The sequence below is a fragment of the Enterobacter adelaidei genome (assembly GCF_041937165.1).
GTDB lineage: Bacteria > Pseudomonadota > Gammaproteobacteria > Enterobacterales > Enterobacteriaceae > Enterobacter > Enterobacter adelaidei.
In genome coordinates this window covers 4,006,795-4,233,970 of the sequence record NZ_CP154353.1, presented here as the reverse complement: position 1 = coordinate 4,233,970, position 227,176 = coordinate 4,006,795, and the positions used below count along the sequence as shown (strand labels likewise).

The window sequence follows — 227,176 nt, the reverse complement described above, 5'->3', positions numbered from 1 at the left end:
CTTTTTTTTGACATCCCTGTAGCCCGATCTACGCTTCAATGAGTGGAAGCGGAGGGACTATATAATGAAAGGTGATGTTAAAATCATAAGTTATCTCAATAAATTATTGGGAAATGAGCTTGTCGCGATTAACCAGTACTTTCTTCACGCGAGAATGTTCAAAAACTGGGGGCTTAAACGTCTGAACGACGTTGAGTACCATGAATCGATCGATGAAATGAAGCACGCTGATAAATATATCGAGCGTATTTTATTCCTTGAAGGCATTCCAAACCTGCAGGATCTCGGAAAGCTGGGCATCGGAGAAGATGTCGAAGAGATGCTGCGTTCTGACCTCAGGCTAGAACTTGAAGGCGCCAAAGATCTCCGTGAAGCCATTGCCTATGCGGATAGCGTCCATGATTACGTCAGCCGCGACATGATGATCCAGATTCTGGCCGACGAAGAGGGTCATATCGACTGGCTGGAAACTGAGCTGGATCTCATCGCTAAGATTGGCCTGCAAAACTACCTTCAGTCGCAGATTAAAGTGGAAGAGTAACCAGCGTCTTCCAGCCAACGCATAAACCCGCAGCTGCCAGAAATGGCCCAAAAGGCAGCGGGTTTTTTATTGCCTCTTTATCAGAGGTGAGTAATGAAAAAACAAGAATGCTAAGTAATGCCATAAGCGCAGCGAGTAATGCCAGGGTCGGCAGCACGCACCAACCATGCCAGGCACCAAGCGCAGAAAGGTATTTAACATCGCCATATCCCATCCCTTCATGCCGGCAGATAAATCGATAGCCCCAGTAAATAACGGCAAAGCCCAAATATCCTGCCATTGCCCCCACCACCGCACTCGCCAAAAAATCAGGATGGATACAAAGCTGAAAGAGCAGGCCAACCCATAGCAGCGGACAGAGAAACTTATCGGGAAGCAGTCCATAGCGAATATCAGCGTGGACAAGAAAGGCAGTCAGCGAAAAATAGATCAGCAAAAAGGGGAGGGTGGTTAACATCGAAAAGGCCTCAAAGGGGTTTGAGCGCATACTCGCTGCAACAGGCTTAACCGGCAATGCACAAAAGCAGTAATTGCGTAGCGGCTCCAGACAAAGACTCGACAAGGAATACATTGCATAAAAAGTTGCGCGCCTTTACGCACGCGGCGGCTTTGGCGCTTAATTTCTAAACGGCACTTGCGTCTTGCCCAGATTTACGTATAATGCGCGGGCTTGTCGTAATTGACGGCGGGTTCAATCAGAACCAGAGTAGCTCATTTTGTTACTCAACAATGCTCCCAATTGGGGAGCTACGTAAGAACGGTTACACTCTCCCATCAATCGTAATGGGTTTGAGGAGTAATCATTTTCGTTTATAAAATAATTGGAGCTCTGGTCTCATGCAGAACCAAAGAATCCGTATCCGCCTTAAAGCGTTTGATCATCGTCTGATCGATCAATCAACCGCGGAAATCGTCGAGACTGCTAAGCGCACTGGTGCGCAAGTCCGTGGTCCGATCCCGCTGCCGACCCGCAAAGAGCGCTTCACCGTTCTGATCTCCCCGCACGTTAACAAAGACGCGCGTGATCAGTACGAAATCCGCACTCACAAGCGTCTGGTTGACATCGTTGAGCCAACTGAGAAAACCGTTGATGCTCTGATGCGTCTGGATCTGGCTGCCGGTGTAGACGTGCAGATCAGCCTGGGTTAATCAGGTCATCGAGCGATTGAGAGGTTGAAACAATGATTGGTTTAGTCGGTAAAAAAGTGGGTATGACCCGCATCTTCACTGAAGATGGCGTTTCTATCCCAGTAACCGTAATCGAAGTTGAAGCAAACCGCGTTACTCAGGTTAAAGATCTGGCTAACGATGGCTACCGCGCTATTCAGGTTACCACTGGTGCTAAAAAAGCTAACCGTGTAACCAAACCAGAAGCGGGTCACTTCGCTAAAGCTGGCGTAGAAGCTGGCCGTGGTCTGTGGGAATTCCGTCTTGCTGAAGGCGAAGAGTTCACTGTAGGTCAGGACATTAGCGTTGAGCTGTTTGCTGACGTTAAAAAAGTTGACGTAACCGGTACCTCTAAAGGTAAAGGTTTTGCTGGTACCGTTAAGCGCTGGAACTTCCGTACCCAGGACGCTACTCACGGTAACTCCTTGTCTCACCGCGTTCCGGGTTCTATCGGTCAGAACCAGACTCCGGGCAAAGTGTTCAAAGGCAAGAAAATGGCAGGTCAGCTGGGTAACGAACGTGTAACCGTTCAGAGCCTGGACGTAGTACGTGTTGACGCTGAGCGCAACCTGCTGCTGGTTAAAGGTGCAGTTCCGGGTGCAACCGGTAGCGACCTGATCGTTAAACCAGCTGTGAAGGCGTAAGGGGATAGCAATGGAATTAGTATTGAAAGACGCGCAGAGCGCGCTGACTGTTTCCGAAACTACCTTCGGTCGTGATTTCAACGAAGCGCTGGTTCACCAGGTTGTTGTTGCTTATGCAGCTGGTGCTCGTCAGGGTACTCGTGCTCAGAAGACTCGTGCTGAAGTAACTGGTTCCGGCAAAAAGCCATGGCGCCAGAAAGGTACCGGCCGTGCGCGTTCAGGTTCTATCAAGAGCCCGATCTGGCGTTCAGGTGGCGTGACCTTCGCTGCGCGTCCACAGGACCACAGTCAAAAAGTTAACAAAAAGATGTACCGCGGCGCGCTGAAAAGCATCCTGTCCGAACTGGTACGTCAGGATCGTCTGATCGTTGTCGAGAAGTTCTCTGTAGAAGCGCCTAAAACTAAGCTGCTGGCTCAGAAACTGAAAGACATGGCTCTGGAAGATGTGCTGATCATCACCGGTGAGCTGGACGAGAACCTGTTCCTGGCCGCACGTAACCTGCACAAGGTTGACGTACGCGATGCGACTGGTATCGACCCGGTTAGCCTGATCGCCTTCGACAAAGTCGTAATGACTGCTGATGCTGTTAAGCAAGTTGAGGAGATGCTGGCATGATTCGTGAAGAACGTCTGCTGAAGGTGCTTCGCGCACCGCACGTTTCTGAAAAAGCGTCTACTGCGATGGAAAAAACAAACACCATCGTTCTCAAAGTTGCTAAAGACGCGACCAAAGCAGAGATCAAAGCTGCTGTGCAGAAACTGTTTGAAGTCGAAGTCGAAGTCGTTAACACCCTGGTAGTTAAAGGGAAAGTTAAACGTCACGGACAGCGTATCGGTCGTCGTAGCGACTGGAAAAAAGCTTACGTCACCCTGAAAGAAGGCCAGAATCTGGACTTCGTTGGCGGCGCTGAGTAAGTCGGAGGAGTAATACAATGGCAGTTGTTAAATGTAAACCGACATCTCCGGGTCGTCGCCACGTAGTTAAAGTGGTTAACCCTGAGCTGCACAAGGGCAAACCTTTTGCTCCGTTGCTGGAAAAAAACAGCAAATCCGGTGGTCGTAACAACAATGGCCGTATCACCACTCGTCACATCGGTGGTGGCCACAAGCAGGCTTATCGTATTGTTGACTTCAAACGCAACAAAGACGGTATCCCAGCAGTTGTTGAACGTCTTGAGTACGATCCGAACCGTTCCGCGAACATCGCGCTGGTTCTGTACAAAGACGGCGAACGCCGTTACATCCTGGCCCCTAAAGGCCTGAAAGCTGGCGACCAGATTCAGTCTGGCGTTGATGCTGCAATCAAAGCAGGTAACACCCTGCCGATGCGCAATATCCCGGTTGGTTCTACCGTTCATAACGTAGAAATGAAACCAGGTAAAGGCGGTCAGCTGGCACGTTCCGCTGGTACTTACGTTCAGATCGTTGCTCGTGATGGTGCTTATGTCACCCTGCGTCTGCGTTCTGGTGAAATGCGTAAAGTCGAAGCAGACTGCCGTGCAACCCTGGGCGAAGTTGGCAATGCTGAGCATATGCTGCGCGTTCTGGGTAAAGCAGGTGCTGCACGCTGGCGTGGTGTTCGTCCTACCGTTCGCGGTACTGCGATGAACCCAGTCGACCACCCACATGGTGGTGGTGAAGGTCGTAACTTTGGTAAGCACCCGGTAACTCCGTGGGGCGTTCAGACCAAAGGTAAGAAGACCCGCAGCAACAAGCGTACTGATAAATTTATCGTACGTCGCCGTAGCAAATAATTTTAGAGGATAAGCCATGCCACGTTCTCTCAAGAAAGGTCCTTTTATTGACCTGCACTTGCTGAAGAAGGTAGAGAAAGCGGTGGAAAGCGGAGACAAGAAGCCCCTGCGCACTTGGTCCCGTCGTTCAACGATCTTTCCTAACATGATCGGTTTGACCATCGCTGTCCATAATGGTCGTCAGCACGTTCCAGTCTTTGTTACCGACGAAATGGTTGGTCACAAACTGGGTGAATTCGCACCGACTCGTACTTATCGCGGCCACGCTGCTGATAAAAAAGCGAAGAAGAAATAAGGTAGGAGGAAGAGATGGAAACTTTAGCTCAACATCGCCATGCTCGTTCTTCTGCACAGAAGGTTCGCCTTGTTGCTGACCTGATTCGCGGTAAGAAAGTGTCGCAGGCCCTGGACATCCTGACCTATACCAACAAGAAAGCTGCGGTATTGGTCAAGAAAGTACTGGAATCTGCCATTGCTAACGCTGAACACAACGATGGCGCTGACATCGACGATCTGAAAGTCGCGAAAATTTTCGTAGATGAAGGCCCAAGCATGAAGCGCATTATGCCGCGTGCGAAAGGTCGTGCAGATCGCATCCTGAAGCGCACCAGCCACATTACTGTGGTTGTGTCCGATCGCTGAGACTCTGGAGACTAGCAATGGGTCAGAAAGTACATCCTAATGGTATTCGCCTGGGTATTGTAAAACCATGGAACTCTACCTGGTTTGCGAACACCAAAGAATTCGCTGACAACCTGGACAGCGATTTTAAAGTACGTCAGTACCTGACTAAGGAACTGGCTAAAGCGTCTGTATCTCGTATCGTTATCGAGCGTCCAGCGAAGAGCATCCGTGTGACTATTCACACTGCTCGTCCTGGCATCGTTATCGGTAAGAAAGGCGAAGACGTAGAAAAACTGCGCAAGGTCGTAGCGGATATCGCTGGCGTTCCTGCACAGATCAATATCGCTGAAGTTCGTAAGCCTGAACTGGACGCAAAACTGGTTGCTGACAGCATCACTTCACAGCTGGAACGTCGTGTTATGTTCCGTCGTGCTATGAAGCGTGCTGTACAGAACGCAATGCGTCTGGGCGCTAAAGGTATCAAAGTTGAAGTTAGCGGCCGTCTGGGCGGCGCGGAAATCGCACGTACCGAATGGTACCGTGAAGGTCGCGTACCGCTGCACACTCTGCGTGCTGACATCGACTACAACACCTCTGAAGCGCACACCACTTACGGTGTAATCGGCGTTAAGGTATGGATCTTCAAAGGTGAGATCCTGGGTGGTATGGCTGCTGTTGAACAACCGGAAAAACCGGCTGCTCAACCTAAAAAGCAGCAGCGTAAAGGCCGTAAATAAGGAGCGTCGCTGATGTTACAACCAAAGCGTACAAAATTCCGTAAAGTGCACAAAGGCCGCAACCGTGGTCTGGCGCAGGGTACGGATGTTAGCTTCGGCACTTTCGGTCTGAAAGCTGTTGGCCGTGGTCGTCTGACTGCACGTCAGATCGAAGCAGCACGTCGTGCAATGACCCGTGCAGTTAAGCGTCAAGGTAAAATTTGGATCCGTGTATTCCCGGACAAACCAATTACCGAGAAGCCGCTGGAAGTTCGTATGGGTAAAGGTAAAGGTAACGTGGAGTACTGGGTTGCCTTGATCCAACCGGGCAAAGTCCTGTATGAAATGGACGGTGTTCCGGAAGAGCTGGCCCGTGAAGCCTTCGGCCTGGCAGCAGCGAAACTGCCTATCAAAACCACCTTTGTAACTAAGACGGTGATGTAATGAAAGCAAAAGAGCTGCGTGAAAAAAGCGTTGAAGAGCTGAACGCTGAGCTGCTGAACCTGCTGCGTGAGCAGTTCAACCTGCGTATGCAGGCTGCAAGTGGCCAGCTGCAACAGACTCACCTGCTGAAGCAAGTGCGTCGCAATGTTGCACGCGTTAAGACTTTACTGACTCAGAAGGCGGGTGCGTAATGACCGATAAAATCCGTACTCTGCAAGGTCGTGTTGTTAGTGACAAAATGGAGAAATCCATTGTTGTAGCTATCGAACGTATTGTGAAACACCCGATCTACGGTAAATTCATCAAGCGTACGACCAAACTGCACGTACATGACGAGAACAACGAATGTGGTATCGGCGACAAGGTTGAAATCCGTGAATGCCGTCCACTGTCCAAGACTAAGTCCTGGACGCTGGTTCGCGTTGTAGAGAAAGCGGTTCTGTAATACAGTACGCATTCTCAATACGAATAAACGGCTCAGCGATGAGCCGTTTATTTTTTCTACCCATATTGCAGAAGCGGTGTTATAATGCCGCGCCCTCGATATGGGGCTTTTTAACGGCTCTGATTTTAGAGTCTCAGGTAGTAGTTGACATTAGCGGAGCACTAAAATGATCCAAGAACAGACTATGCTGAACGTCGCCGACAACTCCGGTGCACGTCGCGTAATGTGTATCAAGGTTCTGGGTGGCTCGCACCGTCGCTACGCAGGCGTAGGCGACATCATCAAGATCACCATCAAGGAAGCAATTCCACGTGGTAAGGTCAAAAAAGGTGATGTGCTGAAGGCGGTAGTGGTGCGCACCAAGAAGGGTGTTCGTCGCCCTGACGGTTCTGTCATTCGCTTCGATGGTAATGCATGCGTTATTTTAAACAATAACAGCGAGCAGCCTATCGGCACGCGTATCTTTGGGCCGGTAACTCGTGAACTTCGTACTGAGAAGTTCATGAAAATTATCTCTCTGGCACCAGAAGTACTCTAAGGAGCGAATCATGGCAGCGAAAATCCGTCGTGATGACGAAGTTATCGTGTTAACCGGTAAAGATAAAGGTAAACGCGGTAAAGTAAAAAATGTTCTGTCTTCCGGCAAACTCGTCGTTGAAGGTATCAACTTGGTTAAGAAACATCAGAAGCCGGTTCCGGCCCTGAACCAACCAGGCGGCATCGTTGAAAAAGAAGCTGCTATTCAGGTTTCTAACGTTGCAATCTTCAATGCGGCTACCGGCAAGGCTGACCGTGTAGGCTTTAGATTCGAAGACGGTAAAAAAGTCCGTTTCTTCAAGTCTAACAGCGAAACTATCAAGTAATTTGGAGTAGTACGATGGCGAAACTGCATGATTACTACAAAGACGAAGTAGTTAAAAAACTCATGACTGAGTTTAACTACAATTCTGTCATGCAAGTCCCTCGGGTCGAGAAGATCACCCTGAACATGGGTGTTGGTGAAGCGATCGCTGACAAGAAACTGCTGGATAACGCAGCAGCTGACCTGACAGCAATCTCCGGTCAAAAACCGCTGATCACCAAAGCACGCAAATCTGTTGCAGGCTTCAAAATCCGTCAGGGCTATCCGATCGGCTGTAAAGTAACTCTGCGTGGCGAACGCATGTGGGAGTTCTTTGAGCGCCTGATCACTATTGCTGTTCCACGTATCCGTGACTTCCGTGGCTTGTCCGCTAAGTCTTTCGACGGTCGTGGTAACTACAGCATGGGTGTCCGTGAGCAGATCATCTTCCCAGAAATCGACTACGATAAAGTCGACCGCGTGCGTGGTTTGGATATTACCATTACCACTACTGCGAAATCTGACGAAGAAGGCCGTGCTCTGCTGGCTGCCTTTGACTTCCCGTTCCGCAAGTAAGGTAGGGTTACTGAATGGCTAAGCAATCAATGAAAGCACGCGAAGTAAAGCGCGTAGCTTTAGCTGATAAATTCTTCGCTAAACGCGCTGAACTGAAAGCGATCATTTCTGATGTGAACGCTTCCGACGAAGATCGTTGGAATGCGGTTCTCAAGCTGCAGTCTCTGCCGCGTGATTCCAGCCCGTCTCGTCAGCGTAACCGCTGTCGTCAAACAGGTCGTCCACATGGTTATGTGGGCAAGTTTGGGTTGAGCCGTATCAAACTGCGTGAAGCCGCCATGCGCGGTGAAGTACCAGGCTTGAAAAAGGCTAGCTGGTAATTACCAATTGAATCACGGGAGTAAAGACAGATGAGCATGCAAGATCCGATCGCGGATATGCTGACCCGTATCCGTAACGGTCAGGCCGCGAACAAAGTTGCGGTCACCATGCCTTCCGCCAAGCTGAAAGTGGCAATTGCCAACGTGCTGAAGGAAGAAGGTTTTATCGAAGATTTTAAAGTTGAAGGCGACACCAAGCCGGAACTGGAACTTACTCTCAAGTATTTCCAGGGTAAAGCTGTTGTAGAAAGCATTCAGCGTGTCAGCCGCCCAGGCCTGCGCATCTATAAGAAAAAAGATGAGCTGCCAAAAGTTATGGCTGGTCTTGGTATCGCAGTTGTTTCTACCTCTAAAGGTGTTATGACTGATCGTGCAGCGCGCCAGGCTGGTCTTGGTGGCGAAATTATCTGCTACGTAGCCTAATCGGAGGAAAGAATGTCTCGTGTTGCTAAAGCACCGGTCGTTATTCCTGCCGGCGTTGATGTAAAAATCGACGGTCAGGTTATTACGATCAAAGGTAAAAACGGCGAGCTGACTCGTACCCTCAACAAAGCTGTTGAAGTTAAACATGCAGATAACGCTCTGACCTTCGGTCCACGTGATGGTTTCGTGGATGGATGGGCTCAGGCTGGTACCGCGCGTGCCCTGCTGAACTCAATGGTTGTTGGTGTTACCGAAGGCTTCACTAAAAAGCTTCAGCTGGTTGGTGTAGGTTATCGTGCAGCTATCAAAGGGAATGCAGTAGGCCTGTCTCTGGGCTTCTCACACCCTGTTGAGCATCCGCTGCCGGCCGGTATCACTGCAGAATGTCCGACTCAAACTGAAATCGTGCTGAAAGGCGCTGATAAACAGCTGATCGGTCAGGTTGCAGCAGATCTGCGCGCCTACCGTCGTCCTGAGCCTTACAAAGGCAAGGGTGTTCGTTACGCCGACGAAGTCGTGCGTACCAAAGAGGCTAAGAAGAAGTAAGGTAACACTATGGATAAGAAATCTGCTCGTATCCGTCGTGCGACCCGCGCACGCCGCAAGCTCAAAGAGCTGGGTGCAACTCGCCTGGTGGTACATCGTACCCCGCGTCATATTTACGCACAGGTAATTGCACCGAACGGTTCTGAAGTTCTGGTAGCTGCTTCTACTGTAGAAAAAGCTATCGCAGAACAATTGAAGTACACCGGTAACAAAGACGCCGCTGCAGCTGTAGGTAAAGCTGTTGCTGAACGCGCTCTGGAAAAAGGTATCAGCAATGTTTCCTTTGACCGTTCCGGGTTCCAATATCATGGTCGTGTCCAGGCACTGGCAGATGCTGCCCGTGAAGCTGGCCTTCAGTTCTAAGGTAGAGGTGTAAGATGGCTCACATCGAAAAACAGGCTGGCGAACTGCAGGAAAAGCTGATCGCGGTAAACCGCGTATCTAAAACCGTTAAAGGTGGTCGTATTTTCTCCTTCACAGCTCTGACTGTAGTAGGCGATGGTAACGGTCGCGTTGGTTTTGGTTACGGTAAAGCGCGTGAAGTTCCAGCAGCGATCCAGAAAGCGATGGAAAAAGCCCGTCGCAACATGATTAACGTCGCGCTGAACAACGGCACCCTGCAGCACCCAGTTAAAGGTGTTCACACGGGTTCTCGTGTATTCATGCAGCCAGCTTCAGAAGGTACCGGTATCATCGCCGGTGGTGCAATGCGCGCCGTTCTGGAAGTTGCTGGGGTTCATAACGTTCTGGCTAAAGCATATGGTTCCACCAACCCGATCAACGTGGTTCGTGCAACTATTGATGGCCTGGAAAATATGAATTCTCCAGAAATGGTCGCTGCCAAGCGTGGTAAATCCGTTGAAGAAATTCTGGGGTAATTGACCATGGCAAAGACTATTAAAATCACTCAAACCCGCAGTGCAATCGGTCGTCTGCCGAAACACAAGGCAACGCTGCTTGGCCTGGGTCTGCGTCGTATTGGTCATACCGTTGAGCGCGAGGATACTCCTGCTGTTCGTGGTATGGTCAACGCGGTTTACTTCATGGTTAAAGTTGAGGAGTAAGAGATGCGTTTAAATACTCTGTCTCCGGCCGAAGGCTCTAAAAAGGCGGGTAAACGCCTGGGTCGTGGTATCGGTTCTGGCCTCGGCAAAACCGGTGGTCGTGGTCACAAAGGTCAGAACTCTCGTTCTGGCGGTGGCGTACGTCGCGGTTTCGAGGGTGGCCAGATGCCACTGTACCGTCGTCTGCCGAAGTTCGGCTTCACCTCTCGCAAAGCAGCGATCACAGTGGAAATCCGTCTGTCTGACCTGGCGAAAGTTGAAGGCGGCGTTGTAGACCTGAACACGCTGAAAGCAGCAAACATTATCGGTATCCAGATCGAGTTCGCGAAAGTGATCCTGGCTGGTGAAGTTTCTACTCCGGTAACTGTTCGTGGCCTGCGTGTTACTAAAGGTGCTCGTGCTGCTATCGAAGCCGCTGGCGGTAAAATTGAGGAATAAGTAGCAGATGGCTAAGCAACCGGGATTAGATTTTCAAAGTGCCAAAGGTGGATTTGGCGAGCTGAAACGCAGACTGCTGTTTGTTATCGGCGCGCTGATTGTGTTCCGTATTGGCTCTTTTATTCCGATCCCTGGTATCGATGCCGCTGTACTTGCCAAACTGCTTGAGCAACAGCGAGGCACCATCATTGAAATGTTCAACATGTTCTCTGGTGGTGCTCTCAGCCGTGCTTCTATCTTTGCTCTGGGTATTATGCCGTACATTTCGGCATCTATTATTATCCAGCTGCTCACGGTCGTTCATCCGGCCCTGGCAGAGTTGAAGAAAGAAGGGGAGTCTGGACGTCGTAAGATTAGTCAGTACACCCGTTACGGTACTCTGGTGCTGGCAATATTCCAGTCGATCGGTATTGCTACCGGTCTGCCGAATATGCCTGGTATGCAGGGCCTGGTGTTAAACCCGGGCTTTGCATTCTACTTCACCGCTGTTGTAAGTCTGGTCACAGGGACAATGTTCCTGATGTGGCTCGGCGAACAGATTACTGAACGTGGTATCGGTAACGGTATCTCAATCATTATCTTCGCCGGTATTGTTGCGGGCCTCCCGCCAGCCATCGCCCATACTATCGAGCAAGCGCGTCAAGGCGACCTGCACTTCCTCCTGTTGCTGTTGGTTGCAGTATTAGTATTTGCAGTGACGTTCTTTGTTGTCTTCGTTGAACGTGGTCAACGCCGTATTGTGGTGAACTACGCGAAACGTCAGCAGGGTCGTCGTGTCTATGCTGCACAGAGCACACATTTACCGCTGAAAGTGAATATGGCAGGGGTAATCCCGGCGATCTTCGCTTCCAGTATTATTCTGTTCCCGGCAACCATCGCGTCATGGTTCGGGGGCGGTACTGGTTGGAACTGGCTGACAACAATTTCGCTGTATTTGCAGCCTGGGCAACCACTTTATGTGTTACTCTATGCGTCTGCGATCATCTTCTTCTGTTTCTTCTACACGGCGTTGGTCTTCAACCCGCGTGAAACAGCAGATAACCTGAAGAAGTCCGGTGCATTTGTACCAGGAATTCGTCCGGGAGAGCAAACGGCGAAGTATATCGATAAAGTAATGACTCGCCTGACTTTGGTTGGTGCGCTTTATATTACTTTTATCTGCCTGATCCCGGAGTTCATGCGTGATGCAATGAAAGTACCGTTCTACTTCGGTGGGACCTCACTGCTTATCGTTGTTGTCGTGATTATGGACTTTATGGCTCAAGTGCAAACTCTGATGATGTCGAGTCAGTATGAGTCTGCATTGAAGAAGGCGAACCTGAAAGGCTACGGCCGCTAATTGGTCGCCTGAGAAGTTACGGAGAGTAAAAATGAAAGTTCGTGCTTCCGTCAAGAAATTATGCCGTAACTGCAAAATCGTTAAGCGTGATGGTGTCATCCGTGTGATTTGCAGTGCCGAGCCGAAGCATAAACAGCGCCAAGGCTGATTATTTCGCATATTTTTCTTGCAAAGTTGGGTTGAGCTGGCTAGATTAGCCAGCCAATCTTTTGTATGTCTGTACGTTTCCATTTGAGTATCCTGAAAACGGGCTTTTCAGCATGGTGCGTACATATTAAATAGTAGGAGTGCATAGTGGCCCGTATAGCAGGCATTAACATTCCTGATCAGAAACATGCTGTGATCGCATTAACTTCGATCTACGGCGTCGGCAAGACCCGTTCTAAAGCCATTCTGGCTGCAGCGGGTATCGCTGAAGATGTTAAGATCAGTGAGCTGTCTGAAGAACAAATCGACACGCTGCGTGACGAAGTTGCCAAATTTGTCGTTGAAGGTGATCTGCGCCGTGAAATCAGCATGAGCATCAAGCGCCTGATGGATCTTGGTTGCTATCGCGGTTTGCGTCATCGTCGTGGTCTGCCAGTGCGCGGTCAGCGTACTAAGACCAACGCACGTACCCGTAAGGGTCCGCGCAAACCGATCAAGAAATAATCGGGGTGATTGAATAATGGCAAAGGCACCAGTTCGTGCACGTAAACGTGTAAGAAAACAAGTCTCTGACGGCGTGGCTCATATCCATGCTTCTTTCAACAACACCATCGTTACTATTACTGATCGTCAGGGTAACGCATTGGGTTGGGCAACAGCCGGTGGTTCCGGTTTCCGTGGTTCTCGCAAATCCACTCCGTTCGCAGCTCAGGTTGCAGCAGAGCGTTGCGCTGAAGCCGTAAAAGAATACGGCATCAAGAATCTGGAAGTTATGGTTAAAGGTCCGGGTCCGGGTCGTGAATCTACTGTTCGCGCTCTGAACGCCGCTGGTTTCCGCATCACGAATATTACTGATGTGACTCCGATCCCTCATAACGGTTGTCGTCCGCCGAAAAAACGTCGCGTATAACGCTCCGTTTTTAGGTTAGTTGGAGATAGAAAATGGCAAGATATTTGGGTCCTAAGCTCAAGCTGAGCCGTCGTGAGGGCACCGACTTATTCCTTAAGTCTGGCGTTCGCGCGATCGATACCAAGTGTAAAATTGAACAAGCTCCTGGCCAGCACGGTGCGCGTAAACCGCGTCTGTCTGACTATGGTGTGCAGTTGCGTGAAAAGCAAAAAGTTCGCCGTATGTACGGTGTGCTGGAGCGTCAGTTCCGTAACTACTATAAAGAAGCCGCACGTCTGAAAGGCAACACAGGTGAAAACCTGCTGGCCCTGCTGGAAGGTCGTCTGGACAACGTTGTATACCGTATGGGCTTCGGCGCTACTCGTGCTGAATCACGTCAGCTGGTTAGCCACAAAGCAATCATGGTAAACGGTCGTGTTGTTAACATCGCTTCTTATCAGGTTAAAGCGAATGACGTTGTTAGCATTCGTGAGAAAGCGAAAAAGCAATCTCGCGTGAAGGCCGCTCTGGAGCTGGCTGAGCAGCGTGAAAAGCCAACCTGGCTGGAAGTTGATGCTGGCAAGATGGAAGGTACGTTCAAGCGTCAGCCAGAACGTTCTGATCTGTCTGCGGACATTAACGAACACCTGATCGTCGAGCTTTACTCCAAGTAAAGCTTAGTACCAAAGAGAGGACACAATGCAGGGTTCTGTGACAGAGTTTCTAAAACCGCGCCTGGTAGATATCGAGCAAGTGAGTTCGACGCACGCCAAGGTGACCCTTGAGCCTTTAGAGCGTGGCTTTGGCCATACTCTGGGTAACGCACTGCGCCGTATTCTGCTCTCATCGATGCCGGGTTGCGCGGTGACCGAGGTTGAGATTGATGGTGTACTTCATGAGTACAGCACCAAAGAAGGCGTTCAGGAAGATATCCTTGAAATCCTGCTCAACCTGAAAGGGCTGGCGGTGAGAGTTCAGGGTAAAGATGAAGTTATTCTTACTCTGAATAAATCTGGCATTGGCCCTGTGACTGCAGCCGACATCACCCACGACGGTGATGTTGAAATCGTCAAGCCGCAGCACGTGATCTGCCACCTGACCGATGAGAACGCAGCGATTAGCATGCGTATCAAAGTTCAGCGCGGTCGTGGTTATGTGCCGGCTTCTGCCCGAATTCATTCGGAAGAAGATGAGCGCCCAATCGGCCGTCTGCTGGTCGACGCATGCTACAGCCCTGTAGAGCGTATTGCCTACAATGTTGAAGCAGCGCGTGTAGAACAGCGTACCGACCTGGACAAGCTGGTCATCGAAATGGAAACCAACGGCACAATCGATCCTGAAGAGGCGATTCGTCGTGCGGCAACCATCCTGGCAGAACAACTGGAAGCTTTCGTTGACTTACGTGATGTACGTCAGCCGGAAGTGAAAGAAGAGAAACCAGAATTCGATCCGATCCTGCTGCGCCCTGTTGACGATCTCGAATTGACTGTCCGCTCTGCTAACTGCCTCAAGGCAGAAGCTATCCACTATATCGGTGATCTGGTACAGCGTACCGAGGTTGAGTTGCTGAAAACGCCGAACCTGGGTAAAAAATCTCTTACCGAGATTAAAGACGTGCTGGCTTCACGTGGTCTGTCTCTGGGCATGCGCCTGGAAAACTGGCCACCAGCTAGTATTGCTGACGAGTAACCGGATCACAGGTTAAGGTTTTACTGAGAAGGATAAGGTCATGCGCCATCGTAAGAGTGGTCGTCAACTGAACCGCAACAGCAGCCATCGCCAGGCTATGTTCCGCAACATGGCAGGTTCACTGGTTCGTCATGAGATCATCAAGACGACCCTGCCTAAAGCGAAAGAGCTGCGTCGCGTAGTTGAGCCGCTGATTACTCTTGCCAAGACTGACAGCGTTGCTAATCGTCGTCTGGCATTCGCCCGTACTCGTGATAACGAGATCGTGGCAAAACTGTTTAACGAACTGGGCCCGCGTTTCGCGAGCCGTGCCGGTGGTTACACTCGCATTCTGAAGTGTGGCTTCCGTGCAGGCGACAACGCGCCGATGGCTTACATCGAGCTGGTTGATCGTTCAGAGAAAGCAGAAGCTGCTGCAGAGTAATCTGTAGTAACGTAAAAAAACCCGCCTCGGCGGGTTTTTTTATATCCGGTATATCCCCACTTCTCTACAATGTCTGTATCAAATCTGTTCTTTCCCTGGAGCTAATAATGTGGTTGCTCGATCAGTGGGCAGAACGCCATATCCGCGATGCCCAAAAAAAAGGTGAATTTGATGATCTTCCAGGAAGTGGTGCTCTCCTTGTGCTGGATGACGATTCGCACATCGCGCCAGAATTACGTGCAGGATATCGATTACTGAAAAATGCAGGTTGTCTTCCTCCTGAACTCGAACAGCGCAGGGAGGCGGTTGAGCTTGCTGATCTACTCAAAGGTATCCGTCAGGACGATCCTCGACATTCTGAACTTACCCGTCGGCTCGCACTGATTGAACTTAAGCTTCGCCAGGCGGGAATGAATACTGACTTTCTGCACGGTGAATACGGCGAAAGATTGATGCATAAAATAAACGAGGAATAGTTATGTACCGTATCGGTGAACTTGCAAAGCTCGCGAACGTAACACCGGATACCATCCGATACTATGAAAAGCAGCAGATGATTGATCATGAAGTTCGCACTGAGGGTGGTTTTCGCCTTTATACCGATAACGATCTACAACGTCTGCGGTTTATTCGTTATGCGCGACAGCTTGGTTTCACACTGGATTCGATCCGCGAGTTATTATCGATCCGTATTGATCCGGAACATCATACCTGCCAGGAGTCGAAGAGTATTGTTCAGGCGCGCCTGGACGAGGTTGAAGCTCGCATTCAGGAGTTGCAGACTATGCAGCGTTCTTTACAAAGGCTGAATGACGCTTGTTGTGGAACGGCGCACAGCAGCATCTATTGTTCAATTCTGGAAGCCCTTGAACAGGGAGCCAGTGGAGAAATGGAGGGCAGTTGATTTTTTGTCCGCCCGGATCTAGACTTCCGTCGACATTAACCATGCTCAGGAGAAATTATGAGCCGCTATCAGCATACGAAGGGACAAATCAAAGATAACGCTATTGAAGCTCTACTACACGACCCGCTCTTCAGACAGCGCGTCGAGAAAAGTAAAAAAGGGAAGGGAAGTTATCTGCGTAAAGACAAACATGCAAAACGGGGTAACTGGGAGGCCAGTGGCAAACAAGCGGATCGCTTTTTTACCACTGGCCTTCTTGCTTTTAGTTTCTGATCAAGAGCGATTATTCTGCTCTTTTAACAGATCGCGAATCTCTGTCAGCAAAACTTCTTCTTTTGTAGGTGCTGGCGCTGCTGCTGGTTCTTCTTTTTTACGATTTAGCTTGTTGATAAGCTTGATGGCCATAAAAATGGCAAACGCCACAATTACAAAGTCGAATATGTTCTGAATGAACACACCGTAATGCATTACAACCGCCGGGACATCGCCCTGTGCATCCCGAAGTGTGACGGCAAATTGTTTGAAATCAATGCCCCCGATTAATAAACCCAAAGGTGGCATGATAATGTCGGCTACTAATGATGAGACGATCTTACCGAATGCCGCACCAATAATGACACCCACTGCCAAATCTACTACATTCCCGCGCATCGCAAATTCGCGAAATTCTTTAATAAAACTCATTATGCTCTCCTTGTGCCAGCTGACGATTATAAGTTTAACAAATGATTCGCTATTTGCCATTGGGGATAAATAATCATTATGAAAAATAAAAGGCATGTTAAATAGAGGGATTATGTTCAGGTGCTCTTTGAGGAGCACCTGAATGATTACAGGAAGAATGGACTCGGCTGGAACAGGCGTTCGACATCGGTAATAAATTTTTTATCGGTAAGGAACATAATAACGTGGTCCCCTTGCTCGATACGTAAATTATCATTGGCAATCATGACATCATTCCCACGTACCACGGCCCCGATAATTGTCCCCGGTGGAAGTTTAATCTCATCAATGGCACGGCCCACAACGCGTGATGTGGTTTCATCGCCATGAGCTACGGCTTCAATGGCTTCTGCCACGCCGCGACGCAGAGATGAAACGCCGACAATATCCGCTTTGCGAACATGGCTCAGGAGTGCGGAAATGGTCGCTTGCTGTGGCGAAATGGCGATATCAATGACACTCCCCTGAACAAGGTCAACATAAGCCCGGCGCTGAATAAGCACCATCACCTTTTTTGCCCCCATTCGTTTGGCGAGCATGGCCGACATAATATTTGCTTCATCGTCGTTGGTGACGGCAATAAACAGATCAACCTGATCAATATGTTCTTCAGCCAGCAGTTCCTGATCCGACGCATCGCCATAAAATACGATCGTGTTCTGCAACTTTTCTGCCAGTTCAGAAGCTCGTTGCTGATCGCGTTCGATCAATTTCACGCTGTAATCTTTTTCCAGTCTACGCGCCAGGCCAGCACCGATATTGCCACCACCGACCAACATAATACGTTTATATGGCTTCTCGAGACGCTGAAGTTCACTCATCACTGCGCGAATATGCTGAGAGGCCGCAATAAAGAAGACCTCATCGCCGGCTTCAACAATCGTGGAGCCTTGGGGACGAATAGGTCTATCGTGGCGGAAAATGGCTGCGACACGAGTATCAATATGCGGCATATGCTCACGCATTGTGGAGAGCGCATTGCCGATTAATGGCCCACCGTAATAGGCCTTAACCACTGCAAGACTCACTTTACCTTCGGCAAAGTTCACTACCTGCAGTGCGCCAGGATATTCGATCAGGCGATAGATATTGTCGATAACCAGTTGTTCTGGCGCAATGAGATGGTCAATCGGTACTGCTTCTGAATTGAACAGTTTCTCTGCATCACGAACATAGTCAGGAGAGCGAATGCGCGCGATTCGGTTTGGTGTGTTGAAAAGTGAGTAAGCCACCTGACAAGCAACCATATTGGTTTCGTCAGAGCTGGTTACTGCAACCAGCATGTCGGCATCATCGGCACCCGCTTCACGAAGGACTCGCGGATGCGAGCCGTGACCCTGCACAACACGAAGGTCAAACTTGTCCTGCAACACGCGCAGCCGATCGCCGTTGGTATCAACAATTGTGATGTCGTTGTTTTCGCCAACCAGGTTCTCTGCCAGCGTTCCACCAACCTGTCCTGCGCCCAGAATGATTATCTTCATATCTCGTGACCTGTTCTCAACATCACTCTTTGATTAGCTTAGCGTAAAAGAAGCCATCACCCTCTTCTGCACCAGGCAGGTTCTGCTGACCGGGGCATTTAGGTGTCCCCGTATCTCTTAACGCAGCGTCCGGAGTACGTTTAAGGAAGGCCGCAATTTGCTGGCTGTTCTCTTCCGGAAGTATGGAACACGTCGCATAGACCAGTGTTCCGCCAGGTCTCAGATGTGGCCAGATAGCATCAAGAATGTCGGATTGCAGCTGGGCAAGTTCCTTAATATCACGGTCACGACGCAGCCACTTAATATCCGGATGACGGCGAATAACACCGGTTGCTGAGCAGGGGGCGTCCAGCAAAATCCGATCAAATTTCGTCTCGCCACACCACTCTGCGGGTTTGCGCCCATCACCTTGCTTAACCTGCGCCTTCATACCCAAACGTTTCAGGTTGTCGTAGACGCGTGAAAGACGTTGTTCATCAACGTCCACTGCTAATACGCTGGCCTGAGGTGCAACTTCCAGAATATGCGTGGTTTTGCCTCCTGGCGCGGCGCAGAGATCGAGGATCTGCTCTCCATTTTTGGGTTCAAGCCAGGTCATGCAACCTTGGGCAGAGGCATCTTGTACAGTTACCCAGCCTTCGTCAAAACCGGGTAATGCATGTACCGGTGCAGGGGATGCTAAACGTACGGCATCAGGATAGGCGTCATGTGTGAAGCCGTTCATTCCAGCCTCTTCAAGCAAGGCAAGCCAGGCATCGCGAGAATGATGATTACGATTCACGCGCAACCACATTGGTGGGCGCTGGTTATTGGCTTCGGCAATGTCCTGCCACTGCTGCGGATAAGCTTTTTTCAGGCGATTCAGAAGCCATTCCGGGTGCAGGAAACGTGTTTCACTTTGAGCAAACTCAGCAAGAAGCTCTTCCTGCTGTCGCTGGAACTGACGCAGTACTCCGTTGATCAGACCTTTCAGTTGGGGACGTTTGATCGCAACAGCACCTTCCACTGTCTCAGCCAGAGCGGCATGAGGTGGAATACGGGTATGAAGAAGCTGATAGAAACCTACCATAATCAAATAATGTACGGTACGTTGCTTGCCGGTCATTGGCCGCGACATCAGCTTATTAATCAACCACTCAAGCTGAGAGAGTGTGCGCAGGACGCCAAAGCAGAGCTCCTGAAGCAGGGCTTTGTCTTTATCAGAGACTTTTTGTTGCAGTGGAGGCAGGACGTTACTCAAAGACTGGCCCTGCTCGATAACCTGCTCAACGGCCTGAGCCGCCATACTGCGTAGATTTTGTTTTTTCATAACCGTAAAAATAAAAATGCCCGGAAACTCCGGGCCTTAAGAATAAATTTGTTCAGGCAAGACGATTGCCAGGGATAAACCATTCGCGACGGGAATTTAACAGGTCCTGAGCACTCATGGCTTTCTTACCGGCCGGTTGCAGCGATTCAAGATTCAGGATCCCTTGCGCTGTCGCCACCTGGATACCGTTCTTGCTGGCATCAATAATCGTACCGGGTTTAGCCGTGGTATTACCGCTAATGACGGAGGCTTTCCAGACTTTCACTGGCTGCTCATCGATCTCCATCCAGCTCATTGGCCATGGATTAAACGCGCGAATGCAGCGTTCGAGTTGAGCCGCTGACAGAGACCAGTCTATTCGCGCTTCTTCTTTGCTCAGCTTTTCGGCATAGGTGACCAGCGCTTCATCCTGAACTTCAGGTTGCGCCGTATTATCCGCAAGCTGTTGCAGCGTCTCGATGAGACCCTGAGGGCCAAGGTCCGCCAGCTTGTCGTACAGCGTTGCGCTGGTGTCTTGTGCGGTAATTGGGCAGGCGAGTTTATACAGCATGTCGCCAGTGTCTAAACCTACGTCCATCTTCATGATAGTGACGCCAGTCTCTGCATCACCTGCCCATAAAGAACGCTGGATAGGCGCGGCGCCACGCCAGCGAGGCAGCAGAGAACCGTGCACATTTACACAGCCCAGGCGAGGCATATCAAGCACAGCTTTTGGCAGAATTAAACCGTAAGCCACTACCACCATCACGTCGGCATTCAGGTCAGCAACAAGTTGCTGGTTTTCCGGTGAACGTAGGGAGGCTGGCTGGAATACAGGTAATCCATGTTCTTCAGCCAACACTTTTACCGGGCTTGGCATCAGCTTTTTGCCACGGCCAGCCGGACGATCTGGTTGAGTAAATACACCCACAACCTGGTGACCAGAAGATAACAGCGCGTCAAGATGACGCGCTGCAAAATCAGGTGTTCCTGCAAAGATAATACGTAGCGATTTAGACACGTTATTCCTTGTATCCCGGGATGTTATGCACGAGAGCGCATACGATCCAGTTTCTCTACTTTCTGGCGAATACGCTGTTGTTTCAGTGGTGAGAGGTAATCGATAAACAGTTTACCGACCAGGTGATCCATCTCATGCTGAATACAAATCGCCAGCAGGTCGTCTGCTTCCAGCTCGAACGGATTACCGTCACGATCCAGAGCGCGAATTTTCACTTTTTCGGCACGCGGCACTAAAGCGCGCTGTTCCGGAATGGACAGACAGCCTTCCTCAATACCGGTTTCGCCACTTTTTTCAAGCAACTCAGGATTGATCAGCACCAGACGACCATCGCGATTTTCAGAAACGTCGATCACGATAATGCGCTTGTGAATGTCCACCTGAGTCGCCGCAAGGCCAATGCCTTCTTCGGCGTACATGGTATCGAACATATCATCTACGATACGCTGAATTTCTGCATTCACTTCTTTAACCGGTTCAGCGACGATGCGAAGGCGCTCGTCCGGAATATGTAACACTTGCAAAACTGCCATAAATTTCCAGAGTCGTGTTCAGGAGTTGATAACAATAATACCTCTATTCTAGACAAATCCCCCATTGATTGACAGCATCAGTGACCAATCGCAATGATTGCGGAGGCCGCTTATGGCAGGGGAAAGGATGACATCTACCGAGATATGGTTACGGTTAATACATACAGGGTCTCTTTGTGGTGATGCAATGCTGGACGCCGTCGCACGGCTACAGAATCAGAAAAGCATAGATGTTCCTGTTCTCAGAAACGCCGGGCTGACAGCAAAGCAAGCTGAACGGTTCTTTGCTCAAGAGGAAAGTGAGCTGGAACGCAGCCTGATGTGGCTTGAGCAGCCGGACAATCAATTATTAACGGCACATGATCCGCTTTATCCTCCCTTGCTTCGAACGATTCCTGATTATCCGGGGGCGTTATTTGTAAAAGGCAACCCTGAGGCGCTTAACACTATCCAGTTGGCTGTTGTAGGTAGCCGTGCACCGTCGTGGTACGGCGAGCGATGGGGGAGGATTCTGTGCGAACAACTTTCACAAACTGGGTTCACGATCACCAGCGGGTTGGCCTGTGGTATTGATGGCGTTGCCCACAATGCTGCACTGTCAGTAAAAGGCTGTAGTGTCGCCGTGTTGGGGAACGGTCTTTTTAGCATTTATCCCCGCCGGCATCAGGCTTTGGCTATGCGTCTCATCGAATCTGACGGTGCGATAGTGTCTGAGTTCCCTCTTTCGGCGCAGCCCAGACCAGCAAACTTTCCTCGTCGTAATCGAATTATCAGCGGGCTTAGCAGGGGCGTGCTGGTCGTTGAAGCGGCGTGGAGAAGCGGTTCACTGGTCACAGCTCGATGCGCGCTCGAACAGGGGCGAGAAGTCTTCGCCCTGCCAGGTCCGATAGGCAACCCCGGATGTGAGGGGCCCCACTGGCTGATTAAGCAAGGAGCAACACCGGTAACGGAAGTAGGAGATATTCTTGAAAATTTGCAATATGGGTTGCAATGGCTGCAGGAAGATCCCGAAAAGCGACAATATTCATCAGATCAGGGAAAGGTGGCATTGCCATTTCCCAAGCTCCTGGCTAACGTAGGAGATGAGGTAACACCTGTTGACGTTGTCGCTGAACGTGCCGGCCAACCTGTGCCAGTAACGGTAGCACAGCTACTCGAACTGGAGTTAGCAGGGTGGATCGCAGCTGTACCCGGCGGCTATGTCCGATTAAGGAGGGCATGCCATGTTCGACGTACTGATGTATTTGTTTGAGACTTACATCCATAACGAAGCAGAAATGCGAGTGGATCAGGACAAATTGACACAGGATCTTACCGATGCGGGGTTTGAGCGGGAAGATATCTATAATGCGTTGATGTGGCTGGAAAAGTTGGCTGATTATCAGGAAGGCCTTGCCGAACCTATGCAGCTTGCTTCTGACCCATTGTCTGTACGCATCTATACCGCTGAAGAGTGTGAAAGGCTGGACGCCAGCTGCCGGGGATTCATTTTATTCCTTGAGCAGATTCAGGTGCTAAACCTCGAAACGAGAGAAATGGTGATAGAGCGCGTCATGGCGCTGGATACAGCAGAATTTGAACTGGAAGACCTTAAATGGGTGATCCTGATGGTTCTGTTTAATATCCCGGGCTGCGAAAATGCCTATCAGCAGATGGAAGAATTACTCTTTGAAGTGAATGAAGGTATGCTGCATTAATTCAATATGCAGCACCAAGAGTTGTTATGGCCAAATCAGCACTATTCACGGTGCATAGAAATGAGCCCTGCCCGCAGTGCGGGGCTGAACTTGTTATTCGGTCCGGGAAACACGGCCCGTTTCTCGGTTGTTCACAGTATCCGGAATGTGATTATGTCCGTCCTCTGAAAAGCCAGGCTGATGGACATATCGTTAAAATTCTGGAGGGGCAGCTTTGTCCTCTCTGCGGTGGCGAACTCGCGCTACGCCAGGGGCGTTTCGGCATGTTTATTGGATGTAGCCGTTATCCGGAATGTGAGCATACGGAACAAATTGATAAGCCTGATGAAACGGCCATTGCGTGTCCTCAGTGTCAGCGAGGTCAGCTGGTACAGCGCCGTTCCCGTTATGGTAAGACCTTCCATTCGTGCGATCGCTACCCTGACTGCCAGTTCGTTATCAATTTTAAGCCGGTAGCGGGAATCTGCCCTCACTGCAATTATCCGCTACTTATAGAGAAGAAAACCGCGCAGGGCATGAAACGCTTCTGCGCCAGTAAACAATGTGGAAAGCCGGTAACGGCGGATCAATATAGTGAATAATAACCTGCCATCAGGCTCCATAGCGCATGCGGTGGATGTCCTGAAAAATGAAGAAGTCATCGCGTATCCAACTGAAGCTGTCTTTGGGGTCGGTTGCGATCCTGACAGCGAGACGGCTGTGAGCCGCCTGCTTAACCTGAAACAACGACCCGTCGAGAAAGGGCTGATTTTGATCGCTGCGAATTACGAGCAGCTTAAGCCCTATATTGATGATTCTATGCTAACGCCAGCACAGCGCGAGACAATCTTCTCCGCGTGGCCAGGACCGGTAACCTTCGTCTTCCCGGCGCAGCCGACAACCCCGCGCTGGTTAACCGGACGCTTTGATTCCCTTGCCGTTCGCGTCACTGACCATCCGCTGGTGATAGAGCTGTGTCTGGCGTTTGGCAAACCACTGGTCTCAACCAGCGCCAACCTGACCGGGCTGCCTCCTTGCCGAACAACTGAAGAAGTACTGGCGCAGTTCGGGAGTGATTTCCCGGTAGTATTGGGTGAAACGGGTGGTCGACTGAATCCGTCGGAAATCCGCGACGCTTTGACCGGCGAACGTTTTCGCCAGGGGTAATATGATGGAAGCTTATGCTGTTTTTGGTAACCCGATAGCGCACAGTAAGTCACCCTGGATCCATCAGCAGTTTGCCGGCCAGCTCGAGATAGTTCATCCCTATGGCCGCGTGCTGGCACCTGTTGACGCATTCGTTCCGACCCTGAATGCTTTTTTCGATGCAGGTGGTAAAGGTGCAAATGTGACGGTGCCTTTTAAAGAAGAAGCCTTTGAACGCGCGGATGAACTGACTGAACGTGCTTCTCTTGCCGGTGCTGTAAATACGCTAAAACGGCTTGAAGATGGGCGGTTGCTTGGCGATAACACGGATGGTATCGGGTTGCTTAGCGACCTGGAAAGACTGTCATTTATTAAGCCGGGTTTTCGAATTCTACTGATAGGTGCGGGCGGAGCTTCTCGGGGCGTACTGCTTCCTCTCTTATCTTTTGATTGTGCTGTGACCATTACCAACCGCACGTTTTCCAGAGCAGAATCGTTAGCGGGGGTGTTTGCACATACCGGTAGTGTAAGCGCCGTTGCGCTTGATGATCTGGCGGGTCACGAGTTCGATCTTATCATCAATGCCACCTCTAGCGGCATTGGTGGCGAAGTTCCGGCGATCCCTTCTTCACTAGTGAGTCACAACATCTATGTCTACGACATGTTTTATCAGAAAGGGAAGACACCTTTCCTGAACTGGTGTGAACAACACGGTGCGAAGCATCTGGCGGATGGACTGGGCATGCTGGTGGGGCAGGCGGCGCATGCAGTGCTGCTTTGGCATGGCGTGTTACCTGCGGTCGAACCGGTGATTGCAAAGCTGAAGCAGGAACTGACTGAGTGAACCAGGCAATTCATTTCCCTGACAGAGAGTTCTGGGATGAGAGCAAGCACGCTGTTTGTTTCCCGGCGCTGGTGCACGGGATGCAATTAACCTGCGCGATCCGCGGAGAAACGCTGCTGAGTCGTTTCGGCGGTTCAAACCCATTAGACGTATTTTGTGAAAATCGCTGGGATCTGGAAGAAGAAGCCAGCGATTTGATCCGCGATCAGCAGGAAGACGATCAGGGCTGGGTCTGGTTGTCCTGAGCCAAATACTCATCTTTCCATTTCACATAGTTATTCGCTGAGTATTTCAACCCTTCTATTTCCGCCTCTTTTAAGGGGCGGATCTGCTTCACCGGGCTACCTAAATAGAGATAACCGCTTTCCAGACGTTTGTTTTGCGGGACAAGACTCCCGGCACCAATCATGACATCATCTTCTACTATTACACCATCCAGCAAAATCGAGCCCATCCCCACAAGCACCCGATTACCGATAGTGCAGCCGTGAAGCATCACCTTATGGCCGACAGTGACATCTTCTCCAATAATGAGCGGATTGCCCTCAGGGTTGTATGAGGATTTGTGTGTGACATGCAGAACGCTACCATCCTGAATATTGGTACGGGCACCAATCGACACGAAGTTGACATCCCCCCTGATGGCGACAAGTGGCCAGATACTGACATCAGCGGCTATTCGCACATCACCAATGACTACGCTGCTGGCATCGATCATCGCGCGATCGCCTTTTTTGGGGAACAGATCTTTATAAGGACGTAATACTGCGGGCATATCTACCTCTATGGATGAGCGCTATACAGAAGACTTTGATCATAATATTGGATCGAGGCAAGGTAAAATGCGTCAATATTTAAGCAGATTGGGCGGGTTTTCAGCGAAAAGCGCGGAAAATCGACAGTCGGAAAAAAAGATCCAAAAAGTACTTGTACTAAAAAATGGGATCCCTATAATGCGCCTCCATCGACACGGCGGATGTGAATCACTTCACAAACAACCCGGTCGGTTGAAGAGAAAAAATCCTGAAATAACGGGTTGACTCTGAAAGAGGAAAGCGTAATATACGCCACCTCGCAACGGTGAGCTGAAAGCCGCGTTGCAACTGCTCTTTAACAATTTATCAGACAATCTGTGTGGGCACTCAAAGTGACATGGATTCTTAACGTCTTCGGACGAAAAATGAATACCAAGTCTCAACGAGTGAACACGTAATTCATTACGAAGTTCTTTTCTTTAGAAATAAAGAAACATTGAGCATCAAACTTTTAAATTGAAGAGTTTGATCATGGCTCAGATTGAACGCTGGCGGCAGGCCTAACACATGCAAGTCGAGCGGTAGCACAGAGAGCTTGCTCTCGGGTGACGAGCGGCGGACGGGTGAGTAATGTCTGGGAAACTGCCTGATGGAGGGGGATAACTACTGGAAACGGTAGCTAATACCGCATAACGTCGCAAGACCAAAGAGGGGGACCTTCGGGCCTCTTGCCATCAGATGTGCCCAGATGGGATTAGCTAGTAGGTGGGGTAACGGCTCACCTAGGCGACGATCCCTAGCTGGTCTGAGAGGATGACCAGCCACACTGGAACTGAGACACGGTCCAGACTCCTACGGGAGGCAGCAGTGGGGAATATTGCACAATGGGCGCAAGCCTGATGCAGCCATGCCGCGTGTATGAAGAAGGCCTTCGGGTTGTAAAGTACTTTCAGCGGGGAGGAAGGTGCTGAGGTTAATAACCTCAGCAATTGACGTTACCCGCAGAAGAAGCACCGGCTAACTCCGTGCCAGCAGCCGCGGTAATACGGAGGGTGCAAGCGTTAATCGGAATTACTGGGCGTAAAGCGCACGCAGGCGGTCTGTCAAGTCGGATGTGAAATCCCCGGGCTCAACCTGGGAACTGCATTCGAAACTGGCAGGCTAGAGTCTTGTAGAGGGGGGTAGAATTCCAGGTGTAGCGGTGAAATGCGTAGAGATCTGGAGGAATACCGGTGGCGAAGGCGGCCCCCTGGACAAAGACTGACGCTCAGGTGCGAAAGCGTGGGGAGCAAACAGGATTAGATACCCTGGTAGTCCACGCCGTAAACGATGTCGACTTGGAGGTTGTGCCCTTGAGGCGTGGCTTCCGGAGCTAACGCGTTAAGTCGACCGCCTGGGGAGTACGGCCGCAAGGTTAAAACTCAAATGAATTGACGGGGGCCCGCACAAGCGGTGGAGCATGTGGTTTAATTCGATGCAACGCGAAGAACCTTACCTACTCTTGACATCCAGAGAACTTTCCAGAGATGGATTGGTGCCTTCGGGAACTCTGAGACAGGTGCTGCATGGCTGTCGTCAGCTCGTGTTGTGAAATGTTGGGTTAAGTCCCGCAACGAGCGCAACCCTTATCCTTTGTTGCCAGCGGTCCGGCCGGGAACTCAAAGGAGACTGCCAGTGATAAACTGGAGGAAGGTGGGGATGACGTCAAGTCATCATGGCCCTTACGAGTAGGGCTACACACGTGCTACAATGGCGCATACAAAGAGAAGCGACCTCGCGAGAGCAAGCGGACCTCATAAAGTGCGTCGTAGTCCGGATTGGAGTCTGCAACTCGACTCCATGAAGTCGGAATCGCTAGTAATCGTAGATCAGAATGCTACGGTGAATACGTTCCCGGGCCTTGTACACACCGCCCGTCACACCATGGGAGTGGGTTGCAAAAGAAGTAGGTAGCTTAACCTTCGGGAGGGCGCTTACCACTTTGTGATTCATGACTGGGGTGAAGTCGTAACAAGGTAACCGTAGGGGAACCTGCGGTTGGATCACCTCCTTACCTTAAAGAACCTGCCTTTGTAGTGCTCACACAGATTGTCTGATGAAAAGTAAATAGCAAGGCGTCTTGCGATTGAGACTTATACGTCCCCTTCGTCTAGAGGCCCAGGACACCGCCCTTTCACGGCGGTAACAGGGGTTCGAATCCCCTAGGGGACGCCACTTGCTGGTTCGTGAGTGAAAGTCACCTGCCGTCATATCTCAAAACTGACTTACGAGTCATGTTTGAGATATTTGCTCTTTAAAAATCTGGATCAAGCTGAAAATTGAAACGACACATCTTAATGGTGTGTTCGAGTCTCTCAAATTTTCGCAAGTCGATGATGAATCGAAAGAAACATCTTCGGGTTGTGAGGTTAAGCGACTAAGCGTACACGGTGGATGCCCTGGCAGTCAGAGGCGATGAAGGACGTGCTAATCTGCGAAAAGCGCCGGCGAGGTGATATGAACCTTTGACCCGGCGATGTCCGAATGGGGAAACCCAGTGTGATTCGTCACACTATCGTTAACTGAATACATAGGTTAACGAGGCGAACCGGGGGAACTGAAACATCTAAGTACCCCGAGGAAAAGAAATCAACCGAGATTCCCCCAGTAGCGGCGAGCGAACGGGGAGCAGCCCAGAGTCTGAATCAGCTTGTGTGTTAGTGGAACGGTCTGGAAAGTCCGACGATACAGGGTGATAGTCCCGTACACGAAAATGCACAGGTTGTGAACTCGAAGAGTAGGGCGGGACACGTGGTATCCTGTCTGAATATGGGGGGACCATCCTCCAAGGCTAAATACTCCTGACTGACCGATAGTGAACCAGTACCGTGAGGGAAAGGCGAAAAGAACCCCGGCGAGGGGAGTGAAAAAGAACCTGAAACCGTGTACGTACAAGCAGTGGGAGCACCTTCGGGTGTGACTGCGTACCTTTTGTATAATGGGTCAGCGACTTATATTCTGTAGCAAGGTTAACCGTATAGGGGAGCCGAAGGGAAACCGAGTCTTAACTGGGCGTTAAGTTGCAGGGTATAGACCCGAAACCCGGTGATCTAGCCATGGGCAGGTTGAAGGTTGGGTAACACTAACTGGAGGACCGAACCGACTAATGTTGAAAAATTAGCGGATGACTTGTGGCTGGGGGTGAAAGGCCAATCAAACCGGGAGATAGCTGGTTCTCCCCGAAAGCTATTTAGGTAGCGCCTCGTGAACTCATCTTCGGGGGTAGAGCACTGTTTCGGCTAGGGGGCCATCCCGGCTTACCAACCCGATGCAAACTACGAATACCGAAGAATGTTATCACGGGAGACACACGGCGGGTGCTAACGTCCGTCGTGAAGAGGGAAACAACCCAGACCGCCAGCTAAGGTCCCAAAGTCATGGTTAAGTGGGAAACGATGTGGGAAGGCACAGACAGCCAGGATGTTGGCTTAGAAGCAGCCATCATTTAAAGAAAGCGTAATAGCTCACTGGTCGAGTCGGCCTGCGCGGAAGATGTAACGGGGCTAAACCATGCACCGAAGCTGCGGCAGCGACACTATGTGTTGTTGGGTAGGGGAGCGTTCTGTAAGCCGTTGAAGGTGTCCTGTGAGGGGTGCTGGAGGTATCAGAAGTGCGAATGCTGACATAAGTAACGATAATGCGGGTGAAAAGCCCGCACGCCGGAAGACCAAGGGTTCCTGTCCAACGTTAATCGGGGCAGGGTGAGTCGACCCCTAAGGCGAGGCCGAAAGGCGTAGTCGATGGGAAACAGGTTAATATTCCTGTACTTGGTGTTACTGCGAAGGGGGGACGGAGAAGGCTATGTTAGCCGGGCGACGGTTGTCCCGGTTTAAGCATGTAGGCGGAGGTTCCAGGTAAATCCGGTACCTTATTAACGCTGAGGTGTGATGACGAGGCACTACGGTGCTGAAGTAACAAATGCCCTGCTTCCAGGAAAAGCCTCTAAGCATCAGGTAACATCAAATCGTACCCCAAACCGACACAGGTGGTCAGGTAGAGAATACCAAGGCGCTTGAGAGAACTCGGGTGAAGGAACTAGGCAAAATGGTGCCGTAACTTCGGGAGAAGGCACGCTGATATGTAGGTGAAGCCCCTGCGGGTGGAGCTGAAATCAGTCGAAGATACCAGCTGGCTGCAACTGTTTATTAAAAACACAGCACTGTGCAAACACGAAAGTGGACGTATACGGTGTGACGCCTGCCCGGTGCCGGAAGGTTAATTGATGGGGTTAGCGGCAACGCGAAGCTCTTGATCGAAGCCCCGGTAAACGGCGGCCGTAACTATAACGGTCCTAAGGTAGCGAAATTCCTTGTCGGGTAAGTTCCGACCTGCACGAATGGCGTAATGATGGCCAGGCTGTCTCCACCCGAGACTCAGTGAAATTGAACTCGCTGTGAAGATGCAGTGTACCCGCGGCAAGACGGAAAGACCCCGTGAACCTTTACTATAGCTTGACACTGAACACTGGTCCTTGATGTGTAGGATAGGTGGGAGGCTTTGAAGCGTGGACGCCAGTCTGCGTGGAGCCGACCTTGAAATACCACCCTTTAATGGCTGGTGTTCTAACGTAGACCCGTAATCCGGGTTGCGGACAGTGTCTGGTGGGTAGTTTGACTGGGGCGGTCTCCTCCCAAAGAGTAACGGAGGAGCACGAAGGTTAGCTAATCCTGGTCGGACATCAGGAGGTTAGTGCAATGGCATAAGCTAGCTTGACTGCGAGAGTGACGGCTCGAGCAGGTGCGAAAGCAGGTCATAGTGATCCGGTGGTTCTGAATGGAAGGGCCATCGCTCAACGGATAAAAGGTACTCCGGGGATAACAGGCTGATACCGCCCAAGAGTTCATATCGACGGCGGTGTTTGGCACCTCGATGTCGGCTCATCACATCCTGGGGCTGAAGTAGGTCCCAAGGGTATGGCTGTTCGCCATTTAAAGTGGTACGCGAGCTGGGTTTAGAACGTCGTGAGACAGTTCGGTCCCTATCTGCCGTGGGCGCTGGAGAATTGAGGGGGGCTGCTCCTAGTACGAGAGGACCGGAGTGGACGCATCACTGGTGTTCGGGTTGTCATGCCAATGGCATTGCCCGGTAGCTAAATGCGGAAGAGATAAGTGCTGAAAGCATCTAAGCACGAAACTTGCCCCGAGATGAGTTCTCCCTGACCCTTTAAGGGTCCTGAAGGAACGTTGAAGACTACGACGTTGATAGGTCGGGTGTGTAAGCGCAGCGATGCGTTGAGCTAACCGATACTAATGAACCGTGAGGCTTAACCTTACAACGCCGAAGCTGTTTCGGCGAAGAGACAGACAATCAAATTTCAGCCTGATACAGATTAACAGAATTTGCCTGGCGGCTTTAGCGCGGTGGTCCCACCTGACCCCATGCCGAACTCAGAAGTGAAACGCCGTAGCGCCGATGGTAGTGTGGGGTCTCCCCATGTGAGAGTAGGGAACTGCCAGGCATCAAATTTAGCGTGCTGATATGGCTCAGTTGGTAGAGCGCACCCTTGGTAAGGGTGAGGTCCCCAGTTCGACTCTGGGTATCAGCACCACTTTATACTTAGGTTAAAGTTCGGCAAGAAGTAAAAGAATTTGTCTGGCGGCTTTAGCGCGGTGGTCCCACCTGACCCCATGCCGAACTCAGAAGTGAAACGCCGTAGCGCCGATGGTAGTGTGGGGTCTCCCCATGTGAGAGTAGGGAACCGCCAGACATCAAACAAGTGAAAAGGCCATCCGAAAGGATGGCCTTTTTGCGTTTATGTGCAGAAAAAACGGTAGGCCGGGTAAGGCGAAGCCACCACCCGGCAGAGAAAACGACTAATGAATCACCTGTGACAAGAAGGTCCGCGTGCGTTCTGACTTCGGATGAGCAAAGAACTCATCTGGTGGTGCCTGCTCGACAATCTCGCCACGATCCATGAAGATCACCCGATCTGCTACGGTTCTGGCAAATCCCATTTCATGTGTCACGCACAACATGGTCATCCCGGATTGTGCCAGCCCAATCATAGTATCCAGGACTTCCTTCACCATTTCAGGATCCAGTGCTGAGGTAGGCTCATCAAACAGCATGATTTTAGGCTTCATACACAGCGAGCGGGCGATAGCCACACGCTGCTGTTGGCCACCCGATATCTGGCCTGGAAATTTATTGGCATGTTCGGCAATGCGGACGCGTTCCAGATAGTGCATCGCCAGTGCTTCGGCCTCCTTTTTGGGCAACTTTTGAACCCAGATTGGTGCCAGCGTGCAGTTCTGCAGGACGGTCAGATGTGGGAACAAATTAAAGTGTTGAAACACCATTCCTACTTCCTGACGAACACGTTCGATATTGCGGATATCTTCATTCAGCTCAATACCATCAACAACAATACGCCCCTGTTGATGTTCTTCCAGATGGTTAATACAGCGAATTGTCGTGGATTTACCTGAACCTGAAGGTCCACAAAGTACGATGCGTTCGCCCTGTTTAACCTTCAGGTTGATGTCTTTCAGGACATGAAACTGTCCGTACCATTTATTTACGTCTTCCAGCGTAATCATCGCGTCGGCGGGTGTCATAGTAATTTGGCTCATAATTTCCTCAGTGCGGTGTACGCCCGGTGTTAAAGCGCTTTTCCAGATGCTGGCTGTAGCGCGACATGCTAAAACAAAAGATCCAGTAGATTAGGGCAGCAAAGACATATCCTTCGGTGGACATCCCCAGCCAGACGGGGTCAACGGTCGCCTGCTGCACGCTGCTGAAGAGATCGAACAATCCGATAATGATCACCAGACTGGTGTCTTTGAAGAGGGCAATGATCGTGTTAACCAGACCCGGGATGACCAGCTTGAGTGCCTGGGGAAGAATCACCAGCCCCTGCGTTTTCCAGTAACCGAGCGCCAGCGATTCTGCTGCTTCATACTGGCCTTTAGGCAATGCTTGCAGACCACCACGTACAACTTCAGCGACATAGGCGGACTGGAAGAGAATCACACCGACCAGGGCGCGGATCAGTTTGTCGATCGTTGTACCTTCCGCCATAAACAGCGGCAGCATGACCGAGGACATAAACAGAACGGTAATGAGTGGTACACCGCGCCAGAACTCAATGAAGATAACGGAAAGGATACGCACGACCGGCATTTTTGAACGCCGCCCAAGTGCGAGCAAAATACCCCATGGCAAAGCTCCTGCTATCCCCACGGAAGCGATGATCAGCGTTAACGTTAGACCGCCCCACTGGCGTGTTTCAACGCGTTCCAGCCCCAGGAAACCGCCATAGAGAAGCATCCAGACAATAATCGGATAGACCACGGCCCAGGCGGCAATATAGCGTCCACGGTGAGGCAGTTTTTTCCAGAACATGATAGCGATTGAGAGCAGGCCAATAACCAGCGCCAGATTAATCCGCCAGCGTTGTTCGTGCGGATACAAACCATACATGAATTGCCCGAAACGCTCATGGATAAACACCCAGCAGGCGCCGGATTTTGTGCAGTCTGCTCGGGTTGAACCGACCCAGTTGGCCTGTAAAAACGCCCAGTTCAGCAGGGGAGGAATCAACTCCCACATGAGCCACAGGCAGACAATCGTCAGCAGGCTGTTACTCCAGCTGGAGAACAGGTTCTTACGCGCCCAGAGAATGAAGCGTCCACCTGTCGAGTGGGCGGGGCGCGAGGCGTGCGACAGTATCGCTTTTGTCATCATAGTTCCTTAGCGCTCGACCAGTGCTATACGACGGTTATAGAGGTTCATCAGCAATGAAATCACCAGGCTGATGATCAGATAGACAGACATGGTGATGGCGATGGTTTCAATGGCTTGCCCTGTCTGGTTAAGCACGGTTCCGGCGAACAGTGACACCATATCGGGGTAGCCAATGGCAGCGGCCAGCGATGAGTTTTTGACAATGTTGAGATACTGGCTGGTCAGGGGCGGAATGATGACCCTTAATGCCTGAGGAATGATGACCTGGCGAAGCGTCACGGTATGGGGCAACCCCAGAGAGCGTGCTGCCTCGTGCTGTCCATGCGGTACGGCCTGGAGCCCTGAACGGATAATCTCAGCGATAAAGGCGGACGTATAAATCGAAAGTGCCAGCGTCAGGGATGCCAGTTCAGGGATCAATACCATCCCTCCCTGAAAGTTAAAACCACGCAGATGCGGAACATCCCAGTGTAGTGCGGCACCGAAGAGCCAGTGTGTCAAAAGCGGCAGGCCGATAATCAAGGCTGCAGCCGTTGGCCAGGTTTTACGAAGCTGGCCGGTTTTGATCTGATGCTTACGGTTAAAGCGGAATACTGCAACAGATAGGGCAAGCGCTATCACTATCGCGCCAATGAAAGCGTAAAGTCCTTCGCCTGGCAGAGGAGAAGGAATAGACAACCCTCGGTTACTCAGGAAAAACAGATCAAACGCGTCAACGGCCTGGCGTGGACCGGGAAGGTTACGCAGTACGGCGAAATACCAGAAGAAGATTTGCAGCAGCGGGGGAATATTGCGGAACGTCTCGATGTAAACTGTTGAAAGCTTCCGCAGGAGCCAGTTTTCAGAAAGACGCGCCAGACCAATAAAGAAGCCCAGTATCGACGCGAAGACGATACAAAGCGCCGATACCAACAGCGTATTCAGTAAACCGATCACGAACACGCGTCCGTACGTGTCACCTTCCTGGTAATCAATAAGGTGCTGAACAATGCCAAACCCCGCGCTGCGATCTAAAAACGCAAAACCGGAGGTAATACCGCGATTATTCAGGTTGGTGATGGTGTTATGAATGAGATATACGGCGATGAGAACAACCGCAACAATAGCAATAATTTGGAATAACCAGGCGCGGACCGCGGGATGAGAAAAGGATAGCGATCCTTTTACGGCTGAGCGGCGATGGGACATAAAGAAACCTCAGTAACCATGACTCTGGAGTGGGCACTGCCGTAACAGTGCCCGTTACAGCTATGACTTAACGTACTGGTGGTGCGTACTGAATACCGCCGTTGTTCCAGAGATTGTTCTGGCCGCGTTTGATCTTCAGCGGGCTTTCCGATCCCACGTTGCGCTCAAAGATCTCAGAGTAGTTGCCTACCTGTTTGATGATGTTGTAAGCCCACTTGTTATCCAGCTTCAGATCCTTGCCGAAATCACCTTCTGTACCGAGCAGGTGTGCCATATCCGGGTTGGATGGCTTAGCGACTTTCTCATCAACGTTTTTCGAGTTGATGCCCATCTCTTCCGCGTTCAGCATGGCGAACAGCGTCCAGCGAACGATGGAGAACCAGTCTTCATCACCACGACGGACAACCGGTCCAAGAGGTTCTTTCGAGATTACTTCAGGCAGGACAATCCACTCCGCTGGGTTGCTCAGCTTAATACGTAACGCATACAGCTGTGACTGGTCAGAGGCCAGCGTGTCACAACGACCCGATTCCAGCGCTTTGGCCGATTCATCCGAGCGGTCAAATGTGACAGGGGTGTATTTCATGTTATTGGCTTTGAAATAATCCGCGACGTTCAGCTCGGTATCGGTGCCCGCCTGAATACAAACCGTGGCACCATCCAGTTCCTTCGCGCTTTTCAGGCCCGCTTTATTGTGGGTCAGGAAGCCGATGCCGTCATAATAGGTTACGCCGGTAAATGACATGCCCATACCTGCATCACGGGAAGAGGTCCAGGTCGTATTACGGGAGAGCATGTCAACTTCGCCGGACTGCAGCGCCGTAAAGCGTTCTTTCGCCGTCAGCGGGGTATATTTTACTTTGCTGTCATCGCCAAAAACGGCGGCGGCGACGCCACGGCAGACATCGACATCAATTCCGGTAAATTTGCCATTAGCATCGGCATAAGAGAAGCCAGGCAAACCGTCACTGATACCACATTGAACAAAACCTTTCTTTTTAACGGCATCCAGTGTCGTTCCCGCATGGGCTTGACCGGCTACAGCAAACAACATGCCTGCAGCGGCCAGGCTGGCTATCATCGTCTTTTTCATAATGCATCCTGTGTGGCGAAATTTATCGTTATAGAGGCGTTTTAAACGCTTTACCTGTCTGTGGCTTTGGCCAACGTTTATAAAGCAAACGTAATGCCAGGTTTTGCGTTCAGCAAAATAAGTGATAAGTGAACGCATAATGCAGAGTGTAGACAGGCTTAAATAAAACGAGCGCCCCGAAACAGTGCGAAATTACAACCTGTGCCACAAATCGGAGCAAAAGTTTCAATACCTTTGGCGCTTTATGAATAGATAGTTTCAGGGGTGAATATTGGCAGGGTATTAAATGCTATTAATATGTGAAAATCATCACGATAGAATGTGCAATTTAAATAGGTTCATGAAAAAGATGTGATTGCCTTCAGGCTTGAATTAAACGTGCGGATAAAAACGGGGCTATTTTTTTACTTATTTGAAAATAGTGCACTAATTAAAAGCAAAAGCGCGGTCAGAGCCGCGCTTTCTGAACAGATGTTACTTAGTCAGGGCAACAATACCTAGCGTCAGGCCCGCGACTGCGGCCGCACCGCCGGCGATAGCGCCTGCTGTTTCCCAGTTATCCTGGGTGGTGCCTTTCATACAGGTATTGGTATGAACCAGTCGGCCCTGGTCGTCGTAAACCGGTACACATGGCGAATCGTGCGCGCAACCAGCAAGCAGCGCAGCGAGTAGTGCAACGGAAATGAATCTTTTCATGATGTTACCTCAGTATTATTTCTCATCCGCTATAAAGCCAGGAGGGCTATTAACGAACTGGAGGTTATTTTACCACCAGGGTAAGCCCTCATTACACGAGGAATAATCTCAAATTATGTAGTTTGTAAAAATCGTGGAGAAAAGTCGTTTTCAGGGTGAATTAATGGAGGAATTGTGGAGTTGCAAGATGCTGTTTTTACTTAATGCAAATAATCGTTTTTTTAAGGGAGTGTTCTTTAATGCCTAATTCATTGTTTACGTTAAAAATAAAAAAGGCACCAGAGGTGCCTTTCAGGGAAACATTAATCCTTATGGCGAGTAAACCGTCGCCGAACAACCACAAAAAAGACCGGTACGAAGAAAATCGCCAGAAGGGTTGCTGAAAGCATCCCCCCCATAACGCCCGTACCGACGGCATTTTGCGCGCCGCTCCCGGCCCCGGTGCTGATTACCAGCGGCATGACGCCCAGAATAAAGGCCAGGGACGTCATCAGAATCGGTCGAAGGCGCATTCTTGAGGCTTCAAGCGTGGCCTCAATAAGGCCTTTACCTTCTTTATCCATCAGGTCTTTAGCAAATTCGACGATCAGGATGGCGTTTTTCGCCGATAAACCGATCGTCGTCAGCAGGCCGACCTGGAAATAGACGTCATTGTTTAGCCCACGCAATGATGCTGCGAGAAGAGCCCCAATGACACCCAGCGGAACAACCAGCATGACGGAAAAAGGAATAGACCAGCTTTCGTACAGGGCTGCCAGACACAGGAACACCACGATCAGTGAAATGGCGTACAGCGCAGGCGCCTGGTTACCCGAAAGCCGCTCCTGAAACGACATTCCTGTCCAGTCATAGCCGATGCCGGAAGGCAGTTTTGCCGCGAGACTCTCCATCATAGCCATCGCTTCACCGGTACTTTTACCCGGTGCCGACTCACCGAGGATCTCCATGGAGGGCATCCCGTTATAGCGCTCCAGGCGGGGCGAACCATACACCCAGTGAGCGTTGCTAAAGGCTGAGAACGGGACCATTTCTCCATTCGCGCTGCGTACGTAGAGGTTGTTAATGTCCCCTGGCAACATGCGGAATCGGGCATCGGCCTGCACGTAAACCTTTTTCACACGACCATGATCGATAAAGTCGTTCACATAGGTGCCACCCAGCGCAGTCGAGATCGTCTGGTTAACGTCAGAAAGGCTGACACCTAATGCCTGCGCTTTCTCCTGGTCAACATCCAGTTTGAACTGAGGGGTATCTTCCAGACCGTTAGGACGCACGCGCACCAGCAGGTCAGGGTGCTCTTTCACCATGCCGAGAAGTTGATTGCGTGCCTGTGTCAGTTGGGTATGCCCCAGGTTAGCCTGATCAATCAACTCAAAGTCGAAGCCGGTTGCAGTACCTAACTCAATAATGGCAGGCAGGTTAAACGGGAACACAAGGCCGTCTTTAATCTGACTGAAGGCTTTCGTCGCGCGACCGACAATGGCCTCGACGCCATTTTTCTCCCCCGGGCGATCTTCCCAGGGCTTCAGGCTGACGAACGCAATACCGGAGTTCTGACCCTGGCCGCTAAAGCTAAAGCCGTTTACGGTAAAGACGGACTCAACATTTGCTTTCTCTTTGTTCAGATAGTAGTCCTGAACCTGATCGAGAACCTGCTGAGTCCGCGCCTGGGTTGCACCTGCCGGGAGTTGAACCATCGTCATAAACACCCCCTGATCCTCTTCGGGCAGGAAGGAGGTGGGCAAGCGCAGGAAGAGCACCGCCATCCCACCGACAATAATGACGTACACCACCAGATAGCGTCCGGTCTTACGCAAAATACCGCTCACGCTGTTGCTGTAGTGTTCCACGCTCTGATCAAAGCGCGCATTAAACCAGCCAAAGAAGCCACCTTTTTGCTCATGGTGATCGCTGGAGACTGGCTTAAGCAATGTTGCACACAGCGCTGGCGTCAGGATCAGCGCAACAAGCACGGACAGCGCCATCGCCGAGACGATAGTCAGTGAGAACTGGCGATAGATGGCCCCCGTCGAGCCGCCAAAAAAGGCCATCGGAATAAAGACCGCCGAGAGCACCATAGCGATCCCCACCAGTGCCCCCTGAATCTGCTCCATCGACTTCTGCGTGGCCTCTTTTGGCGGCAGGTTGTCCTCGACCATGACGCGTTCAACGTTCTCGACAACCACGATAGCGTCATCAACCAGCAGACCTATCGCCAGCACCATGCCGAACATTGTCAGGGTATTGATGGAGAAGCCGAACGCCGCCAGAACCGCGAAAGTGCCCAGCAGAACGACCGGCACCGCGATAGTCGGGATGAGCGTCGCCCGCAGGTTTTGCAGGAACAGGTACATGACCAGGAAGACGAGAACAATCGCCTCAAACAGGGTCTTCACCACTTCGTGGATGGAGATTTTCACAAACGGCGTGGTGTCATACGGGTAGACAACCTTCAGACCTTGCGGGAAGAACTGTTGCAGCTGCGCCAGCTTGCTCTTGATGGCTGCCGCCGTATCCAGCGCGTTTGCCCCGGTTGCCAGTTTAATCCCCAGCCCGGTTGCCGCCTGCCCGTTGATTTTTGTCACCATATTGTAGTTTTCGCCACCCAGCTCAATACGCGCGACATCCTTCAGGTGAACCATGGAACCGTCCTGGTTCACCTTGAGCGTCACGCGGCCAAACTCTTCCGGTGATTTCAGGCGGGTTTGCGCGATGATCGAGGCATTCAGCTGCTGCCCCGGGATGGATGGCGTCCCGCCCAGCTGGCCTGCCGCTATCTGGTCGTTCTGCGTTTTCAACTGGTTGATAATATCCAGCGGCGTCAGCTGGTATTTGTTCATCGCATTGCTGTCGAGCCAGATACGCATCGCATACTGGGCACCAAACAGCTGCACGTCACCGACACCAGACGTTCGGCTGATGGCATCTTTGACGTTCGAAGCGACATAGTCGGAGATGTCATTCTGGGTAAGGTTTTTATTGTCTGATACAAAACCGGCGACCAGCAGGAAGCTGCTGCTGGATTTCTCAACGCCAATCCCTTGCTGCTGCACCTCTTGCGGCAGCAGCGGCATGGCGAGCTGCAGCTTGTTTTGTACCTGCACCTGGGCGATGTCCGGATCGGTTCCTGACTCGAAGGTCAGCGTAATGGTGACGTTACCCGCTGAATCGCTGGTGGAGGACATATACATCAGGTTATCAATACCGTTCATGTTCTGTTCGATAACCTGGGTCACGGTATCCTGCACCGTTTGAGCGTCCGCTCCCGGGTAGGTCGCGGATATTGCCACGGCGGGAGGGGCGATGGTCGGATACTGTGCGACGGGAAGTTTGAGAATGGCCAGCCCGCCGGCAATCATCAAAATGATGGCAAGTACCCAGGCGAAAACAGGCCTCTGAATAAAGAAATTAGCCATGTCGTCGTCCCTTAACTGGCTGGCGTCGTGGTGGTATCAGGCGTGGCGACGACGGTAGCCCCCGGTCTGACTTTCTGTAAACCGCTGACAATCACACGGTCACCGTTTTTTAAACCTCCTGTCACCAGCCACCGATCGCCAATGGCCTGAGGCGCAACAACGGTACGTGATTCCACCTGGTTTTTGTCGTTAACCAGCAGTACGGTAGCGTCGCCCTGCGGTGTGCGCGTCACACCTTGCTGTGGAACCAGAATGGCATCCGGCTGTATGCCTTCATCAATGCGGGCGCGAACAAACATACCAGGTAGCAGCAGGTGTTGAGGATTGGGGAAAATGGCACGCAGGGTAATCGAACCGGTACTTTCGTCGACGGTAACATCAGAGAATTGCAATGTGCCTTTCAGCGGATAGGGCTGACCATTCTCCATCAGCAACTCAACGGTGCTGGTGGCATCGCCTTTCTGCAGGCTGGTCTGTTTCAGCCGCATGAAATCATTGCTGGACTGTGTGACATCGACATAAATCGGATCAAGCTGCTGGACTGTTGCCAGCGCGGTGGCCTGTCCGCTCGTCACCAGCGCTCCCTCAGTTACGCTGGATTTACCGATGCGACCAGCGACAGGTGACGTCACTTTGGTATAGGCAAGATTGATACGTGCAGATTCCACACCTGCCTGGGCGGCGGCAACGCTGGCGTCTGCCTGTTGAGCCGTCGCCACTGCCTGATCGTATTCCTGTTTGCTCACATATTGTGTGCCAACCAGCGGGAGATAACGCTTCACCGTCAGATGCGCGATATTCGCTGCTGCCTGAGACTTCAACAGTTCGGCTTTGGCGTTGTCATAGGCCGCCTGCCAGGTCGCGGGATCAATCTGGTAAAGTGACTCACCTGCTTTAACATCGCTCCCTTCCGTGAAATTGCGACGGAGGATTATGCCGCTAACCTGCGGGCGAACCTCCGCAACGCGAAATGCATCTGTTCTGCCCGGGAGTTCAGTGGTGACAGCCAGAGGGGCGCTTTTCACTATATGGACGCTGACCTGAGGTGCCTGTGGATGTTGTTGATGATTTTCCTGTCCATCGCATCCAGTGAGCAGTACCGCACAGACAATGAAACCGGATAAGGGCAAGCGTCTGAAATGATTTGTCATTACTGTTCCTTTAAATACCCATTAACCGATATTTGCCGTGGCTCGGTAGCTGGGGCAGAGGGATAAAAATAAAATGTAGCTGCGTATAATAATGAGGGTATTTAATGTTTTTTAATTTATAAGTGCGAATGACCAACTATGTTGGAAAAATCAGAATCAGACCCGGTGTAATCAGCGTTATACTTCTGGCGTGTTAATCAGATAAATAGGGTTTAATTTCTCATGCTATTCATTTGGTGAATTTAATTGTGCTTATGTATTTACCTTAATTATAAATTAAGTTAATTGACTTTTTTTGTGCAAAATTAAAACTGATTTTGGTGAATACTTTCCTTCAACTGAACCCGGTATGACGTACAAATCTTGTGAGTAACGAGTAGTTATCTATGGCGCGTAAAAAGAAAGAAGAGGCTCAACAAACCCGACAGCAGCTGATCGAAGCGGCTATTGAACAGTTTGCGATGCGTGGCGTGGCCAACACGACGCTGACGGATATCGCTGATGCTGCTAAGGTTACGCGCGGTGCGATCTACTGGCACTTTACCAGTAAATCAGAAATATTTAATGCCATCTGGGAACAGCAATTACCACTTCGGGACATTATTCGCGACAGACTTTCTGTTTCTGAAAATGATGATCCGTTGTTAATACTTCGTGAGCAATTTATTACTGCATTGCAATATATTGCGCGTGAGCCCCGACAATGTGCACTTTTACAAATTTTGTATCATAAGTGTGAATTCAGCAATGATATGACTCAAGAGAGTGAAATCAGAAAGCGCATTGGATTCAATTATGACTATTTACGTGCCACGCTGGAGGCATGTATTGCGCGAAAAAGCATTTCGGCACAGGTAAATGTTGATCTTACTTTGATTGTATTTCACGGTTTTTTTAGCGGAATAATTAAAAACTGGTTAATGAATAACGACAGTTTTAATCTATATCAGCAGGCTCCGGCACTGGTCGATAGCATTCTGGCGACACTCCCTGTCATCCGAGTATCGCCCGATGATGCTTACTGCTCAGCGTCAGGTAACATTTCTCCCCTGGCACAAAGCGCCTCTATGGTCTGTGCGCTGACAGGTTTACCTAACAGATAACCCTGAAGGGTGTTACAGCCTAGCTCTGTCAAAAAGGTTTGCTGTGCTTCGGTTTCTACACCTTCAGCCACGACTTTCAGGTTGAGTGTTTTTGCGAGAGCCACAATCGCCGAGACAATGGTTGCATCTCCGCTTTCCCCACTTAACTCTTTCACAAATGCTTTGTCGATCTTCAATTCACAGGCCGGTAAACGCTTGAGATACAGCAGGCTCGAATATCCGGTACCAAAGTCATCAATGGAGGCTTTCACACCCGCATCGGTCAGCTCCGTCAACACCCGTACACTCTCATCCGGGTTACTCATTGCCGTGGTTTCCGTCACTTCGAGGATCAACTTTTCCGGTGGCACATTGTGGTGCGCCAGACAGTCGAGAACGGTTTTTACCAGTGACGGTTGTTCAAACTGCAATGTCGAGAGGTTTACGGCCATCGACCAGCTTTGATGGCCCTGAAGATGCCATTCCCTCAACTGGCGACAGGCTTCATTGATTACCCAGTTACCGATGGGAATGATGAGCCCCGTTTTTTCCGCCAGCGGCAGAAAAAGGTCTGGCGTCAGTAATCCTTGTTTCGGGTGTTGCCAGCGCAGTAACGCCTCGAAACCGAGGACAGGGCCAGCTGGCGCGTGAAATTTTGGCTGATAAACAAGGCGGAGCTCATCACGATTAATAGCCATCCACAGGTCGTTCATTAACTGGAGATGGGTCTGCGCCAGAGTGTTCATGGAGGGCTGGAAGAAGTGGTAGCCATTTCGTCCCATATGTTTGGTGTGGTACATCGCTGCATCCGCATTAAACATCAGCTCACGCTCGGTTTTGCCGTCGTGAGGATACAATGCGATACCAATGCTGAGTGTCACCATCAGTTCATAGGGATCGAGATTGAACGGGCTATCTATCGCGCGAACCAGTGAGTTTGCCAGAGAAGCCGCATCGTCCGGACCTTCTCCTTCTGCCAGCAGAACAAACTCATCACCGCCGATACGTGCAAGGGTGAACTGGCCTTTCAGGGGAAGCAACAGACGCTGCGTCACGGCGACCAGCAGCTTGTCACCGATATCATGGCCGTAGGCGTCATTGATGGCTTTAAAACCGTCAAGATCCATGAACATCAAGGCAAAATTGCTGCCTTCACGAGCGGCTTTGCAGATGGCCTGATCGAGTCGGTCTTCCAGCAGTACACGATTGGGCAGACGCGTTAGCGTATCTTGCAGCGCCAGCTGCGCGAGTTCCCGGTTAGCCTCTGCAAGTGATGAGGCAAGAAGGGCGGTACGTGCCTGAAGGCGGGCATCCAGCATCGACACCAGCAGGCTGATCCCAAGAATAGAGAGAGCAACAACGCTGACCAGCACCGCCAGCCAGCTCCCGTTAATGCCGTCATGGTGCACCATCGTCGACATTGGAAACTGTGCGGCTTTCATTCCGGCGTAGTGCATACCGGCAATGGCAATCCCCATGGTGATGGCAGCACCCATGCGCATCAGTACGACCTGAGCGGCTTCCTGGCGCAAGCGGAACGTCAGCCACAATGCCGCGAGTGAAGCGGCAAGTGCAATGGCGACCGAAATGGCGACCCATAGCTTGTCCCAGATAATACCCGGTGTGACCTCCAGCGCTGCCATACCGGTGTAATGCATGGCCACAATGCCACTACCCATCACTAACGCCCCGGGCAACAGACGGCGCAAACGCAATTGCTCGCAGCTGACGAGCCACAGCGCAAACAGTGACGAACCCACCGCTATGATCATGGATAACACCGTCAGATTGGCGTTGTAACTCATGCTCATGGAGAGGTCCATCGCCAGCATGCCGATGAAATGCATCGCCCACACGCCAATACCCATGGCAATCCCGCCGCCAGCCAGCCAGATACGGGCTGCGACACCCTGGCTCCCGGCAACGCGCGCGGCCATATTCAGCGCGGTATACGCGGCAAGGATAGCAACAACAAAGGAGAGGACTACAAGGATATGGTTGTATTGGCTAACCAGCATGGTCGGTTCTACTCGAGTTTGACGTTACGCCAGAGCGGTTGAGAAGGGCGAGACATTATCATCGGAAGGTAATGGCTCAAAGGGATTTAAATCCCTGTTTTTAGTGGGTAATAACAGGGAAGCTGGCGGGGAAAGAGGCTTAGTCGAGTTCTGAACAGTTCACTAATTTCAGCGGATTGACGGAGTTCATATTGCGACACTTATCGGTTTCGGTGCTCATCAGTTCAATCCACTGCATCAGGAGTGCATCGAAAATGAAAATAGAGATTGCGAAGACAACCAGCCACCAGTATTTACGAATCATTGTGTCATTCCGCGAGAAGAGAGTCAGTAATGTGGTGGAAATATACACGAAACGTCGCGGTTTAAAAGCGGGATAAGTGAAGGTTTACAAAGCGTTGACGGTCACAGGTGCGGGCAATAAAAAAGGCGCATCCCCATGCCAGGTAGCGCCTTTTTAAACATGCATTTCGCTAATCGAAATTAGTTCATGCCGTATTTTTTCAGTTTCTTACGCAGAGTACCACGGTTGATACCCATCATCAGCGCAGCGCGGGTTTGGTTACCGCGGGTGTATTGCATCACCATGTCCAACAGTGGCTGTTCAACTTCAGCCAGTACCAGCTCATACAGGTCATTAACATCCTGACCGTTCAGTTGAGCAAAATAGTTCTTCAGTGCCTGTTTAACCGAGTCACGCAGGGGCTTTTGAGTTACCTGGTCCTGAGAGTTAACGGTAGAAACGGTCAGTACGTCAGAATTTACGCGTTGTTCGAACATAGTTCTGTCAGCTCTTTATTTCATTACGCAAGATTTTCGAAGTATGCCTCCAACGCCTCCAGCTGTTCGCTGGCATCCTCTATGGCGTTGAATGTGCGCCGAAACTGGTCATCTGGAGCGTGCTCCTGGAGATACCAGGAGACGTGTTTACGCGCAATTCGGTACCCTTTTGCCTGACCGTAGTGGTCATGCAGTTCCCGAACATGCGAACAAAGCAAGCGCTTAACCTCTGCCAGAGGCAGCGGGGCAAGCAGCTCCCCAGTGTCCAGATAATGCTGGATTTCCCGGAAGATCCAGGGTCTTCCCTGAGCTGCACGTCCTATCATCAGAGCATCAGCTCCCGTATAGTCGAGTACAGCCCTGGCTTTAAGCGGGTCAGTTATGTCGCCATTCGCGATAATCGGAATGGAAACTTTCTGCTTAACTGCCCGAATGCTGTCGTATTCAGCTTCACCATTGAACAAACAGGCGCGAGTGCGTCCATGGATGGTCAGGGCCTGAATGCCACAGTCTTCGGCCAGTTGGGCAATCTCTACACAGTTACGGTGTTCCGGCGACCAACCCGTGCGAATCTTCAACGTAACAGGAACGTCCACTGCGCTGACAACCGCCGTCAGGATAGATTTCACCTGGTCGGGGTATTGCAGAAGGGCTGAACCTGCAAGCTTGCGATTCACTTTTTTGGCCGGGCAACCCATATTGATATCAATAATCTGGGCACCACTTTCCACGTTAATACGCGCGGCATCTGCCATCTCTTCAGGCACGCTTCCGGCAATTTGCACGGTGCGGATACCTGGTTCATCAATGTGCACCATCCGAAGGCGGGATTTATCGCTTTCCCATACCTGCGGGTTAGACGACATCATCTCGGATACGGTTAAACCGGCTCCCATCTCATAGCACAGCGTCCTGAACGGCCGGTCGGTAATACCTGCCATAGGGGCTGCGATCAGGCGATTTCTAAGCTGGTGGTGTCCGATGCGCATGAGTTAAGAAATGACCATACTGTGACTGCAAGGCGGCGTATATTACGCATTTTTCGCACGAGATGAAAGGCCAAACTTTGAACAATCCTCTGTTGTAGATCAAGGAATCGCCGCTCAATCGCTCTGTTAAAAATTATTCACCATGTAAATCATTGTGTTATGCGATAATGCTTGTTTTATGTACGCTTACAATTTCCCGTAACTTCTCATCATTTCTGAATAAATGCCTCGCTGAAGCGGGATAATCTGCTGTTTTTAGCAACAGTTTTACCGCCATCTTTGAGATCTGGCTCTCATTTTAGGACAAGATATTCAGAGACGAGGGAGGCGGTTTTATGCAGCAAAACGAGATAAGGCGTGGCCTGATGACCACGCCCAGGGCTTATTTTTTACGGCCGGTAATACGACACCACTCTTCTTTCTCTACCACCGGGTCGAGCGCAAAGAGATCGGCATAGGCTTCGCAAACGCTATCCGCCTGGCTTGCCAGGATACCCGAAAGTCCAAGCAGACCGCCCTCAACGGGCAGCACGCTGATTAACGGAGCCAGTTCGCGTAATGGGCCTGCCAGAATGTTTGCGACCACCACATCGGCTTTCATGGCTTCTGGCTGCGCATCCGGCAGATACAGTTCCAGACGATCGGAGACACCGTTGCGTTCGGCGTTATCACGGCTGGCCTGAATGGCCTGCGGATCGATATCGATCCCGATGGCTTTTGCTGCACCCAGTTTCAGTGCCGCAATGGCCAGGATCCCGGATCCGCAACCGAAGTCGATCACCGTCTTGCCGTCCAGATCCAGACCATCCAGCCACTGCAGGCACAGGGAGGTGGTTGGGTGAGTGCCGGTACCAAATGCCAGGCCCGGATCGAGCATCACGTTAACCGCGTTCTCATCCGGAACGTCGCGCCAGCTTGGGCAGATCCACAGACGTTTGCCGAACTGCATAGGGTGGAAGTTATCCATCCACTCGCGTTCCCAGTCTTTGTCTTCCAGCTGTTCGATTTTGTGCACAAAACCCACGCCGAGCAGAGGATGGTTTTCCAGAATTGCGACGACCTCTTTCATGTCGGTTTCGGCATCAAACAGGCCAATAACGTCGGTATCACCCCACAGGCGGGTTTCGCCCGGCAGTGGCTCGAAGACAGGCGTGTCATGCGTGTCCTGGAAGGTGATGGAAACCGAGCCGGCCTCCATCAACGCATCGCTCAGCTCTTCGGCGTTTGCGCCAGTTGTATTCAGTTTTAGTTGGATCCACGGCATGGCAAAACTCTTTATTTATCAGTAGAAATCATAGCGGGTTGTGGGACGGGCTGACCAAAACGGTTCCCCACCACAAACGCCAGTAAACTTAGCAGTAACGAAGGCACAATCGGATGGAAGCCCAGGTACTGAATCTTAAACGTTGCGAGGACGGCATACAGCACACCGCCGACAATCATGCCGCTCAGCGCGCCCGCCGCGTTTGCACGTTCCCAGTAGAGCCCTAACACCAGCGGCCACAGGAATACGGCTTCAAGCCCACCAAATGCCAGCAGGTTCAGCCAGATGATCATCTCAGGCGGACGCCATGCGGCGAGCATCATCAGAATGCCGAGCACCAGCGTGGTCCAGGTTGAGATGCGTTTCAGCTTCTGCTCATTATGCATTTTAGCCGGACGCGCGCTAAGCAACAGATCTTTGATGATGGTAGCGGAAGCCTGAAGCAGGTGCGCGTTAACGTTGGACATGATCGCTGCCATCGGTGCCGCAAGGAACAGCCCGGCGGCCCACGGCGGCAGAACCTGTACCATCAGCGTTGGGATCACCTGATCCGGCACGGTCAGGTGAGGTAATACGGCCCGTCCGAGCGCGCCCGCCAGATGCATACCCAGCATCAGAAGGGCGACAACGACGGTACCAATCACAATCCCCCGATGAACGGCTTTGCTGTCTTTATAGGAGATACAGCGCACGGCGGTGTGCGGCAAACCGATCACGCCAAAGCAGACCAGCACCCAGAAGGAGGTCATAAACGCGGGCGTCAGAATATCATCAGCACCGTGGGGGCTGACCAGTTTCGGGTCAATCTGCTCAAGCGTTTCTACCGCATTGTGTAAGCCGCCTGCCGCGTAGATGACGCCAACCAGCAGCACCAGAGTGCCTATCAACATCACCATGCCCTGCATCGTGTCGTTCAGCACGCTGGCGCGGAAACCGCCAAACGCGGTGTACAGCGCAATCGTGATCCCGAAGATGAGCAAGCCAGTCTCGTACTTGATACCCGCTGCCGTTTCCAGCAGGCGCGCGCCGCCAATAAACTGAACGGCAATGGCGCCAACGAAGGCGACAATCAGGCTGATACTGGCAATCCAGACCACCGCGCGGCTTTGATAACGTGCCTGCAGCATGTCGTTCAGCGTTATGGCGTTATAGCGACGGGCAAGGATGGCAAATTTTTTGCCCAGAACGCCCAGCGACAACCAGATGGTGGGCACCTGAATCATGGCCAGTAATACCCAGCCCAGGCCATATTTGTATGCGGCTCCTGGCCCGCCGATAAACGAACTGGCGCTCACGTAAGTCGCGGTCAGCGTCATCGCCAGCACAAACCCGCCCATCGAACGGCTGCCGAGGAAATATTCGCTCAGAAACGATCCGGTACTGCGTTTGCGCATGGCATAGAAAGAGAGGCCAAACACGACGATCAAATAGACAACCAGTACGGTGATGATTTCAGTTTGCATCACTATCCTCCAGCGGGAAATCGCGGAAGATAAAGCGCACCATAAACCAACTGAGGAGAATGAAAATCAGTGGTACCAGCAGGCACGCCATTTCAAACCAGTGCGGCAGGCCGGTAATACCTGCTGTTGAATCTGGTAAGTAAGCGGTTACTAACCATGCTGCGAGATAAAGAAGGGTCAGCCACAGCGCCCAGCGCGCTTCTTTATGGGCCTGAACAAAACGTTTGTCCATTTTTTGTCCCTTGTGGATGAAGAAAGCGGGGATTGTACATGATGAGGCTTTCCAGGCCCCAGAAATAAAAAAGGCCGGATAATCCGGCCTTTTCGCAAAGATGCTGTATTACTTCTCGTTCAGACCGAGTTTCTTCTCCAGATAGTGGATGTTGGTTCCACCATTCTGGAAGTGCTCGTCGCTCATGATACGCATCTGCAGATCAACGTTGGTTTTGATACCGTCGATGATCAGCTCCTGCAGGGCATTTTTCATGCGGGCAATCGCCACATCACGGTTTTCGCCGTAGCAGATAAGCTTGCCGATCATTGAGTCATAGTACGGCGGTACGGTGTAACCAGCGTAGATATGCGACTCCCAGCGTACACCAAAGCCACCCGGCGCGTGGAAACGCGTGATTTTACCCGGGCTTGGCAGGAAGGTGTTCGGGTCTTCGGCGTTGATACGGCATTCTACCGCATGGCCTTTCACCACAACTTCTTCCTGCTTGATGGACAGCGGCTGGCCTGCAGCGATACGCAGCTGTTCTTTGATCAGGTCAACGCCGGTGATCATTTCGGTAACCGGGTGTTCAACCTGAATACGGGTGTTCATCTCAATGAAGTAGAACTCGCCGTTTTCGAACAGGAACTCGAAGGTACCTGCACCGCGATAGCCGATATCGACACACGCCTTGGAGCAACGCTCGCCGATGTAGCGACGCAGTTCCGGGGTAATACCTGGTGCGGGTGCTTCTTCGACCACTTTCTGGTGACGACGCTGCATGGAACAGTCACGTTCTGCCAGATAGATTGCGTTACCCTGACCGTCAGCCAGCACCTGAATTTCGATGTGGCGTGGGTTTTCCAGGTATTTTTCCATGTACACCATGTCGTTGCTGAAAGCGGCTTTCGCTTCAGCTTTGGTCATGGAGATGGACTGAGCCAGTTCAGCGTCGCTGCGCACAACGCGCATACCGCGACCGCCGCCGCCGCCGGACGCCTTGATGATCACCGGGTAGCCAATGCGTTTAGCATGAGCACGGTTAGCATCCATATCGTCGGTCAGAGGGCCGTCAGAACCTGGTACGGTTGGAACACCGGCTTTTTTCATTGCGGTGATGGCAGACACTTTGTCGCCCATCAGGCGAATGGTGTCAGCTTTCGGGCCGATGAAGATAAAGCCAGAGCGTTCAACCTGCTCAGCAAAGTTGGCATTCTCAGAGAGGAAGCCGTAACCCGGATGAATTGCCACCGCGCCGGTGATTTCAGCGGCGCTGATGATAGCCGGGATGTTCAGATAGCTTTTTACGGACGGAGCCGGGCCAATACAGACCGTCTCATCCGCCAGCAATACGTGTTTTAAATCGCGATCCGCGCTTGAGTGCACAGCGACGGTCTTGATGCCCAGTTCTTTACAGGCACGAAGAATACGCAGTGCGATCTCGCCGCGGTTGGCGATAACAATTTTATCCAGCATGTTCGCCTCGTTACTCGATGACGACCAGCGGCTCGTCAAATTCAACCGGCTGACCACTTTCGACCAGAATCGCTTTCACAGTACCTGATTTGTCTGCTTCGATCTGGTTCATCATTTTCATCGCTTCAACGATGCACAGGGTATCGCCTACGTTGACTTTCTGACCCACTTCGATGAACGCCTTCGCGTCCGGGCTCGGGGTGCGGTAGAAAGTACCAACCATTGGGGAACGTACGATGTGACCACTGATTTCTGCTGCAGCGGCAGGTGCGGCTTCAGCTGCTGGCGCAACGGCTGCGGAAAGCGCAGGCTGCTGCACTGGCGCAGCATAAGCTTGCTGCATTACCGGGAAGCTAGCGGCTGGTGCTGCACGGCTGATGCGTACAGACTCTTCGCCTTCAGAAATTTCCAGTTCGGAGATGCCTGATTCTTCAACCAGCTCGATCAGTTTTTTAATCTTACGAATATCCATGAGTGGGTTCCGTACTCTTGTTTAGTTTGATTGTGACAAGCGTTTTACCGCTGTCTGTAAAGCGTATGAATAGCCGTCAGCACCCAGTCCGCAGATAACGCCGGCAGCGATATCCGACAGATACGAATGGTGGCGAAACGGCTCTCGGGCGTGCACGTTACTCAGGTGGATCTCGATAAACGGGATACTCACCGCGAGCAGTGCGTCGCGGATAGCAACACTGGTGTGCGTAAACGCGGCCGGATTGATCAGGATATAGTCCACATTGTCTTTAGCCTGATGAATACGGTCGATGAGTGCGTACTCCGCGTTTGACTGAAAATGATCCAAATCCACATTGAGCGACGCGGCTTCCGTTCCCAGACGGTTAACAATTTCACCCAATGTCAGCGTGCCGTACTTCTCAGGCTCGCGGGTACCGAGCATGTTCAGGTTCGGTCCGTTTAAAACTAAGATATGGAATTTATCAGCCATTGTGCTGCTATCTCCTGCGATTTTCCGGTAAAAAACAAAATATACCTTCGAAACGCAATTGTCACCTTTTCAGAGGTCTAAACCTGCTGTCGGGGGAACCAAAGTCGCACATTATAACGATTTCGTAGCATTTGGCAGCTAAATACTGGTCTTATCAGGGAAGATTATCAACCGCTATCCGAAAAAGATTTGCGGTTGACGGGTAATCTGCGGGAAAACGCACAGTTTCGCGAACTATCGCAACCACTGGCGGAACTTCTTGTAACGCCATGCTAAAAGCGCCACGGCCGCCAGCGCATACAGGATTGGCTGGGGCGAGAGGATCTTCACCGACCATAGATAATGAATGGGTGCGAGGATCGCGACAAGATAGACGAAGTTGTGCAGAAGTTGCCAGCGCCTGCCCAGTTTTCGCTGTGCATACTGCGTGGATGTCAGTGCTAGCGCCAGTAAAACCAGCCAGCTCACGATACCCAGCGTCAGATAAGGACGCGTCACCAGTTCACGGCCAAGCAGTGTCAGATTGTTAATTCCCAGTTCCAGTAGGGCGTAGCTGGTGAGATGCAGCGTCGCCCAGGCAAAACACCATAGCCCCAAAAGCCGACGAGTTCGTATCAATAATGGCTGTTTAGCGTAGCGCGCCAGCGGCGAGACGAGCAAGGTTGCCAGCAAGAATTTCAGAGCCATCCTACCCGTAAAGTGCTGGATATCCTTTGCCGGGTCGGCACTAAAGAGTCCCTGGCTGACGGCCCAGAACAGCCAGATAAAAGGAAGCAACCCGGCTAAGTGGAGCAGCACTTTCAGCCAGGTTATCTGCTTTGCCGTTAAACGCACTCAGAAGTTCTCCCGTAAATTGAGACCACGGTAAAGTGAAGCCACTTCATCCGCATAACCGTTAAACAGCAGCGTCGGTTGGCGCTTCACGTCCAGCGCACCGCCGGAACCGATAAAACGCTCGGTTGCCTGCGACCAGCGTGGATGATCCACATGCGGGTTCACATTGGCGAAGAAACCATATTCGCCCGGGGCGGCCAGATTCCAGGTGGTTGGCGGACGTTCGCGGGTGAGCTTAATGCTGACAATAGATTTAATCCCTTTGAAACCATATTTCCACGGTACGGTTAAACGAATGGGGGCACCGTTTTGCGGTGGAAGCGCTTTGCCGTAAACGCCAACGGTCAGCAGGGTAAGCGGATGCATCGCTTCGTCGAGGCGTAACCCTTCTACATAAGGATAATCAAGCCCGCCGCCGATAAACCGGTCTTTCTGCCCAGGCATCTCGTCAGGAGCATAACGCGTCTGGAAAGCGACATATTTTGCGTTGCTGGTGGGCTCCGCCATTGCCAGCAGTTTATGCAGCGGGAAGCCGATCCACGGCACCACCATAGACCAGGCTTCCACACACCGCATGCGGTAGATACGCTCTTCGAGCGGGAAGCGGGTGGTGAGTTCGTGATGGTCCAGCGTCAGGGGTTTTGCCACTTCACCTTCAATTTTCAACGTCCACGGATCGGTTTTGAGGCTTCCCGCATTGGCGGCAGGATCGGCCTTGTCGAGGCCGAATTCGTAGAAGTTGTTATAGCCGGTGACTTTATCTTCCGGTGTGAGCGTCAACGTGTTTTGCCACTGGGCCGGTTTGGTAAAGGTGAGTGGTGCGCCGGAAGGGGCTTTCGGCCTGTCGTTGCCTTTAAACCAGTCGAGCAGGTCGGCGTGTGCCGTTGGGGAAAGCGTCAGTGCGGTAGCGCTGATACCGAGCATTTTCAGGATCTGGCGGCGCTGTAACATAAAGACAGATTCAGACGTTACGTCGGCTTCCGTCAGTTTTCTATTTTTCATGGCATCCTCCGTCATGCGTTTTTCTAAGCATGACGGAGGAGAAGGATTCGCGCGAATATGTCACGAAAATTTGAAGATTAGGCAATTTTCACCAGCGCGCGACCGTGGAACTGGTTGTCCATGATCTTACTGGCATATTCCGGTGCCTGGCTGAGGCTAATTTCCGTTGCGCTCTGGGTATAGAAGGATTCAGGCAGATCGCGCACCAGGCGTTCCCAGGCTTCATGACGACGGGCCGCTGGCGTCATCACGGAATCGATCCCCTGCAGGCGAACGTTACGCAAAATGAATGGCATCACCGTCGTTGGCAGGGCAAATCCTCCTGCCAGACCGCAAGCTGCCACGCAACCGCCATAATTCATCTGCGCCAGCACTTTCGCCAACACTTTGTCACCGACGGTATCCACCGCCCCTGCCCAGACCTGTTTTTCCAGTGGGCGGGTTTCGGCAAACTCGTCGCGGCCAAGTATGCGGTTAGCGCCGAGCTGGCGCAGGTAATCGTGGGTGCTTTCACGACCAGAAACAGCGGCGACCTGATAACCCAGTTTGTGCAGCAGCGTGACTGCTGTGCTACCCACGCCACCGCTGGCGCCGGTCACGACAATTTCACCTGATTCCGGGCGGATGCCCGCATCTTCCAGCGCCATCACGCACAGCATGGCGGTAAAGCCTGCTGTACCAATGATCATTGCTTTGCGGCCATCCATCCCCTTCGGCATGGGGACCAGCCAGTCACCCTTAACACGCGCCTGCGTTGCCAGACCACCCCAGTGGTTTTCACCTACGCCCCAGCCGGTGAGCAATACCTGCTGGCCGGTATGGAAACGCGGATCTTCGCTGGTATGAACCCGGCCAGCAAAATCAATACCGGGTACCATAGGGAAATTTCGGATGATTTTCCCTTTGCCGGTGATAGCCAGTGCATCTTTATAATTTAAACTGGACCAGTCGATGTCGACGGTGACTTCGCCTTCCGGTAAGCGACTCTCTTCAACGGGTTGCACTGAGGCAAGCGTTTTGCCGTCCTGCTGTTCTAAGATCAAAGCCTGCATACGGGGTCCTCATGACTCGGATGATTGGAAAATAATTTCTGAAGACTATACTCGCTCAGGGAAAAGCAATGTCGATTTAACGCAATAAATTGCCAGTTACAGCCGATTTGATAGTATGCCGCATTTGAAATGCAAGTTAGCGCTTACTCGCTACCCCATCAACCTACGGAGTAATCTCAAGGATGCGATTAACGACGAAGTTCTCAGCTTTTATTACCTTGCTGACGGGGCTTACCATTTTTGTCACGCTGCTCGGCTGCTCTCTGAGCTTTTATAACGCCATTCAGGACAAGCTGGTCAACCGGGTCCAGGCTGTTGCTTCGGTGATTGATGTTCGTCTGCTGACGACGCCGCTGCCGGCACTTTCCCGTGAACTGGATGAGTTGATGGCACCTGTTGATATTGTTCAGATAGACATTCAGCAGGGAAAGCATCGGGTTTTTAGCCATATACGGCAGGAAAGTTATCGGCCGGCAGGTGTGGTGAGCCAGTATCGGGAAGTGACTGTGCACTCACTTAAAAATCCTGGGATGACCCTGCACATGGTCTACCTTGATCCGATGGCCAGTTATTTCCGCTCCATGATGACCACTGCGCCACTCACCGTTGCTGTTGCGTTTATCGTCCTGCTTATTTTTCTTGCTGTCCGCTGGCTGCGCCGCCAGCTCTCCGGTCAGGAACTGCTGGAGGTGCGCTCCGTGCGGATCCTTAACGGTGAACGCGGCCCGCAGGTGCGTGGTTCAGTCCATGAATGGCCTGCACGCGCCAGTAGCGCGCTGGATACGCTGCTCTCAGAAATCCAGTTCGCCAGTGACCAGCGCAGCCGTATGGATACGCTGATCAGCTCTTATGCCGCCCAGGATAATAAAACCGGCCTTAACAACCGCCTGTTCTTTGACAACCAACTGGCCACGTTGCTTGAGGACCCGGAAAAGGTGGGGACGCACGGGGTGGTAATGATGATTCGCCTGCCTGACTTCGATCTCCTGCGCGACACCTGGGGACAGCGGGTTGCGGAAGAAAATCTCTTTACGCTAATCAACCTGCTCTCCACCTTTATTATGCGTTACCCGGGGGCACTGCTGGCCCGATATCACCGCAGCGATTTTGCCGTATTGTTGCCGCATCGCACGTTAAAAGAGTCGGAAAGCATCGCCAGCCAGCTGCTGAAGGCGGTGGATGCACTGCCGCAGAGCAAAATGCTCGACAGGGACGATATGGTGCATATGGGGATCTGTGCCTGGCGCGGCGGGCAATCGACAGAACAAGTGATGGAACACGCGGAAGCGGCGACCCGCAACGCCGTGTTACAAGGGGCGAACGGATGGGCGGTTTATGACGACTCGCTGCCGGAAAAAGGGCGTGGCAATGTGCGTTGGCGAACGCTGATCGAGCAAATGCTCAGCCGCGGCGGGCCACGTATTTATCAAAAACCTGCAGTCATGAAAAACGGTCATGTTCATCATCGTGAATTGATGTGCCGTATTTTTGACGGCACAGAAGAAGTCATCTCTGCGGAATATCTGCCGATGGTACTGCAATTTGGGCTATCCGAAGAGTATGACCGGCAGCAAATTAGCCGCTTGATTCCTTTTTTATCCTTCTGGCCTGAAGAAACCCTGGCATTACAGGTCACCGTAGAGTCGTTAATACGCCCACGTTTTCAGCGCTGGCTGCGTGATACATTAATGCAATGCGAAAAATCGCAACGCAAACATATTATTTTTGAACTTGCTGAGGCGGATGTAGGTCAACACATCAGCCGGTTGCGCCCGGTGGTACGTTTGATCAATGCGCTCGGCTCGCGTGTAGCCGTTACGCATGCCGGGTTAACGCTGGTCAGTACTAACTGGATCAAAGAGCTGGATGTGGAGTTATTAAAGCTACATCCGGGGTTGGTGAGGAATATTGAGAAGCGCACGGAAAACCAGCTGCTGGTACAGAGTCTGGTTGAAGCGTGCAAGGGAACGCGAACGCAAGTATTTGCCACAGGTGTGCGCTCCAGAGGCGAATGGCAGATGTTAACAGAGCGCGGTGTTACCGGTGGTCAGGGGGATTTTTTTGCCGCCTCTCAGCCGCTTGACACCAACGTGAAAAAATATTTGCAAAGATACTCTGTTTGACCTGCCGTTTACGCTGTTTTCACGTAGAATATCGCGCCTGTAGCTTTGAGTATGTCGAGCAAAAAGCCAGTGAACGACCTTTAACGGGTTACAAATGTCAGTGAGGGACGCTGCTGTTGACTCAGTCCTGAGGGAATCAGGGATCAATTTTGTAACATCAGGAAACGTACTGCACAAATTTTCACCGTTGCAGATGATTTTTGCGCCTTGTCGCTGCTGCGTGTGGTTGGTAAAGTAAGCGGATTTTGTTTTCCGCCCCAGCTTTCAGGATTATCCCTTAGTATGTTGAAAAAATTTCGTGGCATGTTTTCCAATGACCTGTCCATTGACCTGGGTACCGCGAATACCCTTATTTATGTAAAAGGACAAGGCATCGTATTGAATGAGCCTTCTGTTGTGGCCATTCGTCAGGATCGTGCAGGCTCGCCGAAAAGCGTCGCTGCAGTGGGTCATGACGCGAAGCAGATGCTGGGTCGTACCCCTGGCAACATCGCCGCCATTCGCCCAATGAAAGACGGCGTTATCGCTGACTTCTTCGTGACTGAAAAAATGCTTCAGCACTTCATCAAGCAGGTTCACAGCAACAGCTTCATGCGCCCAAGCCCGCGTGTTCTGGTGTGTGTGCCGGTTGGCGCAACCCAGGTTGAGCGTCGCGCAATCCGTGAATCTGCCCAGGGTGCAGGTGCTCGTGAAGTGTTCCTGATTGAAGAGCCAATGGCTGCGGCAATTGGTGCAGGTCTGCCTGTGTCTGAAGCAACCGGTTCAATGGTGGTGGATATCGGTGGTGGTACCACTGAAGTTGCCGTTATCTCTCTGAACGGTGTGGTCTACTCCTCTTCTGTACGTATCGGTGGTGACCGCTTCGATGAAGCCATCATTAATTATGTGCGCCGTAACTACGGCTCTCTGATCGGTGAAGCCACTGCAGAGCGTATCAAACACGAAATCGGCTCTGCGTATCCGGGCGATGAAGTGCGTGAGATTGAAGTTCGCGGCCGTAACCTGGCTGAAGGTGTTCCACGTGGCTTCACCCTGAACTCCAACGAAATTCTGGAAGCACTGCAGGAACCGCTGACCGGCATCGTAAGCGCGGTAATGGTTGCGCTGGAACAGTGCCCGCCAGAACTGGCGTCCGATATCTCCGAGCGCGGTATGGTTCTGACCGGTGGTGGTGCGCTGCTGCGTAACCTCGACCGCCTGTTAATGGAAGAGACAGGTATTCCTGTCGTAGTTGCAGAAGATCCACTGACTTGCGTCGCCCGTGGTGGTGGCAAGGCGCTGGAAATGATCGACATGCACGGCGGCGACTTGTTCAGCGAAGAGTAGTCATTGTGAAAGGGTAGCGCATCGCTACCCTTTCTCTCTGACGCGAGAATACGCATAGCCTATGAAGCCAATTTTTAGCCGTGGCCCATCGCTACAGTTTCGCCTCATTCTGGCGGTTCTGGTGGCGCTTGGGGTCATTATTGCCGATAGCCGCCTCGGTACGTTCAGTCAGATCAGAACGTACATGGATACCGCCGTCAGTCCTTTCTACTTTGTATCAAATGGTCCCCGCGAACTACTCGACTCCGTTTCTCAAACGCTGTCTTCGCGTGACCAACTCGAACTCGAAAACCGGGCGCTACGCCAGGAACTGCTGCTGAAAAACAGCGAGCTGCTGATGCTGGGGCAATACAAGCAGGAAAACGCGCGTCTGCGTGAACTGCTCGGCTCGCCGCTGCGTCAGGATGAGCAGAAGATGGTGACGCAGGTGATCTCCACCGTAAACGATCCTTACAGCGATCAGGTTGTGATCGACAAAGGTAGCGTGAACGGTGTGTATGAAGGTCAGCCAGTCATCAGTGATAAAGGCGTTGTGGGCCAGGTTGTTGCCGTGGCCAAACTGACCAGCCGCGTTCTGCTTATTTGCGATGCTACCCATGCGCTGCCGATTCAGGTCCTGCGTAATGACATTCGCGTGATCGCCGCCGGTAACGGTTGTACGGACGATCTGCAACTGGAACACCTGCCAGCGAACACGGATATCCGTGTCGGTGACGTTCTGGTGACCTCCGGTCTGGGTGGACGTTTCCCTGAAGGCTATCCGGTTGCGGTGGTTTCTTCGGTGAAGCTCGATACTCAGCGTGCCTATACCGTGATTCAGGCGCGTCCAACCGCAGGTTTACAGCGTCTGCGCTATCTGCTGCTGCTGTGGGGCGCCGATCGTAATGGTGCTAATCCGATGACGCCTGAAGAGGTGCATCGTGTGGCGAATGAGCGTCTGATGCAGATGATGCCGCAGGTTCTCCCGCCTGCAGATTCCATGGGGCCGCCTGCGCCAGTCCCGGCGCCAGCAACAGGATTAACGCAGCCGCTGCCGGATGCGCCACCACCGCCTAAACTCTCTTCGGGAGGGCAGTAGTGGCAAGTTATCGTAGCCAGGGACGCTGGGTCATCTGGCTCTCGTTTCTCATTGCGCTGTTACTGCAGGTTATGCCCTGGCCGGATGACATTCTTGTTTTCCGGCCAAACTGGGTGTTACTCATTTTGCTCTACTGGATCCTTGCCCTGCCGCATCGCGTAAATGTCGGAACAGGTTTTGTGATGGGTGCCATACTGGATCTCATTAGTGGCTCTACGCTTGGCGTGCGCGCGTTGTCCATGAGCATTATTGCGTACCTCGTCGCACTTAAATTCCAGCTCTTTCGTAACCTCGCGCTCTGGCAACAGGCCCTGGTAGTGATGTTGTTGTCGCTTGCTGCGGATATTGTTGTTTTCTGGGCAGAGTTTTTAGTGATCAACGTCTCTTTCCGACCGGAAGTGTTCTGGAGTAGTGTAGTAAACGGTGTGCTCTGGCCGTGGTTATTCCTGCTGATGCGTAAGATTCGCCAGCAGTTTGCCGTGCAATAAAAGGTTTCTATGACGTCTTTGTATCTCGCTTCTGGCTCCCCGCGCCGTCAGGAACTCCTGACGCAGTTAGGGGTATCTTTTGAACGCATCGTGACCGGCATTGAAGAAAAACGTGCTGAGGGCGAAAGTGCTCAACAGTACGTGTCTCGCCTTGCGCGCGAGAAAGCGCAGGCTGGCGTAGCCAGTGTGCCACGTGACCTTCCGGTGCTGGGGGCAGATACCATCGTTATTCTTAACGGTGAAGTGCTTGAGAAACCGCGCGACGCCGATCATGCGGCGCGTATGCTGCGCAAAATGTCCGGGCAAACGCATCAGGTGATGACGGCCGTCGCACTGGCAGACAGCCAGAATGTGCTGGATTGCCTGGTCGTGACGGATGTGACATTCAGAGTACTTACCGACGACGAGATCACCGCTTACATTGCCAGCGGTGAACCGATGGATAAGGCAGGTGCATACGGTATTCAGGGGCTGGGTGGCTGTTTTGTCAGGAAGATTAATGGCAGCTATCACGCCGTAGTCGGCTTACCGCTGGTGGAAACGTATGAGTTGCTGAGCAATTTTAACTCACTGCGTGAGGGAAGGGATAATTATGACGGCTGAATTGTTGGTAAACGTAACGCCATCGGAAACCCGTGTGGCCTACATTGATGGTGGCATTCTTCAGGAAATTCATATTGAGCGCGAAGCGCGACGCGGAATAGTAGGCAATATCTACAAAGGTCGTGTCAGTCGTGTACTACCGGGTATGCAGGCGGCTTTTGTAGATATTGGACTGGATAAGGCGGCATTTTTACATGCCTCCGATATCATGCCGCACACCGAGTGCGTTGCAGGTGAAGAGCAAAAGCAATTTGCCGTCCGCGATATTTCTGAACTGGTGCGTCAGGGTCAGGATCTGATGGTACAGGTGGTGAAAGATCCCCTCGGCACCAAAGGTGCCCGTCTGACCACCGACATCACTTTACCTTCCCGTTATCTGGTCTTTATGCCCGGCGCATCGCACGTGGGCGTTTCGCAGCGTATTGAGAGTGAAACCGAGCGCGAGCGTCTGAAGAAAGTGGTCAGCGCCTACTGCGATGAACAGGGTGGGTTTATCATCCGTACCGCAGCGGAAGGGATCAGCGAAGAAGACCTGGCGTCTGATGCGGCTTACCTGAAGCGCGTCTGGACCAAGGTGATGGAGCGTAAAAAACGCAACCAGACCCGCTACCAGCTCTATGGTGAGCTGGCGCTTGCTCAACGTGTTCTGCGTGATTTTGCCGATGCACAGCTCGACCGTATTCGCGTGGATTCCCGCCTGACCTATGAAGCCCTGCTGGAGTTTACCGCTGAATACATCCCCGAGATGCCTGGCCTGCTGGAGCATTACACTGGGCGTCAGCCGATCTTCGATCTTTATGATGTCGAAAACGAGATCCAGCGTGCGCTTGAGCGCAAGGTTGAACTGAAGTCTGGTGGGTATCTGATCATCGATCAGACCGAAGCGATGACCACCGTTGATATCAATACCGGGGCGTTTGTTGGTCACCGTAACCTGGATGACACTATCTTCAATACCAACATCGAAGCGACGCAGGCGATTGCGCGCCAGCTTCGTCTGCGCAACCTGGGCGGCATTATCATCATCGACTTTATCGATATGAGTAATGAAGACCATCGCCGCCGCGTGCTGCACTCGCTGGAGCAGGCGCTGAGTAAAGATCGTGTGAAAACCAGCATCAACGGTTTCTCGCAGCTCGGGCTGGTGGAAATGACGCGTAAGCGTACCCGTGAAAGCGTTGAACATGTACTGTGTAATGAATGTCCAACCTGCCATGGACGCGGAACGGTAAAGACGGTTGAGACCGTCTGCTACGAAATCATGCGCGAAGTCGTCCGTGTTCATCATGCCTACGACTCCGATCGTTTTCTGGTCTATGCTTCCCCTGCGGTGGCTGAAGCGTTGAAAGGCGAAGAGTCGCACGCGCTGGCGGAAGTGGAAATCTTTGTCGGCAAACAGGTAAAAGTACAAATTGAACCGCTCTATAACCAGGAGCAGTTTGACGTCGTGATGATGTAAGCGCAGTACGCTGCGTGACGAATGCTGACAAGGAGAGATGCGTGAGGCGATTGCCGGGGATTTTATTGCTTACAGGGGCAACGCTGGTCGTGATTGTCGCGTTGCTCGTGAGCGGGCTACGCCTCGTATTACCGCATCTGGACAGCTGGCGTCCGCAGCTGCTGGCGAAAATCGAATCCACTACCGGCGTGCCGGTGGATGTAAGCCAGATCAGTGCTAACTGGCAGAATTTTGGCCCGACACTCGATGTCCGGGATATCAACGCCAGCCTGAAAGATGGCGGCTACCTGAAAATCAAACGCGTGACCCTGGCGCTGGACGTCTGGCAAAGCCTGCTGCATCTTCGCTGGCAGTTTCGCGATCTCACCTTTTATCAACTCCAGTTTTTGACCAATACGCCGCTGTCGGGTGGTGACAGTAGCCAGGGTCTTGAAGCCAACCGTTTCAGCGATCTCTTCCTGCGTCAGTTCGATCATTTCGATCTTCGTGACAGCGAAGTGAGCTTTATTACCCTTTCTGGCCAGCGCGCTGAACTGGCGATCCCCCAGTTGACCTGGTTGAATGGCAAGGATCGACACCGCGCCGAGGGGCAGGTGAATCTCTCCAGTCTGAACGGTCAGCACGGCGTGATGCAGGTGCGCATGGATCTGCGAGACGACGATGGCTTGCTCAACAACGGCAAGGTATGGCTTCAGGCCGACGATGTGGATGTAAAACCGTGGCTGGGAGACTGGCTTCAGCAAAATATGCAGCTGGAAACCGCCCGTTTCAGCCTTGAAGGCTGGATGACTCTGACGAAAGGCGAATTTGCCAGCGGTGATATCTGGTTGAAGCAGGGGGGAGCGAGCTGGAAGGGAGAAAAACAGCAGCATCAGCTTTCCGTTGATAACCTCACCGCGCACGTGACGCAGGAGAAAGGGGGCTGGCAGTTTGCCATTCCAGACACGCGCATCACCATGGACAACAAACCGTGGCCGCGCGGCGCGCTGACGCTTGCCTGGATGCCTGAGCAGGATGTAGGCGGTATGGAAAGTAAACGCAGCGATGAGTTGCGTATTCGCGCCAGTAACCTGGATTTGGCCGCAATAGAAGGCCTGCGCTCAATGGCGACGAAGCTCTCTTCAGATCTCGGGGAAATCTGGCTGGCCACACAGCCGAGCGGAAAGATCGATACGCTGGCGCTGGATATTCCGCTCCAGGCGACGGAAAAAACCCGTTTTCAGGCAACCTGGAAAGATCTTGCCTGGAAGCAGTGGAAGTTACTGCCGGGCGCGGAGCACTTTAGCGGCAAGCTGGAAGGTAGCGTAGAGAACGGCAGGCTGACGGTCGATATGCATGACGCCAAAATGCCTTACGAGACGGTCTTCCGCGCGCCACTGGAAATTGAACAAGGCAGTGCGGTACTTAACTGGCTCAAAAACGATAAGGGCTTCCAGCTTGATGGCCGCCATATCGACGTAAAAGCCAAAGCCGTACATGCGCGCGGTGATTTTCGCTATCTGCAACCAGAGGGTGATGAGCCGTGGTTGGGGATTCTGGCCGGGATCAGTACCAACGATGGTTCTCAGGCCTGGCGCTATTTCCCGGAAAACCTGATGGGAAAAGCGCTGGTGGACTATCTGAGCGGCGCGATCCAGGGCGGACAGGCGGAGAACGCCACGCTGGTCTATGGCGGTAACCCACATCTTTTCCCGTACAAACATAATGAAGGTCAGTTCCAGGTACTGGTGCCGTTGCACAATGCCACCTTTGCGTTCCAGCCGGGCTGGCCCGCGCTGAAAAACCTGGATATCGAACTTAACTTCCTCAATGACGGATTATGGATGAAGTCAGACAGCGTCGCGCTGGGCGGTGTGACGGCCAGCAATCTGACGGCAAACATCCCGGATTATTCAAAAGAGAAACTGCTCATTGATGCGGATATCAACGGTCCAGGGAAAGCGGTAGGACCGTATTTTGAGGAGACGCCGTTGAAAGAGTCGCTGGCGGCGACGCTTCAGCAACTGCAGCTTGATGGCGATGTGAATGCTAGCTTACATCTCGATATCCCGCTGGACGGTGAGATGACCACTGCCAAAGGCGACGTCCGTCTGAAGAATAACAGCCTGTATATCAAACCTCTTGAAAGTACGCTGAAAAATCTCAGTGGGCAGTTCAGCTTTGTGAACGGTAACCTGAAGAGCGAGCCGCTCACTGCCAGCTGGTTTAATCAGCCCGTAAATATCGACTTTACGACCACCGAGGGTGAAAAGGCGTATCAGGTGGCTGTCAATCTCGACGGTAACTGGCAGCCAGCGCGTATGGATGTCCTGCCGAAACCGATTGAAGGGTCAGTGGATGGCTCGGCATCCTGGAAGGGGAACGTGGCAATCGAACTGCCTTATCACGCTGGCGCACATTATAAGGTCGACATTACGGGTGACCTGAAAAACCTTCATAGCCAGCTACCTGCACCGCTGGATAAGCAGGCCGGACTGCCGCTGCCAGTAAAGCTTAACGTCGATGGTAACCTGAACAGCTTCGAGCTGACCGGAAGCGCGGGCGGGACAAACCACTTCAACAGCCGCTGGCTGCTCAACCGCAAACTCACTCTCGACAAAGCCATCTGGACAACTGATAGCCGTTCGACACCGCCGCTGCCGGAGCAGACTGGCATTGAGCTGAATCTCCCGCCTTTGGACGGTGCTGAGTGGCTGGCGCTGTTCCAGAAAGGTGTTGGACAAAACGTTGATGAAACCGCTCAGTTCCCGCAGACCATTACCGTACGCACGCCGTCACTAATGCTGGGGGGACAGCAGTGGAACAACCTGAGTATTGTCTCTCAGCCAACGCCTAACGGCACGAAAGTCGAGGCTCAGGGCAGAGAGATCAATGGCGCACTGACCATGCGCAATCATGCGCCGTGGCAGGCGGCGATCCGCTATCTCTACTACAACCCGGCAAGCACCACGATCGGGAAAGATAAACCGGCAGAGACGTCACCGCTGAGTAAAACCGCTCGCGTCGATTTTAACGGCTGGCCCGATCTCCAGTTGCGCTGTGCTGAATGCTGGCTGTGGGGGCAAAAATATGGCCGTATCGACGGTGATTTCGCTATTCAGGGAAATACGCTCACGCTCACCGGTGGCCTGGTCGATACCGGTTTTGGACGCATGACGGCCGCAGGCGAATGGGTGAATAACCCGGGCGAGCAGCGTACCTCCCTGAAGGGTGACATTAAAGGCAACAAGCTGGATGCCGCGGCCAATTTCTTTGGCATTACCACGCCGCTTCGCGGTTCGTCATTTGATGTTGATTACGATCTTCACTGGCGTGCCGCGCCGTGGACGCCGGATGAAGCCTCGCTCAATGGCATTCTGAAAACCCGCTTCGGTAAAGGTGAAATCGCCGACGTGAGCACGGGGCGCGCCGGGCAGATCCTGCGCCTGTTGAGTTTTGATGCGCTGCTGCGCAAGCTGCGCTTCGATTTCAGTGACACATTCAGCGAAGGTTTCTACTACGATTCCATTCGCAGCACGGCGTGGATCAAGGATGGCGTTCTGCATACGGACGACACGCTGGTGGACGGCCTGGAAGCGGATATCGCGATGAAAGGCTCGGTCAACCTCGTGCGTCGAGAGCTGGATATGGAAGCCGTGGTGGCACCGGAAATTTCCGCGAGCGTTGGCGTGGCTGCGGCCTTTGTGGTGAACCCGATAGTCGGTGCGGCGGTGTTTGCCGCCAGTAAAGTGCTGGGTCCGCTTTGGAGCAAGGTTTCCATTCTGCGCTACCACATTACCGGCCCGGTAGATAAACCGCAGATTAATGAAGTGCTGCGCCAGCCGCGCAAAGAAGCACAGCAATGATTTGACGTGGGCAGGTAATTGCCTCACTCTCAATAAATACGATCTTTATACCGCCACAGGCGGCAACGAACGAGTAGCAATACGATGAGTCTGAACCTGGTAAGTGAACATTTGCTCGCAGCGAACGGCCTGAGCCATCAGGACCTGTTCTCCATTCTTGGTCAACTGACCGAACGCCGTCTCGACTACGGCGATCTCTATTTCCAGTCGAGCTATCACGAATCCTGGGTTTTAGAAGACAGCATCATCAAAGACGGCTCTTATAACATCGACCAGGGCGTCGGTGTCCGTGCCGTTAGCGGCGAGAAAACCGGTTTTGCCTATGCCGATCAGATTAGCCTGACCGCCCTTGAGCAGAGTGCTCAGGCTGCGCGTACCATTGTGCGGGATACAGGCGATGGTCGTGTGAAAACGCTGGGTGAAGTGCAGCACTCTGCGCTCTACACCAGCATCGATCCGCTGCAGAGCATGAGCCGCGAAGAGAAGCTGGATATCCTGCGCCGCGTGGACAAAGTGGCGCGTGCTGCCGACAAGCGTGTGCAGGAAGTCTCTGCCAGCCTGAGCGGCGTCTATGAGCTGATTCTTGTTGCGGCAACGGACGGTACTCTGGCCGCGGATGTTCGTCCACTGGTCCGTCTCTCCATCAGCGTGCAGGTCGATGACGACGGCAAACGCGAGCGCGGCTCAAGCGGCGGTGGCGGCCGTTTCGGCTATGACTGGTTCCTGGGCGATGTTGACGGTGAAGCACGCGCTGACGCGTGGGCAAAAGAAGCCGTGCGCATGGCGCTGGTGAATCTAAATGCCGTCGCGGCGCCGGCGGGGACATTCCCGGTCGTTCTGGGTGCTGGCTGGCCGGGTGTTCTGCTGCACGAAGCGGTGGGCCACGGTCTGGAAGGTGACTTTAACCGTCGTGGTACATCCGTATTCAGCGGCCAGATGGGGCAGCTTGTCTCGTCTGAGCTTTGCACCGTGGTGGATGATGGAACCATGCGCGATCGCCGTGGCTCGGTGGCTATCGACGATGAAGGTACGCCTGGCCAATACAATGTGCTGATCGAAAACGGTGTGCTGAAAGGCTACATGCAGGACAAACTCAACGCGCGCCTGATGGGCGTAGCGCCAACGGGTAACGGCCGTCGTGAGTCCTATGCACATCTGCCGATGCCGCGTATGACTAACACCTATATGCTGCCGGGCAAATCTACACCGCAGGAGATTATCGAATCCGTCGATTACGGCATCTTCGCGCCAAACTTTGGCGGCGGTCAGGTGGACATCACCTCCGGTAAATTTGTCTTCTCTACCTCAGAAGCGTACTTGATTGAGAAGGGTAAAGTGACCAAAGCGGTGAAAGGTGCGACGCTGATTGGCTCCGGTATTGAAGCCATGCAACAGATTTCCATGGTCGGTAACGATCTGAAGCTGGATAACGGCGTGGGCGTCTGCGGTAAAGAGGGGCAGAGCCTGCCGGTTGGCGTAGGCCAGCCGACGCTGAAAGTCGACAATTTGACGGTGGGCGGCACTGCCTGATCTGACGATGCATAAAAAAATGGCGCTACAGAGGTAGCGCCTTTTTTTTAACGTAAGTTACCCAGCGGTATTTCCGGATCGGGCTCGTGCGTGATGCGGTTACGCAAATCACGACGAATGATTTCGATCGACCAGAACCAGACTAAATGACCCACGATTTCTGAGACGTGTTCGTACCATGGAAGTTCGAACAGCGGCGGTGTCAGACCCATCAGCGGGAAGGAGATCATGTGGACAAAAAGCTGGGCTAACGCACCTGCCAGCAAACCTTGCCAGAGTTTAATTTTCGGGAAGACTTCCGCAACTACACAATACCCTACGGCGAAGACGATTGAGAAAATAATATGTGTTACGCCGACCCAGTTAAATATATGTCCGGCGAATGTATAAACCGCCGCGTTAGGATCGACGACGCCCAGCCAGTCGCGTAAAAACACATAAGGCGGATTGAGAAAATTACGCGAGCAGTCAATCTGACTTGCGGCTCTTATTAATTGCTCTGGTCCGCATGCGGCAGTGAATAAATCACCAGGGCTACGTGGCGGAAGTGGCACCTCCGCTCCCCATTTCACGAATGCAGAGACAATCCCTGCAATCAAACCAATGAACGCGGCGAGTCCATAGCGCCTGCGCGAAGGTGGTGTTTGTTCAAATATATTCATTTCTTTTCCTTGTTCAATGTCATCCTGCGGAATACATTTTATTATTCATATCAGTAACAAATTAATAACAGTCTGAGTGCCAGACTACTAATAAGGTAAGGGGAGGGTAACGGAAGTGTCAATTAGCTATTACTGATAGTGGTGAGGGAATATTCCTGAATGAATGTGCATCTCATCCAGGACATATTCATATAATATATGCTTATCCGCGATAATCAATTATTCCTTACTTCTTCCTCGCATCCCCTGAAACAGCTCCGCCACGTCCACAAAATAGTCTGTCAGATAGTTAATACACACCTGCACCTTGAGTGGTAGCTTGTCTTTTTCTGTGTACAGGGCGTATACCGGGCGCGGATCGGACTGGTAGCGAGGGAACAGGATCTCCAGTACACCGCTGTTGATTTCGTTGATCACCCACATCAACGGCACGTAGGCGATCCCGGCTCCTGCCACTAACCAACGCGAAATGGTCATTGGATCGTTGGTGATAAACCGGCCTTCTGGCAACAGTCTGGTGGAGAGCCCTTCCGGAGCAATCAGTTCAAATTCATTGTCGGGTCGAACGCTGTATTCCAGCCATGAGTGGTTGGTGAGATCGGCGGGTTTCTCAGGGACACCATACTGCGCCAGATAGCTTTTCGAGGCGCAAACGACCATCGGCATACTGCCCAGCCTGCGCGAGAAAAGGCTGGAATCCTGCAATGCCCCAACGCGGATCACCACGTCCAGCCCGTCAGCAATCAGGTCCGGCGCAGGGATACCCGTCACCAGATTCACGGTTAATCCTGGATACTCTTTCAGCATGTCCGCTGTCATGGCAGCGAGGACATTTTGTGCCATAGTTGAAGAACAACCGATGCGCAGTGTGCCGATAGGTGTGTTGTTGAAAGCATAGAGTTGTTCGTGGACATCCTGCACTTCAAGCAGCATGCGGCGACAACCCTGATAGTAAATTTTACCCGCTTCTGTCAGCCCGATGCTGCGGGTACTGCGATTGAGCAGCTTGACCTGAAGCTCATCTTCCAGTTTGGACACCGTCTGGCTGATTGAAGAGACACTCATCTGAAGCTGGCGTGCAGCAGCGGTAAAAGAGCCCAGTTCAACCACTTTGGCGAAGACTGACATGCGTTTTAAACGTTCCATTGTTCACTCTGGCTTAAAAGTGATTTAGATCACATATTATAGATAACAGCATAACAGTTACGTTAATATATTATTAATTACTTAACGGCTGCGCCATTCTCGCCCGGCATTTCTTGCTCTTCTGCGATGGCGTGCGCTAAAAAATTCTGTAGCCTGCACTCTCTCTTATCAAGGTCAACATGAGTCTGTTTCCCGTTATCGTGGTGTTCGGTCTGTCGTTCCCACCGATATTTTTCGAGCTTCTTTTATCACTGGCGATCTTCTGGCTGGTGCGCAAGGTGCTGGTTCCTACCGGGATCTACGATTTCGTCTGGCACCCTGCATTGTTCAATACCGCGCTGTATTGCTGCCTGTTTTACCTGATATCGCGCATGTTTGTCTGAGGTTGATGTGAAAACACTAACAAGAAAAATCTCCCGAACCGCCATCACCATGGCACTGGTTATCCTCGCCTTCATCGCTATTTTTCGGGCCTGGGTCTATTACACGGAATCACCGTGGACACGTGATGCGCGTTTCAGCGCCGATGTCGTGGCCATAGCCCCCGACGTGGCCGGTCTTATCACGGCGGTCAACGTTCACGATAACCAGCTGGTGAAAAAAAATCAGGTTCTGTTCACCATCGACCAGCCTCGCTACCAGAAAGCACTGGAAGAAGCGGAAGCTGACGTGGCCTATTATCAGGCGCTGGCGGCAGAGAAACGCCGTGAGGCAGGCCGCCGTAACCAGTTAGGTATTCAGGCCATGTCCCGCGAAGAGATCGACCAGTCCAATAACGTGCTGCAAACCGTGCTGCACCAGATGGCCAAAGCGCAAGCGACGCGCGATCTGGCAAAGCTCGATCTGGAGCGCACCGTGATCCGCGCGCCAGCCGATGGCTGGGTCACTAACCTTAATGTCTATGCCGGTGAATTTATCACTCGTGGCTCAACGGCCGTGGCGCTGGTTAAACAGAACTCCTTCTACGTGCTCGCTTATATGGAAGAGACCAAGCTGGAAGGCGTACGTCCGGGTTATCGTGCCGAAATTACACCGCTTGGCAGTAACCGCGTCTTTAAAGGTACCGTCGACAGCGTCGCGGCAGGGGTGACCAACGCCAGCAGTTCTAAGGATGCAAAAGGGATGGCGACAGTGGACTCCAACCTGGAATGGGTGCGTCTGGCTCAGCGTGTGCCGGTGCGTATCCATCTGGACGAACAGCAGGGGAATGTGTGGCCTGCGGGTACCACGGCGACGGTGGTGATTACCGGCGCTAAAGACCGGGATGCCAGCCAGGAGTCGATCTTCCGTAAAATTGCCCACCGTCTGCGCGAGTTTGGCTAATCGCTATGGGTATCTTCTCCATCGCCAACCAGCACATTCGCTTCGCCGTGAAGCTGGCGTGTGCCATCGTGCTGGCACTGTTTGTTGGCTTCCACTTCCAGCTTGAAACCCCGCGCTGGGCGGTGCTGACGGCGGCAATTGTCGCGGCTGGTCCGGCATTTGCGGCCGGTGGTGAACCTTACTCTGGTGCGATCCGCTATCGCGGGATGCTGCGTATCATTGGGACGTTTATCGGCTGTTTCGCGGCGCTGACCATTATTATTTTGATGATCCGCACCCCACTGCTGATGCTGATGGTGTGCTGTATCTGGGCTGGCTTCTGCACCTGGGTCTCGTCTCTGGTGAAAGTGGAAAACTCCTACGCCTGGGGACTGGCGGGTTACACCGCGCTGATTATCGTCATTACTATCCAAAGCGAGCCGCTGCTTGCGCCACAGTTCGCCGTGGAGCGTTGCAGTGAGATTGTGATTGGTATTGTTTGCGCGATTGTTGCTGACCTGCTTTTCTCCCCTCGCTCTATCAAGCAAGAGGTGGATCGCGAGCTGGATGCGTTGATTGTTGCCCAGTACCAGCTGATGCAGCTCTGCATCAAGCATGGTGACAGCGAAGAGGTGGATAAGGCCTGGAGCGGGCTGGTACGTCGCACGCAGGCGCTGGAAGGGATGCGCAGTAACCTTAATATAGAGTCTTCGCGCTGGGCCCGGGCTAACCGTCGCCTTAAAGCCCTCAATACGGTCTCCTTAACGCTGATTACCCAGGCGTGCGAAACCTATCTGATCCAGAACACCCGTCCCGAAGCGGTCACCGATACGTTCCGCGAGCTGTTTGCCGAGCCGGTGGAAACCGTGCAGGACGTGCATAAGCAGCTTAAGCGCATGCGGCGGGTCATTGCCTGGACAGGGGAACGCGACACACCAGTGACCATCTACACCTGGGTCGGGTCCGCGACGCGCTACCTGCTGCTGAAACGCGGCGTGGTTAGCAATACCAAAATCAGCGCTACGGAAGAAGAGGTGCTGCAGGGAGAAGTGGTGATTAAGGCGGAATCTGCCGAGCGTCATCACGCGATGGTCAACTTCTGGCGCACGACCCTCGCCTGCATGCTCGGTACGCTGTTCTGGTTGTGGACTGGCTGGACGTCCGGCAGCGGTGCAATGGTGATGATTGCCGTTGTGACTGCCCTGGCGATGCGTCTGCCCAACCCGCGTATGGTCGCGATTGATTTCCTGTACGGCACCATTGCCGCTCTGCCGATAGGCGCGCTCTATTTCCTGGTGATCATCCCGTCCACGCAACAGAGCATGTTGCTGCTCTGCATAAGCCTGGCGGTGATGGCGTTCTTTATCGGCATAGAAGTGCAAAAGCGCCGTCTGGGATCGTTGGGGGCGCTGGCCAGTACGATTAACATCATTGTGCTGGATAACCCGATGACCTTCCATTTCAGCCAGTTTCTCGACAGCGCATTGGGTCAGCTGGTGGGGTGCTTCCTGGCAATGATGGTTATTCTGCTGGTGCGCGATAACTCACAGGCAAGAACGGGCCGTGTATTGTTGAACCAGTTTGTTTCCGCTGCCGTGTCGTCGATGACCACCAATACCGCACGTCGCAAAGAAAACCACTTACCGGCGCTCTATCAGCAGCTGTTTTTACTGCTGAATAAGTTCCCGGGTGACATCGCTAAGTTCCGGCTGGCATTAACCATGATCATCGCGCACCAGCGTCTGCGTAACGCACCTGTGCCGATCAACGACGATCTGTCGGCTTTCCACCGTCAGCTACGCCGCACTGCCGACCATGTACTTTCCGCGACCAGCGATGACAAACGCCGTCGTTACTTTACGCAACTGCTTGAAGAGCTCGATATCTACCAGGAGAAGCTTAAAGTCTGGGAAGCTCCGCCTCAGGTAACCGAGCCAGTAGGACGGCTGGTGTTTATGCTGCACCGCTACCAGAATGCCCTCACAGATAACTGACTGAAGTAAAAAAGCCGACGCCAAAGCGTCGGTTTTTTTGTGGCTATACTTAATTCCAGCACGTTCTTACATTCAGAAAGGGAGGACACATGACGACTGAGACGCTTCAGGACCACATCCTTTTTCAGACCGGGTATCTGGTTAATGGTATCTGGAAAACGCTGGACACGACGTTTGATGTACTTAACCCGGCGACCGGCGAGGTCATCGCTAAAGTCGCGAAAGCGGGTAAAGCGGAAACCGAAGCTGCGATTGCCGCAGCCACCAACGCTTTCCCGGCATGGCGAGCCAAAACCGCGAAAGAACGCTCGGCCATCCTTTACCGCTGGTACGAACTGATTATTGAAAATAAAAGCTGGCTCGGGCGGTTAATGACCACCGAGCAGGGCAAGCCTCTGAAAGAAGCGGAAGGAGAGGTGGAGTACGCGGCCAGCTTTATCCAGTGGTTTGCCGAAGAGGCCAAGCGCGCTAACGGGGAAATTATTCCGCCGATCAAACCCGGTTCCCGCATTCTGGCGACCCGCGAACCCATTGGTGTTGTCGCGGCGATTACACCGTGGAACTTCCCGATGGCGATGCTCACCCGAAAATTAGGCCCGGCGCTTGCTGCGGGCTGTACCGGGGTGATCAAACCGGCCAATAACACGCCGCTCAGTGCTTTTGCGCTGCTTACCCTGGCTAAACAGGCCGGTGTGCCCGACGGTGTTCTCAACGCCGTGGCCGGGAATACCCATGAAATCAGCGATGCGATCATGGCCAGCCGCGACGTGCGTAAAATCTCCTTTACCGGTTCTACCTCCGTCGGCAAAACGCTGGTGCGTAACGCCGCAGACACCATGAAAAAAGTCTCAATGGAGCTGGGGGGAAATGCCCCATATATCGTTTTTGAGGATGCGGATATCGACGCAGCGGTTAAGGGTGCTATCGCCAACAAATTCCGCAATGCCGGGCAGGTCTGCGTGAGCGTTAACCGTTTCTATATTCAGGAAACCGTCTACGACAAGTTTGTGAATAAACTTGCCGATGCGGTGAAGGCGCTGAAGGTGGGGAATGGTCTTGAAGAGGGCGTTGTCGTCGGACCGCTGATTGAACCTGCTGCGGTCAACAAGGTGCGTGAGCATGTCGACGATGCCGTTGCCCGCGGGGCAATCGTGCTGGCAGGGGGGAAACCCCATTCGCTTGGCGGGAATTTCTGGATGCCAACCGTACTGGGTGACTGCCATGAAGGCATGAAGCTGGCAGAAGAAGAGACGTTTGGACCGGTTGCGGCGTGCTTCCGTTTCACTTCAGAAGATGAGGTCATCCAGCGTGCCAACAACACGCCTTATGGCCTGGCGGCTTACTTCTACACCCAAAACCTTTCACGCGTTTTCCGTGTTTCTCAGGCCATCGAGAGCGGGATGATTGGCATTAACGAGTGCGCCGTCTCTACGGAACTCGGGCCTTTTGGCGGGGTAAAAGAGTCAGGCCTTGGACGCGAGGGCTCCGTGCTGGGGCTGGAAGAGTATCTGGAAGTCAAAACCCTGCATATCGGGGGATTATAATAGACAGGGCGGCAACTGCCGCTCGCCTGGACTGGGTGGCTGGCAATGAAAACCTATACGTTTGATTTTGACGAGATCGACAGTCAGGAAGACTTCTATCGTGAATTTATCCGCGTGTTTGATCTTGAACGGGAAAGCGTGACGAATCTGGATACCCTGTGGGACGTGGTGACCGGCAGTCTGTTGCCACTCCCGCTGGAGATTGAGTTCATTCATTTACCCGATAAGCTGCGCAGACGTTTTGGCGCACTGATATTACTGTTCGATGAAGCGGAAGAAGAGCTGGAAGGGCAACTGCGTTTTAACGCGCGCCATTGAATGACATAAAAAAAGCCCCTGACCAGCAGGTCAGGGGCAAGTCGTATGATGAAATACGACGAGGGTTTATTTATACAGTTCTGCCGTAGCATGCCAGTGGTCACCCTGATTCAGTTCGGTAACACGATAGCTGCTGGCGCCTGCTTTTTCAGCTTTTGCGGCCAGTTCGTGACGAATATCCATTGGTGAACCAGTGACAGACGTTACGGATACACTGCCCATAGGCTGCAGATTTTGTGCCTGGTCGGCATTCACTTGCTGTACGGCTGCACTTGCGCCGAAAGAGAGAACTGAGGCCAGACCGAGGGTTGCGATGATCAATTTGGTTTTCATAGTCTTTACTCCTGAATAGGGTTGTTGCTCAACGGCGAGAAGGGTTAAACAGCTATTTTTATGCCTGGTGCCGTTGAGTGGAGATTTATGTCTTCAGTTATTGCTAAAACTTATTTGTACAGCTCAGCAGTAGCGTGCCAGTGGTCACCTGAACGAGCTTCAATGATGCGGTAGGATGATGCACCCTGTTCTTCCGCTTTCTTGTTCAGCATCTCATGCATGTCCATCGGGGACGTACCGATTGCACCGACAGAAACCGTACCGATTGCCTGGCGGGATTGCGCCTGGTCAGCATTGATTGAATCAGCAGCGAAAGCACCGAATGACAGGACAGACAGGACGCTCAGCGCCGCTACAGTAGTTTTAATGTTCATGATTTTTACCTCGTCGAATTTTTTAGTGGGGTCTTGTTTCGTGACCCTCATCACAAAATCAAGTATACACTAATAACGGTAAAAATTAATACCAGACTAATTGTTCCGGTTGTTATTACGTGTTAACCAATGCGTTTTTTATAACTAAACTGCATAATGTTGGGTGTTTTTTGTCCTTTTTATGCATTGATCTCTAATTAAATCATATGGATATAGGATTTTGATTTTTTGTGCGATTTTTTGATTTAGCATTCACCAGATGAATGTTAATAGGTAGTAAAAAGCACTATTTGTCAAAGTCAGGGCAGTGGAATCGAGAGGGAAACGCAGCGGGAGCAGAACGATCCCCGCAGCGGTGCTACGGGGAGAGGGGATTAGAGTTCCTGTTCGAACAGAACCAGAATTGCCTCGTAGAGGTCTTTGACGGAGAAACCATTTGCCGGAGTGGTAAAGATGGTGTCGTCCCCAGCGATTGTGCCGAGAATACCTTCCGCTTTACCTAAGGAATCCAGCAGGCGAGCAATCAACTGCGCAGCACCAGGGCTGGTGTGGATCACCACCACGGCGTCGTTATAGTCGATATCCAGAACCAAATTCTTCAGCGGGCTGGAGGTCGTCGGCACGCCAAGTTCAGCTGGCAGGCAATAGACCATCTCCATTTTTGCGTTACGGGTACGCACCGCGCCAAATTTGGTTAACATGCGGGAGACTTTCGACTGATTGATGTTATCGAAACCTTGTTCCTGTAACGCCTGAACAATTTCTCCCTGAGAACTGAATTTCTCTTCTTTGAGTAGCGCTTTAAACGCCTTTACTAATTCTTCTTGCTTAGACGAGCTTCGCATAAGTCACCCGGAATATGACGATAGAAACAACATTATTATGCATGTGGATGAATTTTTATGCAAATTATCTACCGGGAGGTAGTCTGAAATAATGTTATGAAAGGGAGTGATTTTATCAGATTTCGTTATCAGAAAACATGCCTGGGTCACGCCGCGCAAATAAGCTTAAAAGTAAATTAAATGTTATCAAAATGATGTTGTTTTGGTGGCGGGGCAGGGTGTATTGTAACCACCTCTTAATTCGTTGCCGTCTGTTGTCAGATAGTCTTCTGGTGAGAGATAAAGTCGCGTGACCTCAAATTCTTTAGCTACGAAAATTGTAATTATTTACTCGCTGAATTATGGTCGCCGCAACGGAGTTACAGATACTTAAGTTAACCATAATAAGGAGTTTAGGATGAAAGTCGCAGTCCTCGGCGCTGCTGGTGGTATCGGCCAGGCGCTTGCCCTACTACTGAAAACCCAACTGCCTTCAGGCTCAGAACTCTCCCTGTACGATATTGCTCCGGTAACCCCTGGTGTGGCGGTTGACCTGAGCCACATCCCGACAGCTGTTAAAATCAAAGGCTTCTCCGGTGAAGACGCGCGTCCTGCACTGCAGGGTGCCGACGTGGTGCTGATTTCTGCAGGTGTGGCACGTAAGCCTGGTATGGATCGTTCAGACCTGTTCAACGTCAACGCAGGCATTGTGAAAAACCTGGTGCAGCAGATTGCTGAAATCTGCCCGAAAGCGTGCATCGGTATCATCACTAACCCGGTGAACACCACTGTTGCTATCGCGGCAGAAGTGCTGAAGAAAGCGGGTGTTTACGACAAAAACAAACTGTTCGGCGTGACCACGCTGGATATTATCCGTTCCAACACCTTTGTTGCTGAGCTGAAAGGCAAACAGCCAACAGAAGTGGAAGTTCCGGTTATTGGTGGCCACTCAGGCGTCACCATTCTGCCTCTGCTGTCGCAGATCCCAGGCGTAAGCTTCACCGAGCAGGAAGTGGCTGACCTGACCAAACGTATCCAGAACGCGGGCACCGAAGTGGTGGAAGCGAAGGCGGGTGGCGGTTCTGCAACTCTGTCTATGGGCCAGGCGGCTGCACGTTTCGGTCTGTCACTGGTTCGCGCTCTGCAGGGTGAGAAAGGCGTTGTTGAATGCGCTTACGTTGAAGGCGACGGCGAACACGCTCGCTTCTTCTCTCAACCGCTGCTGCTGGGTAAAAATGGTATCGAAGAACGTCAGCCTATCGGCAAACTGAGCGCGTTTGAACAACACGCGATGGAAGGCATGCTGGATACCCTGAAGAAAGATATCACCCTGGGCGAAGAGTTCGTTAACAAGTAAAACGAACCGTCTCTCGTAGGCCGGGTAAGCGTTAGCGCCACCCGGCAAAAAAACCGAAGCACTCACTGGCTTCGGTTTTTTTATAGCTGTCAGTTTGTTGCCGGGTATTCCTGAACCGTCACCTGCAGCGTGAGTTTCTTATCATTGCGCATGACTTCAACAGGGATAATAGAGCCCGGTCGGATCTCTGCGACCTGGTCCATGGTCTCCAGTGCCGAGACCGCTGGCGTACCATTAACTGACACAATGACATCGTTAACCTGAATTCCCGCGTTGTCTGCCGGGCCGCCAGGTGATACCTCGTTGACCACGATGCCCTGAATCTGATCAATACCGCCGCCCTGGTTATGCATTGGTGCAATTTCACGGCCACCTATTCCGATATAACCACGGATCACCCGTCCATCACGGATCAGTTTATCCATAATTTTGGTCGCCAGCTGGAACGGAATGGCAAAGCCGATCCCTTCCGGTGTCTCGCCGTCGTTGCTCTTGTCGAACGAGAGGGTATTGATACCCATCAGCTCACCCAGTGAGTTAACCAGCGCACCGCCGGAGTTACCGCGGTTGATCGACGCATCGGTTTGCAGGAAGTTCTGCCGCCCGGAGGGGTTGAGGCCAATACGACCCGTCGCACTGATAATTCCCTGGGTAATCGTCTGGCCCAGGTTATAAGGGTTACCGATAGCCAGGACGACGTCACCAATGTGAGGGGTACGTTTGCGATTAATGGGAATGATCGGCAAACCGCCCGTGGCGTTGATTTTCAGGACGGCCAGGTCGGTCAGGCTGTCAGACCCCACGAGTAATGCCTCAAACACGCGACCATCCTGCAGGGCAACGATAATCTGGTCGGCATCGTTAATCACGTGCTTGTTGGTAATAATATAGCCGCGCTCGTCCATAATCACCCCGGAGCCGAGGGTGCGGATCTCCAGTTGGTTATGGGTTGAGCTATTAAGGCCGCGGTTATAGACATTCACCACGGCAGGTGCGGCACGGCGAACGGCCTGGTTGTAGGTGGCCGGCGTTTCATCCGTACTGTCGAACTGGGGAGCCGTCAGTTTATTAAACTGACGTAAAGACGGCATTGCCGCCAGCAGCAGGCCAGCGACAATCAAACCGATGACAATTGAACGTAAGAGCTTTAAAAGCATGATGCGCGTGTCGTTAAAAAAGGGACGATTTGCAGCATAACATGAGTTATCCGGACATCACACGCAGCGGTGATGTCCGGCATCGCAAATGCTTAGCGCAACAGAATATAGATAGATTCATTGCCACGCATAACCTGCAGGGCAATAACCGCCGGTTTACTTTCCAGCACCTTGCGCAGCTCGGCAATGGATTGCACGCGATTGCGGTTTACGCCAATGATGACATCATCCTGATGTAATCCGGCCTGCGCGGCAGGGCTGCTCTTCTCAACGGTGTCGATGCTAATACCCTTCGTTCCGTCTTTCAACTGCCCATCGCTTAACGTTGCCCCTTGCAGCGCTGGGGCGATAAGCTCCGCACTGGCAGATGACGAGGTACTCTTATCCAGCGTGACTTCAACGTCCAGTGGCTTGCCGTCACGAATCAGGCCCAGCTTCACTTTGGCGCCAGGTTCTGTCGTGGCAATGCGCGAACGTAGCTCTGCGAAGCTGCTCAACGGCTTGTCATTCAGGCTGACGATCACATCGCCCGATTTCACGCCGGCTTTTGCCGAACCGGAGTTTGGCAGGACTTCACTCACAAATGCGCCCCGCTGCACGTTGATGTTGAACGCTTTGGCGATATCCGCGCTCATCTCCATTCCCTTGATCCCCAACAGCCCGCGCTTGATTTCACCGAACTGGATCAGCTGCTGGGCAAGCGTTTTGGCCATGTTACTGGGGATGGCAAAACCAATTCCAATGCTGCCGCCGCCAGGGGCCAGAATAGCCGTGTTAATCCCAATCAGCTCGCCATTCAGGTTGAGCAATGCCCCGCCGGAGTTCCCACGGTTGATGGAGGCATCCGTCTGAATAAAGTTTTCCAGCCCCTCCAGATTCAGGCCGCTACGTCCCAGCGCCGAGACGATCCCGGAGGTGGCGGTCTGCCCTAAACCAAAGGGGTTGCCCACGGCAACGGCAAAATCACCGACACGCAGTTTGTCGGAGTCCGCAATGGTAATCTGAGTCAGGTTGCTCGGGTTCTGCACCTGCAACAGCGCGATATCGCTCTGGTCATCGCCGCCAATCAGTTTGGCATCAAATTCACGTCCATCATTAAGCTGTACGCTGATTTTATCGGCCTGGCTGATGACATGGTTGTTGGTCAGAATATAGCCTTTGGCCGCATCAATAATGACGCCTGAACCCAGACCTTCAAAAGGCTGAGCCTGCTGGTCGGGAGCTTCATCGCCAAAATATTTTTTCAGTTCTTCCGGTACGCGTTGGCTTTGTACAGCCGTACCCTCAACCTGTACGCTGACGACCGCAGGCAACACTTTTTCCAGCATCGGCGCGAGGCTTGGAATGGCTGCCTGACCGGGCACCTGAGAGGGGATGGCGGCAAGGGCAGGGAAGGACGCCGAGAGAGATAACCCGACACTTAACGCGATAGCGCTCAACAGCTGGTTTTTTTTCTTCATCGATGTTGACTCTCGTAACCTGGAATAAAGGAAAAACGGCCCCAAAAACACGTTGATGTTATTGAATTTTAAACCGCTGAACAATGAGGTGCTTAACTAAATGATAGCTGGGGTCATGAAGAAAGGACGGGCGCAATCGCTGCGCCCGTAAAATAAATTCAGGTTGTGCGATTAATCGCGTTTTACACCGCCACGCAGCAGGCCTGACGCGCCATCTGAATAGTCACGAGGCATCTGAACGGGTGCCTGATCGTTACCGGCTTCAGAGTCTGCCAGACGGTTGCGGAACGGATTGGTTTCCGCGGTCATTTCCGGCAGCAGGCTGCTGGAGCTTTTTGCCATATGTTGATACAGCTGACGATAGTCGGTCGCCATATTGTCCAGCAGCTCGGCGCTACGGGCAAAGTGGCTGACCAGCTCTTCACGATACTCTTCCAGTTCCGCTTTGTTCTTTTCCAGTTCGTACTGCAGTGACTGCTGCTGACGCAATTTGCGATTACCGAAACGCATGGCCACAGCACCGATGACGATGCCGACGACTAAACCGATTAGCGCATATTCCCAGGTCATGAACTTCTCCCGTTGTCTTGTTGTTCCGTAGGGTGTTGGCTCGGCTCCTGCCTGTGCCTGATAATACCACTATAACCGCTATTTCTGTAGAAGTGGAATCCTGACGTATCATCGCGTAGTGTAGAACGGCCTTTTTTTCATCAGTCACGGCTGCTGGTGAGGTTTAATTGAAGGAATAACAATAAGATTATGCAAAACCTGTCCCCTGCATCGCGTTATCAACTGGCCCTTAACGACGGCACTCATCAAGCGGATGACGTTCAACGTGAGGCGGTAAGCCGTCTGGAGATGATTTATCAGGAACTCACGGCAAAACCTGCTGAAGTCGAACAGAATGGTGGGCTAAAGGCGGCATTTGGGCGGTTGCTCGGTAAAAAAGCACCACAGGCTCATGCTCCTGTACGCGGCTTATATATGTGGGGCGGCGTAGGGCGCGGAAAAACCTGGCTGATGGATCTGTTTTATCTGAGTCTGCCGGGCCAACGTAAGAAGCGTCTGCATTTCCATCGTTTTATGCTGCGGGTTCATGAAGAGCTAACTGCACTGCAGGGCAAAAGCGATCCGCTTGAGATTGTGGCCGACAGGTTTAAGGCGGAAACGGACGTGCTTTGCTTTGACGAATTTTTTGTTTCTGACATCACCGATGCCATGCTGCTGGGCGGCCTGATGAAAGCGCTGTTTGCACGCGGGATTACGCTGGTTGCCACATCGAACATCCCGCCGGACGAGCTGTACCGCAACGGTCTGCAGCGCGCACGTTTCCTGCCTGCCATCGACGCCATCAAGCAGTATTGTGACATTATGAATGTGGATGCCGGGGTGGATTACCGGCTGCGTACGTTGACCCAGGCGCACCTGTGGCTCTCACCGCTGAACGCCGAGACAACCCATCAAATGGATAAACTCTGGCTGGCGCTGGCGGGGGCAAAACGTGAAAACGCTCCGGAGCTTGAGATTAACCATCGCCCGTTGCCCACGCTTGGCGTAGAGAATCAAACGCTGGCCGTCTCCTTCACAACACTTTGTGTGGATGCCCGCAGCCAGCACGACTATATTGCGCTTTCACGCCTGTTCCATACCGTGATGGTGCTGGACGTTCCGGTCATGACGCGGCTGATGGAGAGCGAAGCACGACGCTTCATTGCGCTGGTGGATGAATTTTATGAGCGGCACGTCAAGCTGGTGATTAGCGCTGAGGTACCTTTATATGAGATCTACCAGGGAGAGCGGCTGAAGTTCGAGTTCCAGCGTTGCCTCTCGCGTCTGCAGGAGATGCAGAGCGAGGAATACCTCAAGCTTGAGCATATGCCATAAATGCCAGCCTCTCCCTGTGGGAGAGGAACTGGGGGAGGGCACCAGACCGCGCAATACCTCCCCCCGAAAAACCCATTCCAAATCACATTTAAGGGTCGATCTTTGACCTCAACTTCTCTATAATCTTGCGACCCCACGTTACGAGAAGGTTTTTTTCCCGAAACTTTCTATGTGTCGGCATGTGCTATTCGAAGGGGTAGGTTTGCCGGACTTTGTCGTGTGAACCTCAACTGACTAAACGTTTGGGTGTTCACCAACGTGTAACTTATTATTTGGGTAAGCTTTTAATGAAAACTTTTACAGCTAAACCAGAAACCGTACAGCGCGACTGGTATGTTGTTGACGCGACCGGTAAAACTCTGGGCCGTCTGGCTACTGAACTGGCTCGTCGCCTGCGCGGTAAGCATAAAGCGGAATACACTCCGCACGTTGATACCGGTGATTACATCATCGTTCTGAACGCTGATAAAGTTGCTGTAACCGGCAACAAGCGTACTGACAAAATGTACTACCACCACACCGGCCACATCGGTGGTATCAAAGAAGCGACCTTTGAAGAGATGATTGCTCGCCGTCCTGAGCGTGTGATTGAAATCGCGGTTAAAGGCATGCTGCCAAAAGGCCCGCTGGGTCGTGCTATGTTCCGTAAACTGAAAGTTTACGCAGGTAACGAGCACAACCACGCGGCACAGCAACCGCAAGTTCTTGACATCTAATCGGGATTATAGGCAATGGCTGAAAATCAATACTACGGCACTGGTCGCCGCAAAAGTTCCGCAGCTCGCGTTTTCATCAAACCGGGCAGTGGTAAAATCGTAATCAACCAGCGTTCTCTGGAACAATACTTCGGTCGCGAAACTGCCCGCATGGTAGTTCGCCAGCCGCTGGAACTGGTTGACATGGTAGAAAAACTGGATCTGTACATCACCGTTAAAGGTGGTGGTATCTCCGGTCAGGCAGGTGCGATCCGTCACGGTATCACCCGCGCTCTGATGGAGTACGACGAATCCCTGCGTTCTGAACTGCGTAAAGCTGGCTTCGTTACTCGTGACGCTCGTCAGGTTGAACGTAAGAAAGTGGGTCTGCGTAAAGCACGTCGTCGTCCACAGTTCTCCAAACGTTAATCATTTTCTGCTTACGCAGAACGATTGGCGAAAAACCCGCTTCGGCGGGTTTTTTTATGGATAATGTGCAGGTTATCCACAATATAAATTCATATATCTCCTCTTTTTCCACATTTCCAGAATCCCCTCACCACAAAGCCATCAAAATCTGGTAAACTATCATCCAATTTTCTGCCCAAATATCGGTGAATACTCGATTTTTGTTCGATTCTTGAACAATGTGTTTTCTCTGGGATGGGCGATACAACATCTGGCTGGCCCCTGTTGGGCCGGTAGCAGTAAAAATTCTGAATATACCTGGAGGTTTTCATGGCTGTCGCTGCCAACAAACGTTCGGTAATGACGCTGTTTTCTGGTCCTACTGACATTTATAGCCATCAGGTTCGTATCGTGCTGGCCGAGAAGGGTGTCAGTTTTGAGATCGAGCATGTGGAAAAGGATAACCCACCTCAGGATCTGATCGATCTCAACCCGAGCCAAAGCGTACCGACGCTGGTGGATCGCGAGCTGACCCTGTGGGAATCCCGTATCATTATGGAATATCTGGATGAGCGTTTCCCACATCCGCCGTTGATGCCGGTTTACCCTGTCGCGCGTGGTGAAAGCCGCCTGTACATGCAGCGTATCGAGAAAGACTGGTACTCGCTGATGAACGTTATCGTTAGCGGTTCCTCTTCTGAAGCCGACGCAGCGCGTAAGCAACTGCGTGAAGAGCTGCTGGCAATTGCCCCTGTGTTTGGTCAGAAGCCATTCTTCCTGAGCGATGAGTTCAGCCTGGTGGATTGCTACCTGGCACCGCTGCTTTGGCGTCTGCCGACTCTGGGCGTAGAGTTCAGCGGTCCGGGTGCGAAAGAGCTTAAGGGCTACATGACTCGCGTATTTGAACGTGATTCATTCCTGGCATCGTTAACTGAACCTGAACGTGAAATGCGTCTTGGCCGAGGCTAATGACTGTGGAAATGTCACAACTTACCCCACGCCGTCCGTATCTGCTGCGCGCCTTCTATGAATGGCTGCTGGATAACCAGCTCACGCCGCACCTGGTTGTGGATGTGACGTTGCCGGGCGTGCTGGTTCCAATGGAATATGCGCGTGACGGACAGATCGTGCTGAACATCGCGCCGCGCGCGGTGGGCAACCTGGAACTGGCCAACGACGAAGTGCGCTTTAATGCGCGCTTTGGCGGTGTGCCGCGTCAGGTGTCCGTTCCTCTGGCTGCGGTACTGGCGATCTACGCGCGTGAAAACGGCGCAGGCACGATGTTTGAGCCGGAAGCAGCATACGACGAGGATGTTGCCAGCCTGAATGATGACAACGCATCCGATGAGCGCGAAAGCGACACGGTGATGTCGCTTATTGATGGCGATAAACCCGATCATCATGACGACAATGATCCTGATGACGATCCGCCTCCGCGCGGTGGTCGTCCGGCTCTTCGCGTCGTCAAATAAAAAAACAGGCCCAATCGGGCCTGTTTTTTTTACACTTCCAGGTAGTTCAGTATACCGTCTGCCGCCTTACGACCCTCGGCAATCGCGGTGACCACCAGGTCAGAACCGCGAACGATATCGCCACCGGCGAAGATTTTCGGGTTGCTGGTCTGGAAAGCATTGTCGCTGCCTTCAGGTGCAATGACGCGGCCCTGAGAGTCCAGCTCCACGCTGTGCTTCGCCAGCCACTCCATGCTGTGAGGGCGGAAACCGAACGCCATCACGACGGCATCGGCCGGGATCACATGCTCAGAACCGGCTACGATCTCGGCGCGACGACGGCCTTTCGCATCCGGCGCACCCATCTCAGTACGCGCCATCTTCACGCCGCTCACTTTACCGTTGGCATTCACTTCGATACCCAGAGGCTGGATGTTGAACTGGAACTCCACGCCCTCTTCACGCGCGTTTTTCACTTCGCGTTTAGAGCCCGGCATGTTCTCTTCGTCACGACGGTAGGCGCAGATCACGTGTGCCGCATTTTGACGAATGGAGGTACGCACGCAGTCCATCGCCGTATCACCACCGCCCAGTACGACAACGCGTTTGCCTTCCATGCTGACGAACGGCTCATCGGCGGTTTCGCCGTAGCCCATGATCTGCTTGGTGTTAGCAATCAGGAACGGCAGAGCGTCGTAAACGCCCGGCGCGTCTTCGTTCTCCAGACCACCGCGCATGGACTGATAGGTGCCCACGCCCAGGAACACGGCGTCGTAATCTTTAAGCAGGTCGTCGAGCTGCACATCGCGGCCTACTTCCACATTCAGTTTGAACTCGATACCCATGCCGGTAAAGATTTCACGACGACGGGTCATGACCTCTTTTTCCAGCTTGAAGGCCGGGATACCGAAGGTCAGCAGACCGCCGATCTCCGGATGACGGTCAAAGACCACCGCCTTCACGCCGTTGCGGGTCAGCACGTCCGCACAGGCCAGGCCCGCCGGGCCCGCGCCGATGATTGCCACGCGCTTGTCGGTTTGCTTCACGCCGGTCATATCCGGACGCCAGCCCATCTCAAACGCTTTATCGTTGATATAACGCTCAATGTTACCGATGGTAACCGCACCAAACTCGTCGTTCAGCGTACAGGAGCCTTCACACAGACGGTCCTGAGGACACACGCGGCCGCACACTTCCGGCAGGGTGTTGGTCTGGTGAGACAGCTCGGCGGCTTCAAAGATACGCCCCTCGTTGGCCAGCTTCAGCCAGTTCGGGATGTAGTTATGCACCGGACATTTCCATTCGCAGTAAGGGTTACCGCAGGACAGGCAGCGGTCTGCCTGTGCTTTAGCCTGGCCTTCTGAAAACGGCTCATAGATTTCAACAAATTCAATTTTACGGATTTTCAGCGGTTTCTTTGGCGGATCAACACGCTGCAGGTCGATAAACTGGTATACGTTCTGACTCATCTGAATTCCTTACTGCGCCTGCACACGCAGCTCTGCTGAGCTACGACTACGGTGACCCAACAGTGCTTTAACATCGCTGGACTTCGGTTTAACCAGCGCGAATTTCGCAGAGAACGCCGGCCAGTTCGCCAGGATCTCTTCGCCGCGCGAAGAACCGGTATGCTGCACGTGTTCGGTAATCAGACCGCGCAGGTGTTCTTCGTGGATAGCCAGCGTGTCAACGTCCAGCACTTCCACCAGCTCCGGGTTCACGCGTTTGCGGAACTCACCGTCTTCATCCAGGACGTACGCAAAACCACCCGTCATGCCTGCGCCGAAGTTCACGCCGGTTTTACCCAGAACGCAAACAATCCCGCCCGTCATGTATTCACAGCCGTTATCGCCAATGCCTTCCACCACGGTGATTGCACCGGAGTTACGTACCGCAAAACGCTCGCCCGCACGGCCCGCAGCAAACAGACGGCCGCCGGTCGCGCCGTACAGACAGGTGTTTCCGATGATGCTGGCTTCGTGGCTGCGGAAAGCTGAACCGACAGGCGGACGCACCGCCAGCAGACCACCCGCCATGCCTTTACCGACGTAGTCGTTGGCATCGCCGGTCAGATACAGCTCAACGCCGCCTGCGTTCCACACGCCGAAGCTCTGGCCCGCAGTACCGCTGAAGTGCGCGGTAATCGGATCAGCAGCCAGCCCCTGGTCACCGTGCGTCTGCGCGATGTAACCGGAGAGGGAGGCACCCACGGAACGGTCGGTGTTGCGAATATCAAACCAGAACGTTTTGCTCTGCTTGTCGTCAACATACGGTTTCGCCTGCTGCAGCAGTTGCGCGTTCAGCACGCCGTTATCAAACGGCGGGTTGTTCTCGGTGCAGTAGACCGCTTTGCCAGGATGCGGCTGCGCGGTTTCCAGCAGCTTGCTCAACTCCAGCTTCTGCTGCTTGGCGGTGAAGCCTTCCAGCTCTTTCAGCAGGTCGGTACGGCCAATCAGGTCTACCAGACGCTTCACGCCCAGCTGTGCCATCAGCTCGCGGGTTTCGCGGGCGATGAACTCAAAGTAGTTGGTCACTTTGAACGGCAGACCGTGATAGTGGTTCTTACGCAGTTTCTCGTCCTGGGTTGCAACGCCGGTTGCGCAGTTGTTCAGGTGGCAAATACGCAGGTATTTACAGCCGAGTGCAACCATTGGACCGGTGCCAAAGCCGAAACTTTCCGCACCCAGAATCGCCGCCTTGATGATGTCGAGGCCAGTTTTCAGGCCACCATCCACCTGCAGACGGATCTTGTGACGCAGACCGTTCGCAACCAGCGCTTGCTGAGTTTCCACCAGCCCCAGCTCCCACGGACAACCCGCATATTTCACGGAGGAGAGTGGGCTTGCACCGGTACCGCCGTCATAACCGGCGATGGTGATGAGATCCGCATAGGCTTTTGCTACGCCCGTTGCGATGGTACCGACGCCCGGCTCGGAAACCAGCTTCACGGAGATCATCGCTTTCGGGTTGACCTGTTTCAGGTCGAAAATGAGCTGCGCCAAATCCTCGATAGAGTAGATATCGTGGTGCGGTGGCGGGGAGATCAGCGTCACGCCCGGTACGGAATAGCGCAGTTTTGCGATGTACGGGGTGACTTTATCACCCGGTAACTGACCGCCTTCGCCCGGTTTCGCACCCTGAGCGACTTTAATCTGAATCACGTCGGCGTTAACCAGGTATGCTGGCGTCACGCCAAAGCGGCCTGATGCCACCTGCTTGATACGGGACACTTTGTTGGTGCCGTAACGGGCAGGATCTTCACCGCCTTCGCCGGAGTTCGAGTTTCCGCCGATGCTGTTCATGGCTTCCGCCAGCGCTTCGTGGGCCTCCGGGCTCAGCGCGCCGATGGACATCGCCGCGGTATCGAAGCGTTTGAACAGTTCGGATGCAGGCTCAACCTCGTCAATGCTGACCGCTTCATCACCCGGATTCAGGGCAATAAGGTCGCGCAGCGTCGCCGCCGGACGGTTATTTACCAGCTCAGCATACTGCTGATAATCGCTGTACTCGCCGCTCTGAACCGCCTGCTGTAGCGTGCGCACCACGTCCGGGTTATAGGCGTGGTATTCGCCACCGTGAACGTATTTCAGCAGACCGCCCTGATCCAATGGCTTACGTGCCAGCCAGGCGCGTTTTGACAGGTTCACCAGATCCTGCTGGAAGTCAGCAAAACCGGCGCCGCCGATGCGGCTGACCACGCCCTGGAAGCAAAGATTTGCGACGTCATCATGCAGGCCAACCGCTTCAAACAGCTTCGAGCAGCGGTAGGAGGCGATGGTCGAAATGCCCATCTTGGACATGATCTTGTACAGACCTTTGTTGATGCCGTTACGGTAGTTCAGCATCACCGCACGATACTCTTTATCAATTGCGCGGGTATCCACCAGGCGAGCCAGGGTTTCGTAGGCCAGATACGGGTAGATAGCCGTCGCACCAAACCCTAACAGCACGGCAAAGTGGTGCGGGTCGCGTGCGCTCGCGGTTTCAACAATGATGTTGGCGTCGCAGCGCAGGCTCTTCTCTACCAGACGGGTCTGGATAGCACCGACTGCCATTGGTGCAGGCACCGGAAGGCGATTCTTCGCGATATTTCGGTCAGACAGCACCAGCAGAACGGTACCGTTACGCACCATCTGTTCGGCTTTGTCACACAGGGCATTCACCGTCTCTTCAAGGCTCGCTTCGGCCACGTCGAAGGTGATATCGAGCGTGTCAGCGCGGTAGTGCTCCTCTTTCATGGTGGTGAGCTGTTTGAAATCGGAGTACAGCAGGATCGGCGATTTAAAGGTCAGGCGGTGCGCCTGGCCTTCGGCCTCGCAGAAGACGTTCATCTCGCGGCCGATGCTGGTCGCCAGCGACATCACGTGGGCTTCACGCAGCGGGTCGATTGGTGGGTTGGTGACCTGCGCAAACTGCTGACGGAAGTAGTCGTAAATGATGCGTGGCTGGCTGGAGAGCACGGCAAACGGGGTATCGTCCCCCATGGAGCCCACGGCTTCCTGGCCGTTTTCACCCAGCACGCGGATAACGGAATCCAGCTCTTCCGCGCTGTAGTTAAACTGTTTCTGGAAGCTTGCGAGGGTGTCGTCGTCCATCTCGCGGCTGCCTACTTCTTCGTCTGGCAGATCTTCAAACGGCACCAGACGACGCACGTTTTTCTCCATCCACTCTTTATACGGATGGCGGCTTTTCAGATCGTGATCGGTCTCAGCGGAGTGCAGAATACGTCCGCCGCGGGTGTCGATAACCATCAGTTCACCCGGGCCGACGCGGCCTTTCTCAACCACTTCGTCAGGCTGGTAATCCCAGATACCGACTTCGGAGGCACAGGTGATGAGTTTGTCTTTAGTGATGACGTAGCGCGCCGGACGCAGACCGTTACGGTCCAGGTTACAGGCAGCAAAGCGGCCGTCGGACATCACGATGCCCGCCGGGCCGTCCCACGGCTCCATGTGCATGGAGTTAAAGTCGAAGAACGCGCGCAGCTCCGGATCCATATCCGGGTTGTTCTGCCAGGCAGGTGGCACGAGCAGACGCATGGCGCGAACGATGTCCATCCCGCCCGCAAGCAGCAGTTCCAGCATGTTATCCATGGAGCTGGAGTCCGAGCCGGTTTCGTTTACGAACGGTGCGGCATCGTGCAGGTCAGGGATCAGTGGCGTCTGGAACTTATAGGTACGGGCGCGGGCCCACTGGCGGTTACCGGTGATGGTGTTGATCTCGCCGTTGTGCGCCAGATAGCGGAACGGCTGAGCCAGCGGCCAGCGTGGAACAGTGTTGGTGGAGAAGCGCTGGTGGAACAGGCAAATGGCCGATTCCAGACGCAGATCCGCCAGGTCCAGGTAGAAGCGCGGCAGGTCAGCCGGCATACACAGACCTTTATAGATGTTCACCAGGTTCGAGAGGCTACAGACGTAGAACTCTTTATCGTCCTGGAGACGCTTTTCAATGCGGCGACGGGCAATGAACAGACGGCGTTCCATATCGCGTGGACGCCAGCCCGCAGGCGCGTTAACAAAAATCTGTTCAATACGAGGCAGCGAGGAGAGGGCGATTTCACCGAGCACCCCTTCGTTGGTTGGCACATTGCGCCAGCCGACAATCGACAGGGTTTCACGTTGAAGTTCTTCTTCGACGATGCGGCGTGAGGCGGCAGCTTTTTCAGGATCCTGGTTCAGGAACAGCATACCGACAGCGTAGTTTTTGGCTAAACGCCAGCCGCGTTCTTCCGCAACGATACGGAAGAAACGATCGGGTTTTTGCAGCAGCAGACCGCAACCGTCGCCGGTTTTACCATCAGCAAGGATGGCACCACGGTGCTGCATACGGGCCAGTGCGTGAATGGCAGTACGCACTACCTTGTGGCTAGGTTCGCCTTCTATGTGGGCGATCAGGCCGAAACCACAGTTATCCTTCTCAAGGGATTTATCGTACAACATATCAGTGAACCTCCCCAGGCTCGTCGGGCTTCCCACTGAACTTTACCGTGGCGCACAGGCACAGAAAGAGCATGGCGACGGGGTTTGCGTTTCATACGCGGACCTCGCATTCGCCCTCTTTTCATCCTTTCGCGCAGGTAAACAAGTTTGAGGACTTGCTTCAGAGGGAATCTCAATTACTGCATAAATATGATGAGCAGGCCGCTCATCCAGAAAGCTTCCAGCGGATTTCCAACTTATCGGGAATTGGTACACAGGTCAAATGGCAATCTTATTTATACAAAAATGTGCTAAAGAGAGTTTATCTAATTGTAATTAAAGGGTATTTAACTATTTTTACATTGATTGCATGCCCTGGCAGGACGCAGCGGAGTGTGATCTGACTCACTATATGAAAGCGGTATTATCAATGTAGCGTGCTGAATAGCAGTTTTATAGCAGAATAATAATCTGGCATTGACTGCAAACCCGCATAAAGCCACTGTTTTTCAGTGATGGCGCTATAAATGAAAAAAACAATCAGAACATAAGGAAAAGTAATCACGAGGGTTGTGAATGAAATTGCAGTAATCCTGAGTATTTATTCATATAGATAAAGGCCGTCCAGGGCGATTGATCCAGGTCATCGCCGACAGAGGCTAAAAATGGCAGGCTTGTCCCCTTTCTCCGGGACGGTCTATCAGATTATGCAGTTACAGAAATTAGTCAATATGTTTGGTGGGGATCTTTTGCAACGCTATGGGCAAAAGGTTCATAAGCTGACGCTGCATGGCGGCTTTAGCTGCCCGAATCGCGATGGCACCATCGGGCGTGGTGGCTGCACGTTCTGTAACGTTGCGTCGTTTGCTGACGAAGCCCAGCAGCATAAATCTATCGCTGAACAGCTTGCCCATCAGGCGAGCCTGGTGAACCGCGCAAAGCAATATTTGGCCTATTTCCAGGCCTACACCAGCACTTGGGCTGAGGTGCAGGTACTGCGCTCTATGTATCAGCAGGCCGTCAGTCAGGCTAACATCGTTGGGCTGTGCGTGGGCACGCGCCCGGACTGCGTACCGGAGGCGGTGTTGGAGCTGCTCAGCGAGTACAAAGAACAAGGTTACGAGATCTGGCTGGAGCTGGGCTTGCAGACCGCACATGACAAAACGCTGCACCGAATCAATCGCGGCCATGATTTCGCCTGCTACCAGCGCACCACGCGGCTTGCCCGTGAGCGTGGGCTGAAGGTCTGTTCGCACCTGATTGTCGGTTTACCGGGGGAAGGGCGACAGCACGGTCTGGAGACGCTGGAAAAGGTGGTTGAGACCGGCGTGGACGGTATCAAGCTGCACCCGCTGCATATCGTGAAGGGCAGCATTATGGCCAAAGCCTGGGAGGCCGGGCGGTTAAGCGGTATTGAGCTTGAGGACTATACGGTGACGGCGGGGGAGATGATTCGCCACACACCGCCGGAAATTGTCTACCACCGCATTTCAGCCAGCGCCCGCCGCCCAACGCTTCTGGCACCGCTCTGGTGTGAGAACCGCTGGACGGGGATGGTGGAAATCGACCGCTATCTACAGGAGAAGGGTGTACAGGGCTCGGCGCTTGGCCGCCCGTGGGTTCCCCGTCTACCGGCGACGGCCGCCTAGCAGGCTTCCCAGCATGCCGCGCACTATCTGATTAGTGACCTGTCGCGCGGCGCTTTTCGCCATGGTTTGTACAACGCCATCACGCTTGCCGCCCCGCGGCCCGGTGCTGCCGAACAGGATGTCTTTGAGCCCCCCGAGAATACCGTCATCCACGGCGACAGACTGCCCTTTAGCGGCAGGCGCATCCTGCGATTCAGTTGTCGCCTGGACCCCTTTTTGTAGCATCTCGAATGCGGACTCGCGATCCACCTCGTCTTCGTACTTCCCGTAAACCGGAGAGTGGTTAATCAGACCATTACGTTCATCGTCGGTAACCGGCCCCATGCGCGAGCAGGGCGCGATCACCACGGCGCGTTCCACCACGGACGGGCTGCCCTTCGCATCCAGGAACGATATCAGCGCTTCACCGGTGCCTAACGCCTGAATGGCGGCTTCGGTATCAAAGGCCGGGTTGGCACGCATGGTTTGCGCGGCAGCCTTAACGGCTTTCTGATCTTTCGGCGTAAAGGCGCGCAGGGCGTGCTGCACGCGGTTACCAAGTTGCCCGAGCACGTTGTCCGGAATATCTGACGGATTTTGCGAAACAAACCAGACGCCAACACCTTTGGAACGGATCAGGCGGATAACCTGTTCAATCTTGTCCAGCAGTACCTGTGGGGCATCGTTAAACAGCAAGTGTGCTTCGTCAAAGAAGAACACCAGTTTGGGCTTTTCCAGGTCACCGGCTTCGGGTAGCTGTTCGTAGAGCTCAGAGAGCATCCACAGCAGGCTGGCGGCGTAAAGCTTCGGCATCTGATAGAGCTTCTCAGAACTCAGAATGTTGATGATGCCTTTGCCGTTGCTGTCGGTGCGCATCCAGTCTTTGATATCCAGCATCGGCTCGCCGAAGAAGTGTTCGGCCCCCTGTTGCTCCAGGGTCAGCAACCCACGCTGAATGGCGCCCACCGAGGCGCTGCTGATATTGCCGTACTGGTTCTGGAAGGATTTAGCGTTATCGCCGATGTATTGGGTAATGGCGCGCAGATCTTTGAAATCGAGGAGCAGTAGCCCCTGGTCATCGGCAATACGGAAGATAATATTCAATACGCCGGACTGCACGTCGTTGAGGTTAAGCAGACGGGCCAGCAGCAGCGGGCCGAGATCGGAGACGGTCGCGCGCACCGGGTGGCCTTTCTCACCGAAGATATCCCACACCACCACCGGATTGTTATGCGGCGTCCAGTCCGTGATGCCAATATTCTTCAGCCGTTCGAGCAGTTTTTCAGAGGCCGTCCCTTCCTGAGCGACACCGGTTAAATCGCCTTTCACGTCAGCCATAAAGACCGGTACGCCAATCTCCGAAAGCGACTCCGCCAGCTTTTGCAGGGTCACGGTTTTCCCCGTCCCGGTCGCGCCGGTGATCAAACCGTGGCGGTTCGCCATCGCGGGCAGTAAATACAGCTCTTTTTCCAGCGTCCTGGCAATTAACAATGGTGTACTCATAATGCGCTTCCTCTCTTAGTCCTGGGTGGAGTATAGGCAACCTGGTCGCAATTTGGTTGAGTAAATTCCTGACTTTGCGGCGCATTATCCAGCGCGGACTATGCTTTTGCATACGGTTCACAAAATAGTGGGAAACTATGTCCAGATTCTTCTTTAACGATCGCAAACAGCTGGTCAACGATGCCATTGAAGGCATACTGCTTTCTGCGCCACACGCGAATCTCGTCAAACTTGATATCGATCCGGCCATCAGGATCGTCGCACGCGGCGACTGGGACAAAAGCCGCGTAGCGGTGATCTCCGGCGGTGGCTCAGGCCACGAACCCGCGCACGCCGGGTTTGTCGGCAAAGGCATGCTGACGGCGGCGGTGTGCGGCGATCTGTTTGCTTCGCCGAGCGTGGATGCGGTACTGAACGCCATTGTGGCGGTAACGGGCGATCGCGGTTGTCTGCTGATCGTCAAAAACTATACCGGCGACCGCCTGAACTTCGGTCTGGCAGCGGAAAAGGCCAAACGCTATGGCCTGAAGGTGGAGATGGTGATTGTTGCCGATGACATCGCGCTGCCGGATAACAAGCAGCCGCGCGGCATTGCCGGTACGGCGCTGGTGCATAAGATTGCAGGTTATGCGGCGGAGCACGGGAAATCACTGAGTGAAGTGCGGGATATTGCGCAACAGGCCTGCGATAATCTCTGGAGCCTGGGCGTTGCGATGCAAACCTGTAACTTGCCAGGCAGTGATGATGGAGAAGGGCGAATTAAGCAAGGTCATGTGGAACTGGGGCTCGGTATTCACGGGGAGCCGGGGGCCTCGGTGGTTGATACGCAAAACAGCAAAGCCATTATCGACACGCTGGTAACACCGTTACGCGAGCAGGCGGGAGAGGGGCGCTTTGCAGTGCTGATTAACAATCTTGGCGGCGTGTCGGCGCTGGAGATGGCGCTGCTCACCAAAGAGCTGGCGCACTCGGCTCTGAAAGAGCATATCGCGTACCTGATTGGCCCCGCACCGCTGGTGAGTGCCCTGGATATGAAGGGCTTTTCCCTGACGTTATTGAAGCTTAACGACCTCTTTGAAAAAGCGCTCCATGAAGAGGTTGAGACGCTGGGCTGGCAAAAACCAGTGGCGTTTGCCCCCTTGCGTGTACAGGAACATAGCGCGCTGCATGACCGCGTGGAATATACCCCATCTGCTAACGCAGAGGTGGGCGAGTATGTCTCCCAGGTAACAACCACGCTGATTAAGCTTGAAAATCGGCTCAATGCACTGGATGCCAAAGTGGGGGATGGCGATACCGGCTCTACCTTTGCGCAAGGAGCGCGAGACATTGCGCAGCGCCTTGAGGAGCACAAACTGCCTCTGGATGATATCCCAACGCTGCTGTTGCTGGTAGGCGAGCGGTTGGCCACGGTGATGGGCGGATCGAGTGGCGTGCTGATGTCGATCTTCTTTACGGCGGCCGGACAAAAGCTGCATGACGGGAAGCCGTTGCCGGAAGCCCTGCTGAGTGGGCTGGCGCAGATGAAGCAGTACGGTGGGGCTGATCTTGGCGATCGTACGCTGATCGACGCGCTACAGCCGGCGCTGGAGGCGTTGCTGAAGGGCGATCTTCACGCGGCGGCCCAGGCTGCGCGGCAGGGTGCCGAAGCGACCGCGAAAATGCAGAAAGCCGGAGCGGGGCGTTCGTCGTATGTGAATAAAGAGAACCTGGATGGGGTAATGGATCCGGGGGCGGTCGCGGTGGCTGAAGTGTTTGCTGCGCTGGCTCGGTAGTGTAGAAATGCCGGGTGGCGGCTACGCCTTACCCGGCCTGAAAACATGATGTCCGCGTGAAAATCAAAAATCCGCTTTCAACACCACGCGATAACGGGCTTTACCGTCACGCACGTGCTGGATCGCTTCGTTGATTTTTGACATCGGATACAGCTCAGTAGTCGGAGCCACTTTGGTGCGTCCGGCAAACTTCATCAGTTTGCGCAACTCGAATGGCGTACCGGTCGCAGAGCCGGACACGCTGCGATCCCCGCCAATCAAGGTAAACGCCGGAACGGGCAGCGGCTTCATCACGGCACCTACGGTGTGGAAGTTTCCGCCGTAGGCCAGCGCTTCAAAATATGGCTGCCAGTCGAGATCGACGTTGACGGTGTTGATGATGAGATCAAACTGGCCTGCCAGCGCGTTCAGCGCATGCGGATCTCGGCTGTTCACAACCTTGTCTGCACCCATCGCCAGCACTTCTTTCTCTTTCGCCGGGTTTGAACTGAACGCTGTGACTTCACAGCCCATCGCGTGCAGCAGTTTGATGGCGATATGCCCCAGTCCGCCAATACCGATGACGCCCACGCGGCTGGTGGCAGTGATATGGTGCATCAGCAGAGGTTTGAAGACGGTGATACCACCACACAGCAATGGACCGGCGGATTCGATATCAATGCTGTCCGGCAGTGGAATGACCCATTGCCAGTCGGCGCGCAGCTTATCGGCAAAACCGCCTTTGTTAAGTATGGTAGGAACGGCGCCTTCGAGGCAGTTGATCTGATTACCGCTGATACAGGCATCGCAGTGGCCACAGCTGCGTGCTGTCCAGCCAATGCCCACGCGTTGACCCACTTTCAGTCCTTTGTCCTGCGCGGCGCTACCGAGCGCCACGACGCGGCCAATCACTTCGTGTCCGGCAACCAGCGGGTAGCTGGAGAAGCCCCATTCGTTGTCGATCATCGAGAGATCCGAGTGGCAGATCCCGCAGTAATCAACCTGTACTTCGACGTCTTCTGCTTTTAGTTCGCCCGCATCGTACTCGTACAGCTCAAGTTCTGCACCCGCCTGCGGTGCGGCGTAGCTTTTTATCTTCGACATCGTGTTTCCCCCGTTGTGGTGTGAACTGAGAGTGTAGAGCATTCAGTTCAGCACCGCTTAACAGAAGAGGGCGGCAATATTATTTACAGATTTTTCAGCATCCTGACTTCGCAATCGACGTGGCCGGTACAACCGAGCGGTGCATCAATATGCTCAAAGCCCAGATGTTCATACAGGCCAATGGCCTCTTTGAGGAAGGCGGTTGTTTCGAGGTAACAGCGCGTAAAACCCTGCTTACGTGCGTGTTCCAGGGCGATCAGTGCTAGCTTTTTCGCCAGTCCTTGTCCGCGTGCAGTTGGGAGGAAATACATTTTCTGTAGTTCGCAGATATCCGGCTCGCTACAACTGAGTGGCGCCACGCCGCCGCCGCCCACAACCAGACCATTCTGCTCGATTACCCAATAGGCATGCCCTGGCTGGCTGTAGAGCTGAAAAAGCTCATCCAGATTTGGGTCTGCAACCGTGTAGCCTTTGTCAGCCGTCAGGCCATATTCGGCAGAAACGGTGCGGATAACGGCGGCAATATCCGGGTTATCCTGCTCAGTGATCCGACGCATCGTCGTCGCGACGGGGGTAATCACGCTCATAGCATTACTCATTACAAAAATTGACACATAACTGCTGTTAATAGCACCGCAGAAAGGGGAGTGCAAGCGAGGAGTTTTCAGGAAGGTTACCCCTTACGCCCTGAAGCGTAAGGGGTAAAAGCATTACAGGGCGGCAATCACTGCCTGCTGCTCAATCAGTTTGGTCTTCGCATCGGCGAAAGCAACCAGACGCTCACGCTCTTTGGCGATGACCACTTCCGGCGCGCGGGCCACAAAGCCTTCGTTCGCCAGCTTGCTTTCGATTTTGCCAATTTCCACGTCGACTTTTGCCACTTCTTTCGCCAGACGAGCCAGCTCGGCGTCTTTGTCGATCAGGCCCGCCATCGGGATAAGCAGCTCTGCGCCGTCGATGATTTTGGTCACGGATACCGGACCTTTATCATCTGCAGGCAGCACAGTGATGCTTTCCAGACGCGCCATGGTTTTCAGGAAGGTGTTGTTCTCGGTGACACGACGAACAGCAGCTTCACTGCAACCACGCAGCAGCAATTCCAGCGGTTTACCTGGAGCGATGTTCATTTCTGCACGAATGTTACGTACTGCAACGATCGCCTGTTTCAGCCATTCGGTATCTGCTGACGCAGCGTCATCAACCTTCGCCGCATCGAATTCCGGGAATGGTTGCAGCATGATGGTGTCTGCGTTGATGCCAGCAATCACTTTCACACGCTGCCAGATGGTTTCGGTGATGAATGGAATGACTGGATGCGCAAGACGCAGCAGACCTTCCAGCACGGTAATCAGCGTGTTGCGCGTGCCGCGCAGCTCCGCCTCAGAACCGCCGTTCATCACTGGCTTCGCCAGCTCCAGGTACCAGTCACAGAACTGGTTCCAGGTGAATTCGTACAGGATGCCTGCCGCGATATCGAAGCGGTAGCTGTCCAACGCTTCGCGGAATGCTTTCACCGTCTGGTTGAATTCCGCCAGGATCCAGCGATCCGCCAGAGACAGAGTCATCTCGCCGCCGTTAAAACCGCAATCCTGATCTTCGGTGTTCATCAGCACGAAGCGGCTGGCGTTCCACAGCTTGTTACAGAAGTTACGGTAACCTTCCAGACGCTTCATGTCCCAGTTGATGTCACGGCCAGTAGAAGCCAGTGCCGCCAGGGTGAAACGCAGGGCGTCAGTACCGTGAGGCTCGATCCCGTTCGGGAACTGTTTCTCGGTACGCTTGCGGATTTTCTCAGCCAGCTGCGGCTGCATCATATTACCGGTGCGTTTTTCCAGCAGCTCTTCCAGGGAGATACCGTCAACCATATCCAGTGGGTCAATAACGTTACCCTTGGATTTAGACATCTTCTGGCCTTCGTCGTCACGGATCAGACCGGTCATGTAGACGGTATGGAACGGAACCTGCGGTTTACCGTCTTCATCTTTGATGAAGTGCATGGTCATCATGATCATGCGGGCAATCCAGAAGAAGATGATGTCGAAGCCGGAAACCATCACGCTGGTTGGGTGGAACTGACGCAGCGCGTCGGTGTTTTCTGGCCAGCCGAGGGTGGAGAAGGTCCACAGCGCGGAAGAGAACCAGGTATCCAGCACGTCTTCGTCCTGGCGCAGCGCAACGTCAGCGCTCAGGTTATTTTCCTGACGAACTTCGTCTTCCGTGCGGCCAACGTAGACATTGCCTTCGTTGTCGTACCATGCCGGGATGCGGTGACCCCACCACAGCTGACGGGAGATACACCAGTCCTGAATATCACGCATCCAGGAGAAGTACATGTTTTCGTACTGCTTCGGCACGAACTGGATGCTGCCGTTTTCAACCGCTTCAACAGCCGGTTTCGCCAGTACGTCAGCACGCACGTACCACTGGTCGGTCAGCATTGGCTCGATAACCACACCGCCGCGGTCGCCGTACGGCACGGTCAGATCGTGAGGTTTGATCTCTTCCAGCAGGCCGAGTGCGTCAACGGCAGCCACAATCGCTTTACGCGCGGCAAAACGTTCCATTTTCTGGAATTCTGCCGGGATAGCGATTGAGTAAACGTCAGTTTCTTCGCCTTTGGTATCGTACACTTCTGCGCTTTCACGGATATCACCGTCGAAGGTCAGAATGTTGATCATTGGCAGGGCGTGACGACGGCCAACTTCGTAGTCGTTAAAGTCGTGCGCCGGGGTGATTTTCACGCAGCCGGTACCTTTTTCCATGTCGGCGTGTTCGTCGCCCACGATCGGAATACGGCGGTTAACCAGCGGCAGCACCACGAATTTGCCGATCAGATCTTTATAACGTGGATCTTCCGGGTTAACGGCCACGCCGGTATCGCCCAGCAGGGTTTCCGGACGGGTCGTCGCGACCACCAGGTAATCTTTACCATCGGCGGTTTTTGCACCGTCAGCCAGCGGATAGCGGATGTGCCACATGGAGCCTTTAGACTCGCGGTTTTCCACTTCCAGGTCAGAAATTGCGGTGCGCAGTTTCGGATCCCAGTTTACCAGGCGTTTGCCACGGTAAATCAGGTCTTCTTTATACAGACGGACGAAGACTTCTTTAACGGCGTTGGACAGGCCTTCATCCATGGTAAAGCGCTCACGCTCCCAGTCCACGGAGTTGCCAAGACGACGCATCTGACGGGTAATGGTGCCGCCAGATTCTGCTTTCCACTGCCAGATTTTGTCGATGAACGCGTCGCGACCGTAGTCGTGGCGAGTTTTACCTTCTTCCGCGGCAATTTTACGTTCAACCACCATCTGGGTCGCGATACCCGCGTGGTCAGTACCCGCTTGCCACAGGGTGTTTTTGCCCTGCATGCGCTGGTAGCGGATCATGGTGTCCATGATGGTCTGCTGGAAAGCATGACCCATATGCAAACTGCCGGTGACGTTCGGCGGCGGGATCATGATGCAGAAGGACTCTTTGCTTTCGTCGCCGTTAGGCTTGAAATAGCCCTGCTGTTCCCAGTGCTCGTAAAGCGGCTGTTCGATATCGCGTGGGTTATATGTCTTTTCCATTATTTCCAGGTTGCCGTATTCAGGTTAAAACCAGCCAGGCGGTACGCTTTGTAGCGTTCGCGCGCCAGTTGTTTCAAAGATTCTTCGTAAGGGACAAAGTCTACCACTTCTGTGAAAGCGGTGGCAAAATCTGCAAAATCTATCCGCAGGCTAATCAGAATATCGCGCGCGCTGCTGTTGCGCTTTTGCGGCCAGGCAATTTCGACCGGCGCACCGCCGCGCGGACCTTCGCCAGACAGGTTATGCGGCACAAAACTCTCAGGCGGGCGTGCCCACAAGGCTTCATCAAGCCGTATAGCCTGCTGTTCATCTTCGCAGGCAATCAAAACGCGCTTGCCTGCTCGCCAACGTTCTGCGGCAATTTCACACACCAGCTGTTCGACGGCGCTGAGGCCATCCTGATGGGTGTCGTTGTCCAGAAGGTAGAACGTTGCATTCTTCATATATGGGGCTTCTTGTCATGGATTTAAATGCAAAGCCGGGTAAGCGTAGTGCCACCCGGCGTTTTACATCACTCGTCGCCGTTAAACCCAGCGCGATTCAGCAGGAACTGCGAGAGTAACGCGACCGGACGACCGGTTGCGCCTTTGGCTTTACCGGAACGCCATGCGGTGCCCGCGATATCCAGGTGTGCCCAGTTGTACTTGCGGGTGAAGCGTGCCAGGAAGCAACCTGCGGTGATAGCACCGCCAGGACGGCCGCCGATGTTCGCCATATCCGCAAAGTTAGACTCCAACTGCTCCTGATACTCATCACCCAGCGGCAGACGCCATGCGCGGTCACCGGCTTGTTCCGAGGCACCAATCAGTTCGTGTGCCAGCGGGTTGTGGTTCGACATCAGGCCGGTAATGTGATGGCCCAGTGCGATCACGCAGGCACCGGTCAGGGTAGCCACGTCGATGACCGCTTCAGGTTCGAAACGCTCAACGTAGGTCAGCACGTCGCACAGCACCAGACGGCCTTCGGCGTCAGTGTTTAGGACTTCAACCGTCTGGCCAGACATGGTGGTCAGGACGTCACCCGGACGATAAGCGCGACCGCCAGGCATGTTTTCGCAGCCTGCCAGTACGCCAGTGACGTTAATCGGCAACTGAAGTTCTGCGACCATACGCATCACGCCGTATACGGCTGCTGCGCCGCACATGTCGTATTTCATCTCGTCCATGCCTTCGGCAGGTTTGATCGAGATACCGCCGGAGTCGAAAGTCAGGCCCTTGCCGACGAGCACGATTGGGCGTGCATCTTCGGACGGGTTGCCCTTGTATTCGATGAATGACATCAGGGATTCGTTCTGAGAGCCGTTACCGACGGCCAGATACGAGTGCATCCCCAGCTCTTTCATCTGCTGTTCGCCGATAACGCGGGTGATGACATTCTTGCTGTAGGTATCAGCCAACTGGCGCGCCTGGGATGCCAGATACGCGGCGTTACAGATATTAGGCGGCATGTTACCGAGATCTTTCGCCGCCTTAATGCCAGCCGCAATCGCCAGACCGTGCTGAATAGCGCGCTCGCCGCTGGTCAGTTCGCGACGGGTTGGCACGTTGAAGACCATTTTACGCAGCGGGCGACGCGGCTCGCTTTTATTGGTCTTCAACTGATCGAAGCTGTACAGGCTCTCTTTCGCTGTTTCGACAGCCTGGCGCACTTTCCAGTAGGTGTTACGGCCTTTGACGTGCAGTTCTGTCAGGAAGCAGACGGCTTCCATTGAACCGGTATCATTTAGCGTATTGATCGTTTTCTGAATCACCTGCTTATACTGGCGTTCATCCAGCTCGCGCTCTTTACCGCAGCCAATCAGCAGAATGCGCTCGGACAGTACGTTCGGAACATGGTGCAGTAACAGCGTCTGCCCAGGTTTACCTTCCAGTTCGCCACGGCGCAGCAGGGCGCTAATGTAGCCGTCACTGATTTTATCGAGTTGTTCGGCGATCGGGGAGAGTCGGCGTGGTTCAAAGACGCCCACAACGATGCAGGCACTCCGCTGTTTCTCCGGGCTACCGCTTTTTACACTGAACTCCATGCACTACGCTCCTGAATCTTAAAGACAACGGCGGCAGCTACAGATAGAATTGAAAGCTTTCGTAACTCATGTCCGCTGTTGTGGTGACTTCGTGTTAATCTTACGTTATTACGGTTTCGACACGTCAGAAAAAAGTCCTGAAGCGTGAATCCGCCGGGTGTTTTAATCTTAGCGATGATTTCGACGACTCAAGAGAATAAATGACGTTTAAGCCATGAAACAAGCGATTTTCCAGCAAAGAGACGGGTTTTTACGGGCGTATTTAAAGTGATAATCATAAGATATCTGGTGCGGGAGACGCTCAAAAGCCAACTGGCGATCCTCTTCATCCTGCTGCTGATTTTTTTCTGTCAGAAGTTGGTTAAGATCCTCGGTGCGGCCGTTGACGGCGAAATTCCAACGAATCTGGTGCTTTCCCTGCTTGGTTTAGGGATCCCGGAAATGGCGCAGCTTATCCTGCCGCTAAGTCTTTTCCTTGGTCTGCTCATGACGCTGGGTAAGCTCTACACCGAGAGTGAAATCACGGTGATGCATGCCTGTGGTCTGAGCAAAGCCGTGCTGGTGAAGGCCGCGATGATACTGGCGCTGTTCACCGGTATCGTTGCGGCGGTGAATGTAATGTGGGCAGGTCCCATGTCCTCCCGTCATCAGGACGAAGTGCTGGCCGAAGCGAAAGCGAACCCCGGCATGGCGGCATTAGCCCAGGGGCAGTTCCAGCAGGCGACTGACGGTAACTCTGTGCTGTTTATTGAGAGCGTAGACGGCAGTAAATTCAACGACGTATTTCTGGCGCAGCTGCGTACGAAAGGTAACGCACGTCCGTCTGTGGTCGTCGCCGACTCTGGCCAGCTTGCTCAGCGCAAAGATGGTTCGCAAATTGTGACGCTGAATACAGGTACCCGTTTTGAAGGTACCGCGATGCTGCGTGACTTCCGTATCACGGACTTCCAGAACTACCAGGCCATTATTGGTCATCAGGCTGTGGCGCTCGACCCATCGGATACCGAACAAATGGACATGCGTACGCTGTGGAATACCGATACCGACAGAGCGCGCGCTGAGTTCCACTGGCGAATTACTCTCGTCTTTACGGTGTTTATGATGGCATTGATTGTGGTTCCGCTGAGCGTGGTCAACCCTCGCCAGGGACGTGTGCTCTCCATGCTGCCGGCGATGTTGCTGTACCTGATCTACTTCCTGCTGCAAACTTCGATTCGCTCAAACGGCGCTAAGGGTAAGCTGGATCCTATGGTCTGGACATGGGTCGTCAACAGCTTGTACATCTTACTGGCGCTGGGATTAAACCTGTGGGATACGGTGCCAGTGCGCCGCATACGTGCCCGATTCTCGCGTAAAGGAGCCATCTAATGCAGGCGTTTGGCGTTCTTGATCGCTATATCGGTAAAACCATTTTTACCACCATCATGATGACGTTGTTCATGCTGGTGTCGCTCTCCGGCATTATCAAATTTGTCGATCAGCTGAAAAAAGCCGGGCAGGGGAGCTATGACGCGATGGGCGCGGGGATGTACACCCTGCTCAGCGTGCCGAAAGATGTGCAAATCTTCTTCCCGATGGCAGCACTGTTAGGTGCGCTGCTGGGGCTGGGGATGCTGGCCCAGCGCAGCGAGCTGGTCGTCATGCAGGCATCGGGCTTCACCCGTATGCAGGTTGCGCTGTCGGTAATGAAAACCGCGATCCCTCTGGTGCTGTTGACCATGGCGATTGGCGAGTGGGTGGCACCGCAAGGTGAACAAACGGCGCGTAACTACCGTGCTCAGGCGATGTACGGCGGCTCTCTGCTTTCCACTCAGCAAGGTCTGTGGGCGAAAGACGGAAAAAGCTTCGTCTACATCGAACGCGTAAAAGGCAACGATGAGTTAGGCGGCGTGAGTATCTACTCCTTCAACGACCAGCGTCGTTTGCTGTCTGTCAAACACGCCTCATCGGCGAAGTTTGATCCCGAACATAAGCAGTGGCGTTTGTCACAGGTAGATGAGTCTGACCTGACAGACCCGAAACAGATCACCGGTTCTCAGACGGTTTCCGGCACGTGGAAGACGAACCTCACGCCGGATAAGCTCGGTGTTGTGGCACTGGATCCAGATGCGCTCTCTATCAGCGGTTTACACAACTATGTGAAATACCTGAAGTCGAGCGGCCAGGATGCCGGACGTTATCAGCTCAACATGTGGAGCAAGATCTTCCAGCCAATGTCCGTGGCGGTGATGATGCTGATGGCGCTGTCGTTTATCTTCGGCCCCCTGCGTAGTGTGCCGATGGGTGTACGTGTGGTAACCGGTATCAGCTTTGGCTTTGTATTCTACGTGCTCGACCAGATCTTCGGCCCGCTGACGCTGGTTTACGGCATCCCACCGATTATTGGTGCGTTGCTGCCAAGCGCCAGTTTCCTCCTGATCAGCCTCTGGCTGCTTCTGAAACGCTCCTGATTGACCTCTCCTCGCTTCCGGTTAACCGGGAGCGGGGCTAATCTCCTGTTTCACCCCGCACTTTTTCTCACAACCTTCAACGCCCCGCCGCGAATTTGAGTATTATTGAGCGATAAAGTCGTGAAGGGATCCCCTATGAAGCAAATTCGAATGCTTGCCCAGTACTACGTCGACCTGATGATGAAGCTCGGGCTGGTGCGTTTCTCCATGCTGCTTGCGCTGGCACTGGTTGTTCTGGCCATCGTTGTGCAGATGGCCGTCACCATGGTTTTGCATGGTCAGGTTGAGAGTATCGACGTTATCCGCTCCATCTTCTTTGGCTTGCTCATTACCCCCTGGGCGGTCTACTTCCTCTCCGTGGTGGTTGAACAGCTGGAAGAATCCCGTCAGCGCTTGTCAAAACTGGTCGATAAACTGGAAGAGATGCGCGAGCGCGACCTGAAGCTTAATGTTCAGCTCAAAGACAACATTGCGCAGTTAAATCAGGAGATTTCAGATCGTGAAAAGGCGGAAGCCGAACGTCAGGCCACACTGGAGCAGCTTAAAATCGAAATGAAAGAGCGTGAGGTAACGCAGATCCAGCTTGAGCAGCAATCCTCTTTCCTGCGTTCGTTCCTCGATGCTTCACCGGATCTGGTTTTCTACCGTAACGAAGACAAAGAGTTCTCCGGCTGTAACCGGGCGATGGAGCTGCTGACCGGGAAAAGTGAAAAGCAGCTGATTCACCTGAAACCTCAGGATGTCTATTCTGAGGAGGCGGCGGCCAAGGTCATGGAGACAGATGAAAAAGTCTTCCGCCACAACGTCTCGCTGACCTATGAACAGTGGCTGGATTACCCGGACGGGCGCAAAGCCTGCTTTGAGATCCGTAAAGTGCCGTACTACGACCGCGTCGGGAAACGTCATGGCCTGATGGGCTTTGGTCGCGATATTACCGAGCGTAAGCGCTATCAGGATGCCCTGGAGCGTGCCAGCCGCGATAAGACCACCTTTATCTCCACCATCAGCCACGAACTGCGTACGCCGCTTAATGGCATTGTTGGGTTGAGCCGTATTTTGCTGGACACCGATCTGACCGCGGAACAGGAAAAATACCTCAAAACTATCCATGTCTCGGCGGTCACGCTGGGTAATATCTTCAACGATATTATCGACATGGATAAGATGGAGCGCCGTAAAGTCCAACTGGATAACCAGCCGGTTGATTTCACCAGCTTCATGGCCGATCTGGAAAACTTGTCCGGTCTGCAGGCTCAGCAGAAAGGGCTGAGTTTTGTTATGGAACCCTCACTGCCACTGCCGCATAAAGTGGTCACGGACGGTACGCGCCTGCGCCAGATCCTGTGGAACCTTATCAGTAACGCCGTGAAATTTACCCAGAAGGGGCAAGTTGCGGTGCGCATCCGCTATGACGAAGGTGACATGCTGCACTTTGAGGTGGAAGACTCCGGGATTGGTATTCCACAGGAAGAGCAGGACAAAATTTTCGCGATGTACTACCAGGTGAAAGACAGCAACGGCGGGAAACCCGCCACCGGTACAGGCATTGGCCTGGCGGTATCTAAACGGCTTGCGAAGAGTATGGGCGGGGACATTACGGTAACCAGCCAGGCGGGCAAAGGCTCGACCTTCACGCTGACGGTACATGCGCCAGCGGTGGCTGAAGAGGTTGAGGATACCTTTGAAAACGACGATATGCCGCTGCCCGCGCTGCACGTCCTGTTGGTGGAAGACATCGAGCTGAACGTGATTGTGGCACGCTCGGTGCTGGAAAAACTGGGTAACAGTGTGGACGTGGCAATGACCGGTAAAGCCGCGCTGGAGATGTTTAAACCGGGTGAATATGACCTCGTCTTGCTGGATATTCAACTGCCGGATATGACCGGGCTGGATATCTCACGTGAACTGACGAGCAAGTATGCCGCTGACGATCTGCCGCCGCTGGTCGCGCTGACGGCGAACGTGCTGAAAGACAAAAAAGAGTACCTCGATGCCGGTATGGATGATGTGCTTAGCAAACCGCTGGCGGTGCCTGCCCTGACCGCCATGATCAAGAAGTTCTGGGATACCCGTGATGAAGAGGAGAGCACCATGACGTCTGTTGATAGCGCAAAAGCCCAAACGATACTCGATACCGCGATGCTGGAGCAGTATATCGATCTGGTTGGTCCAAAACTGATTACCGACGGTCTGGCCGTGTTCGAAAAGATGATGCCTGGCTATCTGAGCGTGCTGGAATCAAACCTGACGGCACGAGACCAGAAAGGTATTGTGGAAGAAGGGCATAAAATCAAAGGTGCGGCCGGCTCGGTTGGCCTGCGTCACCTGCAACAGCTGGGACAACAGATTCAGTCGCCTGATTTACCTGCATGGGAAGATAACGTGGGTGATTGGGTCGAAGAGATGAAACAAGAGTGGCAAAACGATGTTGCGGTACTTAAAGCCTGGGTCGACGCCAGAAAAAAATGACCCCGGCTTAACCGGGGTGCGCGAATACTGCGCCAACACCAGGGAAATCTTGGCTGCGCCTGTTTTTTCAAGTTATTTTCGAATGGGCGCCGCCTGAAAAATTTAGGCCGCACGCAGATAAGATAGCAAATCTTAAATGGTTTGTTACATGAATCAGTGAAATGTGTGAAGCATAGCGTTTTAATCAAAATTATTAATGTGCTTCAGCGAGTTGCAAAGAAGGAACCTGATGATGAAAAAGATTGGTGTCGTGCTAAGCGGATGTGGTGTTTACGACGGTTCAGAGATACATGAAGCCGTCATCACATTGTTGGCGCTTTCCCGAAACGGAGCTGATGTTGTCTGCTTCGCGCCGGATAAAAGCCAGACTGATGTAATTAATCATTTGACTGGCGAGCCGATGGCGGAAACTCGTAACGTGTTGATTGAAGCGGCACGCATCGTTCGCGGCGATATTCACCCTCTTAATCAGGCTAATGCTTCAGAGCTTGATGGGTTAATTGTGCCCGGCGGGTTTGGCGCAGCGAAAAACCTGAGCAGCTTTGCTTCCCAGGGGGCAGAGTGCCATGTTGATCCGGATTTAAAAGCGCTGTCACGTGCGATGCACGCTGCGGGTAAACCGCAGGGTTTTATCTGTATTGCCCCGGCGATGCTGCCGAAAATTTTTGATTTCCCACTGCGCCTGACCATTGGGACCGACATCGACACTGCTGAAGTTGTTGAGGATATGGGCGGCGAACATGTGCCGTGTCCTGTCGATGACATCGTGGTGGACGAAGACAATAAAATTATTACCACGCCTGCATACATGCTGGCGCAGAATATTGCTGAAGCAGCCACGGGCATTGAAAAGCTGGTGGACAGAGTGCTGGTGCTTGCTGAATGAGTCGTAAGTTCAGTCCCGATGCAAGGTTAAAGCGTTTCCTGCTGAGAGCTCTGCTCGTACTGGCGGTCTTCTGGGGCGGCGGGATTGCTTTATTCAGCATCGTACCGGTCCCTTTCTCTGCTGTGATGGTTGAGCGCCAGATTGGCGCATGGCTCTCTGGGGATTTCCGCTATGTTGCACATTCCGACTGGGTAAGCATGGACGTGATTTCACCGTTCATGGGGCTGGCAGTCATCGCGGCAGAGGATCAGAAATTCCCGGAGCACTGGGGGTTCGACGTGGCGGCCATTGAGAAGGCGCTTGCTCATAACGAACGCCACGAAAACCGCGTGCGCGGCGCATCAACGTTGTCGCAGCAGACGGCCAAAAATCTTTTTTTATGGGATGGTCGAAGCTGGGTGCGAAAAGGGCTGGAAGCGGGGTTGACCCTGGGGATGGAAACGGTCTGGAGTAAAAGACGCATTCTGACCGTCTATCTCAATATCGCTGAGTTTGGCGACGGCGTATTTGGTGTGGAAGCCGCTGCACAGCGTTATTTCAATAAGCCTGCAAGCCGTCTAAGTATGTCAGAAGCTGCGCTATTGGCCGCTGTTTTACCTAATCCCATCCGTTTTAAAGCCAGTGCCCCATCAGGCTACGTGCGAAGCCGACAGGCGTGGATTATGCGCCAGATGAATCAACTGGGCGGGGAGGGTTTTATGCAGCGTAATAATCTCATGTAGGGCGGGTAAGCACAGCGCCACCCGCCGAAGGGACGAACGTTAGTCTTCGTCAAAACCGGCGTTAAACAGCGCAATCACCGCCGCCAGCGCTTCCTCTTCCTGGGGGCCGGTGGCTTCTACTTCAATCTGGCGTCCTTTGGCTGAGTCCAGCATCAGCAGTGCGATCACGCTGTTCGCTTCCGCTTCTGTGCCTTCATCATTACGCAGCAGAACTTCTGCATCGAACCCCTGCATCAGCTCAAACAGCTTCATCGCCGGGCGTGCGTGCATGCCCAGCTTATTGGTGATCTCAACAGTTTGTTTTACGGTCATGTTTTACGTTTTTCCAGCGTGCGATGACGGGACTGAACGTTCTTTCCGCGTGAACGGAAATAATCGGCCAGCTGTTCGGCGATGTAGACCGAACGATGTTTACCGCCGGTACAGCCAATCGCCACTGTCAGGTAGCTACGATTGTTTGTTTCCAGCATAGGTAACCATAGCTCAAGGTAGCTTCGCGTCTGGTAGATAAAATTGTGAACTTCTGTGTGTCGGTCGAGGAAGGCCGCGACGGGTTTATCCAGACCTGTCATTGGACGCAGTTTCGGATCCCAGTGCGGGTTCGGCAGGAAACGCACGTCGAAAACATAATCCGCATCAATGGGGATACCGTGCTTAAAGCCGAAGGACTCGAACACCATCGTCAGTTCACGCTCGCGCTTGCCCAACAAACGGGTACGCAGCATTTCCGCCAGCTCATGAACGGACATCTCAGAGGTGTCGACGATCAGGTCAGCACGAGAACGAAGCGGCTCCAGCAGATCGCTCTCTTCGTCGATAGCGCTCTCCAGAGAGAGGTTCTTACTGGAAAGCGGATGCAGACGGCGGGTATCGCTGTAGCGGCGGATCAGGGTATTACGATCTGCATCCAGGAACAGCAACTGAGGTGAGAATTCCTCAGGCAGGTTACTCATCGCCTGCTCAAAAATTTCTGGCGATTCAGGCATATTACGAACGTCGATACTGACGGCGGCAGAGGTTTGTCTTTCCGCAAGCGTCCGAGCCAGATCGGGTAACAACACGACCGGCAGGTTATCTACGCAGTAAAAACCCATGTCTTCCAGCGCGCGCAGAGCAACGGATTTCCCCGACCCTGAACGGCCACTGACAATCATCAGTACCATGTTCCGTTTCTCCTCAGGACAACAGATGTGAAAGCCATCTCCTGGTTATGCATCATCCTGATTGCCTTCTGCTTCAGTGATAATTTGATAGAGCTCTTCATCACTTTGGGCTGAGCGCAGTCGACGGCAAATGGTTTTATCAGCCAGGCGTTTTGCGACCAGAGAAAGCGTATGCAGGTGGGTTTTCGTCTGGTCAGCAGGCACCAGCAGCGCGAAGAGGAGATCGACGGGCTGGTTATCAATGGCATCGAAGGCGATAGGGGTTTCCAGTTGCACAAACACACCGACGGCACGCAAGGTGTCTTCTTCCAGTTTGCCATGCGGGATCGCGATGCCATTGCCGATGCCGGTACTGCCCATCTTTTCACGGGTCAGGATAGCTTCGAACACTACCTGCGGCGGCAGGCCCAGCTGTTTTGCGGCCAGTTCACTGATGATCTCCAGCGCACGCTTTTTGCTCTGGCAGTGAACTGCACTGCGGGTACATTCCTGGTTAAGGACATTGCTCAGTTGAAGAGCGGAATCGTTGTTCATCATAATTTCACCTAAGCGCTAACTGTACAAATGGCCCGTTGTGTTTCACAACAGGCCGTCCTGCACCCGTTAACTGCCCGGACAATTAGTGTTGTTTCAGTTTATCTTTATGTTTATTAAGCTGTCGCGCAAGCTTATCAATCAAGCCGTCGATAGCCGCATACATGTCTTGCCCTTCCGCACTGGCATGGAGTTCACCCCCGTTGACGTGCAGGGTTGCATCCGAGATATGAGTCACTTTCTCCACTTTCAACACAATATAGACCTGATTGATCCTTTCGAAATACTGCTCGAGTTTTGCAAACTTCGCGTTCACGAAGTCGCGTAAAGCCTCAGTAATTTCGACGTTTTGTCCAGTGATGTTGAGCTGCATAGTGTCTTCCTTATCGGTTGTGTCAAACCAGCTGTTTACGCTGGTTGGACGGCGGAATGGATAAAGACTCTCGATACTTCGCAACAGTACGACGTGCCACCATAATACCCTGGTCGGACAGCATGGTGGTTAACTTACTGTCACTCAGTGGCTTCGCGGGGTTCTCCGCGGCGATCAACTTCTTCACCAGTGCGCGAATTGCCGTTGACGACGCTTCACCGCCGCCCTCGGTATTCACATGACTGGAGAAGAAATACTTAAGCTCAAAAATACCGCGTGGACTGTGCAGATACTTCTGCGTGGTGACGCGGGAAATGGTTGATTCATGCATCTCGACGGCCTGGGCAATATCTGCCAGTACCATCGGTTTCATATACTCTTCACCCTGCTCAAAGAAAGCCTGCTGCTGTTCGACAATACAGCGGCTGACGCGGAGCAGCGTATCATTTCGGCTCTCCAGACTTTTGATCAACCATCGTGCTTCCTGCAGATTGCTACGAATATATTGGTTGTCAGAGTCGTTTCGTGCGCTGGTGCACATGGAGGCATACTGCTGGTTGATTTGCAGGCGAGGGATGCTGTCAGAGTTCAGTTCAACGACCCAGCGGCCATTGTGTTTTCTGACCAGCACATCCGGGATCACGTACTCGGGTTCGCTGGTCTGGATCGACTGTCCGGGGCGTGGATCGAGCGACTGGATCAGATTCACCGCTTCTTTCAGCACCTCTTCTTTCAGGCGTGTGACGCGCATCAGGGTGCGGAAATCGTGGTTAGCCAACAGATCCAGATGATCGCTAATGATAACGCGCGCCTCATCAATCCATGGCGTCTCTTTGCTGAACTGAGAAAGCTGGATCAGCAGGCAGTCGCGTAGATCTTTTGCCGCCACACCGACCGGATCGAAACGCTGGATACGCTTCAGAACGGCTTCAACTTCCTCAAGCTCTATCTCGTCGTCGCCCATGCTTTCCAGAATATCGTCCAGCGTGACGGTTAAATAGCCCGTGTCGTCAACGGCATCGACAATTGACGTGGCAATCGCGCGGTCGGTATCGGAGAAGGGGGTCAGTTCCACCTGCCACATCAGATAATCCTGTAGCGACTGGGTGGTTTCACCCTGATAGACCGGTAGCTCATCATCCTGGTAGTCTGCACGCGTACCGGAAGGGGTTCCGGCGGTGTAGATTTCATCCCAGCTGGCATCCAGCGGAAGCTCGTCCGGCATCTCTTTTTGTTCGAGTGCATCAGCGGTATCGAGCGCTTCTGTATCCTGCGACTGCTGGGTATCTACCTCGTCATGAAGATCGGTTTGTTCCAGCAGCGGATTGCTGTCCAGCGCCTGCTGGAGCTCCTGCTGGAGTTCTAACGTGGACAGTTGCAACAGGCGAATTGCCTGCTGTAGCTGCGGCGTCATCGCCAGTTGTTGGCTGAGCCTTAATTGCAAACCTTGCTTCATGTTCAGAGCATTTTTCTCCGGTTCGGCGTTACGTTACCTCTACCCTATCAGAGTCTGAAGTCTTCCCCAAGATAGACGCGCTTAACATGATCATCTTCGAGGATCTGCTGCGGCGTACCGTGGGCGATCAGATTGCCCTGGCTCACAATATAGGCGCGTTCACACACGGCCAGCGTTTCACGCACGTTGTGGTCAGTGATCAGTACGCCAAGCCCGCTGTCGCGCAGGTGTTCAATGATACGTTTAATGTCGATAACGGAGATGGGGTCAACGCCCGCAAACGGTTCATCCAGAAGGATAAATTTCGGGTTTGCGGCCAGCGCACGCGCGATTTCAACGCGGCGACGTTCACCCCCGGAGAGCGCCTGACCGAGGCTGTCACGCAGGTGCTCAATGTGGAATTCTTCCATCAGCTCGTTGGCACGATCCTGTCGCTGTTCGCTGGTCAGGTCGTTACGAATTTGTAGAACCGCCATCAGGTTATCGTAAACGCTAAGACGACGGAAAATAGAGGCTTCCTGCGGCAGATAGCCGATTCCGCGACGCGCGCGAGCGTGCAACGGCAGAAGGCTGATGTCTTCATCGTCAATAACAATGTTGCCGGCATCGCGCGGCACAATGCCAACGACCATGTAAAACGTGGTGGTTTTACCCGCACCGTTAGGGCCAAGCAGGCCAACAATTTCGCCGGAGTTGACGGTCAGACTGACATCTTCTACGACACGGCGGCCCTTATAGGCCTTCGCGAGATTTTTTGCAGTTAATGTTGCCATAACGAATTAGTTACTCTTCTTCTGTGCCGGGGCCTGGCCTTTACCTTTGTCCTGCAGCTGCGACGGAACCAGCACGGTGGTTACGCGTTTGCCTTTCTCACTGGAGGCCTGCATTTTTTGCTCTTTCACCAGATAGGTGATCTGGTCGCCGGTAATATTGCTGTCCAGCTGTTCCAGATAGGCATTACCCGTCAGGATGACCAGATCCTTCGCCAGCTCATAGTGCATGTGCGTGGCGTGGCCCTTCACCGGCTTGCCGTTGTCCTGCATCTGGTAGAAGGTTGCCGGGTTGCCGTAGCCATCAATAATCTCTTTGCCCTGCTCACCACCCGGACGGGTAACGACCACTTTGTCGGCGTTGATTTTGATGGTGCCCTGGGTCATGACGACATTACCCGTAAAGGTGACGACGTTACCCTGCATATCAAGAGACTGCGTGTCTGACTCGATATGGATCGGCTGGTCGGTATCGCCCGTTACAGCAAGCGCGGGGAGACTGGTCGCCAGCATCGCACTGGCGATAATTACTTTAAGGCTGAGTTTGTTTGTTTTGAATTTCATAGGAGGTTCTAACCTTTTCAATCAGCTCGGCGTTTTTGCTGCGTAAGTTCCCGCGCATTCTTAAACCGCTGGAATTAAATGTTGTGCCATACAGTGTGACCAGATCCTGCGACGTCACATCCTGGGTCACCAGGTTGATCTGGGCATTATCCGTCGTAATTTTTCGCAGTTGCGAGTCAGGCGTCAGAGCGTTGACTTCAACGTGGCCATATAGATAAAGCATACGGTCATTTGTCAGTTTTGCCCGGTCTGACTTGATTGACCACGTCGGGACTTTGTCCTTATCAAACGTCGTCATGACAGGTTGGGTAAACCACGAAATACCGTCATCTGAAAAATATTCAACATGCTGGGCAATCAGGCGATAGTTCAGTGCCCCTTCCGGGCTGTAGACCACGGTGTCGCTGTGATCGCTTTTATAGGTTGGATCGTTATTGTTGATCACTTCCGTTTGCGTATCGTCGCGATCGGCAATATTCACGCCAATCAATACCAGTGCGACAAGCGAAAGCAGAATGATAACCCAACGTCTGGTTTTACTCATATTGATTGCCCTTTGGCCTCATCAAGCTTGCCTTGCGCCAGCAGAAGCAGATCGCAGACTTCACGTACGGCACCGCGGCCGCCATTGATGTGGGTAACGTAGTCAGCGCGTGGGAGCAACAGCGGATGCGCATCGGCAACAGCGATACTCAGCCCAACTTCAGTCATCACGGGCCAGTCAATCAGGTCATCCCCGACATAAGCTACGTTTTCCGGTGCGATTGCCAGTTTACCCACTAAATCATTGAACGCCGCCATCTTATCGGATTGTCCCTGATACAGATGGGTAATGCCCAGCGTCTCACAGCGATCTTCTACCAGTTTAGCTTTTCGCCCGGTGATGATCGCAACCTCGATACCCGAGGTGAGGGCACAGCGGATACCGTAACCGTCGCGAACGTTAAACGCTTTCAGCTCTTCACCATTATTGCCCATGTAAATCAGGCCATCGGAGAGGACCCCATCCACATCCAGGATGAGCAGGCGAATCTTTTCTGCCTTCGCCATCATATGGGTACTGACCGGACCATAACAGGTTGCAAGGGATGCACCCGCATTACTCATTGTCTTATCCTTCATTACACTACGCCTGCGCGCAGCAGATCATGCATATGTACCACACCCAGCAACTGGTCGCCATCGGCAACCATAACGGAGGTGATATGACGGGACTGCATCAGGTTCAGCACATCCACTGCCAGCGTACCCGGGCGAACGCGGATGCCGCCAGGTGTCATCACATCGGCAATACCAAGTGTGCGGACATCTACACCCATATCAAACACGCGACGCAGGTCCCCATCGGTGAAGATCCCCTGAATTTTCATCAGATCATCGCACACGACCGTCATACCCAGATTCTTGCGGGTGATTTCCAGCAGCGCATCGCGCAGGGAGGCCGCTTTACTGACGTGAGGGATTTCATCCCCGGTGTGCATAATATCGTTGACCCGCAGAAGCAGCTTGCGCCCAAGCGCACCGCCAGGGTGAGACAGGGCGAAATCCTCAGGCGTGAAGCCACGGGCTTCCAGCAGGGCCACGGCAAGCGCATCACCCATGACCAGTGCAGCGGTGGTGCTGGAGGTCGGAGCCAGGCCCAGAGGGCAGGCTTCTTTGGGAACCTTAACGCACAGGTGAATATCGGCCGCCCGCGCCATGCTACTTTCCGGGCGACTGGTCATGCAAATGAGTGGGACCTGCAGTCGCTTCAGTACCGGGATCAGCGCCAGGATCTCATTGGATTCACCGGAGTTTGACAGCGCGATGACGATATCTTGCGGCGTGACCATTCCCAGGTCACCGTGTGCGGCTTCCCCCGGGTGGACAAAGAAAGAAGAGGTTCCGGTGCTGGCAAACGTCGCGGCCATTTTGCGGCCAATATGACCTGACTTGCCCATCCCCATTACCACGACTTTGCCGGCACAGTAGAATATCTTCTCACATGCCCGACTAAAATCCTGATTAATGTACTGATCTAACTGCGCCAGACCTTCACGTTCAATCTCCAGAACGTCTTTGCCTGCTTTCTGAAAGTCAAAACCCGGCTGCAATTCTATTTGCGACATAATGCGTTTCCGTTTACCCAGAGAGAAGAGGCGAGAGCCAGTACAGCATCGCCATCCATACGATAAATCCACCCGTCAGCAGCGCCCCTGCGCCTTTGCCGATCTGGCGTTGCCGCCGCCAGCAGAGCAGGGCAAATATCACGCTGACCAGCAACATCACACCGTAATCGCGTGAGAACGCCAGCGGGTTAAAAGGCCCGGGCGCGATCAGGGCCGGCAGGCCCATCACAATCGCGATATTAAAAATGTTGGAACCGATGATATTGCCAATGGCAATGTCATCTTCACCTTTACGTGCTCCCGCAATGGCCGTGGCCAGCTCCGGCAGACTGGTACCGATGGCAATGACCGTCAGGCCAATGGTCAGTTCACTGATGGCAAAATAGTTCGCCAGCACTGTCGCGTTGTCGACGACCATGCGCGTTGCCATTGGCATGATGATCAGCGCGACGCCAAGCCAAAGTAGTGCTACAGGCAGCGTGCCCTCCCGGGGGAGTTCGGCAACCTGCTCCCGCGTCAGGCTGTCCTGACCCAGCTTTTCAGCCTGGCGGGCGATTTTAACACTATACAGCAGCCAGATGACGGCCAGCGCCAGCAAGAAAATACCGTCGCTGTAGCTCAGTACGCCATCATAAAATACGCATCCTGCCAGCAGGCTTACGATTAACATTAGCGGCAATTCACGGCGCAGAACATCGGAATGCACGCGAAATGGATGGAGGAGTGCCGCCAGGCCTAAAATCAGTAATATATTGACGATGTTCGAGCCAATCGCGGTGCCAATAGCCAGGTCTACCTGACCATGCAGCGATGCTGAAACAGAGACGATGATTTCAGGAAGCGACGTTCCAACACTGACAACGGTCATCCCGATGACAACAGGCGGTACGCCAGTCAGACGACACAGGATAGATGCAGCAAACACTAAACGGTCAGCACTGTAGACCACCAAAAGTAAACCAATTATTAACAGTGCTGTTGCTAAAAGCATCAAAAGTCCTTTCTTCAGGTATACTCGTCGGTCCATCGCGCGGGAATGGCTGGACTGCATACTGTCTGAGGCGTAACGAATTCCTAATTTTGACTTTATGCGCCGGAAAAGTAAAACAAATGCCAGCTTTCGCTAACCTCAACGGCTATTATTCTGTAAAAATGCTGAGTTTGGGGCTGATTCAGGCTGCATGCCTTAATGTGAGCAGGGTAAGAAAGGAACAATAAATGAGCCAAACGATGGCGAATTTAGTCGATGTTCGCGGTGTGAGTTTTTCTCGCGCTAACCGATTGATATTTGATGATATTTCGTTGACCGTACCGCGTGGCAAGATCACTGCCATCATGGGGCCGTCCGGGATCGGTAAAACGACCCTGCTGCGCCTCATTGGTGGGCAGATCCCACCGGATAGCGGTGAAATCCTCTTTGATGGCGAAAACATCCCGGAGATGTCGCGCTCGCGCCTGTATACTGTCCGTAAACGCATGAGCATGCTCTTTCAGTCGGGGGCTCTGTTCACCGACATGAACGTCTTTGATAACGTGGCCTATCCGCTGCGCGAGCATACCAGCCTGCCGCCTGAGCTGCTGAAAAGCACGGTGATGATGAAGCTTGAAGCCGTCGGTTTGCGAGGTGCTGCAAAACTGATGCCTTCGGAACTGTCCGGTGGGATGGCGCGACGCGCTGCACTGGCGCGAGCCATTGCACTAGAACCTGATTTAATCATGTTCGACGAACCGTTTGTCGGACAGGATCCTATCACGATGGGTGTGCTGGTGAAGCTCATCTCTGAGCTGAACAGCGCGCTCGGCGTTACCTGTATCGTGGTTTCTCACGATGTACCGGAAGTATTGAGCATTGCCGATTACGCCTATATCGTGGCGGACAAAAAGATCGTCGCACACGGTAGCGCTCAGGCGCTGCAGGAAAATTGCGATCCGCGCGTGCGGCAGTTCCTTGACGGTATTGCAGATGGCCCTGTGCCGTTCCGCTACCCGGCGGGCGACTATCGTGACGATTTACTGGGAATAGGGAGTTAAGCCACTCATGCTGTTAAATGCGTTGGCCGCTCTCGGACACCGTGGCATAAAAACCATCAGGACGTTCGGGCGCGCCGGATTGATGTTATTCAACGCGCTGGTCGGCAAGCCGGAATTCCGCAAGCACGCACCGTTGCTGGTGCGTCAGCTCTATAATGTCGGCGTGCTGTCGATGCTCATCATCATTGTTTCCGGGCTGTTTATCGGTATGGTGCTTGGGCTTCAGGGCTACCTTGTTCTGACAACCTACAGTGCAGAAACCAGCCTCGGGATGCTGGTGGCACTCTCACTGCTGCGTGAACTGGGGCCGGTTGTGGCGGCACTGTTGTTCGCTGGGCGCGCGGGGTCGGCATTAACGGCTGAAATTGGCCTGATGCGTGCGACCGAGCAGCTTTCCAGCATGGAGATGATGGCGGTTGATCCGCTGCGTCGCGTGATCTCGCCGCGTTTCTGGGCTGGGGTGATTTCGTTACCGTTACTGACTATTCTGTTTGTCGCCGTGGGTATCTGGGGCGGCTCGCTGGTTGGCGTCCACTGGAAAGGCATTGATGCCGGTTTCTTCTGGTCTGCCATGCAAGACGCCATTGATCTGCGAATGGATCTGGTCAACTGTCTGATTAAAAGCGTGGTCTTTGCTATTACGGTCACCTGGATTGCATTGTTCAATGGTTACGATGCCATCCCGACGTCGGCGGGCATTAGCCGTGCAACAACGCGTACAGTCGTACATTCGTCGCTGGCCGTACTGGGTCTGGATTTTGTGCTCACCGCACTGATGTTTGGGAATTGAGTTCATGCAAACGAGAAAAAATGAAATTTGGGTCGGCGTGTTCCTGTTACTGGCACTGCTGGCGGCGCTGTTTATCTGCCTGCGAGCGGCTGATATCACATCTGTCCGCACCGAGCCGACATATCGTATTTATGCCACCTTCGATAATATCGGCGGGTTGAAGGCGCGTTCACCGGTACGTATTGGTGGCGTGGTGATCGGCCGTGTGTCGGACATTACGCTTGATGAGAAAACCTATCTCCCACGCGTCGCGATGGATATCGAAGAGCGTTATAACCATATTCCGGACACCAGTTCTCTTTCGATCCGGACTTCCGGCCTGCTGGGTGAACAATATCTGGCGCTTAACGTCGGTTTTGAAGACCCAGAGCTCGGAACGACTATCCTTAAAGACGGCAGTGTTATCCAGGATACGAAGTCCGCAATGGTGCTGGAGGATATGATTGGTCAGTTCCTTTACAACAGTAAAGGGGATGAGAAAAAATCCGACGCTGCCTCTGCACCGAGTGAAGATCATACCAACGTCGCACCGACATCTGGCACGACGAATTAATTTCAGGAGAAGTCATTCATGTTTAAACGACTGTTAATGGTTGCCATGCTGGTCATTGCCCCTCTCACCGGAGCCCACGCTGCGGATCAGAGTAACCCGTACAAACAGATGGACGAAGCGGCCAAGAAGACTTTCGACCGTCTTAAAAACGAGCAACCTAAAATTCGTGCTAATCCTGATTATCTGCGTGATGTTGTCGATCAGGAACTGCTGCCGTATGTGCAGATCAAATATGCAGGTGCGCTGGTGCTGGGACGTTATTACAAAGATGCGACCCCCGCGCAGCGTGATGCTTACTTTGCCGCGTTCCGTGAATACCTGAAACAGGCTTATGGCCAGGCGCTGGCGATGTACCATGGTCAGACCTATCAGATTGCACCTGAGCAACCGCTGGGCGATGCGACCATCGTACCTATCCGCGTGACCATCAACGATCCTAACGGCCGTCCGCCGGTTCGTCTGGATTTCCAGTGGCGTAAAAATAGCCAGACTGGTCACTGGCAGGCATATGACATGATTGCCGAAGGGGTAAGCATGATCACCACCAAACAGAACGAGTGGAGCGACCTGCTGCGTACCAAAGGCATTGATGGCCTTACCGCGCAGCTGCAGTCTATTTCTCGTCAGAAAATTACACTGGATGAGAAGAAGTAATGTCTCAGCAACTCAGCTGGTCGCGTGAAGGCGAGACATTAAAGCTGTCCGGTGAACTTGATCAGGATCTGCTGAACCCATTGTGGGACAAACGTCATGAAGCGATGCAGGGTGTGACGCTCATCGACTTAACCGAGGTCACACGGGTGGATACAGCAGGTATTGCGCTGCTCGCCCATCTGGTTGCCGTGGGGAAAAAGCAGGGGCAAAGCGTCAAGCTTCACGGCGCGAGTGATAATGTCGTTACCCTTGCGCAGCTCTACAATCTCCCTCACGACGTGCTGCCTCGTTAGTATTTTCAGTGCGTTACTTCTGAAAGCCCTGACAGTTTCATCGTCGGGGCTTTTTGCTTGTTTAAGACGACGTCACTTTGCTCTAAGATGTTGGGCTTGTTTTCACTATCAGATGATTAAGAGCCCATGGAAAATCATGAAATCCAGACAGTGCTGATGAATGCACTCTCCCTTCAGGAAGCCCACGTCACTGGCGATGGCAGTCACTTCCAGGTTATTGCTGTGGGTGAGATGTTCGACGGTATGAGCCGTGTGAAGAAGCAGCAGGCTGTGTACGCGCCGCTGATGGAATATATTGCGGATAACCGCATCCACGCCCTGTCGATTAAAGCGTTCACCCCGCAAGAGTGGGCACGCGATCGCAAACTAAACGGTTTTTGAGCTGAGGGCGACAGGCCCGCAGCACGGTTGAATTTATAAGAGAACACACAATGGATAAATTTCGTGTACAGGGGCCAACGCGTCTCCAGGGCGAAGTCACAATTTCTGGCGCGAAAAACGCCGCTCTGCCAATCCTCTTTGCTGCGCTGCTCGCGGAAGAGCCGGTAGAAATTCAGAACGTACCAAAGCTGAAAGATATCGACACCACCATGAAGCTGCTCACCCAGTTGGGAACCAAAGTTGAGCGTAATGGTTCCGTCTGGATCGATGCCAGCAATGTGAACAACTTCTCTGCGCCGTACGATCTGGTGAAAACCATGCGTGCGTCCATCTGGGCGCTTGGCCCGCTGGTGGCGCGTTTTGGGCAGGGTCAGGTTTCACTGCCGGGCGGCTGTGCAATCGGCGCACGCCCGGTTGACCTGCATATCTTTGGTCTGGAGAAACTGGGCGCAGAGATCAAACTGGAAGAAGGTTACGTTAAAGCGTCCGTCAATGGTCGCCTGAAAGGCGCGCACATTGTCATGGACAAAGTGAGCGTAGGCGCAACGGTCACCATTATGTCTGCGGCAACGCTGGCAGAAGGGACCACCATTATTGAAAATGCCGCGCGTGAACCGGAAATTGTGGATACCGCAAACTTCCTCGTCGCGCTGGGTGCGAAGATCTCCGGTCAGGGTACCGACCGTATCACCATCGAAGGCGTTGAGCGTCTGGGTGGCGGTGTCTATCGCGTTCTGCCGGACCGTATCGAAACCGGTACCTTCCTGGTCGCTGCGGCGATCTCTGGCGGTAAGATTGTTTGTCGTAACGCTCAGCCGGATACGCTGGATGCGGTGCTGGCGAAGCTGCGCGATGCGGGTGCTGATATTGAGATCGGTGAAGACTGGATCAGCCTCGACATGCATGGTCAGCGTCCAAAAGCGGTGAATGTGCGTACTGCTCCACATCCGGCGTTCCCGACGGACATGCAGGCTCAGTTCACGTTGCTAAACCTGGTGGCTGAAGGTACTGGCTTCATCACTGAAACCATTTTCGAGAACCGCTTTATGCACGTACCGGAGCTGATCCGTATGGGTGCACGTGCTGAGATCGAAAGTAATACCGTGATTTGCCATGGCGTTGAGAAGTTGTCCGGTGCTCAGGTGATGGCAACCGATTTGCGTGCGTCCGCAAGCCTGGTGCTGGCGGGGTGTATCGCGGAAGGTACGACGGTTGTGGATCGTATTTACCACATCGATCGTGGCTATGAGCGTATCGAAGATAAACTGCGCGCGCTGGGTGCCAATATCGAGCGTGTGAAGGGCGAGTAATCGTTCCGGCAGCCCCCTGCCAGCAATGACCGGGGGGTTGCTGTTCCTGTCAAAAATCGCATTATTCCTGCGGTTTTTTCTTTGCTTTTTTCTGGCGAATCATGCGCGATCTGTCGATAAATTCATGGGTAATGGGATCGTGGTAACGCGAGGGCCAGATCACCCACGGATGCGTATCCAGCGCCGTTGCGATAATTAATTCTCCCTTTGGCCAGGGACGAGTCAGGGCGTTTGCCAGGGTAGAAGAACTCAGGCCATTGCGGCGAGATTCAGCTGCCAGTGAAGTGCCTTTTTTGCGCAGTGCCGCAATGATATCTGCCGTGTGCCAGTCGATAAATTTCGTATCCATAACGCTGTCCTTAAGTTCGGATTTACTCACGCCATTTCTTCTGAAACAACAGGCTTACTATACCCATTTCAAACTCTTGTTCTAAAAAGTTCGCGTTACTGGAAGGGATATTCAGAATAAGGCATGGCTTTATTCATGCGGCCTTTAAACCGATGAATTTACATGAACACGGAATTTACAGGTGTGTGCTGGAATCTCCCCGCGATGGCCGCAGGGAGATGCAGGAGGGATTAACGGTCTCGCTGAACGGCGATGTGGGCCAGCGCAATCAGTGCATCGCGCCATGGGCTGTCGGGAATGACCTGAAGAGCTTCGATGGCTTTGTCGGCTTCTTCTTCCGCACGTTGGCGCGTCCACTCCAGCGATCCGCAGATTGCCATCGTTTCCAACACAGGTTCCAGCAGATGACGGCCATTTCCCTGCTCAATTGCTTCACGGATCATTTTCGCCTGTTCGGCTGAACCGTTGCGCATAGCATGCAGCAGTGGCAGGGTTGGTTTGCCTTCGTTCAGGTCATCACCCACGTTTTTGCCGAGCGTTTCGCCGTCAGCACTGTAGTCCAGCAAATCATCAATTAACTGGAATGCGGTCCCCAGATAACGACCGTAATCCTGCAGGCCTTTTTCCTGTGCTTCGGTACAGTCCGCCAGAATACCGGAGCACTGGGCAGCTGCTTCAAACAGGCGCGCGGTTTTGCTGTAAATCACGCGCATGTAGTTTTCTTCGGTGATGTCAGGGTCGTTGACGTTCATCAGTTGCAGCACTTCGCCTTCAGCGATCACGTTAACGGCCTCAGACATCACTTCCAGTACTTTCAGAGAGCCCAGGCTGGTCATCATCTGGAAGGCGCGGGTATAGATAAAATCCCCCACCAGAACGCTGGCTGCGTTCCCGAAAGCAGCGTTTGCCGTGGCTTTACCACGACGCATATCCGATTCATCCACAACGTCGTCATGCAGAAGCGTCGCCGTGTGAATAAATTCGATAAGTGCTGCGATAGTCACGTGGGCATTTCCCTGATAGCCAACGGCTCTGGCAGCCAGAATAGCAATCATCGGGCGAATGCGTTTACCGCCGCCGCTGACGATGTAATAGCCCAACTGATTGATCAGTTGAACATCAGAGTTGAGTTGCTCCAGGATTGCTGCATTCACACCCGCCATATCTTGCGCGGTTAACTCGTTGATTTTTTCTAAATTCATCGCAAAAGCCGGGCTTTTTATCCTGTTGATCCCATCTTCAATGGGGTAACGAAGGGTTTCGGTTTATCAATAGTAGTGCTGATTGTACTGAAAAAACGGCTCAGATAAACGTTACCGTACGTGTTGTGTTTTTTTTCTTCATGTATTGACGGTAGCACTTGTCAAAGGCTCGCGTTTTGCGTAATATTCGCGCCCTATTGTGAATATTTATAGCGCACTCTGATTCATACGAGGACGTGCGCGGAAGCGGAGTTTATATGTACGCGGTTTTCCAAAGTGGTGGTAAACAACACCGAGTAAGCGAAGGTCAGACCGTTCGCCTGGAAAAGCTGGACATCGCAACTGGCGAATCTGTTGAATTCGCTGAAGTTCTGATGATCGCAAACGGTGAAGAAGTCAAAATCGGCGTTCCTTTCGTTGATGGCGGCGTTATCAAAGCTGAAGTTGTTGCACACGGTCGTGGCGAGAAAGTTAAAATCGTTAAGTTTCGTCGTCGTAAGCACTACCGTAAGCAGCAGGGCCACCGTCAGTGGTTCACTGATGTGAAAATTACTGGCATCAGCGCCTAAGACCTGAGGAGAGATTTAAATGGCACATAAAAAGGCTGGCGGCTCCACACGTAACGGTCGCGATTCAGAAGCTAAACGCCTGGGCGTTAAGCGTTTCGGTGGCGAATCCGTTCTGGCGGGTAGCATCATCGTTCGTCAACGTGGTACCAAATTCCACGCTGGCAACAACGTAGGTTGCGGTCGTGACCACACTCTGTTTGCTAAAGCAGACGGTAAAGTGAAATTTGAAGTTAAAGGCCCGAACAACCGTAAATACATCAGCATCGTTGCTGAGTAAGGTTTTCTCGGTCCGGTAACGGATTAAAGCCCCGCACCCTGTTGCGGGGCTTTTTACATTGGAAACCCGGTAATTTTTTCTGTAGGGAAAACGGGCATGAAGCAGCAGGCCGGCATCGGTATTCTTTTGGCGCTCACCACCGCAATGTGCTGGGGTGCCCTGCCAATTGCAATGAAGCAGGTACTGGAAGTGATGGAGCCGCCTACGGTGGTCTTTTATCGCTTTCTGATGGCAAGCATCGGCCTCGGGGCTATCCTGGCTGTCAAAGGTAAGCTTCCTCCCTTGCGGCTCTTCCGTAAACCGCGCTGGCTGGTGTTGCTGGCTATCGCGACGGGCGGTCTGTTCGGTAACTTCATCCTGTTCAGTTCTTCCCTGCAATATCTCAGCCCCACGGCGTCGCAGGTGATTGGTCAGCTTTCACCGGTGGGCATGATGGTCGCCAGCGTCTTTATCCTCAAGGAGAAGATGCGCGGTACGCAGATTGTCGGGGCGAGCATGCTGCTATGCGGTCTGGTGATGTTCTTCAACACCAGTCTGATAGAGATTTTTACCCGGCTGACGGATTACACCTGGGGTGTGATCTTCGGCGTAGGAGCAGCAGCGGTCTGGGTGAGTTATGGCGTCGCGCAAAAGGTGTTATTGCGACGTCTTGCCTCACAGCAGATCCTCTTTTTGCTGTACACTTTGTGTACAATAGCATTGCTGCCATTAGCAAAGCCGGGTGTGATTGCCCAGCTTAGCGACTGGCAACTGGCGTGTCTCATTTTTTGTGGACTGAATACGCTGGTCGGTTATGGCGCGCTGGCCGAAGCGATGGCGCGCTGGCAGGCAGCACAGGTGAGCGCGTTAATCACGCTAACTCCGCTGTTTACGCTGTTATTTTCAGATTTGTTATCAATGGCCTGGCCCGATGTCTTCGTCAGACCGATGCTCAACTTGTTGGGTTATCTCGGTGCGTTTGTCGTGGTTGCGGGCGCGATGTATTCCGCCATTGGTCATCGTCTTTGGGGACGTTGGCGCAAAAATGAAGCGGTTGTAGTAGTCCCCCGCTCAGGCGAATGAGTTACGGAGAGTAAAATGAAGTTTGTTGATGAAGCGACGATCCTGGTCGTGGCTGGTGATGGCGGCAACGGTTGCGTGAGCTTCCGCCGTGAAAAATATATCCCACGTGGTGGCCCTGATGGCGGTGACGGCGGGGATGGTGGTGACGTTTGGCTGGAGGCGGATGAGAACCTCAACACGCTGATCGACTACCGTTTCGAAAAATCCTTCCGCGCTGAACGTGGCCAGAATGGCCAGAGCCGTGACTGTACCGGTAAACGCGGTAAAGATGTCACCATTAAGGTTCCTGTCGGTACGCGTGTTATCGACCAGGGTACCGGTGAGACCATGGGTGACATGACCAAACACGGTCAGCGTCTGATGGTCGCAAAAGGTGGCTGGCACGGTCTGGGTAACAGCCGTTTTAAATCTTCCGTTAACCGTACTCCGCGTCAGAAAACGATGGGGACGCCTGGCGATAAGCGCGATCTGCAACTGGAGCTGATGCTTCTGGCAGACGTGGGCATGCTGGGTATGCCAAATGCCGGTAAATCGACGTTTATTCGCGCCGTTTCTGCGGCGAAACCAAAAGTGGCGGACTATCCGTTTACCACGCTGGTACCAAGCCTGGGCGTTGTCCGCATGGATAACGAGAAGAGCTTTGTGGTCGCCGATATTCCGGGCCTGATTGAAGGTGCTGCTGAAGGTGCCGGTCTGGGTATCCGCTTCCTGAAACACCTTGAGCGCTGCCGCGTATTGCTGCACCTCATTGATATCGATCCTATCGACGGTTCCGATCCGGTTGAAAACGCCCGAATCATCATCGGCGAGCTGGAAAAATACAGCGAAAAACTGGCGAATAAACCACGCTGGCTGGTCTTCAACAAAATTGACCTGATGGACAAAGCCGAAGCGGAAGCTAAGGCTAAAGCGATTGCTGAAGCGATGGGCTGGGAAGAGAAATACTACCTGATCTCTGCAGCAAGCCAGGTTGGTGTGAAAGACCTCTGCTGGGATGTGATGACCTTTATCATCGAGAACCCAATTGTTCAGGCCGAAGAAGCGAAACAGCCTGAAAAAGTCGAATTCATGTGGGATGACTATCACCGCCAGCAGCTCGAAGAGCTGGAAGCGGAAGAGGATGATGAAGACTGGGACGATGACTGGGATGAAGACGACGAAGAAGGCGTCGAGTTCATCTACAAGCACTAATATCAGTTCAAAGCCCCTCGTTCGAGGGGCTTTTTTTATTCCAGCGTTGAGGGCAACCAACAGCTGGCGATTAAACCGCCCTCAGCAGCGTTATCAAGCGTCAGCTTGCCGCGGTGGAGTTGCACGATGCGTTGAACAATACTCAGCCCCAGGCCGCTACCACCGAAACGCTGATCAAGACGACGGAACGGTTCAGTGATTGATTGTCGGTGCGCTTCAGCAATACCCGGTCCCTGGTCGATAACGCTGACCTGGGTACCCCCCTCGACCTCGTTTAATGACACTTTAATGGTTGTTCCTGACGGGCTGTAACGACCGGCATTCTCCAGCAGGTTACGCAGCATCAGACGCAGAAGCACGGCGTCTCCCTGAACCGTGAGCGCACTTTTAGCAGGCCATATCACGGTATGTTCTTTGGCTTCATGCTCAAGGCTGAGTGGGGTGATGATATTGTCTGTCCAGTTCACCGTTTCGTAATGGCCGCTGGCCATTGCTTGCCCGGCTCGGGCCAGCATCAGCAGTTGCTCAACGGTGTGCATGAGTTGGTCAATACGGCTAATTAACGTCGCGGCCTGAGGAGAACCAGATTGCGCCATGAGTTCCAGATGGAGTCTGATACCGGCAAGGGGCGTCCGCAGTTCGTGTGCGGCGTCTGCGGTGAAAAGACGCTCCTGTTGGATGGTATTATCCAGCCGGGCGAGCAACTGATTCAGCGAGGTGGTGACGGCACCAATTTCTTCCATGTCGGAATACATTGGAAGCGGCGTTAAGTTATCTGCCGAACGGTTAGCCAGGCTGGCACGCAGTTTATTCAGGGGTTGGGTTATCCAGGTCACTGCCCAGAAAGAGAAAAGCAGCGTAAAACCAACCATCACCAGAGAAGGGACCAGCAGAGAGGCGATCGCTTCACGGATCTCTTTTTCAACGTGATTATTCCGCGCTTTTGCCGACAACGTCTCACTGACCAGAAAACCAATCTGTTCACGGCTTTCATGCCACAGCCAGATCACGCTTATCAGTTGGAAAAATAACAGAATGACCGCCAGCAGCACCATCAATCGCCGACGCATGCTGTTCATTTCTGACTCTCCAGGCGGTAGCCAACGCCACGGACGGTTTTGATCCGGTCCTTGCCAAGCTTACGACGCAGGTTGTGAATGTGGACTTCAAGGGTATTGGACCCAGGATCGTCCTGCCAGGAGTAGATATCCTGTTGCAGGGTTTCTCTGTGTACCGTTTGCCCGCTGCGCATAATCAGGCGCGTCAGCAAAGCAAACTCTTTTGGTGTCACCTCAATCGGCTGGGACTGACGTAGTACCTGCTGGGTTTGCAGATTCAGCGTAATATCGCCATCAGTCAGTAAGTTATCGCTATGACCCTGATAACGGCGTATTAACGCCCGGACGCGAGCCTGAAGCTCTGCCAGTGCAAAAGGCTTCACCAGGTAATCATCTGCGCCAGCATCGAGGCCGGTGATACGATCTTCAATGGCATCGCGTGCTGTCAGGATCAACACTGGATTAGCGATCCCGCGGCGTCGCCACTGACTGAGCAGCGTGGCACCGTCTTTATCAGGTAAGCCCAAATCGAGGATCACCAGACTGTATTCGCCGCTCTGGATCAGAGCATCCGCCTCTGCCGCTGTGCCAGCACAGTCGAGGGCATACCCTTCATTGGCCAGCCCCAGCGCCAGCCCTTCTTGTAATAACAGATCGTCTTCAACTATAAGTAGTTTCATCGCTAGTTATTCTGGTAGATGTCCTTATAAAGCCTGCTTTCGAATCGAACAAGCGGAATACGACGATTGCGCTGGTCGGTTGGTTCGACGGCATAGCCGGAAAGATACTGCACGAATGCCATGCGTTGTCCGCTGGCGGTGGTGATGAAGCCTGCAAGGTTGTAAACCCCCTGCAATGAACCTGTCTTAGCGGATACTTTACCATCCACACCGGCTGCGTGAAGCCCGGCGCGGTACTGCAGCGTGCCATCCTGCCCGGCAAGTGGCAGCATAGAAATAAAGTTTAGCTCAGTGTCATGTTGTGCAATGTACTGAAGCACTTGCATCATGCTGGCCGGGGAGATCAAATTATGGCGTGATAACCCGGAGCCATCGACGGCGATGGTATTACCCAGGTCGATCCCTGCCTGTTGTCGCAGGATCTGACGAACAGCATCTGAACCCGCGCGCCAGGTACCTGGCACGCCAAAGCGCGCGTGACCAATCATGCGGAACACGGTGTCGGCAATCATGTTGTCAGACTTTTTCAGCATAATTCGCAGCAAATCGTGCAGCGGTGGCGACTGTTTGCTGGCGATGACCGTGCCGGGTTGATTGACCTGCGTCTGACGAAGCAGCGTGCCGGAGTATGTTATTCCCGCTTGTTTCAGCTCATCTTTCAGAATGGCACCCGCATAGCTTGCCCCATCCTGTATCGCAAAGGCCAGCGGCAGCGGATCGGCGCGCTGTGTGAGGCAGCCCGTCAGCGTGAAGCGGTTAAGATCGCCTGGTACCACGTCCAGTTCGCAATACTGCGCATCCGGTGAGCCCTTGGCCAGCGTGCGTACCTGACTAAACATGGTGACCGGGTAGTAGGACGCCACGCGGATAAACGCTAAATCATCTGGCTTTGGTGCGCTGTAAAGCGAAACAGAGAAACAGTTACGGTCAACAATCGCGGCGGCGGGCGGGGCGCTAAAGCACTGCGTCATGTCGTTCCACGGCCAACCTGGAGCCTTATCGTGGCTGGCAAAAATGGAGGTGTCGATCAGCACATTGCCATCAATCTTCTGCACACCCGATTTTTTCAGCACCGCAACCATATTGCGGATATCCTGGCGTTTAAATGTCGGGTCCCCCCCGAAACGGGCGATAAGATCGCCTTTCAGTTCACCGCCCACGACGTTGCCTTTGGTCTCAAGGGTGGTGGTAAAACGAAAATCAGGCCCGAGCTGAAGCAGGGCGGCGAGCGCAGTGATCACCTTCTGGGTACTGGCGGGCAGCGCCATTTGCTGACTGTGGTAGTCAATTTCTGGCGTCGGCGCTCCGACCTTCTGCACCATCAATGCAAGGTTGGCACCTGCGGGCAGTTGATTAATATACTCATCAACATTCGCAGCCTGAACGCTGAACGTTATACTGGTAGTCAATCCGATGATAAAACTGGAAAATCGCATAATCTCGCGCTAACAACCCGAAAACAAACCGTCATACTACGGTGCATAGCACTGCAAAGTAAACGATGACCCATAGTGAACTTCGGGGTAAAATGCGTATCAAATTGAAAATTGCTGCTGACCTGGGGCCTGACCCCGGGTCGGTTTTCTTTTTGCTTCTGGCCTGCTAATGCGGCTGGGGCAGGGAACACTGCTCCCAACAGGAATGTTTAAGAGGTATAACAAATGCAAGCTATTCCGATGACCTTACGTGGTGCCGAAAAACTGCGCGAAGAGCTGGATTTCCTGAAATCCGTTCGCCGCCCTGAAATTATCGCCGCTATCGCGGAAGCGCGTGAGCATGGCGACCTGAAGGAGAATGCTGAATATCATGCGGCGCGTGAGCAGCAGGGCTTTTGCGAAGGGCGTATTAAAGATATCGAAGCCAAGCTGTCTAATGCGCAGGTTATCGACATCACAAAAATGCCAAATAATGGCCGCGTGATCTTCGGCTCAAGCGTTACTGTGCTGAACCTGGACAGCGACGAAGAGCAGACTTACCGCATCGTGGGCGATGATGAAGCCGATTTTAAACAGAACCTGATTTCGGTGAACTCGCCAATTGCTCGCGGCCTGATTGGCAAAGAGCAGGATGATGTTGTGACTATCCGCACCCCAGGTGGTGAAGTGGAGTACGAAATTATCAAGGTCGAGTACCTGTAATTCGCCTCTCTGCTAAGATGTTGATACATTGTAAAGAAAAGAAAAAGGCCGCGTAGCGGCCTTTTATCAACTCAAGGAGCGTGGCATTTTGCTCACCTGCTGACAGAAATCCCTCGTTTTACACAGAAAATGTGTTCGATTCAGGATATCCTTAGCGTGGCAGCGAGATTTTACGCTCTTTAGATGGGCGGTAGAGCACCAGCGTTTTACCGATGACCTGTACATTACAGGCGCCGGTTTCGCGCACGATGGCTTCCACGATCAGGTTTTTAGTGTCTCTGTCTTCAGAGGCGATTTTCACCTTGATCAGCTCGTGGTGTTCCAGCGCTTGTTCAATCTCGGCAAGCACCCCTTCGGTCAAACCATTGTTGCCAAGCATGACTACAGGCTTGAGCGGATGTGCCAGACCTTTAAGGTGCTGTTTTTGTTTAGTACTCAGATTCATCGTATATTTTTGCTTACGTTGGGATTGAAAACGGTTCATTCTACCGCCATCTCCCTTATATCGCCAAATAGCTGCGTAGAAATTTACGTCACAGGCAAGCAACGATGAACCAGGACGGAAATGTTAAATGACAGGTAAAAAGCGTTCTGCCAGCTCCAGCCGCTGGCTTCAGGAACACTTTAGCGATAAATATGTTCAACAGGCGCAGAAAAAGGGGTTGCGATCCCGCGCCTGGTTTAAACTTGATGAAATACAGCAAAGTGACAAACTTTTTAAGCCGGGGATGACGGTTGTTGACCTCGGTGCGGCACCTGGCGGATGGTCCCAGTATGCGGTAACGCAGATCGGCGGAACCGGCCGAATCATCGCGTGCGATCTTTTACCAATGGATCCCATCGTCGGTGTCGACTTCCTTCAGGGCGATTTTCGTGATGAATTAGTGCTGAAAGCGTTACTTGATCGTGTTGGTGATAGTAAGGTCCAGGTTGTCATGTCGGATATGGCACCAAATATGTGTGGAACACCGGCGGTGGATATCCCCCGCGCCATGTATCTGGTGGAGCTAGCGTTAGAAATGTGTCGTGATGTACTAGCGCCTGGTGGTAGTTTTGTTGTGAAGGTGTTTCAGGGCGAAGGTTTCGAGGAGTATCTTAAGGAAATTCGCTCCCTGTTTGCGAAGGTCAAAGTTCGTAAACCGGACTCTTCCCGGGCGCGTTCCCGTGAAGTGTATATTGTAGCGACCGGGCGAAAATGATAACCGGTGGATTTCAGGCGAAAGTTTGAATGAAACTGGATATAGAGTATCCTGACGCTGTTTTTAACACAGTTGTAATGTGAGGTTAATCCCTTGAGTGACATGGCGAAAAACCTAATTCTCTGGCTGGTCATTGCCGTTGTGCTGATGTCAGTATTCCAGAGCTTTGGGCCCAGCGAGTCGAATGGCCGCAAGGTGGATTATTCTACCTTCCTGCAGGAGGTCAATCAGGACCAGGTTCGCGAAGCGCGTATCAACGGACGTGAGATCAACGTTACCAAGAAAGATAGTAACCGTTACACGACTTACATCCCGGTGAACGATCCTAAGCTGCTTGATAACCTTCTGACTAAAAACGTCAAGGTGGTAGGTGAGCCGCCAGAAGAACCAAGCCTGCTGGCTTCTATCTTCATTTCCTGGTTCCCGATGCTGCTTCTTATCGGCGTTTGGATCTTCTTTATGCGTCAGATGCAGGGCGGCGGTGGCAAAGGTGCCATGTCGTTCGGTAAGAGCAAGGCGCGTATGCTGACGGAAGACCAGATCAAGACCACGTTCGCTGACGTTGCCGGGTGTGACGAAGCGAAAGAAGAGGTCGGTGAACTGGTTGAATACCTGCGCGAGCCGAGCCGTTTCCAGAAACTGGGCGGTAAGATCCCGAAAGGCGTCCTGATGGTTGGCCCTCCGGGTACCGGTAAAACCCTGCTGGCGAAAGCTATCGCGGGTGAAGCGAAGGTGCCGTTCTTTACCATTTCGGGTTCTGACTTCGTAGAAATGTTCGTGGGTGTCGGTGCATCTCGTGTGCGTGACATGTTCGAGCAGGCTAAGAAGGCGGCACCGTGCATTATCTTCATCGATGAAATCGACGCCGTTGGCCGCCAGCGTGGCGCGGGTCTGGGTGGCGGTCACGATGAACGTGAACAAACGCTGAACCAGATGCTGGTTGAGATGGACGGTTTCGAAGGTAACGAAGGTATCATCGTTATCGCGGCGACTAACCGTCCTGACGTACTTGACCCTGCGCTGCTGCGTCCAGGCCGTTTCGACCGTCAGGTTGTGGTGGGTCTGCCAGATGTTCGCGGTCGTGAACAGATTCTGAAAGTCCATATGCGTCGCGTACCCCTGGCGCCAGATATCGACGCGGCAATTATTGCGCGCGGTACCCCGGGCTTCTCCGGTGCGGACCTGGCTAACCTCGTCAACGAAGCAGCACTGTTTGCCGCTCGCGGTAACAAGCGTGTTGTGTCGATGGTAGAGTTCGAGAAAGCGAAAGACAAAATCATGATGGGTGCGGAACGTCGCTCCATGGTGATGACCGAAGCGCAGAAAGAGTCCACGGCGTACCACGAAGCGGGTCACGCGATTATCGGCCGCCTGGTACCGGAACACGATCCGGTGCATAAAGTAACGATTATTCCGCGCGGTCGAGCGCTGGGTGTGACCTTCTTCCTGCCTGAAGGTGACGCGATCAGCGCCAGCCGTCAGAAACTGGAAAGTCAGATTTCTACCCTGTACGGCGGTCGTCTGGCGGAAGAGATTATCTACGGTGCGGAACATGTTTCTACCGGTGCGTCTAACGACATTAAAGTCGCGACAAACCTGGCGCGTAACATGGTGACTCAGTGGGGCTTCTCCGACAAACTCGGTCCACTGCTGTATGCAGAGGAAGAGGGCGAAGTATTCCTGGGTCGTTCTGTGGCAAAAGCGAAACATATGTCCGATGAGACTGCACGTATCATCGACCAGGAAGTGAAAGCGCTGATTGAACGTAACTACGGTCGCGCACGTCAGATCCTGAACGACAATATGGACATCCTGCATTCGATGAAAGATGCGCTCATGAAATATGAGACCATCGATGCTCCGCAGATTGACGACCTGATGGCCCGCCGCGAAGTGCGTCCGCCAGCAGGCTGGGAAGACCCAGGTGCTTCCAACAATTCTGACAACAATGGCACCCCGCGTGCGCCGCGTCCGGTTGATGAACCGCGTACGCCAAACCCGGGCAACACCATGTCAGAACAGTTGGGCGATAAGTAAGTCACTGCTGTTGAAGCATTTGTCTGTACCTCAAACCCTGGAGCTTGCTCCGGGGTTTTTCTTTTCTGTTTAACCTTGAAAATACCAGGGATTTTGCCATGAAACTATTCGCTCAGGACTCGCATCTCGACCTCTCACATCCCCATGTGATGGGGATCCTGAATGTTACCCCTGATTCCTTCTCCGACGGTGGTACGCATAACACGCTCATCGAGGCGGTTAAGCACGCAAATTTAATGATCAATGCAGGTGCAACGATCATTGACGTTGGCGGCGAATCGACGCGTCCTGGTGCGGCGGACGTTTCTGTGGAAGAAGAGCTGGCGCGCGTAGTACCGGTGGTGGAAGCGATAGCACAGCGATTTGAGGTCTGGATCTCTGTTGATACATCCAAGCCAGAAGTGATTCGTGAAGTGGCGAGAGTAGGTGCTCACATTATCAATGATATCCGTTCGCTTACCGAACCTGGCGCACTTGAAGCCGCTGCGGAAACCGGCTTGCCGGTTTGCCTGATGCATATGCAAGGGCAACCGAAAACCATGCAGGAAGCGCCAAAGTATGATGATGTGTATGCCGATGTGAATCGCTTCTTTATTGAGCATATTGCGCGCTGCGAACGTGCAGGTATCGCAAAAGAGAAATTGCTGCTCGACCCGGGGTTCGGTTTCGGTAAAAATCTCTCCCACAATTATGCATTGCTTGCGCGCTTATCGGAATTTCATCACTTTAACCTGCCGCTGCTGGTGGGGATGTCGAGAAAGTCGATGATTGGTCAGTTACTGAATGTGGGGCCAGGGGAACGCCTGAGTGGTAGTCTGGCCTGCGCGGTGATTGCGGCGATGCAAGGTGCGCACATTATCCGTGTCCATGACGTCAAAGAAACAGTAGAAGCCATGCGTGTGGTGGAAGCCACACTGGCAGCGAAGGAAAACAAACGCTATGAGTAATCGTAAATATTTTGGTACCGATGGTATCCGTGGGCGTGTAGGCGATGCTCCAATCACTCCTGATTTTGTCCTGAAGCTTGGCTGGGCTGCTGGCAAGGTACTGGCGCGTCATGGCTCCCGTAAGATCATTATCGGTAAAGACACCCGTATTTCGGGCTATATGCTGGAATCCGCGCTGGAAGCGGGTCTTGCGGCTGCCGGGCTATCCGCCTCCTTTACGGGCCCAATGCCAACACCTGCAGTCGCGTACCTGACGCGTACTTTCCGTGCAGAAGCGGGGATTGTTATTTCGGCGTCACACAACCCGTTCTATGACAACGGTATCAAGTTCTTCTCCATTGATGGCACCAAGTTGCCGGATGAAGTGGAAGAGGCTATCGAAGCCGAAATGGAAAAAGAGATCACCTGTGTCGATTCCGCAGAACTGGGTAAAGCCAACCGTATCGTCGATGCGGCGGGTCGTTATATCGAATTCTGCAAAGGGACATTCCCGAACGAGCTGAGTCTGGCGCATCTCAAAATTGTGGTGGACTGTGCAAACGGTGCGACCTACCACATTGCCCCGAATGTTTTCCGTGAACTGGGCGCAAAAGTGATTACCATTGGGTGTGAGCCGGATGGTCTGAACATTAACGAGCAGGTCGGAGCGACAGACGTTCGTGCCCTGCAGGCGCGTGTGCTGGCGGAAAAAGCCGACCTGGGTATTGCGCTGGACGGCGACGGTGACCGCGTGATCATGGTAGACCACGAAGGCAATAAGGTCGATGGTGACCAGATCCTGTATATCATCGCGCGTGAAGGTTTGCGTCAGGGTCAGTTGCGCGGCGGCGCAGTCGGCACCTTAATGAGTAACATGGGCCTGGAACTGGCGCTGAAACAGCTTGGTATTCCGTTTGTTCGCGCGAAAGTGGGCGACCGCTACGTGCTGGAAAAACTGCAGGAGAAGGGCTGGCGAATTGGCGCAGAGAACTCCGGTCACGTGATTCTGCTCGACAAAACCACCACCGGTGACGGTATTGTCGCCGCACTGCAGGTGGTTGCGGCCATGGCGCGCAACCATATGAGCCTGCACGATCTGTGCAGCGGTATGAAAATGTTCCCACAGATCCTGGTGAACGTTCGGTTTACCGCCGGTAAAGGCGATCCGCTGGAAAATGATAACGTGAAAGCGGTGATGGCCGATGTTGAAGCTGCCCTGGGCAACCGTGGACGCGTACTGTTGCGTAAGTCTGGTACTGAACCACTGATTCGCGTCATGGTGGAAGGTGAAGACGAAGCGCAGGTTAATGAATTTGCGCACCGTATCGCGGATGCCGTAAAAGCTGCATAATCTTGCACGCTAAATGTTTAAAAAGGCGGCTTTTGTCGCCTTTGTTTTGAGCAATTAATGGCTTTTTGCTGTTTTTTTCCGCAGTTGATACAATGCGTCAAAAATGCCCTTGCGAAGGTCATTCGCTTTGGTTAGTATTCACACCCGCTTCAGTGGGAAACAAAAATCCTGCTAATTGGTCGAAGCATTGGTATGCGGCAAATCCGCAAGGAACAGGTTGATTATGTACGAAGCTCTTTTAGTTGTTTTCCTTATTGTAGCCATCGCTCTCGTAGCGCTGATTATGCTGCAGCAAGGTAAAGGCGCTGATATGGGAGCCTCCTTCGGAGCAGGCGCTTCCGGTACGCTGTTCGGTTCAAGTGGTTCTGCGAACTTCATGACCCGCACAACGGCGATTCTGGCTACGCTGTTCTTCATCATCAGTCTGGTGCTTGGCAATATCAACAGCAACAAGACCAGCAAAGGAAGCGAGTGGGAAAATCTGAGCGCGCCAGCAAAAACTGAGCAAACTCAGCCAGCTGCTCCGGCTAAGCCGACCAGCGATATCCCGCACTAAGTATTCTGTACCGAGGTGGTGGAATTGGTAGACACGCTACCTTGAGGTGGTAGTGCCCTAACGGGCTTGTGGGTTCGAGTCCCATCCTCGGTACCAATATTCCAGAAGAAAGACGTCGAAAGACGTCTTTTTTTTCGTCTGTGGATTAACAGGCATAAAAAAGGCGTCCATCGGACGCCTTTTGCATTTCTTGTCAGCGATTACTTCTTATCGCTGTGCTCCAGGTTTTCAACCTGTGGCAGTCCATTACCGGAACTGGCAGAGAGCAGGCCATTCTCAACATAGTTAAACAGCTTCGCACGGGTATCGGTGATGTCCAGGTTACGCATGGTTAACTGGCCAATACGATCGTCCGGAGAGAACACAGATTCCCCTTTCTCCATGGTCAGACGTTCTGCTTTGTAAGTCAGGTTGTCAGACACGGTGTTCAGGATGGAGTAGTCGTTACCGCGACGCAGTTCCAGCGTAACTTCACCAGTGATTGCACTTGCAACCCAACGTTGCAGGGAGTCACGCAGCATCAGTGCCTGCGGATCGAACCAGCGGCCCTGATACAGCAGTTTGCCCAGTTGACGGCCATGAGAGTGATACTGCTCAATGGTATCTTCGTTGTGAATACCGGTCAGCAGACGCTCGTATGCGATATGCAGCAGCGCCATCCCCGGGGCTTCATAGATGCCACGGCTTTTCGCTTCAATGATACGGTTTTCAATCTGATCGCTCATGCCCAGACCGTGACGACCACCGATACGGTTTGCTTCCAGCATCAGCTCAACATCGTCAGAGAAGGTTTTGCCGTTCAGCGCAACCGGATGACCACGTTCGAAACGCACGGTCACTTCTTCCGCCTGGATTTTGACGTTTTCGTCCCAGAACTTCACACCCATGATTGGGTTAACGATCTTCACGCTGGAATTCAGGAACTCCAGGTCTTTTGCTTCGTGCGTCGCACCCAGCATGTTTGAGTCGGTGGAATAGGCTTTCTCGACTGACATCTTGTAGTCAAAACCACAGGCGATCATGAATTCGGACATCTCATGACGGCCACCCAGCTCGTCGATGAAGTCAGTATCCAGCCACGGTTTGTAGATTTGCAGTTCAGCGTTCGTCAGCAGACCATAACGATAGAAACGTTCGATATCGTTGCCTTTATAGGTGCTGCCGTCACCCCAGATGTTCACGCCATCTTCTTTCATGGCCGCAACCAGCATCGTTCCGGTCACGGCACGGCCCAGTGGGGTGGTGTTGAAATAGGTCAGGCCGCCGGTGGTATTATGGAACGCACCGCACTGAATAGCCGCGATACCTTCAGCGACCAGTTGCTTACGGCAGTCAATCAGACGTGCGTTCTCTGCGCCATATTCCATGGCACGACGAGGGATCGCATCATAATCTTCCTCATCTGGCTGACCGAGGTTCGCAGTATATGCATACGGAACCGCTCCCTTCTGGCGCATCCACAGCAGTGCAGCGCTGGTATCCAGGCCGCCTGAGAAAGCGATGCCAATACGTTGTCCTACCGGAAGATGCTTGAGAATCGTCGTCATATAATAAAACCCTGCTTGATTGACTGATTAGAGACCGCTTTCGCTATCTGTGCATTTTTATGCAAAATAAGTGAGTATTCATTTAATCATCTTTTGTCGATGACCGAAAGAGACTCCTGCGTTTTTTGTAAAAATTTTGGTCTGATTGCTCTGACGGAAGTCGCCTTGACAGGTGGGGTCAACTATCAATATACTGAACGCCGATTTTACGTCCCGTCTTCGGTACCAAATCCCAGCATTATTTGCAAATTCTGTCCAAAACGCGTAGAATTTGCCACGTTTCAGGCGCGGGGTGGAGCAGCCTGGTAGCTCGTCGGGCTCATAACCCGAAGGTCGTCGGTTCAAATCCGGCCCCCGCAACCACTTTCCCATAAAGTTCTTTTTCAAATATACTGTGAAGACTTAGAGCCTTCGTAGCTGGATTTGAAAAAATTCTTTCGGAAAGTGCTCCAGGCCACAGTTGTGGCTATAGGGTTCAGTTATCTAAAGCCCCGATTTATCGGGGTTTTTTGTTATCTGACTACAGAATAACTGGGCTTTACGCCCTTTTTTTATGTCTTGGGGGTGGGCTTGTCCACATTAGAGCAAAAATTAACAGAGATGATTACTGCACCGGTCGAAGCACTGGGCTACGAACTGGTCGGCATCGAATTCGTTCGCGGCCGTACATCGACGCTGCGCATCTATATTGATAGTGAAGATGGCATCAATGTTGATGATTGTGCTGATGTTAGCCACCAGGTGAGTGCGGTTCTTGATGTTGAAGACCCGATTACCGTTGCGTACAACCTGGAAGTTTCCTCACCTGGCCTCGATCGCCCGATGTTCACGGCCGAACACTATGTGCGTTTTACCGGTGAAGAAGTGGCTCTCGTTCTGCGTATGGCCGTACAGAACCGCCGTAAATGGCAGGGAATTATCAAAGCCGTTGATGGTGAAATGATCACGGTAACAGTCGAAGGCAAAGATGAAGTGTTCGCGCTGAGTAATATCCAGAAGGCGAACCTGGTTCCCCACTTTTAACAGTCTGGATTGAGGTGAAAAGCCCGCGATGAACAAAGAAATTTTGGCTGTTGTTGAAGCCGTCTCCAATGAGAAATCACTGCCGCGTGAGAAGATTTTCGAAGCGCTGGAAAGTGCACTGGCTACAGCAACCAAGAAAAAATACGAGCAAGAGATCGATGTTCGCGTAGAAATCGATCGTAAAAGCGGTGACTTCGATACATTCCGTCGTTGGGTAATCGTTGAAGAAGTGACCCAGCCGACCAAAGAGATCACCCTGGAAGCGGCACGTTTTGAAGACGAAAGTCTGAACGTGGGTGAATACGTTGAAGATCAGATTGAATCTGTGACTTTCGACCGTATCACGACCCAAACCGCGAAACAGGTTATCGTGCAGAAAGTGCGTGAAGCCGAGCGCGCGCTGGTTGTTGACCAGTTCCGCGATCAGGAAGGCGAAATCATTACTGGCGTGGTGAAGAAAGTGAACCGCGACAACATCTCTCTGGAAATCAAATCCGAAGGGATGCCGGGTAACGCTGAAGCGGTAATTCTGCGTGAAGATATGCTGCCGCGTGAAAACTTCCGTCCAGGTGACCGTATTCGTGGTGTTCTGTATGCCGTGCGTCCTGAAGCGCGTGGTGCACAGCTGTTCGTGACCCGTTCTAAACCAGAAATGCTGGTTGAACTGTTCCGTATCGAAGTACCGGAAATCGGCGAAGAAGTTATCGAGATTAAAGCAGCGGCTCGCGATCCGGGCTCTCGTGCGAAAATTGCGGTGAAAACCAACGACAAGCGTATCGACCCAGTCGGTGCTTGCGTCGGTATGCGTGGTGCGCGTGTTCAGGCTGTCTCTACTGAGCTTGGCGGCGAGCGTATTGATATCGTTCTGTGGGACGATAACCCGGCGCAGTTCGTGATCAACGCAATGGCTCCAGCTGATGTGGCGTCTATCGTTGTTGACGAAGATAAACACACCATGGATATCGCAGTTGAAGCGGGCAACCTGGCTCAGGCAATCGGCCGTAATGGTCAGAACGTTCGCCTGGCGTCTCAGCTGAGCGGCTGGGAACTCAACGTCATGACCGTTGATGACCTGCAGGCTAAGCATCAGGCTGAAGCCCACGCGGCGATCGATACCTTCACGAAGTACCTGGATATTGACGAAGATTTCGCCACTGTTCTGGTTGAAGAAGGTTTCTCTACGCTGGAAGAACTGGCCTATGTGCCAATGAAAGAGCTGCTGGAAATTGACGGTCTGGATGAGCCAACCGTTGAAGCCCTGCGTGAACGCGCTAAAAACGCACTGACCACCCTGGCACTGGCTCAGGAAGAAAGCCTTGGCGATAAGAAGCCGGCTGATGACCTGCTGAATCTGGAAGGTCTTGATCGTGCGATTGCGTTCAAGCTGGCTGCCCGTGGTGTTTGTACGCTGGAAGATCTCGCTGAGCAAGGCGTTGATGACCTGGCTGATATCGAAGGTTTAACCGACGAGAAAGCCGGCGAGCTCATCATGGCCGCACGTAATATTTGCTGGTTCGGCGACGAAGCGTAATAAACTGTAGCAGGAAGGAACAGCATGACTGATGTAACTGTAAAATCGCTGGCTGCTGAGATTCAGACCTCCGTGGACCGCCTGGTACAGCAATTTGCTGATGCAGGGATCCCGAAGTCCGCTGATGACTCGGTGACCGCGCAAGAAAAACAAACCTTGTTAACGCATCTGAACCGTGAACACGGTTCGACGCCTGACAAGTTAACGCTGCAACGCAAAACGCGTAGCACGTTAAACATCCCAGGTACCGGCGGCAAAAGCAAATCGGTACAAATTGAAGTCCGCAAGACGCGCACCTTTGTAAAACGTGATCCGCAAGAGGCAGAACGCCTTGCCGCGGAAGAGCAGGCACAGCGTGAAGCGGAAGAACAAGCTCAGCGTGAGGCGGAAGCAACCGCTAAACGTGAAGCAGAATTAAAAGCTGAACGTGAGGCCGCAGAAAAAGCGAAACGCGACGCAAGTGATAAAGTGAAGCGTGACGCTGCGGAAAAAGACAAAGTGAGCAATCAACAGACAGACGAAATGACCAAAACCGCCCAGGCTGAAAAAGCCCGCCGTGAAAATGAAGCTGCCGAGCTGAAGCGTAAAGCGGAAGAAGAAGCCCGTCGTAAGCTGGAAGAAGAAGCACGTCGTGTGGCTGAAGAAGCACGTCGTATGGCAGAAGAAAACGAGAAGAACGGTGTTGATACCGCTGAGCAGTCTGAAGATACCAGCGACTATCACGTGACCACTTCTCAGCACGCACGTCAGGCTGAAGATGATAACGACCGTGAAGTTGAAGGCGGTCGTGGTCGTGGTCGCAATGCGAAAGCAGCGCGTCCGGCGAAAAAAGGCAATAAACACGCCGAGTCTAAAGCTGACCGTGAAGAAGCGCGTGCAGCGGTACGTGGTGGTAAAGGTGGCAAACAGCGTAAAGGTTCTTCGCTGCAGCAGGGCTTCCAGAAGCCAGCTCAGGCCGTTAACCGTGACGTTGTGATCGGCGAAACCATCACCGTTGGCGATCTGGCGAACAAGATGGCAGTTAAAGGCTCTCAGGTCATCAAAGCGATGATGAAGCTGGGCGCAATGGCGACCATCAACCAGGTTATCGACCAGGAAACCGCACAGCTGGTTGCCGAAGAGATGGGCCACAAAGTTATCCTGCGTCGTGAAAACGAGCTGGAAGAAGCGGTAATGAGCGACCGTGACACCGGTGCAGCGGCTGAGCCGCGTGCGCCAGTGGTGACCATCATGGGTCACGTTGACCACGGTAAAACCTCTCTGCTCGACTACATTCGTTCTACGAAAGTGGCCTCCGGTGAAGCGGGTGGTATTACCCAGCACATCGGTGCTTACCACGTAGAAACTGACAACGGTATGATCACCTTCCTGGATACCCCAGGCCACGCCGCGTTTACCTCAATGCGTGCTCGTGGTGCTCAGGCGACAGATATCGTTGTTCTGGTTGTTGCTGCTGACGATGGCGTTATGCCACAGACTATCGAAGCTATCCAGCACGCGAAAGCGGCGGGTGTGCCGGTCGTGGTTGCAGTGAACAAGATCGATAAGCCAGAAGCGGATCCTGATCGTGTTAAAAACGAACTGTCCCAGTACGGCATCATGCCAGAAGAGTGGGGCGGTGAAAGCCAGTTCGTACACGTGTCTGCGAAAGCAGGTACCGGTATCGACGAGCTGCTGGACGCGATCCTGCTGCAGGCTGAAGTTCTGGAACTGAAAGCGATCCGTAACGGTATGGCGAGCGGCGCTGTTATCGAATCCTTCCTGGATAAAGGCCGTGGCCCTGTAGCTACCGTTCTGGTTCGCGAAGGTACGCTGCATAAAGGCGATATCGTCCTGTGTGGTTTCGAATACGGTCGTGTTCGTGCGATGCGTAACGAACTGGGTCAGGAAGTCCTGGAAGCAGGTCCGTCCATTCCAGTGGAAATCCTGGGTCTGTCCGGTGTTCCGGCTGCCGGTGATGAAGTGACCGTTGTGCGTGACGAGAAGAAAGCGCGTGAAGTTGCACTGTATCGTCAGGGCAAATTCCGTGAAGTTAAACTGGCTCGTCAGCAGAAATCTAAACTCGAGAACATGTTTGCCAACATGACCGAGGGCGAAGTTCACGAAGTGAACGTTGTTCTGAAAGCCGACGTTCAGGGTTCTGTGGAAGCGATCTCCGACTCCTTGCTGAAACTGTCCACCGACGAAGTTAAAGTGAAGATCATCGGTTCTGGTGTAGGTGGTATCACCGAAACTGACGCAACCCTGGCTGCAGCGTCCAACGCCATCCTGGTTGGCTTCAACGTGCGTGCTGATGCTTCTGCTCGCCGCGTGATCGAAGCGGAAAGCCTGGATCTGCGTTACTACTCCGTCATCTATAACCTGATCGACGAAGTGAAAGCTGCGATGAGCGGTATGCTGTCTCCTGAGCTGAAACAGCAGATCATCGGTCTGGCTGAAGTACGTGACGTGTTCAAATCACCGAAATTCGGTGCGATCGCGGGCTGTATGGTTACCGAAGGTATCATCAAGCGTCACAACCCAATCCGTGTCCTGCGCGACAACGTGGTTATCTATGAAGGCGAGCTGGAATCTCTGCGCCGCTTCAAAGATGACGTGAACGAAGTCCGTAACGGTATGGAATGTGGTATCGGCGTGAAGAACTACAACGACGTTCGCGTTGGCGATATGATCGAAGTGTTCGAGATCATCGAAATTCAGCGTACCATCGCTTAATGACCGATTGTAGGCCGGGATCGCCTCGCGCCACCCGGCAATAATTTAAAAAAGGGGCTTTAGCCCCTTTTTTGTCTGGAGAATTTATTATGGCGAAAGAATTTGGTCGCCCTCAGCGCGTAGCGCAGGAAATGCAGAAAGAGATCGCCCTCATTCTGCAACGTGAAATTAAAGACCCTCGCGTGGGTATGATGACCACCGTGTCTGGCGTAGAAATGTCCCGTGACCTGGCGTATGCCAAAGTGTTCGTGACTTTCCTGAACGATCAGGATGAAGCCGCAGTTAAAAACGGTATCAAAGCCCTTCAGGAAGCCTCTGGTTTCATCCGCTCTCTGCTTGGTAAAGCGATGCGTCTGCGTATCGTGCCTGAGCTGACCTTCTTCTACGACAACTCGCTGGTCGAAGGTATGCGTATGTCTAACCTGGTAACCAGCGTGGTGAAACATGACGACGAACGTCGTGTTAACCCAGCGGACGACAGCAAGGAGGACTAATGAGTCGTCCTCGTCGTCGTGGTCGCGACGTGCATGGTGTGCTGCTGCTGGATAAACCCCAGGGCGCTTCCAGCAACGACGTGCTGCAAAAAGTTAAGCGTATTTTTAACGCCAACCGTGCGGGTCACACCGGTGCGCTGGACCCTCTGGCAACCGGTATGCTGCCGGTTTGTCTGGGGGAGGCGACAAAGTTTTCCCAGTACCTGCTCGACTCCGATAAGCGTTACCGCGTGATTGCAAAGCTTGGCCAGCGTACGGATACCTCCGACGCGGACGGCCAGGTGGTAGAAGAGCGTCCGGTGACATTCAGCGCGGAACAGCTTGATGCTGCGCTGGAGAGCTTCCGTGGAGACACGATGCAGGTGCCGTCGATGTATTCGGCGCTGAAATATCAGGGAAAAAAACTCTACGAATATGCACGCCAGGGCATTGAAGTCCCGCGTGAAGCCCGTCCGATAACCGTGTATGAGCTGCTGTTTATTCGCCACGAAGGGGATGAGCTGGAGCTGGAAGTACACTGTTCGAAAGGCACCTATATTCGCACCATCATCGACGATCTCGGTGAAAAACTGGGCTGCGGCGCGCATGTTATCTACCTGCGCCGCCTTGCGGTGAGTAAGTATCCAGTAGAGCGGATGGTGACTCTTGAACATCTTCGCGCGTTGGTTGAACAGGCTGAAGCCCAGGGGATTGCTCCGGCAGATTTACTGGATCCATTGCTGATGCCGATGGATAGTCCGGCAGCAGACTTCCCTGTAGTTAATCTTCCTTTAACATCGTCCGTTTACTTTAAGAACGGAAACCCGGTTCGTACGGCTGATGCGCCGCTGGAAGGTCTGGTACGCGTGACTGAAGGTGATGAAGGTAAGTTTATTGGGATGGGCGAAATGGATGGTGAAGGGCGCGTTGCGCCGCGCCGTCTGGTCGTCGAATACCCGGTAGAAGCGTGACGGCGATAACGGCTCACCTTGCGATAAGCAGGGGAGACGAGTAGAATATTGCCGCTTAACGCCTGGTAAATTGTTTAACAATCTGCGGGGCGTACATTGGATTGCTGAATTAGAGATCGGCATCCTTACATTCTTTATACTTTGGAGTTTGAAAATGTCTCTAAGCGTTGAAGCTAAAGCTAAAATCGTTTCTGAGTTTGGTCGTGGTACTAACGACAGCGGTTCTACCGAAGTTCAGGTTGCACTGCTGACTGCACAGATTAACCACCTGCAGGGTCACTTTGCAGAGCACAAAAAAGATCACCACAGCCGTCGTGGTCTGCTGCGCATGGTTTCTCAGCGTCGTAAACTGCTCGACTACCTGAAACGTAAAGATGTTGCACGCTACACCGCGCTGATCGAGCGTCTGGGTCTGCGTCGCTAAGTCTTGCGAGTTTCAGAAAAGGGGGCCTGATGGCCCCTTTTTTCAACCAGACGGCAGCAATTCACTGGAAACTATTGTATTGTTGCTATAAATGATCTTCATTGCAGAGGTTCGCGCGGCTAATGAGAGGCTTCACCCATGAGGGTGTCGGTTGTCATTAGTCGCGAGGATGCGAAGAAGGTCGGGTTAAATCGACAGCACGCCGTGGGTGTGCTGTCAAACATTTAAGAAAGGACAGAACTTTGCTGAATCCGATCGTTCGTAAATTCCAGTATGGTCAACATACCGTCACGCTGGAAACCGGCATGATGGCACGTCAGGCTACTGCTGCCGTTATGGTAAGCATGGATGACACCGCGGTATTCGTGACCGTAGTGGGCCAGAAAAAAGCAAAACCAGGTCAGGACTTCTTCCCGCTGACCGTTAACTACCAGGAGCGTACTTACGCTGCCGGTAAAATCCCAGGTGGTTTCTTCCGTCGTGAAGGCCGTCCAAGCGAAGGCGAAACCCTGATCGCGCGTCTGATTGACCGCCCGGTTCGCCCGCTGTTCCCGGAAGGTTTCGTGAACGAAGTTCAGGTTATCGCGACCGTTGTTTCCGTTAACCCACAGGTTAACCCGGACATCGTAGCGATGATCGGTGCATCTGCTGCCCTGTCACTGTCTGGTATTCCATTCAATGGCCCAATCGGTGCCGCGCGCGTCGGTTACATCAACGACCAGTACGTACTGAACCCAACTCAGGAAGAGCTGAAAGAAAGTAAGCTGGACCTGGTGGTTGCCGGTACTGAAGCGGCAGTGCTGATGGTTGAATCCGAAGCTGAACTGCTGAGCGAAGACCAGATGCTGGGCGCTGTGGTATTTGGTCACGACCAGCAGCAGGTTGTTATCCAGAACATCAACGACCTGGTGAAAGAAGCCGGTAAGCCACGTTGGGACTGGCAGCCAGAAGCGGCAAACGACGCGCTGAACGCACGCGTTGCTGCGCTGGCAGAATCTCGTCTGAGCGATGCGTACCGTATCACTGACAAACAGGAGCGTTACGCTCAGGTTGACGTGATCAAATCTGACGTTACCGCTGCCCTGGTTGCTGAAGACGAAACGCTGGACGCTAACGAAATTGGCGAAATCCTGCACGCAATCGAGAAAAACGTTGTTCGTGGCCGCGTTCTGGCTGGTGAGCCGCGTATTGATGGTCGCGAAAAAGACATGATCCGTGGTCTGGACGTTCGTACTGGCGTACTGCCACGTACTCACGGTTCTGCGCTGTTCACCCGCGGTGAAACTCAGGCGCTGGTGACGGCAACTCTGGGTACTGCCCGTGATGCACAGATCATCGACGAACTGATGGGCGAGCGTACTGACAGCTTCCTGTTCCACTATAACTTCCCTCCGTACTCCGTAGGTGAAACCGGTATGGTGGGTTCACCGAAGCGTCGTGAAATTGGTCACGGTCGTCTGGCGAAGCGCGGTGTGCTGGCAGTGATGCCAGACGCAGACAAATTCCCGTACACCGTTCGTGTGGTTTCTGAAATCACCGAATCTAACGGTTCTTCTTCTATGGCTTCCGTGTGTGGTGCCTCTCTGGCGCTGATGGATGCAGGCGTGCCAATCAAAGCCGCTGTTGCGGGTATCGCAATGGGTCTGGTGAAAGAAGGCGACAACTTTGTTGTTCTGTCTGACATTCTGGGCGACGAAGACCACCTGGGCGATATGGACTTCAAAGTGGCGGGTTCCCGCGACGGTATCTCTGCGCTGCAGATGGATATCAAAATTGAAGGTATCACCAAAGAGATCATGCAGGTTGCTCTGAACCAGGCTAAAGGTGCACGTCTGCACATCCTGGGCGTGATGGAACAGGCTATCAACGCGCCACGCGGTGATATCTCTGAATTCGCACCGCGTATTCACACCATCAAGATCAATCCAGACAAGATCAAAGATGTTATCGGTAAGGGCGGTTCCGTAATCCGTGCTCTGACCGAGGAGACCGGCACCACCATCGAAATCGAAGATGACGGTACTGTGAAGATCGCAGCAACCGATGGCGAGAAAGCGAAATTCGCTATCCGTCGTATCGAAGAAATCACTGCAGAAATCGAAGTGGGCCGCGTCTATGCAGGTAAAGTGACTCGTATCGTTGACTTTGGCGCGTTCGTTGCCATCGGTGGCGGTAAAGAAGGTCTGGTTCACATCTCTCAGATCGCTGACAAGCGCGTTGAGAAAGTGACCGATTATCTGCAGATGGGCCAGGAAGTACCGGTTAAAGTTCTGGAAGTTGACCGCCAGGGCCGTATCCGTCTGAGCATTAAAGAAGCAACCGAGCAGTCTCAGCCAGCTGCTGCGCCAGAAGCACAGGCAGCAGAACAGCAAGGCGAGTAAGTTGCCATTTGCCCTCCGCTTTGCGGAGGGCCTATTATCAGGCAGGACGCCTTGTTAAGCCGCCGGGGGACAGGACGTTCATCCAATAGTTGTCTTCGGGAGTGGGAAATGAAGCCTTTTTTGCGCTGGTGTTTCGTTGCGACAGCTCTAACGCTGGCAGGATGCAGCAACTCTGCCTGGCGTAAGAGCGAAGTCCTCGCAGTGCCATTGCAACCGACTTTGCAGCAGGAAGTGATTCTGGCACGCATGGAACAAATTCTTGCCAGTCGGGCTTTAACCGATGACGAACGCGCACAGCTTTTATATGAGCGCGGAGTGTTGTATGATAGTCTCGGTCTGAGGGCATTGGCGCGAAATGATTTTTCACAAGCGCTGGCAATCCGACCTGATATGCCTGAAGTATTCAATTACTTAGGCATTTATTTAACGCAGGCAGGCAATTTTGATGCTGCCTATGAAGCGTTTGATTCTGTACTTGAGCTTGATCCAACTTACAACTACGCGCACTTGAATCGCGGTATCGCATTATATTACGGCGGTCGTGACAAGTTAGCGCAAGATGATCTGCTGGCGTTTTATCAAGACGATCCTAATGATCCTTTCCGTAGCCTGTGGCTTTACATCGTTGAGCGGAAGCTCGATGAGAAGCAGGCAAAAGAGGCACTGAAACAGCGCTTCGATAAATCGGACAAGGAACAGTGGGGATGGAACATTGTCGAGTTCTACCTGGGCAACATCAGCGAAGCAACGCTGATGGAACGCCTCAAGGCGGACGCAACGGATAACACCTCGCTCGCTGAGCATCTCAGTGAAACCAACTTCTATTTAGGTAAGTACTACCTAAGTCTGGGGGATAAGGACAGCGCTACGGCACTGTTCAAATTAGCGGTTGCTAACAACGTACACAACTTCGTTGAGCACCGTTATGCATTGTTGGAATTATCGCTCTTGGGCCAGGAGCAAGACGACCTGGCAGAATCGGACCAGCAATAGCTGACGACATAAACATCAGCCCGTAATCTTTTGATTGCCATCACCTTAACTGGTGAGGGCGTTGTTGTTCGTCAATACATCTAATTTGAGCCGGTTCACACTTTTCAATGAAAATTGCAGATCATTTTCACGATGAGCTAAGTAGACTGGCCGCCATTGACATTGAGGCACTCGTACTACATGGCTGAATTCGAAACCACTTTTGCAGATCTGGGCCTGAAGGCTCCTATCCTTGAAGCCCTTAACGATCTGGGTTACGAAAAACCATCTCCGATCCAGGCAGAATGTATCCCACATCTGCTCTCTGGTCGTGACGTGCTGGGCATGGCCCAGACTGGTAGCGGTAAAACTGCGGCGTTCTCGCTGCCGCTGCTGAACAACATTGATCCGGACCTGCGTGCACCGCAGATCCTCGTCCTGGCTCCAACCCGTGAACTGGCTGTTCAGGTTGCTGAAGCAATGACGGAATTCTCTAAACATATGCGCGGCGTAAACGTGGTAGCCCTGTACGGCGGCCAGCGTTATGACGTGCAGTTACGCGCCCTGCGCCAGGGCCCACAGATTGTTGTCGGTACGCCGGGCCGTCTGCTGGATCACCTGAAGCGCGGTACTCTGGACCTCTCTAAACTGAGCGGCCTGGTACTGGATGAAGCAGATGAAATGCTGCGTATGGGCTTCATCGAAGACGTAGAAACTATCATGGCGCAGATCCCGGACGGTCATCAGACCGCGCTGTTCTCTGCAACCATGCCAGAAGCGATTCGTCGCATTACCCGCCGCTTCATGAAAGAGCCGCAGGAAGTGCGTATTCAGTCCAGCGTCACCACTCGCCCGGACATCAGCCAGAGCTACTGGTCTGTATACGGCATGCGCAAAAACGAAGCGCTGGTACGTTTCCTGGAAGCGGAAGATTTTGATGCGGCGATTATCTTCGTTCGTACCAAAAACGCGACCCTGGAAGTGGCTGAAGCGCTTGAGCGTAGCGGCTACAACAGCGCAGCGCTGAACGGCGACATGAATCAGGCTCTGCGTGAGCAGACTCTGGAGCGTCTGAAAGACGGTCGTCTGGATATCCTGATTGCAACCGACGTGGCAGCACGTGGTCTGGACGTTGAGCGTATCAGCCTGGTTGTTAACTACGACATCCCGATGGACTCCGAGTCTTACGTTCACCGTATCGGCCGTACCGGTCGTGCGGGTCGTGCGGGTCGTGCTCTGCTGTTCGTTGAGAACCGTGAGCGTCGTCTGCTGCGTAACATCGAACGCACCATGAAGCTGACCATTCCAGAAGCTGACCTGCCAAACGCAGAACTGCTGGGCAAACGCCGTCTGGAGAAATTCGCCGCGAAAGTTCAGCAGCAGCTGGAAAGCAGCGATCTGGATCAGTACCGTGCACTGCTGTCGCAGATTCAGCCAACCGCTGAAGGCGAAGAGCTGGATATGGAAACCCTGGCTGCAGCACTGCTGAAAATGGCGCAAGGCGAACGTAGCCTGATCGTGCCACCAGATGCACCAATGCGTCCTAAGCGTGAATTCCGTGACCGTGACGATCGCTTCGAACGTCGTGGCGACCGTAACGATCGTGGCCCACGTGGCGACCGTCCAGAGCGCGGTGGTGAAGACCGTCCACGTCGTGAGCGTCGTGACGCGGGCGACATGGAGCTATACCGCATTGAGGTGGGCCGTGATGATGGTGTTGAAGTTCGTCATATCGTTGGCGCGATCGCTAACGAAGGCGACATCAGCAGCCGTTACATTGGTAACATCAAGCTGTTCGCATCCCACTCTACCATTGAGCTGCCAAAAGGCATGCCGGGCGAAGTACTGCAGCACTTTACTCGCACCCGCATCCTGAACAAGCCGATGAACATGCAGCTGCTGGGCGATGCACAGCCACGTCCTGACCGTGGCGGCGAACGTCGTGGCGGTGGTCGCGGTTTCGGTGGTGAGCGTCGTGAAGGTGGTCGCAGCGAAGGTCGTGGCGGTGAAGGTCGTCGTTTCTCCGGCGAGCGCCGTGAAAACCGTGGCCCACGTCGTGACGAAGGTTCAAGCCGTCGTCGTGACGCGTAAGCCTTACGCCACTGACGTAAAGTAAAATATACAGCCCCGATAAACGCTATCGGGGCTTTTTTTATTTCTTTTGTACTCCTGTACTGGTACAGTGCTGCACATTAAAATGCATCACCGCATTATTGACTGGAGAAATGGCTGTATGGCGACACTAACCACCACACAAACGTCACCTTCGCTGCTTGGCGGCGTGGTGATCATCGGCGGAACCATTATTGGGGCCGGGATGTTCTCCCTGCCCGTGGTCATGTCCGGTGCGTGGTTCTTCTGGTCGCTGGCGGCGCTGGTCTTTACCTGGTTCTGTATGCTCCATTCCGGGCTGATGATCCTCGAAGCGAACCTGAACTACCGTATTGGTTCGAGCTTCGACACCATTACCAAAGATCTTTTAGGTAAAGGCTGGAACCTGGTGAACGGCCTCTCCATCGCGTTTGTGCTTTACATCCTGACCTACGCATATATTTCAGCAAGCGGCTCGATTCTGCATCACACCTTTTCGGAGATGTCGCTGAACGTTCCGGCGCGTCTGGCGGGGCTGTGTTTTGCCCTTGGCGTGGCGTTTATCGTCTGGATGAGTACCAAAGCGGTGAGCCGCATGACGGCGATTGTGCTGGGTGCTAAGGTCATCACCTTCTTCCTGACCTTCGGCAGCCTGCTGGGGCACGTCACTCCCGCTACACTGTTTAACGTTGCCGAAGTGAATACCTCCTATACGCCGTACCTGCTGATGACGCTACCGTTCTGTCTGGCGTCGTTCGGCTACCACGGCAATGTGCCGAGCCTGATGAAGTACTACGGCAAAGATCCGCGTACGATTGTGAAATGCCTGGTCTACGGTACGCTGCTGGCGTTGGGTCTGTATGTGATTTGGCTGCTGGGGACGATGGGTAATATCCCGCGTCCGGAATTTATCGGCATTGCGCAGAAGGGCGGTAACATCGATGTGCTGGTGCAGGCACTGAGCGGCGTACTGAACAGCCGTAGTCTGGATCTCTTGCTGGTGGTGTTCTCCAACTTTGCCGTGGCGAGCTCTTTCCTCGGCGTAACGCTGGGCCTGTTTGACTACCTGGCGGATCTGTTTGGCTTTGATGATTCTGCTATGGGGCGCTTCAAAACCGCGCTGCTGACCTTCCTGCCACCGATTGTGGGTGGCCTGCTGTGGCCGAACGGCTTCCTGTATGCCATCGGCTATGCCGGACTGGCGGCAACCATCTGGGCGGCAATTGTGCCGGCGCTGCTGGCGCGAAAATCACGTAAACGCTTCGGCAGCCCTAAATTCCGCGTCTGGGGCGGCAAGCCAATGATTGTGCTGATTCTGGTGTTTGGTATCGGTAACGCGCTGGTGCACGTGCTGTCGAGCTTTAACCTGTTGCCTGTGTATCAGTAAACGCCTCTTTTCACCCTCTCCCTTTGGGAGAGGGCCGGAGTAACAAAACACACTTCCCTACATTTCTTCTTTCACCTGCATCGCCAGCTCAAACGAATGCAAACGCGCCTGGTGATCGAAAATCTGGCCGTTAACCATAATCTCATCCGCCTGCGTTTCACGCAGCACCGCTTCAAGCCCGTGACGCACTTTCGCCTTATCGCCCACCAGAGACATGCTCAGCGCCTGCTGCACGCCATACTGCTCGGAAGCGGACCACAGCTGATGCATATTCTCCACCGGTGGCGGGAGTTGACCCGTCTCGCCGCGGCGCAGCTTCACAAACGCCTGCTGCATGGAGGTGAACAGGAATTCCGCGTCGCGATTGCTGTCGGCGGCAATGATGTTGATACACACCATCGCGTACGGTTTTTCCAGACGTTCAGATGGTTTGAAGTTCGTGCGGTAGAGATGCAGCGCCTGATGCAGCATATCCGGCGCGAAGTGTGAGGCAAACGCAAATGGCAGCCCCAGCTGTGCGGCAAGCTGTGCGCTGTAGAGGCTTGAGCCCAGCAACCACACCGGGATCTTCTCGCCGTAGCCCGGAACCGGGCGCACGTGTGGGTTCGGGTCCCGCGCATCGAACCAGTCCACCAGTTCCGCCACATCGCGTGGGAAGTTGTCGATATCCCCACTCATATGGCGACGTAGCGCGCGCATGGTCGGTTGATCGCTGCCCGGCGCACGGCCAAGCCCTAAATCAATGCGCCCTGGATAGAGGGTATTGAGCGTACCAAACTGCTCGGCAATCACCAGGGGCGCATGGTTCGGCAGCATGACGCCACCGGATCCGAGATGCAGCGTGGTGGTGTTCGCCGCCAGATAGCCAATCAGTACTGATGTCGCGGCACTGGCGATACCCACCATATTGTGGTGTTCCGCCAGCCAGTAGCGGTGATAGCCACGTTTTTCGGCAAGAAGAGCAAGATCCAGAGAGTGGGAAAAGGCCTCGCCCGCTGAGGAGCCTTGTGGGATCGGCGCCAGATCCAGCACCGAAAACGGAATGGTTTTATCAGTCATAACAGCTCACTTTGTCGACGGTGAATCTTTTAATAGTGCATTAAAAATTAATAACCGTTGTTAACAAAGTGAGCCTTTACACTTTATCGCTATGCCTGCAGTTCCAGCCCGGCGAGGCGCTTCCAGTAACCGTTGCAGTCGCTGTTAGCGGTCAGCGGCAGCGGAGATGTCCCGTTTTCATTGGCGCGGAAGGCGTCCAGCATTGCGAACACGCTGGTATCCAGCGGCGACAGACGCACCATGTCTACCAGCCCGTTCATCGATGCCAGCTCATTGCCCAGGTTATAGACATAACCGCTCATGGTCTGAATACCGTTCAGAACAAATACCTGCTGATTCTCCTGAGACAGCATGCTGCGCCCGTTCGGGTACTTGATGCAGCAGGTTTCGCACTCGTCTTTCGGGCGATCTTCCGAGCGCGCGGTAAAGCAACGGGCAGAGTAGGCCAGCGGCAGGTGGCCGTAACTGAGCACTTCCACTTCAAACTGATTGCGAATGCCTAACTCTTCGCACTGAGTCAGCAGGTTTACCAGCCAGTCGCGGGAGAGTTCTACCGGCATGCACCAGCGCGTCATCCCCTGTTTGAGCAGCAGACGCAGGGTGACGGCGTTATAGCAGTTCAGCGCATGACCCGCGACAAACGGCAACTTGCGTTCAGCGCACATGTTCACCACGCCCAGATCGCTCGCTTCCAGCAGGAACTCGCCGTTCTCAACGTAACGCTTCAGTTCTCCCAGTTCGGAAGAGGCTTGTACCAGTGCGAGCGTTGAAAGCACCACCTGTTTGCCGCTTCCGGCCAGGTTTTTTGCCATATCCAGCCAGTCGCCGACCTTAGTGGCGCGGCGTTTGCTGCACACGGCTTCACCGAGATAAATCACATCGGCGCTGCTGGTGGCGGCCTGTTGGTAAAAATCTTCCAGCGTCTCTTTTGACCAGTAGTAGAGCACCGGCCCTAATGAATATTTCATGGTTATCTCACTGCCATTTACGGTGATACGCGCCAAGCGTGGTTTGCGTGCCTTCGGACATCGAGCCGAGCGTCTCCATCCAGGCCGGTTGTGGGGCGTAGTTCTGCGGATCGGCCATGCAGCGGTCGATGGCCTGACGCCAGACTTTCGCCACCTGGCTCACGTACGCCGGGCTGCGCTGGCGACCTTCGATTTTTACCGAGGCAATATTGGCCGCCAGCAGTTCCGGCAGCAGTTCCAGCGTGTTGAGGCTGGTGGGTTCTTCCAGCGCGTGGTAACGCTCGCCATCGACCAGATAGCGACCTTTACACAGCGTCGGATAGCCAGCGTTTTCACCATCCTGATAGCGGTCGATCAGTACTTCATTCAGACGAGACTCCAGCCCCTGCGGCGTCTGCTGCCAGCGAACAAAGCGGGCAGGGGAGCAGGCCCCGACGGTATTCGGCGATTCACCGGTTAAATAAGAGGAAAGATAGCAACGGCCTTCAGCCATGATGCACAGGCTACCAAAAGCAAAAACTTCCAGCGGCACTGGCGTGACGCGCGCGAGTTGCTTAACCTGATGAATAGAGAGCACACGCGGCAACACCACGCGGGCCACGTCAAAGTGTTGATGGTAAAAACGCACGGCCTCTTCGTTAGTGGCAGATGCCTGAACAGAGACATGGCGCTCAATATGGGGATAGCGTTCTGCCGCATACTCAAGCATAGCGAGGTCGGCCAGGATTAGCGCATCCGCACCCAGTTGTGCCGCCATATCCACCGCACGCTGCCAGCGGGCATAGCCATCAGGATGGGCAAAAGTATTGATGGCGATATGCAGTTTGCGGCGGTGCTGGTGAACGAAGTTAACGGCTTCCTGAAGCTTTTTCTCCGTAAAGTTGAGGCCAGCAAAATGGCGGGCGTTGGTGTCATCTTTCAGCCCGATATAGACCGCATCGGCCCCATTTTCGATGGCCGCCTTAAGCGCCGGAAGGTTTCCGGCTGGGCAGAGCAGCTCCATAATTTATCCTGATGTAGTCGATCGCAAAATTGTTAACGAGCTGGGATTTTAATTAACCCATACGCGACAATTTTTGATTTAAGGCAGCTAATGGCGTATTGATGGCACCAATAATGAGGTACGGCGGACGACGGTTTGTTGATTTACGCCGCTATGTTGCGCTTCGGATATGGCAAAATAGCAGGACTATAGATATCAGGGAGTAAAGCTCGTGCTGGATAAACTGCGTTCACGTCTCGTACAATTTGGTCCATCAATGCTGAGCGTGCCGGTCAAGCTGGCACCGTTCGCACTTAAACGTCAGGTGCTGGAGCAGGTCCTGAGCTGGCAGTTCCGCCAGGCGCTGCAGGACGGCGAGCTGGAGTTTCTGGAAGGCCGCTGGCTAAGCATTGAAGTGCGTGACATCGGGCTACGTTGGTTTACCTCCGTTGAGAATGACCAGCTGATCGTACGTGAATCCGCTGACGCGGATGTGAGCTTTAGCGCCAACGCCAGAGATCTGCTGATGATTGCCGCGCGTAAGCAAGATCCGGATACGCTCTTCTTCCAGCGTCGTCTGGTCATTGAAGGCGATACGGAGCTGGGCCTGTACGTTAAGAATTTAATGGATGCCATTGAGCTGGAGCAGATGCCAAAAGCGCTGCGTGTCATGTTGATGCAAATGGCAGATTTCGTTGAGGCTGGGCTGAAAAGCCCGCCGGAAAGCAAACACACTTCAGTAGGTGAGCCATGCTGATTCGAGTTGAAATTGGGATTGATGCACCGGGAATTGATGCGTTGCTACGCCGCTCTTTTGAGAGCGATGCCGAGGCCCAACTGGTCCACGATCTCCGTGAAGACGGCCTAATTACGCTGGGGCTGGTTGCTACCGATGACGAAGGTCAGGTGGTCGGCTATGTGGCCTTCAGTCCGGTCATCGTTCAGGGCGAAGATCTTCAGTGGGTGGGAATGGCACCGCTGGCGGTAGATGAAAACTATCGCGGGCAAGGGCTGGCACGTCAGCTGGTCTATGAAGGGCTGGATTCGCTGAATGAGTTTGGTTATGCAGCCGTTGTCACGCTGGGCGATCCGGCGTTCTATGGTCGTTTAGGCTTTGAGCAGGCCGCGCATTACGATCTGCGCTGCCGCTGGCCGGGTACGGAATCTGCTTTCCAGGTCCATCGCCTGGCGGACGACGCGCTTAACGGCGTCAATGGTCTGGTCGAGTACCACGACCATTTCAATCGCTTTTAATCAGGCGCTCACGTAGCGCCTCAAACGAGCCGTCTCCGCTCACGAGGCGCTCTTTCTGGCGCTTCGTCAACTGCTTAATACGGTATTCCAGTCTTAGCGCCAGCGATCTGTCACCAACAGGTGCTGAAAAGGCGAGTTGTAGTTCTCCTTTCCCCCGCAGTGCTTTTGCCCCTTTTCCCGTTTGATGTTGTAAAAAACGCCGCGCCACATCGGTAGTGATCCCGGTGTAGAGTGCGTTATCAGCGGTTCGGACAAGATAGAGAAACCAGCACACGGTAAACAGATTCAGTATGTTAAGGTGAACGCACCATAGCATGAGAGAGAATGAAAATGGAAACACTGGCCACCATTAACCGCTGGCTGGCGAAACAGCATGTCGTCACCTGGTGCGTGTACAGCGAGGGTGAGATGTGGTGCGCAAACGCGTTTTACTACTACGATCCGGATCGTGTGGCCTTTTATATCATGAGTGAAGATAAGACACGTCATGCACAGATGACTGGCCAGCAGGCGAAGGTCGCGGGCACGGTGAATGGCCAGCCTAAAACGGTCGCAATGATCCGTGGGTTGCAGTTTAAAGGGGAAATCCGTCGTCTGGACAGAGAAGAGAGCGACGCGCGTCGTAAGCTTTACACGCGCCGCTTTCCGGTTGCCGCTGCGCTAAAAGCCCCGGTATGGGAAATCCGCCTTGATGAGCTGAAATTTACCGACAATACCCTGGGCTTTGGCAAGAAGCTGCACTGGCTACGCGCCGAGCAGGCGTAGCGCTTCGCGGTTAAATGCCGGAAGATCGTCCGGGGTTCGGCTGGTGATCAGCTGGTCTTTGGCGTTGACCACTTCCTGATCGTAAAACTCGGCTCCCGCATTTTTCAGATCGATAACGATCGGTTTCACAGCCGTGAGCTTACGCCCGCGTACAACCTCAGCGCTGATGAGCAGTTGCGGGCCGTGGCAGATGGCAAAGACCGGTTTGCCGGTAGAGACAAAGTCCCGTGTAAAGGTCACGAAGCGTTCGTCGCCGCGCAGGGAATCCGGTGAATGGCCGCCAGGTAACAGCAAGGCGTCAAAATCTGACGGGCTAACGTTATCGATAGTCTCGTCGATGGTCACGCTGGCCTCGCCCTTATGACCTTTCACCGTTTTGCCCGCTTCTTTCTCAATGGTGATGACCTCATGTCCCGCCTTGCGGAACGCCTCGGCTGGAGAGGTGAATTCTGAATCTTCAAACTCGTCGGTAATCAAGACTGCGATTTTTTTGCCCATGCTTCCTCCGTTGTTTTGGCTTCAGACTGATTTTTCTCCGCTTGTGGTAAATACTTACCTGTAACAGACTTCTAAGTGTGGTCAACCACGCTAAGTTCGCAAACGGACAATTCTGTAAAGGGGAAAAGATGAGTCAGGTACTGCTTACAGGCGCAACCGGGTTGGTGGGCGGGCATTTACTGCGTCTGCTGATTCAGGAGCGCAAAGTGAATTATATTGCCGCCCCGACGCGGCGACCGCTCGCAGATATCTCCGGCGTCTTCAACCCACATGATCCGCAGCTGACGGACGCGCTGGCACAGGTGCAGGACCCCATTGATATCGCATTTTGTTGTCTCGGCACGACCCGGCGTGAGGCGGGCAGTAAAGAGGCGTTTGTGCATGCGGACTACACACTGGTGGTAGATACTGCACTCACGGCCAAAAGGCTTGGGGCGAAACATTTCCTGGTGGTCAGCGCGCTGGGTGCCAGTGCCGGATCGCCTTTTTTCTACAACAACGTGAAGGGCAAAATGGAGGACGCGCTGATTGCGCAGAGATGGGATTACCTGACGATTGTTCGCCCCTCCATGCTACTGGGACACCGCGACGAACGGCGTTTTAATGAATCTATTTTTGCACCGCTATTCCGCATTCTTCCGGGGAACTGGAAATCCATTGAGGCGCAGGATGTCGCACGCGCGATGCTAAAAGAGGCGCTTTCACCTTCGAAGGAAGGGGTGAACATTATCCCTTCGGCAAAACTGCGTGAAATCGCGCAGGGCGAGGCGTAAACTCCCCCGGCTAATTACCTACTACTCTCCGGGGAATGCTATGACTGGTCAGTCTTCATCTCAGGCGGCAACACCTGTTCAATGGTGGAAGCCCGCGCTCTTCTTTCTTGTGGTCATTATCGGCCTCTGGTATGTGAAATGGCAGCCCTACTACGGCAAAGCCTTCACCGCCGCCGAAACGCACAGTATCGGTAAATCTATTCTCGCTCAGGCTGATGCCAGCCCGCTGCAGGCGGCGTGGGATTACGCCATGGTCTACTTCCTTGCCGTCTGGAAAGCCGCCGTTTTAGGCGTCATTCTGGGGTCACTGATTCAGGTACTTATTCCGCGGAACTGGCTGGTGAAAACCCTTGGACAGTCGCGATTTCAGGGCACGCTGCTGGGGACGATTTTCTCTCTGCCGGGCATGATGTGCTCCTGCTGTGCGGCTCCTGTTACCGCGGGGATGCGTCGCCAGCGAGTCTCGATGGGCGGCGCGCTGGCTTTCTGGATGGGTAACCCGCTGTTAAACCCGGCGACGCTGGTGTTTATGGGTTTTGTTCTGGGCTGGCATTTTGCGTTCATCCGTCTGGTGGCTGGATTGCTGACGGTGCTGGTGGTCGCGACGCTGGTACAAAAATGGGTGAAAGATAATGCCGTTGAACCGGCGTCAGTTGAGCTGAACGTCAGCGAGCCTCAGGGGAGTTTCTTCATGCGCTGGGGTCAGGCGTTATGGCAGCTTTTCTGGAGTACCATCCCGGTCTATATCCTTGCGGTACTGGTTCTGGGGGCTGCGCGCGTTTGGCTTTTCCCACATGCGGATGGCGCTATAGGCAACACGCTGATGTGGGTCATTGCGATGGCCGTTGCAGGCTGCCTGTTTGTGATCCCAACGGCGGCTGAGATCCCGATTGTGCAGACCATGATGCTGGCTGGCATGGGCACCGCGCCGGCGCTGGCGCTGCTCATCACACTGCCTGCAATTAGCCTGCCGTCGCTTATCATGCTGCGTAAATCATTCCCGGCCAAAGCGCTGTGGCTGACTGCGGGGCTGGTGGCGTTGAGTGGGGTGGTAGTGGGGTGTTTTGCGTTGGTTTAAGGCAAAAAAATACCCGGCATTGCCGGGTATTGTTTGTTACTTGATATAAGTAAACGCGGTGGTGACGTGTTTCACGCCGCTCACCCGGCTGGCGATATCAGCCGCGGCTTTTCCTTCACGGTCGGTTACCAGACCCAGCAGGAACACTTCACCGTTTTCCGTCGTCACTTTCACGTTGGACGATTTCACCTGATCAGAACCCAGCAGCTGGGAACGCACTTTGGTGGTGATCCAGGTGTCAGACGATGCGGTGCCCAGGCTGACAGGCTGTCCCTGGCGCACTTCGTTGAAGACTTCTGTCGTACCTTCTACACCCATCGCAATCTGTTTGGCGCGGGAGGCGAGTTCCATGTTAGGGGCCTGGCCTGCAAGCAGCACTTTGCCCTGATAAGCCGTCACATTGATGCGCGCTTCTTTTTTAATCTGTTCGTCTTTCGACAGTGCACTGTTGACGCGCAGCTCAAGCGTACCGTCATCCACCTGCGTCCCGACAGAACGCGGATCGGTTGCCGCTTTGGTGCCTACCGCAGCAGTACCCACGACAGCCGCAGCGATACATCCCTGAAGCAGTAATGCAGACATAAGGACTGCGAGGGTCGATAAAGCCTTCATAAGAACTCCTTAATCATCCTGGTGAGGGAAAAGCGTGTTATCGATCAGGTCGCATAAGCAATTTACCGTCAGCATATGCATTTCCTGAATACGCGCGCTACGGTGAGAAGGAATGCGGATTTCCACATCCTGCGGCCCCAGCAGACCCGCCAGCTCACCACCGTCATAGCCGGTTAAAGCTACGATAGTCATGTCCCTGGTTACGGCTGCTTCAACGGCTTTAACAATGTCCCGGCTGTTGCCGCGTGTGGATATTGCCAGCAGTACATCTCCGGCATGGCCGAGGGCTCGCACCTGCTTAGCGTAAATTTCGTCATGCAGACGATCGTTAGCAATCGCTGTTAAGACCACATTATCGGTATTAAGTGCAATGGCAGGTAAACTCGGACGTTCTGTTTCAAAACGATTGATCATGCTGGCAGCAAAATGCTGTGCGTTGGCGGCTGACGTTCCGTTGCCACAACAGAGGATTTTGTTGCCATTAAGCAGGGATTGCACCAGCGTCATCGCGGCACGGGAGATCGCATCCGGTAGCGCTTCCGCCGCGGCAATCTGAGTCTGGATGCTTTCTGTGAAGCACACTTTAATTCTTTCGAGCACGTTATCCCTTTTAAATCTTAATTATGCGTCTTCGCCAAAAGCGTTTTTAAGCCATTCGATCTCATTTCCGGTGAAGGCTATCACATCGAACCGGCAATCCACAGTATCAAAGCTCCCATTATGGCGGGCAAGCCACAAGTGGGCAGTCTGTAATAATTTATGTTGTTTGGCGAGCGTCACGCTGGCGGCAGCACCGCCAAAACGGGAGGACTGTCGAAAACGGACTTCTACAAACACAATGACCTGAGCCTCTTTCATGATCAGGTCAATCTCGCCGCCGCGCCCACGGACGTTAGCGGCGATAAAGCGCAGTCCTTTGCCTTCAAGCCAGCGACGCGCCTTTAACTCCCACGCATCGCCGGTCTCTTTACGGCTTAACTGGCCGGGACGATTTGCCCCTGCTGGTATTTGAGCCATGATAACTTCCTGTTGATCACGCAATCCTGAGTAGCGGTCAGATCGCCGGTGTTGCCGTTAAGCTCAAAGCCTGGCACCTGACGCATCTGGGTAAAGTGGTTCGCCAGCGCCCACGCATCGACACCCATCGCATACAAACGCGCCAGAGAGTAGTCGTTACGTACTGCCCCCAGCGCCTGCTGCATCAGTGCCGGATTGCTGCCTGCCAGCATAGGGATTTCGCTGTACTGCAGACCGTCCATTTCCAGACGGAAATCCGGGCCTGCAGTGCCCTGCGCGCTGCGTGAACTGGCGTACAGCGTTGCACCGCTCTGGCTGCCGTTACGCATTGCAATCATCGGTTTGATAAAGGCGATCTCTTGCGGCGTGGCGACAATATAGGCGGCATCCACTTTACCGCCACCGCTGATCTGCGCGTCGGTAGGTGGGGCAGGGATTGTCAGACCGCCAATTGTCACGCCCTGCTGCTGCGGCAGGCTTGCGGTTACCGGGCTACCGTTCAGCGCGATGCCTGCTCCGCCATTTACGCCAGCGCGCAGTTCAGAGACTGAACCGAATTTCTGCTGCAGTACCATACCGCCACCGAGCTTCTGCCATTCATTGGCAAAGGCATTCGCGACGCGATCGCCCAGCGTACTGCGTGGGATGAGCAACAGAGGAGCCTGTTTACCCTGCTCGTGGATATGTCGTGCGGCATCGCGGGCTTCATCTTCAGGGGAAAGTGCGAAGTAGCAGATATTGGCGCGGTTCTGAACCTGCTCAGGCTGATTGAGCGCCAGCACGTTCAGCGTGGTATTGCTCTTCATCAGTTCTTCCACGTTGTTTTTCAACAACGGGCCGACAACGATGCTTGCACCGTCCTGTTGAACCTGCGCCAGAACCTGGTCAAGCGGCTGTGAGCTGGTGTCGTAGATTTTTAGCTCAGCACCCGGGTTGGCGCTGGAGGCTGCCACGGTTTGCGGCTGTGCTGCAGGTTGGGCTGCGGGTTGCTGTTCAGACGGTTGTGCTGTGGCAGCAGGTGCCGGCGCCGCTTGTGTCTCAGCCGGAGCCTGTGTTGCAGGCGCAGGCGCAGTTGCGGCTGCCGGAGGTGTCGTTGGTGCGGTAACCGGGTTTTGCATCGTGCCCTGCGCCGGGGTTTGGGCGGTGGTCAGGTCACTGGTCTCGGCTGCGGACGGGCTGACAACATCGTTCACATTTGCTGCCTGTGCTGCTTGTGCTGGAACGGCACTGCCTGTCACCGGCGTGGTACCGTTTTTCGCCGCTTCAAAACCCTGCTGAATAGTGCGACCAAATACCGCCGCCTGACCGTTTAGCGGCAGCAGCAGGGCGATTTTGCTGGTCGATGCGGGCTTAAAGTTCTGCACGTTTACCAGCTGTGTTGGCAGCATTTTCGCGCCCGGGTTCTGCGGGTAGCGGGTTTGCCAGTCAGTAATACTGGCTTTCAGCATCTTCGGATCGTTGCGGTTGTTAAACCACATCTGCTGCAGATCCAGCCAGCCCTGCAGTACGTTCTCATCGGCATTGATGACCAGTGCCTGCGCCTGTTCCTGGGTCATGGAGGCAAGCGCCTGCCAGGTGGCATCAATATTTTTCTGCTTGTCGGCACCGCCGAGCAGCGGTTCCTGGGCAATCAGTGCACGGAGCAGTGTCAGGGAAGGACGACCCTGCTCAGCGGCAATACCTGCCTGCCAGAAGCGAGCCTGCTGATTTTTATCCAGCGCGCTGACGTCGATATTACCCAGGATCTTTTTCGCGCCATCATAATCTTTCAGTGCGACTTTCAGCTCAGCGGAAAGCAAGCTCTGCTCACGACGTTGGGTGTCGTTAAGATCCTTCGGTAACTGATTGAACAGTTCGGCGGCCTGCTGGGTTTTACCCTCTTTCAACAGTGCACGAATGGCGAGTAATTGCCAGTTGGTCTTGGTATCATTTGAACTCTGCGACATTTGTTGCAGATAAAAACCAGAATCAGCCTGAGCGGAACCCTGCAGATGTGCAGTGCTCTGGTCAGGTGCCTGGGTGCCACAGCCTGCAAAGATCAGCGCTGCCAGCAGAAGCGGCACGCTGCGAGTGGCTTTTTTTCGAAGAAACGTTAACGGTACCATACTGTATCCAGTGATTTTTTTTACGCAATGCTCAATATTAAATCGGCAATACGGACTAAACAATGAAACAACACGAAACGGCGGATAATTCTCAAGGCCAGCTTTATATTGTACCTACTCCTATCGGGAATTTATCTGATATTACCCAACGTGCGCTTACCGTGTTGCAAGCTGTTGATTTAATTGCTGCTGAAGATACCCGACACACCGGTTTACTGCTTCAACATTTCGCGATAACCGCCCGTTTGTTTGCCCTGCACGATCACAATGAGCAACAAAAAGCCGAAACGCTGGTGGCGAAGCTGAAAGAGGGGCAGAACATTGCGTTAGTTTCCGATGCAGGAACCCCGCTGATTAACGACCCTGGTTACCATCTGGTGCGTACCTGCCGCGAAGCAGGGATTCGGGTTGTACCTTTGCCGGGCCCCTGCGCCGCAATTGCTGCGCTGAGCGCCGCAGGTCTGCCGTCTGACCGTTTCTGCTATGAAGGCTTCCTGCCTGCCAAATCCAAAGGCCGCCGCGACGTGTTAAAAAATCTGGAGGCGGAACCGCGCACCCTGATTTTCTACGAATCCACGCACCGCCTGCTTGAGAGCCTGGAAGATATGGTGACCGTGTGGGGAGAAGCCCGCTACGTGGTGCTGGCGCGCGAACTGACCAAAACCTGGGAAACGATCCACGGTGCACCGGTGGGTGAACTGCTGGCGTGGGTGAAGGAAGATGAAAACCGCCGTAAAGGTGAAATGGTGCTGATTGTCGAAGGACATAAAGCGCAGGAAGACGCGCTGCCAGCCGACGCGCTGCGCACGCTGGCGCTGCTGCAGGCGGAACTGCCGCTGAAGAAAGCTGCGGCGCTAGCGGCGGAAATTCACGGCGTGAAGAAAAATGCGCTGTATAAGTATGCGCTGGAGCAGCAGGGGGAGTAAACGTATGAGCCGCTACCTGCCTCCATTCGCAATCACGCCATCAATTCTCAATCAGGTTGTTGAGATTGGTGAGTTGCTGGGGCATTGGGCGGCTCATTCCGGAAGGACATCTCCTTTACTGCGTAAAGAGAACCGTATCCGCACTATCCAGGCATCGCTGGCCATTGAACACAACTCGCTGACTACCGGGCAAGTGACGGCAATCATGGATGGCAAGCGCGTGCTCGCGCCTGAAAAAGATATTCAGGAAGTCCGCAATGCTATCCTGGCATATGAGAAATTGTCTGAATGGAAGCCATGGAAGCTCAATGACTTACTCAATGCACACCGGTTATTAATGACTGGTTTGGTCGATCTCCCTGGAAAGCTCAGGAATGGAGACGTAGGGGTATACCGTGGAAACCAGTTAGTCCACATGGCTCCTCCTGCCTCCCAGATGAACCGTCTGATCGACGATCTTCTTTCCTGGCTTAAGCAAACTGATCTCCACCCGCTTATTGCCAGTTCGGTATTTCATTACGAGTTTGAGTTTATTCATCCCTTTTCAGATGGAAATGGCCGCATGGGGCGGCTGTGGCAAACGTTGATCTTAAGCCAGTGGCGTGCGGAACTGGCATGGCTACCCGTCGAGACACTCATCCATTTTCAGCAGGCGCGCTATTACCAGATATTAGGACAATGCGATCGGGCCAGTGATTGCACGGCATTCGTGGAGTTTATGCTGCAAAATATGGCTGAAGCTTTGCGGGAAGGCATAGGTATGTCGTCAGTATTGTCGGAAAAAATGTCGGAAGAATTGTCGGAAAAGGAAAATACTATCCTTGAGCTTCTTACCGTTCAACCGCAAATGACTGCGGTAATGTTGGCATCTGTTTTGGGCGTAACTTCCCGCACTGCGGAACGTTATCTCCGTTCTTTGCAATCAAAAGGTAAATTAAAACGCGTGGGGGCAAGGAAAGGGGGAAGCTGGCAGGTCATGGCTTAACCTGCCAACTGAACACTTTTTATTTATCTGGGAATGCTTCAAATACCATCGTTTCCAGCGGTTGCAGCGTAATCACCACTGCGTTTTTGTACGCCTCCGGTACGGTTGAATTACGTCCATACACTGCCTTCAGACTAAACTGCGACGCGTTTCCTGTCGGGACTTCGAAATCTCTCGTCAAATCCAGGTAGTAGCTTTGCGGCTTATCCGACGGGTTACGTAAGCCGAGAATTGCTTTGTCCTTGCTCCAGGATGCCCAGCCGTAAACCTGCAGCGCAGTTGGGTCACCGCCAATCCAGTGCGTATCCACCAGCACGCTGGCGTTATCCCGCGACCATTTCGCCGCCTGCGCCAGGGTATCCCACTTCGCCTTATTCAGCATTGAAGGGGTGATGTATAGCTCCTGCAACTGCGTGCCGGTGGCGAAGTAACTCCAGACCTGGTCGGCAAAATCGCTGTCCGTTTGCACTTTCTCCAGCCCGTAATAAGCGTTTTCTGCACTGACGATCCCGTGATACATCAGGGAGTTCAGTGGGAAGAGCGGGCCTTTGCGCACAATGGAACGGTACGTTTCAGCGTCTCGGTAAGTCATCCACTGCTGTACCGGCGTACCAGGGCCAAAAAGGTTTATGTCATCACCCTGACGCCAGATGGAATCGGCGTAGAACAGCCAGGATGGACTGGCATTGGTTCCGGTCGTCAGGTTGATAAACAGGTTCGGATTGGCGCTGCGCATGTTATGCAGCAGTGCAATAGAGGCGTCAAAATCCGAGGCGAACGGGCTGCCTTTAATGTGCGAGTTGGCGTTACCCATTCCGTCCAGCTTAAACGAGGTAATATGCTCGTTTTTTATCAGCTTACTAATCTGCTCATTAAAGTTTTTAAAGTAGTTCGGGCCTGACAGCGCCAGCTTCCCGTCAACCGTTTCGAATCCATACTCTTTTGCATGCGAGACGCGAGTATCGCGCGGTTTGTTATATCCGCCCCACGGCGAGAGCCACAGGCCAACGGAGCTGTGGAGGCTGTCAGCTTTCTCTCGTACCTTGCCAAAACCGTTGCTGAATGCCGGGCCAAACAGCCAGCGCCCTGTAAGATCATCCCAGCCATCGTCAAGCAGGAAAGCATCCAGCGCTACGCCCCGCCCGGTGATAAATTCTTTGTTCCATTCGTCCATACGCCCCAGCACATCCTGCTCGGAGTAAGGGGTAAAGAAGCCGATATCCATCCAGCTGTTGTAGTGTAGATAAGGCTTATACGGACGCGGCCGGACGGCGTCGATAAACTGGTTTACGCTCCGGCGCAGCTGGCTGGTTTCCGGGAAGGTACCGAAGTAGGTGGTATAGCTGACTGGTGTTGCTGGCTGAATGGGCGTTTTCAGCTCCACATTGAGGTTGGTCGTCGCTTCATAGGCGTAAGTATTAACGATGGGTTTATCCGGCAGGATAAAGAACGAGTCTGCGACAATCGGCGAGCTGTTAATTGCCCCGTCTACGTAAGGTGCCTGAGACTGCTTTTTGGTTGGGAAGAAGGTGATTTTCGCCACTTCACGAGGCTGCCCGACGGCTGCGATGGTGTAGTCGATGCTGGCGTATTTCCCCTTCACCAGGTTCAGCTTCACCGTGACGTTAAAGTCCGGATGGGTGAAGTCGATGACAATTCCGTTGTCCTGCTTTTCGACATGCTTGATCTTAAAATCCGCCGTGTGGATTTTTTTCTCATCTGGCAGCGTCAGAAAGAACAGCTCCTGCGGTGTCAGAGGATGGTTGGCCCTGGTGTCTTTAACCACGACCGTCGAGTTTGCGTCATCAAATGACAGGGCAATATTGTCGTTATTAAGGCTGTAGTTTGCTGCCATCGCGCCATGAGAAACACACAGGGCAAGCATTGAGAGGGAGAGGATTTTTTTCATCAGGGTAAGATCCTTTTCAATCAGGCTTCTGCCGGCAGCAGCAAGCGATTTGCCGAGCCACAAACGGTAATTTTGCTTCTGACCACCTCTTTCATGGCATCCATGCCGACCCGCATATAGAAGCGTGGATCGTTACCTTGCGGGTTGTCGGCAAACCAGGCTTTGACGGCGTCAGAAAAGGCGATTTTCAGCTCGGTTGCCACGTTGACTTTGCACACGCCCAGCTCAATGGTGCGGCGAACATACTCATCCGGAACATCGCTCGCGCCATGCAGCACCAGTGGTACGGTGACCACTTCGCGAATTTCGGCCAGTCGCTGGAAGTCGATTTTGGGTCGTTTGGTATACAGGCCGTGCGCGGTGCCGATGGCGACAGCAAGGCTATCGACGCCGGTCAGTTCGACGAAGCGTTTCGCCTCCTGCGGATCGGTGAGGAACGCGCTTTCGGCGTCCACGCTCATGTCATCTTCCACGCCGCCCAGGCGGCCCAGCTCGGCTTCGACGCTGCAGTCGTTGAGGTGGCAGAAATCGACCACGGATTTCACCAGCTTCACGTTCTGCTCAAATGGATAGTGGCTGCCGTCGATCATTGCGCTGCGTACACCGGCATTCACTTTACGACGAATATCGTCCAGTGATTCGTGGTGATCGAGATGCAGCGCCAGCGGCATGTCGTAAGTGAGGGAGTACGCGCTGCACAGGGCGTAGATCTCTTCGAGCGCAATATGCTTAAAGGTGCCCGGCGTGCCTGCGAGGATCACCGGGGATCGCATTTCGCTGCACACTTCAAGGATCGCCTGGATCGTCTCCGCGTTGTGGATGTTGAACGCCGGTACGGCGTAGCCTTTTGCCTGCGCGTCCTGCAGAAGATATTTGGTAGAAATAATACTCATGATCCGATCCTCTTAAGCCTGCCACGGATGAATAACAACGCCCTGAACCACACGGTTGACCGTGCCGCTGGCGGATGGTGTATCGGGGGTGTTGCCTACGCTGAGCGACTGGGAAAGTGCAAAGACCTGGGCATACATCAGGAAGCAGAACGCCTGTTCCATATCGATAAACGAACGAGAAGGCGGTAGCAGGATGTGCGGACCCGCTTCAATAACCGGATCCGTTTCAGCGGCGATAGCCACCACGCGCAGGGCCTGGCGATCGCGACGCAGTTCGGCCAGCAGATCGAGATCGTACTGACGCGTATACGGATGGCTGGAGACAAACACCACCACCAGCGTTTCGTGATCCACCAGCGACTTCGGCCCATGACGGAAACCGGTAGGAGAGTCGTAGAATGCCGCCAGTTTTCCCGCCGTCAGTTCCAGCACCTTCAGCGCTGACTCACGCGCGGCACCCTGCAGGCCACCGCTTCCCAGGTAGACGATCCTCTTCCATGGCGCATTGCCAAAGACACCCTGACTGAAATCGCCGAGCGACGTCAGGATCGCCTGGCAGCGATCGGCTACGTCGCGGAAGGTCTGGCTGTTGATCGTCTCCGGGGCGAAAACCGCCAGACAGCTTGCCATCATGGTGGTGATACTGCTGGTCATCGCGAAGCCGCGATCGTGCGTTTCGGCTGGCATCAGCAGGGCAAAGGCGTTATCGCTGTTGACGGCGTTCTGGTACAGACTGCCTGCTTCATTGCAGGTGATCGACAGGTGGTAGCATTCCGGCACAAACTGATTGGCCAGTTCTACAGCCGCCACGCTTTCCGGGCTGTTGCCGGAGCGGGCAAACGAAATCAGCAGCAAGGGATGCGCTGGGCTGAAGTAATCCATTGGGTTCGTCACCAGGTCAGTTGTGGGTACGGCGGTGAAGTTTTTCCCGGTGTGGCTGGCAAGCCATGGCGCAATAATGTCGCCGATAAAGGCAGATGTGCCCGCCCCTGTCAGGGCGATCCGCAGATCAGATTTGCGCAGCAGCGGAGTCAGAAAACCGTCGATAGACGAACGCAGGCTATCAATGTTGCTGAGCGATCGGATCCAGCTCGCTGGTTGCTGACGGATCTCTTCTTCGGTCCAGGTGCCAGTTGTGGCGGTAGTGATTTGTGGCATAACTCAGTCCTTAGTCGTGTGAATTCCACATCAGACGCTGGCAAATATGTCGCTATCTTTCGTTTCGTTTCACTTGTTCACTTGAGTAGTTAAATAAAATTTATAGGAAAGAAATCGAAAGTTCAATGAAAGAAAAGAAATAAAACGAAAAGTGTGATCGCAAAAGGAAAGGCAATGAAGAAGGAAAGGAAAAGAAAGGCCTTACGATCGCGTGTCGTAAGGCCAACAGGAGACACAATGAAAGGGCTAAAGGGGAAGAGCCTGGCCCTGAATCCAGATCCGCTGGAGGTGTAAACCACCGTCCAGCGCGATGAGCGTGGCGTGTTTGCCTGATGCTAACGACCCGAGCTGGTTATCAATACCCAGCAGCCTTGCAGGGTGCAGCGAGGCCATATGGATCGCGTCTTCAGCGGTGATGCCTGCGTGCTCCACCATATTGCGGACGGCGGCATCCAGCGAGAGCGTACTCCCTGCCAGGCCACCGGTGGCGGTACGCACGACGCCATTTTGCATGCAGACCTCTTCACCGCACAGGGTGTAGCCCCCGTCAGGCATACCAGCAGCCTGCATTGCATCGGTGATCAGCACCACGCGGTCTTTCGCGCAGCAGCAGCACAGACGCATGGCTCCAGGGTGGACATGGTGACCATCGGCAATCAGCTCCAGCCATGCACGTTTGTCTGTCAGCCCAGCGCCAACCATGCCGGGTTCCCTGTGATGTAACCCCGTCATACCGTTGTAGCAGTGGACCAACCCATCAGCACCTGCGTCAAAAGCGGCAAGGGTTTGATCGTAAGTGGCGGCGCTATGGCCCAGCATCACGCGTAAACCGTGCTGTTTAAGGTGGCGAATCGCCTGTATTGCGCCAGGTTTTTCCGGCGCAAGCGCCACCACGCGTAGTGTGTTTTGCGAAACCTCAATCAGTGCGTTCAGCTCAGTGATATCCAGCTCCCGAAAAAGCTCCGGCGGGTGCGCCCCTTTGTTTTGCGGCGTAAAGTACGGACCTTCAAGATAGCTTCCCAGAACCTGCGCGCCGGGCCCGCCGGAGCGAGTGCGCCGGGCGATACGCATAAGTGCGCCGTGTATGGCCTCCAGCGGCGCGGTGACGGTGGTGGGCAGAAATGCGCCCACGCCTTCACGCGCTTTATGTATCGCCAGAGTATCCAGTACGTCGGGCGCGTCATCCATGACATCCACACCCGCACCGCCGTGAACGTGCGTATCAATATAGGCCGGGCAAAGTAGCTCAGCATCGCGCGACGTAATGCCCACGGGGATTGGCTCAATCGCCGTGATGATCCCACTTTCAATACGTAGCTGGTGGTCTTCAAACCAGCCCAGTTCGGTGAGCACGCGGCGAGCGCGTAACAGCTGGCTCATATGCCTTCCTCAGCAGGCGCTTCCTCACGGCAGCGCCCCAGCTCGTCTACCAGGCTCGTCAGCCCACGATGTCCGCACTCCAGCGCCTGCAATCGAAATGCTTCGCTGCTTAAACCGTCGCGCTCCAGCACCATCTCCAGCAGCAGCTGCAGGTTGGTGCCGGTAATCACTTCGCTGCCCGGTCTTTGCATCGCGAGCGTTGACGCCACGCGGAACGGCGTACCGCCCAGCAGGTCGGTGAGAAATACAATATCGTGCTCTGCATTGAGCTCGCTCACCGCCTGCTCAAGCTGGGTGGTCAGCCGCGCCGTGGTGGAGGTCTCCGGAAAATCAATGGCGATAAACTGCGGTTGCTCGCCGAGGATCTGCTTCATCGCCTGCTCAAGCCCACTGGCAAAACCGCCGTGACCCGTCAAAATAATGCCTAACATCGTAACCTCTTTGCTTTTACAGGAAGTGACAGAATTTACCGACAACACCGAGCACCACGGTGATACCAATCAGACGCAGTGGGCTCCAGCCACGGCGTACCAGCCAGAACATCGTCAGGGTATAGACCAGTGGCAGGAAGGCAGGCATCAGCTTGTCGATAACGTCGGCCTGCAGTTTGACGACGGCATCACCGGCCTTGATTTCGAGCGTGGTATTAAGGCGGACATAGGTTGCCACCAGCGCGCCAATCACCGTCATCCCGACAATAGAGGCCGCGTGACCAACCTTTTTGGTATTGGCCTTAATCAGCGGGATCGCTGCGACGCCCATCCGGTAGGCGTAATGCGCCAGACCAAAACGCAGGCCCAGATGCACCACGTTAAACAGCACGATAAAGACCACGGCGCCCAGAATGGAACCCTGCAACGCCAGGCTTGCGCCAATCCCACCGCATATGGGCAGCAAAGTTAGCCAGAACATGGCGTCACCAATGCCGCCGAGTGGTGCGCCCACGGCAATTTTGGTGCTCTGGATGCTGTTCACATCCTGCTTGGAGCGCTCCATGGCCAGGATGATGCCGATAACGAAGGTCACCAGGAACGGATGGGTGTTGAAGAAGCCCATGTGACCTTTCATGGCACGCGCCAGATCCCGCTTATTGGTGTGGATCTTTTTCAGCGCAGGCAGTAAGCCATACAGCCAGCCGGAGGCCTGCATACGTTCGTAGTTAAACGAGGCCTGCAGCAGCATGGAACGCCAGGCTACGCGGTTAATGTCCTTTCTCGTCAGCTCGGCACCGATACTTTGGTCTTCGTAGACGTTCTCATTCACGCCAGTGAGCAGGGTCTCTTCGCTTTCAGAAACGCCAGGCAAAGTTGTTTGATTAGATGCCATCTTCGAATTCCTCTTTCCGGGACGCAGGTGCTGTCGGTTCAGGTGTTTTACGCATCAGGTCGATAAGTGCCATTGCCAGGGCAGCAGCGGCAATCGCCAGTACCGGAAGCTTGAGCCAGGCTGCGGCCACAAAACCGATAATGAAGTAAGGGATGTAGACGTTTTTCATCATGATTTTCAGCAGTACGGCAAAACCGATAGCTGGCATGATGCCGCCCGCGACGCCAAGACCATCAATCAATCGTGCCGGCAGAACATCAATGGCGGTTTTCGCGTGTTCTGCACCGAAGTAAATCGGCAGGAAAGCACACAGGAAGTAGAAGATACCGAGGGCCAGCAGTGCCAGATAGTTGACCCGTTCAATACCGTGAGTATCCGCATTGGCCGCCATGCGATCGCAGCGCGACATCACGCCGGACATCACCGAGAAGAGGAACGTGATCCCCATCTGTACCGCAACGGCAAACGGGACGGCGACGCCAACGGCAACTTCCGGCTTCACGCCCGTGCTGATAGCAAACGCTGTGCCTACAATCGTGCCGATAATCACGTTTGGTGGCTGTGCACCTGCCAGCGGTGCCAGTCCCATCCAGACCAGTTCTAACGTACCGCCGGTCAAAATACCGGTGTGTAGATCGCCCAGAATCAGGCCAACCAACGGCCCGAGTACCACCGGGCGGTGCATATGTGTTAAGCCGTTAAACATATCCAGGCCGGCGATAAAGGCGAGAACGCCCAACGCCAGTGCCTGCAACAGACTGATTTCCATTGTGAATCCCTCAGAGCAGTTTAAAGAGATCCAAAGCAGTTTCTGTTGGAACGCCCTGAACGAAGCATTCCACTCCGGCAGATTTCAGACCGTTGAACGCAGTGATATCGTTTGCGTCGACAGAGACCGTTTTGGCAATTTGTTGTTTGCCATTGGCATAGTGCATGTTGCCTACATTGATACGGGTGACAGGTACGCCGCCCTCCACCAGCGTCAGAAAATCAGCGGGTGATTTACAGACCAGCAGAATTTTCTGGCGGTCGGCAGCGCGGTGAATGTTGTCGATCACTTTTTGCAGCGACCAGAAGCGCACGGCAATCCCTTCCGCGAGCACCATTTCCATCAAGTTTTGTTGAACCGGATCTTCTGCAACCTCATCGTTAGCGACCAGCACCAGGTTTGCCCCCGCAAACCCCACCCACTGCACACCCACCTGACCGTGGATCAGACGTTCGTCGATGCGGCATAAAACAATGTTTGGCATAGCGTTTTCCTCTTTTTTAATTATGCGTGTTGAGTCGTTACGCCTTCGCAGGCGGCGTGGTACTGCTGAAGTATGTCCTGAATGTGGTCGATGATGAGTTCCCGTGGCGTTGACTTGAGAGCACCCTCGCGAACTTTGCTGTACTGCAACGGCAGGTACTGGCTAATCAGTGGCAGCGGGAGAGGGTCGTCAGCCAGGTTGCGTACCAGTCGCTCAAAGGCATCGTCAATTTGGCTGTCTGGCCAGTAATAGCGGACGCGGTCAGAGTAGCTATAGCCGCGCGCCAGGCGTCGTGCATTGCCGTCACCGTGGTAATGGCTTTGCCAGTATTCCGGGCGATCGAGCATCACGTTTTCCAGTACGTGACGCAGGCCAGAACTGGCTTTGGCAGGCAGCAGTTCTTCTTCGATGGCGGCCAGTGAGAACAAAGATTCTCGCAGAGCGAAGGTCAAAGCTGGGCCGACTTTCAGGATCGCGAAGTGATCTTTTACCAGCTGGCGAAGCGCTTGCGGCGTCTGGTAATCGGTGGAGTGCGCTTCAAACACCAGCGTGTCGTACGCTGCCACCATTTTGCTCAGCGCGACGGCCTTGTGTGGTTGATAGTCGCATACATGGGCGTGGTCAAACTCAACGCCAGGCTGAACGACCAGGCCAATAATGCGCGGCCAGATAGCGTTTAAACCTTCTTTTTCGAAAGCGTGACGGTGTGCTTCAAGCGTGGCGCGTGCCGCTTCCGGTGTGGTGACGTCGAGTTCATTCAGGGTTTCATGCGCCCCTCCGGGAACAGGCACTTCAGTGCCGATAACGTAGACCAGGTCCGACACGCCAAACTGTTCACGACAGGTCTCTTCGGCAATTTTCGCCAGACGTGCAGCACGCTCTGCGACGATTGCGTCGGTTAAAGGTACCGGATCGTCTTCGCAAGACATACTGCAGTCGAGGTGGATCTTTTTGAACCCGGCAGCAACATAGCTTTTGATCAGATCGTCGGCATTTGCCATCGCCTGTTCCGCAGGTAGATTTTGCCAGCGGTTGGGCCCCAGATGATCCCCGCCGAGGATCAACAGTGAAGTCGGGAAATTAAGGGATTCCGCAAGCTGACAAACAAACCCGTAAAAATCAGCGGGCGTCATGCCGGTATAGCCACCAAACTGATCCACCTGGTTGGAGGTGGCCTCAATTAATATCGGCGTCTGATGCGAGTGGGCGTAACGAATTGCAGCTTCAAGTACCAGTGGATGTGCGGAACAGACGGCATAAATCCCGTTTGAATTCCCCCGTTTATGTTGTTCCACCATTTCTGTCAGATGTTTCACTTTCCTCTCCATTTCGGATGGTGATGGTATTCATCTTTCGTTTTGTTTCATTTAATCCTGCATCATGGTGGTATAAAAATAAAACGAAAGATAATAGTTTTCCGATCTGTTTCACAAAAGAAACATAATGAAAGGTTTCAGCGCCGGGTGAGCTTGCCCCTGGTCGTCAGACAGGGCTTGCATTCCCGTAAAAGAAAGGCCTTAATAAGCAAAACGAAATGAAACGAAAGTTTATTGATTAAGGAGCTCGCATGAGCAGCACCGATTCATCCGCAGAAAAGCGCATCACCGGCACCAGTGAAAGGCGAGAGCAAATTATTCAGCGGTTGCGGGCGCAGGGAAGCGTGCAGGTTAACGATCTTTCTCATTTATATGGTGTTTCGACGGTAACGATCCGCAACGACCTGGCCTTCCTTGAGAAGCAGGGCATTGCCGTGCGTGCTTACGGCGGTGCATTGATTTGTGAAGGTCATGCGCAAGGTGTTGAACCTTCAGTGGAAGATAAAAGTTCATTGAATACGGCCGTAAAGCGCAGTATTGCGCAGGCGGCCGCTGAGCTGGTGAAGCCAGGACACCGTATCATTCTGGATTCCGGTACCACGACGTTTGAAATCGCCCGTATGCTGCGTCAGCATACGGACGTGATTGCTATGACCAACGGCATGAATGTCGCGAACGCGTTGCTGGAAGCGGAAGGGGTGGAATTGCTGATGACCGGTGGGCATTTACGCCGTCAGTCGCAATCTTTCTATGGCGACCAGGCGGAGCAATCCTTACAGAATTACCATTTTGATATGCTGTTCCTGGGCGTCGATGCCATCGATCTCGATCGCGGCGTAAGCACGCATAACGAAGATGAAGCCCGTCTGAATCGCAAAATGTGCGAAGTGGCAGAACGCATTATCGTCGTGACTGACTCCAGCAAATTTAACCGCTCAAGCCTGCATAAAATCATTGATACACAACGCATTGATATGATTATTGTCGACGAAGGTATTCCGGCTGAAAGTCTGGAAGGGTTACGCAAGATTGGGATAGACGTGGTGTTGGTTAAGGAATAATTGTGACCCTCTCCCGATTGGGGAGAGGGTCGATGTTAATCAGGTCACGGGCGCCGGGTTAAACACCGCCAGCTGATTATGTAATCCCCATTGGTCAGAGAAGGTTTTCTTGCGACCGCTCGCCACATCCAGAATGAAGTGGAATAGCTTCCAGCCCACATCCTCAATACTTTCTTCCCCGGTGGCGATAGTACCCGCGTTGATATCCATTAAGTCATACCAGCGGTTTGCCAGTTCGGTGCGGGTTGCCATCTTGATCACCGGAACCGCCATCAGGCCGTACGGCGTGCCGCGTCCGGTGGTAAAGACCTGCACTGTAATACCAGACGCGACTTGTTGCGTGCCGCAAACAAAATCGCTGGCCGGGGTTGCCGCGTAAATCAGGCCGCGTCGGGTTGGACGCTGGCCCGGCGAAAGGACTTCAACAATGGCGCTCTGGCCAGATTTCGCAATCGAGCCGAGGGCTTTTTCCACCACGTTCGCCAGTCCACCTTTTTTGTTCCCCGGAGAGGGGTTGGCGCTACGGTCGGTTTTGCCCATATCGAGATAGTTATCGTACCAGGCCATCTCCTCAAGCAGACGCTTACCTACCTCTTCATTGATGGCGCGAGGGGTAAGCAGATGGATAGCGTCACGCACTTCAGTCACTTCGGAGAACATCACCGTGGCACCACAGCGAACAAACAGATCGGACGCGTAGCCTACCGCCGGGTTGGCGGTCACGCCGGAGAACGCATCGCTGCCGCCGCACTGCGTTCCTACCACCAGCTCAGAGGCCGGGCAGGTTTCACGCTGGCGTTTGTTCAGCTTATCGAGATGGCGTTCTGCCACCTGAAGAATATCGTCGACCATCGATCTAAAACCGACGTGGTGCTCGTCCTGCAAACGCACGATACTGGCATCGCTGACCGGGATAGCTTTCACGTCCTCGGTCCCCTGCAGCAGGCGTTCAGGTTGCAGCTTTTCACAGCCGAGGCCAATGACCATCACCTCGCCGCCGAAGTTCGGGTTCAGGGCGATATTGTGAATGGTACGGACAGGCACAACGGCCGCCGGTGCATTGATGGCCACACCGCAGCCATAAAGGTGATTCAGGCCGACCACGCCATCCACGTTCGGGTATTTCGGCAGCAGGTCGCGTTCAATAATTTTCACCACATAATCCACCACGCCCGCCACACAGTGCACGCTGGTGGTAATGCCGAGCAGATTTTTGGTACCGACACTACCGTCGGCATTGCGATAACCGTCGAAGGTATAGCCTTCCAGAGGAGGGAGTGGTTCAGGCACGCGGGTTGCCAGCGGGAGTGTGTTCAGGGGCGGTGCTTTTGGCAACGCGACCAGCGACTCTTCAACCCAGCTACCCTGAGGAATGGCGCGAACGGCGTAACCAATTACCTCTCCGTAACGCACAATTTCACCGTGAGCGGGGATATCCACAAGCGCAACTTTATGTCCCTGCGGAATATGCTCAATCAACTCCAGCCCGTCCGGGAAACGGGTTCCCGCTTTTAAGCCATTGCCGTTGACAATAATCGCCACATTATCGGTGTCGTGGACTTTTATATAAAACGCCCTCGGCGACGCTTGTCGAATTTCAATATCGGCCATTGTTCAGTATTCTCCAGCAAGAGTCTGATAATAAATGCAGCCAATTTTCTTATGGCAGAAATAAAGCATGTCAGGAGATAAGGAACGAGAATGTGATCTCGATCGCCCCAGAGCCCGTAATGCCTGATTCTGTGCATCAGCGCGCAGTGATTCGTGCAAATGCTCAAAATATTATCAAAAATAACCACAATACCTGAGCATTAAAACAATGTGTCGCGGTGATGTGCGGATTATACTGAATGACGATTTTATAACGCCGAAATTAAGTCAGAAAATAAATATAATGCTGGCAATAAATATCCGGAATAAGGCTGCGGAATTAAAAAGGTAAACGCGATGAATAACGATATTCTCCCAAATAAGTTTAAAGCGTCCCTCGCGGCGCATCAGATCCAGATTGGTTGCTGGTCCGCGCTGGCAAATCCCATCAGCACCGAAGTGCTGGGCCTGGCCGGTTTCGACTGGCTGGTACTGGACGGTGAGCATGCGCCGAACGATATCAATACCTTTATTCCGCAGTTGATGGCACTCAAAGGTAGCCAGAGCGCGCCGGTGGTGCGTGTGCCAACCAACGAACCAGTGATCATCAAACGTCTGCTGGATATCGGCTTCTACAACTTCCTGATCCCGTTTGTGGAAACGAAAGAAGAGGCGGCGCGAGCCGTGGCCTCAACGCGCTATCCCCCGGAAGGGATCCGCGGTGTATCCGTTTCGCATCGCGCCAATATGTTTGGCACCGTGCCGGACTACTTCGCGCAGTCCAATAACAACATCAGCATCCTGGTACAGATTGAGAGCCAGCAGGGTGTTGATAACGTCGACGCCATTGCTGCCACACACGGCGTCGACGGTATCTTCGTCGGTCCAAGCGACCTGGCTGCGGCGTTGGGACACCTGGGTAATGCGGGTCACCCGGACGTACAGCACGCCATTCAACACATCTTTGCCCGCGCTAAAGCCCATGGCAAACCGTGCGGCATTCTGGCACCGGTTGAAGCTGACGCTCGTCGTTATCTGGAATGGGGCGCCACCTTTGTGGCGGTCGGCAGTGACCTCGGCGTATTCCGCTCAGCCACGCAGAAATTAGCGGACGCTTTTAAAAAATAACCATCATTGAGGAAACAGATTATGACGCTGAAAGTCGGTTTTATTGGCCTGGGGATCATGGGTAAGCCAATGAGTAAGAACCTCATCAAAGCGGGTTATTCACTGGTGGTTTCAGACCATAATCCGCAAGCTGTGGCTGAGGTCATTGCTGCGGGTGCCGAAACGGCCACCACAGCCAGAGCCATTGCTGAGCAGTGCGATGTCATCATCACCATGCTGCCAAACTCTCCACATGTAAAAGAGGTCGCTCTGGGTGAGAATGGCATTATCGACGGTGCGAAGCCAGGTCTGGTACTGATTGATATGAGCTCTATTGCCCCCCTCGCAAGCCGTGAAATCAGCGAGGCGTTGAAAGCGAAAGGCGTCGATATGCTTGATGCACCGGTCAGCGGCGGTGAACCGAAAGCGATCGACGGCACGCTGTCGGTTATGGTCGGCGGCGATAAAGCGATCTTCGACAAATACTACGATCTGATGAAAGCGATGGCTGGCTCTGTGGTGCACACCGGTGACATCGGAGCGGGTAACGTGACTAAGCTGGCGAACCAGGTGATTGTGGCGCTGAATATCGCTGCGATGTCCGAAGCGCTGACGCTGGCAACTAAAGCGGGCGTCGACCCGGACCTGATCTACCAGGCAATCCGTGGCGGTCTGGCGGGGAGTACCGTGCTGGATGCCAAAGCACCGATGGTGATGGATCGTAACTTCAAACCTGGTTTCCGCATCGACCTGCATATTAAAGATCTGGCAAACGCACTGGATACGTCTCACGGTGTCGGGGCGCAACTGCCGCTGACCGCCGCCGTGATGGAAATGATGCAGGCCCTGCGTGCCGATGGCATGGGGACGGCCGACCACAGTGCCATTGCGTGCTACTACGAAAAACTGGCGAAGGTAGAAGTCGCGCGTTAATAACATCTTGCCCACACCTGAGGGTGACAGCGGCGCGCAAACCCTCTATACTGCGCGCCGAAGCTGACCAGACAGTCGCCGCTTCGTCGTCGTCCCCTTCGGGGGAGACGGGCGGAGGGGAGGAAAGTCCGGGCTCCATAGGGCAGGGTGCCAGGTAACGCCTGGGGGGGAAACCCACGACCAGTGCAACAGAGAGCAAACCGCCGATGGCCCGCGCAAGCGGGATCAGGTAAGGGTGAAAGGGTGCGGTAAGAGCGCACCGCGCGGCTGGTAACAGTCCGTGGCACGGTAAACTCCACCCGGAGCAAGGCCAAATAGGGGTTCACATGGTACGGCCCGTACTGAACCCGGGTAGGCTGCTTGAGCCAGTGAGCGATTGCTGGCCTAGATGAATGACTGTCCACGACAGAACCCGGCTTATCGGTCAGCTTCAACTTATTTTAAAACAATACGTTGGTGTGTCTCAGGCTTTCTAAGGAAAAACTGTGACACAGACTGTGATACAAAAGAGACACACCAACGGATGTTCCATCCCCAACATCCTAAAGCGTGGCAATCGCTACAGCCTTCATTTCAGACTACCCTCAGGTGGTTTGTTCCGCGTGTCTCTGGGCTGCGATTTAGCCAGCAGAGCAAGATTTATATCTTCCCGCCTTTCTATGTTCATTTCTTTTGTAAAATCGTCCAATCTAGAGCCAGCCCAACTATTGGACATAGTGCAGAAAATGAAGAAATTAGAACAAAAAGACATTGATGATTATTTACTTTGCGTTCAGGCCACCTTTTATGCTGCGGTGAAAAAAATCCCAACAACTATGCGGTAGAGAATTGCCACGGGTAATCTAGACACTTCCGAGCCGTTGATAATAGTGATTTTCATATTCTGCCGGTGACATCTGTTCGCTAGATTTATGCACTACACCACTGATACACCAACGTCCCCGACATAGGAGAGATGAAGATGCGAGGCTGCGCAGTTATGTTTTGTGGTCTGTTGGCGGCATTCAACGCTGACGCGGCCCGTATAACGATGAGCAATCCGTAACAGTCAAGCACAGCAAATGGGCAAACCCTGTGCGTTTATTCCATAGCATCTATACGTTTACCTACCTGATGAAATCGAAGCACTGCCCATACAGCGAGAGCTTTGATACTGAAAATAGTGAATGAAAAACACCAACACATTCACCATGTGAATTATTTGAAATACGGTTTCATTTTTTAGGGAAAGCTACTACCTGAGCATGGGAGCTATTTGTACAATGGCTTACGTATGAAGATAAATTCACAGCAAGTAGAGGGACTTATGCAGCAATACACCAACGGACTCACGCCATCAGTGCTCGCATCATTCAAGAATCCATTCAGCGCCGAACAACGACAGATTTTCAACTCTCATGTTGAAGAAATGAAAGACCGTTCTTTAGTGGCGATTTGGCGCTTTGCCACTGCGGGATCGCTCACTCGAAACGGTGGGAAGATTGAGCAAGCCAGCGCAAACGACTCATTTACTCTTGAAGATGGGAGCAAGGTTAATCGGGCAATGGTTGGCGATTATGTTGTTTATCCGGACGGAACACGCACCCGTATTATCAGTGGCTCAGAATCAGCAGCAACTAATGGAAACGGTGTTTCTTTTGCTCTTGTAGGAAGCCAGCTTGATAACGGTGACGTGATTATTAGTACCCCACAAGATTTTGCTCTCCTGTGCCAACTGGACAACAGCCCCGCAATGCCTGCCAATTTTCTCACCCCTGTTGCACTGTAGGAGATCCAGTAATGGGACATTGGTTAGTCAAAGGGGACAGGACAACTTGCGGTGGACAGATCCTCGAAGGAACAAAAAGAAAAGAGTTTGCTGGTAACTATGCAGCCCTGAATGGCCATAAAGTCTCTTGTGGAAAGCACCCTGGAGTCTTCCACGTAGCAGGGGGGCATCCTGGTGACATAGTCGATGGTACGCATGTTGCGAGCACGCTTTATAGCCGCTCAACCTGTCCGTGCAAGGCTCGTTTCATTCCCTCGCAGACCTGGGCATGGCATGGTTCATATCCAGTCGCATCAACAAAAGCCGCCCCGGTGTCAGCAGCCGTGAAATCAACGACAGAAACCGTTCCGGAGCCAGAGCAGCACGCACAGGCCGCTAAAAAACATGTACAAGAAGAACCAAAACCGCAGGAAGCAAAACGCGAACCTGTAGATGCTGGTTTTTGCATACTTCCTTACGGTGCTGAAACTGGCGCATATGAGCCCTGGTTATTCGAAAGTGAGCCACCGGCAGGCACACGCGAACTTTACCGTGCTCTAAATGGTGCAGGTAAGGAATACAAAGCCGGTTCTATTCTGTTAGTTGTTGACCCGGACAAGCAGGATAGTGAACAAATTGCCCATATGCAGGCAGCGAAAGAACGTATCGATAGTGCTTTAGCTCCACTCTCACACCAGCAAGCTAATTTTCTTTTCAAGTACAAAGACACTGTTGAGATGTTTGCTGCCGCAGCAAGTACGGCGAGTGATACTTATGGATATTCAGGACAAGCGACCGAAGCCGCGAAGGGGTATTTCCAGCAAGTAGAAAAAATTCTTGTCGAGATAGAGAAAACCTATAAAAACCATTACATCACCAGTGGCGCTCTGATCGGTGAACAGTTTTACGTTGAGCGGCGTCGGTTGTTAGGTCAACTTGATAGCGTGCTGAAAATGTTCATGAAGCACCGTTTTATGTTCAACGAGTATGCTGATCTAAAAAGCGCTCTTGGCCTGTCCAGTCGTTCAATCACCCATCGCTGGAATGAAACAGGGGTTCGCGATATTGAAGGTTACGCGACCCACATCGAAAAGCTGGCGAAGTATGTGAAGCTCATGGAAACAGCCGGAAAGATTGGCCTCGGTCTATCCGCTCTGGATACCGCAGCGAAAATCACTGAAGCCTGCACCGTGGGGCGAGATTGTGCCAAAACTTCGTTTACTTCCATTGGTGAGTTTGCGGGTAGCTTAGCTGGGGGGGCTTTGGCAAGCAGAATTCTCCAGGGAAGTGCAGCAAGTTCAATCTGTGCCGTAGTACTGGGGGCTGCAACCATAGAGGCAGGTGGTGCAGGTGCCTTGCTCTGCATGATCGGCGTAAGTGGTGGTATAGCATACGGAACTGATAAAGCTCTAAGCGAATTGTCCGGGGCTACTGGTGAATTCATTGGGGAAAAACTGGGCCTTTATGAGGTAACCAGCAATGATTGATATAAAAATGATTTTTATAATAACTATGCTTATAGGCTTATTATTCTTGGCAGCCAGCGTTATAGCCTCACTTCTGAACAGGAAGAGATTTAAGGAGATCTGCCAGCTATACAAAGAGAAGTTCGGCAGCCTTCCCGATGCGGTATTACTGTTCGAGAACGTTAACTCACTTTACTTCAAGGGTGCATACGGCATAAAAACACAGTTCATAATCATGCCGCTATTGTGGAATAAAAGCTCTATATTGACCAAGAACGATGACAAAGACTTCATCCGGGGATTACCAAAAAGGATTATCAGGCCTTTCTATGTAGAAGCATTTCTTGGTCTGATTAGTATAGTATTTTTTGTCATTGCTGGGATTTTGATGCTGGCGATAAAACGCGGTTGGGTGTGAAAAGCGCGTGCCTTGGCTGGCTTTGCACTGCAACACAAACTGCGATACAGCCTGCGACACCAGTCAACTCCAGCGCCGCAGATGCCTGACGTATGGTTGAACGAAGCCGCCTTATCGGTCAGCTTCAACTTCTTCTAAAACAATACGTTGGTGTGTCTCAGGCTTTCTAAGGAAAAACTGTGACACAGACTGTGATACAAAAGAGACACACCAACGGCTGTTCCATCCCCAATATCCTAAAAGCCACATCTGCGTTCGGTGGCTTCGTTGGTGAATCTCTATATGAGGTTATAAGCAATGACCATTAATGATCTACTTAGTGCCAAGGCAACAGTAATCATCGGAGCACTTGCTTTCGGCTTCGGTATAGCCAGTATCATAGCCTCAGTTCTGAACAGGGATAGATTTAAAGAGATCTGCATCCTGTACAAAGAAAAATACGGTAGTCTGCCCGATGCTGTATTGCTGTTCGAGAACGTCAACACGCTTTATGTCAAAGTAGCATACAGCACAAAAGTGAGTTTTATATACATGCCGCTGTTGTGGAATAAAAGCTCAATCCTGACCAAAAACGATGACAAGGACTTTATACGTGGGCTACCAAAACGGCTTATTGGCCCGTTCTACGTGGAGATATACTTGGCGGTTGTCAGTCTGTTGTTTTTTATCATTGGTGTGTTGCAAATGTTAGCAATTAGGCATGGCTGGGTGTGAAAAGTGCTTCATTCGATGAATTTGCACTGTAACACAAACAGCGATACAGTCTGCGGCACACGACAACCCCAGCGCTGTAGATGCCTGACGTATGGTTGAACGAAGCCGCCTTATTGGTCAGCTTCAACTTCTTTTAAAACCCCGCTTCGGCGGGGTTTTTGCTTTCTGTACCACCCTGGTCATGTTTACAAATGACATCAATTCTCAAAATTGCGACGCTAAGCACATTTCATTATTTTATTGGTTAATAACTCAATCATGGCTCGGTAGAGGATCGAAATCACAAAATTTCACGCTAAGAAATTCTGAATTCTCAGTGTTATGGATTTGTTATGAATATTGCCATTATGATCTCTAATGTTTTCTGATTTGATATGCGTATTTAGAAATCAAATACATTTACCCCGTGAATATGTGATGCATTCCACTCTTTTTCAGAAACCCGAAAATTCAGCCCTGAAAAATTTGATAAATTGAAAGAATGTTATAACCAAATAATGGTTATTAATTGCCCTTTAATTGCCTGAAAGATAGCCTTTATTGATTTTTTTAGACCAAAGAAATTTATCAGGGTTATCGCCATAAAATAAATTTATTACCGCTATTTTTGTTGATCAATATCAGCGTATCGACGTATTTTGTTTGTGTTAACTTATTGATAATTAAGTTATTTGGTGGTGTTTTGCACGGAGGGTTAGCGGTCCTGAAAAGCAAATTGTGAGTAACAGCACATATCCCTTTAAACAATATTGAGTAGAATCCACCCCGTCATAGGGAAATAAGCGCAGAATATTATGAACACTATTATTCTACCGAAAACACAGCACCTCGTGGTATTTCAGGAAGTCATTAAAAGTGGCTCCATAGGTTCTGCGGCAAGACAACTGGGTCTGACACAACCCGCGGTCAGCAAAATCATCAGCGATATCGAGTCCTACTTCGGCGTGGAAGTGATGGTGCGTAAAAACACCGGCGTAAAACTGACTGCCGCAGGCCAGGTTCTGCTCTCATACTCAGAGTCGATCACGCGTGAGATGAAAAACATGGTGAGCGAGATCAACAGCCTGAGTTTCAGCACCGTTATGGATGTCTCCTTTGGCTATCCGTCTCTGATCGGCTTTACCTTCCTTTCCGAAATGATCAAAAAATTCAAGGAAGTGTTCCCGAAAGCGCGTGTCTCAATGTATGAAGCGCAGCTCTCATCCTTCCTCCCGGCCATTCGCGACGGTCGACTGGATTTCGCCATCGGAACACTGAGCGATGAAATGCTTCTGCAGGATCTGCACGTTGAACCGCTGTTTGAGTCCGAGTTTGTACTCGTCGCCAGTAAAACACGAACGTGCACCGGTTCGACAACACTGGCATCGCTCACACATGAGCAGTGGGTGATGCCGCAAACCGATATGGGCTACTACAAAGAACTCCTGACCACCCTGCAAGACAATCACATCAGCATTGAAAACATCGTCCAGACCGATTCCGTTGTCACCATTTATAACCTTGTGCTGAATGCCGATTATTTGACGGTCATTCCCCGCGACATGATTGCACCGTTCGGCTCCGATCAGTTTATTGTCCTGCCAGTGGAAGATGGATTACCCGTGGCGCGTTATGCCGCCGTGTGGTCGAAAAATTACAGAATTAAAAAATCAGCGTCAGTATTAGTGGAACTGGCAAAACAATATGCATCACTCACCAGTGAAAGACGACGATGATTTAATCAAATCCAGATAAGTATTAAACCTGTTTTAAAGCACCCAGAGTTTGTTTTATTCATACTCTGATACCCTGACTTTGCCCGAAAAGAATGAATTATTATAACGAGGATATTATGCACATTACCTACGATCTCCCGGTAACCATTGAAGATATTCAGGACGCCAGAAAACGGCTGGCAAGTAAAATATATAAAACTGGCATGCCGCGTTCGAATTATCTCAGTGAACGTTGTAAGGGCGAAATATTCCTGAAGTTTGAGAACATGCAGCGTACCGGTTCGTTTAAGATCCGCGGCGCGTTTAACAAATTAAGCTCATTGACTGACGCTGAAAAACGCAAAGGGGTTGTTGCCTGCTCCGCGGGAAACCATGCACAGGGGGTATCTCTTTCCTGCGCCATGCTCGGCATCGACGGCAAAGTTGTGATGCCAATGGGCGCGCCGAAATCCAAAGTGGCCGCGACGCGCGACTACTCGGCGGAAGTCGTGCTGCACGGTGATAATTTCAACGACACCATCGCTAAAGTCAGTGAGATCGTTGAGATGGAAGGGCGTATTTTTATTCCGCCTTACGACGATCCGAAAGTGATTGCCGGCCAGGGCACCATCGGCCTGGAAATTCTCGAAGATTTGTACGACGTGGATAACGTGATTGTTCCTATTGGCGGCGGCGGATTAATTGCCGGGATTGCGACAGCGATTAAATCCATTAACCCGACGATTAATATTATCGGCGTACAGTCTGAAAACGTTCACGGAATGGCGGCCTCCTGGCAGGCCGGAGAGATTATAAATCATCGCGTCACCGGTACATTAGCCGACGGTTGCGATGTTTCTCGCCCGGGTAAATTAACCTTCGAAATTGTTCGTGAATTAGTCGATGACATTGTGCTGGTCAGTGAAGACGATATTCGTAACAGCATGATAGCCCTTATTCAGCGAAATAAAGTGGTGACGGAAGGCGCTGGCGCGCTGGCCTGTGCCGCGTTATTAAGCGGCAAACTTGACCACTATATTCAGGGTCGTAAAACCGTCTGCATTATTTCCGGCGGTAATATCGACCTCTCTCGTGTTTCCCAAATTACCGGCTTCGTTGACGCATAAAGGTGACCTATGAGCAACACAGAAAGCATTATCGTTGGTCAGACAAAGACGTCCTCCTGGCGTAAGTCTGATACCACCTGGACCCTGGGCCTGTTTGGTACCGCTATTGGCGCAGGCGTGCTGTTCTTCCCTATCCGCGCAGGCTTTGGTGGGTTGATCCCCATCCTGCTGATGCTGGTTCTTGCGTTCCCGATTGCGTTTTACTGCCACCGCGCGCTGGCGCGTCTCTGTCTGTCCGGCAGCAACGTCTCCGGCAACATCACCGAAACGGTGGAAGAGCATTTCGGTAAGACCGGCGGGGTGGTCATCACTTTCCTTTACTTCTTCGCCATTTGCCCGCTGCTGTGGATTTACGGTGTCACCATTACTAACACCTTTATGACTTTCTGGGAAAACCAGCTCCAGCTACCTGCGCTTAACCGCGGCGTGGTGGCGCTGTTCCTGCTGCTGTTGATGGCCTTTGTTATCTGGTTCGGTAAAGACCTGATGGTGAAGGTCATGAGCTTCCTGGTGTTCCCGTTTATCGCCAGTCTGGTGCTGATCTCCCTGTCGCTGATCCCTTACTGGAACTCAGCGGTTATCGACCAGGTCAACCTGAGCGATATTGCTTTCACCGGGCATGACGGCATTCTGGTCACGGTGTGGCTGGGGATCTCCATCATGGTCTTCTCCTTTAACTTCTCGCCGATTGTCTCCTCATTCGTGGTTTCCAAACGCGAAGAGTACGAACCTGAGTTCGGTAAAGAATTTACCGAGCAGAAATGCTCCAAAATCATCGGTCGCGCCAGCATGCTGATGGTCGCTGTGGTGATGTTCTTCGCCTTTAGCTGCCTGTTTACGCTCTCTCCGCAGAACATGGCGGATGCCAAAGCGCAGAACATTCCGGTGCTTTCATACCTGGCGAACCACTTCGCCTCCATGTCGGGAACCAAATCGACGTTTGCTACTGTGCTGGAATACGGTGCTTCCATCATTGCGCTGGTCGCTATCTTCAAATCTTTCTTCGGTCACTACCTGGGCACGCTGGAAGGGCTGAACGGTCTGATCCTCAAGTTCGGTTACAAGGGCGATAAGAAGAAAGTCTCTGTAGGCAAGCTGAACACCATCAGCATGGTATTCATCATGGGCTCTACCTGGGTTGTGGCTTACGCCAACCCGAACATTCTCGACCTTATCGAAGCCATGGGTGCGCCAATCATCGCCTCTCTGCTGTGTCTGTTGCCGATGTATGCCATCCGCAAAGCACCGGCTATGGCGAAATTTAAGGGCAGACCCGAGAACATCTTCGTTACGGTTGTTGGCCTGCTGACCATTCTGAATATCGTTTACAAACTGTTCTAAATCATTGCTCAGGAAGAGCGGAGTAACACCATGATTGAGTTTCCGGTTGTACTGGTTATTAACTGCGGTTCGTCCTCTGTTAAGTTTTCGGTGCTCGATGCCAGCAGTTGCGATGCCCTGATGACGGGGATTGCAGACGGCATCAACACTGAAAAAGCCTTTATTTCCGTGAATGGGGGTGAGCCAGCCACACTGGCTCACCATGACTACGAAGGGGCGTTGGCTGCCATCGCCCTGGAACTGGAGAAGCGTGACCTGATGAGCAGCGTGGCCTTGATTGGCCATCGTATTGCTCATGGCGGCGACCTCTTCAGCGAGTCGACCCTGATTACGGATAAGGTGATTGAGCAGATCCGTCAGGTTTCTCCCCTGGCACCACTGCATAACTACGCCAATCTCAGCGGTGTAGAAGCCGCTGAGCGCCTGTTCCCAGGTATACAGCAGGTTGCAGTGTTCGATACCAGCTTCCATCAGACGCTGCCGCCGCAGGCCTATCTGTATGGTTTGCCGTACCGCTATTTTGAAGCGCTGGGCTTGCGTCGCTACGGCTTCCACGGCACTTCTCATCGCTATGTGGCCGGGCAGGCACATACGCTTCTCGGGCTGTCCCCCGATGACAGCGGCCTGGTGATTGCCCATCTCGGCAACGGGGCGTCCATCTGCGCGGTGCGCAACGGTGAAAGCGTCGATACCTCGATGGGGATGACGCCGCTTGAGGGGCTGGTGATGGGCACGCGCTGTGGCGATGTGGATTTTGGCGCAATGGCGTGGATTGCCCAGCAGACGGGTCAGTCATTCGAGGATCTGGAGCGGGTGGTAAACAAAGAGTCCGGTCTGCTGGGGATCTCCGGGATTTCCTCAGATCTGCGGGCGCTGGAAAAAGCCTGGCACGAGGGCAATGAACGGGCGCAACTGGCAATACACACTTTTGTACACCGCATCGCGCGGCATATCGCGGGTCACGCAGCGTCGCTGCATCGTCTGGATGGCGTGGTGTTCACCGGCGGTATTGGCGAGAACTCCAGGCTCATTCGTACGCTGGTGGCTGACCATCTCAAGGTCTTCGGTATCACCCTCGATGAGGCTAAAAACGCCCTGCCGGGCAGCGCGGGTGAGCGCGTCATTAGCACCGATTCGTCCCGCGTAGTCTGCGCGGTGATCCCTACCAATGAAGAAAAAATGATCGCGCTGGATGCCCTCCGTCTTGGGAAGGTAACTCCGGCTGCGGCTTACGCCTGATAAAGCGAGAATCAAATGAAAGTAACAATTGATACAGGCGTCGCGCCATACAGCGACGCATGGGCCGGGTTTCGCGGTGAAGAATGGAAAAACGCCGTCAACGTGCGCGATTTTATTCAGCATAACTACACCCCTTATGAAGGCGATGAAGCTTTCCTCGCGCAGGCGACGCCTGCAACGACGGCGCTCTGGCAGAAGGTAATGGTCGGCATTCGCCAGGAGAATGCCACCCATGCCCCGGTGGATTTTGATACTAACATCGCCACCACAATTACCGCGCATGGGCCTGGCTATATCGACCAGGATCTGGAGACCATTGTCGGCCTGCAGACTGACAAACCGCTCAAACGCGCCCTGCATCCGTATGGCGGGATCAACATGATCCGCAGCTCGTTCGAAGCCTATGGCCGCGAAATGGATCCGCAGTTTGAATACCTGTTTACCGACCTGCGTAAAACCCACAACCAGGGGGTGTTTGACGCCTATTCGCCGGAGATGATGCGCTGCCGTAAATCCGGCGTGTTGACCGGTTTGCCGGACGGCTACGGACGCGGACGCATCATCGGCGATTACCGCCGCGTGGCGCTGTACGGGATCGCTTATCTGGTGCGCGAGCGCGAACTTCAGTTTGCGGATCTGCAGGGTAGGCTGGAGCGCGGCGAAGATCTGGAGGCGACGATCCGCCTGCGCGAAGAGCTGGCGGAACACAAGCGTGCGCTGCTGCAGATCCAGCAGATGGCGGCGAACTATGGCTTTGATATTTCACGTCCGGCGATAAACGCCCAGGAAGCGGTGCAGTGGGTTTACTTTGCCTACCTGGCGGCGGTGAAATCTCAAAATGGCGGGGCGATGTCGCTGGGGCGTACGGCCTCGTTCCTCGATATTTATATTGAACGTGACATGCAGGCCGGGCGTCTGAATGAGGTCCAGGCACAGGAGTTGATCGACCACTTCATTATGAAGATCCGCATGGTGCGTTTCCTGCGTACGCCGGAGTTCGATACGCTCTTCTCCGGCGATCCGATCTGGGCGACGGAAGTGATCGGCGGCATGGGGCTGGATGGGCGCACGCTGGTGACCAAAAACAGCTTCCGCTATTTACACACCCTGCACACCATGGGACCAGCGCCGGAGCCAAACCTGACGATCCTCTGGTCTGAAAAACTGCCGATTGCGTTCAAGAAATATGCCGCGCAGGTGTCGATTGTCACCTCGTCGCTGCAGTATGAGAACGACGACCTGATGCGGGCCGACTTCAACAGTGACGACTACGCGATAGCCTGCTGCGTCAGTCCGATGGTGATCGGCAAGCAGATGCAGTTCTTTGGCGCCCGCGCCAACCTGGCGAAAACGCTGCTGTACGCAATCAACGGCGGGATGGATGAGAAACTGAAGATCCAGGTGGGCCCGAAAACCGAGCCGTTGCTGGATGAAGTGTTGGATTACGATACCGTGATGGCGAGTCTCGATCACTTTATGGACTGGCTGGCGGTGCAGTACATCAGCGCGCTGAATCTCATTCACTACATGCATGATAAGTACAGCTACGAAGCCTCGCTGATGGCGTTGCATGACCGGGACGTATACCGCACCATGGCCTGCGGCATTGCCGGCCTGTCGGTGGCGGCGGACTCCCTGTCGGCCATTAAATATGCCACGGTGAAACCGGTGCGTGACCATACCGGTCTGGCGGTTGATTTCGTGATTGAAGGTGACTACCCGCAGTACGGCAACAATGACGACCGCGTGGACAGTATTGCCTGCGATCTGGTTGAGCGTTTTATGAAGAAAATCCAGGCGCTGCCAACCTACCGAAATGCAGTACCGACCCAGTCGATTCTCACCATCACCTCTAACGTGGTGTACGGCCAGAAGACCGGGAACACGCCGGACGGACGCCGCGGCGGCACGCCGTTTGCCCCAGGCGCGAACCCGATGCACGGCCGCGACAGAAAAGGGGCGGTGGCTTCGCTGACGTCGGTTGCCAAGCTACCGTTCACCTATGCGAAAGACGGCATCTCCTATACCTTCTCGATTGTGCCGCAGGCGCTGGGTAAGGACGAACTGGTGCGCAAAACCAACCTGGTGGGGCTACTGGACGGCTACTTCCACCACGAAGCGGCTATCGAAGGCGGACAGCATCTGAACGTCAACGTCATGAACCGGGAAATGCTCCTGGATGCCATTGCGCATCCGGAGAATTACCCAAACCTGACGATTCGCGTTTCAGGGTATGCGGTGCGCTTTAATGCGCTGACGCGTGAGCAGCAGCAGGATGTGATTTCGCGAACGTTCACTCAGTCAATCTGACGAAATGAGCCTTCATGCCCCCTTCCTGACAGGGGGCATTTTTTTGCCCGCTAAACATACAAAATTGTTTATATAATTATTCACACATATTCATCCGCTCTTGAAAAACAATGCTCCTGCTTTTCCCTATAACAGAATGTAAGGACAGTAAGATGATGAAAATGACCCGTATTGCTTTGGTTGCAGTATCGCTGGCAGCATGCAGTTTTACGGCGCAGGCCGCTAACGTGGAAGCCGCTCCGTCACCGTCACAGGATCCACTGGTACAACACCTTAAGCTCAGCAATGAGCAGGTTAAGAAGATTGAAGGTCTGCATAATCAGCTGGAACAAAATGTCAGCAAGATCCCAATGACCGGCGTAAAGGATCGGGCGCTAATTGATATGTTCCAGGCAGGAAAATGGGATGAAAACACGGTGAAAAGTCAGCTTGCTGCCTTCAGCAAAATTGAAGAGCAGACCCGTTACTATCGCGTGAAATATTACTTCGATGTCAGCCAGGTTCTGACGCCGGAACAGCGTAAGCAGATTAGAACCGATATGGCGAATGCGCTGGCAAACTGATTTCGTACCCGCGCCTGGCGCGGGTTTTTATTTCTTGATCGTCATCACTTTTAGAAAATTAATGACCTTTCTCTTAATTGAGGAGTAAATTTTCCTTTCGACTCAGTAAATCCTCATAAAAATTGTGACTTTTTTCTCCCCCTCTCCAGATATGATCTTCCCACACTAATAACACACACCTGCAGCTGTCTGAATCGCAATCGCTGGCGATCGGAATCCTATAAAAACAACTGTTTACCCTACAAAATAAGCGAGTGCCCAATGGATACGGCAACAAACAGCAGTGTGATTGTGAATGATTCCCCGGCGGCAAGACGGGCGGGAATGCGTGAAAGCGAATGGCAAGAGGCGATTAAATTCGACAGCACCGACACAGGTTGGGTCATCATGAGTATCGGGATGGCTATCGGAGCGGGGATTGTTTTTCTCCCGGTACAGGTAGGATTAATGGGGCTGTGGGTCTTTTTACTTTCCTCGATTATTGGTTATCCGGCCATGTATCTGTTCCAGCGTCTGTTTATTAATACGCTGGCCGAATCCCCGGAATGCAAAGATTACCCGAGCGTCATTAGCGGTTATTTAGGTAAAAACTGGGGCATCTTATTAGGCGCGCTCTATTTCGTGATGCTGGTGATCTGGATGTTTGTCTATTCCACGGCCATCACCAACGACAGCGCCTCGTATTTACATACCTTTGGTGTCACAGACACTCTGCTCTCGAAAAACCCTTTTTATGGTTTATTCCTGATCTGCATTCTGGTCGCCATTTCATCGCGCGGTGAACAGTTGCTGTTTAAAGTATCCAGCCTGATGGTGCTGACCAAATTATTCGTGGTTGCCGCGCTGGGGCTGTCAATGATGGGTCTTTGGCATTTAGCCAATGTCGGCATGCTGCCACCAATGGGCCTGCTGATTAAAAACGCCATTATTACGCTGCCTTTTACCCTAACGTCCATTCTCTTTATTCAGACCTTAAGTCCGATGGTCATCTCCTATCGTTCACGGGAAAAATCGGTTGAAGTGGCGCGGCACAAAGCATTACGGGCAATGAATATTGCTTTTGGCGTGCTGTTTGTGACGGTCTTTTTCTATGCTGTCTCCTTCACGCTGGCAATGGGCCACGATGAGGCGGTAAAAGCTTACGAACAGAATATTTCTGCCCTGGCGATCGCGGCGCAGTTTATCAGTGGTGATGGTGCAGGCTGGGTCAAGATTGTCAGCGTGATCCTGAATATCTTTGCCGTAATGACCGCATTCTTCGGGGTCTATCTCGGTTTTCGCGAGGCTACGCAGGGTATCGTGATGAACATCCTGCGCCGCAAATTACCGGCAGAAAAAATCAATGAAAACCACGTTCAGCGCGGCATTATGCTGTTCGCCATCCTGCTGGCCTGGAGCGCAATTGTATTAAACGCGCCGGTGCTGAGTTTCACCTCTATTTGTAGCCCCATCTTCGGCATGGTGGGCTGCCTAATCCCTGCATGGCTGGTCTACAAAGTCCCGGCGCTGCATAAATATAAAGGCGTATCGCTGGTGATCATTGTCATCACCGGGTTGCTGCTTTGTGTTTCTCCTTTCCTCGCATTCTCCTGAGGGTAAATAAGGTCGTAACGATGTCTGAGCAAAGTCAAACTTTATGGAAGCAATTTATTCGCACGGTGCAGGAAGAAGTTAAACCTGCACTTGGGTGTACCGAACCGGTGTCTCTGGCGTTGGCCTGCGCGATTGCTGCGGCGCATCTGCCGGGTGACGTCACGCAGATTGAGGCGTGGGTATCACCGAATCTGATGAAAAACGGGCTTGGCGTGACGGTGCCGGGCACCGGCATGGTCGGGTTACCCATTGCGGCGGCGCTGGGGGCCATTGGCGGCAACGCGCAGGCCGGGTTGGAGGTGTTGAAAGATGTCACTGCCGATGCGCTGTCACGTGCTAAAGCTCTGCTGGATGCAGGTCAGGTGCAGGTGAAACTGCAGGCGCCGTGCGATGAAATTCTTTACTCCAGAGCCTGCGTTTACGCCGGGAATTCCTCGGCAATGGTGACTATCGCTGGTGGACATACGCGAGTAGTGGAGGTGGTTTGCCAGGGGACAACGCGCTTTGCGCTTGACGATCGCCAAGGCGAAGTGAGTGACGATCCGCTGGCGGTGCTGTCAAACACTACGCTGTCGCAGATCCTTGAGTTTGTGGAACACGTTCCGTTTGAGGCTATCCGTTTTATCCTGGAGGCCGGAAAGTTGAATGATGCCCTCTCCCGTGAAGGGCTCAGCGGGAAGTGGGGGCTGCACATTGGCGCAACACTCAATAAACAGCGCTCGCGTGGGTGGATGGCGCAGGATCTGGGGTCGGACATTGTTATCCGCACCAGCGCGGCCTCTGACGCCAGGATGGGCGGTGCGACGCTACCTGCGATGAGCAATTCAGGATCCGGGAATCAGGGGATCACTGCTACCCTGCCGGTAGTGGTCGTCGCTGAACACGTTCAGGCTGATGACGAACGACTCGCACGAGCCCTGATGTTGTCACATCTTTCGGCAATCTACATTCATTCCCAGCTTCCACGTTTGTCGGCACTGTGTGCGGCTACCACGGCAGCGATGGGGGCTGCGGCAGGAATGGCCTGGCTGTTGGGCGGAAGCTACCAGACTATCTCAATGGCGATTGGCAGTATGATCGGTGACGTCAGCGGGATGATCTGCGATGGGGCGTCTAACAGCTGCGCCATGAAGGTTTCTACCAGCGTGGCAAGTAGCTGGAAAGCGGTGATGATGGCGCTGGATGATTCTGCTGTGACGGGAAATGAAGGGATCGTGGCGCACGATGTAGAGCAGTCAATAGCGAACTTGTGCGCGCTGGCGTGCCGCTCAATGCAGGCAACGGATCAGCAAATTATTGAGATTATGGCGAGCAAAGTGTCGTGAATTTTTCCCCCTCTCTTCAGAGGGGGAATATATTACACCGGCAAATCAATCAACAACGCGCGCAGTGGTGTATCAGCAACCAGTGTGATATTCGCTTCATCACGAATAAACGCCCCGTCACCACAGGTGAGCGCTTCTTTCTCTTCCGTGTGCGTCACCGCATGCACCGTGCCGTGAATTGACTGCAGATAGGCGCGCGGGCCATGAAGCTGGAAGCTTGCCTGTTCGCCTTTCTTCAGTTCAATGTGATGCAGCCATACCTGCTGGCGCAGTTGCAGGCTGCCTTTGCTACCGTCCGGGGAGGCAATCAGCTGCTGCTTATCGCCCGTCAGGTCAACCTTCTGTACCGGTGGATTTTCCCGCTCCGGACAGGCATCGAGCCAGAGTTGCATACGGGTCAGCGTCTTCTCTTTGCTGAGGTTATGCTCGCTGTAGCTGATGCCTGGCTGCGTGGAAATCAACAACGCTTCGCCAGCCTTTGCCTGGACATGATTGCCCTCGCTATCGCGGTATTCTGCCTCGCCTTCCAGGATCAGGTTCAGGATATCGACTTTCGGATACGTACGCGGCTGGAAGGAGGCGCCCGGGGCGAGCACTTCCTGATTTAACACGCGCAATGAAGCGTAACCGAGGAGTTTCGGGTCAAAGTAGTGTCCAAAGGAAAAGGTGTAGCGGGCCTGCAGCCAACCGAAATCGGCTTGTCCGCACTGTTTAGCTGTTCTTGTCGTAATCATAAACTTGACCTCTCTTTACACTAAAACAATGGTAAAGGTATGGACGCTTCATTGTTAGCCAGATATTCTGCCGGGTATGTTCAAATTTCCTGAATGAGAACGAGATGGCTAAAGAGAGAGCATTGACGCTTGAGGCGCTTCGCGTCATGGACGCGATTGACCGACGTGGCAGTTTTGCGGCGGCGGCAGATGAACTGGGGCGCGTTCCGTCTGCGCTAAGCTACACCATGCAGAAGCTGGAGGAAGAGCTGGACGTGGTGCTGTTTGACCGCTCCGGTCATCGAACAAAATTCACCAACGTTGGGCGGATGCTGCTGGAGCGCGGTCGTGTCCTGCTGGAAGCGGCGGACAAGCTGACGACGGATGCCGAGGCACTGGCACGAGGCTGGGAAACCCATCTGACGCTGGTCACTGAAGCACTGGTCCCCACTGAAGCACTGTTTCCGCTGGTGGACCGCCTCGCAGATAAGGCGAATACCCAGCTGTCGATCATTACTGAGGTACTGGCAGGTGCCTGGGAGCGTCTGGAGACGGGCAGGGCGGATATCGTCATTGCCCCGGACATGCACTTCCGTTCCTCGTCGGAAATCAACTCCCGCAAGCTCTACAGTGTGATGAACGTCTATGTCGCTGCACCCAATCACCCGATCCATCAGGAGCCTGAGCCGCTCTCTGAAGTGACGCGCGTGAAGTATCGCGGCGTGGCGGTAGCGGATACCGCACGTGAACGTCCGGTGCTAACGGTGCAACTGCTGGATAAACAACCTCGTTTGACGGTGACTTCACTGGAAGATAAACGGCAGGCGCTGCTGGCTGGCCTGGGCGTGGCGACCATGCCGTACCCGTTTGTCGAAAAAGACATTGCAGAAGGTCGGCTGCGCGTTGTCAGCCCGGAATATAGCCACGAGGTGGATATCATTATGGCGTGGCGTCGCGATAGCATGGGCGAAGCCAAATCATGGTGTTTACGCGAAATCCCGAAGCTTTTCGCTCATTATAATAAATAGAGCTGTAGGCCCGGTAAGCGCAAGCGCCACCGGGCATTGAATCAGGCATTGAGTTTAGGGTCGGCACCAAAGCGGTTTTCGCCTGGCGTGCCGCTCTGACAGTTGAAGATCAAAATGACAATCCAGCCCACAACCGGGATCAACAGCAGCAGTAACCACCACGCTGAACGATCGGTATCGTGTAGTCGGCGGAACTGTACGGCCCAGGAGGGCAACAGAATAAATATGCCGTAAATGGAGGTGAGAACACCTTCCCCGCTTGCCCGCTCCCAACCCAGAATTTTATCCACAATCCCCAGCACCAGGATGAGGATGAAGTTCACCAGAACGAACATCCAGTACTCTTTACGGCGCGCACGGCCACCAAATCCAATGTAGTTACGCAGTACTTTTAAATACCAGTCCATTTTTCCCTGCCTCTGTAATCGGTCAATCACTTGTTTTCTAAGCGATCGAGATAAGGATAGATGGAGATTGTGAATTAAAAAAGGGCATCTATTGATGCCCCTAATATTTAGCGGAAACGGACGTCACGACCATGCGGCTCATTCAGATCCTGCCACGGGCCAATGGAGATAATGCCCGTTGGGTTGATGGTCTTATGGCTGCGGTAGTAGTGGGTGCGAATGTGGTCAAAATCGACCGTTTCGGCAATACCCGGTGTCTGGTAGATGTCACGCAGAAAACCATACAGGTTCAGGTAGTCACTGATGCGGTGCTTGTCGCATTTAAAGTGGGTGACATACACCGGATCAAAGCGCACGAGGGTAGTCCACAGACGAATATCCGCTTCCGTCAGTTGGTTGCCTGTCAGGTAGCGATGCTGACCGAGCAGTTGTTCCAGACGCGCCAGCGATTCAAACACTTTCCCGACCGCTTCGTCATACGCTTCCTGGCTGGTGGCAAAACCGGCCTTGTAGACACCGTTATTGACGTTGTCGTAAATCCAGCTGTTCAGCTCATCAATTTTCTCACGCAGTTCTACCGGGTAATAATCTCCGGCGCGAGCGCCATGGGCATCAAACGCGGTGTTGAACATGCGGATAATCTCCGCAGACTCATTGCTGACGATTGTCTGGTTTTTCTTGTCCCACAATACCGGAACGGTAACGCGCCCGGTGTAGTGCGGATCGGCACGCAGATACAGTTGGTACAGGAAATCGTGGTGATAGAGATCGTCCCCCGTTGCTGCAGGGAAATCGGCGTCAAACGTCCAGCCATTTTCCAGCATCAGCGGGTTCACCACCGAAACGGGAATTAAAGACTCAAGGCCTTTAAGCTTGCGCACAATCAGCGTGCGGTGCGCCCACGGACAGGCGAGTGAAACATAAAGATGGTAACGATCTTTCTCGGCCGCAAAACCGCCTTCGCCGCTCGGGCCTGGGGCACCATCGGCAGTCAGCCAGTTACGGAAGGCGGAAACTGAGCGCTTGAAGCGGCCTCCGGTAGATTTGGTGTCATACCAGACATCCTGCCAGATGCCGTCTACGAGTTGTCCCATTTTTTTCTCCTCCGTCAGATAGCAAAAGCGAGGAGATATCTCCTCGCTTTGTGTTCATTCAGTATAGCGTGTGCTTACCATTTCTTGTTCAGAACGCGGTCGATGCTGTATGCGCCCGGGCCAGTGACGGCCAGCAGCAGGAAGCCACCCGCGATGGTCAGGTTTTTCATGAACATCAGAGAGTTCACGCCTTCCGCAAAGTTGCTGTGGAAGATAAACGCTGTCAGCACGGTAAAGCCTGCGGTAAACAACGCGGTGGTACGGGTCAGGAAGCCGAACAGCACTGCCAGACCGCCGCCGAACTCAAGCAAAATGGTCAGTGGCAGCAGGAACCCCGGCACGCCCATGGCTTCCATATACTGCTGGGTACCCGCATAACCGGTGATTTTGCCCCAACCTGCCACGATGAACAGAATTGGCATCAGAATACGTGCGACCAGTACACCAACATCTTCTAATTTTTTCATTTTACTCTCCAGGAAACCACATGAGCGGCTGAACATTATTTGTCTGCAATTCCGCGTAGATACCGCGGCGTTGCTGTCGATGGAGAGGATAATAAACGGGGCGGGTGGTAATTGTTAGCAAGGAAAACTGTCAATCTTTTTCAAAGATATTGAGGAAGGGAGGGGGATTTTGCCGGGTGGCGCAGCGCCACCCGGCGAGAAGGCTACCGCAACTGCTGCTGGCGCAGCGTTGCTTTCACCAGACGCCAGGCGCTCCAGACTCCAAAGCCCCGACGCGTCCAGCGAATGAGCTTACTTGGGTGACGAACGCCCCAGATAGCCATAATGCTGGTGCCGACCAGCGCCCAGGAACGAACGTTCAGGAAGGTATTCCAGCCACGATCGAGCGGACGCGTTGCCTCGAGCCAGTCGCGGCGGCTGGCTGACAGATCCAGCCTCTGCTGCTGGATCTGGCTTAACAGAAACGCTTTACGTTTCTGGCGCTCGGCTTTGTCGCTCACGGCTTATCATCCTCCAGCAGGGTGCGATCGTTAGCCAGCTCCTGGCGCGTATGACGCAGGAAAGTGGATTTGCGTGCTTTACGCAGTGTCCATACCCCGCCAATCAACGCTGCCAGCAGCAGGACGACGGTGGTGGCAATCATCGCGTTAAGACGATACTGCGGGTCAATGGCCCAGATGATGAGTACCATCAGGCTCATCAGGCCGAACGCAGCGAAGAGCATGGTCAGCCCGAGCATCAGCAGCATCTGGAAGAGGTTTGCTTTCTCCTCTTCCAGCTCAACGACGGCCAGTCGGATGCGGGTTTCGGCGATGGCGACCAGCGTGGTTAAAATACGCTGGCCGATGCCGAGGACGTTTTTAGCAGGCCCTTGTGCGTGACGAGGATCTTCCATAATCAACGACGCGTGAGCAGGACACCCAGCACCACACCTACCGCGGCACCAATACCTACGCCTGTCCAGGGATTATCCCGAACATATTCATCAGCACGAGCAGCGGCTTCGCGGGTTTGCTTCGCCAGCGCGTCACCCGTTTCACCCAGACGATGGCGGCTCTCTTTCAGGGCTTGTTCCGCTTTGCTACGCAGTTTGCTCACTTCTTCCTTGGATTTATCGGCGGAGGAGTTCAGCACCTCTTCCAGAGTGTCGGCCAGGGATTTCAGTTCAGCGCGCAGATTTTCAGACGTCGTATCTTTTGACATGATTTTCTCCTGTTGAGATTTCCGTTAACTCAATAATCGCGAGCTTCCAGCGCTTTCAGGTCATCCTGCGCTTCTTTCAACTTCTTCTCGCGCTTAGCAATTTTTTCCGCATCCCCTTTCTCTTTCGCTTCCTGCAGGTCGCGACGGCGTTCGGCTATCTCGTCCTTCTGTTCAGCGATTTTTTTCTGGTGATCGGCACGTAGCTTGCTGTCTGAACAGTTCGCTTTCACTTCGCTCAGCGCTTTTTTAAGACCCTCAACACGATGGTGATTGTTATGCTTTTCGGCATAACCGATCTCACGCTGAATATCCTGTTCTTTCTCCTGGCAGAGAGCGTTTGCGAAGGATGCTGTGCTTAAAGAAAAAAGGGCCAGAGCCAGAGTCATGCGGAATTTCATTATCGAAACCTTCCATTGTGTTGCGGCGTAAGCCGCTATCCAAAGTTATGCGGAGTACATTTGAGGGGTGCTCCGCGTACTTAAGCATAGTAAGTAAACGGGGGATTCACCAAAGTGAGTGAAAAGATTCGGAATCCTGGAAATTATCCAAGCCGATGCGACGTATCACGAATCAATGATAACCAGGCTGTAGGCTGGCTGTCATCTTCCTGCTGGGCAATGATATATCCTTGCGGCAGCGTTCGGTCGAGAACCACTTTTGCGGCGGCACTTTGCGCACGGGAATCAAACGTGATCAGTAAAACATCATCCTTTGGTGTGATGCTCTTAAAGCGGATCCCGTTCGCATCCAGATGATGCCAGACAGAAAAACCGTCTGGCACACTGGCACCCTGATTGACCGGACGAATGGCCAGCGTAGACTCCTGATGTGAAAGCGCGCTCCAGACCAGAAGCATGGCACTAATAAGCACCAGGACGATCAGGGCGTATGCACAACGACGCAGGGAGAGCGCGGAGATAACCATTGTTAGCTCCTGGCTCCGTATTTTTTCTTCCACAGCACAACCAGTGAACCAATCAGACCGAAGACCAGCAGAACAACGGGCAACAGCATCAGGCACGACATCAGCTGATCTTCATACTTCATGAAGACGGGGGTTTTACCCAGCGCATAACCCAGCGTTGTCAGGATCAGAACCCATAGCAGACCGCTCATCCAGTTAAAGAACTGGAAGCGTGTGCTGCTCAATCCGGAAAGACCTGCAATGGTTGGCAACAGAGTGCGTACAAAGGCGATAAAGCGGCCAATCAGCAGCGCGGAGAGCCCGTGCTTATGGAAAAGGTGGTGCGCTCGCTGGTGATAATGGGCAGGAAGATGAGAGAGCCAGTTCTGCACGAGCCTGGTATTGCCCAGCCATCGTCCCTGGATGTAACTCACCCAGCAGCCGAGGCTTGCGGCGACGGTCAGGAGTAAAATAGTTTGTGGAAACGCCATTGCCCCTTTGGCGCACAGCACGCCGACAAGCACCAGCAAGCTGTCACCGGGTAAAAAGGCGGCAGGCAGTAAACCGTTCTCAAGGAACAGGATCATAAACAAGACGAAATAGAGCATGCCAATCATGGAAGGGTTGGCCAGCGTTTCAAAATCCTGCGCCCAGAGGGCATGCAGTAGTTGGGTCAAAAGTTCCATTCAGTGTTCCTGGAAATCGGTTAACGTCACGCCTGTTATCCGGGACAAACAGCACGGCGACATTGTAGTGATTTCATTATGGTCGCTCGCGGACACATTGCGGTGTGGCCAACACTGTTCCCTGTTAATTGGCTGGTTAGCAAGCACTAACTTACAAAATAAGGAATTGAATCCAATTGTAACAAAGCCCAACGGTCTGCGTCACAGAATTTGCGGGGTGGGATGATTTTGGCGCAAGCCCAGGAAGTGAGCGAGGGGATTTACAAAGGCTGACACTATATATGTTTTGCTTACCCACTTAAGCCAGAAGGCGCAACGAAGCGCCTGCCAGCGAAAAGGTGATCTATTTTGCGGCACTGGATGCCGTATCGAGATGAACGACGGGATTATCGGCAAAAAGATAGCGGTCAGCGTTAAATTCAAAGTCGTCGCTGGTTTCATTGAACAGCATCAGCTTCGTATTTTCCAGGTGCTGCCACATCGCCAGTTTAGCGGCATGCGGGTCTTTACGAATCAGCGCCTTAAGGATTTGATCGTGATCGTCACACCAGTTGTCGACAGTACGGGAATCGATATGGTCGTGAAGTTTCTTCCAGTACGGGTTGTGAACACGCTGAGTCCACATTTTCTCAACGATTGCCGCCAGCGCCGTATTTTGAGTTGCCAGGGCGACCTGAACGTGGAACTGCAGATCCCACTCTGAATCCCGGAAACATTTTTCCTTACGGGCATTCTCCTGGATTTCCATCAACTTCATGATGTCCTGCTTGGTCACCTGGGTCGCGGCGAATTCCGCAATATTGCTTTCGATCAGCTGGCGAGCCTGGAGCAGCTCAAACGGACCATAGCTGGCGAACTCCAGACTTTCGTCTGCGACCGGAGAGTGTTTCGGCTGATTAGAAATCACGTGAATGCCGGAGCCTTTGCGTACCTCAACGTAGCCTTCCACTTCCAGCATGATAATCGCTTCGCGGACAACGGTACGGCTCACGCTTTTTTCATCAGCAATGAAGCGCTCGGCGGGGAGTTTATCACCGACAAGATAGACACCTTGCTCGATACGATCTTTCAGCTCGGCAGCAAGTTGCTGATATAAACGACGTGGTTCGGTGATTTCCATATGCGCTCCAGGCAGGGTACGGCGGATGATTTGTTATACCACTTTTGCGTGCCAGTCTCCAGATTTCGCCATGAAAAAAGCCGCCCGAAGGCGGCTTCTTTGATGCGAGATTTTTTACTAACTTTGTGTTGCCGGATTCCCAAGGGACTCTTTCGCCAGCTCCTCGGCTGACTTACTTTTCAGCACCGTCCAGATAACCACCGCACCCATCAGGTCGAAAATAGCCAGTACGGCGAACAGCGGGCTGAAACCGATGGTATCTGCCAGCGCACCCACCACCAGTGCGAACATCGTACTTGCGGTCCAGGCTGCCATACCGGTCAGGCCGTTTGCTGTAGCGACTTCGTTACGACCGAAGACGTCAGAGGAAAGCGTAATCAGCGCACCGGACAGTGACTGGTGAGCAAAACCACCAATGCACAGCAGGGCGATAGCCACATATGGGCTGGTGAACAGACCGATCATGCCCGGGCCAATCATCAGCAGTGCACCCATGGTCACGACCATTTTACGGGAAACAATCAGGTTCACGCCAAACCAGCGCTGGAACAGCGGTGGCAGGTAACCCCCCACGATACAGCCCAGGTCAGCAAACAGCATCGGCATCCAGGCGAACATCGCGATCTCTTTCAGGTTAAAGCCGTAGACTTTGAACATGAACAGCGGGATCCACGCGTTAAAGGTCCCCCAGGCCGGTTCAGCCAGGAAACGCGGCAGGGCGATACCCCAGAACTGACGGGTGCCCAGGATCTGCCAGACAGACATTTTTTTGCCGTTGTTGGTCTGATGCTGCGCTTCCTGACCACCAATAATGTAGTCACGCTCTTCTTCAGACAGTTTTTTCTGATCGCGCGGATGCTTATAGAAAACCAGCCACGCCATTGCCCAGGCAAAACTCAGCACGCCAGAGATGATGAACGCCATTTGCCAGCTGTGCATCACGATAGCCCACACCACCAGCGGTGGCGCAATCATCGCACCGATGGACGAGCCCACGTTGAAGTAACCGACTGCAATGGAACGCTCTTTCGCCGGGAACCACTCGGAGCTGGCTTTCAGCCCAGCGGGGATCATCGCGGCTTCTGCCGCACCGACCGCACCACGCGCTACTGCCAAACCGCCCCAACTGCCAGCCAGCGCGGTTGCACCGCAGAACACCGCCCAGGCGATAGCGAAGAAGGCATAACCGATTTTGGTACCGAGAATATCCAGCACATAGCCAGCAACAGGCTGCATGATGGTATAAGCCGCGGAATAGGCGGCAATGATGTAGGAGTATTGCTGCGTGGAGATATGCAGCTCTTCCATCAACGTTGGCGCTGCAGCTGCCACGGTGTTACGCGTCAGGTAGCCCAGCACGGTGCCTAACGTCACCAGTGCGATCATATACCAACGTAACCCTTTAATTTTACGCATCTAAAACCTCATCGTTATGTTATTTCCGCGCCAGAGCACGGCAACGTCTCAACCGTTTCCGGGAGCAGTTGTGTAACGGGAGGGGCGTAGCCGGGAGAATGTCCCGGAACGGCCCGAACCTTGCCATAAGTAAGCGTGCATAAGTCGGTATCCGTACCGTTAAACCCGATGCCTCTCACATCGGTAATGCATTCCGTCGGCTGAGTGTTTGCGACGGCGAAAAAGATAACTTGTCATACAACTTCAAAAGGTGAGTGACATCACAAATGTATGATTCTTTGTAGGGACATTATCTGTTGCGTGCAAAGCTAGTTCTGGCGCGGCCTGGAGAAGGGTTTACTCCATATAGGGTAATTTATTTGTTGACGTTTATTGATCTCACTCACGAAAAAAGCTTCGGTTGATGGAAATTGGTGTGATAACTTTGCAGCATATGAACATACGCTTTCTGACGCTCCCGTTACGAGGAAGACGATAATGACGCCGTTTATGACCGAAGATTTTCTGTTAGATACCGAATTTGCCCGCCGCCTGTACCACGACTACGCAAAAGACCAGCCAATTTTCGACTACCACTGCCATTTGCCCCCGCAGCAGGTTGCCGAAAATTACCGTTTCAAAAATCTGTATGACATCTGGCTGAAAGGTGACCACTACAAATGGCGCGCGATGCGTACCAATGGTGTGGCTGAACGTCTGTGTACTGGCGATGCGACTGACCGTGAGAAGTTTGACGCATGGGCAGCGACGGTTCCGCATACCATCGGCAACCCGCTATATCACTGGACGCACCTTGAACTGCGTCGTCCATTTGGCATTACGGGTAAGCTGCTTTCCCCGACAACGGCGGATGAAATCTGGAATCAGTGCAACGCGCTGCTGGCGCAGGAGCAATTTTCTGCGCGCGGTATCATGAAGCAGATGAACGTGAAGATGGTGGGTACGACCGACGATCCGATTGACTCCCTGGAGCACCACGCCGCGATCGCCAAAGACACTGCGTTTGATATCAAAGTGCTGCCAAGCTGGCGTCCGGATAAAGCCTTCAACATCGAGCAGGCCACCTTCACCGACTACATGGCGAAGCTGGCGGAAGTCTCTGATACCGACATTCGTCGTTTCGCAGACCTGCAAACCGCGCTGACCAAACGTCTGGACCACTTTGCCGCGCACGGCTGTAAAGTCTCTGACCACGCGCTGGACGTCGTGCTGTTTGCGGAATCAAACGAAGCCGAGCTGGATAGCATCCTGGCACGTCGCTTGTCTGGTGAATCTCTGAACGAGCACGAAGTCGCTCAGTTCAAAACGGCGGTACTGGTATTCCTCGGCGCAGAATATGCCCGTCGCGGCTGGGTACAGCAGTACCACATTGGTGCACTGCGTAATAATAACCAGCGCCAGTTCAAGCTGCTGGGCGCGGATGTGGGCTTCGACTCCATCAACGATCGTCCGCTGGCAGAAGAGCTATCTAAATTGCTGAGCAAGCAGAACGAACAAAACCTGCTGCCAAAAACCATTCTCTACTGCCTGAACCCGCGCGATAACGAAGTGTTGGGCACCATGGTCGGCAACTTCCAGGGGGAAGGGATGCCGGGCAAGATGCAGTTCGGCTCCGGCTGGTGGTTCAACGACCAGAAAGACGGCATGGAGCGTCAGATGACGCAGCTGGCGCAGCTTGGCCTGTTAAGCCGCTTTGTTGGCATGCTGACCGACAGCCGCAGCTTCCTCTCCTATACCCGTCATGAATATTTCCGCCGCATTCTGTGCCAGATGATTGGTCGCTGGGTTCACGCAGGCGAAGCGCCGGCAGATATCCAGTTGCTGGGTGAAATGGTGAGAAACATCTGCTTTAACAATGCGCGTGACTACTTCGCCATTGAACTGAACTAAGGCTGTTTGAGGTTGATATGCAATACATCAAAATCCATTCGCTGGATAACGTTGCCGTAGCGCTGGCAGATCTGACCGAGGGGACGAAAGTCACTTTTGATAATCAGTCGGTCACGTTACGCCAGGCCATTGGACGCGGACATAAATTTGCCCTGACCCCCATTGCTAAAGGGGAGAACGTGGTGAAATATGGTTTGCCGATTGGCCATGCGCTCGTGGATATTGTGCCGGGTGAATACATTCATTCTCACAATACCCGTACTAATCTGAGCGATCTGGACGAGTACAGCTATCAACCTGATTTACCCGCGAAAGAGAGTCAGGCGGCGGATCGTGAAGTGCAGATCTACCGTCGCACCAGTGGTGAAGTGGGGATCCGCAATGAGCTGTGGATCCTCCCTACCGTCGGTTGCGTGAATGGGATTGCACGTCAAATTCAGACCCGCTTTCTGAAAGAGACCAATAATGCTGAAGGCACCGATGGCGTACATCTGTTCAGCCATACTTACGGCTGCTCACAGCTCGGCGACGACCATATCAACACGCGCACCATGCTGCAAAATATGGTGCGCCATCCGAATGCCGGTGCGGTGCTGGTGATCGGTCTGGGGTGCGAAAACAATCAGGTCGATGCCTTCCGTGAGACGCTGGGCGTGTTTGACCCTGAGCGCGTACATTTTATGGTATGCCAGCACCAGGATGACGAAGTGGAAGCGGGTATTGAGCAACTCCACCAGCTGTATGAGGTGATGCGCCACGACAAACGCGAGCCGGGCAAGTTGAGCGAGCTGAAGTTTGGTCTGGAGTGCGGCGGGTCTGATGGCCTGTCCGGTATCACCGCTAATCCGATGCTAGGCCGCTTCTCTGATTACGTGATCGCCAACGGCGGCACGACGGTACTGACCGAAGTGCCGGAAATGTTCGGCGCGGAACGTATTTTGATGGGCCACTGCCGCGACGAAGAGACGTTTGAAAAAACCGTCACCATGGTGAATGACTTTAAACAGTACTTCATCGCCCACAATCAGCCGATTTATGAGAACCCGTCGCCGGGTAACAAAGCGGGTGGTATCACCACGCTGGAAGAAAAATCTCTCGGCTGCACCCAGAAAGCGGGGGCCAGCCAGGTGGTGGACGTTCTGCGTTACGGTGAGCGGCTGAAAACGCACGGCCTGAACCTGCTGAGTGCACCGGGTAACGATGCCGTGGCAACCAGTGCGCTGGCCGGGGCTGGCTGTCATATGGTGCTGTTCAGTACGGGTCGAGGTACGCCATACGGTGGTTTTGTGCCAACAGTGAAAATCGCCACCAACAGCGAGCTGGCGGCAAAGAAAAAGCACTGGATCGACTTTGATGCCGGTCAGCTCATTCACGGCAAAGCGATGTCGTCATTGCTGACGGAGTTTGTGGATACTATCGTAGAATTTGCCAACGGCAAGCAGACCTGCAACGAGAAGAATGATTTCCGCGAGCTGGCGATCTTTAAGAGTGGTGTGACGCTGTAAGTGTATTGTCGGGTGGCGCTAACGCTTACCCGACCTACTGAACCTTGTAGGCCCGGTAAGGCGTAGCCGCCACCGGGCTTTTCTTTTTAGCTGCGCAGGGCGTTCTTCGCTAAACGCGCGTCTTCCGCCTGACATGCCGCTGCGGTGAACAGCACGTCGGTAGAGGAGTTCAGCGCGGTTTCGCAGGAGTCCTGCAGCACGCCGATAATAAAGCCGACGGCCACAACCTGCATGGCAATCTCATTAGGGATACCGAACATATTACAGGCCAGCGGGATCAACAGCAGTGAACCGCCCGCCACGCCGGATGCGCCACAGGCACACAGCGACGCCACCACGCTCAACAGCAGTGCGGTTGGCAGATCCACCGGAATACCCAGCGTATTAACCGCCGCCAGCGTCAGGACGGTGATAGTGATGGCCGCACCCGCCATGTTCACGGTGGCACCCAGTGGGATTGATACGGAATAGGTATCGCGATCCAGGTTCAGTTTTTCCGCCAGCGCCATGTTCACCGGGATATTCGCTGCCGAACTACGGGTGAAGAAGGCGTAGACGCCGCTTTCACGCAGACAGGTCAGTACCAGCGGATACGGGTTGCGGCGGATCTGCCAGAACACCAGCAGCGGGTTGATCACCAGTGCCACCAGCAGCATACAGCCAACCAGAACGACCAGCAGCTGCGCGTAGCCCCACAGCGCGTCAAAACCGGTGGTTGCGAGCGTGGAGGAGACCAGACCGAAGATCCCGATTGGCGCAAAACGAATCACCAGTTTCACCATGAAGGTCACGGCGTTGGACATATCGTTGACCAGATTTTTGGTGGTGTCGTTACCGTGACGCAGCGCAAAGCCCAGACCAATCGCCCAGACCAGGATGCCGATGTAGTTTCCGCTCATCAGCGCCGTGATTGGGTTGGATACCATGCTCATCAGCAGACCGCGCAGCACTTCCACAATCCCGGATGGCGGTGTGATATCGCCAGCGGCGCTGGTCAGATGCAGCGTGGACGGGAAGAGGAAGCTAAACACAACGGCTGTTAATGCAGCAGAGAAGGTACCCAGAAGATACAGGAACAGAATAGGGCGAATGTTGGTTTTTTGTCCGTGCTGATGGTTGGCAATCGACGCCATAACCAGCATCAGAACCAGTACCGGCGCGACGGCTTTCAGTGCGCCAACGAAAAGCGTACCAAGTAATCCAGTTGCTTCTGCTGCAGGCTTTGACACCATCGCCAGCAGAATACCCAGTACCAGTCCTATCAGAATTTGTTTTACAAGACTGCCCTGCGCCAGGCGCGCAAAAAGCCCAGTTGATTGTGTGCTCATACATTATTCCTGAGTGAAATTGTGTTCCATCCTGGATGTGCTCTAAGTCACATTTATGTCCAGATGTAAATAAATGTTTGCCTGGTTGAGTATAGGGAAACCGCATCTGGAGGGAAGCGTAAAATGCTGGATTTTACGTGTTGCGTCATGTTTTTTAACTATTAGTTAACGAGAGTGCCCGGTAAGCGCAGCGCTACCGGGCAAAACACACTAAACCTGCTGCTTTCTATCGTGCTGGCGGTTAACCCAGGTATTGATAATCAGCGTCACGATCAGAATGCCAAACACCACGCCGAGCGAAATGGCGATCGGGATATGGTAGAAATCGACAATCAGCATCTTGATACCGATAAATACCAGGATCACCGACAGGCCGTACTTCAGCATTGAGAAGCGCTCCGCCGCGCCCGCGAGCAGGAAGTACATGGCACGCAGGCCAAGAATGGCGAACAGGTTAGAGGTCAGAACGATAAACGGGTCAGTGGTCACGGCGAAGATAGCCGGGATACTGTCTACCGCGAAAATCACGTCACTCAGCTCCACCAGAATCAGCACCAGCAGCAGCGGGGTGGCAAACAGCAGGCCGTTCTTACGTACAAAGAAATGCTCGCTCTCGATCTTGTCGGTCATGCGCAGATGGCCACGGATCCACTTCACCAGCGGGCGATCGCCAATCGCTGAGCCATCTTCTTTTGCCAGCGCCATTTTGACCCCGGTGAACAGCAGGAACGCACCGAAGACATACAGCAGCCATTCAAACTGCGTAATCAGCCAGCTACCGGCGAAGATCATGATGGTACGCAGAACGATCGCGCCCAGCACGCCGTAGACCAGCACGCGGCGCTGCAGGGCTGCAGGCACGGCAAAGTAGCTGAACAGCATCAGCCAGACGAAGACGTTATCAACCGCCAGGGCTTTTTCAATCAGATAACCGGTGAGGAAGGCGAGTGCCTGTGGGTCGGCCACCGCGCGGCCTTCAGTCGAGGCCAGATACCACCAGAAGGCAGCACAGAAGAGCAGGGAGAGGGTAACCCACACCAGCGACCAGACGGCGGCCTGTTTCATGGTCATGCCGTGTTCGCCACGACGCCCCTGCAAAAAGAGGTCGATCGCCAGCATGATGAGCACGATAACCGCGAATCCGCCCCACAACATTGGAGTGCCGACAGAATGCATACTATTTTCCTTACACATAAAAAAACAAAAACGGCTATGGTCAGAAGACGATAGCCGTTAGCTTTTTATGCATAGACCTCGCCTTCCGGCAAGGTCTCACTTACAACCACGAGGGTTGCCCGGCGACCGGATGCGGTATTGCACGCATCGTAATGACGATCCACCGGCAAGGAAGTTACTCCCCTTTGCGGGTAACAAAATATGTCAGACCATCGGTTTCGTCAATGGTTGACAGGGTTTCATTACACAGCTTTACGCGATAGCTTCTGCGCTCACGTCATCTGCCGGGAAGACCACGCCAGTCTGACGGCGGATCTCCGTTTGCAGTTTCGCCGTGGTGCGACTGACCGCGAGTCCAGGGTGGTTCACTTCGTTGTCTTCGACCAGACGGGCAAAGACCTCTGCCTCATAGAGCATAGTGTTAATATGCTGAGGCTGCGTCAGCTCTTGCGCTTTACCGCCGCGCGGGACAAAGCTCAGCTTCTGACACTCAGAAATTTTTTCGATAACCAGCGATCCCGCTTCACCCTGAATTTCACTTGGCAGCACAGAATCACTCACTTTTGAATGTTGCAGCGTGACGCTGAAATCCCCGTAATCCAGCGTCACTACGCCGTGCGCATCTACGCCGCTTTCCAGCAGGCTGGCTTGTGCACTGACGCTGTGTGGCTCGCCCCACAGTGCCACGGCGGAAGCCAGGCAGTAGAAACCGATATCCATAATCGAGCCGTTAGAGAAGGCCGGGTTGAAGGTGTTCGGGTTCTCGCCGTCGAGGTAACGCTGATAGCGAGATGAGTACTGGCAGTAGTTAATAAAGGCTTTACGCACTTTGCCAATTTTCGGCAGGGACTGCTGCAACAGCAGGAAGTTCGGCAGGCTGGCGGTTTTGAACGCTTCGAACAGCACCACCTGGTTTTCGCGGGAAAGCGCAATGGCGGCTTCCACTTCCTGAATATTCGAGGCCAGCGGCTTCTCGCAAATCACATGCTTTTTATGGCTGAGGAACAGCCTGGTTTGCGGGAAGTGCAGGGAGTTCGGGCTGGCAATATAGACCGCGTCAATGGCATCGCTTTGCGCCATCTCGTCGAGCGAGGTGAACAGATGTTCGACCAGGTAATCGTTCGCGAAGGTCTGCGCCTGCTCGAGGCTGCGGGAATAGACTGCGGTGAGTTTATATTTGCCGGTTTCGTGGGCGGCGTCGACGAACTGGCGTGTGATCCAGTTCGTTCCAATGACTGCGAAACGTATCATAAACGTTTACGTACTCCGTAGCTGGGAACCTTTAGCCACTGTAGCACGTCATCATGACAATTCGCGTGCGCTACTGCGCATTACCCTTTAACGATAAATGCGTAAGCCACAAACGGGTATCAAACTCCAGCTGATGGTACTGCGGCTCCATGTGGCAGCACAGGGAATAGAAGGCTTTGTCGTGCTCTTTCTCTTTCAGATGCGCCAGTTCGTGCACCACGATCATCCGCAGGAACGCTTCTGGTGCGTTACGAAATACGGTCGCAACCCGGATCTCCGCTTTGGCTTTCAGCTTGCCGCCCTGCACGCGGGAGATGGCGGTATGCAGACCAAGCGCGTTTTTCAGCACGTGGATCTTGTTGTCGTACATTACCTTGTTGATCGGCGGCGCGCTCTTCAGATACCGGCTTTTCAGATCCTGCGTATACTGCCAGAGGGCTTTGTCGGTCGTGAAATCGTGGGTCCCGGGGTAGCGTTTTTCCAGCACCGCGCCCAGCTTCTGCCCGGCAATCAGGCTGCGAACCTGAGAAAGTAAATGCTCCGGGTAGCCCTGGAGATAAGTAAGTTGGTTCATCAACGCCCCAAATCGACAATAAAACGGTATACTCACGCACCCTTTTCAGGGATACGCCAAATTTTACCATTCAGGAGGGCCGATGAGCCACTTAGACAACGGTTTCCGTTCACTCAACCTTAAACGTTTCCCGGAAACGGACGACGTTAACCCACTTCAGGCGTGGGAAGCGGCGGATGAATATCTGCTGCAGCAGTTGGATGACACTGAAATCAGCGGCCCGGTTTTGATCCTGAATGATGCGTTTGGCGCGCTGGGCTGTGCGCTGGCGGAGCACACGCCATACAGCATCGGCGATTCCTACTTAAGCGAGCTGGCGACGCGTGAAAACCTGCGCCATAACGACATCGAAGAATCCAGCGTGAAGTTTCTCGACAGCACGGCGGAGTACCCGCAGGCGCCTGGCGTGGTGCTGATTAAAGTACCCAAAACCATGGCGTTGCTTGAGCAACAACTGCGTGCGCTGCGTAAAGTCGTCACCCCAGAAACCCGCATCATTGCAGGGGCCAAAGCGCGTGATATTCACACCTCGACGCTGGAGCTGTTCGAGAAAGTGCTCGGCCCAACCACCACCACGCTGGCGTGGAAAAAAGCGCGTCTGATCAACTGTACCTTCAGTGCACCGGAGCTGGCTGATGCGCCAGAGACGCTGAGCTGGAAGCTGGAAGGAACCGACTGGACTATCCACAACCACGCGAACGTCTTCTCCCGCACCGGTCTGGATATCGGGGCGCGTTTCTTTATCGAACATCTGCCGGAAAATCTGGAAGGCGAAATTGTAGACCTGGGCTGCGGTAACGGCGTAATTGGCCTGACGCTGCTGGCGAAAAACCCGCAAGCCAGCGTGGTGTTCAGCGATGAATCGCCAATGGCGGTGGCTTCCAGTCGTCTGAACGTAGAAACCAACATGCCAGAGGCGCTGGATCGCTGCGAGTTTATGATCAACAACGCGCTGTCGGGTGTGGAGCCTTTCCGCTTCAATGCCGTTCTGTGTAACCCGCCGTTCCACCAGAAGCACGCCCTGACGGATAACGTCGCCTGGGAGATGTTCCACCACGCGCGCCGTTGCCTGAAAATTAACGGCGAGCTGTACATCGTAGCGAACCGCCATCTGGACTACTTCCACAAGCTGAAGAAAATTTTCGGTAACTGCACCACGATTGCCACCAACAACAAATTCGTGGTGCTGAAATCCGTGAAGCTGGGTCGTCGTCGCTAAATCTTCAGTGCCAGCTGGGTGCCCTGCGCAATTGCGCGCCGCGCATCCAGCTCCATCGCCACATCACATCCACCAATCAAATGCACCGTTTTGCCCGCTTCACGCAGCGGATCGGCCAGATCGCGCTTCGGTTCCTGCCCGGCACATAAAATCACATGATCAACCTGCAGCAGCTGCGGTTCACCGCCGATCAGCACGTGCAGCCCCTCATCGTCGATCTTCTGATAACTGACCGCCGGGATCATCTTCACGCCGCGAGAGAGCAGGGTGGCGCGATGGATCCAGCCGGTGGTTTTGCCCAGTCCTTCGCCTGGTTTGCTGGCTTTACGCTGCAACATCACGATCTGACGCGGGCTTTTGGGGAGTTGCTGCCCTTCAGGGCGTAACCCACCGGACTGATTCAGGCTGGTGTCGATGCCCCATTCCACGCAAAACTCGGCAATATTCTGGCTGGTTGCTTCTCCCGGCTGGCTTAAATACATCGCGGTATCAAAACCGATCCCGCCGCAGCCGATAATCGCTACCTTTTCGCCGACCGGTACTTTGTCACGCAATACATCCAGGTAGCTCAACACTTTCGGATGATCGACGCCCTCGATCGCCGGTGTACGCGGGGCGATCCCGCTCGCCAGGATCACTTCGTCAAAATCCACCAGATCGTCTGCCTTCACAAACTGGTTAAGACGCAGATCGACCCCTGTGAGTTCGATCATCCGGCGGTAGTAGCGCAGAGTTTCATAGAACTCCTCTTTGCCGGGGATCTGTTTGGCGATATTAAATTGTCCGCCGATCTCCGTTGCGGCATCAAACAGCGTCACGCTATGTCCCCGTGAGGCGGCATTCACCGCGAATGCCAGCCCTGCCGGACCCGCGCCGACCACGGCGAGGCGTTTTTGGTTGACCACCGGTACGACGGGCATTTTGGTTTCGTGGCAGGCGCGCGGGTTGACGAGACAAGAGGTGACTTTGCCGACGAAGATCTGATCCAGACACGCCTGGTTACAGCCGATGCAGGTGTTGATCTCATCCGCGTGGCCGCTCTGCGCTTTGGATAGCAGTTCGGCATCGGCCAGGAACGGACGTGCCATCGACACCATATCGGCATCGCCGCGTGAAATAACATCGTCCGCCACCTGCGGATCGTTAATACGGTTGGTGGTCACCAGCGGAATAGAGACTTTGCCTTTCAGCTTGCGCGTCACCCAGCTGAACGCCGCGCGCGGTACCGGCGTGGCGATGGTCGGAATGCGGGCTTCGTGCCAGCCGATGCCGGTGTTAATGATGGTTGCACCTGCGGCTTCAATTGCCTGTGCCAGTTGCACGGTTTCGTCTAATGTTCCACCGCCCTCCACCAGATCGAGCATCGACAGGCGGAAGACGATAATAAAATCAGCACCCGCACGTTTACGCACGGCGCGCACCACTTCCACCGCAAAGCGCATGCGGCGGGCATAATCGCCACCCCATTCGTCGTCACGGTGGTTAGTGCGGGCGGCGAGGAATTCGTTAATCAGGTAGCCTTCTGAACCCATCACCTCGACGCCATCGTAGCCCGCTTCACGTGCCAGCGCGGCGCAGCGGGCAAAGTCATCGATCAGCGCCAGGATCTCGTCGTGGCTGAGGGCATGCGGTTTGAAGCGGTTAATGGGAGCCTGAATCGCCGAGGGGGCGACCAGATTCGGTTGATAGCTGTAGCGGCCGGTATGCAGGATTTGCAGGGCGATTTTCCCGCCTTCATTGTGCACCGCATCGGTCACAATGCGGTGGTGAGGCAGCTGTGACACATCGTTCAACACCGCACCGCCCTCCATGCCGACGCCGGAAGGCGCAGGCGCGACGCCACCAGTAACAATCAGCGCCACCCCGTGCCGGGCACGCTCGGCGTAGAAGGCCGCGAGACGTTCAGCCCCGTCCGGATGCTCCTCCAGACCGGTGTGCATAGAGCCCATTAACACGCGGTTTTTGAGCGTTGTGAACCCCAGATCAAGGGGGGCGAATAGCGACGGGTAGCGGCTCATAGTGTCTTCCAGTGTAAAATTATTGTTATGTGGTCGGATGAGTTACTAATTTAGCCAGCGTCAGCAGAAAGGTAAAAACGGGATCGAATGATTGTGATAGAACTCAAAGAACTTCCCCGGTGGCGCTGCGCTTACCGGGGCTACAAAACTTAATCACCTTCTCCCTCAGGGAGAGGGCCGGGGTGAGGGGGAGCGCACCAGCCCCGGAGCCTGCCACATCGACGTCGTCAGCCCGCTGTCCACCAGCCCAAGCTGGTCGGCATACACCGCCTGCCACTTCTGCATCATGCCGTCGTACAAGTCGCGGTGTTCCGGGTTCGGCGTAAACTCCCGGCTCCACTTCACCAGCCGCTCGCCCGTTGAGGCCATATCTGCAAACAGTCCCGCCCCCGTTCCGGCCGCAATCGCACAGCCCAGTGCCGTGGCCTCTTTCACTTCCGGAACGCGTACCGGCAGCCCGGTGACGTCGCTTAAAATCTGGCTCCACAAGGCACCTTTCGCTCCCCCACCGGCGAAGACGAGGCTCTCAAACGTCACGCCGGAAAAACGCGAAATCTGTGCCAGATTGCAGGCCGAAACAATTGCGGCGTTCTCTTCCAGCGCACGGAACAGCGTCGCCTTGTTGCACTTTTCCGGGTCGATAGAGAGGTTAATAAACGACGGCGCAGCGTGATACCACTGCTTAAAATGCATGGCATCGGAGAAGATCGGCATCACCCCATGTGAGCCCGCAGGCACGCGGCTGGCCATCTCTTCCAGCAGGGTGTAGGTATCCATGCCCATCCGCTCGGCAATCAGTTTTTCCTCTGCGCAGAAGGCATCACGGAACCAGCGCATAGTAAGCCCGGTGAAGAAGCTGATTGACTCCGCCTGAACCATGCCAGGAATAACGTGTGGGTTTACGCGGATATTCATCTCAGGATCGGTTCGTACCTGCGGAAGGTTGACCACCTGTTGCCAGAACGTCCCGCCTAACACTGCCGTTTGCCCGGCGCGCACCACGCCCAGCCCCAGACACCCAAGCTGCACGTCACCACCGCCCATCACCACCGGCGTCCCTTCGCGCAGACCGCTCTGCTGTGCGGCGGCTTTGGCGATCGTGCCCAGCACGGTGCCGGTTTCTTTTACCGGGGAGAGGATATCGGCGCGCAGCCCGGCCATGTCCAGCAGTGCGGGTCGCCAGTCACGGGAGAACAGATCCAACATGCCGGTCGTGCCCGCGTTCGACGGATCTACCGCTAGCTCGCCGGAGAGCTTCGCCGCCAGCCAGTCGCTGATCATGGTGATGGTCGCCGCTTTGCGGTAGATATCCGGACGATGGTGCGCCAGCCACAGCAGGCGCGGCATGGCGCTCAGGGCCAGGGTCTGGCCGGAGACGTCATACACTTCGGATTCAAAACGGTCGTCGTGGATCTCTTTGAGTTCAGCCACCTCGCGGCTGGCGCGGGCGTCGACATTAGCGCAGGCCCAGATGGCTTCGCCGTTGCGATCATACAGAACTATTCCCTCGCGCATGGAGCAGCAGGCAACGGACTGAATATCCGCCGCGCTCAGTCGCGCGCGCTCCAGCGCCTGGCGAATGCACTGGCAGGTGAGCTGCCAGTTGGTGGCGAGGTCAAATTCCATCGAGCCCGGCACGTTCTCCACGCTCAGGTGTTTCCACTCGGCCTGGCCGACGGCAATCTGGTTGCCCTGCAAATCAAAAATAACGGCGCGAACGCTGCCTGTCCCTGCATCTAACGCTAAAAGGTAACTCATGAGCTTGCCTCGTGTCAGGCGCAGGGCTGCTCTTATCCGGCCAGAGCCAGCACCGCGCGGGCTGTCGTCTCTTCCGTCACCAGGCCATTGATACGGCGACCTTTCAGTGCGGCATAAATCGCATCGGCTTTCTCTTCACCTCCGGCCACGCCAACGATGGTGGGCAACTGCGCCAGTTCATCGAGCGTGACGCCCAGTAATTCTTTATGGATCTCCAGCTCCTCGACGCATTCCCCTTCGGCATTCAGGAAGTAACCGAGAATGTCCCCCACCGCGCCTTTGCGGGCATACATCAGCTGTTCGCCTTCGCTGATATAGCCAGAGCGCAAGATCGTCGCGTCACGGCGCTGGTTCACGGAACCAATCCCCACCACTGCGACATCAGCCGCCTTCGCGGCGAGGATCACGTCCCGCACGCTGGTTTCGCGTTTTAAGATCCCGGCAACAGAAGCGGATGAAACGCGAAGCGGGGCAGGGATCATACTGACGCTACAGGCCGCATCGAGCTGGCCGATGCCGGTCATATACGGCCCGACACCACCGGAGAGCGTCACCAGACGGATCTGCTGCGAGCTAATAAAACCGCTTAAGTGCTGCAGGCTGCTCATGGTGGTTTCACCAAATCCCACCGCTAAAAGCTGTCCGGGTTCCAGCACGCCCATCAGCGACTGCGCGGCACCAATGCCCAGTCGGACGTTCATTGGCGGCGTATTCAGGGCAGGCATCACGCGCACCAGCTTGAGCCCAAAACGCTGCTGCAATTCGGTTTCCAGCGCCAGACAGCCCTCATAACGAGAGTTGATCTGCACGCGTATCACTCCGGACTGGCGGCCCTTTTCCAGCAGGCGCGAGATCTTCAGACGCGGCAATCCGAGCCGTTCGCCAATATCGTTCTGGGTCAATCCATCGTGGTAGTAACACCACGCCACGCGAGCCACCAGCTCCTCTTCCGCCAGCGCCAGCCCGGCAAACCGACCTTCTTCCGCAGTGCGTTTATCGCTCATAATTGAACTCTTATAAAAATTTAGATCATATGTTCGTGATGACGCGGGTGGAAAGTGTGAGCCGCGCGGCAAAACGGATCTTTTAGTTTGTTTCGGGTTTATCTGGATCTTAATCAATAAAACTGTGATCCCTGCACGGTTGTAAATATAGTTCACCGTCTACGCTTTTGAACATTATTAAATCTAAAAATCATTTGTTCAATGGCGGGGCGATGATGACCTTACTTCTCGAAGCGCGTGATATCTGCAAGCAATTCTCCGGCGTGCCGGTCTTAAAAGGCATTGATTTCACGCTGTTTGCGGGTCAGGTGCATGCGCTGATGGGCGGTAATGGCGCGGGGAAATCGACGCTGATGAAGATCATTGCCGGGGTGGAGACGCCGGACAGTGGTGAACTTTCGGTATCCGGACAGCCATTTGCGCGGCTTACCCCAGCGCAGGCACACAAGCTCGGCATTTATCTGGTGCCGCAGGAGCCATTGCTGTTTCCCAACCTGACGGTGCGGGAAAACATCCTTTTTCGCCTGCCGCGTGAACGCGATCTGGATAAACGCCTGGCGGAGAAACTTCGCCAGTTGCAGTGCCAGCTTAATCTGGATGCCACTGCCAGCACCCTGGAGGTGGCGGATCAACAGATGGTGGAGATCCTCCGCGGGCTGATGCGCAACGCGACGATCCTGATCCTCGACGAACCCACGGCTTCCCTCACGCCCGGCGAAACCGAGCGGTTGTTCCGGCAGATCCGCGCCCTGCAGGATCTCGGCGTTGGCATTGTCTTTATCTCGCATAAATTGCCGGAAATCCGCACGCTTTCGAGTCACGTCTCGGTAATGCGCGACGGCGCGGTGGTACTCAGCGGCGAAACCGCGCAGTTTGACGATAGCGCCCTGATCGCCGCCATGACGCCGGTGAGCCGGGAAAAAGGCTTAAGCGATGCACAAAAACTGTGGCTGGCGCTGCCGGGCAACCGCCGCACCCAGCCGCAGGATTTCCCGGTGTTGCGCGTGGAAGATCTCACCGGGGAAGGTTTTATCGATCTGAATCTGGATATTTACGCAGGCGAGATCGTCGGTCTTGCCGGGCTGGTGGGGTCCGGACGCACCGAGCTAGCCGAAACCCTATACGGCTTGCGTCCTGTGCGCGGCGGCCGCGTCTGGCTCGAAAATCAGGAGATCACCGACGATCCGGTATTTTCACGGCTCGATAAAGGCCTGGTCTATCTGCCGGAAGATCGGCAGGTTTCCGGCTTATTTCTGGATGCGCCTGTCCGCTGGAACACCGTGGCGCTGAACGAACCTTCCCTCTGGCAGCAGCGCAAGCGGGAATCTGCGGTGGTGGAGCGTTACCACCGGGCGCTGGGGATCAAGCTTAACCATGCGGAGCAAACCGTGCGCACACTCTCCGGTGGCAACCAGCAGAAGGTGCTGCTGGCGCGCTGTCTGGAGGCCAATCCGTTACTGCTGATTGTTGATGAGCCGACGCGCGGCGTGGACGTTTCGGCACGCGCCGATATCTATCAACTGCTCAAAAGCGTGGCGGCACAGAACGTGGCGGTACTGATGATCTCAAGCGATCTCGATGAGTTTCCCGGGCTTGCTGACCGGGTGCTGGTGATGCACCAGGGCGTACTCAGCGGCGAATTGCCGCGCCACGCCGTCAGCCTCGACAGAATGATGGCGCTGGCGTTTGGAGGGCAATCATGAAGACCTTACTGAAAAACCGCGAGCTGAGCGCCTTTCTGGCAATCCTCGCCCTGTTTGCTGTGCTGGTGGCGCTCAACCCTGCATATTTCAGCCTGCAGACGCTGGGGATGATCTTCGCCAGTTCGCAAATTCTGATCCTGCTGGCACTCGGTGCCGCGCTGGTGATGCTGACCCGCAATATTGATGTCTCTGTGGGTTCGACCGTCGGGCTGTCTGCCATTGCCGTGGGCGTGGCGCTTAACAGCGGCTACACCTTGTCGGTATCCATGCTTTTTGCGTTATCGGTTGGGGCGCTGGCGGGGGCATTCAACGGTTTTCTGGTCGTGGGCCTGCGCATCCCGGCGATTGTCGCCACGCTCGGTACGCTGGGATTGTATCGCGGGGCGATGCTGCTCTGGACGGGCGGAAAGTGGATTGAAGGGCTGCCGCCGCAGCTGAAATCCCTCTCTGAACCTGCCGCCTTCGGTCTATCACCGCTTGGCATGGTGGTGCTGTTTTTAGCCGCGGTAGGGGCGTGGACGCTGTCGCGCACCGCCTTTGGTCGTGATTTTTATGCCGTTGGCGATAACCTGGCAGCCGCGCGCCAGTTGGGTGTGGCGGTGAATCGCACGCGGATGATCGCCTTCACGCTGAATGGCATGCTGGCGGCCTGCGCCGGGATTGTCTTTGCCGCGCAGATCGGTTTTGTGCCGAACCAGACCGGAAGCGGGCTGGAGATGAAAGCTATCGCCGCCTGCGTGCTCGGCGGTATTTCGCTTTTGGGTGGCACGGGCACGCTAATTGGCGCGTTACTTGGCGCCTTCTTCCTGACGCAAATCGACACCGTGCTGGTGTTGTTTAAGCTCCCGGCCTGGTGGAACGACTTTATTGCCGGGCTGGTGCTACTTGGCGTGCTGGTGCTCGATGGACGTCTGCGCCAGTCGCTGGCGCGCCATCAGCGGGCGCTGAAGTACAGCCGTTTCCAGCCGGGAAACAAAGGGGGAAAGCACGTCACCCCGTTTCCGAAACGCAAAAAAGAGGTGGCGTAAATGAAGCTTAACTGGGAAAGCACGCTGCTGATTTTACTGGTGCTGGAGATCCTGCTTTTTGGTGCCATCAACCCGCGTATGCTGGATATCAATATGTTGCTGTTCAGCACCAGCGATTTCATCTGCATTGGCATTGTGGCACTGCCGCTGACGCTGGTGATTATCAGCGGCGGGATCGATATCTCCCTCGGATCGACCATTGGCCTGTGCGCCATCGCGCTGGGAGTGATGATGCAGTCGGGGTGGCCGATGGCGGTGGCAATTCCGCTGACCTTACTGCTCGGCCTGCTGTGCGGTTTATTCAACGCCGCGCTTATCCACTACACCGGCATTAGCCCACTGGTGATCACTCTCGGCACGCTCTACCTCTACGGCGGTGGGGCGCTGCTGCTCTCCGGTATGGCGGGGGCGACGGGCTATGAGGGCATCGGTGGCTTCCCGGACAGCTTTACCGCATTCGCTAACCTCACACTTCTCGGCTTACCGGTTCCGCTGGTGCTCTTCGCGGCGATCACCGTTTTCTTCTGGCTGATTACCCATCGCGGGCGCTTTGGCCGTCATCTGTTTCTGATTGGGCAAAACCCACGCGCAGCGCGCTATGCGGCGCTGTCGGTCAACGGCATGCCGTACGCGCTGTATGGTCTGGTCGGGGTTGCCTCGGCGATTGCCGCGTTGGTGATGGTCTCCTATTTCGGTTCCGCGCGCTCGGATTTAGGACGCGATTTACTGATGCCTGCGCTGACTGCCGCTGTACTTGGCGGGGCCAATATCTACGGCGGTTCAGGTTCGGTAATCGGTACAGCACTGGCGGCGCTGCTGGTGGGGTATCTGCAACAGGGTTTACAGATGGTCGGCATCCCCAACCAGGTGTCGAGCGCGCTGTCAGGGGCGCTGTTGGTTGTGGTGGTGATGGGACGTTCGTTGAGTCTGCACCGTGAATGGGTGCGATCTCTCTTCACAAAACTACCCGGAGCGTAAGATGAAAACAAAACTGATAGTCCTGGCGATGGCCCTTAGCATCGCATCGGCGCAGGCGGCGGACCGCATTGCCTTTATCCCGAAACTGGTGGGCGTGGGTTTCTTCACCAGCGGCGGCAACGGTGCAAAAGAGGCGGGAAAAGATCTGGGTGTGGACGTCACCTACGATGGCCCGACCGAGCCAAGCGTCTCTGGCCAGGTGCAGCTCATCAATAACTTCGTTAACCAAGGCTATAACGCGATTATCGTCTCCGCCGTGTCACCGGATGGCCTTTGTCCGGCGCTGAAGCGCGCGATGCAGCGCGGCGTAAAAGTCCTGACCTGGGACTCCGACACCAAACCGGAGTGCCGCAGCATTTACATCAACCAGGGAACGCCGGAACAGCTTGGTGGCCTGCTGGTGGAGATGGCATCGAAGCAAGTGACGAAACCGAATGCCAAAGTGGCGTTCTTCTACTCCAGCCCTACCGTCACCGACCAGAACCAGTGGGTGAAAGAGGCGAAAGCCAAAATCGAGAAAGATCATCCTCAGTGGCAGATCGTCACCACACAGTTTGGCTATAACGATGCCACCAAATCCCTGCAAACCGCAGAGGGGATCTTAAAAGCGTATCCGGATCTGGATGCGATCATCGCCCCGGATGCCAACGCGTTGCCTGCGGCAGCGCAGGCGGCGGAAAACCTCAAGCGGGAGGGGGTGGCGATCGTTGGTTTTAGTACGCCGAACGTGATGCGTCCGTACGTTGAGCGCGGCACGGTGAAAGCCTTCGGTCTGTGGGATGTCGTGCAGCAAGGCAAAATTGCGGTCAATGTCGCCGATCGTTTGCTGAAAAAAGGCGATCTTAACGTTGGCGACAGCGTGGACGTAAAAAATATCGGGGCGCTGAAGGTCGAGCCGAACAGCGTGCAGGGCTACCAGTATGAAGCGAAGGGCAACGGCATTGTGCTGCTGCCGGAGCGTGTGGTGTTCACCAAAGAGAACATCAATAAATATGATTTCTGACGGGGGAGCAAATGGCTGATTTAGACGACATCAAAGACGGTAAAGATTTTGGCATTGGCACGCCACAGCAGAACGTGCCGTTCACCCTGAAAGGCTGCGGCTCGCTGGACTGGGGCATGCAGTCCAGGCTGGCGCGCATCTTCAACCCGAAAAGCAACCGCACGGTGATGCTGGCCTTTGATCACGGCTATTTCCAGGGGCCGACCACCGGTCTTGAGCGTATCGATCTTTCGATTGCCCCGCTGTTTGGTGAAACCGACGTGCTGATGTGCACCCGCGGTATCTTGCGGAGCACCGTACCTGCCGCGACGAACAAACCGGTGGTGCTGCGCGCCTCCGGCGGTAACTCGATTCTGGGTGAGCTCTCCAACGAGTGCGTGGCGGTAGCGATGGAAGACGCGCTGCGCCTGAACGTCTGCGCGGTGGCGGCGCAGGTATACATCGGCAGCGAGTTCGAGCATCAGTCGATCAACAACATCATCAAGCTTGTCGATGCGGGCGCGCGCTACGGCATGCCGACGCTGGCAGTGACGGGCGTGGGCAAGGAGATGGCGCGCGACGCACGCTATTTCTCGCTGGCCAGCCGCATTGCCGCAGAAATGGGGGCGCAGTTCGTCAAAACCTATTATGTGGACGAAGGCTTTGAAAAAGTGACCGCCAGCTGCCCGGTGCCGATCGTCATCGCCGGGGGCAAAAAACTGCCGGAGCACGAGGCGCTGGAGATGTGCTGGCGGGCTATCGACCAGGGCGCATCCGGTGTGGATATGGGACGCAATATCTTCCAGTCCAGCGCGCCGCTGGCGATGCTGAAAGCGGTGAAGAAAGTGGTTCACGAGAATATGAGCGCGCGGGATGCGTTCCAGTTCTGGCAGGAAGAGAAACAGGGAGAAGCAAAATGAACGTGACGTTAGTGGAGATCAACATCAAGCCTGAACGGGTGGACGAGTTTCTGGAAGTATTTCGCGCCAACCACGAAGGGGCGATCCAGGAGCCGGGGAACCTGCGTTTTGACGTATTACAGGATCCAAGGGTGAAAACCCGGTTCTTTATCTACGAAGCCTATAAAGACGAAGCGGCGGTGCTGGCGCACAAGAAAACGCCGCATTATCTGGCGTGCGTGGATAAGCTCGAGGAGTTGATGTCAGAGCCGCGCAAAAAACGCAGTTTTGTGGGTTTGTTACCGGAGTAAAAACGTTCCCCCTCCAGCGGGGAGGGGGAATTCAGATCACGCCTCTTCCACGCTCACCCGCAGCGCCGCCAGCGCTTTACGCGCCGCTTTCAGCACCTGCTCACACTGCTCAATGGTCAGCGTCAACGGTGGTTCAACACGGATTGTTTTCGAGTTGTTGAGCGTCCCGGCCACCAGTACCCGCTGGCGGAACATCTCGCTTGCGAAGCTATAACCGATTTCGTTATCAACAAACTCAATTGCCATCAGCATCCCTTTGCCGCGTGCGTCCTGAACCAGATCCGGGTATTCCCGTCCTAACTGGCGGAAGCCGTCCAGCAGCATGTCACCTTTCTGCTCCGCCTGAGCAGGCAGGTTTTGATCCAACAGCACGTTGATGGTCGCCAGCGCCGCTGCACAGGCCAGCGGATTACCGCCAAAGGTTGTGGTGTGCAGGAAGGGGTTATCGAACAGCACAGAGAATACTTCCTCGGTAGCAACCGTCGCGCCAATCGGCATCACGCCGCCGCCGAGCGCTTTCGCAAGACACAGAATATCCGGCTGAACGTTCTCGTGCTCGCAGGCAAACATCTTGCCGGTACGGCCCATCCCGGTCTGGACTTCATCGAGGATCAGTAGTGCGCCAAACTCATCGCACAGCTGACGCACGGCAGGCAGATAACCCTGCGGAGGGAGAATCACACCGCCTTCTCCCTGAATCGGCTCCAGGATCACCGCCGCCACGTCATCACCGGTTTTACGGCATTCGCTCAGCACGGTGCGCATAGCGTTAATGTCACCAAACGGCACGTGGCGGAAGCCCGGCAGCAGCGGCATAAACGGTTTACGGAAGGTGGATTTAGCGGTAGCAGACAGTGCACCCAAAGATTTACCGTGGAATGCGCCGCTGGTGGCGATAAAGGTGAATTTCCCGCGCGGCGACTGGTACGCTTTGGCGAGTTTAATCGCCGCTTCGACCGATTCCGTGCCGCTGTTGCTAAAGAAGCTGTACTTCAGTTTGCCGGGCGTTAAGGCCGCCAGCGTTTTCGCGAGCATGGCGCGAAGCGGGTCGAGCAGTTCCTGGCTATGGAGAGGTTGTTTCGCAAGTTGATTCTGTACGGCGGAAACCACAACTGGATTACGGTGCCCCACGTTGAAGATACCAAAACCACCAAGGCAATCGATAAACTCCTGTCCCTGGGTGTCGACAAGCGTGTTCAGACTCCCCGCTTGCCACTCTACGGCTCCGTAATCCCCGCCGGCGGTAACAGATTTGCGATACTCCAGAAAACCTGGATTGACGTGCTCTTTAAAGTAATCGATGACCTCTCGGTTAAGTTGTTTCATCTCCTCATGATCAAGCGTTCGCTTCTCAATGAGATTCAATGCGTGCGCGGTACAGGCAAGAGCCGAGGCGCTGGAAGGTAACCTGTTCAAAATGTGCTCCCGGGGATCGCGTATCACATGATACTGCGTTAAGTATTGCAGGGATTACGCCACTTCAGCTGACTTAACGAAAATCGGGATAAACGCCAGGTTAAAATTATGTTGCACAATATTTAATCATGCCGATACAACCGAAACGGGATTTCGCTATCCAGGGCAGCGAGCTTAAAAAGACGCGGGAAAAGGCAATCGCACCAAAGTGGGGCATTTGCTGCTACTTAAGTGGGCGTTAACACATCATGCTTTGCAGGTAATTTCTTTGCGAAAGTATTTGAAATCAATGAATTATAAAATCTCACAAAAAGTGCGGTTTAAGTGAAATCTGCGATCTCTATCAAGTTTAACAACTAAAGATAAATTGTTTACCGCCGAAAAAACATAAATCCACAAAATTAACATTCAAATAACCTGCAAGGGATGCTCACGATGTCTTCTCCAATCTATGTCAGCCAGAATGAATATCCTCTGGATGATGACACCACCTTAATGTCTACCACAGACATCCATAGCTACATTACACACGCTAACGACACGTTTGTGCAGGTGAGCGGTTATGAGCTCGACGCGCTGACGGGCCAGCCGCACAATATGGTGCGCCACCCGGATATGCCAAAGGCGGCATTTGCCGATATGTGGTACACCCTGCAACAGGGCGAGCCGTGGAGCGGGATTGTCAAAAACCGACGTAAAAACGGCGACCACTACTGGGTTCGTGCTAATGCAGTGCCGATGGTGCGTCACGGGCAGGTGACGGGCTATATGTCCATCCGCACCAGAGCCACGGAACAAGAGATTGCCACCGTGGAGCCTCTCTACCGGGCGCTGAATGACGGAAGCTGTAAGAAACGTATTCATAAAGGGCTGGTGGTACGTAAAGGCTGGTTGGGGAAACTCCCGGCAATGCCGCTGCGCTGGCGCGTTCGCAGCGTGATGGCGGTGCTTTTTGCTGTGCTTGCGGCCACGCTGGTCACGACTTCCGCAGGCTGGGTACCGCTCGCGGCGGCTGCGGGGGTGATGCTGCTGGGAACACTGATGTTTGAGCAGCAGATTGTCCGTCCGGTAGAAAATGTGGCACGTCAGGCGTTGAAAGTGGCGACCGGTGAGCGCAACAGCGTACAGCACCTGAACCGCAGCGACGAACTGGGGCTGACCTTGCGTGCGGTAGGACAACTGGGGCTGATGTGCCGCTGGTTAATCAATGATGTATCAAGCCAGGTGGTGAGCGTGCGCGATGGTAGCGACAAGCTTGCGCAGGGTAATGAAGATTTGAACGATCGTACGCGCCAGACCGTAGCGAATGTGCAGCAGACCGTCGCGACAATGAACCAGATGGCGGCTTCTGTTCAGAGTAACTCTGAAACCGCCGCAGAAGTAGACAAACTCTCCGTGGCCGCAAGCAGTGCGGCAACGAAGGGGGGGAATGCGATGCAGACCGTGGTGAAAACCATGGATGATATCGCCGACAGCACGCAGCGCATTGGTTCGATTACCTCCTTGATTAATGACATCGCTTTCCAGACCAATATTCTGGCGCTCAACGCGGCGGTTGAAGCAGCAAGGGCGGGTGAACAGGGCAAAGGTTTTGCTGTGGTCGCTGGCGAAGTTCGCCATCTCGCCAGCCGCAGCGCCAGTGCGGCTAATGATATTCGTAAGCTCATTGATGCCAGCGCCAGCAAGGTGCAGTCCGGCTCTGAACAGGTTCACGCCGCAGGCCGTACAATGGATGACATCGTTGAGCAGGTGAAAAACGTGACCCAGCTGATTGCTCAGATTAGCCACGCGACCTCCGAGCAGGCAACTGGATTGTCTGAGTTAACCCGTGCCGTGGCAGAGCTGGACAGCATCACGCAGAAAAACGCCGACCTGGTCGAGGAAAGCGCGCACATTTCCGCCATGGTGAAACACCGCGCCGGACGTCTTAAGGATGCGGTGACGGTTCTCCATTGAGTGAGTCATGTTCCAGTAAAGCCGTTTATTCCTTACGGAATAAACGGCTTTACTATTTGAGGTTGTAATTATTAATGTGTTTTATTGTTAATTTAATATTAAGTAACTAAAGAAATTACTTCAGTTATTTATTCCTGCCTAAGCCAATTTTCCACGATGCTATTTTGAAAAAGCCTCATCCGATGGTTGAGTAACGATCGATGGGGCATTATTAATAGCCTCTACCTATCTATTGTGTTGGTTATGAAATAAAAAAACGATCAAAGTCATAAAGTTAGCGAATTCGTTACCGATAACAGCGATCGTCTGAGAAATAATCACATCGATGGAGAAAATATGTTCTTAAATGACGTAAAGATCGGCACGAAATTATTTCTGGCATTTGGGCTATTAATTGTCCTGATGGTGGTGAGTGCGAGTTTGTCCTTGCTGAGTCTGAACCGGGCCAATAACGGGATGCAATCTATCATTACCAGTGACTATCCTACGACGGTAAAAGCGAACCAGTTAATCGACAACTTCCAGGAATTTATTGGCACTCAGCAGCTCATGTTGCTGGATGAACAGGGGACCTATACGGCGCAATCGCAACAGCATCTGAAGGAGATCAGTGGGAAAATCACCGTGATCCTGGGGGAGTTGAACAACGCGCTGCATGATGCAAAATCACAGCAGGCACTGGCGGATATCCGCGGTGTGCGTCAGCAGTATCTGGACTCGCGTTACCGTATTTTACAGGCAGTGCAGAATAACGATCGCGCGGGTGCTATCAGGGAGATGATGACCACGACCCTTAACCTGCAGCAGGAGTACAAAGCGAAGGTGCAGGCGCTGATTGCCATTCAGAACAACGAAATGCAGTACGCAGGTGCGCAGGTTGAGGGGGATTTCAGAACCAACCGCCTGCTGCTGATCCTGATTACCCTTTTCAGCGTGGCGGCAGGCAGCCTGATTGGCTGGTTTATTGTACGCTCGATTACCCGTCCTCTGGGCCAGGCCGTGACTTTTGCTGAAGCCATCGCCGAGGGTGACCTGACCGGCAGTATCACGCCGCACGGCAAAGACGAAACGGGTCAACTGCTGCATGCGCTGATGGAGATGAAAACACGCCTGATGGACATTGTGCAGCAGGTGCAAACCGGCTCAGAGAATATCTCCAGCGCTGCCGCGCAGATTGTCGCCGGTAACCAGGATCTGGCCGCGCGCACGGAAGAGCAGGCAAGCTCTGTTGAACAGACCGCCGCTTCCATGGAGCAGATCACCGCTACGGTGAAAAACACCGCGTCGCATACCGGTGAGGCGACCACCCTCTCAGCAGATGCCGCCACGGTGGTTAAAAACAACGGTGAGATGATGAAGCAGGTGACCAGCAAAATGCGCCTGATTAACGAGACCTCGAACCGGATGTCCGACATTATCGACCTGATCGACGCCATTGCTTTCCAGACCAACATCCTGGCGTTGAACGCGGCAGTGGAAGCGGCACGTGCGGGTGAGCATGGCCGTGGCTTTGCGGTTGTGGCGGGCGAGGTGCGTCAGCTTGCTCAGAAAAGCGCATCGTCTGCCAGTGAAATTCGCGAGCTGATTGAGAGCTCCACCAGCCAGACCCAGGACGGGATGAACCTGGTTGAAAAAGCGAGTGGGCTGATCAACGGGATGGTCGGCAACGTGGAAGAGATGGACGTTATTCTGCGTGAGATCCGCCAGGCCAGCCATGAGCAGACGGAGGGGATCTCGCAGATTAATAGTGCGATTGGCCTGATTGATGCCACCACCCAGCAAAACTCTGCGCTGGTGGAGGAGTCTGTCGCGGCGGCGGCATCCCTTAACGAACAGGCGATGCACCTGAAAGAGCTGGTACGCATCTTCCGCGTGAGCGAGCGCGCACCGGCTTAATCCAGCTGGGAGATCTCCAGCGCTGCGCGGTCGATTACGCCGATGATCTGCTTAAGCTGCGCATCGCTGAGCTCTCCCTGATTGACCTTCAGATCTAAAACCGCTTTGAAGTTATCCAGCGCCCGCTTCATCTGCGGGTTTTTTCGTAACTGGAAACCGACGGAACGCGCTTTGATACGCGCCTGTATGTGCGTCAGCTGTTCCTGATTTTCATCCAGCCACTGCTGACCCGCCACGGTAATCGTAATGCTCTTACGGCCGTTTTCTTCTTCCTTAATGAGGATAAAGGCCTGATCCTGTAGATAATCCAGAGTCGGGTAGATTACGCCCGGGCTTGGGGTGTAATTCCCCTGAGTCATGTTTTCGATCTCTTTGATCAGCTCGTAGCCGTGGCTCGCATTGCGCGTCAGGATATCCAGAATCACCAGACGCAGATCGCCGTGGCCAAAAAAGCGCGGTCGACGTCCGCCGCCATCGTGTTCGTGTCGCATAC

The 227,176-nt window shown here is 53.4% G+C and carries 229 protein-coding genes, 4 tRNA genes, 4 rRNA genes, 1 other RNA gene and 1 pseudogene; 138 read left to right on the top strand and 101 right to left on the bottom strand.

The features are described from left to right. Window positions 1-64: 64 nt before the first annotated feature. A complete protein-coding gene (gene bfr / locus AAHF05_RS20650) occupies window positions 65-541 on the top strand; it encodes a bacterioferritin (RefSeq protein ID WP_008503492.1) in 477 nt (158 codons plus the stop codon). Here the strand turns inward: bfr and AAHF05_RS20645 are convergent. Next, window positions 525-998 carry an A24 family peptidase gene (locus AAHF05_RS20645; RefSeq protein ID WP_129325416.1) on the bottom strand — a complete coding sequence of 158 codons (474 nt, stop codon included), beginning with the start codon at window positions 996-998 and terminating at the stop codon, window positions 525-527. The two genes, bfr and AAHF05_RS20645, sit on opposite strands and share 17 nt — an antisense overlap. Before the next feature lie 380 nt (window positions 999-1,378). Here AAHF05_RS20645 and rpsJ point away from each other — a divergent pair, with 380 nt between their 5' ends. The 31 genes from rpsJ (at window position 1,379) to AAHF05_RS20490 (ending at window position 16,208) form a co-directional block, all read left to right on the top strand. Beyond that, window positions 1,379-1,690, top strand: a complete 312-nt coding sequence (gene rpsJ, locus AAHF05_RS20640) for a 30S ribosomal protein S10 (protein ID WP_001181005.1) — start codon at window positions 1,379-1,381, stop codon at window positions 1,688-1,690. Between the two features lie 32 nt (window positions 1,691-1,722). Beyond that, complete coding sequence (rplC, locus tag AAHF05_RS20635; RefSeq protein WP_003863274.1) at window positions 1,723-2,352, top strand: 50S ribosomal protein L3; 630 nt, start codon at window positions 1,723-1,725, stop codon at window positions 2,350-2,352. A 10-nt stretch (window positions 2,353-2,362) separates the two neighbouring features. Next, window positions 2,363-2,968, top strand: a complete 606-nt coding sequence (gene rplD / locus AAHF05_RS20630) for a 50S ribosomal protein L4 (protein WP_000424395.1) — start codon at window positions 2,363-2,365, stop codon at window positions 2,966-2,968. Beyond that, window positions 2,965-3,267: a 50S ribosomal protein L23 gene (gene rplW, locus AAHF05_RS20625; RefSeq protein WP_000617546.1), complete on the top strand. Its 303-nt coding sequence runs from the start codon at window positions 2,965-2,967 to the stop codon at window positions 3,265-3,267. Before rplD ends, rplW begins: the two co-directional genes overlap by 4 nt. Before the next feature lie 17 nt (window positions 3,268-3,284). Then, the gene (gene rplB / locus AAHF05_RS20620; protein WP_000301859.1) at window positions 3,285-4,106 is read left to right on the top strand and encodes a 50S ribosomal protein L2; all 822 of its coding nucleotides are present in this window, start codon (window positions 3,285-3,287) and stop codon (window positions 4,104-4,106) included. Between the two features lie 16 nt (window positions 4,107-4,122). Then, window positions 4,123-4,401, top strand: coding sequence for a 30S ribosomal protein S19 (rpsS, locus tag AAHF05_RS20615; protein ID WP_001138117.1), 279 nt, complete (start codon window positions 4,123-4,125; stop codon window positions 4,399-4,401). Window positions 4,402-4,415: 14 nt separating this feature from the next. Then, a complete protein-coding gene (gene rplV, locus AAHF05_RS20610) occupies window positions 4,416-4,748 on the top strand; it encodes a 50S ribosomal protein L22 (protein ID WP_002919773.1) in 333 nt (110 codons plus the stop codon). Between the two features lie 17 nt (window positions 4,749-4,765). Then, window positions 4,766-5,467, top strand: a complete 702-nt coding sequence (rpsC, locus tag AAHF05_RS20605) for a 30S ribosomal protein S3 (protein WP_000529945.1) — start codon at window positions 4,766-4,768, stop codon at window positions 5,465-5,467. Between the two features lie 12 nt (window positions 5,468-5,479). Beyond that, complete coding sequence (gene rplP / locus AAHF05_RS20600) at window positions 5,480-5,890, top strand: 50S ribosomal protein L16 (protein WP_002919759.1); 411 nt, start codon at window positions 5,480-5,482, stop codon at window positions 5,888-5,890. After that, window positions 5,890-6,081 carry a 50S ribosomal protein L29 gene (rpmC, locus tag AAHF05_RS20595; RefSeq protein WP_003863282.1) on the top strand — a complete coding sequence of 64 codons (192 nt, stop codon included), beginning with the start codon at window positions 5,890-5,892 and terminating at the stop codon, window positions 6,079-6,081. The genes rplP and rpmC overlap by 1 nt, the downstream gene beginning before the upstream one ends. Beyond that, window positions 6,081-6,335, top strand: coding sequence for a 30S ribosomal protein S17 (gene rpsQ / locus AAHF05_RS20590; protein ID WP_008503489.1), 255 nt, complete (start codon window positions 6,081-6,083; stop codon window positions 6,333-6,335). Before rpmC ends, rpsQ begins: the two co-directional genes overlap by 1 nt. 166 nt (window positions 6,336-6,501) lie before the next feature. Continuing rightward, window positions 6,502-6,873, top strand: coding sequence for a 50S ribosomal protein L14 (gene rplN, locus AAHF05_RS20585; protein WP_002919748.1), 372 nt, complete (start codon window positions 6,502-6,504; stop codon window positions 6,871-6,873). Between the two features lie 10 nt (window positions 6,874-6,883). Beyond that, window positions 6,884-7,198 carry a 50S ribosomal protein L24 gene (rplX, locus tag AAHF05_RS20580; protein WP_003863287.1) on the top strand — a complete coding sequence of 105 codons (315 nt, stop codon included), beginning with the start codon at window positions 6,884-6,886 and terminating at the stop codon, window positions 7,196-7,198. Between the two features lie 14 nt (window positions 7,199-7,212). Further along, complete coding sequence (gene rplE, locus AAHF05_RS20575) at window positions 7,213-7,752, top strand: 50S ribosomal protein L5 (RefSeq protein ID WP_001096202.1); 540 nt, start codon at window positions 7,213-7,215, stop codon at window positions 7,750-7,752. Window positions 7,753-7,766: 14 nt separating this feature from the next. Further along, the gene (rpsN, locus tag AAHF05_RS20570; protein ID WP_003863291.1) at window positions 7,767-8,072 is read left to right on the top strand and encodes a 30S ribosomal protein S14; all 306 of its coding nucleotides are present in this window, start codon (window positions 7,767-7,769) and stop codon (window positions 8,070-8,072) included. 30 nt (window positions 8,073-8,102) lie between these two features. Beyond that, complete coding sequence (gene rpsH / locus AAHF05_RS20565; protein WP_006178918.1) at window positions 8,103-8,495, top strand: 30S ribosomal protein S8; 393 nt, start codon at window positions 8,103-8,105, stop codon at window positions 8,493-8,495. A gap of 12 nt (window positions 8,496-8,507) precedes the next feature. Continuing rightward, complete coding sequence (gene rplF / locus AAHF05_RS20560; protein ID WP_003863296.1) at window positions 8,508-9,041, top strand: 50S ribosomal protein L6; 534 nt, start codon at window positions 8,508-8,510, stop codon at window positions 9,039-9,041. A 9-nt stretch (window positions 9,042-9,050) separates the two neighbouring features. Beyond that, a complete protein-coding gene (gene rplR, locus AAHF05_RS20555) occupies window positions 9,051-9,404 on the top strand; it encodes a 50S ribosomal protein L18 (RefSeq protein ID WP_013099023.1) in 354 nt (117 codons plus the stop codon). 14 nt (window positions 9,405-9,418) lie between these two features. Beyond that, complete coding sequence (gene rpsE / locus AAHF05_RS20550) at window positions 9,419-9,919, top strand: 30S ribosomal protein S5 (protein WP_003863299.1); 501 nt, start codon at window positions 9,419-9,421, stop codon at window positions 9,917-9,919. A 6-nt stretch (window positions 9,920-9,925) separates the two neighbouring features. Further along, window positions 9,926-10,105: a 50S ribosomal protein L30 gene (gene rpmD / locus AAHF05_RS20545; protein WP_003863301.1), complete on the top strand. Its 180-nt coding sequence runs from the start codon at window positions 9,926-9,928 to the stop codon at window positions 10,103-10,105. Between the two features lie 3 nt (window positions 10,106-10,108). Next, window positions 10,109-10,543, top strand: a complete 435-nt coding sequence (gene rplO / locus AAHF05_RS20540) for a 50S ribosomal protein L15 (protein WP_354016839.1) — start codon at window positions 10,109-10,111, stop codon at window positions 10,541-10,543. Window positions 10,544-10,550: 7 nt separating this feature from the next. Further along, window positions 10,551-11,882, top strand: a complete 1,332-nt coding sequence (gene secY, locus AAHF05_RS20535; RefSeq protein ID WP_003863305.1) for a preprotein translocase subunit SecY — start codon at window positions 10,551-10,553, stop codon at window positions 11,880-11,882. A gap of 31 nt (window positions 11,883-11,913) precedes the next feature. Beyond that, a complete protein-coding gene (gene rpmJ / locus AAHF05_RS20530) occupies window positions 11,914-12,030 on the top strand; it encodes a 50S ribosomal protein L36 (protein WP_000868187.1) in 117 nt (38 codons plus the stop codon). Window positions 12,031-12,176: 146 nt separating this feature from the next. Continuing rightward, window positions 12,177-12,533, top strand: coding sequence for a 30S ribosomal protein S13 (rpsM, locus tag AAHF05_RS20525; RefSeq protein WP_003863308.1), 357 nt, complete (start codon window positions 12,177-12,179; stop codon window positions 12,531-12,533). 16 nt (window positions 12,534-12,549) lie between these two features. Next, window positions 12,550-12,939, top strand: coding sequence for a 30S ribosomal protein S11 (gene rpsK, locus AAHF05_RS20520; protein WP_003863312.1), 390 nt, complete (start codon window positions 12,550-12,552; stop codon window positions 12,937-12,939). A 32-nt stretch (window positions 12,940-12,971) separates the two neighbouring features. After that, window positions 12,972-13,592 carry a 30S ribosomal protein S4 gene (gene rpsD, locus AAHF05_RS20515; RefSeq protein ID WP_004868345.1) on the top strand — a complete coding sequence of 207 codons (621 nt, stop codon included), beginning with the start codon at window positions 12,972-12,974 and terminating at the stop codon, window positions 13,590-13,592. A gap of 25 nt (window positions 13,593-13,617) precedes the next feature. Continuing rightward, complete coding sequence (locus AAHF05_RS20510) at window positions 13,618-14,607, top strand: DNA-directed RNA polymerase subunit alpha (protein WP_002919219.1); 990 nt, start codon at window positions 13,618-13,620, stop codon at window positions 14,605-14,607. 40 nt (window positions 14,608-14,647) lie between these two features. Then, on the top strand, window positions 14,648-15,031 hold the full coding sequence (gene rplQ / locus AAHF05_RS20505; protein ID WP_001216368.1) for a 50S ribosomal protein L17: 384 nt from the start codon (window positions 14,648-14,650) through the stop codon (window positions 15,029-15,031). Window positions 15,032-15,138: 107 nt separating this feature from the next. Beyond that, window positions 15,139-15,507: a DUF1992 domain-containing protein gene (locus AAHF05_RS20500; protein WP_129325414.1), complete on the top strand. Its 369-nt coding sequence runs from the start codon at window positions 15,139-15,141 to the stop codon at window positions 15,505-15,507. Window positions 15,508-15,509: 2 nt separating this feature from the next. After that, on the top strand, window positions 15,510-15,935 hold the full coding sequence (gene zntR / locus AAHF05_RS20495; protein ID WP_028018489.1) for a Zn(2+)-responsive transcriptional regulator: 426 nt from the start codon (window positions 15,510-15,512) through the stop codon (window positions 15,933-15,935). A gap of 57 nt (window positions 15,936-15,992) precedes the next feature. After that, on the top strand, window positions 15,993-16,208 hold the full coding sequence (locus tag AAHF05_RS20490) for an alternative ribosome-rescue factor A (protein WP_028018488.1): 216 nt from the start codon (window positions 15,993-15,995) through the stop codon (window positions 16,206-16,208). On the opposite strand, the gene mscL is transcribed toward AAHF05_RS20490, so the two are convergent. From mscL to def, 5 genes are all read right to left on the bottom strand, one after another. Continuing rightward, a complete protein-coding gene (mscL, locus tag AAHF05_RS20485; RefSeq protein ID WP_014072054.1) occupies window positions 16,209-16,619 on the bottom strand; it encodes a large-conductance mechanosensitive channel protein MscL in 411 nt (136 codons plus the stop codon). Between the two features lie 146 nt (window positions 16,620-16,765). Beyond that, on the bottom strand, window positions 16,766-18,142 hold the full coding sequence (trkA, locus tag AAHF05_RS20480; protein WP_013099016.1) for a Trk system potassium transporter TrkA: 1,377 nt from the start codon (window positions 18,140-18,142) through the stop codon (window positions 16,766-16,768). A 22-nt stretch (window positions 18,143-18,164) separates the two neighbouring features. Then, a complete protein-coding gene (rsmB, locus tag AAHF05_RS20475) occupies window positions 18,165-19,451 on the bottom strand; it encodes a 16S rRNA (cytosine(967)-C(5))-methyltransferase RsmB (RefSeq protein ID WP_129325413.1) in 1,287 nt (428 codons plus the stop codon). A 52-nt stretch (window positions 19,452-19,503) separates the two neighbouring features. Continuing rightward, window positions 19,504-20,451 carry a methionyl-tRNA formyltransferase gene (gene fmt / locus AAHF05_RS20470; RefSeq protein WP_129325412.1) on the bottom strand — a complete coding sequence of 316 codons (948 nt, stop codon included), beginning with the start codon at window positions 20,449-20,451 and terminating at the stop codon, window positions 19,504-19,506. 23 nt (window positions 20,452-20,474) lie between these two features. After that, a complete protein-coding gene (def, locus tag AAHF05_RS20465; RefSeq protein WP_028018484.1) occupies window positions 20,475-20,984 on the bottom strand; it encodes a peptide deformylase in 510 nt (169 codons plus the stop codon). 127 nt (window positions 20,985-21,111) lie between these two features. Between def and dprA the strand changes: the two genes are divergently transcribed. The 6 genes from dprA to AAHF05_RS20435 are packed head-to-tail and all read left to right on the top strand — an operon-like array spanning window position 21,112 to window position 24,895. After that, entirely contained in the window at window positions 21,112-22,236 is a 1,125-nt protein-coding gene (gene dprA / locus AAHF05_RS20460; RefSeq protein WP_129325411.1) for a DNA-protecting protein DprA, read from the top strand. Next, window positions 22,208-22,681: a DUF494 family protein Smg gene (gene smg, locus AAHF05_RS20455; RefSeq protein ID WP_008503477.1), complete on the top strand. Its 474-nt coding sequence runs from the start codon at window positions 22,208-22,210 to the stop codon at window positions 22,679-22,681. Before dprA ends, smg begins: the two co-directional genes overlap by 29 nt. Before the next feature lie 26 nt (window positions 22,682-22,707). Beyond that, the gene (locus tag AAHF05_RS20450) at window positions 22,708-23,262 is read left to right on the top strand and encodes a type I DNA topoisomerase (protein WP_129325410.1); all 555 of its coding nucleotides are present in this window, start codon (window positions 22,708-22,710) and stop codon (window positions 23,260-23,262) included. Further along, window positions 23,255-23,827 carry an L-threonylcarbamoyladenylate synthase type 1 TsaC gene (gene tsaC / locus AAHF05_RS20445; RefSeq protein WP_129325409.1) on the top strand — a complete coding sequence of 191 codons (573 nt, stop codon included), beginning with the start codon at window positions 23,255-23,257 and terminating at the stop codon, window positions 23,825-23,827. The genes AAHF05_RS20450 and tsaC overlap by 8 nt, the downstream gene beginning before the upstream one ends. A gap of 4 nt (window positions 23,828-23,831) precedes the next feature. Further along, a complete protein-coding gene (gene aroE / locus AAHF05_RS20440; protein ID WP_129325420.1) occupies window positions 23,832-24,650 on the top strand; it encodes a shikimate dehydrogenase in 819 nt (272 codons plus the stop codon). Continuing rightward, window positions 24,647-24,895 (top strand): DUF1488 domain-containing protein, encoded by a 249-nt coding sequence (locus AAHF05_RS20435; RefSeq protein ID WP_129325407.1) that lies wholly within the window; start codon window positions 24,647-24,649, stop codon window positions 24,893-24,895. Before aroE ends, AAHF05_RS20435 begins: the two co-directional genes overlap by 4 nt. Here AAHF05_RS20435 and AAHF05_RS20430 read toward each other — a convergent pair. After that, entirely contained in the window at window positions 24,871-25,425 is a 555-nt protein-coding gene (locus AAHF05_RS20430; RefSeq protein ID WP_129325405.1) for a gamma carbonic anhydrase family protein, read from the bottom strand. The two genes, AAHF05_RS20435 and AAHF05_RS20430, sit on opposite strands and share 25 nt — an antisense overlap. A 493-nt stretch (window positions 25,426-25,918) precedes the next feature. Here AAHF05_RS20430 and AAHF05_RS20425 point away from each other — a divergent pair. The 6 genes from AAHF05_RS20425 (at window position 25,919) to rrf (AAHF05_RS20400) (ending at window position 31,151) form a co-directional block, all read left to right on the top strand. Continuing rightward, window positions 25,919-27,458 (top strand): 16S ribosomal RNA (locus tag AAHF05_RS20425). Window positions 27,459-27,543: 85 nt separating this feature from the next. Beyond that, window positions 27,544-27,619, top strand: a tRNA-Glu gene (locus tag AAHF05_RS20420). Between the two features lie 192 nt (window positions 27,620-27,811). After that, window positions 27,812-30,715: ribosomal RNA gene (locus tag AAHF05_RS20415) — 23S ribosomal RNA — on the top strand. 71 nt (window positions 30,716-30,786) lie between these two features. After that, window positions 30,787-30,902: ribosomal RNA gene (gene rrf / locus AAHF05_RS20410) — 5S ribosomal RNA — on the top strand. 14 nt (window positions 30,903-30,916) lie between these two features. After that, window positions 30,917-30,992 (top strand) — tRNA-Thr (locus tag AAHF05_RS20405). A 43-nt stretch (window positions 30,993-31,035) separates the two neighbouring features. Then, a 5S ribosomal RNA gene (gene rrf, locus AAHF05_RS20400) occupies window positions 31,036-31,151 on the top strand. Together the 16S, 23S and 5S rRNA genes with 2 tRNA genes alongside form the textbook arrangement of a ribosomal RNA operon. A 106-nt stretch (window positions 31,152-31,257) precedes the next feature. On the opposite strand, the gene AAHF05_RS20395 is transcribed toward rrf (AAHF05_RS20400), so the two are convergent. From AAHF05_RS20395 to AAHF05_RS20365, 7 genes are all read right to left on the bottom strand, one after another. Beyond that, a complete protein-coding gene (locus AAHF05_RS20395) occupies window positions 31,258-32,016 on the bottom strand; it encodes an amino acid ABC transporter ATP-binding protein (protein ID WP_028018574.1) in 759 nt (252 codons plus the stop codon). A gap of 7 nt (window positions 32,017-32,023) precedes the next feature. After that, entirely contained in the window at window positions 32,024-33,127 is a 1,104-nt protein-coding gene (locus AAHF05_RS20390) for an amino acid ABC transporter permease (protein ID WP_129324211.1), read from the bottom strand. Window positions 33,128-33,136: 9 nt separating this feature from the next. Beyond that, window positions 33,137-34,318, bottom strand: coding sequence for an amino acid ABC transporter permease (locus AAHF05_RS20385; RefSeq protein ID WP_129324210.1), 1,182 nt, complete (start codon window positions 34,316-34,318; stop codon window positions 33,137-33,139). 67 nt (window positions 34,319-34,385) lie between these two features. Next, window positions 34,386-35,411 (bottom strand): amino acid ABC transporter substrate-binding protein, encoded by a 1,026-nt coding sequence (locus AAHF05_RS20380; protein ID WP_256065788.1) that lies wholly within the window; start codon window positions 35,409-35,411, stop codon window positions 34,386-34,388. A 474-nt stretch (window positions 35,412-35,885) separates the two neighbouring features. Further along, window positions 35,886-36,107 carry a lipoprotein gene (locus AAHF05_RS20375; RefSeq protein WP_008502867.1) on the bottom strand — a complete coding sequence of 74 codons (222 nt, stop codon included), beginning with the start codon at window positions 36,105-36,107 and terminating at the stop codon, window positions 35,886-35,888. Between the two features lie 302 nt (window positions 36,108-36,409). Then, a complete protein-coding gene (locus AAHF05_RS20370) occupies window positions 36,410-39,523 on the bottom strand; it encodes an efflux RND transporter permease subunit (RefSeq protein ID WP_129324208.1) in 3,114 nt (1,037 codons plus the stop codon). A gap of 11 nt (window positions 39,524-39,534) precedes the next feature. Beyond that, complete coding sequence (locus AAHF05_RS20365) at window positions 39,535-40,674, bottom strand: efflux RND transporter periplasmic adaptor subunit (RefSeq protein WP_129324207.1); 1,140 nt, start codon at window positions 40,672-40,674, stop codon at window positions 39,535-39,537. A 386-nt stretch (window positions 40,675-41,060) separates the two neighbouring features. Between AAHF05_RS20365 and envR the strand changes: the two genes are divergently transcribed. Further along, window positions 41,061-41,777 carry an acrEF/envCD operon transcriptional regulator gene (gene envR / locus AAHF05_RS20360; protein ID WP_028016983.1) on the top strand — a complete coding sequence of 239 codons (717 nt, stop codon included), beginning with the start codon at window positions 41,061-41,063 and terminating at the stop codon, window positions 41,775-41,777. On the opposite strand, the gene AAHF05_RS20355 is transcribed toward envR, so the two are convergent. The 13 genes from AAHF05_RS20355 to AAHF05_RS20295 all read right to left on the bottom strand — a co-directional run bounded on the left by AAHF05_RS20355 (window position 41,693) and on the right by AAHF05_RS20295 (window position 53,794). Continuing rightward, entirely contained in the window at window positions 41,693-43,774 is a 2,082-nt protein-coding gene (locus AAHF05_RS20355) for a putative bifunctional diguanylate cyclase/phosphodiesterase (RefSeq protein ID WP_374936419.1), read from the bottom strand. The genes envR and AAHF05_RS20355 overlap by 85 nt on opposite strands. Before the next feature lie 139 nt (window positions 43,775-43,913). Further along, window positions 43,914-44,078, bottom strand: a complete 165-nt coding sequence (locus AAHF05_RS20350; RefSeq protein ID WP_028016985.1) for a DUF2556 family protein — start codon at window positions 44,076-44,078, stop codon at window positions 43,914-43,916. A gap of 179 nt (window positions 44,079-44,257) precedes the next feature. Beyond that, window positions 44,258-44,554: a DNA-binding transcriptional regulator Fis gene (gene fis / locus AAHF05_RS20345; protein ID WP_000462905.1), complete on the bottom strand. Its 297-nt coding sequence runs from the start codon at window positions 44,552-44,554 to the stop codon at window positions 44,258-44,260. Between the two features lie 23 nt (window positions 44,555-44,577). Next, window positions 44,578-45,543, bottom strand: a complete 966-nt coding sequence (gene dusB, locus AAHF05_RS20340; RefSeq protein WP_014885445.1) for a tRNA dihydrouridine synthase DusB — start codon at window positions 45,541-45,543, stop codon at window positions 44,578-44,580. A gap of 382 nt (window positions 45,544-45,925) precedes the next feature. Next, window positions 45,926-46,807 carry a 50S ribosomal protein L11 methyltransferase gene (gene prmA, locus AAHF05_RS20335; RefSeq protein ID WP_028016986.1) on the bottom strand — a complete coding sequence of 294 codons (882 nt, stop codon included), beginning with the start codon at window positions 46,805-46,807 and terminating at the stop codon, window positions 45,926-45,928. 11 nt (window positions 46,808-46,818) lie between these two features. Then, entirely contained in the window at window positions 46,819-48,270 is a 1,452-nt protein-coding gene (gene panF, locus AAHF05_RS20330; protein WP_129324205.1) for a sodium/pantothenate symporter, read from the bottom strand. After that, on the bottom strand, window positions 48,260-48,502 hold the full coding sequence (locus AAHF05_RS20325) for a YhdT family protein (protein WP_028016988.1): 243 nt from the start codon (window positions 48,500-48,502) through the stop codon (window positions 48,260-48,262). The genes panF and AAHF05_RS20325 overlap by 11 nt, the downstream gene beginning before the upstream one ends. 108 nt (window positions 48,503-48,610) lie before the next feature. Continuing rightward, window positions 48,611-49,960: an acetyl-CoA carboxylase biotin carboxylase subunit gene (gene accC / locus AAHF05_RS20320; RefSeq protein ID WP_023333644.1), complete on the bottom strand. Its 1,350-nt coding sequence runs from the start codon at window positions 49,958-49,960 to the stop codon at window positions 48,611-48,613. 10 nt (window positions 49,961-49,970) lie between these two features. Next, window positions 49,971-50,432, bottom strand: a complete 462-nt coding sequence (gene accB / locus AAHF05_RS20315) for an acetyl-CoA carboxylase biotin carboxyl carrier protein (protein ID WP_010436174.1) — start codon at window positions 50,430-50,432, stop codon at window positions 49,971-49,973. Window positions 50,433-50,453: 21 nt separating this feature from the next. Further along, entirely contained in the window at window positions 50,454-50,906 is a 453-nt protein-coding gene (aroQ, locus tag AAHF05_RS20310; RefSeq protein WP_028016989.1) for a type II 3-dehydroquinate dehydratase, read from the bottom strand. 234 nt (window positions 50,907-51,140) lie between these two features. Beyond that, window positions 51,141-51,740 (bottom strand): protein-methionine-sulfoxide reductase heme-binding subunit MsrQ, encoded by a 600-nt coding sequence (gene msrQ, locus AAHF05_RS20305; RefSeq protein WP_028016990.1) that lies wholly within the window; start codon window positions 51,738-51,740, stop codon window positions 51,141-51,143. After that, window positions 51,741-52,742: a protein-methionine-sulfoxide reductase catalytic subunit MsrP gene (msrP, locus tag AAHF05_RS20300; RefSeq protein WP_028016991.1), complete on the bottom strand. Its 1,002-nt coding sequence runs from the start codon at window positions 52,740-52,742 to the stop codon at window positions 51,741-51,743. A gap of 77 nt (window positions 52,743-52,819) precedes the next feature. After that, window positions 52,820-53,794: an MDR family oxidoreductase gene (locus AAHF05_RS20295; RefSeq protein WP_129324204.1), complete on the bottom strand. Its 975-nt coding sequence runs from the start codon at window positions 53,792-53,794 to the stop codon at window positions 52,820-52,822. 182 nt (window positions 53,795-53,976) lie between these two features. Between AAHF05_RS20295 and csrD the strand changes: the two genes are divergently transcribed. The 8 genes from csrD to tldD all read left to right on the top strand — a co-directional run bounded on the left by csrD (window position 53,977) and on the right by tldD (window position 66,246). Beyond that, a complete protein-coding gene (gene csrD, locus AAHF05_RS20290) occupies window positions 53,977-55,917 on the top strand; it encodes an RNase E specificity factor CsrD (protein ID WP_374936418.1) in 1,941 nt (646 codons plus the stop codon). Window positions 55,918-56,199: 282 nt separating this feature from the next. Next, window positions 56,200-57,243, top strand: a complete 1,044-nt coding sequence (gene mreB, locus AAHF05_RS20285; RefSeq protein ID WP_000913396.1) for a rod shape-determining protein MreB — start codon at window positions 56,200-56,202, stop codon at window positions 57,241-57,243. A 61-nt stretch (window positions 57,244-57,304) separates the two neighbouring features. Beyond that, window positions 57,305-58,321, top strand: a complete 1,017-nt coding sequence (gene mreC / locus AAHF05_RS20280) for a rod shape-determining protein MreC (protein ID WP_023309400.1) — start codon at window positions 57,305-57,307, stop codon at window positions 58,319-58,321. Next, the gene (mreD, locus tag AAHF05_RS20275) at window positions 58,321-58,809 is read left to right on the top strand and encodes a rod shape-determining protein MreD (protein WP_028016994.1); all 489 of its coding nucleotides are present in this window, start codon (window positions 58,321-58,323) and stop codon (window positions 58,807-58,809) included. Before mreC ends, mreD begins: the two co-directional genes overlap by 1 nt. A 9-nt stretch (window positions 58,810-58,818) precedes the next feature. Continuing rightward, complete coding sequence (locus tag AAHF05_RS20270) at window positions 58,819-59,412, top strand: nucleoside triphosphate pyrophosphatase (RefSeq protein ID WP_028016995.1); 594 nt, start codon at window positions 58,819-58,821, stop codon at window positions 59,410-59,412. Then, window positions 59,402-60,871 (top strand): ribonuclease G, encoded by a 1,470-nt coding sequence (gene rng / locus AAHF05_RS20265; RefSeq protein WP_049007546.1) that lies wholly within the window; start codon window positions 59,402-59,404, stop codon window positions 60,869-60,871. Before AAHF05_RS20270 ends, rng begins: the two co-directional genes overlap by 11 nt. 41 nt (window positions 60,872-60,912) lie before the next feature. Beyond that, window positions 60,913-64,716 carry an AsmA2 domain-containing protein YhdP gene (gene yhdP, locus AAHF05_RS20260; protein WP_129324202.1) on the top strand — a complete coding sequence of 1,268 codons (3,804 nt, stop codon included), beginning with the start codon at window positions 60,913-60,915 and terminating at the stop codon, window positions 64,714-64,716. Window positions 64,717-64,800: 84 nt separating this feature from the next. Next, window positions 64,801-66,246, top strand: coding sequence for a metalloprotease TldD (gene tldD / locus AAHF05_RS20255; RefSeq protein ID WP_129324201.1), 1,446 nt, complete (start codon window positions 64,801-64,803; stop codon window positions 66,244-66,246). Window positions 66,247-66,293: 47 nt separating this feature from the next. Here the strand turns inward: tldD and AAHF05_RS20250 are convergent, their stop codons facing one another. Beyond that, on the bottom strand, window positions 66,294-66,908 hold the full coding sequence (locus tag AAHF05_RS20250) for a YagU family protein (RefSeq protein WP_049007549.1): 615 nt from the start codon (window positions 66,906-66,908) through the stop codon (window positions 66,294-66,296). Between the two features lie 219 nt (window positions 66,909-67,127). Continuing rightward, the gene (gene aaeR / locus AAHF05_RS20245; RefSeq protein WP_028017000.1) at window positions 67,128-68,054 is read right to left on the bottom strand and encodes an HTH-type transcriptional activator AaeR; all 927 of its coding nucleotides are present in this window, start codon (window positions 68,052-68,054) and stop codon (window positions 67,128-67,130) included. A 179-nt stretch (window positions 68,055-68,233) separates the two neighbouring features. On the opposite strand from aaeR, the gene aaeX reads away from it, so the two are divergent. The 5 genes from aaeX (at window position 68,234) to AAHF05_RS20220 (ending at window position 73,212) form a co-directional block, all read left to right on the top strand. Next, window positions 68,234-68,437, top strand: a complete 204-nt coding sequence (gene aaeX, locus AAHF05_RS20240) for a p-hydroxybenzoic acid efflux pump operon protein AaeX (RefSeq protein ID WP_003860416.1) — start codon at window positions 68,234-68,236, stop codon at window positions 68,435-68,437. 7 nt (window positions 68,438-68,444) lie between these two features. Then, window positions 68,445-69,377 (top strand): p-hydroxybenzoic acid efflux pump subunit AaeA, encoded by a 933-nt coding sequence (gene aaeA / locus AAHF05_RS20235; protein ID WP_028017001.1) that lies wholly within the window; start codon window positions 68,445-68,447, stop codon window positions 69,375-69,377. 5 nt (window positions 69,378-69,382) lie between these two features. Continuing rightward, on the top strand, window positions 69,383-71,350 hold the full coding sequence (gene aaeB, locus AAHF05_RS20230) for a p-hydroxybenzoic acid efflux pump subunit AaeB (RefSeq protein WP_129324200.1): 1,968 nt from the start codon (window positions 69,383-69,385) through the stop codon (window positions 71,348-71,350). Between the two features lie 89 nt (window positions 71,351-71,439). Next, on the top strand, window positions 71,440-72,894 hold the full coding sequence (locus tag AAHF05_RS20225; protein ID WP_129324199.1) for an NAD-dependent succinate-semialdehyde dehydrogenase: 1,455 nt from the start codon (window positions 71,440-71,442) through the stop codon (window positions 72,892-72,894). Between the two features lie 45 nt (window positions 72,895-72,939). Then, a complete protein-coding gene (locus AAHF05_RS20220; protein WP_008502839.1) occupies window positions 72,940-73,212 on the top strand; it encodes a barstar family protein in 273 nt (90 codons plus the stop codon). Between the two features lie 66 nt (window positions 73,213-73,278). On the opposite strand, the gene yhcN (AAHF05_RS20215) is transcribed toward AAHF05_RS20220, so the two are convergent. From yhcN (AAHF05_RS20215) to argR, 3 genes are all read right to left on the bottom strand, one after another. After that, a complete protein-coding gene (gene yhcN / locus AAHF05_RS20215) occupies window positions 73,279-73,545 on the bottom strand; it encodes a peroxide/acid stress response protein YhcN (protein WP_024906332.1) in 267 nt (88 codons plus the stop codon). Between the two features lie 110 nt (window positions 73,546-73,655). Continuing rightward, entirely contained in the window at window positions 73,656-73,919 is a 264-nt protein-coding gene (yhcN, locus tag AAHF05_RS20210) for a peroxide/acid stress response protein YhcN (protein WP_032666799.1), read from the bottom strand. Window positions 73,920-74,293: 374 nt separating this feature from the next. After that, window positions 74,294-74,764, bottom strand: a complete 471-nt coding sequence (gene argR, locus AAHF05_RS20205) for a transcriptional regulator ArgR (RefSeq protein WP_003860428.1) — start codon at window positions 74,762-74,764, stop codon at window positions 74,294-74,296. A gap of 397 nt (window positions 74,765-75,161) precedes the next feature. Here argR and mdh point away from each other — a divergent pair, with 397 nt between their 5' ends. Further along, window positions 75,162-76,100 carry a malate dehydrogenase gene (gene mdh / locus AAHF05_RS20200; protein ID WP_028017006.1) on the top strand — a complete coding sequence of 313 codons (939 nt, stop codon included), beginning with the start codon at window positions 75,162-75,164 and terminating at the stop codon, window positions 76,098-76,100. Window positions 76,101-76,189: 89 nt separating this feature from the next. Here the strand turns inward: mdh and degS are convergent, their stop codons facing one another. From degS to zapG, 3 genes are all read right to left on the bottom strand, one after another. After that, the gene (gene degS, locus AAHF05_RS20195; RefSeq protein WP_028017007.1) at window positions 76,190-77,257 is read right to left on the bottom strand and encodes an outer membrane-stress sensor serine endopeptidase DegS; all 1,068 of its coding nucleotides are present in this window, start codon (window positions 77,255-77,257) and stop codon (window positions 76,190-76,192) included. 92 nt (window positions 77,258-77,349) lie between these two features. Continuing rightward, window positions 77,350-78,717 (bottom strand): serine endoprotease DegQ, encoded by a 1,368-nt coding sequence (gene degQ, locus AAHF05_RS20190; RefSeq protein ID WP_028017008.1) that lies wholly within the window; start codon window positions 78,715-78,717, stop codon window positions 77,350-77,352. 171 nt (window positions 78,718-78,888) lie between these two features. Continuing rightward, window positions 78,889-79,287: a Z-ring associated protein ZapG gene (gene zapG, locus AAHF05_RS20185; RefSeq protein WP_008502832.1), complete on the bottom strand. Its 399-nt coding sequence runs from the start codon at window positions 79,285-79,287 to the stop codon at window positions 78,889-78,891. A 189-nt stretch (window positions 79,288-79,476) separates the two neighbouring features. On the opposite strand from zapG, the gene zapE reads away from it, so the two are divergent. The 5 genes from zapE (at window position 79,477) to sspB (ending at window position 83,176) form a co-directional block, all read left to right on the top strand. Beyond that, window positions 79,477-80,601 (top strand): cell division protein ZapE, encoded by a 1,125-nt coding sequence (gene zapE / locus AAHF05_RS20180; protein WP_129324198.1) that lies wholly within the window; start codon window positions 79,477-79,479, stop codon window positions 80,599-80,601. 287 nt (window positions 80,602-80,888) lie between these two features. After that, a complete protein-coding gene (rplM, locus tag AAHF05_RS20175) occupies window positions 80,889-81,317 on the top strand; it encodes a 50S ribosomal protein L13 (RefSeq protein WP_003860434.1) in 429 nt (142 codons plus the stop codon). A 15-nt stretch (window positions 81,318-81,332) separates the two neighbouring features. Next, window positions 81,333-81,725 (top strand): 30S ribosomal protein S9, encoded by a 393-nt coding sequence (gene rpsI / locus AAHF05_RS20170; RefSeq protein WP_003860436.1) that lies wholly within the window; start codon window positions 81,333-81,335, stop codon window positions 81,723-81,725. A gap of 309 nt (window positions 81,726-82,034) precedes the next feature. After that, the gene (gene sspA, locus AAHF05_RS20165) at window positions 82,035-82,673 is read left to right on the top strand and encodes a stringent starvation protein SspA (RefSeq protein ID WP_028017010.1); all 639 of its coding nucleotides are present in this window, start codon (window positions 82,035-82,037) and stop codon (window positions 82,671-82,673) included. 5 nt (window positions 82,674-82,678) lie between these two features. After that, window positions 82,679-83,176 carry a ClpXP protease specificity-enhancing factor gene (gene sspB / locus AAHF05_RS20160; RefSeq protein WP_024906337.1) on the top strand — a complete coding sequence of 166 codons (498 nt, stop codon included), beginning with the start codon at window positions 82,679-82,681 and terminating at the stop codon, window positions 83,174-83,176. A 29-nt stretch (window positions 83,177-83,205) separates the two neighbouring features. Here the strand turns inward: sspB and gltD are convergent, their stop codons facing one another. Together gltD and gltB are read right to left on the bottom strand one after the other, a co-directional pair. After that, window positions 83,206-84,624 carry a glutamate synthase subunit GltD gene (gene gltD, locus AAHF05_RS20155; RefSeq protein ID WP_023309377.1) on the bottom strand — a complete coding sequence of 473 codons (1,419 nt, stop codon included), beginning with the start codon at window positions 84,622-84,624 and terminating at the stop codon, window positions 83,206-83,208. Window positions 84,625-84,633: 9 nt separating this feature from the next. Beyond that, window positions 84,634-89,094, bottom strand: coding sequence for a glutamate synthase large subunit (gene gltB, locus AAHF05_RS20150; RefSeq protein WP_129324197.1), 4,461 nt, complete (start codon window positions 89,092-89,094; stop codon window positions 84,634-84,636). A 686-nt stretch (window positions 89,095-89,780) separates the two neighbouring features. On the opposite strand from gltB, the gene AAHF05_RS20145 reads away from it, so the two are divergent. Continuing rightward, window positions 89,781-90,722, top strand: coding sequence for a TIGR01212 family radical SAM protein (locus AAHF05_RS20145; RefSeq protein ID WP_129324216.1), 942 nt, complete (start codon window positions 89,781-89,783; stop codon window positions 90,720-90,722). On the opposite strand, the gene AAHF05_RS20140 is transcribed toward AAHF05_RS20145, so the two are convergent. Beyond that, window positions 90,702-92,204, bottom strand: a complete 1,503-nt coding sequence (locus AAHF05_RS20140; protein ID WP_129324196.1) for a helicase HerA-like C-terminal domain-containing protein — start codon at window positions 92,202-92,204, stop codon at window positions 90,702-90,704. The genes AAHF05_RS20145 and AAHF05_RS20140 overlap by 21 nt on opposite strands. 137 nt (window positions 92,205-92,341) lie before the next feature. On the opposite strand from AAHF05_RS20140, the gene AAHF05_RS20135 reads away from it, so the two are divergent. After that, entirely contained in the window at window positions 92,342-93,979 is a 1,638-nt protein-coding gene (locus AAHF05_RS20135) for a dihydroxyacetone kinase subunit DhaK (protein WP_129324195.1), read from the top strand. A 63-nt stretch (window positions 93,980-94,042) separates the two neighbouring features. On the opposite strand, the gene AAHF05_RS20130 is transcribed toward AAHF05_RS20135, so the two are convergent. The 5 genes from AAHF05_RS20130 to pepA all read right to left on the bottom strand — a co-directional run bounded on the left by AAHF05_RS20130 (window position 94,043) and on the right by pepA (window position 100,651). Continuing rightward, window positions 94,043-95,062 (bottom strand): NAD(P)-dependent alcohol dehydrogenase, encoded by a 1,020-nt coding sequence (locus AAHF05_RS20130; protein ID WP_028017016.1) that lies wholly within the window; start codon window positions 95,060-95,062, stop codon window positions 94,043-94,045. An 83-nt stretch (window positions 95,063-95,145) separates the two neighbouring features. After that, complete coding sequence (locus AAHF05_RS20125) at window positions 95,146-95,649, bottom strand: GNAT family N-acetyltransferase (protein ID WP_129324194.1); 504 nt, start codon at window positions 95,647-95,649, stop codon at window positions 95,146-95,148. Window positions 95,650-95,772: 123 nt separating this feature from the next. After that, a complete protein-coding gene (locus AAHF05_RS20120; RefSeq protein WP_374936417.1) occupies window positions 95,773-98,628 on the bottom strand; it encodes a valine--tRNA ligase in 2,856 nt (951 codons plus the stop codon). After that, a complete protein-coding gene (holC, locus tag AAHF05_RS20115; RefSeq protein ID WP_008502815.1) occupies window positions 98,628-99,071 on the bottom strand; it encodes a DNA polymerase III subunit chi in 444 nt (147 codons plus the stop codon). Before holC ends, AAHF05_RS20120 begins: the two co-directional genes overlap by 1 nt. 68 nt (window positions 99,072-99,139) lie before the next feature. Beyond that, a complete protein-coding gene (gene pepA, locus AAHF05_RS20110; RefSeq protein WP_374936416.1) occupies window positions 99,140-100,651 on the bottom strand; it encodes a leucyl aminopeptidase in 1,512 nt (503 codons plus the stop codon). Between the two features lie 267 nt (window positions 100,652-100,918). Here pepA and lptF point away from each other — a divergent pair, with 267 nt between their 5' ends. From lptF to mtgA, 5 genes are all read left to right on the top strand, one after another. Next, window positions 100,919-102,019: an LPS export ABC transporter permease LptF gene (lptF, locus tag AAHF05_RS20105; protein WP_028017020.1), complete on the top strand. Its 1,101-nt coding sequence runs from the start codon at window positions 100,919-100,921 to the stop codon at window positions 102,017-102,019. Beyond that, complete coding sequence (lptG, locus tag AAHF05_RS20100) at window positions 102,019-103,101, top strand: LPS export ABC transporter permease LptG (RefSeq protein WP_028017021.1); 1,083 nt, start codon at window positions 102,019-102,021, stop codon at window positions 103,099-103,101. The genes lptF and lptG overlap by 1 nt, the downstream gene beginning before the upstream one ends. Before the next feature lie 135 nt (window positions 103,102-103,236). Continuing rightward, complete coding sequence (gene arcB, locus AAHF05_RS20095; protein ID WP_028017022.1) at window positions 103,237-105,570, top strand: aerobic respiration two-component sensor histidine kinase ArcB; 2,334 nt, start codon at window positions 103,237-103,239, stop codon at window positions 105,568-105,570. A 232-nt stretch (window positions 105,571-105,802) separates the two neighbouring features. Beyond that, window positions 105,803-106,456, top strand: a complete 654-nt coding sequence (gene elbB / locus AAHF05_RS20090) for an isoprenoid biosynthesis glyoxalase ElbB (protein ID WP_129324215.1) — start codon at window positions 105,803-105,805, stop codon at window positions 106,454-106,456. Then, a complete protein-coding gene (gene mtgA / locus AAHF05_RS20085) occupies window positions 106,453-107,178 on the top strand; it encodes a monofunctional biosynthetic peptidoglycan transglycosylase (RefSeq protein ID WP_129324192.1) in 726 nt (241 codons plus the stop codon). The genes elbB and mtgA overlap by 4 nt, the downstream gene beginning before the upstream one ends. 39 nt (window positions 107,179-107,217) lie before the next feature. Here mtgA and npr read toward each other — a convergent pair whose 3' ends face one another. From npr to AAHF05_RS20030, 11 genes are all read right to left on the bottom strand, one after another. Then, window positions 107,218-107,490: a PTS phosphocarrier protein NPr gene (npr, locus tag AAHF05_RS20080; protein WP_003861872.1), complete on the bottom strand. Its 273-nt coding sequence runs from the start codon at window positions 107,488-107,490 to the stop codon at window positions 107,218-107,220. Beyond that, window positions 107,487-108,341 carry an RNase adapter RapZ gene (rapZ, locus tag AAHF05_RS20075; protein ID WP_028017025.1) on the bottom strand — a complete coding sequence of 285 codons (855 nt, stop codon included), beginning with the start codon at window positions 108,339-108,341 and terminating at the stop codon, window positions 107,487-107,489. The genes npr and rapZ overlap by 4 nt, the downstream gene beginning before the upstream one ends. Before the next feature lie 45 nt (window positions 108,342-108,386). Then, a complete protein-coding gene (ptsN, locus tag AAHF05_RS20070) occupies window positions 108,387-108,878 on the bottom strand; it encodes a PTS IIA-like nitrogen regulatory protein PtsN (RefSeq protein ID WP_008501443.1) in 492 nt (163 codons plus the stop codon). Window positions 108,879-108,960: 82 nt separating this feature from the next. Then, window positions 108,961-109,248 carry a ribosome hibernation promoting factor gene (gene hpf, locus AAHF05_RS20065; RefSeq protein WP_008501444.1) on the bottom strand — a complete coding sequence of 96 codons (288 nt, stop codon included), beginning with the start codon at window positions 109,246-109,248 and terminating at the stop codon, window positions 108,961-108,963. Window positions 109,249-109,270: 22 nt separating this feature from the next. After that, on the bottom strand, window positions 109,271-110,704 hold the full coding sequence (gene rpoN, locus AAHF05_RS20060) for an RNA polymerase factor sigma-54 (RefSeq protein ID WP_129324191.1): 1,434 nt from the start codon (window positions 110,702-110,704) through the stop codon (window positions 109,271-109,273). 47 nt (window positions 110,705-110,751) lie between these two features. Next, on the bottom strand, window positions 110,752-111,477 hold the full coding sequence (gene lptB / locus AAHF05_RS20055; RefSeq protein WP_025756692.1) for an LPS export ABC transporter ATP-binding protein: 726 nt from the start codon (window positions 111,475-111,477) through the stop codon (window positions 110,752-110,754). 6 nt (window positions 111,478-111,483) lie between these two features. Next, window positions 111,484-112,038 (bottom strand): lipopolysaccharide ABC transporter substrate-binding protein LptA, encoded by a 555-nt coding sequence (gene lptA, locus AAHF05_RS20050; RefSeq protein ID WP_024906352.1) that lies wholly within the window; start codon window positions 112,036-112,038, stop codon window positions 111,484-111,486. Beyond that, on the bottom strand, window positions 112,007-112,582 hold the full coding sequence (lptC, locus tag AAHF05_RS20045; protein ID WP_028017027.1) for an LPS export ABC transporter periplasmic protein LptC: 576 nt from the start codon (window positions 112,580-112,582) through the stop codon (window positions 112,007-112,009). The genes lptA and lptC overlap by 32 nt, the downstream gene beginning before the upstream one ends. After that, window positions 112,579-113,145: a 3-deoxy-manno-octulosonate-8-phosphatase KdsC gene (gene kdsC / locus AAHF05_RS20040; protein WP_108091086.1), complete on the bottom strand. Its 567-nt coding sequence runs from the start codon at window positions 113,143-113,145 to the stop codon at window positions 112,579-112,581. Before kdsC ends, lptC begins: the two co-directional genes overlap by 4 nt. A 14-nt stretch (window positions 113,146-113,159) precedes the next feature. Continuing rightward, window positions 113,160-114,146 carry an arabinose-5-phosphate isomerase KdsD gene (gene kdsD / locus AAHF05_RS20035; RefSeq protein ID WP_129324190.1) on the bottom strand — a complete coding sequence of 329 codons (987 nt, stop codon included), beginning with the start codon at window positions 114,144-114,146 and terminating at the stop codon, window positions 113,160-113,162. Window positions 114,147-114,159: 13 nt separating this feature from the next. Continuing rightward, a complete protein-coding gene (locus AAHF05_RS20030) occupies window positions 114,160-115,137 on the bottom strand; it encodes a calcium/sodium antiporter (RefSeq protein WP_129324189.1) in 978 nt (325 codons plus the stop codon). 227 nt (window positions 115,138-115,364) lie between these two features. Here AAHF05_RS20030 and mlaF point away from each other — a divergent pair, with 227 nt between their 5' ends. The 7 genes from mlaF to murA all read left to right on the top strand — a co-directional run bounded on the left by mlaF (window position 115,365) and on the right by murA (window position 120,158). Further along, window positions 115,365-116,177: a phospholipid ABC transporter ATP-binding protein MlaF gene (gene mlaF / locus AAHF05_RS20025; RefSeq protein WP_024906354.1), complete on the top strand. Its 813-nt coding sequence runs from the start codon at window positions 115,365-115,367 to the stop codon at window positions 116,175-116,177. A gap of 7 nt (window positions 116,178-116,184) precedes the next feature. After that, window positions 116,185-116,967: a lipid asymmetry maintenance ABC transporter permease subunit MlaE gene (mlaE, locus tag AAHF05_RS20020; protein ID WP_010436044.1), complete on the top strand. Its 783-nt coding sequence runs from the start codon at window positions 116,185-116,187 to the stop codon at window positions 116,965-116,967. 4 nt (window positions 116,968-116,971) lie between these two features. Next, window positions 116,972-117,520, top strand: a complete 549-nt coding sequence (gene mlaD / locus AAHF05_RS20015) for an outer membrane lipid asymmetry maintenance protein MlaD (protein WP_028017030.1) — start codon at window positions 116,972-116,974, stop codon at window positions 117,518-117,520. An 18-nt stretch (window positions 117,521-117,538) separates the two neighbouring features. After that, window positions 117,539-118,174, top strand: a complete 636-nt coding sequence (mlaC, locus tag AAHF05_RS20010) for a phospholipid-binding protein MlaC (RefSeq protein ID WP_129324188.1) — start codon at window positions 117,539-117,541, stop codon at window positions 118,172-118,174. Beyond that, window positions 118,174-118,467 carry a lipid asymmetry maintenance protein MlaB gene (mlaB, locus tag AAHF05_RS20005; protein ID WP_049007565.1) on the top strand — a complete coding sequence of 98 codons (294 nt, stop codon included), beginning with the start codon at window positions 118,174-118,176 and terminating at the stop codon, window positions 118,465-118,467. Before mlaC ends, mlaB begins: the two co-directional genes overlap by 1 nt. A gap of 126 nt (window positions 118,468-118,593) precedes the next feature. Further along, on the top strand, window positions 118,594-118,848 hold the full coding sequence (gene ibaG, locus AAHF05_RS20000; protein ID WP_008501458.1) for a BolA family iron metabolism protein IbaG: 255 nt from the start codon (window positions 118,594-118,596) through the stop codon (window positions 118,846-118,848). 50 nt (window positions 118,849-118,898) lie between these two features. Continuing rightward, window positions 118,899-120,158 (top strand): UDP-N-acetylglucosamine 1-carboxyvinyltransferase, encoded by a 1,260-nt coding sequence (gene murA / locus AAHF05_RS19995; RefSeq protein WP_028017033.1) that lies wholly within the window; start codon window positions 118,899-118,901, stop codon window positions 120,156-120,158. A gap of 61 nt (window positions 120,159-120,219) precedes the next feature. Here the strand turns inward: murA and sfsB are convergent, their stop codons facing one another. Further along, window positions 120,220-120,507 carry a DNA-binding transcriptional regulator SfsB gene (gene sfsB / locus AAHF05_RS19990; RefSeq protein WP_028017034.1) on the bottom strand — a complete coding sequence of 96 codons (288 nt, stop codon included), beginning with the start codon at window positions 120,505-120,507 and terminating at the stop codon, window positions 120,220-120,222. Between the two features lie 230 nt (window positions 120,508-120,737). After that, on the bottom strand, window positions 120,738-121,709 hold the full coding sequence (gene ispB, locus AAHF05_RS19985) for an octaprenyl diphosphate synthase (RefSeq protein WP_028017035.1): 972 nt from the start codon (window positions 121,707-121,709) through the stop codon (window positions 120,738-120,740). Between the two features lie 257 nt (window positions 121,710-121,966). On the opposite strand from ispB, the gene rplU reads away from it, so the two are divergent. From rplU to cgtA, 4 genes are all read left to right on the top strand, one after another. Continuing rightward, on the top strand, window positions 121,967-122,278 hold the full coding sequence (rplU, locus tag AAHF05_RS19980) for a 50S ribosomal protein L21 (protein ID WP_003025032.1): 312 nt from the start codon (window positions 121,967-121,969) through the stop codon (window positions 122,276-122,278). Between the two features lie 19 nt (window positions 122,279-122,297). Beyond that, complete coding sequence (gene rpmA / locus AAHF05_RS19975; RefSeq protein WP_004385076.1) at window positions 122,298-122,555, top strand: 50S ribosomal protein L27; 258 nt, start codon at window positions 122,298-122,300, stop codon at window positions 122,553-122,555. A gap of 96 nt (window positions 122,556-122,651) precedes the next feature. Further along, window positions 122,652-123,617 carry a DMT family transporter gene (locus AAHF05_RS19970; protein ID WP_028017036.1) on the top strand — a complete coding sequence of 322 codons (966 nt, stop codon included), beginning with the start codon at window positions 122,652-122,654 and terminating at the stop codon, window positions 123,615-123,617. A 15-nt stretch (window positions 123,618-123,632) separates the two neighbouring features. Beyond that, window positions 123,633-124,808, top strand: coding sequence for an Obg family GTPase CgtA (gene cgtA, locus AAHF05_RS19965; protein WP_129324187.1), 1,176 nt, complete (start codon window positions 123,633-123,635; stop codon window positions 124,806-124,808). A 35-nt stretch (window positions 124,809-124,843) separates the two neighbouring features. On the opposite strand, the gene pmrB is transcribed toward cgtA, so the two are convergent. From pmrB to dacB, 3 genes are read right to left on the bottom strand one after another with little or no spacing between them, the layout of a single operon-like run. Continuing rightward, window positions 124,844-125,887 (bottom strand): two-component system sensor histidine kinase PmrB, encoded by a 1,044-nt coding sequence (gene pmrB / locus AAHF05_RS19960; protein ID WP_374936415.1) that lies wholly within the window; start codon window positions 125,885-125,887, stop codon window positions 124,844-124,846. Further along, window positions 125,884-126,546, bottom strand: a complete 663-nt coding sequence (pmrA, locus tag AAHF05_RS19955; protein ID WP_028017039.1) for a two-component system response regulator PmrA — start codon at window positions 126,544-126,546, stop codon at window positions 125,884-125,886. Before pmrA ends, pmrB begins: the two co-directional genes overlap by 4 nt. A gap of 2 nt (window positions 126,547-126,548) precedes the next feature. Continuing rightward, window positions 126,549-127,982: a serine-type D-Ala-D-Ala carboxypeptidase gene (gene dacB / locus AAHF05_RS19950; RefSeq protein WP_028017040.1), complete on the bottom strand. Its 1,434-nt coding sequence runs from the start codon at window positions 127,980-127,982 to the stop codon at window positions 126,549-126,551. A 225-nt stretch (window positions 127,983-128,207) separates the two neighbouring features. Here dacB and greA point away from each other — a divergent pair, with 225 nt between their 5' ends. Continuing rightward, the gene (gene greA / locus AAHF05_RS19945) at window positions 128,208-128,684 is read left to right on the top strand and encodes a transcription elongation factor GreA (RefSeq protein WP_028017041.1); all 477 of its coding nucleotides are present in this window, start codon (window positions 128,208-128,210) and stop codon (window positions 128,682-128,684) included. Window positions 128,685-128,835: 151 nt separating this feature from the next. On the opposite strand, the gene yhbY is transcribed toward greA, so the two are convergent. Further along, window positions 128,836-129,129 (bottom strand): ribosome assembly RNA-binding protein YhbY, encoded by a 294-nt coding sequence (gene yhbY, locus AAHF05_RS19940; protein WP_003861814.1) that lies wholly within the window; start codon window positions 129,127-129,129, stop codon window positions 128,836-128,838. A 127-nt stretch (window positions 129,130-129,256) separates the two neighbouring features. On the opposite strand from yhbY, the gene rlmE reads away from it, so the two are divergent. The 6 genes from rlmE (at window position 129,257) to AAHF05_RS19910 (ending at window position 134,849) form a co-directional block, all read left to right on the top strand. Then, complete coding sequence (gene rlmE, locus AAHF05_RS19935) at window positions 129,257-129,883, top strand: 23S rRNA (uridine(2552)-2'-O)-methyltransferase RlmE (RefSeq protein ID WP_003861812.1); 627 nt, start codon at window positions 129,257-129,259, stop codon at window positions 129,881-129,883. Between the two features lie 102 nt (window positions 129,884-129,985). Then, window positions 129,986-131,920, top strand: coding sequence for an ATP-dependent zinc metalloprotease FtsH (gene ftsH, locus AAHF05_RS19930; protein ID WP_014833437.1), 1,935 nt, complete (start codon window positions 129,986-129,988; stop codon window positions 131,918-131,920). Between the two features lie 98 nt (window positions 131,921-132,018). Beyond that, window positions 132,019-132,867, top strand: a complete 849-nt coding sequence (gene folP, locus AAHF05_RS19925; protein ID WP_028017043.1) for a dihydropteroate synthase — start codon at window positions 132,019-132,021, stop codon at window positions 132,865-132,867. Further along, entirely contained in the window at window positions 132,860-134,197 is a 1,338-nt protein-coding gene (gene glmM / locus AAHF05_RS19920) for a phosphoglucosamine mutase (RefSeq protein WP_028017044.1), read from the top strand. The genes folP and glmM overlap by 8 nt, the downstream gene beginning before the upstream one ends. Window positions 134,198-134,420: 223 nt before the next feature. Continuing rightward, window positions 134,421-134,753 (top strand): preprotein translocase subunit SecG, encoded by a 333-nt coding sequence (secG, locus tag AAHF05_RS19915; protein ID WP_023309338.1) that lies wholly within the window; start codon window positions 134,421-134,423, stop codon window positions 134,751-134,753. A gap of 9 nt (window positions 134,754-134,762) precedes the next feature. Further along, window positions 134,763-134,849 (top strand) — tRNA-Leu (locus AAHF05_RS19910). Window positions 134,850-134,953: 104 nt separating this feature from the next. Here the strand turns inward: AAHF05_RS19910 and argG are convergent. Beyond that, a complete protein-coding gene (gene argG / locus AAHF05_RS19905) occupies window positions 134,954-136,300 on the bottom strand; it encodes an argininosuccinate synthase (protein ID WP_028017045.1) in 1,347 nt (448 codons plus the stop codon). 286 nt (window positions 136,301-136,586) lie between these two features. Between argG and AAHF05_RS19900 the strand changes: the two genes are divergently transcribed. The 12 genes from AAHF05_RS19900 (at window position 136,587) to mtr (ending at window position 150,268) form a co-directional block, all read left to right on the top strand. Then, window positions 136,587-136,663 (top strand) — tRNA-Met (locus AAHF05_RS19900). A 207-nt stretch (window positions 136,664-136,870) separates the two neighbouring features. Further along, entirely contained in the window at window positions 136,871-137,323 is a 453-nt protein-coding gene (gene rimP, locus AAHF05_RS19895) for a ribosome maturation factor RimP (protein WP_014833432.1), read from the top strand. A 28-nt stretch (window positions 137,324-137,351) separates the two neighbouring features. Continuing rightward, window positions 137,352-138,854, top strand: coding sequence for a transcription termination factor NusA (gene nusA / locus AAHF05_RS19890; protein WP_028017046.1), 1,503 nt, complete (start codon window positions 137,352-137,354; stop codon window positions 138,852-138,854). Window positions 138,855-138,878: 24 nt separating this feature from the next. Continuing rightward, entirely contained in the window at window positions 138,879-141,569 is a 2,691-nt protein-coding gene (gene infB, locus AAHF05_RS19885; protein ID WP_028017047.1) for a translation initiation factor IF-2, read from the top strand. 89 nt (window positions 141,570-141,658) lie between these two features. After that, a complete protein-coding gene (gene rbfA, locus AAHF05_RS19880) occupies window positions 141,659-142,063 on the top strand; it encodes a 30S ribosome-binding factor RbfA (RefSeq protein WP_003024988.1) in 405 nt (134 codons plus the stop codon). Then, complete coding sequence (gene truB / locus AAHF05_RS19875; protein WP_028017048.1) at window positions 142,063-143,013, top strand: tRNA pseudouridine(55) synthase TruB; 951 nt, start codon at window positions 142,063-142,065, stop codon at window positions 143,011-143,013. The genes rbfA and truB overlap by 1 nt, the downstream gene beginning before the upstream one ends. A gap of 154 nt (window positions 143,014-143,167) precedes the next feature. Then, complete coding sequence (rpsO, locus tag AAHF05_RS19870; RefSeq protein ID WP_003861789.1) at window positions 143,168-143,437, top strand: 30S ribosomal protein S15; 270 nt, start codon at window positions 143,168-143,170, stop codon at window positions 143,435-143,437. Window positions 143,438-143,679: 242 nt separating this feature from the next. Then, entirely contained in the window at window positions 143,680-145,818 is a 2,139-nt protein-coding gene (pnp, locus tag AAHF05_RS19865) for a polyribonucleotide nucleotidyltransferase (RefSeq protein WP_129324186.1), read from the top strand. Between the two features lie 108 nt (window positions 145,819-145,926). After that, window positions 145,927-146,811 carry a lipoprotein NlpI gene (nlpI, locus tag AAHF05_RS19860; protein WP_008501476.1) on the top strand — a complete coding sequence of 295 codons (885 nt, stop codon included), beginning with the start codon at window positions 145,927-145,929 and terminating at the stop codon, window positions 146,809-146,811. 107 nt (window positions 146,812-146,918) lie between these two features. Beyond that, the gene (gene yrbN / locus AAHF05_RS19855; protein WP_097533792.1) at window positions 146,919-146,999 is read left to right on the top strand and encodes a protein YrbN; all 81 of its coding nucleotides are present in this window, start codon (window positions 146,919-146,921) and stop codon (window positions 146,997-146,999) included. After that, complete coding sequence (locus AAHF05_RS19850) at window positions 146,992-148,881, top strand: DEAD/DEAH family ATP-dependent RNA helicase (RefSeq protein ID WP_028017050.1); 1,890 nt, start codon at window positions 146,992-146,994, stop codon at window positions 148,879-148,881. Before yrbN ends, AAHF05_RS19850 begins: the two co-directional genes overlap by 8 nt. Before the next feature lie 142 nt (window positions 148,882-149,023). Further along, a complete protein-coding gene (gene mtr / locus AAHF05_RS19845) occupies window positions 149,024-150,268 on the top strand; it encodes a tryptophan permease (RefSeq protein WP_129324185.1) in 1,245 nt (414 codons plus the stop codon). Between the two features lie 57 nt (window positions 150,269-150,325). Here the strand turns inward: mtr and AAHF05_RS19840 are convergent, their stop codons facing one another. The 3 genes from AAHF05_RS19840 to AAHF05_RS19830 form a co-directional block, all read right to left on the bottom strand. Further along, window positions 150,326-151,327 (bottom strand): luciferase-like monooxygenase, encoded by a 1,002-nt coding sequence (locus AAHF05_RS19840; protein WP_108091079.1) that lies wholly within the window; start codon window positions 151,325-151,327, stop codon window positions 150,326-150,328. Window positions 151,328-151,416: 89 nt separating this feature from the next. After that, a complete protein-coding gene (locus tag AAHF05_RS19835; protein ID WP_108091078.1) occupies window positions 151,417-152,295 on the bottom strand; it encodes a U32 family peptidase in 879 nt (292 codons plus the stop codon). A gap of 7 nt (window positions 152,296-152,302) precedes the next feature. Continuing rightward, window positions 152,303-153,298, bottom strand: coding sequence for a peptidase U32 family protein (locus tag AAHF05_RS19830; protein ID WP_028017054.1), 996 nt, complete (start codon window positions 153,296-153,298; stop codon window positions 152,303-152,305). Window positions 153,299-153,509: 211 nt separating this feature from the next. On the opposite strand from AAHF05_RS19830, the gene AAHF05_RS19825 reads away from it, so the two are divergent. Both AAHF05_RS19825 and AAHF05_RS19820 read left to right on the top strand, forming a co-directional pair. Then, the gene (locus tag AAHF05_RS19825) at window positions 153,510-154,034 is read left to right on the top strand and encodes an SCP2 domain-containing protein (protein WP_129324184.1); all 525 of its coding nucleotides are present in this window, start codon (window positions 153,510-153,512) and stop codon (window positions 154,032-154,034) included. After that, window positions 154,028-154,531 carry a GNAT family N-acetyltransferase gene (locus AAHF05_RS19820; protein ID WP_028017056.1) on the top strand — a complete coding sequence of 168 codons (504 nt, stop codon included), beginning with the start codon at window positions 154,028-154,030 and terminating at the stop codon, window positions 154,529-154,531. The genes AAHF05_RS19825 and AAHF05_RS19820 overlap by 7 nt, the downstream gene beginning before the upstream one ends. On the opposite strand, the gene AAHF05_RS19815 is transcribed toward AAHF05_RS19820, so the two are convergent. Next, window positions 154,518-154,847: a GIY-YIG nuclease family protein gene (locus tag AAHF05_RS19815; protein WP_080282778.1), complete on the bottom strand. Its 330-nt coding sequence runs from the start codon at window positions 154,845-154,847 to the stop codon at window positions 154,518-154,520. The two genes, AAHF05_RS19820 and AAHF05_RS19815, sit on opposite strands and share 14 nt — an antisense overlap. 14 nt (window positions 154,848-154,861) lie before the next feature. Here AAHF05_RS19815 and AAHF05_RS19810 point away from each other — a divergent pair, with 14 nt between their 5' ends. Continuing rightward, window positions 154,862-155,296 carry a YhbP family protein gene (locus tag AAHF05_RS19810; RefSeq protein WP_129324214.1) on the top strand — a complete coding sequence of 145 codons (435 nt, stop codon included), beginning with the start codon at window positions 154,862-154,864 and terminating at the stop codon, window positions 155,294-155,296. On the opposite strand, the gene AAHF05_RS19805 is transcribed toward AAHF05_RS19810, so the two are convergent. Beyond that, the gene (locus AAHF05_RS19805) at window positions 155,276-155,794 is read right to left on the bottom strand and encodes a type 1 glutamine amidotransferase domain-containing protein (RefSeq protein WP_129324183.1); all 519 of its coding nucleotides are present in this window, start codon (window positions 155,792-155,794) and stop codon (window positions 155,276-155,278) included. The genes AAHF05_RS19810 and AAHF05_RS19805 overlap by 21 nt on opposite strands. Before the next feature lie 128 nt (window positions 155,795-155,922). Between AAHF05_RS19805 and AAHF05_RS19800 the strand changes: the two genes are divergently transcribed. Beyond that, window positions 155,923-156,567 (top strand): NAD(P)H-binding protein, encoded by a 645-nt coding sequence (locus AAHF05_RS19800; protein WP_049007614.1) that lies wholly within the window; start codon window positions 155,923-155,925, stop codon window positions 156,565-156,567. A gap of 40 nt (window positions 156,568-156,607) precedes the next feature. Then, window positions 156,608-157,645 (top strand): permease, encoded by a 1,038-nt coding sequence (locus AAHF05_RS19795; RefSeq protein WP_129324182.1) that lies wholly within the window; start codon window positions 156,608-156,610, stop codon window positions 157,643-157,645. 36 nt (window positions 157,646-157,681) lie between these two features. Here the strand turns inward: AAHF05_RS19795 and dolP are convergent, their stop codons facing one another. The 4 genes from dolP to AAHF05_RS19775 are packed head-to-tail and all read right to left on the bottom strand — an operon-like array spanning window position 157,682 to window position 161,379. Continuing rightward, on the bottom strand, window positions 157,682-158,257 hold the full coding sequence (dolP, locus tag AAHF05_RS19790; RefSeq protein ID WP_028017061.1) for a division/outer membrane stress-associated lipid-binding lipoprotein: 576 nt from the start codon (window positions 158,255-158,257) through the stop codon (window positions 157,682-157,684). Between the two features lie 9 nt (window positions 158,258-158,266). Beyond that, on the bottom strand, window positions 158,267-158,857 hold the full coding sequence (gene diaA, locus AAHF05_RS19785; RefSeq protein WP_003861754.1) for a DnaA initiator-associating protein DiaA: 591 nt from the start codon (window positions 158,855-158,857) through the stop codon (window positions 158,267-158,269). Window positions 158,858-158,878: 21 nt separating this feature from the next. Next, window positions 158,879-159,274, bottom strand: a complete 396-nt coding sequence (locus AAHF05_RS19780; protein WP_028017062.1) for a YraN family protein — start codon at window positions 159,272-159,274, stop codon at window positions 158,879-158,881. After that, a complete protein-coding gene (locus AAHF05_RS19775) occupies window positions 159,232-161,379 on the bottom strand; it encodes a penicillin-binding protein activator (RefSeq protein ID WP_129324181.1) in 2,148 nt (715 codons plus the stop codon). The genes AAHF05_RS19780 and AAHF05_RS19775 overlap by 43 nt, the downstream gene beginning before the upstream one ends. Before the next feature lie 62 nt (window positions 161,380-161,441). On the opposite strand from AAHF05_RS19775, the gene rsmI reads away from it, so the two are divergent. Both rsmI and AAHF05_RS19765 read left to right on the top strand, forming a co-directional pair. Further along, window positions 161,442-162,305: a 16S rRNA (cytidine(1402)-2'-O)-methyltransferase gene (gene rsmI, locus AAHF05_RS19770; protein WP_129324180.1), complete on the top strand. Its 864-nt coding sequence runs from the start codon at window positions 161,442-161,444 to the stop codon at window positions 162,303-162,305. Window positions 162,306-162,309: 4 nt separating this feature from the next. Beyond that, complete coding sequence (locus tag AAHF05_RS19765) at window positions 162,310-163,290, top strand: Fic family protein (RefSeq protein ID WP_049007618.1); 981 nt, start codon at window positions 162,310-162,312, stop codon at window positions 163,288-163,290. A 19-nt stretch (window positions 163,291-163,309) separates the two neighbouring features. Here AAHF05_RS19765 and AAHF05_RS19760 read toward each other — a convergent pair whose 3' ends face one another. The 9 genes from AAHF05_RS19760 to kbaZ all read right to left on the bottom strand — a co-directional run bounded on the left by AAHF05_RS19760 (window position 163,310) and on the right by kbaZ (window position 172,537). Next, window positions 163,310-165,199, bottom strand: a complete 1,890-nt coding sequence (locus tag AAHF05_RS19760) for an enterotoxin (RefSeq protein WP_129324179.1) — start codon at window positions 165,197-165,199, stop codon at window positions 163,310-163,312. A gap of 20 nt (window positions 165,200-165,219) precedes the next feature. Next, window positions 165,220-166,092 (bottom strand): tagatose-bisphosphate aldolase subunit KbaY, encoded by an 873-nt coding sequence (gene kbaY, locus AAHF05_RS19755; protein WP_129324178.1) that lies wholly within the window; start codon window positions 166,090-166,092, stop codon window positions 165,220-165,222. A gap of 12 nt (window positions 166,093-166,104) precedes the next feature. Next, entirely contained in the window at window positions 166,105-167,250 is a 1,146-nt protein-coding gene (locus AAHF05_RS19750) for an SIS domain-containing protein (RefSeq protein WP_129324177.1), read from the bottom strand. A 246-nt stretch (window positions 167,251-167,496) separates the two neighbouring features. Beyond that, a complete protein-coding gene (nagA, locus tag AAHF05_RS19745) occupies window positions 167,497-168,630 on the bottom strand; it encodes an N-acetylglucosamine-6-phosphate deacetylase (protein WP_049007622.1) in 1,134 nt (377 codons plus the stop codon). Continuing rightward, the gene (agaF, locus tag AAHF05_RS19740) at window positions 168,627-169,061 is read right to left on the bottom strand and encodes a PTS galactosamine/N-acetylgalactosamine transporter subunit IIA (RefSeq protein WP_028017070.1); all 435 of its coding nucleotides are present in this window, start codon (window positions 169,059-169,061) and stop codon (window positions 168,627-168,629) included. The genes nagA and agaF overlap by 4 nt, the downstream gene beginning before the upstream one ends. Window positions 169,062-169,077: 16 nt before the next feature. After that, window positions 169,078-169,956: a PTS N-acetylgalactosamine transporter subunit IID gene (agaE, locus tag AAHF05_RS19735; RefSeq protein WP_028017071.1), complete on the bottom strand. Its 879-nt coding sequence runs from the start codon at window positions 169,954-169,956 to the stop codon at window positions 169,078-169,080. After that, window positions 169,946-170,725, bottom strand: a complete 780-nt coding sequence (gene agaW / locus AAHF05_RS19730) for a PTS N-acetylgalactosamine transporter subunit IIC (protein WP_129324176.1) — start codon at window positions 170,723-170,725, stop codon at window positions 169,946-169,948. Before agaW ends, agaE begins: the two co-directional genes overlap by 11 nt. Before the next feature lie 10 nt (window positions 170,726-170,735). Beyond that, a complete protein-coding gene (gene agaV, locus AAHF05_RS19725) occupies window positions 170,736-171,209 on the bottom strand; it encodes a PTS N-acetylgalactosamine transporter subunit IIB (protein WP_028017073.1) in 474 nt (157 codons plus the stop codon). A 20-nt stretch (window positions 171,210-171,229) separates the two neighbouring features. Further along, window positions 171,230-172,537: a tagatose-bisphosphate aldolase subunit KbaZ gene (gene kbaZ / locus AAHF05_RS19720; protein ID WP_129324175.1), complete on the bottom strand. Its 1,308-nt coding sequence runs from the start codon at window positions 172,535-172,537 to the stop codon at window positions 171,230-171,232. A 239-nt stretch (window positions 172,538-172,776) separates the two neighbouring features. On the opposite strand from kbaZ, the gene AAHF05_RS19715 reads away from it, so the two are divergent. Continuing rightward, complete coding sequence (locus tag AAHF05_RS19715) at window positions 172,777-173,586, top strand: DeoR family transcriptional regulator (protein ID WP_114978818.1); 810 nt, start codon at window positions 172,777-172,779, stop codon at window positions 173,584-173,586. A gap of 39 nt (window positions 173,587-173,625) precedes the next feature. On the opposite strand, the gene garD is transcribed toward AAHF05_RS19715, so the two are convergent. After that, entirely contained in the window at window positions 173,626-175,197 is a 1,572-nt protein-coding gene (garD, locus tag AAHF05_RS19710; RefSeq protein WP_129324174.1) for a galactarate dehydratase, read from the bottom strand. Between the two features lie 336 nt (window positions 175,198-175,533). Between garD and garL the strand changes: the two genes are divergently transcribed. From garL to AAHF05_RS19625, 17 genes and pseudogenes are all read left to right on the top strand, one after another. Further along, entirely contained in the window at window positions 175,534-176,304 is a 771-nt protein-coding gene (garL, locus tag AAHF05_RS19705; protein ID WP_129324173.1) for a 2-dehydro-3-deoxyglucarate aldolase, read from the top strand. A gap of 21 nt (window positions 176,305-176,325) precedes the next feature. Then, window positions 176,326-177,216, top strand: a complete 891-nt coding sequence (gene garR, locus AAHF05_RS19700; RefSeq protein WP_129324172.1) for a 2-hydroxy-3-oxopropionate reductase — start codon at window positions 176,326-176,328, stop codon at window positions 177,214-177,216. Window positions 177,217-177,275: 59 nt separating this feature from the next. Beyond that, window positions 177,276-177,652, top strand: an RNA gene (rnpB, locus tag AAHF05_RS19695) — RNase P RNA component class A. A gap of 49 nt (window positions 177,653-177,701) precedes the next feature. After that, entirely contained in the window at window positions 177,702-178,040 is a 339-nt protein-coding gene (locus AAHF05_RS19690; RefSeq protein ID WP_241697874.1) for a hypothetical protein, read from the top strand. Between the two features lie 137 nt (window positions 178,041-178,177). After that, window positions 178,178-178,386 (top strand): annotated as a pseudogene (locus tag AAHF05_RS19685) (hypothetical protein). A gap of 103 nt (window positions 178,387-178,489) precedes the next feature. Continuing rightward, window positions 178,490-178,984: a PAAR domain-containing protein gene (locus AAHF05_RS19680; RefSeq protein ID WP_374936414.1), complete on the top strand. Its 495-nt coding sequence runs from the start codon at window positions 178,490-178,492 to the stop codon at window positions 178,982-178,984. A gap of 11 nt (window positions 178,985-178,995) precedes the next feature. Further along, window positions 178,996-180,450 carry a PAAR domain-containing protein gene (locus AAHF05_RS19675; protein WP_129324170.1) on the top strand — a complete coding sequence of 485 codons (1,455 nt, stop codon included), beginning with the start codon at window positions 178,996-178,998 and terminating at the stop codon, window positions 180,448-180,450. After that, window positions 180,443-180,847: a hypothetical protein gene (locus AAHF05_RS19670; protein ID WP_129324169.1), complete on the top strand. Its 405-nt coding sequence runs from the start codon at window positions 180,443-180,445 to the stop codon at window positions 180,845-180,847. The genes AAHF05_RS19675 and AAHF05_RS19670 overlap by 8 nt, the downstream gene beginning before the upstream one ends. Before the next feature lie 297 nt (window positions 180,848-181,144). Continuing rightward, window positions 181,145-181,561, top strand: coding sequence for a hypothetical protein (locus AAHF05_RS19665; RefSeq protein WP_241697873.1), 417 nt, complete (start codon window positions 181,145-181,147; stop codon window positions 181,559-181,561). A gap of 794 nt (window positions 181,562-182,355) precedes the next feature. Beyond that, window positions 182,356-183,276, top strand: a complete 921-nt coding sequence (gene tdcA, locus AAHF05_RS19660; protein WP_129324168.1) for a transcriptional regulator TdcA — start codon at window positions 182,356-182,358, stop codon at window positions 183,274-183,276. A gap of 116 nt (window positions 183,277-183,392) precedes the next feature. Continuing rightward, window positions 183,393-184,382, top strand: coding sequence for a bifunctional threonine ammonia-lyase/L-serine ammonia-lyase TdcB (gene tdcB / locus AAHF05_RS19655; protein ID WP_129324167.1), 990 nt, complete (start codon window positions 183,393-183,395; stop codon window positions 184,380-184,382). 9 nt (window positions 184,383-184,391) lie between these two features. Continuing rightward, window positions 184,392-185,723: a threonine/serine transporter TdcC gene (gene tdcC / locus AAHF05_RS19650; RefSeq protein ID WP_028017082.1), complete on the top strand. Its 1,332-nt coding sequence runs from the start codon at window positions 184,392-184,394 to the stop codon at window positions 185,721-185,723. A 30-nt stretch (window positions 185,724-185,753) separates the two neighbouring features. Continuing rightward, window positions 185,754-186,962: a propionate kinase gene (tdcD, locus tag AAHF05_RS19645; protein ID WP_129324166.1), complete on the top strand. Its 1,209-nt coding sequence runs from the start codon at window positions 185,754-185,756 to the stop codon at window positions 186,960-186,962. A gap of 15 nt (window positions 186,963-186,977) precedes the next feature. Beyond that, entirely contained in the window at window positions 186,978-189,272 is a 2,295-nt protein-coding gene (pflB, locus tag AAHF05_RS19640) for a formate C-acetyltransferase (RefSeq protein WP_129324165.1), read from the top strand. Between the two features lie 152 nt (window positions 189,273-189,424). Continuing rightward, window positions 189,425-189,835 (top strand): Spy/CpxP family protein refolding chaperone, encoded by a 411-nt coding sequence (locus tag AAHF05_RS19635; RefSeq protein WP_049007632.1) that lies wholly within the window; start codon window positions 189,425-189,427, stop codon window positions 189,833-189,835. A gap of 261 nt (window positions 189,836-190,096) precedes the next feature. Further along, window positions 190,097-191,428 carry an amino acid permease gene (locus AAHF05_RS19630; RefSeq protein ID WP_049007633.1) on the top strand — a complete coding sequence of 444 codons (1,332 nt, stop codon included), beginning with the start codon at window positions 190,097-190,099 and terminating at the stop codon, window positions 191,426-191,428. Between the two features lie 20 nt (window positions 191,429-191,448). Continuing rightward, window positions 191,449-192,753, top strand: coding sequence for a serine dehydratase subunit alpha family protein (locus AAHF05_RS19625; protein ID WP_128348170.1), 1,305 nt, complete (start codon window positions 191,449-191,451; stop codon window positions 192,751-192,753). A 32-nt stretch (window positions 192,754-192,785) separates the two neighbouring features. Here the strand turns inward: AAHF05_RS19625 and AAHF05_RS19620 are convergent, their stop codons facing one another. Beyond that, the gene (locus AAHF05_RS19620) at window positions 192,786-193,487 is read right to left on the bottom strand and encodes a pirin family protein (RefSeq protein ID WP_028017091.1); all 702 of its coding nucleotides are present in this window, start codon (window positions 193,485-193,487) and stop codon (window positions 192,786-192,788) included. A 104-nt stretch (window positions 193,488-193,591) separates the two neighbouring features. Between AAHF05_RS19620 and AAHF05_RS19615 the strand changes: the two genes are divergently transcribed. After that, entirely contained in the window at window positions 193,592-194,494 is a 903-nt protein-coding gene (locus tag AAHF05_RS19615) for a LysR family transcriptional regulator (protein ID WP_028017092.1), read from the top strand. Window positions 194,495-194,535: 41 nt separating this feature from the next. Here the strand turns inward: AAHF05_RS19615 and AAHF05_RS19610 are convergent, their stop codons facing one another. The 11 genes from AAHF05_RS19610 to AAHF05_RS19560 form a co-directional block, all read right to left on the bottom strand. Next, window positions 194,536-194,901, bottom strand: a complete 366-nt coding sequence (locus AAHF05_RS19610; RefSeq protein ID WP_028017093.1) for a DUF805 domain-containing protein — start codon at window positions 194,899-194,901, stop codon at window positions 194,536-194,538. Between the two features lie 107 nt (window positions 194,902-195,008). After that, window positions 195,009-195,995 (bottom strand): glutathione S-transferase family protein, encoded by a 987-nt coding sequence (locus AAHF05_RS19605; protein ID WP_028017094.1) that lies wholly within the window; start codon window positions 195,993-195,995, stop codon window positions 195,009-195,011. A 74-nt stretch (window positions 195,996-196,069) separates the two neighbouring features. Beyond that, window positions 196,070-196,462, bottom strand: coding sequence for a DoxX family protein (locus tag AAHF05_RS19600; protein ID WP_023309292.1), 393 nt, complete (start codon window positions 196,460-196,462; stop codon window positions 196,070-196,072). A 203-nt stretch (window positions 196,463-196,665) separates the two neighbouring features. Next, window positions 196,666-196,962 (bottom strand): YqjK-like family protein, encoded by a 297-nt coding sequence (locus AAHF05_RS19595; RefSeq protein WP_028017096.1) that lies wholly within the window; start codon window positions 196,960-196,962, stop codon window positions 196,666-196,668. Continuing rightward, on the bottom strand, window positions 196,959-197,357 hold the full coding sequence (locus tag AAHF05_RS19590) for a phage holin family protein (RefSeq protein ID WP_028017097.1): 399 nt from the start codon (window positions 197,355-197,357) through the stop codon (window positions 196,959-196,961). The genes AAHF05_RS19595 and AAHF05_RS19590 overlap by 4 nt, the downstream gene beginning before the upstream one ends. A gap of 2 nt (window positions 197,358-197,359) precedes the next feature. After that, the gene (locus AAHF05_RS19585; RefSeq protein WP_028017098.1) at window positions 197,360-197,665 is read right to left on the bottom strand and encodes a YqjD family protein; all 306 of its coding nucleotides are present in this window, start codon (window positions 197,663-197,665) and stop codon (window positions 197,360-197,362) included. A 29-nt stretch (window positions 197,666-197,694) separates the two neighbouring features. After that, on the bottom strand, window positions 197,695-198,063 hold the full coding sequence (locus AAHF05_RS19580; protein WP_028017099.1) for a DUF1090 domain-containing protein: 369 nt from the start codon (window positions 198,061-198,063) through the stop codon (window positions 197,695-197,697). Between the two features lie 143 nt (window positions 198,064-198,206). Beyond that, entirely contained in the window at window positions 198,207-198,590 is a 384-nt protein-coding gene (mzrA, locus tag AAHF05_RS19575) for an EnvZ/OmpR regulon moderator MzrA (protein WP_129324164.1), read from the bottom strand. A 2-nt stretch (window positions 198,591-198,592) separates the two neighbouring features. Beyond that, on the bottom strand, window positions 198,593-199,255 hold the full coding sequence (yqjA, locus tag AAHF05_RS19570; protein WP_028017101.1) for a DedA family general envelope maintenance protein YqjA: 663 nt from the start codon (window positions 199,253-199,255) through the stop codon (window positions 198,593-198,595). Window positions 199,256-199,598: 343 nt separating this feature from the next. After that, window positions 199,599-200,375 carry a transcriptional regulator ExuR gene (gene exuR, locus AAHF05_RS19565; RefSeq protein ID WP_028017102.1) on the bottom strand — a complete coding sequence of 259 codons (777 nt, stop codon included), beginning with the start codon at window positions 200,373-200,375 and terminating at the stop codon, window positions 199,599-199,601. A gap of 117 nt (window positions 200,376-200,492) precedes the next feature. After that, window positions 200,493-201,791, bottom strand: coding sequence for an MFS transporter (locus AAHF05_RS19560; protein ID WP_028017103.1), 1,299 nt, complete (start codon window positions 201,789-201,791; stop codon window positions 200,493-200,495). 477 nt (window positions 201,792-202,268) lie between these two features. Here AAHF05_RS19560 and uxaC point away from each other — a divergent pair, with 477 nt between their 5' ends. Then, window positions 202,269-203,681, top strand: coding sequence for a glucuronate isomerase (gene uxaC / locus AAHF05_RS19555; protein ID WP_129324163.1), 1,413 nt, complete (start codon window positions 202,269-202,271; stop codon window positions 203,679-203,681). 17 nt (window positions 203,682-203,698) lie between these two features. Then, window positions 203,699-205,186 (top strand): UxaA family hydrolase, encoded by a 1,488-nt coding sequence (locus AAHF05_RS19550; RefSeq protein ID WP_129324162.1) that lies wholly within the window; start codon window positions 203,699-203,701, stop codon window positions 205,184-205,186. 86 nt (window positions 205,187-205,272) lie between these two features. On the opposite strand, the gene sstT is transcribed toward AAHF05_RS19550, so the two are convergent. From sstT to AAHF05_RS19530, 4 genes are all read right to left on the bottom strand, one after another. Next, window positions 205,273-206,514: a serine/threonine transporter SstT gene (gene sstT / locus AAHF05_RS19545; RefSeq protein WP_129324161.1), complete on the bottom strand. Its 1,242-nt coding sequence runs from the start codon at window positions 206,512-206,514 to the stop codon at window positions 205,273-205,275. Between the two features lie 210 nt (window positions 206,515-206,724). Next, on the bottom strand, window positions 206,725-207,690 hold the full coding sequence (locus AAHF05_RS19540; RefSeq protein WP_129324160.1) for a TerC family protein: 966 nt from the start codon (window positions 207,688-207,690) through the stop codon (window positions 206,725-206,727). Window positions 207,691-207,942: 252 nt separating this feature from the next. Further along, window positions 207,943-208,941 carry a Gfo/Idh/MocA family protein gene (locus tag AAHF05_RS19535; RefSeq protein WP_129324159.1) on the bottom strand — a complete coding sequence of 333 codons (999 nt, stop codon included), beginning with the start codon at window positions 208,939-208,941 and terminating at the stop codon, window positions 207,943-207,945. Window positions 208,942-209,011: 70 nt separating this feature from the next. Further along, window positions 209,012-209,515 (bottom strand): YgjP-like metallopeptidase domain-containing protein, encoded by a 504-nt coding sequence (locus tag AAHF05_RS19530; RefSeq protein WP_028017109.1) that lies wholly within the window; start codon window positions 209,513-209,515, stop codon window positions 209,012-209,014. 82 nt (window positions 209,516-209,597) lie between these two features. Between AAHF05_RS19530 and rlmG the strand changes: the two genes are divergently transcribed. Further along, window positions 209,598-210,734 carry a 23S rRNA (guanine(1835)-N(2))-methyltransferase RlmG gene (gene rlmG, locus AAHF05_RS19525; RefSeq protein ID WP_028017110.1) on the top strand — a complete coding sequence of 379 codons (1,137 nt, stop codon included), beginning with the start codon at window positions 209,598-209,600 and terminating at the stop codon, window positions 210,732-210,734. Here the strand turns inward: rlmG and AAHF05_RS19520 are convergent. The 3 genes from AAHF05_RS19520 to lsrR all read right to left on the bottom strand — a co-directional run bounded on the left by AAHF05_RS19520 (window position 210,731) and on the right by lsrR (window position 215,514). Next, a complete protein-coding gene (locus tag AAHF05_RS19520; RefSeq protein ID WP_129324158.1) occupies window positions 210,731-212,752 on the bottom strand; it encodes an NADPH-dependent 2,4-dienoyl-CoA reductase in 2,022 nt (673 codons plus the stop codon). The genes rlmG and AAHF05_RS19520 overlap by 4 nt on opposite strands. Window positions 212,753-212,917: 165 nt before the next feature. Further along, window positions 212,918-214,510, bottom strand: a complete 1,593-nt coding sequence (gene lsrK / locus AAHF05_RS19515) for an autoinducer-2 kinase (protein ID WP_028017112.1) — start codon at window positions 214,508-214,510, stop codon at window positions 212,918-212,920. A 32-nt stretch (window positions 214,511-214,542) separates the two neighbouring features. Continuing rightward, window positions 214,543-215,514: a transcriptional regulator LsrR gene (lsrR, locus tag AAHF05_RS19510; protein ID WP_028017113.1), complete on the bottom strand. Its 972-nt coding sequence runs from the start codon at window positions 215,512-215,514 to the stop codon at window positions 214,543-214,545. Window positions 215,515-215,729: 215 nt separating this feature from the next. Here lsrR and lsrA point away from each other — a divergent pair, with 215 nt between their 5' ends. The 6 genes from lsrA to lsrG are packed head-to-tail and all read left to right on the top strand — an operon-like array spanning window position 215,730 to window position 221,415. Continuing rightward, on the top strand, window positions 215,730-217,217 hold the full coding sequence (lsrA, locus tag AAHF05_RS19505) for an autoinducer 2 ABC transporter ATP-binding protein LsrA (protein WP_128348164.1): 1,488 nt from the start codon (window positions 215,730-215,732) through the stop codon (window positions 217,215-217,217). Next, a complete protein-coding gene (lsrC, locus tag AAHF05_RS19500) occupies window positions 217,214-218,245 on the top strand; it encodes an autoinducer 2 ABC transporter permease LsrC (protein WP_129324157.1) in 1,032 nt (343 codons plus the stop codon). The genes lsrA and lsrC overlap by 4 nt, the downstream gene beginning before the upstream one ends. Further along, on the top strand, window positions 218,246-219,223 hold the full coding sequence (gene lsrD / locus AAHF05_RS19495) for an autoinducer 2 ABC transporter permease LsrD (RefSeq protein ID WP_129324156.1): 978 nt from the start codon (window positions 218,246-218,248) through the stop codon (window positions 219,221-219,223). Between the two features lies 1 nt (window position 219,224). Continuing rightward, window positions 219,225-220,226, top strand: a complete 1,002-nt coding sequence (gene lsrB / locus AAHF05_RS19490; RefSeq protein WP_028017117.1) for an autoinducer 2 ABC transporter substrate-binding protein LsrB — start codon at window positions 219,225-219,227, stop codon at window positions 220,224-220,226. Window positions 220,227-220,237: 11 nt separating this feature from the next. After that, window positions 220,238-221,125 carry a 3-hydroxy-5-phosphonooxypentane-2,4-dione thiolase gene (gene lsrF / locus AAHF05_RS19485; protein ID WP_028017118.1) on the top strand — a complete coding sequence of 296 codons (888 nt, stop codon included), beginning with the start codon at window positions 220,238-220,240 and terminating at the stop codon, window positions 221,123-221,125. Next, the gene (gene lsrG, locus AAHF05_RS19480; RefSeq protein ID WP_028017119.1) at window positions 221,122-221,415 is read left to right on the top strand and encodes a (4S)-4-hydroxy-5-phosphonooxypentane-2,3-dione isomerase; all 294 of its coding nucleotides are present in this window, start codon (window positions 221,122-221,124) and stop codon (window positions 221,413-221,415) included. Before lsrF ends, lsrG begins: the two co-directional genes overlap by 4 nt. Before the next feature lie 36 nt (window positions 221,416-221,451). Here the strand turns inward: lsrG and ygjG are convergent, their stop codons facing one another. Next, window positions 221,452-222,831 carry a putrescine aminotransferase gene (gene ygjG, locus AAHF05_RS19475; protein WP_167587185.1) on the bottom strand — a complete coding sequence of 460 codons (1,380 nt, stop codon included), beginning with the start codon at window positions 222,829-222,831 and terminating at the stop codon, window positions 221,452-221,454. Between the two features lie 435 nt (window positions 222,832-223,266). Here ygjG and AAHF05_RS19470 point away from each other — a divergent pair, with 435 nt between their 5' ends. Both AAHF05_RS19470 and AAHF05_RS19465 read left to right on the top strand, forming a co-directional pair. Next, complete coding sequence (locus AAHF05_RS19470; protein WP_129324155.1) at window positions 223,267-224,787, top strand: PAS domain-containing methyl-accepting chemotaxis protein; 1,521 nt, start codon at window positions 223,267-223,269, stop codon at window positions 224,785-224,787. Between the two features lie 336 nt (window positions 224,788-225,123). After that, the gene (locus tag AAHF05_RS19465) at window positions 225,124-226,683 is read left to right on the top strand and encodes a methyl-accepting chemotaxis protein (RefSeq protein WP_129324154.1); all 1,560 of its coding nucleotides are present in this window, start codon (window positions 225,124-225,126) and stop codon (window positions 226,681-226,683) included. Here the strand turns inward: AAHF05_RS19465 and AAHF05_RS19460 are convergent. Then, window positions 226,680-227,174, bottom strand: a complete 495-nt coding sequence (locus AAHF05_RS19460) for a PadR family transcriptional regulator (RefSeq protein WP_049007650.1) — start codon at window positions 227,172-227,174, stop codon at window positions 226,680-226,682. The two genes, AAHF05_RS19465 and AAHF05_RS19460, sit on opposite strands and share 4 nt — an antisense overlap. Window positions 227,175-227,176: the final 2 nt, after the last annotated feature.

Bases quoted from the DNA above. Each gene is read 5' to 3' on its own strand.
- AAHF05_RS20370 (WP_129324208.1), bottom strand. From the start codon at position 39,523: ATGGCTAATTTCTTTATTCAGAGGCCTGTTTTCGCCTGGGTACTTGCC.
- accB (WP_010436174.1), bottom strand. From the start codon at position 50,432: ATGGATATTCGTAAGATTAAAAAACTGATCGAGCTGGTTGAAGAATCA.
- rpmD (WP_003863301.1), top strand. From the start codon at position 9,926: ATGGCAAAGACTATTAAAATCACTCAAACCCGCAGTGCAATCGGTCGT.
- nusA (WP_028017046.1), top strand. From the start codon at position 137,352: ATGAACAAAGAAATTTTGGCTGTTGTTGAAGCCGTCTCCAATGAGAAA.
- fis (WP_000462905.1), bottom strand. From the start codon at position 44,554: ATGTTCGAACAACGCGTAAATTCTGACGTACTGACCGTTTCTACCGTT.
- rplW (WP_000617546.1), top strand. From the start codon at position 2,965: ATGATTCGTGAAGAACGTCTGCTGAAGGTGCTTCGCGCACCGCACGTT.
- agaE (WP_028017071.1), bottom strand. From the start codon at position 169,956: ATGGCATCTAATCAAACAACTTTGCCTGGCGTTTCTGAAAGCGAAGAG.
- AAHF05_RS20450 (WP_129325410.1), top strand. From the start codon at position 22,708: ATGGCCAAATCAGCACTATTCACGGTGCATAGAAATGAGCCCTGCCCG.
- AAHF05_RS20375 (WP_008502867.1), bottom strand. From the start codon at position 36,107: ATGAAAAGATTCATTTCCGTTGCACTACTCGCTGCGCTGCTTGCTGGT.
- AAHF05_RS19540 (WP_129324160.1), bottom strand. From the start codon at position 207,690: ATGCATTCTGTCGGCACTCCAATGTTGTGGGGCGGATTCGCGGTTATC.
- rpsN (WP_003863291.1), top strand. From the start codon at position 7,767: ATGGCTAAGCAATCAATGAAAGCACGCGAAGTAAAGCGCGTAGCTTTA.
- AAHF05_RS20490 (WP_028018488.1), top strand. From the start codon at position 15,993: ATGAGCCGCTATCAGCATACGAAGGGACAAATCAAAGATAACGCTATT.
- AAHF05_RS19605 (WP_028017094.1), bottom strand. From the start codon at position 195,995: ATGGGACAACTCGTAGACGGCATCTGGCAGGATGTCTGGTATGACACC.
- AAHF05_RS19520 (WP_129324158.1), bottom strand. From the start codon at position 212,752: ATGAGCCGCTACCCGTCGCTATTCGCCCCCCTTGATCTGGGGTTCACA.
- AAHF05_RS20225 (WP_129324199.1), top strand. From the start codon at position 71,440: ATGACGACTGAGACGCTTCAGGACCACATCCTTTTTCAGACCGGGTAT.
- secY (WP_003863305.1), top strand. From the start codon at position 10,551: ATGGCTAAGCAACCGGGATTAGATTTTCAAAGTGCCAAAGGTGGATTT.
- AAHF05_RS19840 (WP_108091079.1), bottom strand. From the start codon at position 151,327: ATGACTGATAAAACCATTCCGTTTTCGGTGCTGGATCTGGCGCCGATC.
- mscL (WP_014072054.1), bottom strand. From the start codon at position 16,619: ATGAGTTTTATTAAAGAATTTCGCGAATTTGCGATGCGCGGGAATGTA.
- AAHF05_RS19805 (WP_129324183.1), bottom strand. From the start codon at position 155,794: ATGGGCAAAAAAATCGCAGTCTTGATTACCGACGAGTTTGAAGATTCA.
- rpmJ (WP_000868187.1), top strand. From the start codon at position 11,914: ATGAAAGTTCGTGCTTCCGTCAAGAAATTATGCCGTAACTGCAAAATC.
- AAHF05_RS19850 (WP_028017050.1), top strand. From the start codon at position 146,992: ATGGCTGAATTCGAAACCACTTTTGCAGATCTGGGCCTGAAGGCTCCT.
- smg (WP_008503477.1), top strand. From the start codon at position 22,208: ATGTTCGACGTACTGATGTATTTGTTTGAGACTTACATCCATAACGAA.
- lsrC (WP_129324157.1), top strand. From the start codon at position 217,214: ATGAAGACCTTACTGAAAAACCGCGAGCTGAGCGCCTTTCTGGCAATC.
- rplX (WP_003863287.1), top strand. From the start codon at position 6,884: ATGGCAGCGAAAATCCGTCGTGATGACGAAGTTATCGTGTTAACCGGT.
- rapZ (WP_028017025.1), bottom strand. From the start codon at position 108,341: ATGGTACTGATGATTGTCAGTGGCCGTTCAGGGTCGGGGAAATCCGTT.
- AAHF05_RS19580 (WP_028017099.1), bottom strand. From the start codon at position 198,063: ATGAAATTCCGCATGACTCTGGCTCTGGCCCTTTTTTCTTTAAGCACA.
- mlaB (WP_049007565.1), top strand. From the start codon at position 118,174: ATGTCTCAGCAACTCAGCTGGTCGCGTGAAGGCGAGACATTAAAGCTG.
- bfr (WP_008503492.1), top strand. From the start codon at position 65: ATGAAAGGTGATGTTAAAATCATAAGTTATCTCAATAAATTATTGGGA.
- zapG (WP_008502832.1), bottom strand. From the start codon at position 79,287: ATGACCTGGGAATATGCGCTAATCGGTTTAGTCGTCGGCATCGTCATC.
- rplR (WP_013099023.1), top strand. From the start codon at position 9,051: ATGGATAAGAAATCTGCTCGTATCCGTCGTGCGACCCGCGCACGCCGC.
- AAHF05_RS19670 (WP_129324169.1), top strand. From the start codon at position 180,443: ATGATTGATATAAAAATGATTTTTATAATAACTATGCTTATAGGCTTA.
- sstT (WP_129324161.1), bottom strand. From the start codon at position 206,514: ATGAGCACACAATCAACTGGGCTTTTTGCGCGCCTGGCGCAGGGCAGT.
- AAHF05_RS19620 (WP_028017091.1), bottom strand. From the start codon at position 193,487: ATGATTACGACAAGAACAGCTAAACAGTGCGGACAAGCCGATTTCGGT.
- AAHF05_RS20380 (WP_256065788.1), bottom strand. From the start codon at position 35,411: ATGAAAAAGACGATGATAGCCAGCCTGGCCGCTGCAGGCATGTTGTTT.
- rplN (WP_002919748.1), top strand. From the start codon at position 6,502: ATGATCCAAGAACAGACTATGCTGAACGTCGCCGACAACTCCGGTGCA.
- argR (WP_003860428.1), bottom strand. From the start codon at position 74,764: ATGCGAAGCTCGTCTAAGCAAGAAGAATTAGTAAAGGCGTTTAAAGCG.
- lsrG (WP_028017119.1), top strand. From the start codon at position 221,122: ATGAACGTGACGTTAGTGGAGATCAACATCAAGCCTGAACGGGTGGAC.
- kdsD (WP_129324190.1), bottom strand. From the start codon at position 114,146: ATGTCGCAAATAGAATTGCAGCCGGGTTTTGACTTTCAGAAAGCAGGC.
- AAHF05_RS19795 (WP_129324182.1), top strand. From the start codon at position 156,608: ATGACTGGTCAGTCTTCATCTCAGGCGGCAACACCTGTTCAATGGTGG.
- truB (WP_028017048.1), top strand. From the start codon at position 142,063: ATGAGTCGTCCTCGTCGTCGTGGTCGCGACGTGCATGGTGTGCTGCTG.
- mlaD (WP_028017030.1), top strand. From the start codon at position 116,972: ATGCAAACGAGAAAAAATGAAATTTGGGTCGGCGTGTTCCTGTTACTG.
- AAHF05_RS19680 (WP_374936414.1), top strand. From the start codon at position 178,490: ATGAAGATAAATTCACAGCAAGTAGAGGGACTTATGCAGCAATACACC.
- rplB (WP_000301859.1), top strand. From the start codon at position 3,285: ATGGCAGTTGTTAAATGTAAACCGACATCTCCGGGTCGTCGCCACGTA.
- uxaC (WP_129324163.1), top strand. From the start codon at position 202,269: ATGACGCCGTTTATGACCGAAGATTTTCTGTTAGATACCGAATTTGCC.
- rpsO (WP_003861789.1), top strand. From the start codon at position 143,168: ATGTCTCTAAGCGTTGAAGCTAAAGCTAAAATCGTTTCTGAGTTTGGT.
- AAHF05_RS19610 (WP_028017093.1), bottom strand. From the start codon at position 194,901: ATGGACTGGTATTTAAAAGTACTGCGTAACTACATTGGATTTGGTGGC.
- ispB (WP_028017035.1), bottom strand. From the start codon at position 121,709: ATGAATTTAGAAAAAATCAACGAGTTAACCGCGCAAGATATGGCGGGT.
- envR (WP_028016983.1), top strand. From the start codon at position 41,061: ATGGCGCGTAAAAAGAAAGAAGAGGCTCAACAAACCCGACAGCAGCTG.
- AAHF05_RS19590 (WP_028017097.1), bottom strand. From the start codon at position 197,357: ATGGAAGATCCTCGTCACGCACAAGGGCCTGCTAAAAACGTCCTCGGC.
- AAHF05_RS19470 (WP_129324155.1), top strand. From the start codon at position 223,267: ATGTCTTCTCCAATCTATGTCAGCCAGAATGAATATCCTCTGGATGAT.
- rpsQ (WP_008503489.1), top strand. From the start codon at position 6,081: ATGACCGATAAAATCCGTACTCTGCAAGGTCGTGTTGTTAGTGACAAA.
- rsmB (WP_129325413.1), bottom strand. From the start codon at position 19,451: ATGAAAAAACAAAATCTACGCAGTATGGCGGCTCAGGCCGTTGAGCAG.
- prmA (WP_028016986.1), bottom strand. From the start codon at position 46,807: ATGCCGTGGATCCAACTAAAACTGAATACAACTGGCGCAAACGCCGAA.
- AAHF05_RS20135 (WP_129324195.1), top strand. From the start codon at position 92,342: ATGTCCAGATTCTTCTTTAACGATCGCAAACAGCTGGTCAACGATGCC.
- mlaE (WP_010436044.1), top strand. From the start codon at position 116,185: ATGCTGTTAAATGCGTTGGCCGCTCTCGGACACCGTGGCATAAAAACC.
- lptB (WP_025756692.1), bottom strand. From the start codon at position 111,477: ATGGCAACATTAACTGCAAAAAATCTCGCGAAGGCCTATAAGGGCCGC.
- elbB (WP_129324215.1), top strand. From the start codon at position 105,803: ATGAAAAAGATTGGTGTCGTGCTAAGCGGATGTGGTGTTTACGACGGT.
- mlaF (WP_024906354.1), top strand. From the start codon at position 115,365: ATGAGCCAAACGATGGCGAATTTAGTCGATGTTCGCGGTGTGAGTTTT.
- AAHF05_RS19835 (WP_108091078.1), bottom strand. From the start codon at position 152,295: ATGAAATATTCATTAGGGCCGGTGCTCTACTACTGGTCAAAAGAGACG.
- tdcA (WP_129324168.1), top strand. From the start codon at position 182,356: ATGAACACTATTATTCTACCGAAAACACAGCACCTCGTGGTATTTCAG.
- AAHF05_RS20385 (WP_129324210.1), bottom strand. From the start codon at position 34,318: ATGTCCCATCGCCGCTCAGCCGTAAAAGGATCGCTATCCTTTTCTCAT.
- AAHF05_RS19775 (WP_129324181.1), bottom strand. From the start codon at position 161,379: ATGGTACCGTTAACGTTTCTTCGAAAAAAAGCCACTCGCAGCGTGCCG.
- AAHF05_RS20140 (WP_129324196.1), bottom strand. From the start codon at position 92,204: ATGAGTACACCATTGTTAATTGCCAGGACGCTGGAAAAAGAGCTGTAT.
- argG (WP_028017045.1), bottom strand. From the start codon at position 136,300: ATGACGACGATTCTCAAGCATCTTCCGGTAGGACAACGTATTGGCATC.
- yhbY (WP_003861814.1), bottom strand. From the start codon at position 129,129: ATGAATCTGAGTACTAAACAAAAACAGCACCTTAAAGGTCTGGCACAT.
- AAHF05_RS19530 (WP_028017109.1), bottom strand. From the start codon at position 209,515: ATGAACCAACTTACTTATCTCCAGGGCTACCCGGAGCATTTACTTTCT.
- lsrA (WP_128348164.1), top strand. From the start codon at position 215,730: ATGACCTTACTTCTCGAAGCGCGTGATATCTGCAAGCAATTCTCCGGC.
- mreC (WP_023309400.1), top strand. From the start codon at position 57,305: ATGAAGCCAATTTTTAGCCGTGGCCCATCGCTACAGTTTCGCCTCATT.
- rplP (WP_002919759.1), top strand. From the start codon at position 5,480: ATGTTACAACCAAAGCGTACAAAATTCCGTAAAGTGCACAAAGGCCGC.
- yhcN (WP_032666799.1), bottom strand. From the start codon at position 73,919: ATGAACATTAAAACTACTGTAGCGGCGCTGAGCGTCCTGTCTGTCCTG.
- rplQ (WP_001216368.1), top strand. From the start codon at position 14,648: ATGCGCCATCGTAAGAGTGGTCGTCAACTGAACCGCAACAGCAGCCAT.
- mzrA (WP_129324164.1), bottom strand. From the start codon at position 198,590: ATGGTTATCTCCGCGCTCTCCCTGCGTCGTTGTGCATACGCCCTGATC.
- mlaC (WP_129324188.1), top strand. From the start codon at position 117,539: ATGTTTAAACGACTGTTAATGGTTGCCATGCTGGTCATTGCCCCTCTC.
- pmrA (WP_028017039.1), bottom strand. From the start codon at position 126,546: ATGAAACTACTTATAGTTGAAGACGATCTGTTATTACAAGAAGGGCTG.
- AAHF05_RS19800 (WP_049007614.1), top strand. From the start codon at position 155,923: ATGAGTCAGGTACTGCTTACAGGCGCAACCGGGTTGGTGGGCGGGCAT.
- lsrR (WP_028017113.1), bottom strand. From the start codon at position 215,514: ATGAGCGATAAACGCACTGCGGAAGAAGGTCGGTTTGCCGGGCTGGCG.
- rpmA (WP_004385076.1), top strand. From the start codon at position 122,298: ATGGCACATAAAAAGGCTGGCGGCTCCACACGTAACGGTCGCGATTCA.
- gltB (WP_129324197.1), bottom strand. From the start codon at position 89,094: ATGTTGTACGATAAATCCCTTGAGAAGGATAACTGTGGTTTCGGCCTG.
- rpsS (WP_001138117.1), top strand. From the start codon at position 4,123: ATGCCACGTTCTCTCAAGAAAGGTCCTTTTATTGACCTGCACTTGCTG.
- AAHF05_RS19675 (WP_129324170.1), top strand. From the start codon at position 178,996: ATGGGACATTGGTTAGTCAAAGGGGACAGGACAACTTGCGGTGGACAG.
- AAHF05_RS19830 (WP_028017054.1), bottom strand. From the start codon at position 153,298: ATGGAGCTGCTCTGCCCAGCCGGAAACCTTCCGGCGCTTAAGGCGGCC.
- AAHF05_RS19750 (WP_129324177.1), bottom strand. From the start codon at position 167,250: ATGCCACAAATCACTACCGCCACAACTGGCACCTGGACCGAAGAAGAG.
- garL (WP_129324173.1), top strand. From the start codon at position 175,534: ATGAATAACGATATTCTCCCAAATAAGTTTAAAGCGTCCCTCGCGGCG.
- AAHF05_RS19550 (WP_129324162.1), top strand. From the start codon at position 203,699: ATGCAATACATCAAAATCCATTCGCTGGATAACGTTGCCGTAGCGCTG.
- kdsC (WP_108091086.1), bottom strand. From the start codon at position 113,145: ATGAGTAATGCGGGTGCATCCCTTGCAACCTGTTATGGTCCGGTCAGT.
- AAHF05_RS19780 (WP_028017062.1), bottom strand. From the start codon at position 159,274: ATGGCTCAAATACCAGCAGGGGCAAATCGTCCCGGCCAGTTAAGCCGT.
- zntR (WP_028018489.1), top strand. From the start codon at position 15,510: ATGTACCGTATCGGTGAACTTGCAAAGCTCGCGAACGTAACACCGGAT.
- lsrB (WP_028017117.1), top strand. From the start codon at position 219,225: ATGAAAACAAAACTGATAGTCCTGGCGATGGCCCTTAGCATCGCATCG.
- msrP (WP_028016991.1), bottom strand. From the start codon at position 52,742: ATGAAAAATAGAAAACTGACGGAAGCCGACGTAACGTCTGAATCTGTC.
- agaW (WP_129324176.1), bottom strand. From the start codon at position 170,725: ATGGAAATCAGTCTGTTGCAGGCACTGGCGTTGGGCGTTCTCGCCTTT.
- holC (WP_008502815.1), bottom strand. From the start codon at position 99,071: ATGAAGAATGCAACGTTCTACCTTCTGGACAACGACACCCATCAGGAT.
- AAHF05_RS20120 (WP_374936417.1), bottom strand. From the start codon at position 98,628: ATGGAAAAGACATATAACCCACGCGATATCGAACAGCCGCTTTACGAG.
- AAHF05_RS20220 (WP_008502839.1), top strand. From the start codon at position 72,940: ATGAAAACCTATACGTTTGATTTTGACGAGATCGACAGTCAGGAAGAC.
- AAHF05_RS20250 (WP_049007549.1), bottom strand. From the start codon at position 66,908: ATGAATATATTTGAACAAACACCACCTTCGCGCAGGCGCTATGGACTC.
- kbaZ (WP_129324175.1), bottom strand. From the start codon at position 172,537: ATGGAGAGGAAAGTGAAACATCTGACAGAAATGGTGGAACAACATAAA.
- rng (WP_049007546.1), top strand. From the start codon at position 59,402: ATGACGGCTGAATTGTTGGTAAACGTAACGCCATCGGAAACCCGTGTG.
- ibaG (WP_008501458.1), top strand. From the start codon at position 118,594: ATGGAAAATCATGAAATCCAGACAGTGCTGATGAATGCACTCTCCCTT.
- aroE (WP_129325420.1), top strand. From the start codon at position 23,832: ATGGAAGCTTATGCTGTTTTTGGTAACCCGATAGCGCACAGTAAGTCA.
- AAHF05_RS20645 (WP_129325416.1), bottom strand. From the start codon at position 998: ATGTTAACCACCCTCCCCTTTTTGCTGATCTATTTTTCGCTGACTGCC.
- AAHF05_RS19630 (WP_049007633.1), top strand. From the start codon at position 190,097: ATGGATACGGCAACAAACAGCAGTGTGATTGTGAATGATTCCCCGGCG.
- AAHF05_RS19820 (WP_028017056.1), top strand. From the start codon at position 154,028: ATGCTGATTCGAGTTGAAATTGGGATTGATGCACCGGGAATTGATGCG.
- aaeB (WP_129324200.1), top strand. From the start codon at position 69,383: ATGGGTATCTTCTCCATCGCCAACCAGCACATTCGCTTCGCCGTGAAG.
- rplF (WP_003863296.1), top strand. From the start codon at position 8,508: ATGTCTCGTGTTGCTAAAGCACCGGTCGTTATTCCTGCCGGCGTTGAT.
- aaeX (WP_003860416.1), top strand. From the start codon at position 68,234: ATGAGTCTGTTTCCCGTTATCGTGGTGTTCGGTCTGTCGTTCCCACCG.
- rplU (WP_003025032.1), top strand. From the start codon at position 121,967: ATGTACGCGGTTTTCCAAAGTGGTGGTAAACAACACCGAGTAAGCGAA.
- AAHF05_RS20145 (WP_129324216.1), top strand. From the start codon at position 89,781: ATGCAGTTACAGAAATTAGTCAATATGTTTGGTGGGGATCTTTTGCAA.
- AAHF05_RS19715 (WP_114978818.1), top strand. From the start codon at position 172,777: ATGAGCAGCACCGATTCATCCGCAGAAAAGCGCATCACCGGCACCAGT.
- ftsH (WP_014833437.1), top strand. From the start codon at position 129,986: ATGGCGAAAAACCTAATTCTCTGGCTGGTCATTGCCGTTGTGCTGATG.
- degQ (WP_028017008.1), bottom strand. From the start codon at position 78,717: ATGAAGAAAAAAAACCAGCTGTTGAGCGCTATCGCGTTAAGTGTCGGG.
- AAHF05_RS19815 (WP_080282778.1), bottom strand. From the start codon at position 154,847: ATGCTATGGTGCGTTCACCTTAACATACTGAATCTGTTTACCGTGTGC.
- murA (WP_028017033.1), top strand. From the start codon at position 118,899: ATGGATAAATTTCGTGTACAGGGGCCAACGCGTCTCCAGGGCGAAGTC.
- yrbN (WP_097533792.1), top strand. From the start codon at position 146,919: ATGAAAATTGCAGATCATTTTCACGATGAGCTAAGTAGACTGGCCGCC.
- lsrK (WP_028017112.1), bottom strand. From the start codon at position 214,510: ATGAGTTACCTTTTAGCGTTAGATGCAGGGACAGGCAGCGTTCGCGCC.
- AAHF05_RS19635 (WP_049007632.1), top strand. From the start codon at position 189,425: ATGATGAAAATGACCCGTATTGCTTTGGTTGCAGTATCGCTGGCAGCA.
- secG (WP_023309338.1), top strand. From the start codon at position 134,421: ATGTACGAAGCTCTTTTAGTTGTTTTCCTTATTGTAGCCATCGCTCTC.
- def (WP_028018484.1), bottom strand. From the start codon at position 20,984: ATGGCAGTTTTGCAAGTGTTACATATTCCGGACGAGCGCCTTCGCATC.
- dusB (WP_014885445.1), bottom strand. From the start codon at position 45,543: ATGCGCATCGGACACCACCAGCTTAGAAATCGCCTGATCGCAGCCCCT.
- AAHF05_RS19585 (WP_028017098.1), bottom strand. From the start codon at position 197,665: ATGTCAAAAGATACGACGTCTGAAAATCTGCGCGCTGAACTGAAATCC.
- AAHF05_RS20125 (WP_129324194.1), bottom strand. From the start codon at position 95,649: ATGAGCGTGATTACCCCCGTCGCGACGACGATGCGTCGGATCACTGAG.
- ptsN (WP_008501443.1), bottom strand. From the start codon at position 108,878: ATGATGAACAACGATTCCGCTCTTCAACTGAGCAATGTCCTTAACCAG.
- AAHF05_RS19460 (WP_049007650.1), bottom strand. From the start codon at position 227,174: ATGCGACACGAACACGATGGCGGCGGACGTCGACCGCGCTTTTTTGGC.
- arcB (WP_028017022.1), top strand. From the start codon at position 103,237: ATGAAGCAAATTCGAATGCTTGCCCAGTACTACGTCGACCTGATGATG.
- dprA (WP_129325411.1), top strand. From the start codon at position 21,112: ATGACATCTACCGAGATATGGTTACGGTTAATACATACAGGGTCTCTT.
- AAHF05_RS20390 (WP_129324211.1), bottom strand. From the start codon at position 33,127: ATGACAAAAGCGATACTGTCGCACGCCTCGCGCCCCGCCCACTCGACA.
- mdh (WP_028017006.1), top strand. From the start codon at position 75,162: ATGAAAGTCGCAGTCCTCGGCGCTGCTGGTGGTATCGGCCAGGCGCTT.
- mtgA (WP_129324192.1), top strand. From the start codon at position 106,453: ATGAGTCGTAAGTTCAGTCCCGATGCAAGGTTAAAGCGTTTCCTGCTG.
- yhcN (WP_024906332.1), bottom strand. From the start codon at position 73,545: ATGAAAACCAAATTGATCATCGCAACCCTCGGTCTGGCCTCAGTTCTC.
- rbfA (WP_003024988.1), top strand. From the start codon at position 141,659: ATGGCGAAAGAATTTGGTCGCCCTCAGCGCGTAGCGCAGGAAATGCAG.
- AAHF05_RS20355 (WP_374936419.1), bottom strand. From the start codon at position 43,774: ATGCTGGTTAGCCAATACAACCATATCCTTGTAGTCCTCTCCTTTGTT.
- AAHF05_RS19615 (WP_028017092.1), top strand. From the start codon at position 193,592: ATGGCTAAAGAGAGAGCATTGACGCTTGAGGCGCTTCGCGTCATGGAC.
- gltD (WP_023309377.1), bottom strand. From the start codon at position 84,624: ATGAGTCAGAACGTATACCAGTTTATCGACCTGCAGCGTGTTGATCCG.
- tdcB (WP_129324167.1), top strand. From the start codon at position 183,393: ATGCACATTACCTACGATCTCCCGGTAACCATTGAAGATATTCAGGAC.
- infB (WP_028017047.1), top strand. From the start codon at position 138,879: ATGACTGATGTAACTGTAAAATCGCTGGCTGCTGAGATTCAGACCTCC.
- AAHF05_RS20030 (WP_129324189.1), bottom strand. From the start codon at position 115,137: ATGCTTTTAGCAACAGCACTGTTAATAATTGGTTTACTTTTGGTGGTC.
- AAHF05_RS19535 (WP_129324159.1), bottom strand. From the start codon at position 208,941: ATGATACGTTTCGCAGTCATTGGAACGAACTGGATCACACGCCAGTTC.
- accC (WP_023333644.1), bottom strand. From the start codon at position 49,960: ATGCTGGATAAAATTGTTATCGCCAACCGCGGCGAGATCGCACTGCGT.
- rpsE (WP_003863299.1), top strand. From the start codon at position 9,419: ATGGCTCACATCGAAAAACAGGCTGGCGAACTGCAGGAAAAGCTGATC.
- garD (WP_129324174.1), bottom strand. From the start codon at position 175,197: ATGGCCGATATTGAAATTCGACAAGCGTCGCCGAGGGCGTTTTATATA.
- rpsK (WP_003863312.1), top strand. From the start codon at position 12,550: ATGGCAAAGGCACCAGTTCGTGCACGTAAACGTGTAAGAAAACAAGTC.
- aroQ (WP_028016989.1), bottom strand. From the start codon at position 50,906: ATGGCTGATAAATTCCATATCTTAGTTTTAAACGGACCGAACCTGAAC.
- lsrD (WP_129324156.1), top strand. From the start codon at position 218,246: ATGAAGCTTAACTGGGAAAGCACGCTGCTGATTTTACTGGTGCTGGAG.
- lptC (WP_028017027.1), bottom strand. From the start codon at position 112,582: ATGAGTAAAACCAGACGTTGGGTTATCATTCTGCTTTCGCTTGTCGCA.
- csrD (WP_374936418.1), top strand. From the start codon at position 53,977: ATGCGATTAACGACGAAGTTCTCAGCTTTTATTACCTTGCTGACGGGG.
- zapE (WP_129324198.1), top strand. From the start codon at position 79,477: ATGCAAAACCTGTCCCCTGCATCGCGTTATCAACTGGCCCTTAACGAC.
- hpf (WP_008501444.1), bottom strand. From the start codon at position 109,248: ATGCAGCTCAACATCACTGGACAAAACGTCGAAATTACTGAGGCTTTA.
- AAHF05_RS19600 (WP_023309292.1), bottom strand. From the start codon at position 196,462: ATGAAAAAATTAGAAGATGTTGGTGTACTGGTCGCACGTATTCTGATG.
- nlpI (WP_008501476.1), top strand. From the start codon at position 145,927: ATGAAGCCTTTTTTGCGCTGGTGTTTCGTTGCGACAGCTCTAACGCTG.
- AAHF05_RS20500 (WP_129325414.1), top strand. From the start codon at position 15,139: ATGTGGTTGCTCGATCAGTGGGCAGAACGCCATATCCGCGATGCCCAA.
- lptG (WP_028017021.1), top strand. From the start codon at position 102,019: ATGCAGGCGTTTGGCGTTCTTGATCGCTATATCGGTAAAACCATTTTT.
- cgtA (WP_129324187.1), top strand. From the start codon at position 123,633: ATGAAGTTTGTTGATGAAGCGACGATCCTGGTCGTGGCTGGTGATGGC.
- AAHF05_RS20430 (WP_129325405.1), bottom strand. From the start codon at position 25,425: ATGCCCGCAGTATTACGTCCTTATAAAGATCTGTTCCCCAAAAAAGGC.
- sspA (WP_028017010.1), top strand. From the start codon at position 82,035: ATGGCTGTCGCTGCCAACAAACGTTCGGTAATGACGCTGTTTTCTGGT.
- aaeR (WP_028017000.1), bottom strand. From the start codon at position 68,054: ATGGAACGTTTAAAACGCATGTCAGTCTTCGCCAAAGTGGTTGAACTG.
- mtr (WP_129324185.1), top strand. From the start codon at position 149,024: ATGGCGACACTAACCACCACACAAACGTCACCTTCGCTGCTTGGCGGC.
- rpmC (WP_003863282.1), top strand. From the start codon at position 5,890: ATGAAAGCAAAAGAGCTGCGTGAAAAAAGCGTTGAAGAGCTGAACGCT.
- dolP (WP_028017061.1), bottom strand. From the start codon at position 158,257: ATGAAGGCTTTATCGACCCTCGCAGTCCTTATGTCTGCATTACTGCTT.
- exuR (WP_028017102.1), bottom strand. From the start codon at position 200,375: ATGGAAATCACCGAACCACGTCGTTTATATCAGCAACTTGCTGCCGAG.
- rpsJ (WP_001181005.1), top strand. From the start codon at position 1,379: ATGCAGAACCAAAGAATCCGTATCCGCCTTAAAGCGTTTGATCATCGT.
- folP (WP_028017043.1), top strand. From the start codon at position 132,019: ATGAAACTATTCGCTCAGGACTCGCATCTCGACCTCTCACATCCCCAT.
- rplD (WP_000424395.1), top strand. From the start codon at position 2,363: ATGGAATTAGTATTGAAAGACGCGCAGAGCGCGCTGACTGTTTCCGAA.
- degS (WP_028017007.1), bottom strand. From the start codon at position 77,257: ATGCTTTTAAAGCTCTTACGTTCAATTGTCATCGGTTTGATTGTCGCT.
- AAHF05_RS19970 (WP_028017036.1), top strand. From the start codon at position 122,652: ATGAAGCAGCAGGCCGGCATCGGTATTCTTTTGGCGCTCACCACCGCA.
- tdcC (WP_028017082.1), top strand. From the start codon at position 184,392: ATGAGCAACACAGAAAGCATTATCGTTGGTCAGACAAAGACGTCCTCC.
- rpoN (WP_129324191.1), bottom strand. From the start codon at position 110,704: ATGAAGCAAGGTTTGCAATTAAGGCTCAGCCAACAACTGGCGATGACG.
- rplC (WP_003863274.1), top strand. From the start codon at position 1,723: ATGATTGGTTTAGTCGGTAAAAAAGTGGGTATGACCCGCATCTTCACT.
- sfsB (WP_028017034.1), bottom strand. From the start codon at position 120,507: ATGGATACGAAATTTATCGACTGGCACACGGCAGATATCATTGCGGCA.
- rlmG (WP_028017110.1), top strand. From the start codon at position 209,598: ATGAGCCACTTAGACAACGGTTTCCGTTCACTCAACCTTAAACGTTTC.
- AAHF05_RS19625 (WP_128348170.1), top strand. From the start codon at position 191,449: ATGTCTGAGCAAAGTCAAACTTTATGGAAGCAATTTATTCGCACGGTG.
- AAHF05_RS20365 (WP_129324207.1), bottom strand. From the start codon at position 40,674: ATGACAAATCATTTCAGACGCTTGCCCTTATCCGGTTTCATTGTCTGT.
- rlmE (WP_003861812.1), top strand. From the start codon at position 129,257: ATGACAGGTAAAAAGCGTTCTGCCAGCTCCAGCCGCTGGCTTCAGGAA.
- yqjA (WP_028017101.1), bottom strand. From the start codon at position 199,255: ATGGAACTTTTGACCCAACTACTGCATGCCCTCTGGGCGCAGGATTTT.
- greA (WP_028017041.1), top strand. From the start codon at position 128,208: ATGCAAGCTATTCCGATGACCTTACGTGGTGCCGAAAAACTGCGCGAA.
- rplM (WP_003860434.1), top strand. From the start codon at position 80,889: ATGAAAACTTTTACAGCTAAACCAGAAACCGTACAGCGCGACTGGTAT.
- rplO (WP_354016839.1), top strand. From the start codon at position 10,109: ATGCGTTTAAATACTCTGTCTCCGGCCGAAGGCTCTAAAAAGGCGGGT.
- AAHF05_RS19560 (WP_028017103.1), bottom strand. From the start codon at position 201,791: ATGCGTAAAATTAAAGGGTTACGTTGGTATATGATCGCACTGGTGACG.
- rpsC (WP_000529945.1), top strand. From the start codon at position 4,766: ATGGGTCAGAAAGTACATCCTAATGGTATTCGCCTGGGTATTGTAAAA.
- AAHF05_RS19760 (WP_129324179.1), bottom strand. From the start codon at position 165,199: ATGAAAAAAATCCTCTCCCTCTCAATGCTTGCCCTGTGTGTTTCTCAT.
- panF (WP_129324205.1), bottom strand. From the start codon at position 48,270: ATGCAAACTGAAATCATCACCGTACTGGTTGTCTATTTGATCGTCGTG.
- AAHF05_RS20350 (WP_028016985.1), bottom strand. From the start codon at position 44,078: ATGATTCGTAAATACTGGTGGCTGGTTGTCTTCGCAATCTCTATTTTC.
- tdcD (WP_129324166.1), top strand. From the start codon at position 185,754: ATGATTGAGTTTCCGGTTGTACTGGTTATTAACTGCGGTTCGTCCTCT.
- glmM (WP_028017044.1), top strand. From the start codon at position 132,860: ATGAGTAATCGTAAATATTTTGGTACCGATGGTATCCGTGGGCGTGTA.
- rplE (WP_001096202.1), top strand. From the start codon at position 7,213: ATGGCGAAACTGCATGATTACTACAAAGACGAAGTAGTTAAAAAACTC.
- npr (WP_003861872.1), bottom strand. From the start codon at position 107,490: ATGACCGTAAAACAAACTGTTGAGATCACCAATAAGCTGGGCATGCAC.
- AAHF05_RS19810 (WP_129324214.1), top strand. From the start codon at position 154,862: ATGGAAACACTGGCCACCATTAACCGCTGGCTGGCGAAACAGCATGTC.
- AAHF05_RS19465 (WP_129324154.1), top strand. From the start codon at position 225,124: ATGTTCTTAAATGACGTAAAGATCGGCACGAAATTATTTCTGGCATTT.
- agaF (WP_028017070.1), bottom strand. From the start codon at position 169,061: ATGTTAGGCATTATTTTGACGGGTCACGGCGGTTTTGCCAGTGGGCTT.
- AAHF05_RS19665 (WP_241697873.1), top strand. From the start codon at position 181,145: ATGACCATTAATGATCTACTTAGTGCCAAGGCAACAGTAATCATCGGA.
- AAHF05_RS20325 (WP_028016988.1), bottom strand. From the start codon at position 48,502: ATGGACAAACGTTTTGTTCAGGCCCATAAAGAAGCGCGCTGGGCGCTG.
- trkA (WP_013099016.1), bottom strand. From the start codon at position 18,142: ATGAAGATAATCATTCTGGGCGCAGGACAGGTTGGTGGAACGCTGGCA.
- rpsD (WP_004868345.1), top strand. From the start codon at position 12,972: ATGGCAAGATATTTGGGTCCTAAGCTCAAGCTGAGCCGTCGTGAGGGC.
- lptA (WP_024906352.1), bottom strand. From the start codon at position 112,038: ATGAAATTCAAAACAAACAAACTCAGCCTTAAAGTAATTATCGCCAGT.
- rpsH (WP_006178918.1), top strand. From the start codon at position 8,103: ATGAGCATGCAAGATCCGATCGCGGATATGCTGACCCGTATCCGTAAC.
- rsmI (WP_129324180.1), top strand. From the start codon at position 161,442: ATGAAACAACACGAAACGGCGGATAATTCTCAAGGCCAGCTTTATATT.
- garR (WP_129324172.1), top strand. From the start codon at position 176,326: ATGACGCTGAAAGTCGGTTTTATTGGCCTGGGGATCATGGGTAAGCCA.
- mreB (WP_000913396.1), top strand. From the start codon at position 56,200: ATGTTGAAAAAATTTCGTGGCATGTTTTCCAATGACCTGTCCATTGAC.
- pflB (WP_129324165.1), top strand. From the start codon at position 186,978: ATGAAAGTAACAATTGATACAGGCGTCGCGCCATACAGCGACGCATGG.
- rplV (WP_002919773.1), top strand. From the start codon at position 4,416: ATGGAAACTTTAGCTCAACATCGCCATGCTCGTTCTTCTGCACAGAAG.
- AAHF05_RS20395 (WP_028018574.1), bottom strand. From the start codon at position 32,016: ATGAGCCAAATTACTATGACACCCGCCGACGCGATGATTACGCTGGAA.
- AAHF05_RS20270 (WP_028016995.1), top strand. From the start codon at position 58,819: ATGACGTCTTTGTATCTCGCTTCTGGCTCCCCGCGCCGTCAGGAACTC.
- lsrF (WP_028017118.1), top strand. From the start codon at position 220,238: ATGGCTGATTTAGACGACATCAAAGACGGTAAAGATTTTGGCATTGGC.
- rpsI (WP_003860436.1), top strand. From the start codon at position 81,333: ATGGCTGAAAATCAATACTACGGCACTGGTCGCCGCAAAAGTTCCGCA.
- dacB (WP_028017040.1), bottom strand. From the start codon at position 127,982: ATGCGATTTTCCAGTTTTATCATCGGATTGACTACCAGTATAACGTTC.
- pmrB (WP_374936415.1), bottom strand. From the start codon at position 125,887: ATGAACAGCATGCGTCGGCGATTGATGGTGCTGCTGGCGGTCATTCTG.
- pepA (WP_374936416.1), bottom strand. From the start codon at position 100,651: ATGGAGTTCAGTGTAAAAAGCGGTAGCCCGGAGAAACAGCGGAGTGCC.
- tldD (WP_129324201.1), top strand. From the start codon at position 64,801: ATGAGTCTGAACCTGGTAAGTGAACATTTGCTCGCAGCGAACGGCCTG.
- nagA (WP_049007622.1), bottom strand. From the start codon at position 168,630: ATGAGCCAGCTGTTACGCGCTCGCCGCGTGCTCACCGAACTGGGCTGG.
- agaV (WP_028017073.1), bottom strand. From the start codon at position 171,209: ATGCCAAACATTGTTTTATGCCGCATCGACGAACGTCTGATCCACGGT.
- AAHF05_RS20510 (WP_002919219.1), top strand. From the start codon at position 13,618: ATGCAGGGTTCTGTGACAGAGTTTCTAAAACCGCGCCTGGTAGATATC.
- kbaY (WP_129324178.1), bottom strand. From the start codon at position 166,092: ATGAGTATTATTTCTACCAAATATCTTCTGCAGGACGCGCAGGCAAAA.
- AAHF05_RS20130 (WP_028017016.1), bottom strand. From the start codon at position 95,062: ATGTCGAAGATAAAAAGCTACGCCGCACCGCAGGCGGGTGCAGAACTT.
- AAHF05_RS19765 (WP_049007618.1), top strand. From the start codon at position 162,310: ATGAGCCGCTACCTGCCTCCATTCGCAATCACGCCATCAATTCTCAAT.
- AAHF05_RS20295 (WP_129324204.1), bottom strand. From the start codon at position 53,794: ATGCAGGCTTTGATCTTAGAACAGCAGGACGGCAAAACGCTTGCCTCA.